239 protein-coding genes and 1 tRNA gene (1 of these 240 cut by a window edge) are annotated in these 230,686 nt (G+C 39.3%); 130 read left to right on the forward strand and 110 right to left on the reverse strand.

The window, feature by feature from the left end; genetic code table 11:
* Positions 1-459 precede the first annotated feature (459 nt).
* The 4 genes from C1A06_RS00005 to C1A06_RS00020 all read right to left on the reverse strand — a co-directional run bounded on the left by C1A06_RS00005 (position 460) and on the right by C1A06_RS00020 (position 5,701).
* Positions 460-3,120, reverse strand: coding sequence for a DEAD/DEAH box helicase (locus C1A06_RS00005; RefSeq protein ID WP_159461360.1), 2,661 nt, complete (start codon positions 3,118-3,120; stop codon positions 460-462).
* A gap of 2 nt (positions 3,121-3,122) precedes the next feature.
* On the reverse strand, positions 3,123-4,106 hold the full coding sequence (locus tag C1A06_RS00010; protein WP_101688170.1) for a Hachiman antiphage defense system protein HamA: 984 nt from the start codon (positions 4,104-4,106) through the stop codon (positions 3,123-3,125).
* 210 nt (positions 4,107-4,316) lie between these two features.
* On the reverse strand, positions 4,317-5,513 hold the full coding sequence (locus tag C1A06_RS00015; protein ID WP_101688562.1) for a site-specific integrase: 1,197 nt from the start codon (positions 5,511-5,513) through the stop codon (positions 4,317-4,319).
* A gap of 115 nt (positions 5,514-5,628) precedes the next feature.
* Positions 5,629-5,701: transfer RNA gene (locus C1A06_RS00020), tRNA-Lys, on the reverse strand.
* A gap of 144 nt (positions 5,702-5,845) precedes the next feature.
* Here C1A06_RS00020 and queC point away from each other — a divergent pair.
* The 3 genes from queC to C1A06_RS00035 all read left to right on the forward strand — a co-directional run bounded on the left by queC (position 5,846) and on the right by C1A06_RS00035 (position 8,590).
* Positions 5,846-6,505 (forward strand): 7-cyano-7-deazaguanine synthase QueC, encoded by a 660-nt coding sequence (gene queC, locus C1A06_RS00025; RefSeq protein WP_101688171.1) that lies wholly within the window; start codon positions 5,846-5,848, stop codon positions 6,503-6,505.
* The gene (queF, locus tag C1A06_RS00030; RefSeq protein ID WP_101688172.1) at positions 6,502-6,975 is read left to right on the forward strand and encodes a preQ(1) synthase; all 474 of its coding nucleotides are present in this window, start codon (positions 6,502-6,504) and stop codon (positions 6,973-6,975) included. Before queC ends, queF begins: the two co-directional genes overlap by 4 nt.
* 244 nt (positions 6,976-7,219) lie before the next feature.
* On the forward strand, positions 7,220-8,590 hold the full coding sequence (locus C1A06_RS00035; protein ID WP_101688173.1) for a phage tail-like protein: 1,371 nt from the start codon (positions 7,220-7,222) through the stop codon (positions 8,588-8,590).
* 75 nt (positions 8,591-8,665) lie between these two features.
* Here C1A06_RS00035 and C1A06_RS00040 read toward each other — a convergent pair whose 3' ends face one another.
* From C1A06_RS00040 to C1A06_RS00055, 4 genes are all read right to left on the reverse strand, one after another.
* The gene (locus C1A06_RS00040; protein WP_101688174.1) at positions 8,666-8,878 is read right to left on the reverse strand and encodes a hypothetical protein; all 213 of its coding nucleotides are present in this window, start codon (positions 8,876-8,878) and stop codon (positions 8,666-8,668) included.
* A gap of 18 nt (positions 8,879-8,896) precedes the next feature.
* Positions 8,897-12,289, reverse strand: coding sequence for a DUF2135 domain-containing protein (locus C1A06_RS00045; RefSeq protein WP_101688175.1), 3,393 nt, complete (start codon positions 12,287-12,289; stop codon positions 8,897-8,899).
* 148 nt (positions 12,290-12,437) lie between these two features.
* Positions 12,438-13,919, reverse strand: a complete 1,482-nt coding sequence (gene proS / locus C1A06_RS00050) for a proline--tRNA ligase (RefSeq protein WP_101688176.1) — start codon at positions 13,917-13,919, stop codon at positions 12,438-12,440.
* A 170-nt stretch (positions 13,920-14,089) separates the two neighbouring features.
* A complete protein-coding gene (locus C1A06_RS00055) occupies positions 14,090-14,611 on the reverse strand; it encodes a hypothetical protein (RefSeq protein ID WP_101688177.1) in 522 nt (173 codons plus the stop codon).
* Positions 14,612-14,904: 293 nt separating this feature from the next.
* On the opposite strand from C1A06_RS00055, the gene C1A06_RS00060 reads away from it, so the two are divergent.
* The 3 genes from C1A06_RS00060 (at position 14,905) to C1A06_RS00070 (ending at position 17,701) form a co-directional block, all read left to right on the forward strand.
* Entirely contained in the window at positions 14,905-15,600 is a 696-nt protein-coding gene (locus C1A06_RS00060; protein WP_245871971.1) for a YjjG family noncanonical pyrimidine nucleotidase, read from the forward strand.
* 132 nt (positions 15,601-15,732) lie between these two features.
* Positions 15,733-16,671 (forward strand): glycosyltransferase family 8 protein, encoded by a 939-nt coding sequence (locus C1A06_RS00065; RefSeq protein WP_101688179.1) that lies wholly within the window; start codon positions 15,733-15,735, stop codon positions 16,669-16,671.
* Positions 16,672-16,768: 97 nt separating this feature from the next.
* Positions 16,769-17,701, forward strand: coding sequence for a glycosyltransferase family 8 protein (locus tag C1A06_RS00070; RefSeq protein ID WP_101688180.1), 933 nt, complete (start codon positions 16,769-16,771; stop codon positions 17,699-17,701).
* 24 nt (positions 17,702-17,725) lie between these two features.
* Here C1A06_RS00070 and C1A06_RS00075 read toward each other — a convergent pair whose 3' ends face one another.
* Positions 17,726-18,670: an EamA family transporter gene (locus C1A06_RS00075; protein ID WP_101688181.1), complete on the reverse strand. Its 945-nt coding sequence runs from the start codon at positions 18,668-18,670 to the stop codon at positions 17,726-17,728.
* A gap of 184 nt (positions 18,671-18,854) precedes the next feature.
* On the opposite strand from C1A06_RS00075, the gene C1A06_RS00080 reads away from it, so the two are divergent.
* Positions 18,855-21,626 carry an alpha/beta hydrolase family protein gene (locus C1A06_RS00080; RefSeq protein WP_101688182.1) on the forward strand — a complete coding sequence of 924 codons (2,772 nt, stop codon included), beginning with the start codon at positions 18,855-18,857 and terminating at the stop codon, positions 21,624-21,626.
* Between the two features lie 92 nt (positions 21,627-21,718).
* Here the strand turns inward: C1A06_RS00080 and C1A06_RS00085 are convergent, their stop codons facing one another.
* Together C1A06_RS00085 and C1A06_RS00090 are read right to left on the reverse strand one after the other, a co-directional pair.
* Complete coding sequence (locus tag C1A06_RS00085; protein WP_101688183.1) at positions 21,719-22,216, reverse strand: flavodoxin; 498 nt, start codon at positions 22,214-22,216, stop codon at positions 21,719-21,721.
* A 292-nt stretch (positions 22,217-22,508) separates the two neighbouring features.
* Entirely contained in the window at positions 22,509-23,891 is a 1,383-nt protein-coding gene (locus C1A06_RS00090; RefSeq protein ID WP_101688184.1) for a tyrosine phenol-lyase, read from the reverse strand.
* A gap of 354 nt (positions 23,892-24,245) precedes the next feature.
* Between C1A06_RS00090 and C1A06_RS00095 the strand changes: the two genes are divergently transcribed.
* From C1A06_RS00095 to trhO, 8 genes are all read left to right on the forward strand, one after another.
* Positions 24,246-25,325 carry a LacI family DNA-binding transcriptional regulator gene (locus C1A06_RS00095; protein WP_101688185.1) on the forward strand — a complete coding sequence of 360 codons (1,080 nt, stop codon included), beginning with the start codon at positions 24,246-24,248 and terminating at the stop codon, positions 25,323-25,325.
* A 7-nt stretch (positions 25,326-25,332) separates the two neighbouring features.
* On the forward strand, positions 25,333-26,175 hold the full coding sequence (gene kduI / locus C1A06_RS00100) for a 5-dehydro-4-deoxy-D-glucuronate isomerase (protein ID WP_101688186.1): 843 nt from the start codon (positions 25,333-25,335) through the stop codon (positions 26,173-26,175).
* Between the two features lie 35 nt (positions 26,176-26,210).
* The gene (locus C1A06_RS00105) at positions 26,211-27,353 is read left to right on the forward strand and encodes a BT3233 family polysaccharide utilization protein (protein WP_101688187.1); all 1,143 of its coding nucleotides are present in this window, start codon (positions 26,211-26,213) and stop codon (positions 27,351-27,353) included.
* Between the two features lie 33 nt (positions 27,354-27,386).
* On the forward strand, positions 27,387-28,424 hold the full coding sequence (locus C1A06_RS00110; RefSeq protein WP_101688188.1) for a sugar kinase: 1,038 nt from the start codon (positions 27,387-27,389) through the stop codon (positions 28,422-28,424).
* A 75-nt stretch (positions 28,425-28,499) separates the two neighbouring features.
* Positions 28,500-29,294: a gluconate 5-dehydrogenase gene (locus C1A06_RS00115; RefSeq protein ID WP_101688189.1), complete on the forward strand. Its 795-nt coding sequence runs from the start codon at positions 28,500-28,502 to the stop codon at positions 29,292-29,294.
* 14 nt (positions 29,295-29,308) lie between these two features.
* The gene (locus C1A06_RS00120; RefSeq protein ID WP_101688190.1) at positions 29,309-29,977 is read left to right on the forward strand and encodes a bifunctional 4-hydroxy-2-oxoglutarate aldolase/2-dehydro-3-deoxy-phosphogluconate aldolase; all 669 of its coding nucleotides are present in this window, start codon (positions 29,309-29,311) and stop codon (positions 29,975-29,977) included.
* 53 nt (positions 29,978-30,030) lie between these two features.
* A complete protein-coding gene (locus C1A06_RS00125; protein ID WP_101688563.1) occupies positions 30,031-31,437 on the forward strand; it encodes an MFS transporter in 1,407 nt (468 codons plus the stop codon).
* 157 nt (positions 31,438-31,594) lie between these two features.
* On the forward strand, positions 31,595-32,626 hold the full coding sequence (trhO, locus tag C1A06_RS00130) for an oxygen-dependent tRNA uridine(34) hydroxylase TrhO (protein ID WP_101688191.1): 1,032 nt from the start codon (positions 31,595-31,597) through the stop codon (positions 32,624-32,626).
* A gap of 77 nt (positions 32,627-32,703) precedes the next feature.
* Here the strand turns inward: trhO and C1A06_RS00135 are convergent, their stop codons facing one another.
* From C1A06_RS00135 to C1A06_RS00165, 7 genes are all read right to left on the reverse strand, one after another.
* Positions 32,704-32,988, reverse strand: a complete 285-nt coding sequence (locus tag C1A06_RS00135) for a winged helix-turn-helix domain-containing protein (protein ID WP_101688192.1) — start codon at positions 32,986-32,988, stop codon at positions 32,704-32,706.
* A complete protein-coding gene (locus C1A06_RS00140) occupies positions 32,981-33,622 on the reverse strand; it encodes a hypothetical protein (protein WP_101688193.1) in 642 nt (213 codons plus the stop codon). Before C1A06_RS00140 ends, C1A06_RS00135 begins: the two co-directional genes overlap by 8 nt.
* Positions 33,623-33,674: 52 nt before the next feature.
* Positions 33,675-34,121, reverse strand: coding sequence for a DUF2141 domain-containing protein (locus C1A06_RS00145; RefSeq protein ID WP_101688194.1), 447 nt, complete (start codon positions 34,119-34,121; stop codon positions 33,675-33,677).
* A gap of 158 nt (positions 34,122-34,279) precedes the next feature.
* The gene (locus tag C1A06_RS00150; RefSeq protein ID WP_101688195.1) at positions 34,280-34,699 is read right to left on the reverse strand and encodes a nucleoside triphosphate pyrophosphohydrolase family protein; all 420 of its coding nucleotides are present in this window, start codon (positions 34,697-34,699) and stop codon (positions 34,280-34,282) included.
* A gap of 79 nt (positions 34,700-34,778) precedes the next feature.
* Entirely contained in the window at positions 34,779-36,146 is a 1,368-nt protein-coding gene (locus C1A06_RS00155) for a tetratricopeptide repeat protein (protein WP_101688196.1), read from the reverse strand.
* Positions 36,147-36,188: 42 nt separating this feature from the next.
* Complete coding sequence (locus C1A06_RS00160; RefSeq protein WP_101688197.1) at positions 36,189-37,400, reverse strand: tetratricopeptide repeat protein; 1,212 nt, start codon at positions 37,398-37,400, stop codon at positions 36,189-36,191.
* A gap of 33 nt (positions 37,401-37,433) precedes the next feature.
* On the reverse strand, positions 37,434-38,387 hold the full coding sequence (locus C1A06_RS00165; protein WP_101688198.1) for a TPR end-of-group domain-containing protein: 954 nt from the start codon (positions 38,385-38,387) through the stop codon (positions 37,434-37,436).
* A 237-nt stretch (positions 38,388-38,624) separates the two neighbouring features.
* Here C1A06_RS00165 and C1A06_RS00170 point away from each other — a divergent pair, with 237 nt between their 5' ends.
* Complete coding sequence (locus C1A06_RS00170; RefSeq protein WP_101688199.1) at positions 38,625-39,605, forward strand: acyltransferase family protein; 981 nt, start codon at positions 38,625-38,627, stop codon at positions 39,603-39,605.
* Positions 39,606-39,778: 173 nt separating this feature from the next.
* A complete protein-coding gene (locus tag C1A06_RS00175; RefSeq protein WP_101688200.1) occupies positions 39,779-41,149 on the forward strand; it encodes a dipeptidase in 1,371 nt (456 codons plus the stop codon).
* Between the two features lie 67 nt (positions 41,150-41,216).
* Here C1A06_RS00175 and C1A06_RS00180 read toward each other — a convergent pair whose 3' ends face one another.
* From C1A06_RS00180 to C1A06_RS00205, 7 genes are all read right to left on the reverse strand, one after another.
* A complete protein-coding gene (locus C1A06_RS00180) occupies positions 41,217-41,756 on the reverse strand; it encodes a hypothetical protein (protein WP_101688201.1) in 540 nt (179 codons plus the stop codon).
* Between the two features lie 12 nt (positions 41,757-41,768).
* On the reverse strand, positions 41,769-42,422 hold the full coding sequence (locus C1A06_RS00185) for a hypothetical protein (RefSeq protein ID WP_101688202.1): 654 nt from the start codon (positions 42,420-42,422) through the stop codon (positions 41,769-41,771).
* A gap of 222 nt (positions 42,423-42,644) precedes the next feature.
* Positions 42,645-43,826: a TPR end-of-group domain-containing protein gene (locus C1A06_RS00190; protein WP_101688564.1), complete on the reverse strand. Its 1,182-nt coding sequence runs from the start codon at positions 43,824-43,826 to the stop codon at positions 42,645-42,647.
* 223 nt (positions 43,827-44,049) lie between these two features.
* Positions 44,050-44,223: a hypothetical protein gene (locus C1A06_RS15165; protein ID WP_185116798.1), complete on the reverse strand. Its 174-nt coding sequence runs from the start codon at positions 44,221-44,223 to the stop codon at positions 44,050-44,052.
* Between the two features lie 121 nt (positions 44,224-44,344).
* The gene (locus C1A06_RS00195; protein ID WP_101688203.1) at positions 44,345-45,067 is read right to left on the reverse strand and encodes a head GIN domain-containing protein; all 723 of its coding nucleotides are present in this window, start codon (positions 45,065-45,067) and stop codon (positions 44,345-44,347) included.
* 150 nt (positions 45,068-45,217) lie between these two features.
* Positions 45,218-46,390, reverse strand: coding sequence for an FISUMP domain-containing protein (locus C1A06_RS00200; RefSeq protein ID WP_101688204.1), 1,173 nt, complete (start codon positions 46,388-46,390; stop codon positions 45,218-45,220).
* Between the two features lie 182 nt (positions 46,391-46,572).
* Positions 46,573-48,837: a phage tail-like protein gene (locus C1A06_RS00205; protein WP_101688205.1), complete on the reverse strand. Its 2,265-nt coding sequence runs from the start codon at positions 48,835-48,837 to the stop codon at positions 46,573-46,575.
* A gap of 391 nt (positions 48,838-49,228) precedes the next feature.
* Between C1A06_RS00205 and C1A06_RS00210 the strand changes: the two genes are divergently transcribed.
* Entirely contained in the window at positions 49,229-50,473 is a 1,245-nt protein-coding gene (locus C1A06_RS00210) for a serpin family protein (protein WP_159461361.1), read from the forward strand.
* 69 nt (positions 50,474-50,542) lie between these two features.
* On the opposite strand, the gene C1A06_RS00215 is transcribed toward C1A06_RS00210, so the two are convergent.
* Complete coding sequence (locus C1A06_RS00215; protein WP_101688565.1) at positions 50,543-52,444, reverse strand: vWA domain-containing protein; 1,902 nt, start codon at positions 52,442-52,444, stop codon at positions 50,543-50,545.
* A gap of 236 nt (positions 52,445-52,680) precedes the next feature.
* On the opposite strand from C1A06_RS00215, the gene C1A06_RS00220 reads away from it, so the two are divergent.
* The 4 genes from C1A06_RS00220 to C1A06_RS00235 all read left to right on the forward strand — a co-directional run bounded on the left by C1A06_RS00220 (position 52,681) and on the right by C1A06_RS00235 (position 55,820).
* A complete protein-coding gene (locus C1A06_RS00220; RefSeq protein ID WP_101688207.1) occupies positions 52,681-53,523 on the forward strand; it encodes a helix-turn-helix domain-containing protein in 843 nt (280 codons plus the stop codon).
* A 120-nt stretch (positions 53,524-53,643) separates the two neighbouring features.
* Positions 53,644-54,294, forward strand: coding sequence for an NAD(P)-dependent oxidoreductase (locus C1A06_RS00225; protein WP_101688208.1), 651 nt, complete (start codon positions 53,644-53,646; stop codon positions 54,292-54,294).
* 152 nt (positions 54,295-54,446) lie between these two features.
* Positions 54,447-55,055 carry a DsbA family protein gene (locus C1A06_RS00230; RefSeq protein ID WP_101688566.1) on the forward strand — a complete coding sequence of 203 codons (609 nt, stop codon included), beginning with the start codon at positions 54,447-54,449 and terminating at the stop codon, positions 55,053-55,055.
* 117 nt (positions 55,056-55,172) lie between these two features.
* On the forward strand, positions 55,173-55,820 hold the full coding sequence (locus C1A06_RS00235) for a Zn-dependent protease (RefSeq protein WP_101688209.1): 648 nt from the start codon (positions 55,173-55,175) through the stop codon (positions 55,818-55,820).
* A 44-nt stretch (positions 55,821-55,864) separates the two neighbouring features.
* Here the strand turns inward: C1A06_RS00235 and C1A06_RS00240 are convergent, their stop codons facing one another.
* Entirely contained in the window at positions 55,865-56,374 is a 510-nt protein-coding gene (locus C1A06_RS00240; protein ID WP_101688210.1) for a DUF6712 family protein, read from the reverse strand.
* Positions 56,375-56,421: 47 nt separating this feature from the next.
* On the reverse strand, positions 56,422-59,523 hold the full coding sequence (locus C1A06_RS00245) for a hypothetical protein (protein WP_101688211.1): 3,102 nt from the start codon (positions 59,521-59,523) through the stop codon (positions 56,422-56,424).
* A gap of 463 nt (positions 59,524-59,986) precedes the next feature.
* Here C1A06_RS00245 and C1A06_RS00250 point away from each other — a divergent pair, with 463 nt between their 5' ends.
* Positions 59,987-60,811 (forward strand): leucine-rich repeat domain-containing protein, encoded by an 825-nt coding sequence (locus tag C1A06_RS00250; protein ID WP_101688212.1) that lies wholly within the window; start codon positions 59,987-59,989, stop codon positions 60,809-60,811.
* Positions 60,812-61,093: 282 nt separating this feature from the next.
* Here C1A06_RS00250 and C1A06_RS00255 read toward each other — a convergent pair whose 3' ends face one another.
* The 7 genes from C1A06_RS00255 to C1A06_RS00285 form a co-directional block, all read right to left on the reverse strand.
* Positions 61,094-62,275 carry a PBSX family phage terminase large subunit gene (locus C1A06_RS00255; protein WP_101688213.1) on the reverse strand — a complete coding sequence of 394 codons (1,182 nt, stop codon included), beginning with the start codon at positions 62,273-62,275 and terminating at the stop codon, positions 61,094-61,096.
* 114 nt (positions 62,276-62,389) lie between these two features.
* Complete coding sequence (locus C1A06_RS00260) at positions 62,390-62,647, reverse strand: hypothetical protein (protein ID WP_101688214.1); 258 nt, start codon at positions 62,645-62,647, stop codon at positions 62,390-62,392.
* A 38-nt stretch (positions 62,648-62,685) separates the two neighbouring features.
* Positions 62,686-63,051 (reverse strand): hypothetical protein, encoded by a 366-nt coding sequence (locus C1A06_RS00265; protein WP_101688215.1) that lies wholly within the window; start codon positions 63,049-63,051, stop codon positions 62,686-62,688.
* A gap of 102 nt (positions 63,052-63,153) precedes the next feature.
* Positions 63,154-63,993 carry a lysophospholipid acyltransferase family protein gene (locus tag C1A06_RS00270; RefSeq protein WP_101688216.1) on the reverse strand — a complete coding sequence of 280 codons (840 nt, stop codon included), beginning with the start codon at positions 63,991-63,993 and terminating at the stop codon, positions 63,154-63,156.
* Positions 63,993-64,706, reverse strand: coding sequence for a CDP-alcohol phosphatidyltransferase family protein (locus C1A06_RS00275; protein WP_101688217.1), 714 nt, complete (start codon positions 64,704-64,706; stop codon positions 63,993-63,995). The genes C1A06_RS00270 and C1A06_RS00275 overlap by 1 nt, the downstream gene beginning before the upstream one ends.
* Before the next feature lie 20 nt (positions 64,707-64,726).
* Positions 64,727-65,323 (reverse strand): GtrA family protein, encoded by a 597-nt coding sequence (locus C1A06_RS00280; protein ID WP_245871973.1) that lies wholly within the window; start codon positions 65,321-65,323, stop codon positions 64,727-64,729.
* 119 nt (positions 65,324-65,442) lie between these two features.
* Entirely contained in the window at positions 65,443-66,639 is a 1,197-nt protein-coding gene (locus tag C1A06_RS00285; protein WP_101688219.1) for a DUF418 domain-containing protein, read from the reverse strand.
* A gap of 426 nt (positions 66,640-67,065) precedes the next feature.
* Between C1A06_RS00285 and C1A06_RS00290 the strand changes: the two genes are divergently transcribed.
* A complete protein-coding gene (locus tag C1A06_RS00290; protein WP_101688220.1) occupies positions 67,066-67,740 on the forward strand; it encodes a hypothetical protein in 675 nt (224 codons plus the stop codon).
* Between the two features lie 60 nt (positions 67,741-67,800).
* On the opposite strand, the gene C1A06_RS00295 is transcribed toward C1A06_RS00290, so the two are convergent.
* Positions 67,801-68,574, reverse strand: coding sequence for an outer membrane beta-barrel protein (locus tag C1A06_RS00295; protein ID WP_101688221.1), 774 nt, complete (start codon positions 68,572-68,574; stop codon positions 67,801-67,803).
* Positions 68,575-68,728: 154 nt separating this feature from the next.
* On the opposite strand from C1A06_RS00295, the gene C1A06_RS00300 reads away from it, so the two are divergent.
* The 5 genes from C1A06_RS00300 (at position 68,729) to ygiD (ending at position 74,162) form a co-directional block, all read left to right on the forward strand.
* Positions 68,729-69,823 (forward strand): phage portal family protein, encoded by a 1,095-nt coding sequence (locus C1A06_RS00300; RefSeq protein ID WP_101688222.1) that lies wholly within the window; start codon positions 68,729-68,731, stop codon positions 69,821-69,823.
* Positions 69,824-69,994: 171 nt separating this feature from the next.
* Positions 69,995-70,969 (forward strand): hypothetical protein, encoded by a 975-nt coding sequence (locus tag C1A06_RS00305; RefSeq protein ID WP_101688223.1) that lies wholly within the window; start codon positions 69,995-69,997, stop codon positions 70,967-70,969.
* A gap of 141 nt (positions 70,970-71,110) precedes the next feature.
* Positions 71,111-72,193 carry a LamG domain-containing protein gene (locus C1A06_RS00310; RefSeq protein WP_101688224.1) on the forward strand — a complete coding sequence of 361 codons (1,083 nt, stop codon included), beginning with the start codon at positions 71,111-71,113 and terminating at the stop codon, positions 72,191-72,193.
* Between the two features lie 159 nt (positions 72,194-72,352).
* The gene (locus tag C1A06_RS00315) at positions 72,353-73,222 is read left to right on the forward strand and encodes an NAD(P)-dependent oxidoreductase (protein ID WP_221405668.1); all 870 of its coding nucleotides are present in this window, start codon (positions 72,353-72,355) and stop codon (positions 73,220-73,222) included.
* A 100-nt stretch (positions 73,223-73,322) separates the two neighbouring features.
* The gene (gene ygiD / locus C1A06_RS00320; RefSeq protein ID WP_101688225.1) at positions 73,323-74,162 is read left to right on the forward strand and encodes a 4,5-DOPA-extradiol-dioxygenase; all 840 of its coding nucleotides are present in this window, start codon (positions 73,323-73,325) and stop codon (positions 74,160-74,162) included.
* 60 nt (positions 74,163-74,222) lie between these two features.
* Here the strand turns inward: ygiD and C1A06_RS00325 are convergent, their stop codons facing one another.
* Positions 74,223-75,353, reverse strand: coding sequence for a glycoside hydrolase family 18 protein (locus C1A06_RS00325; protein ID WP_101688226.1), 1,131 nt, complete (start codon positions 75,351-75,353; stop codon positions 74,223-74,225).
* A gap of 235 nt (positions 75,354-75,588) precedes the next feature.
* On the opposite strand from C1A06_RS00325, the gene C1A06_RS00330 reads away from it, so the two are divergent.
* Positions 75,589-76,377 (forward strand): aspartate dehydrogenase domain-containing protein, encoded by a 789-nt coding sequence (locus tag C1A06_RS00330; protein WP_101688227.1) that lies wholly within the window; start codon positions 75,589-75,591, stop codon positions 76,375-76,377.
* A gap of 72 nt (positions 76,378-76,449) precedes the next feature.
* Here C1A06_RS00330 and C1A06_RS00335 read toward each other — a convergent pair whose 3' ends face one another.
* From C1A06_RS00335 to C1A06_RS00355, 5 genes are all read right to left on the reverse strand, one after another.
* On the reverse strand, positions 76,450-76,629 hold the full coding sequence (locus tag C1A06_RS00335; protein ID WP_145996300.1) for a hypothetical protein: 180 nt from the start codon (positions 76,627-76,629) through the stop codon (positions 76,450-76,452).
* A 191-nt stretch (positions 76,630-76,820) separates the two neighbouring features.
* Positions 76,821-77,822: a helix-turn-helix domain-containing protein gene (locus C1A06_RS00340; RefSeq protein WP_101688229.1), complete on the reverse strand. Its 1,002-nt coding sequence runs from the start codon at positions 77,820-77,822 to the stop codon at positions 76,821-76,823.
* A gap of 263 nt (positions 77,823-78,085) precedes the next feature.
* A complete protein-coding gene (locus tag C1A06_RS00345) occupies positions 78,086-79,216 on the reverse strand; it encodes a TlpA disulfide reductase family protein (protein WP_101688230.1) in 1,131 nt (376 codons plus the stop codon).
* A gap of 119 nt (positions 79,217-79,335) precedes the next feature.
* On the reverse strand, positions 79,336-81,318 hold the full coding sequence (locus C1A06_RS00350) for a phage tail-like protein (protein ID WP_101688231.1): 1,983 nt from the start codon (positions 81,316-81,318) through the stop codon (positions 79,336-79,338).
* Positions 81,319-81,815: 497 nt separating this feature from the next.
* A complete protein-coding gene (locus tag C1A06_RS00355; protein ID WP_101688232.1) occupies positions 81,816-82,355 on the reverse strand; it encodes an NADPH-dependent FMN reductase in 540 nt (179 codons plus the stop codon).
* A 165-nt stretch (positions 82,356-82,520) separates the two neighbouring features.
* Between C1A06_RS00355 and C1A06_RS00360 the strand changes: the two genes are divergently transcribed.
* The gene (locus C1A06_RS00360; protein ID WP_101688233.1) at positions 82,521-82,784 is read left to right on the forward strand and encodes a hypothetical protein; all 264 of its coding nucleotides are present in this window, start codon (positions 82,521-82,523) and stop codon (positions 82,782-82,784) included.
* 115 nt (positions 82,785-82,899) lie between these two features.
* Here the strand turns inward: C1A06_RS00360 and C1A06_RS00365 are convergent, their stop codons facing one another.
* The 11 genes from C1A06_RS00365 to C1A06_RS15210 form a co-directional block, all read right to left on the reverse strand.
* Positions 82,900-83,268, reverse strand: coding sequence for a hypothetical protein (locus C1A06_RS00365; RefSeq protein WP_101688234.1), 369 nt, complete (start codon positions 83,266-83,268; stop codon positions 82,900-82,902).
* Positions 83,265-83,672: a structural protein P5 gene (locus C1A06_RS00370; RefSeq protein ID WP_101688235.1), complete on the reverse strand. Its 408-nt coding sequence runs from the start codon at positions 83,670-83,672 to the stop codon at positions 83,265-83,267. Before C1A06_RS00370 ends, C1A06_RS00365 begins: the two co-directional genes overlap by 4 nt.
* On the reverse strand, positions 83,656-84,132 hold the full coding sequence (locus C1A06_RS00375; protein ID WP_101688236.1) for a phage holin family protein: 477 nt from the start codon (positions 84,130-84,132) through the stop codon (positions 83,656-83,658). Before C1A06_RS00375 ends, C1A06_RS00370 begins: the two co-directional genes overlap by 17 nt.
* A gap of 106 nt (positions 84,133-84,238) precedes the next feature.
* Positions 84,239-85,492: a hypothetical protein gene (locus tag C1A06_RS00380; protein WP_101688237.1), complete on the reverse strand. Its 1,254-nt coding sequence runs from the start codon at positions 85,490-85,492 to the stop codon at positions 84,239-84,241.
* A gap of 2 nt (positions 85,493-85,494) precedes the next feature.
* On the reverse strand, positions 85,495-87,309 hold the full coding sequence (locus C1A06_RS00385) for a hypothetical protein (RefSeq protein WP_101688238.1): 1,815 nt from the start codon (positions 87,307-87,309) through the stop codon (positions 85,495-85,497).
* Positions 87,299-87,526 carry a hypothetical protein gene (locus tag C1A06_RS00390; RefSeq protein WP_101688239.1) on the reverse strand — a complete coding sequence of 76 codons (228 nt, stop codon included), beginning with the start codon at positions 87,524-87,526 and terminating at the stop codon, positions 87,299-87,301. The genes C1A06_RS00385 and C1A06_RS00390 overlap by 11 nt, the downstream gene beginning before the upstream one ends.
* Positions 87,523-87,951, reverse strand: a complete 429-nt coding sequence (locus C1A06_RS00395; protein ID WP_101688240.1) for a hypothetical protein — start codon at positions 87,949-87,951, stop codon at positions 87,523-87,525. Before C1A06_RS00395 ends, C1A06_RS00390 begins: the two co-directional genes overlap by 4 nt.
* Positions 87,951-88,511: a hypothetical protein gene (locus tag C1A06_RS00400; protein ID WP_101688241.1), complete on the reverse strand. Its 561-nt coding sequence runs from the start codon at positions 88,509-88,511 to the stop codon at positions 87,951-87,953. Before C1A06_RS00400 ends, C1A06_RS00395 begins: the two co-directional genes overlap by 1 nt.
* Positions 88,512-88,585: 74 nt before the next feature.
* The gene (locus tag C1A06_RS00405; protein ID WP_101688242.1) at positions 88,586-89,140 is read right to left on the reverse strand and encodes a hypothetical protein; all 555 of its coding nucleotides are present in this window, start codon (positions 89,138-89,140) and stop codon (positions 88,586-88,588) included.
* 29 nt (positions 89,141-89,169) lie between these two features.
* Positions 89,170-90,120, reverse strand: a complete 951-nt coding sequence (locus C1A06_RS00410; RefSeq protein WP_101688243.1) for a hypothetical protein — start codon at positions 90,118-90,120, stop codon at positions 89,170-89,172.
* A gap of 114 nt (positions 90,121-90,234) precedes the next feature.
* Positions 90,235-90,930, reverse strand: coding sequence for a hypothetical protein (locus C1A06_RS15210; protein ID WP_245871981.1), 696 nt, complete (start codon positions 90,928-90,930; stop codon positions 90,235-90,237).
* Positions 90,931-90,987: 57 nt separating this feature from the next.
* Here C1A06_RS15210 and C1A06_RS15420 point away from each other — a divergent pair, with 57 nt between their 5' ends.
* Entirely contained in the window at positions 90,988-91,461 is a 474-nt protein-coding gene (locus tag C1A06_RS15420) for a hypothetical protein (protein ID WP_503128323.1), read from the forward strand.
* Positions 91,462-91,498: 37 nt separating this feature from the next.
* On the opposite strand, the gene C1A06_RS00420 is transcribed toward C1A06_RS15420, so the two are convergent.
* On the reverse strand, positions 91,499-92,113 hold the full coding sequence (locus C1A06_RS00420; RefSeq protein WP_145996301.1) for a hypothetical protein: 615 nt from the start codon (positions 92,111-92,113) through the stop codon (positions 91,499-91,501).
* Between the two features lie 123 nt (positions 92,114-92,236).
* On the opposite strand from C1A06_RS00420, the gene C1A06_RS00425 reads away from it, so the two are divergent.
* Both C1A06_RS00425 and C1A06_RS14975 read left to right on the forward strand, forming a co-directional pair.
* On the forward strand, positions 92,237-93,298 hold the full coding sequence (locus C1A06_RS00425) for an AbiH family protein (RefSeq protein WP_101688246.1): 1,062 nt from the start codon (positions 92,237-92,239) through the stop codon (positions 93,296-93,298).
* 19 nt (positions 93,299-93,317) lie between these two features.
* Entirely contained in the window at positions 93,318-93,668 is a 351-nt protein-coding gene (locus C1A06_RS14975) for a hypothetical protein (RefSeq protein ID WP_145996302.1), read from the forward strand.
* A gap of 55 nt (positions 93,669-93,723) precedes the next feature.
* Here C1A06_RS14975 and C1A06_RS00430 read toward each other — a convergent pair whose 3' ends face one another.
* Both C1A06_RS00430 and C1A06_RS00435 read right to left on the reverse strand, forming a co-directional pair.
* Positions 93,724-94,146 carry a hypothetical protein gene (locus C1A06_RS00430; RefSeq protein ID WP_101688247.1) on the reverse strand — a complete coding sequence of 141 codons (423 nt, stop codon included), beginning with the start codon at positions 94,144-94,146 and terminating at the stop codon, positions 93,724-93,726.
* Positions 94,147-94,411: 265 nt separating this feature from the next.
* On the reverse strand, positions 94,412-95,689 hold the full coding sequence (locus C1A06_RS00435) for a dicarboxylate/amino acid:cation symporter (protein ID WP_101688248.1): 1,278 nt from the start codon (positions 95,687-95,689) through the stop codon (positions 94,412-94,414).
* A gap of 474 nt (positions 95,690-96,163) precedes the next feature.
* On the opposite strand from C1A06_RS00435, the gene C1A06_RS00440 reads away from it, so the two are divergent.
* The gene (locus C1A06_RS00440) at positions 96,164-97,312 is read left to right on the forward strand and encodes an acyltransferase family protein (RefSeq protein ID WP_101688249.1); all 1,149 of its coding nucleotides are present in this window, start codon (positions 96,164-96,166) and stop codon (positions 97,310-97,312) included.
* Positions 97,313-97,396: 84 nt separating this feature from the next.
* Here the strand turns inward: C1A06_RS00440 and C1A06_RS00445 are convergent, their stop codons facing one another.
* Complete coding sequence (locus C1A06_RS00445; protein ID WP_101688250.1) at positions 97,397-98,728, reverse strand: leucine-rich repeat domain-containing protein; 1,332 nt, start codon at positions 98,726-98,728, stop codon at positions 97,397-97,399.
* A 124-nt stretch (positions 98,729-98,852) separates the two neighbouring features.
* Between C1A06_RS00445 and C1A06_RS00450 the strand changes: the two genes are divergently transcribed.
* The 3 genes from C1A06_RS00450 to C1A06_RS15030 all read left to right on the forward strand — a co-directional run bounded on the left by C1A06_RS00450 (position 98,853) and on the right by C1A06_RS15030 (position 101,693).
* A complete protein-coding gene (locus C1A06_RS00450) occupies positions 98,853-99,767 on the forward strand; it encodes a TraB/GumN family protein (RefSeq protein WP_101688251.1) in 915 nt (304 codons plus the stop codon).
* A 157-nt stretch (positions 99,768-99,924) separates the two neighbouring features.
* The gene (locus C1A06_RS00455) at positions 99,925-100,695 is read left to right on the forward strand and encodes an outer membrane beta-barrel protein (protein WP_101688252.1); all 771 of its coding nucleotides are present in this window, start codon (positions 99,925-99,927) and stop codon (positions 100,693-100,695) included.
* A 77-nt stretch (positions 100,696-100,772) separates the two neighbouring features.
* Positions 100,773-101,693 (forward strand): DKNYY domain-containing protein, encoded by a 921-nt coding sequence (locus tag C1A06_RS15030; RefSeq protein WP_159461362.1) that lies wholly within the window; start codon positions 100,773-100,775, stop codon positions 101,691-101,693.
* 51 nt (positions 101,694-101,744) lie between these two features.
* Here the strand turns inward: C1A06_RS15030 and C1A06_RS00465 are convergent, their stop codons facing one another.
* Positions 101,745-102,203 (reverse strand): hypothetical protein, encoded by a 459-nt coding sequence (locus tag C1A06_RS00465; protein ID WP_101688253.1) that lies wholly within the window; start codon positions 102,201-102,203, stop codon positions 101,745-101,747.
* A 208-nt stretch (positions 102,204-102,411) separates the two neighbouring features.
* Here C1A06_RS00465 and C1A06_RS00470 point away from each other — a divergent pair, with 208 nt between their 5' ends.
* The 3 genes from C1A06_RS00470 to C1A06_RS14980 all read left to right on the forward strand — a co-directional run bounded on the left by C1A06_RS00470 (position 102,412) and on the right by C1A06_RS14980 (position 103,872).
* Positions 102,412-102,981: a hypothetical protein gene (locus tag C1A06_RS00470; RefSeq protein WP_101688254.1), complete on the forward strand. Its 570-nt coding sequence runs from the start codon at positions 102,412-102,414 to the stop codon at positions 102,979-102,981.
* A gap of 245 nt (positions 102,982-103,226) precedes the next feature.
* A complete protein-coding gene (locus C1A06_RS00475; RefSeq protein WP_101688255.1) occupies positions 103,227-103,640 on the forward strand; it encodes a hypothetical protein in 414 nt (137 codons plus the stop codon).
* A gap of 13 nt (positions 103,641-103,653) precedes the next feature.
* The gene (locus tag C1A06_RS14980; protein ID WP_145996303.1) at positions 103,654-103,872 is read left to right on the forward strand and encodes a hypothetical protein; all 219 of its coding nucleotides are present in this window, start codon (positions 103,654-103,656) and stop codon (positions 103,870-103,872) included.
* A 91-nt stretch (positions 103,873-103,963) separates the two neighbouring features.
* Here the strand turns inward: C1A06_RS14980 and C1A06_RS00480 are convergent, their stop codons facing one another.
* Complete coding sequence (locus tag C1A06_RS00480) at positions 103,964-105,163, reverse strand: MFS transporter (protein WP_101688256.1); 1,200 nt, start codon at positions 105,161-105,163, stop codon at positions 103,964-103,966.
* A 483-nt stretch (positions 105,164-105,646) separates the two neighbouring features.
* On the opposite strand from C1A06_RS00480, the gene C1A06_RS00485 reads away from it, so the two are divergent.
* The 11 genes from C1A06_RS00485 (at position 105,647) to C1A06_RS00530 (ending at position 113,257) form a co-directional block, all read left to right on the forward strand.
* The gene (locus C1A06_RS00485) at positions 105,647-105,835 is read left to right on the forward strand and encodes a hypothetical protein (RefSeq protein ID WP_101688257.1); all 189 of its coding nucleotides are present in this window, start codon (positions 105,647-105,649) and stop codon (positions 105,833-105,835) included.
* Positions 105,836-106,180: 345 nt separating this feature from the next.
* Complete coding sequence (locus C1A06_RS00490) at positions 106,181-106,537, forward strand: hypothetical protein (RefSeq protein ID WP_101688258.1); 357 nt, start codon at positions 106,181-106,183, stop codon at positions 106,535-106,537.
* Between the two features lie 132 nt (positions 106,538-106,669).
* Complete coding sequence (locus C1A06_RS00495; protein WP_101688259.1) at positions 106,670-107,035, forward strand: endonuclease domain-containing protein; 366 nt, start codon at positions 106,670-106,672, stop codon at positions 107,033-107,035.
* 243 nt (positions 107,036-107,278) lie between these two features.
* Entirely contained in the window at positions 107,279-107,503 is a 225-nt protein-coding gene (locus C1A06_RS00500; RefSeq protein WP_101688260.1) for a hypothetical protein, read from the forward strand.
* Positions 107,504-107,728: 225 nt separating this feature from the next.
* Entirely contained in the window at positions 107,729-108,760 is a 1,032-nt protein-coding gene (locus tag C1A06_RS00505; protein ID WP_101688261.1) for a hypothetical protein, read from the forward strand.
* A 305-nt stretch (positions 108,761-109,065) separates the two neighbouring features.
* Positions 109,066-109,317: a hypothetical protein gene (locus tag C1A06_RS00510; RefSeq protein ID WP_101688262.1), complete on the forward strand. Its 252-nt coding sequence runs from the start codon at positions 109,066-109,068 to the stop codon at positions 109,315-109,317.
* Between the two features lie 280 nt (positions 109,318-109,597).
* Positions 109,598-109,846, forward strand: coding sequence for a hypothetical protein (locus C1A06_RS00515; RefSeq protein WP_101688263.1), 249 nt, complete (start codon positions 109,598-109,600; stop codon positions 109,844-109,846).
* A 67-nt stretch (positions 109,847-109,913) separates the two neighbouring features.
* Positions 109,914-110,039 carry a hypothetical protein gene (locus C1A06_RS15280; protein WP_281253907.1) on the forward strand — a complete coding sequence of 42 codons (126 nt, stop codon included), beginning with the start codon at positions 109,914-109,916 and terminating at the stop codon, positions 110,037-110,039.
* Between the two features lie 116 nt (positions 110,040-110,155).
* On the forward strand, positions 110,156-110,410 hold the full coding sequence (locus tag C1A06_RS00520) for a hypothetical protein (RefSeq protein WP_101688264.1): 255 nt from the start codon (positions 110,156-110,158) through the stop codon (positions 110,408-110,410).
* Between the two features lie 56 nt (positions 110,411-110,466).
* Positions 110,467-112,272, forward strand: a complete 1,806-nt coding sequence (locus tag C1A06_RS00525; protein ID WP_101688265.1) for a V-type ATP synthase subunit I domain-containing protein — start codon at positions 110,467-110,469, stop codon at positions 112,270-112,272.
* Positions 112,273-112,726: 454 nt separating this feature from the next.
* On the forward strand, positions 112,727-113,257 hold the full coding sequence (locus C1A06_RS00530; protein WP_145996304.1) for a hypothetical protein: 531 nt from the start codon (positions 112,727-112,729) through the stop codon (positions 113,255-113,257).
* Between the two features lie 110 nt (positions 113,258-113,367).
* Here the strand turns inward: C1A06_RS00530 and C1A06_RS00535 are convergent, their stop codons facing one another.
* Positions 113,368-113,937, reverse strand: a complete 570-nt coding sequence (locus tag C1A06_RS00535; RefSeq protein ID WP_101688267.1) for a DUF8479 domain-containing protein — start codon at positions 113,935-113,937, stop codon at positions 113,368-113,370.
* A gap of 171 nt (positions 113,938-114,108) precedes the next feature.
* Entirely contained in the window at positions 114,109-114,585 is a 477-nt protein-coding gene (locus C1A06_RS00540; protein ID WP_101688268.1) for a copper resistance protein NlpE, read from the reverse strand.
* 118 nt (positions 114,586-114,703) lie between these two features.
* On the opposite strand from C1A06_RS00540, the gene C1A06_RS00545 reads away from it, so the two are divergent.
* The 3 genes from C1A06_RS00545 to C1A06_RS00555 all read left to right on the forward strand — a co-directional run bounded on the left by C1A06_RS00545 (position 114,704) and on the right by C1A06_RS00555 (position 118,369).
* On the forward strand, positions 114,704-115,978 hold the full coding sequence (locus C1A06_RS00545) for a uracil-xanthine permease family protein (RefSeq protein WP_101688269.1): 1,275 nt from the start codon (positions 114,704-114,706) through the stop codon (positions 115,976-115,978).
* 65 nt (positions 115,979-116,043) lie between these two features.
* Positions 116,044-117,180 (forward strand): WG repeat-containing protein, encoded by a 1,137-nt coding sequence (locus C1A06_RS00550; protein ID WP_101688270.1) that lies wholly within the window; start codon positions 116,044-116,046, stop codon positions 117,178-117,180.
* A gap of 25 nt (positions 117,181-117,205) precedes the next feature.
* Positions 117,206-118,369, forward strand: coding sequence for a WG repeat-containing protein (locus C1A06_RS00555; RefSeq protein WP_101688271.1), 1,164 nt, complete (start codon positions 117,206-117,208; stop codon positions 118,367-118,369).
* A gap of 103 nt (positions 118,370-118,472) precedes the next feature.
* On the opposite strand, the gene C1A06_RS00560 is transcribed toward C1A06_RS00555, so the two are convergent.
* Positions 118,473-118,958, reverse strand: a complete 486-nt coding sequence (locus tag C1A06_RS00560) for a BON domain-containing protein (protein WP_159461363.1) — start codon at positions 118,956-118,958, stop codon at positions 118,473-118,475.
* A 182-nt stretch (positions 118,959-119,140) separates the two neighbouring features.
* Between C1A06_RS00560 and C1A06_RS00565 the strand changes: the two genes are divergently transcribed.
* From C1A06_RS00565 to C1A06_RS00585, 5 genes are all read left to right on the forward strand, one after another.
* Positions 119,141-119,686 carry a hypothetical protein gene (locus C1A06_RS00565; protein ID WP_245871975.1) on the forward strand — a complete coding sequence of 182 codons (546 nt, stop codon included), beginning with the start codon at positions 119,141-119,143 and terminating at the stop codon, positions 119,684-119,686.
* Positions 119,686-120,138: a hypothetical protein gene (locus C1A06_RS00570; protein ID WP_101688273.1), complete on the forward strand. Its 453-nt coding sequence runs from the start codon at positions 119,686-119,688 to the stop codon at positions 120,136-120,138. Before C1A06_RS00565 ends, C1A06_RS00570 begins: the two co-directional genes overlap by 1 nt.
* 21 nt (positions 120,139-120,159) lie before the next feature.
* On the forward strand, positions 120,160-122,550 hold the full coding sequence (locus C1A06_RS00575; RefSeq protein ID WP_101688274.1) for a hypothetical protein: 2,391 nt from the start codon (positions 120,160-120,162) through the stop codon (positions 122,548-122,550).
* Positions 122,551-122,768: 218 nt separating this feature from the next.
* Positions 122,769-124,472 (forward strand): tetratricopeptide repeat protein, encoded by a 1,704-nt coding sequence (locus tag C1A06_RS00580; RefSeq protein WP_101688275.1) that lies wholly within the window; start codon positions 122,769-122,771, stop codon positions 124,470-124,472.
* Positions 124,465-125,157 carry an NAD(P)H-binding protein gene (locus C1A06_RS00585; RefSeq protein ID WP_221405669.1) on the forward strand — a complete coding sequence of 231 codons (693 nt, stop codon included), beginning with the start codon at positions 124,465-124,467 and terminating at the stop codon, positions 125,155-125,157. The genes C1A06_RS00580 and C1A06_RS00585 overlap by 8 nt, the downstream gene beginning before the upstream one ends.
* A 4-nt stretch (positions 125,158-125,161) precedes the next feature.
* Here the strand turns inward: C1A06_RS00585 and C1A06_RS00590 are convergent, their stop codons facing one another.
* Both C1A06_RS00590 and C1A06_RS00595 read right to left on the reverse strand, forming a co-directional pair.
* Positions 125,162-125,953, reverse strand: coding sequence for a DUF3575 domain-containing protein (locus C1A06_RS00590; protein WP_101688276.1), 792 nt, complete (start codon positions 125,951-125,953; stop codon positions 125,162-125,164).
* A 14-nt stretch (positions 125,954-125,967) separates the two neighbouring features.
* On the reverse strand, positions 125,968-126,501 hold the full coding sequence (locus C1A06_RS00595) for a DUF5034 domain-containing protein (protein WP_101688277.1): 534 nt from the start codon (positions 126,499-126,501) through the stop codon (positions 125,968-125,970).
* 172 nt (positions 126,502-126,673) lie between these two features.
* Here C1A06_RS00595 and C1A06_RS00600 point away from each other — a divergent pair, with 172 nt between their 5' ends.
* The 3 genes from C1A06_RS00600 (at position 126,674) to C1A06_RS00610 (ending at position 129,364) form a co-directional block, all read left to right on the forward strand.
* Positions 126,674-127,810, forward strand: a complete 1,137-nt coding sequence (locus C1A06_RS00600) for a universal stress protein (RefSeq protein WP_101688278.1) — start codon at positions 126,674-126,676, stop codon at positions 127,808-127,810.
* Positions 127,811-127,863: 53 nt separating this feature from the next.
* Positions 127,864-128,556: a hypothetical protein gene (locus C1A06_RS00605; protein ID WP_101688279.1), complete on the forward strand. Its 693-nt coding sequence runs from the start codon at positions 127,864-127,866 to the stop codon at positions 128,554-128,556.
* Between the two features lie 79 nt (positions 128,557-128,635).
* Positions 128,636-129,364 carry a histidine phosphatase family protein gene (locus tag C1A06_RS00610; RefSeq protein ID WP_101688280.1) on the forward strand — a complete coding sequence of 243 codons (729 nt, stop codon included), beginning with the start codon at positions 128,636-128,638 and terminating at the stop codon, positions 129,362-129,364.
* Here the strand turns inward: C1A06_RS00610 and C1A06_RS00615 are convergent.
* Entirely contained in the window at positions 129,361-129,804 is a 444-nt protein-coding gene (locus C1A06_RS00615; RefSeq protein ID WP_101688281.1) for a hypothetical protein, read from the reverse strand. The two genes, C1A06_RS00610 and C1A06_RS00615, sit on opposite strands and share 4 nt — an antisense overlap.
* Positions 129,805-129,983: 179 nt before the next feature.
* On the opposite strand from C1A06_RS00615, the gene C1A06_RS00620 reads away from it, so the two are divergent.
* From C1A06_RS00620 to C1A06_RS00635, 4 genes are all read left to right on the forward strand, one after another.
* A complete protein-coding gene (locus C1A06_RS00620; RefSeq protein ID WP_159461364.1) occupies positions 129,984-130,445 on the forward strand; it encodes a TonB family protein in 462 nt (153 codons plus the stop codon).
* A 15-nt stretch (positions 130,446-130,460) separates the two neighbouring features.
* Positions 130,461-131,162, forward strand: a complete 702-nt coding sequence (locus C1A06_RS00625) for a TonB family protein (RefSeq protein WP_101688283.1) — start codon at positions 130,461-130,463, stop codon at positions 131,160-131,162.
* A 10-nt stretch (positions 131,163-131,172) separates the two neighbouring features.
* Positions 131,173-131,880, forward strand: coding sequence for an energy transducer TonB (locus C1A06_RS00630; RefSeq protein WP_101688284.1), 708 nt, complete (start codon positions 131,173-131,175; stop codon positions 131,878-131,880).
* 126 nt (positions 131,881-132,006) lie between these two features.
* The gene (locus C1A06_RS00635) at positions 132,007-132,714 is read left to right on the forward strand and encodes an energy transducer TonB (RefSeq protein ID WP_101688285.1); all 708 of its coding nucleotides are present in this window, start codon (positions 132,007-132,009) and stop codon (positions 132,712-132,714) included.
* Here C1A06_RS00635 and C1A06_RS00640 read toward each other — a convergent pair.
* The 3 genes from C1A06_RS00640 to C1A06_RS00650 form a co-directional block, all read right to left on the reverse strand.
* Entirely contained in the window at positions 132,701-133,702 is a 1,002-nt protein-coding gene (locus C1A06_RS00640) for a hypothetical protein (RefSeq protein WP_101688286.1), read from the reverse strand. The two genes, C1A06_RS00635 and C1A06_RS00640, sit on opposite strands and share 14 nt — an antisense overlap.
* Positions 133,703-133,711: 9 nt before the next feature.
* A complete protein-coding gene (gene glf, locus C1A06_RS00645; protein ID WP_101688287.1) occupies positions 133,712-134,815 on the reverse strand; it encodes a UDP-galactopyranose mutase in 1,104 nt (367 codons plus the stop codon).
* Positions 134,816-134,928: 113 nt separating this feature from the next.
* Positions 134,929-135,369 carry a hypothetical protein gene (locus C1A06_RS00650; RefSeq protein WP_101688288.1) on the reverse strand — a complete coding sequence of 147 codons (441 nt, stop codon included), beginning with the start codon at positions 135,367-135,369 and terminating at the stop codon, positions 134,929-134,931.
* 219 nt (positions 135,370-135,588) lie between these two features.
* Between C1A06_RS00650 and C1A06_RS00655 the strand changes: the two genes are divergently transcribed.
* Positions 135,589-136,080, forward strand: coding sequence for a hypothetical protein (locus C1A06_RS00655; RefSeq protein WP_101688289.1), 492 nt, complete (start codon positions 135,589-135,591; stop codon positions 136,078-136,080).
* A gap of 115 nt (positions 136,081-136,195) precedes the next feature.
* Here C1A06_RS00655 and C1A06_RS00660 read toward each other — a convergent pair whose 3' ends face one another.
* The 3 genes from C1A06_RS00660 to C1A06_RS00670 form a co-directional block, all read right to left on the reverse strand.
* Positions 136,196-137,029 (reverse strand): hypothetical protein, encoded by an 834-nt coding sequence (locus C1A06_RS00660; protein ID WP_101688290.1) that lies wholly within the window; start codon positions 137,027-137,029, stop codon positions 136,196-136,198.
* A gap of 152 nt (positions 137,030-137,181) precedes the next feature.
* Positions 137,182-138,444: a phosphoglycerate kinase gene (locus C1A06_RS00665; RefSeq protein WP_101688570.1), complete on the reverse strand. Its 1,263-nt coding sequence runs from the start codon at positions 138,442-138,444 to the stop codon at positions 137,182-137,184.
* A 183-nt stretch (positions 138,445-138,627) separates the two neighbouring features.
* On the reverse strand, positions 138,628-140,238 hold the full coding sequence (locus C1A06_RS00670; protein ID WP_101688291.1) for a leucine-rich repeat domain-containing protein: 1,611 nt from the start codon (positions 140,236-140,238) through the stop codon (positions 138,628-138,630).
* A 235-nt stretch (positions 140,239-140,473) separates the two neighbouring features.
* Here C1A06_RS00670 and C1A06_RS00675 point away from each other — a divergent pair, with 235 nt between their 5' ends.
* Positions 140,474-140,773, forward strand: a complete 300-nt coding sequence (locus C1A06_RS00675) for a hypothetical protein (RefSeq protein ID WP_145996306.1) — start codon at positions 140,474-140,476, stop codon at positions 140,771-140,773.
* A gap of 505 nt (positions 140,774-141,278) precedes the next feature.
* The gene (locus C1A06_RS00680; protein WP_101688293.1) at positions 141,279-143,066 is read left to right on the forward strand and encodes a helix-turn-helix domain-containing protein; all 1,788 of its coding nucleotides are present in this window, start codon (positions 141,279-141,281) and stop codon (positions 143,064-143,066) included.
* Positions 143,067-143,218: 152 nt separating this feature from the next.
* On the opposite strand, the gene C1A06_RS00685 is transcribed toward C1A06_RS00680, so the two are convergent.
* Positions 143,219-144,349 (reverse strand): MACPF domain-containing protein, encoded by a 1,131-nt coding sequence (locus C1A06_RS00685; RefSeq protein WP_101688294.1) that lies wholly within the window; start codon positions 144,347-144,349, stop codon positions 143,219-143,221.
* Between the two features lie 227 nt (positions 144,350-144,576).
* On the opposite strand from C1A06_RS00685, the gene C1A06_RS00690 reads away from it, so the two are divergent.
* Positions 144,577-146,460: a SulP family inorganic anion transporter gene (locus C1A06_RS00690; RefSeq protein WP_101688295.1), complete on the forward strand. Its 1,884-nt coding sequence runs from the start codon at positions 144,577-144,579 to the stop codon at positions 146,458-146,460.
* Positions 146,461-146,571: 111 nt separating this feature from the next.
* Complete coding sequence (locus C1A06_RS00695; protein WP_101688296.1) at positions 146,572-147,717, forward strand: hypothetical protein; 1,146 nt, start codon at positions 146,572-146,574, stop codon at positions 147,715-147,717.
* 56 nt (positions 147,718-147,773) lie between these two features.
* Here the strand turns inward: C1A06_RS00695 and C1A06_RS00700 are convergent, their stop codons facing one another.
* Positions 147,774-149,303, reverse strand: coding sequence for a TlpA family protein disulfide reductase (locus C1A06_RS00700; RefSeq protein ID WP_101688297.1), 1,530 nt, complete (start codon positions 149,301-149,303; stop codon positions 147,774-147,776).
* Positions 149,304-149,432: 129 nt separating this feature from the next.
* Here C1A06_RS00700 and C1A06_RS00705 point away from each other — a divergent pair, with 129 nt between their 5' ends.
* Positions 149,433-150,455 carry a M20/M25/M40 family metallo-hydrolase gene (locus C1A06_RS00705; RefSeq protein ID WP_101688298.1) on the forward strand — a complete coding sequence of 341 codons (1,023 nt, stop codon included), beginning with the start codon at positions 149,433-149,435 and terminating at the stop codon, positions 150,453-150,455.
* A gap of 72 nt (positions 150,456-150,527) precedes the next feature.
* Here the strand turns inward: C1A06_RS00705 and C1A06_RS00710 are convergent, their stop codons facing one another.
* Together C1A06_RS00710 and C1A06_RS00715 are read right to left on the reverse strand one after the other, a co-directional pair.
* Positions 150,528-151,652 (reverse strand): universal stress protein, encoded by a 1,125-nt coding sequence (locus C1A06_RS00710; RefSeq protein ID WP_101688299.1) that lies wholly within the window; start codon positions 151,650-151,652, stop codon positions 150,528-150,530.
* Positions 151,653-151,757: 105 nt separating this feature from the next.
* Complete coding sequence (locus tag C1A06_RS00715; protein WP_101688300.1) at positions 151,758-152,024, reverse strand: DNA-binding protein; 267 nt, start codon at positions 152,022-152,024, stop codon at positions 151,758-151,760.
* 242 nt (positions 152,025-152,266) lie between these two features.
* Here C1A06_RS00715 and C1A06_RS00720 point away from each other — a divergent pair, with 242 nt between their 5' ends.
* The 7 genes from C1A06_RS00720 (at position 152,267) to C1A06_RS00750 (ending at position 156,828) form a co-directional block, all read left to right on the forward strand.
* Positions 152,267-152,911 carry a DUF4328 domain-containing protein gene (locus tag C1A06_RS00720; protein WP_159461366.1) on the forward strand — a complete coding sequence of 215 codons (645 nt, stop codon included), beginning with the start codon at positions 152,267-152,269 and terminating at the stop codon, positions 152,909-152,911.
* Between the two features lie 20 nt (positions 152,912-152,931).
* A complete protein-coding gene (locus tag C1A06_RS00725) occupies positions 152,932-153,477 on the forward strand; it encodes a hypothetical protein (RefSeq protein ID WP_145996307.1) in 546 nt (181 codons plus the stop codon).
* Between the two features lie 89 nt (positions 153,478-153,566).
* Entirely contained in the window at positions 153,567-154,190 is a 624-nt protein-coding gene (locus C1A06_RS00730) for a DUF4328 domain-containing protein (protein WP_101688303.1), read from the forward strand.
* A 23-nt stretch (positions 154,191-154,213) separates the two neighbouring features.
* Positions 154,214-154,909 carry a DUF4328 domain-containing protein gene (locus tag C1A06_RS00735; RefSeq protein WP_101688304.1) on the forward strand — a complete coding sequence of 232 codons (696 nt, stop codon included), beginning with the start codon at positions 154,214-154,216 and terminating at the stop codon, positions 154,907-154,909.
* 12 nt (positions 154,910-154,921) lie between these two features.
* Positions 154,922-155,446 carry a hypothetical protein gene (locus tag C1A06_RS00740; RefSeq protein ID WP_101688305.1) on the forward strand — a complete coding sequence of 175 codons (525 nt, stop codon included), beginning with the start codon at positions 154,922-154,924 and terminating at the stop codon, positions 155,444-155,446.
* A 15-nt stretch (positions 155,447-155,461) separates the two neighbouring features.
* Entirely contained in the window at positions 155,462-156,136 is a 675-nt protein-coding gene (locus tag C1A06_RS00745) for a DUF4328 domain-containing protein (protein ID WP_101688306.1), read from the forward strand.
* Complete coding sequence (locus C1A06_RS00750; RefSeq protein WP_101688307.1) at positions 156,133-156,828, forward strand: DUF4328 domain-containing protein; 696 nt, start codon at positions 156,133-156,135, stop codon at positions 156,826-156,828. Before C1A06_RS00745 ends, C1A06_RS00750 begins: the two co-directional genes overlap by 4 nt.
* A gap of 47 nt (positions 156,829-156,875) precedes the next feature.
* Here the strand turns inward: C1A06_RS00750 and rluF are convergent, their stop codons facing one another.
* Positions 156,876-157,874 carry a 23S rRNA pseudouridine(2604) synthase RluF gene (rluF, locus tag C1A06_RS00755; RefSeq protein WP_101688308.1) on the reverse strand — a complete coding sequence of 333 codons (999 nt, stop codon included), beginning with the start codon at positions 157,872-157,874 and terminating at the stop codon, positions 156,876-156,878.
* 97 nt (positions 157,875-157,971) lie between these two features.
* Positions 157,972-158,691: a hypothetical protein gene (locus C1A06_RS00760; RefSeq protein ID WP_101688309.1), complete on the reverse strand. Its 720-nt coding sequence runs from the start codon at positions 158,689-158,691 to the stop codon at positions 157,972-157,974.
* Positions 158,692-158,818: 127 nt separating this feature from the next.
* Here C1A06_RS00760 and C1A06_RS00765 point away from each other — a divergent pair, with 127 nt between their 5' ends.
* From C1A06_RS00765 to ruvC, 6 genes are all read left to right on the forward strand, one after another.
* Complete coding sequence (locus C1A06_RS00765) at positions 158,819-160,039, forward strand: GNAT family N-acetyltransferase (RefSeq protein ID WP_101688310.1); 1,221 nt, start codon at positions 158,819-158,821, stop codon at positions 160,037-160,039.
* An 85-nt stretch (positions 160,040-160,124) separates the two neighbouring features.
* Positions 160,125-160,673 (forward strand): RNA polymerase sigma factor, encoded by a 549-nt coding sequence (locus C1A06_RS00770; protein ID WP_101688311.1) that lies wholly within the window; start codon positions 160,125-160,127, stop codon positions 160,671-160,673.
* Positions 160,663-161,967, forward strand: a complete 1,305-nt coding sequence (locus C1A06_RS00775) for an outer membrane beta-barrel protein (RefSeq protein WP_101688312.1) — start codon at positions 160,663-160,665, stop codon at positions 161,965-161,967. The genes C1A06_RS00770 and C1A06_RS00775 overlap by 11 nt, the downstream gene beginning before the upstream one ends.
* An 11-nt stretch (positions 161,968-161,978) precedes the next feature.
* On the forward strand, positions 161,979-163,208 hold the full coding sequence (locus C1A06_RS00780) for an LVIVD repeat-containing protein (protein ID WP_101688313.1): 1,230 nt from the start codon (positions 161,979-161,981) through the stop codon (positions 163,206-163,208).
* Between the two features lie 159 nt (positions 163,209-163,367).
* The gene (locus tag C1A06_RS00785) at positions 163,368-163,676 is read left to right on the forward strand and encodes a DUF4286 family protein (protein ID WP_101688314.1); all 309 of its coding nucleotides are present in this window, start codon (positions 163,368-163,370) and stop codon (positions 163,674-163,676) included.
* Entirely contained in the window at positions 163,676-164,236 is a 561-nt protein-coding gene (gene ruvC / locus C1A06_RS00790) for a crossover junction endodeoxyribonuclease RuvC (RefSeq protein ID WP_101688571.1), read from the forward strand. The genes C1A06_RS00785 and ruvC overlap by 1 nt, the downstream gene beginning before the upstream one ends.
* A gap of 37 nt (positions 164,237-164,273) precedes the next feature.
* Here the strand turns inward: ruvC and C1A06_RS00795 are convergent, their stop codons facing one another.
* From C1A06_RS00795 to C1A06_RS00820, 6 genes are all read right to left on the reverse strand, one after another.
* On the reverse strand, positions 164,274-164,921 hold the full coding sequence (locus C1A06_RS00795; RefSeq protein ID WP_101688315.1) for an outer membrane beta-barrel protein: 648 nt from the start codon (positions 164,919-164,921) through the stop codon (positions 164,274-164,276).
* A gap of 135 nt (positions 164,922-165,056) precedes the next feature.
* A complete protein-coding gene (locus tag C1A06_RS00800) occupies positions 165,057-167,558 on the reverse strand; it encodes a TonB-dependent receptor (protein ID WP_245871976.1) in 2,502 nt (833 codons plus the stop codon).
* A gap of 210 nt (positions 167,559-167,768) precedes the next feature.
* Positions 167,769-168,563: a hypothetical protein gene (locus C1A06_RS00805; RefSeq protein ID WP_145996308.1), complete on the reverse strand. Its 795-nt coding sequence runs from the start codon at positions 168,561-168,563 to the stop codon at positions 167,769-167,771.
* A gap of 13 nt (positions 168,564-168,576) precedes the next feature.
* Complete coding sequence (locus tag C1A06_RS00810; protein WP_145996309.1) at positions 168,577-169,431, reverse strand: hypothetical protein; 855 nt, start codon at positions 169,429-169,431, stop codon at positions 168,577-168,579.
* Positions 169,432-169,451: 20 nt separating this feature from the next.
* Complete coding sequence (locus tag C1A06_RS00815; protein WP_101688318.1) at positions 169,452-170,288, reverse strand: hypothetical protein; 837 nt, start codon at positions 170,286-170,288, stop codon at positions 169,452-169,454.
* A gap of 12 nt (positions 170,289-170,300) precedes the next feature.
* Positions 170,301-170,858 (reverse strand): sugar O-acetyltransferase, encoded by a 558-nt coding sequence (locus C1A06_RS00820; protein WP_101688319.1) that lies wholly within the window; start codon positions 170,856-170,858, stop codon positions 170,301-170,303.
* Positions 170,859-170,983: 125 nt separating this feature from the next.
* On the opposite strand from C1A06_RS00820, the gene lipB reads away from it, so the two are divergent.
* Together lipB and C1A06_RS00830 are read left to right on the forward strand one after the other, a co-directional pair.
* Positions 170,984-171,640 (forward strand): lipoyl(octanoyl) transferase LipB, encoded by a 657-nt coding sequence (gene lipB / locus C1A06_RS00825; protein WP_101688320.1) that lies wholly within the window; start codon positions 170,984-170,986, stop codon positions 171,638-171,640.
* Positions 171,641-171,783: 143 nt separating this feature from the next.
* Positions 171,784-172,365: a hypothetical protein gene (locus tag C1A06_RS00830; RefSeq protein WP_101688321.1), complete on the forward strand. Its 582-nt coding sequence runs from the start codon at positions 171,784-171,786 to the stop codon at positions 172,363-172,365.
* Positions 172,366-172,494: 129 nt separating this feature from the next.
* Here C1A06_RS00830 and C1A06_RS00835 read toward each other — a convergent pair whose 3' ends face one another.
* The 4 genes from C1A06_RS00835 to C1A06_RS00850 all read right to left on the reverse strand — a co-directional run bounded on the left by C1A06_RS00835 (position 172,495) and on the right by C1A06_RS00850 (position 180,669).
* Positions 172,495-174,171 (reverse strand): putative transporter, encoded by a 1,677-nt coding sequence (locus tag C1A06_RS00835; RefSeq protein WP_101688322.1) that lies wholly within the window; start codon positions 174,169-174,171, stop codon positions 172,495-172,497.
* 243 nt (positions 174,172-174,414) lie between these two features.
* Positions 174,415-175,647: an NADase-type glycan-binding domain-containing protein gene (locus C1A06_RS00840; RefSeq protein ID WP_101688323.1), complete on the reverse strand. Its 1,233-nt coding sequence runs from the start codon at positions 175,645-175,647 to the stop codon at positions 174,415-174,417.
* 123 nt (positions 175,648-175,770) lie between these two features.
* Positions 175,771-179,460, reverse strand: coding sequence for a phosphoribosylformylglycinamidine synthase (gene purL, locus C1A06_RS00845; RefSeq protein ID WP_101688324.1), 3,690 nt, complete (start codon positions 179,458-179,460; stop codon positions 175,771-175,773).
* 141 nt (positions 179,461-179,601) lie between these two features.
* Positions 179,602-180,669 carry a tetratricopeptide repeat protein gene (locus tag C1A06_RS00850; RefSeq protein ID WP_101688325.1) on the reverse strand — a complete coding sequence of 356 codons (1,068 nt, stop codon included), beginning with the start codon at positions 180,667-180,669 and terminating at the stop codon, positions 179,602-179,604.
* 135 nt (positions 180,670-180,804) lie between these two features.
* Here C1A06_RS00850 and C1A06_RS00855 point away from each other — a divergent pair, with 135 nt between their 5' ends.
* Positions 180,805-182,121: a UDP-glucose dehydrogenase family protein gene (locus C1A06_RS00855; protein WP_101688326.1), complete on the forward strand. Its 1,317-nt coding sequence runs from the start codon at positions 180,805-180,807 to the stop codon at positions 182,119-182,121.
* Positions 182,122-182,191: 70 nt separating this feature from the next.
* Here the strand turns inward: C1A06_RS00855 and C1A06_RS00860 are convergent, their stop codons facing one another.
* Positions 182,192-183,016 (reverse strand): MBL fold metallo-hydrolase, encoded by an 825-nt coding sequence (locus C1A06_RS00860; protein ID WP_159461367.1) that lies wholly within the window; start codon positions 183,014-183,016, stop codon positions 182,192-182,194.
* A gap of 241 nt (positions 183,017-183,257) precedes the next feature.
* On the opposite strand from C1A06_RS00860, the gene C1A06_RS00865 reads away from it, so the two are divergent.
* Positions 183,258-184,430: a hypothetical protein gene (locus C1A06_RS00865; protein WP_101688328.1), complete on the forward strand. Its 1,173-nt coding sequence runs from the start codon at positions 183,258-183,260 to the stop codon at positions 184,428-184,430.
* Complete coding sequence (locus C1A06_RS00870; protein ID WP_101688329.1) at positions 184,427-184,810, forward strand: hypothetical protein; 384 nt, start codon at positions 184,427-184,429, stop codon at positions 184,808-184,810. The genes C1A06_RS00865 and C1A06_RS00870 overlap by 4 nt, the downstream gene beginning before the upstream one ends.
* Here C1A06_RS00870 and C1A06_RS00875 read toward each other — a convergent pair.
* From C1A06_RS00875 to C1A06_RS00885, 3 genes are read right to left on the reverse strand one after another with little or no spacing between them, the layout of a single operon-like run.
* Complete coding sequence (locus C1A06_RS00875) at positions 184,803-185,402, reverse strand: aminotransferase class IV (protein ID WP_101688330.1); 600 nt, start codon at positions 185,400-185,402, stop codon at positions 184,803-184,805. The genes C1A06_RS00870 and C1A06_RS00875 overlap by 8 nt on opposite strands.
* Positions 185,399-186,367, reverse strand: a complete 969-nt coding sequence (locus C1A06_RS00880) for an aminodeoxychorismate synthase component I (protein WP_101688331.1) — start codon at positions 186,365-186,367, stop codon at positions 185,399-185,401. Before C1A06_RS00880 ends, C1A06_RS00875 begins: the two co-directional genes overlap by 4 nt.
* Positions 186,364-186,945: an anthranilate synthase component II gene (locus C1A06_RS00885; RefSeq protein ID WP_101688573.1), complete on the reverse strand. Its 582-nt coding sequence runs from the start codon at positions 186,943-186,945 to the stop codon at positions 186,364-186,366. Before C1A06_RS00885 ends, C1A06_RS00880 begins: the two co-directional genes overlap by 4 nt.
* 135 nt (positions 186,946-187,080) lie before the next feature.
* On the opposite strand from C1A06_RS00885, the gene C1A06_RS00890 reads away from it, so the two are divergent.
* Genes C1A06_RS00890 through C1A06_RS00900 form a run of 3 tightly spaced genes read left to right on the forward strand, consistent with a single transcriptional unit; the run spans position 187,081 to position 189,026 of the window.
* Complete coding sequence (locus tag C1A06_RS00890; RefSeq protein WP_101688332.1) at positions 187,081-187,743, forward strand: hypothetical protein; 663 nt, start codon at positions 187,081-187,083, stop codon at positions 187,741-187,743.
* A gap of 3 nt (positions 187,744-187,746) precedes the next feature.
* On the forward strand, positions 187,747-188,091 hold the full coding sequence (locus tag C1A06_RS14985; RefSeq protein WP_145996310.1) for a hypothetical protein: 345 nt from the start codon (positions 187,747-187,749) through the stop codon (positions 188,089-188,091).
* Positions 188,092-188,147: 56 nt separating this feature from the next.
* On the forward strand, positions 188,148-189,026 hold the full coding sequence (locus C1A06_RS00900; protein WP_101688334.1) for a hypothetical protein: 879 nt from the start codon (positions 188,148-188,150) through the stop codon (positions 189,024-189,026).
* A gap of 46 nt (positions 189,027-189,072) precedes the next feature.
* On the opposite strand, the gene C1A06_RS00905 is transcribed toward C1A06_RS00900, so the two are convergent.
* The 5 genes from C1A06_RS00905 to C1A06_RS00920 form a co-directional block, all read right to left on the reverse strand.
* Entirely contained in the window at positions 189,073-189,522 is a 450-nt protein-coding gene (locus C1A06_RS00905) for a GNAT family N-acetyltransferase (RefSeq protein WP_101688335.1), read from the reverse strand.
* A gap of 80 nt (positions 189,523-189,602) precedes the next feature.
* Positions 189,603-189,908, reverse strand: coding sequence for a hypothetical protein (locus C1A06_RS14990; RefSeq protein WP_145996311.1), 306 nt, complete (start codon positions 189,906-189,908; stop codon positions 189,603-189,605).
* A 95-nt stretch (positions 189,909-190,003) separates the two neighbouring features.
* Positions 190,004-190,534, reverse strand: coding sequence for a cupin domain-containing protein (locus tag C1A06_RS00910; protein WP_101688336.1), 531 nt, complete (start codon positions 190,532-190,534; stop codon positions 190,004-190,006).
* 118 nt (positions 190,535-190,652) lie between these two features.
* Positions 190,653-191,444 carry a TPM domain-containing protein gene (locus C1A06_RS00915; RefSeq protein WP_245871977.1) on the reverse strand — a complete coding sequence of 264 codons (792 nt, stop codon included), beginning with the start codon at positions 191,442-191,444 and terminating at the stop codon, positions 190,653-190,655.
* An 8-nt stretch (positions 191,445-191,452) separates the two neighbouring features.
* Positions 191,453-192,037 (reverse strand): LemA family protein, encoded by a 585-nt coding sequence (locus C1A06_RS00920; RefSeq protein WP_101688337.1) that lies wholly within the window; start codon positions 192,035-192,037, stop codon positions 191,453-191,455.
* Between the two features lie 184 nt (positions 192,038-192,221).
* Between C1A06_RS00920 and C1A06_RS00925 the strand changes: the two genes are divergently transcribed.
* From C1A06_RS00925 to C1A06_RS00955, 7 genes are all read left to right on the forward strand, one after another.
* Positions 192,222-193,298, forward strand: coding sequence for a zinc ribbon domain-containing protein (locus C1A06_RS00925; protein ID WP_101688338.1), 1,077 nt, complete (start codon positions 192,222-192,224; stop codon positions 193,296-193,298).
* A gap of 295 nt (positions 193,299-193,593) precedes the next feature.
* Positions 193,594-193,932 (forward strand): hypothetical protein, encoded by a 339-nt coding sequence (locus C1A06_RS00930; protein WP_101688339.1) that lies wholly within the window; start codon positions 193,594-193,596, stop codon positions 193,930-193,932.
* 45 nt (positions 193,933-193,977) lie between these two features.
* A complete protein-coding gene (locus C1A06_RS00935) occupies positions 193,978-194,337 on the forward strand; it encodes a hypothetical protein (protein ID WP_101688340.1) in 360 nt (119 codons plus the stop codon).
* 43 nt (positions 194,338-194,380) lie between these two features.
* Positions 194,381-196,165 (forward strand): bifunctional DNA primase/helicase, encoded by a 1,785-nt coding sequence (locus tag C1A06_RS00940; protein WP_101688341.1) that lies wholly within the window; start codon positions 194,381-194,383, stop codon positions 196,163-196,165.
* A gap of 109 nt (positions 196,166-196,274) precedes the next feature.
* Positions 196,275-196,889 carry a hypothetical protein gene (locus tag C1A06_RS00945; RefSeq protein ID WP_101688342.1) on the forward strand — a complete coding sequence of 205 codons (615 nt, stop codon included), beginning with the start codon at positions 196,275-196,277 and terminating at the stop codon, positions 196,887-196,889.
* 45 nt (positions 196,890-196,934) lie between these two features.
* A complete protein-coding gene (locus tag C1A06_RS00950) occupies positions 196,935-197,207 on the forward strand; it encodes a hypothetical protein (RefSeq protein ID WP_101688343.1) in 273 nt (90 codons plus the stop codon).
* Positions 197,204-197,464, forward strand: coding sequence for a hypothetical protein (locus tag C1A06_RS00955; RefSeq protein WP_101688344.1), 261 nt, complete (start codon positions 197,204-197,206; stop codon positions 197,462-197,464). The genes C1A06_RS00950 and C1A06_RS00955 overlap by 4 nt, the downstream gene beginning before the upstream one ends.
* Positions 197,465-197,497: 33 nt before the next feature.
* On the opposite strand, the gene C1A06_RS00960 is transcribed toward C1A06_RS00955, so the two are convergent.
* The gene (locus C1A06_RS00960) at positions 197,498-199,240 is read right to left on the reverse strand and encodes a BACON domain-containing protein (protein WP_101688345.1); all 1,743 of its coding nucleotides are present in this window, start codon (positions 199,238-199,240) and stop codon (positions 197,498-197,500) included.
* A 127-nt stretch (positions 199,241-199,367) separates the two neighbouring features.
* On the opposite strand from C1A06_RS00960, the gene C1A06_RS00965 reads away from it, so the two are divergent.
* Positions 199,368-199,772, forward strand: coding sequence for an acyl-CoA thioesterase (locus tag C1A06_RS00965; RefSeq protein WP_101688346.1), 405 nt, complete (start codon positions 199,368-199,370; stop codon positions 199,770-199,772).
* A gap of 15 nt (positions 199,773-199,787) precedes the next feature.
* Complete coding sequence (locus tag C1A06_RS00970) at positions 199,788-200,201, forward strand: DUF1634 domain-containing protein (RefSeq protein WP_101688347.1); 414 nt, start codon at positions 199,788-199,790, stop codon at positions 200,199-200,201.
* Here the strand turns inward: C1A06_RS00970 and C1A06_RS00975 are convergent.
* From C1A06_RS00975 to C1A06_RS00995, 5 genes are all read right to left on the reverse strand, one after another.
* Positions 200,198-200,812, reverse strand: a complete 615-nt coding sequence (locus tag C1A06_RS00975; protein ID WP_101688348.1) for a CHAP domain-containing protein — start codon at positions 200,810-200,812, stop codon at positions 200,198-200,200. The two genes, C1A06_RS00970 and C1A06_RS00975, sit on opposite strands and share 4 nt — an antisense overlap.
* Before the next feature lie 11 nt (positions 200,813-200,823).
* Positions 200,824-201,948 carry a DNA-processing protein DprA gene (dprA, locus tag C1A06_RS00980; RefSeq protein ID WP_101688349.1) on the reverse strand — a complete coding sequence of 375 codons (1,125 nt, stop codon included), beginning with the start codon at positions 201,946-201,948 and terminating at the stop codon, positions 200,824-200,826.
* Positions 201,929-202,627, reverse strand: a complete 699-nt coding sequence (locus C1A06_RS00985) for an ABC transporter ATP-binding protein (protein WP_101688350.1) — start codon at positions 202,625-202,627, stop codon at positions 201,929-201,931. Before C1A06_RS00985 ends, dprA begins: the two co-directional genes overlap by 20 nt.
* Before the next feature lie 103 nt (positions 202,628-202,730).
* On the reverse strand, positions 202,731-203,366 hold the full coding sequence (locus C1A06_RS00990) for a hypothetical protein (RefSeq protein WP_145996312.1): 636 nt from the start codon (positions 203,364-203,366) through the stop codon (positions 202,731-202,733).
* Between the two features lie 47 nt (positions 203,367-203,413).
* Entirely contained in the window at positions 203,414-204,190 is a 777-nt protein-coding gene (locus tag C1A06_RS00995; protein WP_145996313.1) for a DUF7003 family protein, read from the reverse strand.
* 177 nt (positions 204,191-204,367) lie between these two features.
* Between C1A06_RS00995 and C1A06_RS01000 the strand changes: the two genes are divergently transcribed.
* Complete coding sequence (locus C1A06_RS01000; RefSeq protein ID WP_101688353.1) at positions 204,368-204,634, forward strand: LysO family transporter; 267 nt, start codon at positions 204,368-204,370, stop codon at positions 204,632-204,634.
* The gene (locus C1A06_RS01005; protein WP_101688354.1) at positions 204,631-205,233 is read left to right on the forward strand and encodes a LysO family transporter; all 603 of its coding nucleotides are present in this window, start codon (positions 204,631-204,633) and stop codon (positions 205,231-205,233) included. Before C1A06_RS01000 ends, C1A06_RS01005 begins: the two co-directional genes overlap by 4 nt.
* 10 nt (positions 205,234-205,243) lie before the next feature.
* Here the strand turns inward: C1A06_RS01005 and C1A06_RS01010 are convergent, their stop codons facing one another.
* From C1A06_RS01010 to C1A06_RS01040, 7 genes are all read right to left on the reverse strand, one after another.
* A complete protein-coding gene (locus tag C1A06_RS01010) occupies positions 205,244-205,930 on the reverse strand; it encodes a porin family protein (protein ID WP_101688355.1) in 687 nt (228 codons plus the stop codon).
* Positions 205,931-206,223: 293 nt separating this feature from the next.
* Entirely contained in the window at positions 206,224-206,718 is a 495-nt protein-coding gene (locus C1A06_RS01015; protein ID WP_185116799.1) for a nuclear transport factor 2 family protein, read from the reverse strand.
* 73 nt (positions 206,719-206,791) lie between these two features.
* Entirely contained in the window at positions 206,792-208,033 is a 1,242-nt protein-coding gene (locus C1A06_RS01020; protein ID WP_101688357.1) for an MFS transporter, read from the reverse strand.
* A gap of 52 nt (positions 208,034-208,085) precedes the next feature.
* Positions 208,086-209,240, reverse strand: coding sequence for a THUMP domain-containing class I SAM-dependent RNA methyltransferase (locus C1A06_RS01025; RefSeq protein ID WP_101688358.1), 1,155 nt, complete (start codon positions 209,238-209,240; stop codon positions 208,086-208,088).
* A 54-nt stretch (positions 209,241-209,294) separates the two neighbouring features.
* Positions 209,295-210,005 carry a hypothetical protein gene (locus C1A06_RS01030; protein ID WP_101688359.1) on the reverse strand — a complete coding sequence of 237 codons (711 nt, stop codon included), beginning with the start codon at positions 210,003-210,005 and terminating at the stop codon, positions 209,295-209,297.
* A 41-nt stretch (positions 210,006-210,046) separates the two neighbouring features.
* Positions 210,047-211,654, reverse strand: coding sequence for a sulfatase-like hydrolase/transferase (locus tag C1A06_RS01035; protein WP_101688360.1), 1,608 nt, complete (start codon positions 211,652-211,654; stop codon positions 210,047-210,049).
* A gap of 16 nt (positions 211,655-211,670) precedes the next feature.
* The gene (locus tag C1A06_RS01040) at positions 211,671-213,218 is read right to left on the reverse strand and encodes a glycoside hydrolase family 10-like protein (RefSeq protein WP_101688361.1); all 1,548 of its coding nucleotides are present in this window, start codon (positions 213,216-213,218) and stop codon (positions 211,671-211,673) included.
* Between the two features lie 228 nt (positions 213,219-213,446).
* Between C1A06_RS01040 and C1A06_RS01045 the strand changes: the two genes are divergently transcribed.
* A complete protein-coding gene (locus C1A06_RS01045; RefSeq protein WP_101688362.1) occupies positions 213,447-214,673 on the forward strand; it encodes an FISUMP domain-containing protein in 1,227 nt (408 codons plus the stop codon).
* An 83-nt stretch (positions 214,674-214,756) separates the two neighbouring features.
* Here the strand turns inward: C1A06_RS01045 and C1A06_RS01050 are convergent, their stop codons facing one another.
* The gene (locus tag C1A06_RS01050) at positions 214,757-217,612 is read right to left on the reverse strand and encodes an outer membrane beta-barrel protein (protein WP_101688363.1); all 2,856 of its coding nucleotides are present in this window, start codon (positions 217,610-217,612) and stop codon (positions 214,757-214,759) included.
* A gap of 455 nt (positions 217,613-218,067) precedes the next feature.
* Between C1A06_RS01050 and rpsL the strand changes: the two genes are divergently transcribed.
* The 24 genes from rpsL to rplO form a co-directional block, all read left to right on the forward strand.
* Positions 218,068-218,481, forward strand: coding sequence for a 30S ribosomal protein S12 (gene rpsL, locus C1A06_RS01055; protein ID WP_101688364.1), 414 nt, complete (start codon positions 218,068-218,070; stop codon positions 218,479-218,481).
* 164 nt (positions 218,482-218,645) lie between these two features.
* A complete protein-coding gene (gene rpsG, locus C1A06_RS01060) occupies positions 218,646-219,122 on the forward strand; it encodes a 30S ribosomal protein S7 (RefSeq protein ID WP_101688365.1) in 477 nt (158 codons plus the stop codon).
* A gap of 23 nt (positions 219,123-219,145) precedes the next feature.
* Positions 219,146-221,263, forward strand: a complete 2,118-nt coding sequence (gene fusA, locus C1A06_RS01065) for an elongation factor G (RefSeq protein ID WP_101688366.1) — start codon at positions 219,146-219,148, stop codon at positions 221,261-221,263.
* Between the two features lie 104 nt (positions 221,264-221,367).
* Positions 221,368-221,673 (forward strand): 30S ribosomal protein S10, encoded by a 306-nt coding sequence (rpsJ, locus tag C1A06_RS01070; protein ID WP_101688575.1) that lies wholly within the window; start codon positions 221,368-221,370, stop codon positions 221,671-221,673.
* A 47-nt stretch (positions 221,674-221,720) separates the two neighbouring features.
* Positions 221,721-222,341: a 50S ribosomal protein L3 gene (rplC, locus tag C1A06_RS01075; protein ID WP_101688367.1), complete on the forward strand. Its 621-nt coding sequence runs from the start codon at positions 221,721-221,723 to the stop codon at positions 222,339-222,341.
* Positions 222,341-222,970, forward strand: a complete 630-nt coding sequence (gene rplD / locus C1A06_RS01080; RefSeq protein WP_101688368.1) for a 50S ribosomal protein L4 — start codon at positions 222,341-222,343, stop codon at positions 222,968-222,970. The genes rplC and rplD overlap by 1 nt, the downstream gene beginning before the upstream one ends.
* Before the next feature lie 13 nt (positions 222,971-222,983).
* Positions 222,984-223,277 carry a 50S ribosomal protein L23 gene (gene rplW / locus C1A06_RS01085; protein ID WP_101688369.1) on the forward strand — a complete coding sequence of 98 codons (294 nt, stop codon included), beginning with the start codon at positions 222,984-222,986 and terminating at the stop codon, positions 223,275-223,277.
* 8 nt (positions 223,278-223,285) lie between these two features.
* Entirely contained in the window at positions 223,286-224,110 is an 825-nt protein-coding gene (rplB, locus tag C1A06_RS01090; protein WP_101688370.1) for a 50S ribosomal protein L2, read from the forward strand.
* 24 nt (positions 224,111-224,134) lie between these two features.
* Positions 224,135-224,404 (forward strand): 30S ribosomal protein S19, encoded by a 270-nt coding sequence (gene rpsS, locus C1A06_RS01095; protein WP_101688371.1) that lies wholly within the window; start codon positions 224,135-224,137, stop codon positions 224,402-224,404.
* 44 nt (positions 224,405-224,448) lie between these two features.
* A complete protein-coding gene (gene rplV / locus C1A06_RS01100; protein ID WP_101688372.1) occupies positions 224,449-224,856 on the forward strand; it encodes a 50S ribosomal protein L22 in 408 nt (135 codons plus the stop codon).
* Between the two features lie 8 nt (positions 224,857-224,864).
* Positions 224,865-225,602 (forward strand): 30S ribosomal protein S3, encoded by a 738-nt coding sequence (rpsC, locus tag C1A06_RS01105; RefSeq protein WP_101688373.1) that lies wholly within the window; start codon positions 224,865-224,867, stop codon positions 225,600-225,602.
* An 18-nt stretch (positions 225,603-225,620) separates the two neighbouring features.
* Complete coding sequence (rplP, locus tag C1A06_RS01110; RefSeq protein WP_101688374.1) at positions 225,621-226,049, forward strand: 50S ribosomal protein L16; 429 nt, start codon at positions 225,621-225,623, stop codon at positions 226,047-226,049.
* A gap of 9 nt (positions 226,050-226,058) precedes the next feature.
* Positions 226,059-226,253, forward strand: coding sequence for a 50S ribosomal protein L29 (gene rpmC, locus C1A06_RS01115; RefSeq protein WP_101688375.1), 195 nt, complete (start codon positions 226,059-226,061; stop codon positions 226,251-226,253).
* The gene (gene rpsQ, locus C1A06_RS01120; RefSeq protein ID WP_185116802.1) at positions 226,253-226,522 is read left to right on the forward strand and encodes a 30S ribosomal protein S17; all 270 of its coding nucleotides are present in this window, start codon (positions 226,253-226,255) and stop codon (positions 226,520-226,522) included. The genes rpmC and rpsQ overlap by 1 nt, the downstream gene beginning before the upstream one ends.
* Before the next feature lie 2 nt (positions 226,523-226,524).
* A complete protein-coding gene (rplN, locus tag C1A06_RS01125; protein WP_101688377.1) occupies positions 226,525-226,890 on the forward strand; it encodes a 50S ribosomal protein L14 in 366 nt (121 codons plus the stop codon).
* A gap of 19 nt (positions 226,891-226,909) precedes the next feature.
* Positions 226,910-227,236, forward strand: a complete 327-nt coding sequence (gene rplX, locus C1A06_RS01130; protein WP_101688378.1) for a 50S ribosomal protein L24 — start codon at positions 226,910-226,912, stop codon at positions 227,234-227,236.
* Complete coding sequence (gene rplE / locus C1A06_RS01135) at positions 227,236-227,793, forward strand: 50S ribosomal protein L5 (protein WP_101688379.1); 558 nt, start codon at positions 227,236-227,238, stop codon at positions 227,791-227,793. The genes rplX and rplE overlap by 1 nt, the downstream gene beginning before the upstream one ends.
* A 9-nt stretch (positions 227,794-227,802) precedes the next feature.
* Positions 227,803-228,072, forward strand: coding sequence for a 30S ribosomal protein S14 (gene rpsN, locus C1A06_RS01140; protein WP_101688380.1), 270 nt, complete (start codon positions 227,803-227,805; stop codon positions 228,070-228,072).
* Between the two features lie 88 nt (positions 228,073-228,160).
* A complete protein-coding gene (gene rpsH, locus C1A06_RS01145) occupies positions 228,161-228,556 on the forward strand; it encodes a 30S ribosomal protein S8 (RefSeq protein WP_101688381.1) in 396 nt (131 codons plus the stop codon).
* A 22-nt stretch (positions 228,557-228,578) separates the two neighbouring features.
* Complete coding sequence (gene rplF / locus C1A06_RS01150; RefSeq protein ID WP_101688382.1) at positions 228,579-229,133, forward strand: 50S ribosomal protein L6; 555 nt, start codon at positions 228,579-228,581, stop codon at positions 229,131-229,133.
* Positions 229,134-229,159: 26 nt separating this feature from the next.
* Positions 229,160-229,504, forward strand: coding sequence for a 50S ribosomal protein L18 (gene rplR / locus C1A06_RS01155; RefSeq protein WP_101688576.1), 345 nt, complete (start codon positions 229,160-229,162; stop codon positions 229,502-229,504).
* A 5-nt stretch (positions 229,505-229,509) separates the two neighbouring features.
* The gene (gene rpsE, locus C1A06_RS01160; protein ID WP_101688383.1) at positions 229,510-230,028 is read left to right on the forward strand and encodes a 30S ribosomal protein S5; all 519 of its coding nucleotides are present in this window, start codon (positions 229,510-229,512) and stop codon (positions 230,026-230,028) included.
* Between the two features lie 17 nt (positions 230,029-230,045).
* The gene (gene rpmD, locus C1A06_RS01165) at positions 230,046-230,225 is read left to right on the forward strand and encodes a 50S ribosomal protein L30 (protein WP_101688384.1); all 180 of its coding nucleotides are present in this window, start codon (positions 230,046-230,048) and stop codon (positions 230,223-230,225) included.
* A 31-nt stretch (positions 230,226-230,256) separates the two neighbouring features.
* On the forward strand, positions 230,257-230,686 hold the 5' portion of the coding sequence (rplO, locus tag C1A06_RS01170) for a 50S ribosomal protein L15 (RefSeq protein ID WP_101688385.1). 20 nt of this gene lie beyond the right edge of the window; only the first 430 of its 450 coding nucleotides appear in the window; its start codon is at positions 230,257-230,259; the stop codon falls past the right edge of the window.

Here is a 230,686-nt window from a genome sequence, read left to right on the forward strand (position 1 = left end):
GTTAAAGAAACTGAAAAAATGTTAGCAAGAGAGACTAACATATAACTCTTTTACGTTCTTTGAAAATCCTTCCTTACCGGTATACTTTTCAAATCCATTGTGGTATACTTTTCATTTATTATATACATATTGATGGGAAGCCGTATTATACTAAGATACATGGCAAGGGAATGGATGGTTTGAGTGAAATTCTAAGCAATACTAAAACAATTATAGGCAAAATTAAAGAGCTTTGTAAACGAGTTGGAGGCAAAAGTTTTTTAGTTGAAATGTATTCTGTTTATCATTTAAAATCTAATAACCTACAATTAAGTACAGTATACCATTATAGTTTAGTAGAGTAGATTTTGTTCATTACAATTAAGCATTATAATAAAGTATTAAAATTCTTATTTGTAAACGATGGAGCATATTAAATCCGAAGGAGATAAAACTTTTGCATGGGATATAAATTCCTAGCTATATTTTCAACGAATCAATAAAGTTATTTTGTTTTAAGAACTTATTATATATCGGATCTAATCCATCGATATATGTTTGTTTTTTTAACCAATCAAACACGTCAGTATCTGCCTTGCATTCATCAGTTTTTTTGAATATCCTAAATAGTTTTATAGCTATAGTCCTAGGTATTCCATTAGTTATTAGTGATATAATCAACGGTTCTTGAGTGCCTAATTCTAACTGAATTGGTAGTGCAAGTGATAATTTATACTCTTCTTTCTCTTCTTCACTTAATAGTTCATTCAAAATGTCAGTTAGTAGTTTTAGATACTTTAAAAGAGAGAAAGTAATAACGTTGGAGTTTATTTTTATAACATCTTTAATAGCCTTATTTATATCTTCTATTTTATTTGTATCTATCCAATTTTTATTGGTTTTCATTTCTTCTGTAGAGAAGTACTGAATTCTATTTGATATAAGTTCTTTTATACTTTTACTTTCTAACCATTTTATTGCATTAATACAAATAGCATTTGTATTCAATGAGATTTTATCTTTTATTAATATCTCGTATGTTATATTGTACATAGCATCAAGTCTATTTATAATAGAATCTAATTGCCAATAAAAACTTTTTTGAGAATATATCAATTTTTCGGACATTTCTCGATTAAAGGTTTCTAGAAAATTTGAGTTCGGATGTATTACCCATTGAGCTATGCCATCTTCTTTTATTCGTTTATAAAGCTTGTCTTGTAATAAAGGGTCAATTGTTGGATTTTGCCTTATAATAGAATATGGAATAGTAACATCTTTAACAGAATCGTTTATAGTAGCTATTATTTGTTGTTTTTTTTCACTATCAATATTTTGCTTGTCAAGAAAAGTATTTAAGGTTTTATCCCTATTTAATGCTCTGTTTCTTAGTGATGTAATTAGATTTTTAATCTTTGGTATTGTTTTCCTCCCTTCTGTTTCAGATAAATCGTCAACTGTTATTTCTTTTATTACTTTTGAGCTAAAAGGTATTACTTCTTTTGTATAATTAGCACTGTAATATTGTTCTGCCCATTCGGTTTTGTTATCTTGACTTAAACAGTATATAGTTCCGTACAAAGAATTACTTAATCTCCCTGCACGTCCAATGAGATTGCCAAATTCAAAGTCAGAAAGTGGATTGTTATTCTTTTTAGCTCTTACGATAAACAAGTTGTCAGCAGGAAGATTAACTCCTTCAAGTAATGTTGATGTGCAAAATAAAGTATTAATTATACCCTGTTTAAACAACGACTCAACTTCTTTACGAACGAATTCAGGTAATGAACTATGATGAAAAGCGACTCTCTTTTTTAAACATGGTATTAAATAATACTGTTCATGGATTTCTGTTTTAATATATCTTATAAGATCTGTTAATTCCGTTTCTAGTTTATCTTTTATCTCTATTGTATCAGCATATTTTAAAGCCCATCTTTCTGCATAATTACCATCGGAACTATAAATTAAGTTACAATCATCATTGGTAGATAAAACTTTTATTATTGATGATAAACCACTACCTATATTTTTGTCAAACATCTGTTTAATGTTAGGAATCTGTATAACGTTTGTTAATGTAGATGTTGTGCTTTTACTATCATATAATTTTAAAGAGATGTCGTCTTTGCCTAAATCTAAAATTATTTTTAACTGAAATACTGGCGATAGTTGAGTATATATATTTGTACTTTTTCTATTAAAAAGCTCGTTATATATTTCTCCAGGATTTGAAATATAAGGACCTGCTGTAATAATTTTAATATTTTCTTTTTTGATTTTGGCTAACTCTTCGTAAACATATTCGAACAAATTACCTCTTCCTTGCTCATCTTCTACGTTCTGTATTTCGTCAATAAATATCAAATCAGGCAGTTGCATCCCAAGTTTTGAGTTTATTATTTTAATAGTCCGTTCTGGTGTTATAACGTAAATTAATTTCTGATTCTCTTCTTCTTCATTTTTGTCTAAGAAGGCATTCTTAATTATAACATCAGGCAACTCTAATCTAAGTTCTTCGCTAACTTGGTTAATCAAAGCTTTAGATGGAACAATGTATAATACGCAAAACTTATTATTATCATTAATTATATCTTCGATATATTTTTTTAAAATAAAAGATTTACCTGAAGATGTAGGAGCAGAAATTGATATATGTCTTTCTTTTTCTAAAGACTTTAATAAGTTTTTCTGGAAATCTGTTAATAAGTACGGTTTGTTATTAATGCAAAAAGAATTGTCTAGTCTCTTATCCATTAATTCTTTCGTTAATATAACATCTTCGTTAAAGTGTGAGGACTGCTCAAACGTCTCACTTTCACTTAATAGTAATCCTTTTAAGAAATTAGTTGCAGTTAGATTACCTATTCTAGAAAATAGTATGTACACAATTTTTAAAATTGACACATCACTATTGTTATTTAAGAACAACAAAATAGCAAAATCTTGTACTTTTTTTAGATGAGTTTCATCATTACTTCCTGCTAGAATAGAAGATATCCATATTGCTTTTCTTAAATCACTATCGCTAGTTTCAATCGCATTATGAATATTTATTTTACGACTTAAAATCTTTATTATTTGTTGATTAATAACAGAATTAAGCGTTTGATGATTATATAATTTATTATAATGTTCCATTATCATTTCGAATATTCTACTCCATGTATATTTTGATACATTCCGTTACGAAACAAATCTATATTATTGAAAGGAAATATAAAAAAGTCAACATAGACTTTCCCTATCGAAGGATAAAATTTGATTTTTTTGTTTATCAAATCTATTAAGTCTACTTTCTCTTTTTCTAAAAAATATTTGATAAGTTCTTCTATTTTTTGATTGGTTGTAGCTTTCTTTTCTATAGCATCAATTTTAGCAGTATTATACATTATTAAAATAGGATGTACTAAAACTTGATTTCTAAATGAATCAGTGTTGGGGGTAAGTCGTTCATATATTTCATCAAAATCAGTATCTGAATTATCAATTGATATTGTGTTTTTAGCTACAATATATTCCATTTTATTTACTACAGCCTGCACTTCTGGTGCGTGAAATCTATTTAACGAGCTAAAGGCTTCATCAAATGCATCACTACGTCCTTGTTGTATTTTAGATTCACCTATAAATCTAGCTGGTTGTATGTTGTCTCTTTCAACTTCGTAGTTACCTAAAAAAATGCCATCACCACCTTTTACTTGGTCTTTTCCGTTTGATAATCCAGTTATTTTATGTGCAACCATCTTGCACTTTAAGACACTTTCGCATAAAGCAAATAATAAAAGTTCGCCATATTTGCCATCCGTTGAAGGATCTTTTTTTCCAAAAAAAGCTTGAGCTTCTTGGTATAATGCTATATCTTTTCTTTTTATAGCTTGCTTTTCTCCAACTTTTAAAGATAAGGTATTTAGCACATCCTCTTTAGCTTGTTCGCTGTGTACATAATCTACAATCATATATCCTAGTTCTTCAATAAGAGAATCACATGAAAATGATGTACCATTAGCTTTTGGAGTATATCCTCTAATAGTTATTTTATGTTGTTTTTCGTTAAAATGACAGATTAATTGGCGAGCAACCCAATCTGTATCTATTTGTATTTTCTTTTCCCAATCAATGCTCATTAAAGAATGTTGTGTTTTATTTTATATTAGTTAGTCCAAAGGTAAATAAATTTAACTGATTTATAACAAACTACCAGATTAACAAGTGTTTTCTATTAGTGTTAAATGAAAAATATTGATTCTTTTTTAATAAAGAGGATAAAATTTGAAGAAGGTATATAAAATATACTTTTCTCAAAAAATATCCTCTCCATAATTGCAGTTGATAATTTATAACAAATTCTTCATAGCTTCATCAATCTGACTATTTTCAAAGCTGTCTAAATAGATTTGAGTAATCTTTTCAGAGCTATGACCTAATGATTCTGAAATGATAGAAGTATTCACACCAGAGCGTTTTAATACTGTAGCATAGGTATGGCGAGCGACATAGGTTGTGAGATCAATAGGTATGTTTAATTCTTCTCCTATTCGTTTTAGATATCTATTCACATTTCCTATGACTTTATGAATTCGGTTAGCCTTCTGTTGATCAGATTTATGAAAGTCGGATAGAATAGGGAATAGGTATTTGCTGTTTGAATTATAACGTTCAATAATCTCCATTGCTCGGTCTTGAATTGGGAGTTTAATTAGTTTTTTTGTTTTTCTTCTTGTATAAATTAATCTGTTATCAATGATATTATCTTTTGTAAGATATGACATATCTACGAAATTAATCCCTCCAGATAAATAAGAAAAGTAAAATAGATCAATAGATAACTGTGTGTAATAATCAGTTGCTTTGTGATTGATTATTAATTCAATTTCAGCTTTGTTGATAGACCGTTTGAGTGTGGTTTCTTTGAGTTTAGATACTTTGAACGTTTTAAAAGGATAGTATTCAGCTTTAACTAGATTTTCGCTTATTGCTCTATTATACAATGTCCTTAGAGTCCGAAATTTAACTCCGATTGAATTTTGCTTTAAATCCTTTGCTCTAAGAAATGTCTCAAATTGTCTTAGCCATGCAACATCAATTTCCGAAAAATAGATATCCAAATGCTTGTTAAAGTCAACAAGTGAAGCTTTAAGGAATATATAGGTGTTTGCATATCCGTATCTTCTTTCTGCTTGTAAACGTTCTATTTCAGCATCTAGAAATTCTCCTACAGTTTCTTTATTATTTTGAGTAATAACTTTCTCAACCAATTTAGTTGCTGTAAAGTCTTTGTTTTCAGATTTAAATTCAATTATTTGATCTGAGAACTCTTTAATTTTATCGGAAATCAAATTATTGATGAAATCTTTATTGGGACAATTCCTTCGTGGTTTGTTCTTATCGAAGTCCCAATATTGGGGGAAAATTGATACTCCTAAGCTTTTATACTTCTTTTTGTTGTCTTTGCAGATACGAATCATTAAAGGATGCGAACCATCTGCAAGTGTTTTTGATTTGAATAACAATACATTAACTGTTGCATTCATGTGAGTTTTCGGTTTAACTCTTGGTTTAACTTTGAATTCTAAAACCACTATAAAACCAGCATATATCAAAAATAAAAAAGACCTACATTTGCATGTAAGTCTTTGATAATCAAGGTGACCTCGGAGGGGCTCGAACCCTCGACCCATTGATTAAGAGTCAATTGCTCTACCAACTGAGCTACGAAGTCGTTGGTGATACAAAAGTATAATAATTATTTTCTCTGAAAAAATAAATAGGCCTTAAAGTCCGAAAAAAAGTAATAAATTTGCAGTCGAAAAGAATAACTCTTCTCCGTGTAGCTTAGGAATAACCACGTAAAAAACAAAGAATCATGTATAAAGAAGAATCTGCACTTGTATTATTTTCAGGAGGTCAAGACTCTACAACTTGCCTCTATTGGGCTCTGAAAAACTTTGGAGCAGTACGTACCCTATGTTTTACGTACGGACAACGACATTCGAAAGAAATTGAAGTAGCGCAGGCACTTGCCGAAAAAGCAGGAGTCCCATTCCAACTACTGGATGCATCAATTATCAGTCAATTGTCAGTCAATTCATTAACAAATAGCGAAGTCGTAATGGATCAGGAACAACCCGAAGGATCGTATCCGAACACATTTGTTCCGGGGCGAAATCTATTATTCCTGACATTTGCTGCAGTAATAGCCCGTTCGCATGGAATCAATCATATCGTAACAGGAGTCTCAGAAGCTGATTATAGTGGCTATCCTGATTGTCGCGATACATTTGTCCTTTCGGCAAACGCAGCTATTAACCTGGCTATGGATGAGCATTTCAGAATACATACGCCACTTATGTGGCGCGATAAAGCTGCAGTTTGGCAATTGGCAGATGATTTAGGTGTATTCGACCTTGTGAGAAATGAAACACTTACGTGCTATAACGGTATTATTGCCGATGGATGTGGACATTGTCCATCATGTAAATTGCGTAAACATGGATTAGAAACATATTTAAGTATTAGAAAATGAGCGAAAAAATAGAAGGACTCAGCCACCTTGGCGGAGCAACAGTATATAAAGACGATTACGCACCTGAAGTTCTAGAAGCATTCGTCAATAAACATCAGGATAATGATTATTGGGTAACATTCAATTGCCCGGAATTTACGAGTTTATGCCCAATAACTGGACAACCAGACTTTGCAACTATCTATTTAAATTATATTCCCGATGTGAAAATGGTTGAAAGTAAGGCATTGAAGCTTTATTTATTTAGTTTTCGTAATCATGGAGCATTTCACGAGGATTGTGTAAACATCATCATGAAAGACCTCATCAAACTAATGGATCCTCGATACATAGAAGTTGTAGGAGTGTTTACACCACGTGGTGGAATTAGCATTTATCCATTTTGTAACTACGGTCGTCCGGGAACTGAATACGAGCAGATGGCAAAAGAACGTTTGTTGCGCCACAATCCACAGCAAATAAATAGATAATTTTAAGGGCTATATATTCATTTTTGTTTACTTTGTAAAATTAAATGAAGACTCTTGCTGTTTAGGTAAAATACTTAGGTTTGTAATCGATAAATATGGAGGATTGGACTATAAGTGTAATTAATTTTATATTATGCTTGAGTAGACCTAACTTTGAAAAGTAAATCCTTGACATGAGTATAATTGTTAGAAACTAAATACTTTTAATTGAAGCTTTTCAGTTGTTAATACATATATAGAAGATATGGCTACACATTATCTACGTAAGAAAGTATCGTTCAGATCATTTTTATTAATATTCTTTCTTGTTTTAAGTGGTACAAGCCTCTTGGCACAAGTGACAATCGGGACAGGTAAGGAACCCAATGCCGGAGCATTGCTCGATCTGAAGGAAAATGCTAATCTGGGGCAGAATTCTACACGAGGGTTGCTACTTCCACGTGTTGCGCTTCAAAACATTAACAGTATAAATCCCATATTGGATGCAGACACAGCTGGTAGCTCTATATTGTCACTCCATTCGGGTTTGATGGTTTTTAATATGACAGACGATTATGCAGCTCAATTATGCCGTGGTGTATATGTCTGGACCAGTAGTGCTTGGAAACGTCTGAACCAGCCTTGCTGTTTCCAACTGAAAGAAGTAGTTATAACCAATCCATCGTTGAATTTCAATAGTGGCGAAACTGCTGTTTTTGAAGCAATGGTCAGAAATCCGCTCGATCTTCAAGATCCTAACCTGGAATATGAGTGGTATTTGGATGGTGTGAAAGTTCAAACGCGTAATTCAGAATCTAGCTTATCGTTGCCTTTGACTATGAGTCATGATGGGAAACAGATTTCGGTAAAGGCATATAACGAATGCTCCGAAATTACTTCCCGTGATTATACGATTACAGTAACTTCTGTGTGCCAAAGTATAACTAATGTTGTGATCAAGAATAATTACGAACGTGCTGATTTTAGGTTTGCATCAGGCAAAGAAGTTTGGTTTTATGCAGATGTGCAAGATGAGCCTACAAGCCCGATCGAATATCGTTGGGAATGGACATATGGTGGACAAACATATGTCTATACTGACAATTATTTTAGTGCTGTAATGAATAGCAATCATAAAGATTCGAAGTTGAAATTGACTGTTTCGAACGACTGTCCGTCAACGGCAACTGACGAAGTGGTATTGGATGTATATACAATTCAATGTCCTGAAGAATCAGAAAAATACAATAGGGTTCCAGACTTTACTAAGTTTGCAGGATGGAATCAGCCACAATATACAATTTCAATCAAAGAACTGGAGGGTTATACAAAAGCAGAACTGGATGCGATGGATATACAAATACAATGGTATAAGAAACAAATCAGATATTCTGATCCTCAATTTATAGATGACAGATTTGTTCCAATAACAGGAGCAAATGAGCCTCAACTAGTTATTACGATTGCAGATTATTTTGGTGGAGATAGCCGAGATATACTCAATTTCGGTGTTAGAGTTACCGGTAACGGAGTGAATTTACTAGATTGTCCTATTAATAATGGTACGATGTATTATAAGCTGATATCAGGTGGAGGTTCGGATGTATTAGGTAATATTCAGAACGAAGCTTGGTAATTGATTTCTGATATCTATATAATATAAAAGGTCATCCTTATTGGATGACCTTTTATATTATGCTGCAATTCGATACTAAAATGAAGATATAATCTTATATCCAAGATATATCAATGCTGCAAGCATAGCTATCCCAACAATCATATCGGGAAGTTCATTTGTATCCCCATTGTCTAATATTCTTTTTGCTATATCCTTTCTTCCGATCAAACGAAAGAAAGAATATCTTGTAAATGCTCCGAGAATGTTGCAAATAAAATATAAAAAGAATTCTGCTATAATTTCCATAGATTCACCAATATCGGATTACTTAACTGTAAATTCTAAGACTATTTTATCTCTTTCCTCTTCATCGTCATCATCCGAATCATATCTGTCGTTGTATCTGCTGAGTTGTACAACCTTCCTGCTAACTTTCTCATTTGGTCGTCCCCAATTGCGATAGACCGTAACATATGATTTAGGACGAGATGCAGTTTGTGTTCTACTCGAAGAATAATAATTCAGTTTTACCTTATACTTACCTGGAGTAGCATCGCGTAAAATATACATTTCTGGGCCATATCCATCTGTTACATCCTTAGATAAATGACCTCCGATTGATGTATTCTTATTACTATAATAACATGTTTCGCCCGAAGGTTCCAGTATATGTAAATCAATATCGGTGTCAGGTATATTCCAGCTTACAACTATTAGTATGTCTGCTTCGTCCGATTCGTCAAAGTCGTTGCTCTCTAGTGTATCTTCTGCTACCTCCTCCAGATATAAAATGAATTTTTGTGCATAATTCGAGAGATTATCTATCGGTAATTTTTTTAATTGTCTCGCATATTTTCGGAATTGTATTGCGGCTACATCTTTGATGTTTCCGTAACTACTATCCCAGTCTGTAGTAATTGTCAAGTAATAGAATATTAAAGTCAAATCGATGTTGTTATTCGTTTTACTCAGAGCTTCGGCTGCAGTCAGATAGGCAAGGCCGTCTTCTTGCCTCCAATCTATAATACGCTTCATCATGTAATAAGCATGATCGCCCATGCCCCAGTCCAATGTCGTTTGGGCTACATCACGTATAGCCTGAATGTCGGACGGGTTGCGTTCTACTACCGAACTGAGCAAACGTAGTGCGCTGGCTTTCCCTCTCGATCTGGCGCGGCTTTTGGCCATTGGCAGCAAGCGGTCGAAACGGATATCGGTATCTTCCAGAAGTTCTTTCTCCTGATCAGATTGTTCGCTCGCAAAGTATACGCCGAATCTTCTATTCTCACGATTTACAGAAAAATTATTTTCAGGTATATCGTTCAGGTATTCTCTGAACTCTTCTGATATGTCTACGTTCGGTCCATCGTCATCCAAACGTTCTATCCATGCAATGAAATCGGCTTTGGCATTAGATGCTACGGATGTTGAACTCTTTTCTTCAAAGTCTTTCATGAGTGTCGAAACGAAGTTTTCTTCAACGTAATCTTCTGCATCATCATCTTCTATGCCGAAACGTTCGTAATCCCAATCCGATTCCAGCATCAGCAACGAAGTGTATACACCAGGCACTCGGTAATAGGTCGAGTAGTTTACGGCAGCTTCTTCGGCCATAAATCCCATATTGTCGAGATATGATGAGGCAATCTGCCCATAAATTCGCGAAACAAGTGTCGATTCTATTTTGTCTTTAACTGTATAAGATAGCTTTTTAGTTTCCTCGCCATTGCTGACCGTAATGTCAATATTTCCTTCAGGAATCTGTCGTCCGGCGAATATCAGTTTTTGACCATTATACAGCTGCGTTGGATTACCCGAGATGAGAAAATCTTCAACATCCTCTACCTTGATATCTACAATATTCCAAGGTTTGTATCTGAATGATTTTGCTGTCAGCTCGGCTTCTTCTTCGCCCGTAACGGTAAATGCATAGCCATTAGTTTGCCTGCTGATATAATTCAATACAGCCGTATTCGTTCCCGACAATCCCGTCTTGTAGGTGTGTACTCTGTCGCCCGGATACAGCATCGAAGCAAATTTGTACATATTCGTTTCGCCCCAATTGCAATCGCCGTCACTCATCAAGAAGATATGTTTTGCTCGGTTTTTGCCATTTTTTAGCCAGCTAGGATGCGATGCTTTCTGTAATGCCAAAGCCAGATCGGTAGCTCCTTCGAGTGATAGAGTACTGGCATACTCGAGGAATCGTTCTTTGTTGTAAAAGTTGTTTTTTTGATAATAGTTGGCGTACCATTTTTCGTCGATGCTGAACGAAACAACAGCAAAGCGTTTGATAATATCACGGTTTTTATCCAAAACTTCATCAATCAGTTTTAACCAGACATTGAACTTGTCAGGATTAGAACTGATCGACGCATCAAGAACAAAGATTGCATCTTCGGGTATATTTTCTTGCGGTACTTCAGGTAAAGAAACTTTGTAGTTTAGAGCGAAGTAAGGGATGTCCAATTTTTCTTCCAAGGCTGAATTATATCTAAGCTCGTCCTGAACTAGCAATACAGGCTCAGTGCTATTGTAGCGAATGGTAAATGTCTTTTCTTTCGGATTCAGGACTGAATAGTGAATTCTGTCAGTCGACTTTTCTTTGATATCCATTATTGGAGATATATCGATGGGCAGTTCACTTGTATTGTGTGCTACGATATCTACTCTCAGATCTTTTTCGGCTGTTGGAAGATCCAGTATATATTCTCTGAAATCTAAGGCTTCGACCATATTCATATCATAACCTATTGCAACACGATGCAGTGTTTTGTCTTCCAGAGGGTAGACTTTGCACGTAAACATGTCGGCGCCACTCCATTCCATCAATGCAGGGTCTACTTTTTCGCCGACAATCTGTTCGTAAGCTTTAGCTGCCTTTTGTTTCGATACGATACGGGCTTCTTTCACATTCCTCCAATATGCATCATGCTTGTTTATAACACTCTGATAATTCATGTTGAAGTTTTTCAACTGAGGGGAGGCGAAAGGTATAAGTTTCGATTGTTCTTTATCATCTTTGTCTTTATTGATATAGCTGGTTCTACCGAAAGCCATGTAATAAGGCGTAGCTTCGGTCGGTAATTTCAGTTTGAACATACCTTCGAGCCCCGATCCTTTGTCGTTGTAGAAAAAGCAATCGAGCAATACGCGAACCCTGAAGCCATCAATTTGTATTGTCATTTGTGCCGCTTCTAGCGGAATAAAATCGTTGTCTCCAACTTCTAGGCGGATTGAGTTGTCTTTCATGCCCGATCGTTTCCATGTTCCAGCAACTTTACTTTTTTCGCCCTCTGTTTTTGAAGTCATGGAGCGTGCAGCTCCATATAACCTAGAAGAGCCTGTGACAGACTTTTTTGCAGATGCACCGAAACCCGTAACTACCACTTCTTCTAATATCATATTTTCCTCTTCCATGTAGATGGTTATGTTGTTTTCGGGGGTAATATCGAACTCAACTTTTTTCATCCCAATCAGCGAAATAATCAATGTTTTGTGTGTAGGGCTGGTTAGTGTTATCGAAAATTCTCCGTCAATATCAGTTGCTGTTCCAATATTGGTATCTTTAATCATAACTGATGCTCCGATGACCGGCTCATTTGTATCTCTTTCTAGTACTGTACCTTTGATTGTACGTTGATATTGAGCGCTCAATGTGCTTGCTATCAATACGAGTGACAAGCATGTGAAGAATCTTAAAAGTCTGTTTTTCATATAACAATGGGTTAGGGTTGAATGTGTTAATATTCCTTATTTTTTAAAAATAGACAAAATTTCCCGATTTCGGGTAATAGTGGCTACCTAAAAACAAAAAAAAGAGTGCCATTGCTGACACTCTTTTCTTATAATATTATTAAGCGTATTAATATGCTCTTGCAAATGCTACGCGCTGAGCCGATGGCTTACCGGTAACCATACACACTCCCGGAGTTTTGTCTCCTTGAAGAGGAATACAACGGATAGTTGCTTTGGTTTCAGCTTTAATCTTTTCTTCAGTCTCAGGAGTTCCATCCCAGTGAGCCATAACAAATCCGCCTTTTTCGATTTGTTCCTTGAACTCATCGTAAGTATCAACAGTTGTAGTTGTTGATTCGCGGAAATCAAGCGCTTTTTTGTAAATATTTGCTTGGATATCGTCCAATAGATTTTTGATATACATATCAATACCATCCATCGAAACAGTTTCTTTTGTTAATGTGTCACGGCGAGCAATCTCAACCGTTCCGTTTTCCATGTCGCGAGCACCGATTGCCATACGTACCGGAACACCTTTAAGCTCGTATTCCGAGAATTTCCATCCCGGTTTTTTGTTATCTGAGTTGTCGTATTTAACGCTGATGCCAAGAGATTTCAACGATTTGACGATTCCGTCAACACGCTCGTTGATAGCAGCTAGTTGTTCTTCTCCTTTGTAGATAGGAACGATTACCACTTGGTATGGAGCTAACTTTGGAGGCAGTACTAGACCGTTGTCGTCTGAGTGAGCCATGATAAGAGCACCAATCAGACGAGTAGAAACTCCCCATGATGTAGCCCAAACATATTCCATCGAACCATCTTTGTGAGCATATTTCACATCGAAAGCTTTAGCAAAGTTTTGTCCCAAGAAGTGAGATGTTCCTGACTGAAGCGCTTTACCATCTTGCATCATTGCTTCAATAGTATAAGTGTCAACAGCTCCGGCAAAACGTTCCGATTCCGATTTCACACCACGTAGAACTGGCATAGCCATATATTCTTCGGCAAAAGTTGCATAAACTTCCAGCATACGGCGTGCTTCTTCCTCAGCCTCTTCGCGGGTAGCGTGCGCTGTGTGTCCTTCTTGCCAAAGGAACTCGGCAGTACGAAGGAAAAGACGCGTACGCATTTCCCAACGAACAACGTTAGCCCATTGGTTGCAAAGGATTGGCAGGTCGCGATACGATTGAATCCAATTGCGGTATGTATTCCAGATGATTGTTTCGGATGTTGGGCGAACAATTAGCTCTTCTTCCAATTTCGCTTCGGGGTCAACTATCACGCCTTTTCCGTTAGGATCATTCTTTAGACGATAGTGTGTTACCACAGCACATTCTTTAGCGAAACCTTCTACGTGATCGGCTTCTTTGCTAAGGAATGATTTTGGAATAAATAGCGGGAAATAAGCATTAACGTGACCAGTTTCTTTGAACATGTCGTCCAACTGACGTTGCATTTTCTCCCAGATTGCATAACCGTATGGTTTGATAACCATACATCCGCGGACAGCCGAATTTTCGGCCAAGTCGGCTTTCATAACCAAATCCAGATACCACTGACTGTAGTCTACACTACGCGAGGTAAGCTCTTTTAATTCTTTTGCCATTTTTTATATATCTATTGTTTTTTGTTGTCAAAATTTTGCTGCAAAGGTAGTAAATAGCTGCTATATATTTGCATTTAAATCTGGCGAATATATTGAGGGAATATAAAAAGAAGAGCCGATTCTGAAAACAGAATCGGCTCTTCGAAATATAGTATTTAGGTATTTGGGTCTTAGTTGTATGGTTCAGCAACTAGTGTTGACTCTCCTTCAGCATTGAAAGTTACTAGAACTTTTTCAACACCTTCGAACTCTGCGAATTCGTTTGAGATATCTTCAGTTAAAGCCATTTTGTTTTCTCCTGTAGCTTCAAAGCCATAAGCTCTGTTTTTTAGAGTATTGCCAGCTTCCATTGTGCTTTTCACAATTAGTTTCACGCTGTCTTTAGTTGCTTCGAATGTACCGCTTTCTTTACCACCATTGAACTCTGCTTCGTATTTTCCGTCAGTGAAGAAAGTTACAGATTTTAATATAGATGGTGATTCGTTTATTGCAGCTTCTACAGCTTCAATCAGCTCAGGGTTTTCTGTCTCTTGATCTGTTAATACGATTTCTGAACTATGATCCGTAACAGTCCATACTGTTTTCATGTTTGGAGTAGGTATTTTGTCATCATCGTCATCGCTACATGAAGCGAAACCTAGTGTTAATGCTACTGCTGAAATTGCGAAAATTGTTGTTTTGAAGAAATTCATAAGTTTAAGTTTTAATAGTTTATACTTTGTTTATTTTGTAATCTTTATTTCCGGGTTACATTTCTAAGATGTGAAAAGTTGAAATTGCTGCATGATAAAATGAAAAAAATGATCATTTTAACTTTCGTTCACCTATCTATTGTTTTATTAATATTCTTTTCTAGTCTGTTGCTACTGTTTGTAATGATTTGTATATTAGTTGTTTGTGTTTTTGTAGCTGACATGCTTATATCAGAAAATAATAAACTATAATTTCGTATCTTTGTAGTCAGAAAAAAGAAGTAAGCATAACGATGAAATACAATACCGTATTAATAGATTTGGACGATACACTGATCGATACAATAGGAAATACCGAGGTGACAATTCGTGAGATATATGACGATTATAATCTGAGCGAATACTTTGCATCTTTTGATGAGTTTTTTGTAAATCATTATCGCCCGAATAATATTCGTCTTTGGAAAGCTTACGAAAAACAGGAAATATCGAAGCAGCAGTTAATGGATGAACGCTTTGTCGGAGTTTTTCGCGAAGTGGCTGATATCTCGGACGAGCGTGCTCAGGTTATGAATCAGGATTTTCTGGGACGTATTGTTCTGAAATCGTCGTTGATAGATGGAGCTGTCGATCTGTTGGATTATCTGAAATCTAAATATCGTTTGTGTGTTCTGTCGAACGGCTTTTCCGAGATGCAATATGTCAAGATCAAAAGTGCTGGTCTGGAGGGGTACTTCGACGAGGTTGTCCTTTCGGATGTAGTGGGGATCAATAAGCCACAAGTCGGAATTTTCGATTATGCACTTCGTAAACTGAATGCCGGAAAATCGGAAGTGATTATGCTTGGCGACAACTATTCGTCAGATATCGTAGGGGCACACAATGCCCATATTGAGCAAATCTGGTATAATCCGAAAAAACAAGAGGCTGCAGATTTCAGTCCAACTTACACCATTGAGCATCTGTCGGAGGTGAAATCTATACTCTAAGCCAATATCAAGCATAAAATATACGATCAGTCTATTGTAGTGTGATAAAAAAGAAGTAGGTTTGTTACACAATACAAAGAACCAAGTTGAATAATAAGAAAAACGAGTTGACCTATCATAATAATATAAAATATGGATGTAGTTTTTTGTACCGATAATAATTATCTAATGCCTTGTGGCATTGCTATAATTTCATTACTCGAAAATAATAAGAACAATGATGTAGCTGTTCATGTAGTCGGAAAAGAATTGACATCCGAAAGTAAGAAACAGATCGGAGATATTGTGGGAAAATACCAACGAGCTACAATCCAATTTTATAATATTACCGATGAACAGTTGAGTAAATATAATTTACCGGCTACGGCACCGCATATCAATGTATCTACATATATCCGACTTTTCTTATTCGATATTTTACCGATCAGTATTGAAAAAATTATTTATCTCGATTGCGACTTAGTCGTTGTCAACGATTTGGCAGATATGTGGAATACCAATATAGATAATTATGCAATAGCGGGCGTTGTCGATTCGAGCGAGCGCACGGAAGAAGCTTATCTGAAATCGCCTTATGCAGATCCGATGAAATCGCATACATACGTCAATGCCGGAGTATTGTTGATGAATCTGAAGTATTGGAGAGAAAATAATACATTAGATAAGCTGATGACTTATGTTGACGAAAACTCAGCCCTGATCAAATATGCCGATCAGGATATATTGAATGGAGCACTTCCTGATGCGATATACAGATTGCCTGGGCGTTATAATATTCATCTGTTTTTCTTTTGGGATAGATTCAAAATTCTGGAACTTTTTCGCGGATATATGGATGAAGGATTAAAAGATCCGGCTATCATTCACTTTACTACCGCTATGAAGCCTTGGAACAAAGGCTGTGTGCATCCGCTGAGAGACGAATTTCTGAAATACAAAGCACTATCGCCTTGGAAAGATCAGCCTATCACATGGGGTAATTTATCAGCAAGTAAAAAAAGAAAATATTATAAGAGATTGATCTTGAGTAAGCTTGGATTTAAGAAATACAGATCATTGAAACCAGCCTAAGATCACAGTTAATATATTAAAGAATTCAGAAAACTTTTTCAAGGGTTATCGAGGCCTGCGGCAAAAAGTTTATTCACAGAATAAAATAGTTAAAAATATGGATGTAGTTTTTTGTTCGGATGATAATTATGTGATGCATTGCGGTATAGCAATGATTTCTATGCTCGAAAACAATAAGAATGCCGATATTGTAACTCACATAGTCGGCAAAGGAATTTCTGACGAAAATAAGGCTGTGCTGAAAGGAATATCGGATAAGTACAATGCTCAGATAAAATTCTATAACATATCCGACGAAGAACTCAATAAATACCCATTGCCACCAACGCCGCTTCATATCAACGTTTCGGCATATATTCGACTTTTCCTATTCGATATTCTACCGCAAGAGATAGAGAAAGTTCTTTATCTGGATTGCGATTTGGTAGTTGTAGACGATTTGTCCGATTTGTGGAGTATCAATATCGATAATTATTCTGTTGCCGGAGTTATCGATTCGAACGAATATACAGAAGCTGACTACTTGGCAAGAAAGTTCGATCCATTGAAATCATATACTTATATCAATTCAGGTGTTATGCTGATGAACCTGAAATACTGGCGCGAGCATAATGTGCTGGACAAACTAATTGCATACATACGTGATAATTATGAATCGATTCATTATGCTGACCAAGATACACTGAATGGGGCTTTGCCCGATTCCATTGGTTTCTTGCCTTTCCGTTATAATGTGCATCTTACATTCTTTACTAATAAATTCCGAGTGTTGGATGCATTCCAAAAAGAAATAGATGCCGCACTGCATGATATTGCTATCATACACTATACAACATCAATGAAGCCTTGGCTGAAAGGATGCGTGCATCCGCTGAAGGATACATTCTTGAAATACAAAGCGATGTCGCCTTGGAAAGATGTTCCTATCACATGGGGAAATCAACCAGGAAGTAAAAAAAGGAGATACTATAAAAGGTTGATTTTAGGTAAATTGGGGTTCAAGAAATATAAATCGGTAAAATTCGACTAAATACTCATTGTCCGAATTAGAAATCTATTTTTTGCGGTTTTGACGCCTATTTCGACTGAATATTCGTGCAGTAATATACACACGTGCATTGTGCGCCTCGTTGACTATCCGTCCGGATAGAACGATAAGTGTTACTGCTATTAATATGAGTGTAATTCCAACCATAAGACCAGTTGTTAGTGGCTCGTTGAACAGACCGACACCTATGACAACCGCCACAACAGGTTCAAGCGCACCAAGTACGGCTGTGATTGTAGATCCTACATACTGTACTGCGTAAACCATTGCGATGCACGAAACTACGGTTGATAGCATAGCTAGCATTCCTACATTGATCCACGCTTCGGTATTTGGCATTGTTTGCAAGCTGCCTTGAGCTAAAGATTTCACAAAGAAAATCAATCCGGCCGATAACATGGCATAAAATGTAAGCTTTGGTCCCGACATTGTACTTACGGCCGATTTGTTTATTACAATCATGTATAGAGCGTAGGTTACGGCCGAACCAACAGCAAATATAAATCCAATGAGTGGTATGTTGGATTCGGTGCTACCACCATTGAGAAGGTAGACGCCAATCAATGAAAGGGCTATCGATAACCACATGACCCATGATGCTTTCTCTTTGTAGATGAAAGTCATGATCAAGGCAACAAATACCGGATAAAGGAAAAGTATGGTTGCTGCAATTCCGGCCGGCATGTATTCGAAGGCCGTGAAAAGAAAAAAGGCTGACGAAGCAAACAAAGCCCCGAGTAAGAGTAGGGGAATACTTTCGCGAAAACTGACCTTGAAGTTTTCTTTCCGAAAGGCAAGGTATAATCCTATAAATAGGGCTGAAGTCAAGAAACGGTAAGTTAAAGTGGTGTCTACCGAAACTCCCATCGCCTTGAGGGGTAAGGCAAATAACGGAATTGTACCGTACGATGCCGATGATAGAATAGCTAAAAGATACCCTTTGAGTCTCATACCTTTTATAGTTTATTAAATTCAGCTGTAAAATTAGTCAATATTTATTGTCAAACTATCAAAAAGTAATTTTGTTTTCGTCTTTTGGTAGAATATGGATGATCTTTATATGTTTAATATTTTAACATACGGTTCTTAATCTTTATTTTTGTTCGATATAATATTAAATCAGAATATTTAGACCATGAGGAAAATCAGCATTCTAGTAATTCTTTTTCTTTCGATAGGCATCTCTTTCGTTTATTCGCAGAAGAAGCCATTAGATCACGATGTGTATGACACTTGGAAGAGTGTCGGTAAAGTAGCTATTTCTGACAATGGGCAGTATGCAATGAGCATTGTCCGCGAGCAGGAGGGAGATGATTATCTATTAATCCGCAATTTGAAAAGTAATACCGAATTGATCGTTTCGCGTGCATATGAGTTTACGATGGCACCCGATCAGAAACACGTCGTATCGTTAGTGAGGGCATCACATAAAGATATTCGTCAGGCGAAAATAAAGAAAGTGAAAGAAGAAAAAATGCCAAAAGACTCGTTGGTTATAATCTCTTTGACCGATTTTAGCAAAATTACGATCCCGAATGTAAAAGATTATAAGTTGGGTAAAGATCAGTCCGATTTCTTAGCTTATCGCATAAACGATACATTGAAAATTGTAAAAGACAAACCGAAGCCTTATCAGATGATTATCCGTCAGTTGACGACAGCCAAAGAAGATTCGGTGAAGAATGTGTTAAATTACGCTTTCGATGTGGATGGAAAGATGCTGGTTGCCAATATTGCAGCTCAGCCAAAAGATTCGTTGAGCAGGAATAATATCACACTTTTCGATTTGGTAAACAATAGTCGCAAGGTATTGTCGCAAGGTAATACGATCTATAAGCATCTCGAAATTTCCGAATCGGGAGCTAACGTGAGCTTCTTGGCGACGGCAGACAGTCTGAAAAAAGAAATAAAAGACTATGTGCTTTATCATTATAGCGATAAACAAGCGGTCGGAGATACAGCCCGAATTATTGTTCGCCATAATACGGCAGGTATACCTGAAAAATGGTCGGTGAGCGAGTATTTTAAACCCTATTTCAGTAAAAAAGAGAATCGTTTGATGTTGGGTACTGCACCTGTACGTCAGCCAAAAGACACAACAATTCCCGATTTCGAAAAAGCTACGCTCGATATTTGGCATTGGGACGAACCCGAAATTCAGCCTCAACAATTGGTGAAATTGAAAAAAACATTAGAGAAAAGTTATCTGGGGTATGTTGATCTGTCGAACGGAAAATATTTTCAGTTAGCTACCGAAGAAATTCCTCAGGTTGATATCTTGGACGAAAGCGAAGGCCGTTATGCTATCGGAATTTCAAATCTTCCGTATCTGAAAGAAACTCAATGGGATGTTCTCTCTCGTGCTTCACGTGATATCTGGGTGTTCGATTTACAGAATAATACGAATAAAAAGATCAAAACCAAACTATCATCGATGCTTAGCTATTCGCCAAAAGGAGGATATCTTGCTTGGTACGATATGGCCGATCGCAACTATTACAGCTACAATTTAGCTACCGGCAAAGAATTGTGCCTGACTGAAGGTCTAGGAGTGAATTTTTGGAACGAAAAACACGATACACCTAGCGTTCCTTATCCTTATGGCGTAGCGGCTTGGGTAGAAAACGATGAGGCTATCATAGTTTATGATGCGCACGACTTATGGAAATTGTATCTCGATGGCAATAAGAAGCCCGAAAATCTGACCAATGGTATTGGTCGTCAGAAAGACTTGATGTTGCGCTATGTGAAGACTGATCCTGAAAGTCGTTTCGTAACGAACAAAGAGAAAATCTTATTGACAGTCTTCGATAACAAGACGAAAGGAAATGGTTATGCACAAATTGTGAATAAAAAAACAAATATCCTGCTTGTCGATAAATTTGGATTCGATAAGAAAGCTTTTGCCAAAGCTAAGAATGCCGATGTGTATTTGTATTCGAAAGGAAATTTCAATACATCGAACGACTTGTATGTAACGGCTAATAATTGGAAAAAAGAAACTAAAATATCGGACATCAATCCGCAGATGAAAGATTATAACTGGGGTACTGCCGAATTGATGTCTTGGACTACTTTCGACGGTAAACAGACCGAAGGTGTAGTCTATAAACCCGAAAATTTCGATCCGCAGAAGAAATATCCCGTGATGATCTATTTCTACGAACAGGTAACCGATCGTATGCATTATTATATGTCGCCTGCACCAAGTGCTTCGATCATCAATATTCCGTTTTTCTGTAGCCGAGGTTATATCGTCTTTACACCGGATATTCTTTATACGGATGGGCATCCGGGCGAAAGCGCATACAATACGATTGTGTCGGGAGCCGAAAAGTTAGCTGAAAATTCTTGGGTAGATAGAGATAATATGGCAATACAAGGACAAAGTTGGGGAGGTTATCAGGTAGCATATCTGATTACTCGTACCAATATGTTCAAAGCGGCAGGTGCAGGAGCTCCGGTGTCGAATATGTTTAGTGCTTATGGTGGAATTCGTTGGGAATCGGGGATGAGCCGTCAATATCAGTACGAACAAGGTCAGTCGCGTATCGGCTTTACGATGTGGGAACGTCCTGATCTTTATACCGAGAACTCTCCCGTATTCTTCCTGCCTAAAGTAGAAACTCCGTTGCTGATTATGCATAACGATAACGATGGAGCTGTGCCTTGGTATCAGGGGATAGAAATGTTTATGGGCTTGCGCCGTCTCAATAAGCCTGTTTGGTTGTTGCAGTATAACAAAGAGGCTCATAATTTGAGACAACGTCGCAATCGAAAAGACTTATCTATCCGTCTGCAACAATTCTTCGATCATTATCTGAAAGGTGATCCTGCACCGAAGTGGATAAAGTCGGGAGTTAAGGCTACCGAGAAAGGTCGTGACTACGGATTCGATTTCGAGTAGCTAAGATCGCAGAAAATATAAAAAGCATGAGTGCAACAGCACTCATGCTTTTCTATTTAAAACTAAAAATCAAAGTTAATTATCAGGGCGTTTTAAAGAGCCGCTTTAAGGTCGGCAACCCAGTTGTTGACGCGCTCGTCAGTTTTGTCGTATTCGTTATCTTCGTCAATAGCCAAACCTACAAATTTGTCTCCTTCCACAGCGTCCGAATCGTCGAATGTGTATCCATCAGTAGAGACCATACCGATTACTTCAACTTTGCCTTTCAGAGCTTTGTAGATTACTGCCATAGCTCCGGCAAAACTAGTAGAGAATGAAGCGCTGTCGCCTAGTCCGAATAGAGCTACTTTCTTGCCCGAAAAGTCCATTTTTGCAACTTTCGGAAGTAGTGTATCCCAATCGTATTGTAGATCACCCACACCCTCAGTAGAAGCACCGAAAATCAGTAGATCGAAATCTTTTAGGCTATCTACCGATACGTCTTCAGCGTTGAAAAGTTCAGCTCCGCCAAATGCTGCTTCGATTTTTTCGGCTACAGATTTTGTAGTACCTGTCGAAGAACCATAAACTATTGCTATTTTTTTATCCATAATGTTGTTGAATTTGAAAGTTTCTTGTCTTGTGCCTATGCACTTGTCTTTGTGCGGTAAAGTAAGTAATAAATTATCAGAATCTCCACATTATGGGATATAGAATTTTTCTATTATTTAGATCGGTTCAAAATAATATGTTTGTGCAACTTATATGTAAAGCGTTAATTCCTAATTTGTAGCCTATTTTGTTTATCCGATTTATACAGATATTTATCAACGAAAAGGGTGCCCACTTTAGCAGAAGTGATGCACCCTTGGCTTTGTATAAAAGTAAGGCGGAAATCTCAGTTTAATCTATTTCTTCGAAACGTGCAGTGAAGAAACGAAGTTGTTTAGGTTCGTAGACGAAACGAAGTCCTTTTATAGTTTCTTTATGTTTATACAATCTGATGACTGCGTCGGCAACCACATCCATATGGCGATATGTATACACACGGCGAGGAATTGTCAAACGAACAGTCTCTAGTTTTGGGCGATGATTTTCACCCGTGTTCTTATCTCTACCTGCCGATATAATACCGCGCTCCATGCTTCGTACGCCCGATTCTACGTACAGATTAGCCGCCAAAGCTTGTGCTGGGAATTGATCTTGTGTAAGATGCGGGCAGAAACGGCGAGCGTCAAGGAATACAGCGTGTCCGCCAACTGGCTCAACTATAGGTACTCCGGCTTCTAATAGCTTGTCTGCCAAATAACGTACTTGTTTGATACGATGCTCGATATATTCATATTGCATAGCTTCTTGCAAACCGCGGGCCATTGCTTCCATATCGCGTCCTGCCATACCTCCATAAGAAGGCATACCTTCGTAGACAACTACCAATTCGCGTGCTGCTAAGAATAGATCGTCATCATTCACGCAAAGGAATCCCCCGATGTTGACGATACAGTCTTTCTTACCGCTCATAGTACAACCATCGCTGTAGCTGAACATTTCGCGAACGATTTCTTTGATTGTCTTGTTTTCGAAACCCGGTTCTTGTTCCTTTATATAATAGGCGTTCTCAACACAACGTGTTGCATCGAAGAAAACTTTTATATTGTGTTTTTTAGTCAATTCGCGAACGGCACGCATATTCTCCATCGATACGGGTTGTCCTCCGGCAAGATTTACAGTTACAGCCAAACATACGTAAGCAATGTTCTCTGCACCTTTCTCATTGATGATGTTTTCCAGTTTCTTTAGGTCTATATTCCCTTTGAACGGAACATTCAGCGTAGCATCGTGAGCCTCATCGCGGATAATATCTAAAAAGATACCACCATTTCTTTCTTGGTGATAGCGTGTTGTTGTGAAATACATATTTCCTGGAACGTATTGGCCCGGTTTGATGGCTACTTGCGAAAGCAGATTTTCGGCACCACGTCCTTGGTGTGTAGGTATTACGTTTTTGAAACCAAAGCAATCTTCTATTGTATTACATAGGTTTACGAAATTGCGGCTTCCGGCATAAGCCTCGTCTCCGATCATCATTCCTGCCCATTGATTGTCGCTCATGGCATTTGTGCCGCTGTCGGTCAATAGGTCAATATAAACATCTTCTGATGGAATTAGGAATGTATTGTATCCTGCTTCTTTGATGACTTTTTCTCTTTCCTCGCGGGAAATCATTTTTACGGGTTCAACGCTCTTGATGCGGAAGGGTTCCGCAGGGTACTTGTCTAAATTCATAGTAATTAATCATTTAAGGTTCAACTTCTATAAAAATACGAAAAATTATAAAGCAAAAAATAGCCTGAGAACCACGTGTCAAAGGTAGGTTACTGTTTTTTTGTTTCTTGTAAGTAGTCTTTTTTTTATAATTGCTCACTTTTTAGTTTCCGAAGTTCGCTAAAAGTGATTCTGTATGAGGATTTAAAGACGATTAGTCATTGTGTTTACTATATATGATTTAATGTTATTTAACTATTGCTATTGAATATTGTGTGCGCACACATATTGTATATTCCATAGTTAATACATATATTTGCCCAATATGTGGTTATTTTATTGGTTAAATTTGTGTGCGCGCACATTTTTATAAATATGACAACAAAATCAAACATAAGGATAGTAGACATCGCTAAGATGGCTGGAGTATCGGTCGGAACTGTTGATCGTATACTACATAATCGAGGTCACGTTTCGGAGGATAAACGCGAACGCGTCGAGAAAATTCTGAAAGAAATAGACTATCAGCCCAATATGGTAGCCCGTTTTTTGGCATCGAAGAAAATTTATACTTTGGCTGCCATTATACCCACATCTACAACTGGAAGTTACTGGGAATTAGCTAGTGAAGGAATATCACGTGCAGTGCAGGAATTGAGTAAATTCAATATCCGTCTTGAATACTTTCATTTTGATCAGTACGATCGGTCTTCATTTGTGAATGCTTCGAAAAAGCTTTTGAGAGAAAAGTTTGACGGTGCAATCATAGCGACCCTTTTTGGCGATCATGTGATTGATCTGTCTAAAAAACTGGATCATAAAGAAATACCCTACGCTTATATCGACTCGAATATATCGATGCAGAACAATTTGTTCTACTTCGGTGGCGACTCGTATGTCAGCGGACAGATTGCAGCTAAGCTATTGATACAAGAAGTAGGAGTGAATGCCGATCTGTTTTTCGCTCATATCAAATTTAAACATAGCGAAATATCGGTTCAGATGAAAACCCGCGAAAATGGGTTTATGGATTATCTGCGTAGCAGTAATTATTCTGGCCGTCTGCATCACTTGGAGTTAGATCCTGATAAAGAAAATGAAGCATTGCATAAATTGCGGGTTTTGCTCGATGAGTATCAAAATACAGCAATAGGCGGAATAGTTCTCAACTCGAGAATATACGAGCTAGTAGCGATGCTCGATAAATTAGAAAAACGCTACACCAGCAAAGTTCGCCTTGTGGGCCACGATGCAATCGAAAGTAATATAAAAGCTCTGAAAGAAGGTAAGGTAGCTTATCTCTTGTCGCAACGTCCCGATACACAAGGATACGATGCGGTTAAGGCTTTGAGCAACAGCTTGCTTTTCAGACAAGAATACGAGAAAGACAATTATATGCCAATCGATATTCTGATAAAAGAAAATATAGATTATTACAAAAATTATAAACTCTGAGTATACAATGAAAACGACAATCGAAGAACGTTGGGGTACGCACCCAAATGACGTAAAAAATTACGACACTACGCAATTGCGTAATGAATTTTTAGTAGAAAAGCTTTTCGAAGCTGATAGTGTATTAATGACTTATACGCACAACGACCGTCTTATCATCGGTGGTGCGCTTCCGGTTAAAGAAGCTCTTAAACTAGAGACTGTAGACCTAATCAAATCAGAATATTTCTGCGAACGCCGCGAAGTAGGTATCATCTGTATTGAAGGCGAAGGAACAGTAACTGTTGACGGAACTGTTTACGATATGAAATTCAAAGATGCTGTATATGTAGGACGCGGATCGAAAGAAGTAATCTTTTCAAGCAAAGATGCTGCTAATCCATGTAAATTCTACTTTGCATCGTCTCCGGCTCATAAAGCTTATCCAACAGCCCAAATTACAGAAACAATGCGTCGTACTCGCGATCTTGGAGCACGTGCAACATCTAACGAACGTCTGTTGAATCAGTTGATTCTAAGCGAAATCGTACCATGCTGCCAACTTCAAATGGGTATGACCGAATTGAAAGAAGGAAGCGTATGGAATACAATGCCTCCTCATACACACTCACGCCGTATGGAAGCTTACTTCTATTTCAAAGTTCCTGAAAACCAAGCAGTATGTCATTTCATGGGACAACCGCAAGAAACTCGTCACATCTTCATGGCTAACGAGCAAGCGGTAATCTCTCCATCTTGGTCAATCCACAGTGCAGCAGGAACAAGCAACTATACATTCATCTGGGCAATGTGTGGCGAAAATCTTGACTACGATGATATGGATACATTCACAGCTGACAAATTGAGATAAGAAAAAGACTCAAGATCGAAAAAATAATATTTACGATGAAAAAAATATTTTTCTTATTACTAGCTACAGTACTTTTCGTTTCGTGCGGAAAAGAAGGAGTTACTGTGACTGTCGAAAATACAAATGATTACGATCGTTCGGCCGAAATGGTCGAACTTTCTGTAAAAGATATCGAAGCGAAAGTTAAATTGGCAGAAGGACAAGCTTACGTTGTGACAAACAGCAAAGGCGAAGTAATTCCATCGCAAGTGACTTTTGATGGAAAGTTGATTTTCCAATCGGGAGTAGCAGCCAATGCAAAAGAAACTTATACAGTTGCTGCCGGCGAACCTCAGGAATTTGCAGCTAAAACGTATGGTCGTTTCATCCAAGAACGTAAAGATGACTTTGCGTGGGAAAATGATCGCGTAGCATTCCGTGTTTATGGTCCTGCTTTAGTTGCAACTGACGGTCCAAGTAACGGTATCGATATCTGGTATAAAAGAACCAGCGATTTGATCGTTGACAAATGGTATGCTAAAGAATTGGCAGGTGAAGGTTCGTATCACGACGATCATGGCGAAGGACTTGACGATTATAAAGTTGGTCGTTCGTTGGGTGCCGGTGCAATGGCTCCGTATGTAGATGGTAAACTTTGGTTGAATGGAAACTATGCTACACATGAAGTTCTTGAAAATGGACCACTTCGTTCAACATTCCGATTCACTTATGCTGATCTTGATGTAAACGGAAAAACCGTAAAAGAAACTCGTACATTCTCTATCGATGCAGGATCGCAATTCTCGAAAGTAGTTCAGGAATATGCGGGTGCTGATGCGATGGAAGTGGCAGCAGGTATTGTAAAACGTCCTGCTGGAGATTCGATCATCTCTAATCAGGATTACCTGATATACGCTGAACCTACAACTCCGAAAGTGTCGGGTATGTATGTAGCTCTTGTATTCCCTGCAGGAATAAAAAGCTCGGTAGTAGATACTTATACAGTTGATGCAAAAGTAAACGGCGGCGAGTACAAACATGCTCTGGCTGTTGCCGATTACAAAGCTGATGCACCTATCGTATACTATACAGGATATGGATGGGAAAAATTCGGATTCGCAACTTTAGCCGATTTCGAGACATATGCAAAGAATTTCTCTGCATCGTTGAAACAACCTTTGAAAATAACAATTCAATAATATAAAAACCTAGAAAATTCATTTCACACAGCTATGAAAAAAGTAGTAACATTCGGAGAAATTATGTTGCGTCTGGCAACACCTGGCTATCAACGTTTCATTCAGTCGACAAACCTTAACGCTACATTCGGTGGTGGCGAGGCTAATGTGGCTGTATCGTTGTCTAACTATGGAATCCCTACCGATTTTGTAACACGTTTGCCTAAAAACGATATCGCTGAATGGTGTATATCTGATCTTCGCAAATATAACGTTGGTACACAGAATATCCTTCGCGGAGGAGATCGCGTAGGTATTTATTTCCTTGAAACGGGAGCTGTAGCACGTGCTTCGAAAGTTGTTTACGACCGCGCAAACTCAGCTATTGCTGATATCAAACCGGGAATGATCGACTGGAAAGAAGTATTCAAAGATGCACAATGGTTCCACTGGACAGGTATTACTCCTGCATTGTCGCAAGGTGCAGCTGATGCATGTCTTGAGGCAATAAAAGTTGCTAACGAAATGGGTGTAACCGTATCAACTGACCTAAACTTCCGTAAAAATCTTTGGAAATACGGTAAAACAGCATCAGAAGTGATGCCAGCTTTGGTTGAAGGTTGCGACGTAATTCTAGGTAATGAAGAAGATGCAGAGAAAGTATTCGGTATCAAACCCGAAGGTTTCGATGTAGCTCAGACAGCAGGTCATGTGGATGCTGCCGAATTCGAATCGGTATGTACTCAGATGATGAAACGTTTCCCTCGTGCCAAAAAAGTGATCATCACACTTCGTGGATCGATCAATGCTAACCACAACACTTGGGGCGGATGCTTGTATTCTGACAAATTATATCAATCACCTCGTTACGATATCACACATATCGTTGACCGTGTAGGTGGTGGCGACTCGTTCATGGGCGGATTGATCTACGGATTGATCTCATACCCGAATGACGATCAGCAAGCGTTGAACTTTGCTGTTGCAGCATCTTGTTTGAAACACACTATCTATGGCGACTTCAATCTAGTGACAGTGGCTGAGGTAGAAAACCTGATGAAAGGCGACGGATCGGGACGCGTATCGCGATAAAAAAAATTAAGACAAACAACTCCTTGGTGGGTTGTTTGTCTTTTACCTTGTAAATAAGCTTAAAGTAAAGATAAAATGATTAACAAATTTTCATTAGAAGGAAAAATTGCGCTAGTAACTGGTGGTACATATGGCATCGGAATGTCGATGGCTATGGCTCTGGGTAAAGCAGGTGCAAAAATTATATTCAATGCTCGTCGTGCCGATGCAGTAGAAAAAGCTGAAGCAGAATATCGTGCAGCAGGAATAGATGCGTATGGTTATGCATGCGACGTTACGAAAGAAGATCAGGTAAAAGCTATGGTAGCTGATGTAGCTGCGAAACTTGGCGATATCGATATTCTTGTGAACAATGCAGGTATTATCAAGCGTATCCCTGCACTAGATATGTCGGTTGAAGAATTCAGCGAAGTGATCGATATCGACCTTATCGGTCCATTTATCGTTTCGAAAGCAGTAGCACCGGGCATGATCAAAAAAGGAGCAGGTAAAATTATCAATATCTGTTCGATGATGAGCGAACTTGGCCGTGAAACAGTATCAGCATACGCTGCTGCCAAAGGTGGTTTGAAAATGCTTACAAAAAATATGGCTTGCGAGTGGGGCGAACACAATATACAGGTAAACGGAATCGGTCCAGGTTACATTGCTACACCTCAGACAGCGCCTTTGCGCGAAAAACAAGCTGACGGATCTCGTCATCCGTTCGATTCATTCATCATTGCAAAAACTCCGGCAGGACGTTGGGGAAATCCTGAAGACCTTGAAGGACCAGTAGTGTTCTTGGCAAGCGAAGCTTCTAATTTCGTTAACGGACACATCCTATACGTGGATGGTGGTATTTTGGCTTATATCGGTAAACAACCTTAATTTACATATATATCATGGCTAGATTTAATAAAATGCAAGTTTTTCAGGTTACTACTCAAACATCGGTAGTTCCTGTATTTTATCACAGCGATCTTGAAGTTTGTAAAAACGTTATCAAGGCTTGCTACGAAGGAGGAGTAAGAGCATTTGAATTCACAAATCGCGGAGACTTTGCTCACGAAATTTTTGGAGAACTAGTAAAATGGACAGCTAAAGAATGTCCAGAATTGATCATGGGTATTGGTTCGATAGTAGATGCAGGAACAGCTTCTATCTATCTTCAATTAGGTGCTAACTTTGTTGTTGGTCCACTTTTGAATCCTGATATTTTCAAAGTATGTAACCGTCGTCAAGTTGCTTACATCCCAGGATGTGCAACAGCTACTGAAGTAGGTTATGCTCAGGAATTGGGAGCAGATATCGTTAAGGTTTTCCCTGGAGACGTTGTAGGTCCTGCTTTCGTTAAAAATATCAAAGGTCCTATGCCTTGGACTAACATGATGGTAACCGGAGGAGTGAGCCCTAGCGAAGAAAATCTTAGCAAATGGTTCAGTGCTGGAGTATCGTGCGTAGGGATGGGGTCAAATCTTTTCCCGAAAGATGTTATCGAAGCAAAAGACTGGAACAAAATTACTCAATTGTGCAAAAATACATTTGAGATAGTAGCGAAAGTGAAAAAATAATTTAATCAAATTAATACCATAAAATGAGTATACAAACTAGTAAAGGAGCAAAGATGACAAATTACAGATGGACAATCTGTGCGATGTTGTTTTTTGCGACGACAGTAAACTATCTGGACAGACAGGTACTGTCACTGACTTGGGACGAATTTATCAAGCCCGAGTTCCATTGGGATGAGTCTCACTACGGAACGATTACGGCAGTTTTCTCGTTCGTCTATGCATTCTCTATGCTTTTTGCAGGTCGTTTTATCGACTGGATGGGCAGTAAAAAAGGTTTCCTTTGGGCGATCGGCGTTTGGTCGGTTGGTGCATGTATTCATGCGCTTTGCGGTGTTGTAACCGAAGCTTATGTAGGTTTGAGCACATATGCTGAAATGGTTGCTGCTACAGGTGATACGGCTGTAGTAATTGCTACTTTCAGTATGTATTGTTTCTTGTTTGCACGTACAATCCTAGCGATAGGAGAGGCTGGAAACTTCCCTGCGGCAATTAAGGTTACTGCAGAGTATTTCCCTAAGAAAGACCGTGCTTATGCAACTTCTATTTTCAATGCCGGTGCTTCGATCGGAGCATTGATTGCACCAGTTTCTATTCCTTTGTTAGCTAAATTCTGGGGATGGGAAATGGCGTTTATCGTTATCGGTGCTCTGGGTTTTGTTTGGATGGGATTCTGGGTATTTATGTACGATGCTCCGTCGAAGAGTAAGTATGTAAATGAAGCAGAACTTGAATACATCGAACAAGACAAACACGAAAAACTAGACGTTAAAGTTGATGACGAGAAGAAAATTCCTTTCTTAAAATGTTTCAAATATAAACAAACATGGGCATTTGCTGCTGGTAAATTTATGACTGACGGCGTATGGTGGTTCTTCTTATTCTGGACTCCTTCTTATCTGAATACTCAGTTTGGTATTAAGACATCGGATCCACTGGGAATGGCATTGATCTTTACGCTTTATGCAATTACCATGTTGTCGATTTTCGGAGGAAAACTTCCTTCTATCATCATGAGTAAAACAGGTCTGAATCCTTATGCTGCACGTATGCGTGCCATGCTGATTTTTGCATTTATTCCACTTGTAGTTCTATTGGCTCAGCCTTTGGGTACTATCTCGCCATGGTTGCCGGTTATCATGATCGGTTTGGGAGGTGCTGCTCACCAATCTTGGTCGGCAAATATTTTCTCTACAATTGGCGATATGTTCCCTAAAGCAGCTATTGCTTCTATTACCGGTATCGGTGGTATGGCCGGAGGTATCGGTTCGGTATTGATGCAAAAAGGTGCAGGTAATTTATTCGTTCATGCAGATGAAGTACAGATGACATTTATGGGATTCACTGGAAAACCGGCAGGTTATTTCATCGTATTCTGTATTTGTGCAGTAGCATATCTTGTAGGATGGACAATTATGAAATCATTGGTTCCGAAATATAAACAAGTTACAGACTTGTAATATTTATAGGTTATTAGTGTAGTGATAAAGCCAGCGACTAGTCGCTGGCTTTATCGTTTTTATAAATTTTATTGATGCCTGATAGTTACATAGCTTGTCTTGCAATATTTATCTTTGTGGTCAATTATTTATAATCAATCTAAACTATTTATATAACATGCAATTATATAATACATTGAGTGCAGAAGAACGTGAACGATTGATAGACGAAGCCGGATTGGAGCGTCTTACTCTGTCGTTTTATACTTATGCACACATTGAAGACCCTCAGAAATTTCGTGATGAATTATTCATTCGTTGGAACGAATTGGATGTCCTTGGTCGCATCTATGTAGCGCACGAAGGAATAAATGCCCAGTTGTCGGTTCCAGCTCCTAATTTTCAGGCATTCAAAGAATTTATCGATTCGTATCCGTTTATGAATGGTATTCGTCTGAATATAGCTGTGGAACACGACAATAAATCGTTTCTTAAACTGAAGATTAAAGTCAAAGAAAAGATTGTAGCTGATGGCCTTAACGATGATACTTTCGATGCAACGGCAATCGGTACTCATTTGAGAGCTAAGGATTTCAATCGTATGATGGAAGATCCTGATACAATTGTGATAGATATGCGTAATCATTACGAGAGCGAAGTAGGCCATTTCGTGGGAGCAATAACTCCGGATGTAGATACTTTTCGCGATTCGCTACCAATTATCGACGATATGTTGTCGGAGCATAAAGATTCGAAGAAGCTACTCATGTATTGTACCGGAGGTGTTCGTTGCGAGAAAGCGAGTGCTTACTTCAAGCATCAGGGATTCAAAAATGTGTATCAGCTCGAAGGAGGAATTATTGAGTACACCCGTCAGGTGAAAGCCGAAGGATTGGAATCGAAATTTATCGGCAAGAACTTTGTTTTTGATAATCGTCTTGGCGAACGTATTACTGATGATATTATTGCTCACTGCCATCAGTGCGGAAAGCCTTGCGATACACATACTAATTGCCGCAACGAGGCTTGTCATTTATTGTTCATTCAGTGTCCTGAGTGTGCTGCTAAAATGCATGGCTGTTGTTCGGACGAGTGTTGTGAAGTAATTGTTTTGCCCGAAGAGGTGCAAAAACAATTGCGCAAAGGAAGAAAAAATGATATGATGATCTATAAAAAAGGAAGATCAGAAAAATTAGGACTCAAAGTGTAAAACTACTTTATAAATTCAGGGATGACCAGCGAATTTTTCGCTGGTCATCTATTTTGTAATCTGTTTTGTAATCTATTTTACTTTTTGATGTATCCTTGGAGTGCTTTTACGTATGCATCGAATGCATCGATACCTTTAGGAGTAATTCTGCAGACTGTTCGCGGTTTTTTTCCATCAATAAATTTACGCACATCTATATATCCCGCCTCACTTAGCTTGTCAATCTGTACGCTCAGATTTCCTGCCGTAGCACCCGTTTTCCCGCGAATGAAGACAAAGTCGGCTTCTTCTACCGATAGTAGAAGTGACATCACCGCCAGTCGGAGTTGTGAATGTAGTAGGGGATCGAGATCTTTAAACATTTTCGGATGCTTTACGATTCAAAATATGTCCGGGCACACTGAAACCCAGAATCATGCAGATTGCAAAGATAATAAATTGTAGATCGCCACGATCGAAAATCATCAGAGAGAGCATGCATAGAACTGATCCTATCCAGAAGATATATGCAGAATATACATAAGGTTTGAATTTGAGGGCTTGTCCCGATACAAATTGCGCCAATCCCACAAGTATCGACATGACGGGTGTAATGAGAAATACAGCATTTCCGCTTTTGAAGTATGTAGCAAACAAGTTAAGAACCAGAACAAGCAAAAAAGAGGATATCCCAAAAGCCAACCACGTATTATAGATGATTATATCAATGTGAGTTCTCACTATATCAGATTTTGCCTTTGTTTTTACATATATAAAATAGATGATGAATGTTGGAATAGTTGCCAACCATATGTAACTTGCATATCCTGTATTTATACCGCAATCGCAGCGCAAGAAATAGTGCAGCAAACCAAAGTTGATTATAGCTAACGCAGCTATAAAATATCCCCAGAATATGCAGTACGATCCTGCTCCTTTTCTGTAATTACTACGAGCCTGCATTATCATTTCGCTGATCAGATTAAGGCTGTTTTGTTCCGAAAAATTTGTTTCCATAACTTGTTTGCTTTGTTGATTGTAAAAATAATAAAAGCTTAGCTATAATTCGCTACTTTTGCTGAGTAACAGCACTACACGCCTTAATTGTTATTGTTGTATCGCTATCGATTGCAAAACTACACTCGTCGAAAGTGGGTTTATGTCCTATTTTAGCAGGATCTACATTATTGCTGAATCCGTATTTTTCGGTAGGGATACCCATTTCGCCCAAATCTATATTGTAGTTGTTGTTCTCGTCCTGAAAAAATATAACAGCATATTTGCCCGGTTTTAGATTGTCGAATGTAGTTTCTGCCGTAGTCCCGTTTATATCAACTCTTTGCCCAATTGATCTTTCGGTCATAAAGTTTTGCTCCGAATCGAAAATGGCAATCATCAGCTTACCTTTCGATGCTTCCAGATCTGTTACTTGAACAGTCAGTTTATTTTGTGCATTGACATTTAAACAGAGTAGCGATGTCAAAACAATTGCTAGTGGCGTAAATAATGTTTTCATAATTCTTTGTTTTTTTGTTTGTAAACTAGTTTATATAATAAACCAAATAGTCTAAAAAAAAGAGCGCGTTCTAATCTTGTATTGCAAATATAAACTAGTTTATGTTATAAACCAAATAATAAGAAGAAAATTATTATATTAATTTGATGTAAGAATATTTACTTCTGTTCGGTGCCGCGATATTTGATAGTGTAATCTATTGATCTCAGGTACTCTTTGGTAAATGGAACGACATAGCGTTTCATGATCATTTTTTCTTTAAATACTGTTTCCCACGAATATTTTTGGAGCGTATCTACAGATATGATGGAAATAAACAGAGTATCGCACAATTCCTCATCTATATCGAAATAGGCTGTGTAGCTTTTATAAGTCCCACTTTTGTAATAATGGTTTATAATTTTACCTAACTCAGCTTGACGCGAAGGCAATAAAATATCCCTCTCGTAAGCATCGTAAACATAGATGTCCTGATCTGTATAATTAATCAATTTTACATAATCTTTATCCTTGTCGCAACCCGTACTGACAATGGAAATTATGCCAAAAATGAGTATAGAATATATCAATATTTTCATCAAGTAATAAATTTAGACTACAAAGATATGAAAATAGGAGGATATAAAATAGAGTTCGAATGAGATGCTTGATTAGATGCTAACCAATTAATTCTTTGAACCTTTCATCTTCGCGTATCTTTTCGAGGGTAGGGTTGCTTTCAAGTTGATTGACTGTCTCGCTGTCAAACTGAATAGCTTTTTCCAACCATTCGAAAGCCTTATCCGAATCGCCAAGTAATGCTTGTAATTGTGCCTGATAATATGCTCCCGCGTTTTCGGTAACCGATTCTGCTTTTTTTATCAGCTCTTCGATGCGGGCTTTGCACTCTTCCACTTTGTTCATATCCGATGCATAGAGCAGCATGCTGGCTGCATATTGCTGATAAAGAATCGGATCTTTGCCGGCATCGGTTTCAACTAATTTGTCGAATTTAGCAAAAGCTTCTTTGTATTGTTGATCTTCTTTTGTTTTGCGTGCCAATTGCATGATTGCTACTGCCCAGCTGAATAGTACTTGTTTGTTGTTTGGAGATATCTTATCAGCTTGTTGATAAAGTTCGAAAACTTCTTGAAATAGGGCATTGTTTTCTGTTAATCTTGCCTCGTACAACTTGGCTTGTGCCCATACGTAATGAATGGAAGCACTTTTTGGAAATTCGTTGATAGCCTTTTTACACAGATCGTAGCACATGCTGAATTCTTCCACTGCTTTCATGCCAAAGATAACAGAAGAAAGATCCGAAATCCATCGCGTAAAATAATTCTCGCGATGATGATCTTTGTATAGCTTCATCGATTCTTCATAAGCTTCATTCAGCTCATTCAGACGTTCTTTATTGTTTTCTACAATGGCCAAGGTGCCGATCGAATCGGTCATCCAAAAGTAAGTTTCTATTCTGTCCATCTTCTCCATATCATCCTGATAAGGTAGATCAGCTATCTCGCGGCATTTTTCGATAGTTTGTTTCAATCGCTCAGGATCTTTCGTTGCCTGAGAAATCTTGTGCAGAACATCAGCCCATTCGTAAGTGATTTTTGTATTCTCGGGATCAAGTGCCGAAGCTTTCTCGTATTTCGGCAGGACTTCTTTTTCTAATAGCTCGTAGTCGCCCGATTCGTTTCCTTTGATATAGAGTGCATAAGCCCAATTATCTAATAATTCGGCATCTTCCGAATCCAAAGCGTAAGCTTTTTCGAATAGCTGAATACTTTGATCTAACCATTCTTTGTTCTCTTCTTCAATGGCTTTGTTCATTGCATATTCTGCCCACGCAATCAATACTTCCTCGTTTTCGGGCTGTAGGTTGTGAGCTTCTTTGTATATGGCCGAAATTTCGTCGTAATCGTCGTTTATACGTTTCGAATCTGCTTTGTCGAGCAGTTTGCGTACTTGTTTGTCGGTATTTATCTCTTTATTGTCAGTTGAGTTGTCAGAAGAACCAAATAGTTTTTTGAAGAAGCTCATTGTATTTTATTTATTAAGATTAATAATTGTATTCGTTTAAAATTATTCTTTGTCAGAATTATATTTTTTAAGTAATTCGTTGAATTGTTCTTTTTTGCGTATAAACTCGAAATCGGGTTCATTGATAATGTCATCGAGATCGGCATTCTCGTCAATGTCGCGAGAATCTAATTCATTCTCAAGCCATTGTAGCGCCATCGATGAATCTCCAATTAAGGAATAAAGACGGGCATATAAAAAGGCCGGTTCCTGGTCCGAGAGCCTAGCAGCTTTATCCAGCTTTTTCTTTATCGAGTCTTTTTGCGTAAATATGCTGCCTTCTATTTTAGCAATCTCCATTTGAGTTTCAGCCCATAGAAGATAAGTCGAATCTTCTTCGGGATACTTTGCTGTAAGTTGTTGGCAAGCATCTTCTATTTTGTGATAGAGATCAATGTCTTGCTCTAATTTGGCAATACTGAATAATGTTTCGAGGCGGGCGAATGCATTGATCCTATCATCAGGATCAATTGCGAGAAGTTCATCGTATATGCCAAGAGCTTTGCGTAGTAACTCTGTGTCCTCGGCATGCTCTCCGGCATCCGAATAAGCAATCGATAGAAGTCCTTGTAGTTGAGATGTGACTGATGTTTTTTCAATTGCCGATTCGATAAGCTGTATATTGTCTTGATATTTCTTGTTCGTTCTATTTTCTATAAACCTTGTCGTCAGATTCTCGAAACACAGATCGTATGTTGGGTTTTCGATTGTCTGATGGATATCTTCGAATACTTCATCATCGTATTCGCGATTATCGCTTCGCATTCGGCTGATCTCGGCTTGCCAATCGGTTTTCAGCTGTTGCCAGATACGTGCATCGGGTTCCAGCTCGGCAAGTTTGGTATAATCGTTTAGAGCTTTGTTGTAATATTCCTCATCCTCGTTCATACGAGCCAATGTAGAATATGCTCCGGCCGAGAATGAGTATGCTATAGTTGAAGTGGGGTTTCGCCGGCGGAATCTCTCCGATATCTCAATGATCTGATGTAAGGTGTTTTCGGGATTGTCCTCAGTTTCGGCAATCGTCTCTAGGGCAGACAACCAATAATAATACGAAGTCATATCGTTGTCATCTAGGCTATCTAGTTTTTCGCTGTAAAAGATGACATCGCTATAGGCTTGTTTTTCGTAAGCTTCGTAGATACGTGCACGTATTTCGAATTTGTCCAACTCTTTTTTCTTACGGAAACCGCCGAATAGTTTTTCTAAGAACATAGTTTCAGTTTGGTCAAGTTGTTATCTGGTTTACTATTCCGGTCGGTATTTGTCGAGTAACTCAACGAAACGCTTATCCTTACGGATATTTTCGAAATCGGGTTCTATCTCTACAAACGAGCGCGGCACATTCGTGTTTTCAAGCATGTCTTCGAGCCAACACATTGCAGTATCTACTTCGTTGACAGTAGAATAGAAGCATGTCAGATTATACAGAGCTTTGCCCGATTTCAGTTTGTATGCTCCCATCAATTTCGACTCGATATCGGTACGATATTTTTCGACGCCACCTTTCAGTTTGGCATAATCAATAAGGTCTAGCCCCCAATTGAAACGGATACGGATTGATTCGGGACGAAGGTTTACTGCTTGTAGATATTTATCGAAAGCTTGTTCGTATAACTCGGTGTTTTTTGTTTTGAATGCTAAGCTGGATAAAGCCATTGCCCAATTGCTGTATATCTCGGCATCATCGGGGCGCAGCTCCAGAGCTCGGGCGAATCTTTTATATGCCATTTCGTACATTTTTTCATCCAAGTCGTCTTTTCTTAACTCGGCATAAGCCATCAGTGCATTTGCCCAACTGAAAAATACATCGGCATCGTTGGGAGTGATTTTAGCCGCCAGACGATATTTCTCGAGACTCTCGGCATATAGATTTTCATCGTCTTTCATCTCGGCCACTTCAAGCAGCAGATTAGCCCAATTGTAGTAAGCCGTAGCATAGCTTGGTTTTAGCTTCGTAGCCTTGCGGTATTTGTCAATACACGCTGCCATCAATTTATCGTCGCCCGTTTGTTCGAACATATCTGACAAAGCAACTCCCCAGTTGTTATATGCTTCGGGATAAACTGGTTGTAGATCGATCGCTTGTTTGAAAAACGAGCAAGCCAGTTCACAATCTAAATCTTTATACGCCTGATTACCTTTTCGGAAAAGATCTTCGGCTGTTGCAGCTTTCGGTGCGGGAGTTTTGTCTGCTTCCATCTTAGTCAGCTTTATGAAAATGATAAAAAATGTACCTTTTCAAATTTATAAAAATATCTTAAGAAACGTGCATCCGCAGGCTGTTTTCTTTCTTAAGTAATGTTCTTGTCGATGCTTGGCTTTTGTTTGTGTATAATAATCTATATTGTTTTCTTTCGAATGTTTTATGTGTTAAAATTGTGAGTACTCCATTTAATCGGAAAATATATTATTTTTGTGCATTATCAACAACTTGACATGGAAGGTATAGCTACACGAAATATAACCCTCGATTACTTTAAAATATTTCTGACCATTTTGGTCATTTTGGCTCATATGGTTTTTAGCGATATGCCGGCACTAACATGGGGTGTAAAATATGGTGTTTCGCGAATAGCTGTTCCTTGCTTTTTCATTATCAATGGATTCTTTCTTGCCAATATTATTAATGATGGGCAAAAGATGAAAAAATATTTTGGTAGGCTAGTCATTTTATATGCTGCATGGATGGCTGTCTATTTCGGATTTTATGCCGATTATACAATTTATGGAAGTGGAGGTTTTTCCGAGTTCTTTCTCTTGCTATTTAGAGGATTTTATCATCTGTGGTATGTAGCTGCGCTCATTGTTGCTGCATTTCTATTGTGGATGATTCGAAATATAAACTATAATATACTATTGGTATTAGCTATTGTTATCTTTTTGGTGGGCTGCCTTATATCACAAAGCTTTTATTTAAAACCTTTAGGAGATGTAGTATTTGGCTTTATACACCCTAATCGTCTGGAGTTTTGTATCAATAATTTTCTTTTTATGGGATTTCCGTTTTTGACTTTTGGATACTATATAAAGAAATGCAATGTGCGGTGGAACAAACTTACCGACAACACTCTACGTATACTGATTGTGTTGAGTTTTGTCGTTTTCGGTCTCGAATTGCTTTTGATGAGGTATCTGATGATAGTGGTCGATTTCTTTGTCGTACAACCGGCTTATGTGTCGCTGCTATTTATTTGCCCATTGTTGTTTGTATACATTCAGCGAATAGGAACTTATCGCGAGGCTGAGGATACGGTGGCTAAATTGGCTTCGGGAATATATTTTATTCATCCTTTGGTGCTATTTACGCTTGGAGCAAAATTTAGTCATTACAGTTTCTTCACGCTCATTTTTTTTATTTCGATTTTATTGTCATTCTGTCTGATAGCTGCAAATAAGAGAATCAAAATGTTTTTATAATCCCGAAATTCAGAGTTTAACTATAAACTAAAGTGCAAAATGCCTGATTTTCGTCTTTTTCTGACATCGTCTTCCAATCGTCGGAGAATCTTGTTTGTATGCCATAAAATTCGAAATCTAGCGGAAAAATGTTAGCTTTACTGACAGTAAATTTTTAAACAATTAGTTAGATCATGAAAAATATCGAAAAGTACATTGAAGAGAATAAAGACCGATTCATGGAAGAGTTGTTCGAACTGATACGAATACCTTCTATCTCGTCCAAACCCGAACATAAAGCAGATATGTATCGTGCTGCCGAAAAATGGAAAGAGTTGATGCTCAAATCGGGTGCCGATAAGGCCGAAGTATTCGAAACAGATGGAAATCCGGTAACATACGGCGAGAAAATAATAGATCCGAAAGCTCCGACTGTATTGGTGTACGGTCATATGGACGTGATGCCGGTAGAACCGCTTGAGTTGTGGAATACCGATCCGTTCGAACCGGTGATAAAAGATGGTAAAATATGGGCACGTGGTGCCGACGATGATAAAGGGCAAAGCTATATGCATGCCAAAGCATTCGAATATTTGGTGAAAAATGATTTGTTGACTTGCAATGTGAAATTCCTCATCGAAGGAGAAGAAGAAGTAGGTTCGGCAAGCCTTCCGGCTTTCTTGACAAAACATAAAGAAATGCTGAAAGCAGATATCGTACTAGTATCGGATACATCGATGATTGCACGCGATATTCCGTCTATCACAACCGGACTTCGCGGATTGGCATATTGGCAGGTTGAAGTTACTGGGCCGAATGTCGACTTACACTCAGGATTATTTGGTGGAGCTGTTGCCAATCCTATCAACGTATTGGCCAAAATGATAGGTCAGACAATGGACGATAAAGGTCGCATCCTTATCCCTGGTTTCTATGACGATGTGATGGAGGTCTCGGCCGAAGAACGTGCAAAACTGGCTGAAGCTCCGTTCTCGCTCGAAGAGTACAAAAAAGCTTTGGATATAGAACAAGAATCGGGTGAAGAAGGATTTTCGACCAACGAACGTACCGGAATCCGTCCTACATTTGATGTTTGCGGAATATGGGGCGGATATCAGGGTGAAGGCTCAAAAACTGTCCTTCCTTCGAAGGCTTATGCTAAGATCAGTACACGTCTTGTACCGAATCAGAAAGAAGAGAAGATCGCAAAATTGTTTGTCGACTATTTCAAATCGATAGCTCCGAATACTGTGAAAGTGAAAGTAGATTATCTTCACGGAGGTCCGTCATATGTTTGCCCAATTGATTTGCCTGCATATCGCGCAGCCGAAAAGGCTTATACAGACGTTTACGGACGAATGCCAGTTCCGGTTCGTTCGGGAGGAAGTATCGGTATCATCTCGGTATTCGAAGAAATATTGGGCATTAAGTCGATATTGATGGGATTTGGCTTGCAGTCGGATGCTATCCACTCGCCAAACGAAAATTATCCGCTTGAGCAATTCTTCAATGGTATTAAAACAATTCCGTTATTCTATAAATATTTTGCTGAAGAAGTGAAATAATTGAAGAATCAGAATACAGAAAAAGCCGAAAGTCAATCAGATTTTCGGCTTTTCTTATGTACTAAGTTTATTCTGCAGACTTATACGTCGGATTTATATATCGATATGTGTCGAGAATGAAAGGAAATGTTTTTTTATTCAGCTTTTTCTCAAACTTATACCTTTCGGTAAAATATTTTATTATCATAGCTTGTCTGTATGGCGTAGTATAGGGAAACTCCCATACATAAAAATAAAAAACTTTACTATCGAAAAGAATACGTAATTCAGACCGAGCATATTTTTTATCGATATCAACTCCTCGGATTTCTTTTAGTTCGCTGATTGCTGCTTTGTGTTTTAGCTTTTTTCCGTAGAAGATTGAGATTATATCGTGTTCAATTATTATTCTGATACGTCGCGATATAAGTACACCGAACGAAAGTGAGGATAGCAAAGAGACCACCAAAAGACTTAGTGCAAATGAGTTTTTGCCATCTGTGATAAGTGTGAAAATGAATGAAGAGCCTACGAGTAACATCATTCCGTATGCAAGCAAGATGGTGCGTCTAACGGAATAAATTCGAGCAATGAATTTAAATTCTTGTTTGTCAGTTGTATCATTCATTTGGTTTCAGGCTTATTTATACGATAATTTATCGAAATGTAAATGTTTGTTGAATTTTGAGGATTTGTATTTTTGAGTTTTATCCAACTTCAAACGAAGAAACTTATTATAGTATATAGAGTCAACTCTCAGATAATTATCTACATCATAAAAAGCTGCGAAGCGAATATAGCGACTACAAGCTTCGCCCCATAATGTGTAGATAGAATCCCGAGAACCTACTAATGTCCAACTCCCTGTATGGTCGAGTACAGGGGGAGCCAGAGGTGCATTCCTATCGGTAATACTGTAATGAAATTTTTCTTTAGAATCCAATCTGTAATAAATGTCGAAAAATATCAGACTGTCATTATCGAAGGGACTTGTAGGTGCAATAAACACTTTATTACCACCCCGACGAAGATAGTATTTGGTTATATAACAATTGTCAGAAGTACTAAACTCTGGATTCATGAAAGTTTCTTTGTAAATAAAAACCTCGTTGTTCGGAGACTTCGGCTCACGAATGTAGGTATATCTGATACTGTCTATTGCTCCTTTTAGTTTACTCGTATTCACAAGCAGACGTTCTTCAATATCGTAGAGTAATTCATTATTGACTTGTTTTTTGCAGCCAAATATAGATATGAAGCAAATGATGTAGACTGTTGCTCTGAGATTTATCATGTTCGTGTTTTCGCTACAGTTTGTTAATTCTCTTATTTATAATGAGAATATTTTATATTCGCGTTCTTTCCTTTCTAGTTCTTTTTGATCTTATATTTTCTCCTATAATCTGATTGCATATGCTATCGTAAGATTTGAATGCAAGTTACAAAAAAATAACCGGTAAAATAAATCCGAAAGTCGATTAGACTTTCGGATTTTCTTGCTTAGTAGATAACCTACTTATTCTTCCCAAAATAGTTTGTCGTTTGTAGTGATGATTCCGTTAGTGTCGTATGAGGTCGAGAAGCCGGAAGGGAATAAGTTGATGTATCCGCCGGTTGTTTTATCTGTCTCTATATTGTAACCGCTGTGTAGCGTAGTTGTTAGCCAATAAAGGTTTTTTGCCATGTATGAGTCGAGATAATATTCTTTAGTCTGTTTCGTCTCATTGTTCCAATTGGCATCTTCGTTCAACACCAGAGGTTTATCGCTACGTAGTCGCTCTCTTACCTCGGCTATACTGAGCAGATTGCCATTCTCGTCGCTCACATAGGCATTGAATGTTGGATCCATCCACAGCCATTTTTTTAGAGTTTTTGAAAATACAGCATTGATAACATGACAATCACTTATATATTCTTTTGGCATACAAGTTATGAATCGAGACTTGAAACCCATAGCCAAATAACACTCGTTGAGAATGGTTGCCATCATACGGCAATTTACCCCACGATCTTCGGTATCACATACACGAACTATGTCAATTGCATTCCTAGGACTTGGATTCGATGAATTACCATCGTGACGAACGCGGTTGTGCACCCATGTCATCAGATTCTTAATTTGTGAAATCTCATCTCCTTTTCCAGCAATGCTATCCAGATTGAAATGCTGGCGGATACGTGTTAGGTTGGGGTCATCTGCACCGAGATATGTGAACTTAACGTATTTTTTGGTCAGATGGTTATTATACCCGTCAGATCCTTTCAATACGAAAAGAAAATCGCCGACTTCTCTAAGTTTGAGCATCAACTCTTTGAAACGAGTATCGTCTCTCAGATTATCCAAATCCGAATCACGCAATGCATGAGCATAATCATTCCATTTATTGTCGATAGATTTACTAAAATAATCTAAAGCTTTCTCTTTGTTATTTAACATACTTTGATAGCAGGCATTGTCATAATAGAAAACTCCGACAGTACCGCCTAGCATTTCTTTATTTTCATCCGATAAAGTATTGTAATAATTTATTAGAGAGTCGAGTATATTGGAAGCTTGGATGTAGTTCTTATTTTCCGATGCTTTTTTTACTCTGCTATATTGCTCTTGCATATTTTTGAGGATTGCATCATCTATATTTTGTGTAAAGATAGGTATGCTGAATAGTAAAATGATGAAAGAAAAGATTAGCTTTTTCATAGTACATACTTTAAAGTTTATATTAATATGACGTATCATACCGAAAAAGGTTACAGCTTACGAGACTTTTTTTGTAATCTTTCGGATAATTTTATTTTCTTTCGAAGAATCCGGAGGTCTGAATATCTTATAAAGCTAAAAAATAAGCTACAAGTAAATGTGTAAAAACAAAAAAGCCGAAGGTCAGAATTGACTTTCAGCTTTTTTTATCTTTTATTTATGTTCAGAACATAATAATTAATCGCCACTTTACATTTCGGTTTTCGTGTTGGGGCATTCTATTTCCTCTCGAAACAGATAAGGTGAAGCTGTCAAATGTGCCAATAACTTTCCAAACTCCACTTTTAGGACACTTTTCTCCGGTTCGGGCAGTCATCCCAATGCGAGGTTTCATCATAATTTTTCAGTTTTAAAATGTATGATGCAAAAGTACGACATTTTTTTTATTAGTATGCTAAAAGCTACTTTTGTCAAACCATTCTTTCCGAAATAGTAAATTAGAACTGCTAAGTTGTTAATTATTTCTTCGTATTCTTGACACGACCTATTCCCGAAATACTATTGACTACTATTGGTGTTCCTCGGTACCTGATATCGCCTACACCCGAAACTGATGACGCGAGGCTGTCTGTTGCATTCACTTTGATATCGCCTACGCCCGAAACCATGCATTTTGCTGTTTTGGTGGTGAATTCATACGAATCGATATCGCCGATACCCATTACTGCGAAATCGGCAAATGTAGCTTTACCTGCAAGTTTTATATTACCTGTCCCGGTAATTCGTGCACTTATTGTATCTACCTCCAGACTGCCGAAGCGCAAGTCGCCCACACCGGTAAGACTCACATCCAGTTTGTCTGCCGATATCTTATCGGTAGCCGTAAAGTCTCCTACAGCCGATAAGGTAATTCTATTTATTTTGCCTGCATTGGTATAGATGATAAATTTGCTGGGATCAATGGGTTGATTTTTGTCGGTTTCCACAATCAGTTGTCCGTTTTTTTCATATATATCCAGATACTGTACCAGATTACTATCGATTTCAATGCAGACGTATGCACTGTCCGAATCGATCTGTTTGTAATCGATGTCGCATACTGCAGAGATATTCATAGCTGTAAAATCAGATACAGCATATTCTTTTTTTACAATATTTTTATCTCCTTTTACAGCATCCAGCAGGTTGCACGAAGTGAATAATAATATTGAGGCAGCGATAATGATTGGTAGATTCTTCATAGCGAATATATGTTTTAATTAGTTGTTCTGTATATATGACTGCAGAGTGAAGAAAAAGGTTACAGTTTTGTGCAATAAAATTAAAAAATAAAAGGAGCATTTGCTCCTTTCACTATGATTCAAACATTTCAGTTGTCGTAAAACTACTTATTAAGGTGTATCGTTATTCTTCTTGCAACGGATAGAGTAGTGTCTTACTCCTCCTCCCGAATTGTTGTGAATTCCGATTGTTGCGTTAAATTTTATGAGTACTCTATTGCGACCATTTTCCATCAGATTATTAGCCGAATATGACAGCCAAAATCCAGCTTTTTCTCCGTAACCATCTACTTTATTGTTGCCATCTACAGCTCCTATTAGTCGTATAGCAAAGCCTCCCCGAGTAGCATTGAGACTAACACCGCCTATATCAGTATTGGTCGTATTGGGAACAACACAAGGACTGAGCAACGCGGGCATGATAAAGTTTTTTCCATATAATTCGTTCTCTCCTACTGATGTAGATGGAGTATCTCCTTGTTTGACTTTATTGACAACAGTTTCACTGTGATTGAATGTAGGATCGTCAATAAAATTACCGGCTGCTGTTGTATAGTTTGGTGTGTTGTTTAGTAGTTCATGTTCCAGTGCTATCCATTCTGCAGGTTTTGGTACATGCCATCCATTGGGGCACATTCCTTGCACGCGTCCGGTATTGGCGATATTACCCTTGTTTATCTCGTAGTTGAGGGCAGTTTTCAGATTATAAAACACTCCCATCCAAGGATAATCTTTTGTCAGTTGTTCATTTTTGTCAGGAAAGGCAATGTCTCCTGCTTCAATTGTTCTGATGGCTTTGTCGTCACTATCTCGTACTTTGTCATAAGTTGTAGCAGCTAGATTTTGTACCATCCAGATGCCTGCATCTCCGAATCTACGTGCTAGGAAAGGATTGCCCTCCTGATCTTTGTATTTGTATACTTCGTTGACTTCTTGTACTAAAAACACCCATTTTGTGCCATCCCAAGCGTAAGGACCGGCACCCTCATCGAAACAAGTATTGATATTGTAGACAATCAATCCGGCATGGAGTGGGTCTTGCTTATCGGTGTCGTAATTGCCAGAAAACATAGGATACAGCTTATTTTTATCAGATAGCTCCATGCGTGAAAGAAGCAGGCCTTTTGTAGAATTGGCTCCTTGGGCATCGTTTTCTTTCAGATCGAGAATACTACCTGGCAAAGGCTCAGCTTTTGAACCGATTGTAGCTTGCGATTTAAGACTCAGAGGTATAAACAATAAGAATGTTATTATTGTGCAAAATGTAATTATTCTGTTTGTCATTTTGGTATACAGCAGTATTTGTATTAAGATGATTGTATAGTTTTTATTTGAAATATTTCCGGGTAAATATACAAAAATAAATAATAAAAAAGATCAAAGGCTTGGCTGTCTGAAATTATTATATTTAAAACGAGCTCGATACAAAATTTTGTAGCGAACTCGTTTCTTTAATTGTCAATATATTATTTAGCTGAAGTATCTTTTATACATCTTACGGCTGCGCCAGCTGCTCTGTTCTCGGTAAATTGCCCATCTGTACTACCCGAACCGGTTGTAGATACTTTCAACGGATTAGCTATGAACAAAGTATTTGCTTTGCCAAAAGAATAATTGCCACTATTCCAGTAAGTTCCTGTGACTGGACTTACTACTTTAGGATTTCCGGAACCCGATTCGGATCCATCATCTACTTGCATTTGTCCGGTAGTCTTGCTCAATTGTCCGGTAGTAGGGTAGAATACCAACGAGGTACTGCCAGCTTCTTTATAAGAGAAACCATATTGTTTACCACCGTACGAAAGTGCTGTACATGACTCGTGAACGCCCGAGAATGTTTCGCCCCATGGCGAATATTGTATAATGCTATTAATGCTATTCTTGGTCGGATATGGTACACGCCATCCTTCGGGGCAAGGGTCCATTACCGATTTTTGTGTAGGGTTCGTACTCGAAGTTTGGATACCTCCCCATCTGTCGTTCCATTGTCTCGAGGCATCTCCTCCAATGAGTGAAGATTGTGCATACCAGTCGCTAGATGTGGTTGTTATGAAGTCGATCGGATTTGTAATCGTATGTTGCAATCTTTGTTGTTGAGCACTTACACTTGAACCAAAGTCTGATGAGGCTTTCGTTGGATAGTTTGAAGATACTGTAGTATATCCGCTGCCATTCCATACATATATCGGTACGCGTGTAGTTGAACTATAGCTATTAGATCCCGAAAATGGATCTTTTCGTCCCCATTGATATAGCAAACCTTTGTGCTTGTAAGTGCTTCCGTTGCTGGTTGTCGTTGTTTCGGTAGCACCAAGATTTCGGTCCATCCAGATATAATTGTTCATTAAAGCAAAGCGTTGTTCAGCAGGCTGATCGGTAGACCAGATATGCCAGCTCCAAAGTATCTCGCCATTATCGCCGTAAAGTGCTACGACAGCATTTCCTTCTATTCCCGATACATTCAGAATCATATTTCGGTCGGCACCAGTACCTTCTATAGCAACACTTTTTACCACGTCTTTTGTGTCGTACCACAATACTCGAGCAGTAAGATTTTCCATCAAGTCAACATCTTTGGCTTCTGGAAGTAACGAGTAAGATACTCCGCTGTTGTCATTTGCTTTCCAGTTTCCGGATTTCCATACCGCTATTGCTTTTTTGATAGGAATTGTAAATCTTGTATCGGCTTTCGACACAATGTAACAGTTTGGTAAACCTAGATCGGCACTGTAATCCACACCTTTCTGAGTCAGCGATATTTGTGCTGTTTTAGTCTCGTTATCTCTTGTAGCTGTTATTGTAGGTGTAAATACGATATCGTTTGACGAAGTATTCGCTGCCTTAGGTGCTACAGTGAAAGTGCCGCTTCCTATGCCACTTGTCGGGTTGATTGTCCATTTACTGTCGGTGGCAATTGACCAATTTGCACCGCTGCTGAGTTGTATAGCAAAAGTTTGAGGCGTGAGTTCATTGGCTGCGAAAGTATATTCAGTAGGTGTAACCTCAAGAACGAATGGTGTTTTTTGTACAGCCGATATATTGGCCGTTATGCTTTGTGCACCTTCTTTAGAGGCCGTAACTGTCAGATTTATTGTTTTCTCGGCTGAGATATCCGTATTCGCAGCTTTCGGATTGATTGCTATTGTTCCTGCTTGAACAGATGGTGTGATTGTCCAATTTGCATCACTTGTCGGGCTAACAGCCCATGTCGAACCTTCATTTACTATAACAGTGTAATATTGCGTTGCAGTCTCATCTGCGTTGAACGTAATGAGGTCTGGTGTTACGGATAGTTCTACCATTGGCTTTTCTATTTGTCCATCAAATCCAAGTTTACCCCATTTTTTGCCATCCCAGTAGTATACACCTTTTTCGATATCTTGCCGAATGCTGGTGTCGGACATTGTTTCTGGAGAAATGGCTTTGGCTGTCGATTCGTTAGCAGGAGGAATATGGTAGACAACTAATCCTGTATGAGCTAACTTTTCGGTGGTGTCGGTAATTTCGAAATCACCCATTTTTAATCTTTTAAGGTGGTAAAGCTCTACACGAGGTAGTAATAAGCCTTTGGTTGAGTTCTCAACCTTACCTTGGTTCTCTTTCAAATCTAGTAATGCACCTTCTACTGGGGCTTGATCCGATCCGATGGTGACCTGTGCATTAGCATTGCTAGCCGTAAATAAAAAACTGAATAGTAATAAAGACAGAATCGTAAATTTTACGTTGTTCATTATGCGATGAATGTTTGTGTTTTGTTCAATAAATGATCAAAACTCGTTTGTTATATATTGAAAAGTATTTGGTTGTGTAGTTTCTGTATATTGTGGGATTTGTTTGCGAAAAACAAAGTTATGAAGATTGAGAAAAAGGGTGTTTATATGCCGCAAATATTGGTTTTTGCTTGGCAAATAATTGTTTTCTCATAGCAAATGAATAGTTCAATAGACGCAATTTGTTTTATTGGATATGCTGTTAAATGTTTATGAATAAGCTGTCTGTCTTTTGGTGAACTATATAATTCAAATTTATTTCATGTAATAGGCATACTGCATGCAGCATTTTTTTAATTCGAATCATCATATCCTATATAAGCACAAAATACTAACCCTAAAATATATACAGATGAAAGGAAAATTTTATTTAATGTTTATAGTACTGCTTTCGGCAGGCTTTTTTGCATGTTCGGATGATGATGGCGGTGGTTCGGTCAAATATCCCAAAGGCGAAATAAAACTATCGGCCGAGCAAGAAGATATCAATCAAAATGCACAGAAATTTGCATGGAAATTGTTTGCAAATGTTTATAAATCGGAAGCTCCTAAGGGAAAAAACATACTTGTCTCGCCATTGAGTTTCAATTATGCGTTGGGTATGTTGCAGAATGGCGCAGCGGGCGAGACTCTGAACGAAATATTGAAGACCTTAGAGTTTGAGGGGAAGAGTATAGAGGCGATAAATGAATTTTACCGACTGCTGGAGGATGAAATGGATGATGTAGATAGGTCACTCACTTTAGAAACTGCTAATTCGTTCTGGTATCGGGAAGATGTTCCAGTTGTTGATGATTTCATCGCCACAAATAAAAAATATTACGATGCGGAAGTCAGTGCTCAGAATTTCGAAGATCCTAATACCGTAAATATTATCAATAATTGGTGTGCGGATAATACGAACGGAAAAATCACTAAAGTGATCGAACGTATTGATCGTGAAATGATATATTACCTGATCAATGCAGTTTATTTCAAAGGAAAGTGGGAACAACAATTTTCGAAGAAAGATACGAAAACGGCTACATTTACCCTTGCCGATAATACGAAAGTGGAAGCACAATTTATGAATCAGGAAATCGAAGATTCGCCTTATTTCGAGAATGATGCATTGAGTTACTCGGCACTCAATTTCGGGAATGGTGCTTATCAGATGTTCTTCGCATTACCTAAAGAAAATACCGAGATGGAACAAGTCTTAAATGTTCTTTCCGATATCAGATCAGATCAGCAACAACCATCTAGTACTGTAGAGTATGTAATTCCTAAATTTGAGACAGAATACAATATCAACCTCATCCCTATCATGAGAAGTATGGGTATGACAAACATCTTTAGTCTTCAGGCCAATTTCAGGAAACTTGCCGATATCGATAATTTTGTGGCAATCCTTTTACAAAAGACATATATCAAGATTGATGAAGAAGGTGGTGAGGCTGCCGGAATTACTGTTGTTGGGGGTATGGAAACTTCCATCGAACCAACGCAGAGCGTTTTGTTCAAGCTCGATCGTCCATTTCTTTATGGTATCCGCGAGACTTCGACAGGTACTATTCTATTTCTAGGTCATCTGGCCAATCCGTTGCAAACGAAATAAAAATCCGACTACATACGAAACGATAAAAGGGGCATTTAGCCCCTTTCATTATATATTGTAATATCTTATTTATTTTGCCTTAGAAACGTCTTTCGTCAGTTTGACTAATCTTACAAATTCGCGACGATAACCATCTTTGTCTTCGCCATAGTTTGCCGAAGCAATATCTATTATATCATCAAGATCTTTCGCCTTCATCTTTTTACCATCACGAAGTAGTAAGCCGAAACGTGCAACGGCTGCAGCAAAGCGAAAATCGCTCGAAACTTCATCGCCTGCCTTGTCGTTCAATACAGCACTTACCATCTTGCTATTCTCATCCAGCGGATCTTTGTAGCGCATCTTTACGGTCAGCAACTCGTCCGAACCCGTAAGTGTAGATGTCTGATATTTCAGCGGATCGACAACCGGGCGCTGTTCTTTCTTTTTATCTTTTTTCTTGGGTTTATCATCCGCATCCGCACCAGCCGGTATGATTTCATAGAATGCCGTAACGGTATGTCCTATTCCCATTTCGCCGGCATCTTTGGTGTCGTCGTTGAAATCTTCTTTGTTTAATTTGCGAAGCTCATAGCCTAATAAACGGTACGAATCTACTTTCAATGGATTGAATTCGACTTGTAACTTCACGTCTTTTGCAACGGTGTATATCGTACCCAAAAACTGGTCGACCATCACGCTGTTGGCTTCCATCAGGTTGTTGATATAAGCATAATTGCCATTCCCGGCTTTCGATAGAGTTTGCATTATATCGTCGCGATAGTTGTACATGCCATAACCGAATACTGAAAGGAAAACTCCCGATTTGCGTTTTTCCTCAATCAGTTTTTTCAACTCGTCGGGATCGGATATACCCACATTGAAATCTCCATCGGTACATAAAATCACACGATTATTGCCACCTTTGATAAAAGCCTCTTCGGCAGTTTCGTATGCGAGCTGTATGCCTGCACTGCCCGAAGTAGAGCCTCCGGCAAACAGATTGTCCAGAACTTCAATTATTTGATCTTTCTTACTTACCGGGGTCGATTTCAGTTTCACTTGCGTACCACTTGCGTATGTTACGATGGCTACGCGGTCGTCGGGGCGAAGCTGATCGAGAAGCATCTTCATCGACGATTTGACCAATCCAATGCGATTATCACCACTCATTGAACCCGATACATCAATAAGAAATACCAGACTGGTCTTCGGTAGTTCTTCTTTCTTCGTGTTTTTTTGCAGACCTTTTTCACGTGCTTTGAGTCCGATTTTCACCAATCGGCTTTTCTCGTTCCATGGACAAGCCCCTATTTCTGTATGAAATTTGACCGGTTCGCCATTGGTCGGAGCTTCGTAATCGTATTTGAAATAGTTGATCATCTCTTCGATGCGTATAGCATCAGTCGGAGGGATTTCTCCGCCATTTATATAACTGCGGATATTGCTGTAAGACGCTTTATCTACATCGGCCGAGAAAGTCGAAAGAGGCTCGCTAGACACTTTGATAAATTCATTTGGTTTTATCTTGGTGTATTTTTCGCCATCTTGTCGTTTTAGAGGTTCAGTTCTGATTTGTCTTTTAGTTCGGGCGGGTTTTATGTCCGAACTTTCTATTCGGGATGCAGCACCTGTAAATACCTCTTTTCTTTCAATAGCATAGCCGACAACGACTACATCTTCTAATATTTTTGCATCTTCCTGCATCACGACATCCAATGTTTCGGAGGTTGCTTTTATTGTTTGCGTTTTGAAACCGATATAAGCAAACTCAAGCATTGCCCCTTTGCTGACAGTCAACTTGTATTTTCCATCTATATCGGCTGCGGTTCCGTTATGAGTTCCAACTTCAACAACTGTTGCTCCGACCAGAACTTCTCCGTTCGAATCAGTAATTTTGCCCGATACAGTTATTGTTTGGGCAATGGCTGCAATGCTCAATACAATGCTTAAACAAAAGCAGGCTAATGTGGTTGCGATTTTTTCTTTCATATACTTGAATTTTAATCTGTTCAGTGTTATGGATTTTAATTCAGCAATTTGATAAAGATAGCTGTTTTTCCTTAATAGATTATCTTTTAGAATGTATTCCATAATTTTCGGAGCTTATTTTTTCGGCAAAAGCTATTTTTATGTAGTAATATGTAAGTTGTGTTTCGCTTCTATAGGAAATATAATGATTATGATCCGATGTAATCGAAAGCAAATTTTTGTACTTTTAGTATCTTATGCAAGATACACTGAAAACATTCGATTTCAATCCTTCTCTTATCGAAGTTGAGGTTAAGGAGCTTTCTTTTGTCAAACAGCATCCGCGTTTGATGGGTAATCCGCATAAAGTCAACTTTCATCAAATCATTTGGGTTAAGGAAGGCAGTGCTACATTTTGTGTCGATTTTCAGAATATTATGATACATGCAGGACAGATGTTCGTAATAGCCGCAGGTCAGGTTTGCCAGTTCGATGTAATATCAGAATATTCGGGAAAGCTGATTCTGTTTACCGAATCATTTTTCGATATGAGCGAGGTTGATTCTAATTTTCTTTATACCTCCGAAACATTTAATCCGACAAGTCTCAATCGGATTGTAAATGTCGATAATGACGAAATGTCTCAGTTGTCAAGTTTTTTGGAAAAAGAATTGAAGAAATCGTCTGATCGTTTTCAGACTCACATTGTACACAGCTATCTCGAAATTATCCTGCTTGAGATTGAGAGACGACTTGCATTCGATCAGCCTTTGCTGCTAAACAGTTTGGGGCGATTGTTTTATAATGCTGTTGAACAGCATTTCCGTGAAAGTCGTAAGACCGAATATTATGCGCATCTGCTGAATGTCAGCGAAAAAGTATTATCCAAAGAAGTCAAAGCCTTGATAGGCAAGACTCCCAAAGTTTACATAGACTATCGTACCATATTAGAAGCCAAGCGATTGTTGTCGTATAGCGCAATGTCGGCCAAAGAGATTGCATTTGAACTAGGCTTTGATGAACCCACAAACTTTCATAAATATTTCATCAAGCATGTAGGACAAACGCCACTCGAGTTTCGCGAATCGATGAAAGATTGAAATTTTATCTTTATTGGCGGACTTTTACCATCAGAAGGCAATTTTTTATTATCAACTTTTTTTCTACTATCGGTAACTTTGTATTGTAAATCAAAGTAATAAATTATTTAACATATAACGATTATGAAAATAGTATTAATAGGTGCAAGCGGATTTGTTGGAACCGCCATTTTGAACGAAGCATTGAACAGAGGTGTAGAAGTAACAGCGGCAGTACGCAATCCTGACAAAATAAAGATATCGAATTCGAATTTGAAAACCTTAAAGGTTGATGTGTCGTCGGCCGAAAATGTAGCTTCGGTAGTAAAAGGAGCTGATGTAGTCATCAGTGCATATAATCCGGGTTGGGCAAATCCGAATATTTATGAGGAAACATTGAAAAATTATCCAGCTATTCTAGAAGGAGTGAAACGTGCAGGCGTAAAACGTTTGTTGATAGTCGGCGGAGCCGGAACATTGTTTGTAGCTCCGGGTGTACGTGTAGTAGATTCGGGTGCAATTCCAGCGGAAATCATGGGCGGAGTGAAATCGCTTGGCGAGTTTTACCTCAATACATTGATGAATGAAAATGATATCGACTGGGTATTCTTTTCTCCGGCAGGAAATCTTGCACCGGGCGAACGTACCGGAAATTACCGTCTTGGAAAAGATGATTTGATAGTTGACGATAAAGGACAAAGCAATATATCTGTTGAAGATTATGCAAAAGCAATGATAGACGAGTTAGAGACCCCTAAGCATCATCAAGAACGATTCACGATAGGTTATTGATTAGTTGATAAAAACGTGAGAAGTTATTATAAAGCGATGTTTGCTATTTAGGCTTTCATCGCTTTTTTGTTATTCATTCCGATCTTTCTAATAGATTATTAAACTTAATATTTGATTAAATTAAAATGAAAAAAGTAAAAATAATATACATAATGGATCCAATTTGTGGATGGTGTTATGGGAATCTAGAGAATACAACAAATTTATACAACGATTTTAAAGACAATGTAGAATTCGAAATACTTCCTGGTGGACTATGGACCGGCGAAAATGCCAAAGTGCAATCTCCCGATATGATTAACTATATTAGTAGTAATGATGCAAGAATTGTTCAGCTTACAGGCATGAAGTTTGGCGAGAAATATCTGGAATTTATTAAGACACGTCCTGATGTCGTATTAGATAGCGAAGTCCCTTCGAGAGCAATAGTTACCGCGTCTAAAATAGCTTCGGAACAGACGATGATATTTATGTCTGAAGTACTCAAAGCAAGATATGTTTTTGGCAAAGATCTCAATCTTGATGAAACATATCGTGATATTGTGAAGGCTCTTGATATAGATGAAGATCTATTCTTCGATTATTTTAAATCGCAAGGAGCAATAGATGCAACATCGGCTACATTCAGTGAAGCAGCAAAATATGCACAGTCATATCCAACGATTGTAGCATCGAAAGGCGGAAAGTTTTACCTTCTCGAACAAGGTTATACTCCATATGCAGAATTAAAAGAAAATGTAACTCACCTTTTGCAAGATTAACTCTGAACCAATTGTAATTGGACTTTATTGATTTGTTATACAGAAGTGAAAACCTCTCAATATGAGAGGTTTTTTCTTTTTATATTTGATATCTTTGTTTCAATCATCATTCAGGCAATGAAAACGAAAATATCAATATTCTATCTCATTATGATCTTGACCGCATGCGCCTCATGTATGCAGAGTCGTGATCGTGGAAAGGATGAACATACCGAAGAGAAAATCATAGAGGAGACTAATTCTAAAACGATTGTCTTGCAGCCCTTCGATGGCTTGGATCGTTTGGTCGTCGATTCTCTGGCCGCAAGATTGGCTAAAGTCGTGCCTGATCTGAATATTAATGAATCTGTATCATTGCCGCAATCGGCCTATTATGCAGAACGTAATCGTTATCGTGCTGATTCGTTGGTCAGTTATTTATGGAAATTGAGCACTACAAAAACGATTGTGATGGGCATCACGAATAGAGATATAAGTGTGACTAATGGAAAAAATAAAGATTGGGGGATAATAGGTTATGCGGGATATATACCATCGCATGCCTGCGTAATTTCGACATTTCGACTCTCGAACGACAACCTGATCGAACAACTTTATCGGGGAACAATTCACGAATTGGGACATGCAGAAGGATTGCATCATTGCTCGAGAAGTGACTCTTGTTTGATGCGTAGTTTCGAGGGGAAAAACAGAACCAGTCAGTTGACCGAATTCTGCCGGTTTTGTAAATTCCATCTCACAGAGCGTGGCTGGAAGTTCGATTAATCAGTATAAAGAAGCCTCTCCCGAAAGGAGAGGCTTTTGTCATATCAATGCTTCGGAAAGTGAAATCCGCTGTCGAATTTAGTCGCCTTGTCGGCACAAGCTTCCGGCACCGTCCATAGTGGATAATCTGTTGCATGAGCGTGCAAGAAATCGCTCAATTGCTGACGCAGAATGTCGGCATCATCTTTTATCCAGCGGCGCAGTTGCGCAATATCTTTCACATCCACACTTCGGCTGTTTTCACTTTCGCGTACGGTGATCCCTTTATTGACGATGGTTGCCCAATGAAATGGCAAAGCCTGATATACGGCATAGAAGGATAGGGCAGGGGCAATACGTGCAATCAGATTGCTGTTGACTACCGAAAGATTATCTGCTGCAATTTGCTCTTTCAGCTCGTCAGTAAGTTCCGAGCCAAGTATCGGTTCGATGTAAAGTTCTTGTGCTATGCCGATATAGGGAACAAAATCGGTAATGTCGGTTGTGGATGTTACGGGCGAATGTTGCTTGAACAACGCTTCGCTGATTAATGGCGTTTGTTGATAATTATTCATGTTTTACTTTTTTATTGTATAGATAAATTTTGAGGTTTCTCGTCCGATTATAACATCTTACGAATTAATTTCAGTGTTGCTTTCTTTTTACCTAAAGGATCGAATCCATCTACTTCGGCTATGCGATACATATCGCCATTGAAGCGTATCAGAGCACGATCGATCATTGCATATTCTTCGGGCGACAAGTAGCACTCGACCGAAGTGAAACAATTGTCGGCATCGGCCAATACTGTAAAGTAGTTGCGCATAATCGAATTTGGCTGATCTTTATAATCCAGCACCATCGGGTTGTTTCCTATGAGCGCATTGCTTACTAGTCCGGCTTCGACATCCCAGATGCGATTGAGTTTTACGGGAAAAGTTTTATCATCTTTGTACCAGAATCGTTGTGCCTTGTCTGTATACGATTTACGCATCATTTCCGCATAATCTCTGTTATCTGTCTTCCAGACTTCTTTGTCGGAAATAACAGGAACAGAAACTACTTTCTTTTTATTGCCTTCTCCGTCAGTTTCTTCTCCCGTGAGATCGATCATCCAATTGTATGAAAAATTCGATTTGTGATCTATTGTGTTGGTTTCTGCACTGCCCGTATCGAAAGTGCCACCTCCGTCTTCGGGTGGAAATTGCTTGACCGAATCGTCGATCGGATTTCGTTCGGGTTCGCCATTGTCCTTGAATCGTAGCGTCGAGCTGTAATATCCATATTCATCTTTGTCGCAGGTAAATCCAATTTTAAATGTTCCCGGCAAGCCCAACGGAACGTTTTTGCGATCTACTTTCACGTTTGCTTTCGCATCCAGATCTATAATCAGTGATGTGTCGGTTTCTAAGCCGTGCTTCACGTTCAGTTCGAATGCGTCGGTATCTACTTGTATCAACTCGAGATTGAAAGCTTTGCAAAAATTGGATATCCAATCGTCCACTTTCACGTTCGATGGCAGAAATTTGATGAGATCTATATTGCCCGAACGAAATGCAAAATCATCGACCGGCATTTCGTCCCAGTAGAAAGCTTCGGTCAAAGCTTTCCCCGTGTTCAGATCAAAACTGCCGTAACTCTTATCTATTCGGTAAGGTGTGATCTTCAGATCGAATTCCAGCATGTGCCAATTCCAGTGATCCATCCAAAGCCCATAGTCGGAACTTGATACCAGAGTCAGGATATCGCCTCCATCAAACCACACGATAGCTTTGACTGAACCGCTGCCGCACTGCAGAGGCGGTAAGTTTGCAGGTGCTGACTTCGAATTGGCTATTTTACCATTAAATTCGCGTCTGCGTGCGTAGCTCACGCATGGTTCTTTGTCCTTTTTATTGTTCAGCAGGTCTATTTTAAAATGGTCGAGCGCAATTGGCTGAGCATTTTTGTTAATGTCGTCGTTGCTCTCACTTACTTTCCAGTATCCCTGAGGATTGTTTATAATTACGCGCGAACGTTTATCTTCTTCTTCTAGCGCATTGGGTGCAGTTGATTTTGCAGCCAGCACGGTTGCCCAAAGTGCATCCTTCTCTGTATCTTCTTTTAAGTCGTCTGCACCACTATGTTTCCATGCATCTCTGATGTGTTGTTGCCAAACATTATGCCCGTTCGAACCGTAATCGTTTTCATAATCTCTCAAACGTCCCCAGCTGAAGCCTACAATCAAATTCGGATTTTGCTTGGGATCGACAAACAATACTTGAGTACCCTCTTTCTTGATCTTATCAGTCAGTGGAGGAAATAAACTCGGCTCAAGCGGATTATCAGTTTTACTAGTTATCTTTTTATTCGTCTTGTTGTATGACCATTCCTGAGCGTAATTGTCTTTGAAATAGGTGCCATCAATGCTACATTCCGAAGCATCATTATTATTGTTGCGAACAAGTTTTATTTCGTAACGGGCATTACGAAGAAACTTTTCCTGAAATGAATTGCCCATATCTTCAGCTCCAGCCAGACTATATAGTATTTCTGTATCATTCTTTTTTACATCTACTTCTAAAGAACTGGACATTGCCGATTCTTGAAAAGGTTTATATGCTGATCCTTTCGAATCGGGTATGAATATACTGGCATCCAGTTCCACTTTGTAGTATCCGGGATGCGGAATCCGCAGGCTATAGGTTTCTTTCTCCTTGTCCTCCTTTATATAGTTACCTTCGAAATTGTAGCCTTTGTAATAGTCGCTGTTGCGTTTATCGAATTCTTCCTGATAAGGGTAGCATTTACGTGCATTATTTGTGTTAAACAAGTTTTTACTGTAAACCAGAGCTTTGCTATTTTGGGCTACAGGATGTGTTTGTGTATAAGGAGTTTTTTCGTAGAGAGTAGGCTTACTCTCGAGTTTTAGTTTTTGATCGTCCCATTTTTGCCAAGCATTGGACCACACACCGCTGATTTGCATTTTTGCCAGATCACCATAATTCCAAGGCATATCGTAGTTGTCCGGATTTTTGTAGCTGACATATAGTTTAGCCAACCGTTCGTCCGAAAATGCGGATCCCGATAATCGGATTCCCTGATTCTCGAAAATACGGCGCAACATAGTCAGACAATTCATCGAAGCCGGAACATCTTCTACATCGAGGATGACATATTTATCGAAAACTCTCTTTCCGGTATAAAGTTCAATCTTTTTGTTTTCTCCCTGATCGTTATCCGGATCGTTGTATGCTGTAAATGACTTTTTGGGTAATAAACCGTACATGACCAACGGAAAAAAGAAATCAGGGTTTTCCATTTTGTTGTATCGCGTGATGTCGTTACCGTTGTGAAAGTCAACTTCCCATTTACCGGTTTCGTTCATATTTTTTTCGCCGAAGATATCTTTTATCGTTCGTAGTGGAGTTCCCAGATTTCCGCGATATTCATCACGGGTTATTTCGTTGAGTTTGAATTTGCCTTCGAAAATCTTTACTCCTCCAATGATAAGTATTGCATCGTAAACATTCGAGAATTTCGATTTTACCTCCTCTACATTTACATGTTTTAGAATATCATTGTTGATTGGCGATGCCGGTAATGTGATATCATACGAACGCTGAGTGTCCTTGCTGCTGAGCTCGCTTGGATTGAGTAATTGTCGTTTCAGGAAAACAGAGAAATCATCGGGATTTCCCGTATCACATAGTTTTCCATTGATGTATAATTCGATCGATTTCATGTTGTGGAATTGTTTTTCTGTATAGATAATCTTCTCAAATCTTAATTGTATTTGATAACAATTACCGAATATATTCGGGAAATGATGACTTCTATTCAGATTCTGATTACATAGACGAAATTTATTTCGCTGAGGTTTGGTCGTAGAGCAAATCAATACTAATTTTATGTTAATTCTAGTTAGATGGAATCTACTAGTATTAATTTTTAATCTAGACAATCTATATTGTGAAAGATAATATTATTGTACAAGTTTCCTTTCTATAATCATCAGCGGATCGATTTTATACGCAAAAGGAAAAAGTAATCCAGTGATATTTATTTATAAAAGGCAGTCTCGGGGATTGATCCACCCGAGGAATCGTTGTCTTGTCGGATTGTGGGTATGCTAGCGCCTATTTATCCGCCTGAGGTAGCTCTGTCAAGAGATACTCTATTATTATAAAATTTAAAAAATCGAAACTATGAGAAATTGTTTGGAACGGACCCCTTATGTATTTATTTTACTGAGCTTTTTAATGTTTATGTCGTGTGATGACAATAAAGATACTTACGTATATCCCGATGAAAAATACGGCGTTTTTATACTGAATACCGAAGGTGGCGACCTTGGTCGATTGATCGCCCGATATGATATAATTTACTATCCATATATAGGAGTAGAAGGTGTTTTGGAATTCGAAGATTTTGGTATGTTGAAATACTTTCAGAAGACATTGATGTATCTGAATCTTGAGAAGGCAGATATAAGGTCTCACGATTCCGACTCGACCGGATATATAGAAGCCAATACATTGCATCAGAGGCATCTTTCGAATATCGGGGCTACTCCGTTTCCATGGCTGAAAACCGTCATATTGCCCCGTAAATTGAAAGCTATAGGCGAAAAGGCATTTTATGGATCGACAGTTAGCGAACTAACGATGTATAACAATCTGAAAAAGATAGAAGCTAATGCTTTCGAAAATTGTGCACAGTTGAGCGAAATAAACTTTCCAAAAAGTTTGACCGAGATTGGAGAAAATGCCTTCAAAGGATGTGTTTCTCTAGCTGATGTTATTCTTCCTGCCGGTGTGAAAGAAATGTATGTGAATACATTTGACGCACGATTTGTCAAAACATTGCAAATACAATCGAGTACCCCTCCGACCTTGAAGTCGTCGACACAATCTGTTGCTAAATCTTCGAGTAATAGTGCTTCGATGCCTAAGATTTATGTTCCGAAGGGCGCAAAATCGAATTATGAATCGCATCCCGATTGGTGTAATTATCAAATTTTGGAAAAATAATAACCTGACTTAATTATAATCTTCAAGTCGTAAGCAGGATTTATCTGCTTGAAGTTCTGCTTACTGACTTTATATTAGGATTAAGAAAGTGTGTTCTAAAGCATATAACGTGCATTTATATGAAATAAAAGTTGCCTACGATTTATGTACCAAAAGGTAGCAAGCCTAATTACGAAAAGGATGAAGTATGGAAAGATTATAGGATTATTGAAGAATAAAGCTAGACATTTTATTCGTTGAAAGTGAATGGAGTAATCGTTTAGGTTACTCCATTTTTCTTGTTTATGCCGGTCGTCGTCCTTGAATCACTCCATACGATAGCGAATTACTGCTACGCTCTAATAGCTTGTTGAGGCAAACATAACGTTGTGCATCAATCGAGTGATTGTAGCGGTCGATAGGTCGGTTCAGTGCATTGCCGTCCTGATCGGTTTGCCAACGATAATTACGGTATTCGTTGATGATATTCAGACTGCGCGCCGTAACGTGTTTCGAGTAACGATTCAAGATCCCGATTCCCGTCAGTATACTGTCTGCTCCTTTCTGAGCAGCTTCGATGCGCCAACCTTGCGAAGCTATCTCACGAATACTTTTCGGCTCGGCACTATCGGCGATGATCGGAACGTTGAGGTCGATACCCGACTCGTCGAGGTGACGGGCAATCATCAGATTGTCGTAAGATTTGGCAAATAGCAGTTCGTCGATCCATAATTCGCCTTCCGAGAGGCGGATATCTACAATTGCCGTTGGGTCGTTCGTGAAACCGAAGTCGATACCTATCCAGCGATCTTTATACGTTTTCGGCAAACTGTCCACAATATCCCAATTGCCAATCACTGCACCCGAAAGTGTGCCCGTAAGCCCTTCGCCATAAACACGCCACCAATTGGCGTCCGACTGATTGGATTCGATCTCGTTGATTTGCGCTTCGCTCAAGAATTCGTTGTCACGATAGGTGGAATGAATGAGGATGGATTCGGCAGAAGTGAGTACTTTATCGTCGAGCCAAAACGAGAAGGCCGGATTGCAATCCAGAAAGATTGTACCCGTCGTCCGGATTGCCAGCTGTCGGTAAGTCTCGTAAGGAATATTGATACACTCGTTGATATAGAGAATATCGCGCGATGGTCCGTGAACTTTGGATGCATTGTCGGCCGAGAAAAACTCGATGAGCGATTCGCCCAAGCGGTAAGTCTTTTCCGTAGCATTCCATTGACGAGGTTCCCAGCGCCCTTCGCTCTGAAGAATGTTCATAAAGTCGCGGATGCAGCCACGTTTGAGATGAGGCATCGATTCGGATACGATGGATATGACAAGTCGGCGAGGAGAGTTGTCGGCAACCTGAAACAGCAGTTGCAGCAGGCTGTAAGTCTTTGACGATCGGGTAGATCCCTTGTTGACGATATATCGTTTGCCTTGTCCGAAGGCATCCATGTTGCGGTAGAATACAGAAGTCGTTTTCATGTGTTAAGTGTGAATAAACGATTTTTTCTGTATAGATAAAGATCCTCTTTTTTCTTTGGATTGTTTATTGGCCCCTTTTATGATATAGATAGGTAGATTCCGAGAAAAGCCCCTTTAGGAGAGTTGGGGACAAAATATAAAGATAATACTCAATTCGGATGCAACCTCACTAGCTGTTTTTTTGAAACTTTCTGATGATTTTTGTAACATCGTACTCATCTCTTGCATAGCTGCCAATATCTTAGTAAATGCTTGCGTTGCATCACTCGATATATCTTGTATTATAGCTTTAGCTCCACCTACTAGATCTTTCCGATCTATCTTAATTCCAATTTCAAAACTATGTTTCATCATATCTATATGTTTTTTCATATAGATAAAAGAATTTTATTTTAATTGATTGTTTTATCCTATTCGCTAGGAAATGTCCGAATATACTTTCGATTCGAGAAGAATGAGTCTTCAACGACAAAAGAATCATCTATATCCTTAACATTCACATTGAAAGTACTGGTATTTGCATCTACCGACTCGAGCGATACCGGAATATAGCCAGCTTTTGTACCATCTTTCAGATTTACAAGACGTTCGTATAAATCTATACCATTCACTTGCACCAGATTGACGTCGATTATTTGACGTTCTATCGGTGCTGGAGCAGGAACTTTGTCTTGTGCATAAGCCGATGAAATAGAACTGTTGTCTTTGAAGAAGTTAGCTACTAATGCTACAGCAATTACAGTCAAAACGATTTTGGTATAAAGGTCTGTTTTCATAAAGCAATATGTTTTTGTGTTTGAATTTATTATTTATTTGCCTGATAAAGATAAGACCTTTTATTAATCCGATAGTTTAATCGTAAAGAAAAAGGAAAACCGTTAAGATTTTCCTTTTTTCGTATTCAGTTCGTATGTTTTCGATTTCAGAAACTCGCCAAACTCTTTCATGTCGCTGTACTTGTCCTGATCTTCGGGCCAAATCGGTTCGCCGAATCGGATGGTTATCGTTTTGCCGCGTTTGTTGGTTACTTCGTGCAGCAGGCGTGCAGTACGCACTTTCCAGCTGATATGTCCCAGCAATTGAAACCAAAAAGAATTTTTGCCCGATATGTAAATTGGTATGACCGGCACTCGTGCTTTCTTGATGATGCGTATTACCGAGCTTTGCCAAACATTATCTACCACATCGCCCGTAATATTCGGTAACGATATGCCTCCTGCCGGAAAGAATCCGAGCGGATGTCCGCCTTTCAGATGGCTGATCGACTCTTTGACTCCACCTACACTCGATTTGGCATTTGCCAGCTTGCCGTCGCCGGGGAAAGGATTGACTCCGATAAAGAACTCCTCCATCGTGTCGATCTGCATCAGCACCCAGTTTACCATGATCTTGAAGTCGCTGCGTTGGTGTCCCACCAGATCGGCAACCATTATGCCATCGATGTGTCCGTAAGGATGGTTCGATACGGTGATGAAAGGCTTGCCTTCGAATTGCTTCAGTACTTCAATATTCTCTACATTACGCGTTATCTCCAGCTTGTCGAGCAGGCTGGTCGTAAATTCTACTCCCGTATATTGTTTCGATCCGTCGTAAACGGCATTGACTTTGTTGAGTCCGCCAAGTTTAAATACTAGTTTTGTCAGTAAATTTCCGAAGCGACCTCTGAATACGGGATGAACTTTGCGTATCATTTCGTCGCTTATCAGCTTTTCCTTCATTATGCTTTCTCTGCTAGTTTTCTTTTTTCTTCACGTTCGCGTGCATCGCGTTCGTCACCCATTTTCAGAACATTGCGCATATCCAGTACATTGAATATAAATAATACCACACAAGCCGCAACTCCCAGATATTTCAATACTCCCGGAAATGCAACCTCGGCCACAAGGAATAGCGATATCATGATACGTACTTCGGTTGGTCCCATCAGATTCGAGTCGATGGTATATTTGTCGGTAATTTTATAGCGCAACAGTGCCATGATGATTGCCCATCCGTATAGCATGATGAAGCCAAATCCGGCCCATTGCCAAACGCCTTGTACATATACTACGAATCCGCAACCAATGAGGATATCAGTCCACCAGTCGACTACAATATCGAGCGAAAAACCATACCATTTGCGCGGAGTTCCGCGATAATAGGCTACACGCCCGTCGGTCGAATCACCAAACCAGTTGACGAAGAATCCGAAGATACCCAATAATAACCAGTATGGATGCACATAGGCTGCCAATACAAACGATGCAAAGGTTATGATACTACCCACGAATCCGATTCCGGTAAGCATATCCGACGATATCCAACGAGGGATACGTTGTACGAGATAAGCAAGAAACTTTTGTTCCGAATTTCTAAGCAGGTTGGTTCTGCTTCTGTCTTTCGAAATTTTGGCTAATGCCTCTTCGTTGTCCTTTTTCTTTGTTTCACTCATGCTAAAACAATTTATAAAGTTTAAATATCTTTTTTTCGCGACGATCCGGAGCAGAATTTACAGAAAAAGCCCTTTATGTCTCTATCGCGATATACAAAAACACGTTGCATATTGTAGTTCCACACCCATCCTACGATGAGCGATACTACGATCTTGGGTATCAGGAAGACATTGTTTACCAAGATATCAGGTAGACTTTCTACCGGAATGTATTTCATTACATATTCCGTAAAAAGTATTGTTCCTTGTGTGTTGAGTATAATGCTTCCAAACCATACTAATACAAACTTGATTAGTACATATTTTACCGATTGACCTTGCGCTTTGAATGTCCACTTGTAGTTGATGAAGCAATTGAGCAGTCCGCCCGAAATATTCCCCAACATGGTAGACAGCCCATAGTACATGCCAAATAGGTTTACACACAAAATACTGACTAGAAAATCGAGCCAGCTTGACACTTGTGACGAAAATTGTGCGCGCAAAAAGGTAAAAAATCCCTTTTTATTATTTATTGTATCTACTATCTTTTTAAACCACATTGCTCGTGCAATAGCTTCATTTTCAGTTTGAATGCGTATTATATGTACGCATATGATGCTTTGAAATAAAGCCACAAAGTTAGTAAAATAAAATTAGTTAGGCTCGTCAGACGATAAAAGTTCGTTGATTTAGTAGCCTAACTAACATATATGCTTGCTTGGCGGCTTCTGTTCGAGCCTGCCTGATGCTTATTTTATATTTTTCTGCCCGAGCCTATCCAAGTAGCTTTTTTCCACAGATATTCCAGCGGGCCATGTTTGTGCGACTTCATCCACCATTGACAGAACAAGAGTTGAGCAACGAATAGTCCGATACCGAATACAAAACTCATAGTGGTACTCATATCATCGTACAATCCCAATCCCCAGCCATAGAATACAGCAGCACCGATGACAGATTGAGACAAGTAGTTTGTCAGACTCATTCGTCCGTAAGGAGCAAGTTTTATAAGGAAACTTTCGGCTTTAGGCAACGAGTAGAATAAGAGTATTAGCAATGATACCATGATGAGCATGAAGAAGAATTTGGACATTGATGATGTTATCAGATTAGCCGAAAACAACATTGCTGGATTCTCGATATAAGCTGGAAGCATAGGAGTCAAGCCTGCAAGTGGGAAGTATCCTAAAAGTGCAACAGTGAGGGCTATACCCCAGAATTTTATATTTTTGACTGTATAAACTAGTAATTGCATACGGCCGATCAGCATCCCGAAAATGAATAAAGCCGCAGTTTGCATCATTCGTCCATGTTCCCAAGCCCAAGTCAGACTACCTATCTGTCCGTCCCAAAGATTGGCCTTGACCATCTCGATGAAACTTCCAGATTTTTGTACTTCTAATACTTGTCCGAAGTAATATCCCGATACGCGTTCTACTTCTTCGAATGTAGGATTGACAGCTTCCATCACGAGACGAACGCACTCGATAGGTTGAAGAAGCAGGATCACAGCTAGCGGAATTAATATTTTATTTGGTAATCGGCAGGTGAGTACAAGCACGAATCCTACGATGGAGTAGAGTACCAGTATCTCGCCCGTGAAAAACATTCCGTTGATATTCCCAATAATAAAAAGTAGTATCAATCGCCATACAAATCGCAGACGGAAGTCTTTGCCACGTTTAGCCTGATTGCTGTCCTGTACATAAAAGCTGAATCCGAACAGAAGTGCAAAGATTGCATAGGCTTTACCTCCGAAAGTAAAGAACAGCGAATCCCATATTGCATGGTCGGTGAAGTGAAAAAATGTTCCCGGAGCCGAATATTCGGGATAGTAAAACACGTTGAAATGTTCGATACAATGCAGAATGGTAATACCCATTACGGCAAATCCTCGTAAGACATCGGCTACATCGATACGATTGTTTCTGGTCAGAAGCTCGTTTTGCATGGCGTAAATTTGTAGAATTTTAGATTTTAGACACACAAAGATAAAATATTCTGTTCATTATTTTAGATCTCAATTTCGCCATGCTTTTTACTATATGCTTTGTGATGCATATAGCGTTGCTACTGACCGAATAAAGCCTCAGAATGTCGGATTTGTGGTCGTGTTTTTATGATGTTGTTATTGGTTTGGTAGTCTGTTTGCAGCATCTATTAGTCGAATAGTTTATTGATCCATGTAATGATATTAGTTGCCTTGAGATAAGTAAATGGCGAATATGGTGTTAAAATTCTATTACTTGAAGTGTTGTGTGATTTGTTTTTCGTATTTCATGCGATTTTATGTGTTAAATTGATTTGTTAGTTCTGAACCTATAGACTTTTTTACTAAATTAGACATGTATAATTGTAACCCAATAAATAATACCATATGAGACTTAAAATTTTCATGTTAGGATTAAGCTTGTTTTTTGGCCTTCAGACTATAATGGCTCAGGATAATGTGTTGGAGGAGTTTGTCTTGAATGATTTTTTTGATGGAAAAGTGCATCTGAAAGATGGACGTGGCACAACAGGTAAATTCAACTATAATTTTGTTGATGAACAGATGTGTATCCTCGATAATGAGGATAATATTCTGCTCTTGGCTGTTGCGTCGTCTCGTATCGATTATATTGATATTAAAGGACATATATTTGTGCCTGGTGAACGTAGATCTTTTTTCGAACGAATCACTCTCGATTCGGGTGAGTATTATATCCGTTGGACGGGCAAGCGTAAGCATCACGGAGGTGATATCGGATATGGAATAGAATCGGCTACAATAAATGAAAATAAGAAATATAAAGCTATTTCGGCCGATCGTTATGCTCAAAGTAATAGTCAAGAATTTGGAGGTGTAGAGAAAACCAATATTCCAAATTTTTATTTGAAGAATGACAATGGAAAATTTATACGTATCAAGTCGGTAAAAGATTTCGTCAAATTGTATCCTGACAAAAAGAAAGAAATAGAAGAATATGCTAAGGAGAATAAGCTAAAGCTGAAGAATAAAGACGATTTCGAAAAGTTATTTACATATTGTGTAAATCTTGCTAAAGACTAAAAAGATAACGCCTCTTGTTATTAAGCAAGAGGCGTATTGTTTAATATCTGAATGTTTTATTTAGAATACCATAAATGCGCACGAAACCATAAAATTGCGATTGTTTCCTTCGCTGGTTTCGCTGTACAATTTATTCATACCCCAATCGTAACTGGCTGAAATCTGTAGTCGGTCGAAAAGCTCGACTCCCGCTTTCAGTCCCAATCCCCAGTCGAAACGTTTTTCATCATTATATATCTTTTCACTTCCTATATGTGTTTCTACGGTAATATTTGGTCTGCCTGGTTGCAATTCGTTATAGTCGGGTATCTCTACTATCTCGGTAGTTATGTTTGTTATTGTTCCTTTGTATTTTCCTCCAATTCCATATCCAAGATATCCTCCGGCGCTACCAAATACAGAAAATGCTGGAAGGATTTTCAATTTGTAACCTATATGTATAGGTAATTCGAGCATGTATTTATTTGCTTTAGATTTGCCATTTATTTTTTCCGGCTCATAGTCTCCATAAGCATCTCCATATCCATAAGCGTTATTGCCATAACTCCCATAACCGGAATAACTGCCATATCCACTGTACTTGTCTAATGAATATTTCATTTCAAAACCTTTTCGGGTAAATAGCAAACCGCTTTCTAGGTAGAAATTTAGTGGTAGCGCATATTCCGCTTTCACTCCGGCATGAAAACCTACCCGGTTATCCAAATCGGCTTTGACGTTTGAAAGGTTCATTCCTCCGATGACACCAAAACGAAAAGGCTTTTCACTTTGTGCCGAAAGGATACCTGCAAAGATAAAGATTGATAATAGTGTGAGGATTAGTTTCGATTTCATAGTATTTTATTTTAGTGATTCATTGAGTCAATATGGTGACGAAGTTAGTAAATAAACTAATTGTCCGAAGCCCGTAGCCGAATGTTTTGATCGTATGATGTGTTAAAACCACCTGATCGTATTCTTGGAAGATTATCTATAAAGTAAAAAAACTATGGATAATATGAAATATTCTGTCATTCGACTTTCCGAGACTTCGCGTCAGTACCCAACTTTTCGTCGCAACATTCGTGGCTGGATCAGCTACGACTCGGACAATCTGCTTCCGCAGCGCATCATCGAACTGAACAATCAGTCGGCAATCAATAAATCGATTATAGAGAACAAAGTGACTTACATCTGCGGATCGGGCGTAGATCGCTCTGTCTATTGCGGAACACCGAATCCGCACAGCGATTGGGATGAGCTGATCGAGAAGTTGGCACGCGATTATGTGACTTTTGGCGGATTCTGCTTTCAGGTCATACTCAATCACGATGGACGAAGTATGAGCCTTTTTCATACTGATTTCAGCAAAGTACGCGTTGGTCAGACCAACGATTACGGAGCTTATCTGTCTTTCTTCTTGGCAAACGACTGGCGACGTACTTCGGGTAAATATGCTCCGGTAGAGATGACGGCCTATGGCAGCGAAGAAATGGTAAAAGGAACACCTTATTTGTTCTATTACAAAGACTACGAACCAAGTCTCGATTACTATCCCGTACCCCAATATTATTCGGCTCTGAATTACATCGAAGCCGATGGCTTGTTAGGTCAATTCTATCGCAATTCGATCAACAATGGATTCGTGCCATCGACCATCATTACGATGCCCAGCAATCCATCGGACGGACAAAAAGAGCAATTTCAACGCGATATAGAGTCGAGCTATGCGGGTACAAACGGAGCAAACAGCATTGTTGTGCTTTGGGGAGAAAGTCAGGAAGTGAAACCCGTTGTAACTTCTTATACAGCCTCGAATAATGCCGATCTGTACAACAATGTTGATGAAATTATCTTTCAGAAAATCATTTCCGCGCATCGGCTTACTTCACCTACTTTGGCCGGACTTTCGGGATCGGGCAATCTGGCAGGAAATGCAAACGAAATTATCAATTCGTATGTGCTTTACAATCAGACGGTGATACACAAGCTTCGTCGTAAATTGCTCGATGCGCTTCAGCCTTTTGTTATAGCCAATGGTTATTCTACTTCGCTAGCAATCGACGATTTGGATATTGTCGGTGAACTGTCAGGCGAAAAATAAATTCTGCATTCTCAAATCATTTTTTTTCGGTGGATTGATATCATAAAAAATATTGATTCACCGTTTTTTTTGAATATTTATTAAGTGTACTTATTATTTTATTTGCTTCCTTTGCCAATTCCATTAATACGGAGCTTCATATAACACAGCAATAATCAAAAAAACGATTTTATGTTACGCAAAATATCAATATGTATCCTACTTCTTACAAGCCTGACTATCTATTCGCAAGAGACAAAGAAAGAGCCAATCAATCCTCTGCAGACAAAATTTGACGGGCAGTCGCTTGTTGAGGTCAATTACAGTTATCTGTCCGGATCTGACTATAAACTGAAGATGGAAAGACCCGAAAAAGGTTTGTACGAAAAAGGCGAAATTGGTAACGTGCAACGCATCAATGTAGGGGCGACTGTACCTTTCTTCTACAAAAAAGGGCTTGCACTGTCGGCTTTGGCTAGATACAATTATGCACTTACGGCATACGATCGTATTCGTCCGCAGGATATAGAAATATTAAAACTCAATCATGCGCGTAACGAAGAAACGCACTCTATCAGTGGAGGTTTGTCGGGAGCATATTTTGTAAATATCTTCAAAAAACGACTATTGCTAACGGCATCGGTTGTTGCCGATGGATCGGAAAAACGATTCGAGTATCTTACGGGCTTGTTTACAGCTACAATGACTGTCATAGATAATGAGACGACACGCATGTCGGTCGGACTCTTCGGTTCCACTTCGCGCGCAATGCAATTTCCGGTGTTCCCGATATTTACATTTCGCCACCGATTCGAAGGAACACCTTATCTGTTGGATATCATTCTCCCCAAACAAGCATATCTGACACAGCTCATTGGCGACAATGGTCGCTTGTCGGCAGGATTCAGTATGGATTCGCAACGCGGATACATTTATCCAGGACAAGAAGGATTTAAACATACCTATACATACGATCGCATCGATATGAAGCTGGATGCACGATACGAACATATGATTGTCAACAAATTGGTGGCAAGTGCCAATCTGGGATTTGTGAAGTGCTATCGTGGAGTCTACCGCGAGAAAAATAGTACACGTGATATTGCACGTTTCTCGCAAGACGGAGGATTGTTCTTCAGCCTAGGTCTGCGTTATCAGTTGAGGTAAGAATACACTTATCATAGCACTCTCTTACAGATTGTCGTCAAATAAAACCGAAAATTTCATAAAAAGCATAGCAATCTGCATAGAATAGGTCGCTTAGATATAGTTTTTAATTATCTTTGACGAAAAATAATCCGAAATAAAATGAAAAAATATTTGACGTACATCCTAAGTTTTGCAGTTCTATCGCTGCTTTTGGTTGCATGTAAAGATGACAAAGACTCGGAAAAAGCAGTAGACTATACCGAGCTGAAGGAACTGATAGATGAGTGTAATAACTTGTTGGATGCCGCTACATTGGTATATTACACGCAGGAAAGTATTGATACATTCAAAACAGCAGTTGAAAAAGCCGAGACTTTTGTAGAGGACGGAACTACATACCAAACATCGGTAACGACTCAGACCAAAACTTTGAAAACTGCTAAAGCAACTTTCGAGGATAGTGCTTTAGATATAATTCGTGCACGCGAGATAGTTGTATCTATGAATTTTGACAAAGATACTATTCAAGGAAAAGTGAATACTGGCGGTCTTGCCGAACTGAATGCTGCCATAGCAGGAGGTCCGAAAGAAATATTTGGTAAATCGACGTTACCAAGCTACGATACGAATAAGGGCGGAAAAGCTTTACTGTTGAAAGAGGGAGCCCATGTATCAATAACAGACTATATGGCCGACGATTTCCTACAGACTAAAATGAGCTTTGCGGCATGGGTGCGTATCGATGCTATGAATGATAAAAATTATATTGCTTCGTTCAACTATTCGAATAACTGGCAATTGCTAGTTGATGCTCAGGGCGAAGTGAAACTGACATTTGTTGCTACTACCGATGGCGGAGCTACTCTTGATAAAATTGAGGCAGGAAGCCAAACTAAAATCAAAGCAGGACAATGGGCTCATATCGTAGTATCGCTTGATCTGAAGAGCGATGAACATAAGTTGACATTCTACATAGATGGCAAGAATATGAAAGAATATACTGCAGCCGATCTTCCGGCGTTGAAAGGTACTACAGCAGGTGTTTACACATCTTCAACAGGTAAAATACTTCCAGTGATGGTAGGTGCAGCAACTACATACGAAGAAGCAACCACTGTGATCGGTGGAACACATACAGCCGAAAACTGGGGATGCCTACGCGGAGCAATCGATAATTTCGCAATCTATAACGTAGCATTGTCTGACCTGCAAGTGCATAAGCTGTACAACGATCAGAAATAAGAAGTTTCGCGCAAGCGTAACGAAAAAATACGACTCTCTACTATCTCGAACTGAACGGGATGGTAGAGAGTTTTTTATTGTGGATACAGAAACTCAGTAAAAGACAGAGGAAAAAGCAATTTTTTTTTGTAAATTAGTTGTGCCCAAAAAATATGAACTATGAAAATAATGAATACAAAATCAATTTCGTGGATTGGTTTGGGCCATATGGGTGTACCTATGGTCTTGAATCTTCTGAAAGCCGGATACGCATTATCGGTTTACAACCGCTCGGTTGAAAAGCTTGTTCCCGTAGTCGAGAAAGGAGCAACACAATGTACATCGGTTGCCGAAGCAGCCAAGTCGGATATTATATTCCTGATGCTGTCGGACGACAAAGCCGTATCGGCTATTGCCGATCAATTGCTTGCCGCAGGTCTGAAAGGTAAACTGGTAATCAATATGAGTACTATTTCGGTAGATATGACCACCGAAGTGGCATCGAAAGTGAGAGCACAAGGCGGACACTATATAGAAGCTCCCGTTTCGGGAAGCGTGAAACCTGCAACTGACGGAACACTCATTGTGTTGGCCGGAGGTACTAAAGCCGATTTCGAAGAAGCACTACCATATTTCGAACGAATGGCTAAATTGTCATTGCATCTAGGCGAAGTAGGGCAGGGAGCCAAAGCAAAACTAGCTATCAATTATTATATGTCAGTTGTCATCGACGGATTGGCCGAGACAGTACTATTTGCCGAAAAGAATGGTATCGATCGTGAGACTATGCTGCAGATTGTCAACGAAAGTGCATGCGGTAGCCCCATGTCGAATATGAAGACGCAATCTATCATCCAAAACCAATATCCGGCAGCTTTCCCGCTTCGGCATATGGATAAAGATATCAATCTGGCAATAGAACAAGGTTTGGATACACCAACTGCCAAAAGCGTGGCAAACGCCTACAAACGGGCTATGGATCGCGACCTTGCCGACGAGGATCTGATGGCTGTGATAAAGGTTTTGAAAGAGACTTATTTCAACGATTAAGACTCATTATTAGAAAAATATAGAATTGATTGATTAATATAGCTTATGTCTCGAACATTTCGAGATGTAAGCTTGTTATAGTACTACCAATTCAGACCGGATGACAAAAACATTGAACGAATTATATCGCGAAGTATCGTCGTACGAAACGACAGACACGATGCCGATGGTATTCTTGGGGCATGGAAGCCCGATGAATGCCATTGAAGACAATGTCTTTTCGCAACAATGGCGATCGCTTGGCGCATTGATGCGTAAGCCCAGAGCAATCGTTTGTATCTCGGCCCATTGGGAAACTCGCGGAACTTTCGTGACAACCAATCCTCAGCCTGAGACCATACACGATTTCTATGGTTTTCCCCGCGAATTGTTTGCTCAACAATATCCGGCCGAAGGTTCGCCCGAACTTGCAGCCGACATCATCCGACAAATAAAACAAACACATATTACAGGTACAGACGAGTGGGGACTCGATCACGGAACATGGTCGGTCTTGAAACATGTATATCCCGAAGCCGATATTCCGGTTATACAGATCAGTCTGGATCACTATAAAGATGCAGCATGGCACTATCAGTTTGCCCAAGAACTGAGATTTTTACGCACCAAAGGTATCCTGATTGTGGGTAGTGGCAACATGATACACAATCTGCGCATATTGCAGGTTCCTAGTAATGACTTTTCAACCGAACACGGATACGATTGGGCGTTCGAGATGAACGAGATTCTGAAGAAGAAGATTCTGGACGACGATCATCAATCATTAATTGACTATCGTCGTTTGCACAAAGATGCCATGCTGGCAATTCCAACGGCCGAACATTACATGCCGATGCTTTACGTGTTGGGAATGAAAAACGAATCGGAACAAGTGACTCTGTTTAACGACAGAGTTATTGCCGGATCGTTGAACATGACCTCATTCATAGTAGGGCGATAACAAACGTAATAGAACGAACGGAAAAGGTTGCTCGATTTATACTCGGACAACCTTTTTTGCTTATCGGATAGTTTCGTTTATCTCATCCAGAAGATACTCTTGCAGATCGGAATTGTATTCCCAGAACATGACGCCTGCCATCCGATTGGCTATTACGTATCGGCATTTCTCGACTACCGATTCCTCATCTTCGTAGGTAATGAAAATATTCTTTTCTGCATTGAAAAGGTAAGGAGCAAGTGCTTTTTCGTCGCGAAATTTCAAGTAACTGCTGTCTGCTATGATCGAATCTTTGATAAATGTATATCCATCTCCATTTATCTGCTTGACGATGGTAGCCGTCAGTCCATCTTCCGATCCCTCTTCGACTACGAATGTACGTCCGTAGAAAGCAATACCCATAACCAGCTTTTCGGCAGGAACTCCTGCAGCAATAAAGGCTTTGATGGCGGCATCGGCCGATTTTGGAGAATCGTATCTGTCGCTGGCATAGAGGTTTGTATGATGAGCTGTTTTGTCGCTGTTGTAATAATCGTAAGTCATTACGTTTACATAATCCAGATATTGCTGCACTTTGTCCATCTCCGTATTATCGATGTATTTCTGAAAACCGCCAACGGCTGCAGTCAGCAGATATTCTCTGTTGGTTTGTTTCTCCAGAGCGTCGAGTTCCTCACGGATTGCCTGAAACATCAGCGTGAAATTTTGTTTGTCCTCAGGACGATATACGTTTCCCTCGAGTCCCGGGATTGTTGGATATTCCCAGTCGACGTCTACTCCGTCAAGATCGTATTTATGCATTATTTCGACAGCCGATTTGGCAAATGCCTTTCGTCCATCTTCGGTCAGTACGGCGTCCGAAAAATTGCCGCTCCATGTCCAGCCACCTATCGAAATGAATATCTTGAGATCGGGATTTTTCAATTTTAGTTGATTCAGCAATCTGAAGTTGATGGTGTCTGTTGCTTCGTTGGTAAGGACAGCTTTGCCATCCTGCACATCTACGAATGCATAGTTGATATGTGTTATTTTTTCGGCCGATATTCTATTTATATCAACCTGACCTTGAAAGCCGGCAATGTAAGCGATGATGACTTTTTTTGATTTTTCGACTGGCTGGCTCTTACTGCCACAGCTGTACGCCATCAGGCAAAATAATACGGATAGGCATGCATAAATAAATTTCTTCATAATATAGATTTTGTGGGTTATTGAATTGATTGGGCCGCAATTGCCGATTCTTAGTAAATATCGCTTTTCGTATGAATTAATTGACTGCAAATTACGAAAAATATTGGGCTTATCCAGAAAAGTTAGTGCATTGATAGATTGCCCTATCAAATGCGAATATGGTAAATCGTTAATCAAAAATATAGTACGATGATCTGATTAGAATCGTATTGTTTTTCTTTCTATATTTGTCTACATGAAAAAGCTAGTTATTTTTGGATGCGGACATCTTTCCGCTATAGTTGCCAATGCAATCCTGGATGGAGTGCTTCCAGACTATGAACTGGTTGGCGTATATTCGCGTACGGCTGCTAAAGCAGATCATTTTGCGAAAGTATTTCAAGAAAGTGGCAGACCCTGCAAAGCTTGCCGTTCGTTAGACGAATTGCTGGCATTGAAACCCGATATCTTGGTAGAAGCGGCTTCGCCGGCAGGAATGAAAGAATTAACTATTCCTACGTTGAAGAACGGAACGTCTATCGTAACCATCTCGATCGGAGCTTTTGCCGACAAAGAATTATTGCAAGCTGCTCGCGAAACGGCTTTGGCTCATGGCTCGCGTGTTTATATAGCATCGGGTGCAACGGGTGGATTCGACGTGTTGCGTACGGCTACGCTGATGGGCAATGCCCGTGCAAACTTCTTCAACGAGAAAGGTCCTAACGCATTGCGTTGGTCACCGGTTTACGATGAGGCTCTGCAAAGCGAGAAACGCGTTGTTTTCTCGGGAACTGCAACCGAAGCAATCGGTGTTTTCCCAACGGGATTGAACGTATCGGTAGCGGCTTCGCTGGCATCGGTTGGTCCTGACGAGATGCAGGTTAAGATGCAATCGACTCCGGGATTTGTGGGCGATACACAACGTGTCGAAATCAAAAATGATGAAGTTCACGCCGTTGTAGACGTTTACAGTGCTACACCAGCCATTGCAGGTTGGTCTATCGTCAGCACACTGATAAATATAACTTCGCCGATCGTGTTCTGATAGAAATCAGAGATTATTATATAGCAAAAGCCGCCAATCTGTAAAGACTAGCGGCTTTGTTTTTTTGTCTGATTACAGATTATTGTGCACAAAGGCAAAGTAGGCAAGTATTGCAGCAATAATGCCAGTCGTCACCATATAATCGCGGCTGAGTTTGTACATTTTCGAATCTTTTTGTTTTCTTAGTTTCAGAAAATTGGCAAAGAAAAATATAAATGCGATCAGATCGACAGCCAATATTATTATGTTCATGTTTTCCATTGTCAATAGAGCTTTTAGGTTACAATTTATAGTATTTACAAGGTAAGCAAATATTTGAAAATTATAATTTATAACTGATTAAATTGCTGAATAAAAAACACCCGACACGAAATTCTTCGATATCGGATGTTATATAAATAATGTGATTATAATGGTTTTCTCTTTCTAATTGGCTGCAGAGTTTAAATTGTATACACCTCGTTTTCTAATAGTTGTTGCAACTGAATATTGACAAGATTATGCTGTTTCATAATAAAATTGTTTAGCAACAGTTCGTTAGAACCTGATATAAGAACTGAGAACCGTAGCAATGAATTAATCCAAAGCTTCTGCTCCTCACAGACTCTAATATTGCTGCTCACGACAGGCATTTTTCCAGAAGAGAGCAGGTGAACGCTCATATCCTTGTCGAATTCGAAAAACAAAATGTTCGACTCGATATTCAAATCCGACAGATAGTATATGCATTCTATATCGCGAGGATTCTTACCAAGGCGCGAGGTTTCGCCTAATCTGTCGATGAGCATATGTATTTCTTTCTTCATTATCAATACTTCGTCGTTGGTAATCAGGTGTCTGCGGTAGTAGAATTTGATTGTGTTGATAACAGCTTCGATAATGTTCTCGTCGAAAATGCAGGTAATTTGCTTTATATTTCTATTTGCCTCTAAGTACTCCTTATGTATTTTTTCGACACTTAGAGGAATAGCTATGTCGGCAAATCTAGAATTGATGGGAAGATTATGTGTCTGATGTATCCATCTGATATATCGTAGTTTGGTTAGTAGTTTGAAATTGAGAAGCATATTGTTCGGAATTTTATTTCCAACGTAGAATGCTCTAATATTTCGGTCTGAGGATCTGGCATCGACAACATTGAGCGTAGACCGCATCATTTCGATATAATTGTCTGCCGGCGTAGCTTCTTTGATTAGGGCTCTAGCCGATATGGAATTGGAGTGTTCATTTATATCGCTAAGAATTTCGTCTAACGAAAAATTGAGTCTCGAAGCAAGAATTGCAACTTCTTTCATCGAATATAAAATCTCATTTCGGAGTCTTCTGTATGCCGATTCTCTGCTTATATTCAGTATATCCATCAGAAAATGAGCTATATTTATATCATCAGCTATGTGGCTTTTGATTATATCGTTGATGCTCTCGTTGAGGTAAGTATGTTTCATCTCTATGTGTTATTTGTAATAAGTCTTGCCAATCTATCGTGCAATATCTCTATTGCCATTTATTTGTTTATCCCGAATCTGTAGCACAGAATCTATGACTTGTTTGAGCTATATTCCGAGTTATTGGGATGCCTTTTAGGTCTTTACTGTAAAAGCATTGCGAAATATTGAAAAAATCGAGTCTTTCTAAATCGTAAAAAACGCATGAAGGTACATATCCTTTGGTAGACTTTATTTAAAAGTACTTATTTTTTGTATTTTTTTCACTCAAATACGAATTCTAAAGCATTGAATAGTTCGCCGTTATGTATGTCTTTAGCTATAATCTTACCATTCGTATCTATCAGATAATTATAGGGTATGAAATTTACTTTATATAGCTTGACAACCTGACTGAGCCAACCATCGAGATCAGAAACATTGATCCATTCCAAGTCTTCACATTTTATTATCTTTAGCCATTCATCCATGCGGTCTTTGTATTCGATGGCTACATTGACAATCTCGAATTGTTTGGCTCCGTATATTTCATAGAGTCGTTTCAGATTTTGCATCTCGTTGAGACAATGAGAGCAATCGGGCGACCAGAAAGTTAACAGTATGTATTTGTTGCGGATGTCGGACAGTCTAAATGTTTCGCCATGCTGATTGCTACAAGTAAAGTCGGGAGCTTGGATACCTATAGGTAAGGTACGATTGTGATTGATAATGCTGAGCAGTACTTTTCCCGGAATACTGTTTTTTATGCTGTCGGATAATTGATCGAAAATGGATTCTATATTTGGATCAGAAGGACGGGTCTTCATTGCAGAAAGCAGCATATAGATACTGAGCATGGACTGAGGATGCTGACTGATAAAGTTTAACGACATTTCGTCGTATCGGTGTTGTATATCTTTGTACCAACGATCGAGCGAATCTTTGAATTGTTTATCGCCTTTATGTTCGGGAGTTGCGTTCTGATAAATTTGTTGCAACTTATGGCCTTCTTCCTGCAGGCTGCTTTGCAGCGATAAGTACTCCGAGAATAGATCGGTTGTCGGAGATCCGCTTATCAGGATATCATCAGACGAGTTTTTATAATCAACTGTTATATGTTGAGGATCGAGATGAAAATTGATTCCGTCAATTGGCTGAGCGTTCTTTTGGGAAGTTACGAAACTTAAAGTTGCAGGTATAGTATAGGATAAGGTATCCGAAAATGAAAATTTTCCGTTCTTAATATCACAACTATCTAAATACAGAGCATTGCTATCTATAAAATTGTAACTCAGATAAGCTCTATGGGCTTCGAATTTCGCATTTATGCGCCCTTCTATCGAATACGAAGTGTTGTTCTGGGCATTTAGATATATATTCAAAGTAGATAATATGATCAGGATCGGCACTCTCATTTTATTTCTATCATAGGTATATTGTTTGTTTTAAAATAGAAGATAGTTGCATCTATTAAAAGAGCAACTATCTTCAGTAATGTAGTTTGTGAAGGCTTGTTTATAATAATGACTAATAATTATTTGACAAACCACTGTAAGTAGCGTCCCTGGCCATTGTTGAATGAGTGTGGCTGAAGGGTTGCCGATGAACAACGGTCATATCCTGAGTTGGTAAATGAATAATCGTCAGAGGTTGCTCCGCATTTTCCCCAAAAATGATTCATTTCATCTTCGAGATGAGACCCGAATAGGTCGTTGAATCCGCGTGCGTCGAATGAGATTTTAAATGGTTTGCCATCGTAATCGTACATAATGCTTGTTGTCCTTTGATTTGAGCCAGTTGGATTGTTGAATCGGAAACCTGCATCCCAGTGGTCACCATAACCTCCTCCGGGTATATAGCTCCAGATTGCACCGGTAGCTACACCTCCATAATTGGCATTATTGTTATCCCCATTTTGACTGTATGATATACCGAATAGTTTTCCTCTTATTACTTGGTTTGAACCTCCAACTGTTCCTTGGATGTTGTCGTTACCTTCGGTTTCGAAATAATTGTAATTTCCCCAATAATCGTCCATCTTAGTAGGCAGATAGGCTATACGAACACGATATTTCTTCTCGCCGCTATTTGCCGCCTGCATGGTTGGCTTGTCAAGACGATAATCGTTATAGTCGATTGTTCCATCTTCGGTAGTTACCACATTTCTTGGTTGCGAAACGTTTAGGTTTTGGTTCGAACTGGCGATACTCATGCTTGTAGTTGATCCATAGATACCTCCACCGGTTCTACAAACTTTTTCCGAATATGACCATATAAGTGTATAACCTCCATTAGTCATGTCGCAGAATGTTTTCACGGGCGATCCACTTCCGCTTCCGATCCAATATTCGCCATCAGCCATATCCCCTTCTTGATATATCGTGTAACAGCTTTTAGCCGGATCGTCGAAACTGCCTAATGTGGTTTTTACTTCTACATCGAAACTGCAAGTAACAACATTGGCTCCGGTAGTCGTAAATTTGTAGTTGAAAATACCAGTTTGGCGGGGTGTGCCTACAGCCTGAAATTTGAGTTCGTTAGTCGTATTTGGGTCAAGTATGGTTTGGCAGATAAATTTGAGACCATTTATATTTTCGGTCTCAATGATGAGTGGCTTGTTGTTAGGATCGCCGTACTGTACATCTACGGGTAGTGATGCATAGTGGCTTTCGTCGGCATTTTGTCTTACCATATAATCGCCGTTGACTGTTATTTTACCACATTCGATGGTATAGGTCACGATGGGCGAAAGTACTTCTACTTCGGCAAATGCAGGTGTAGTTTCGCCTGCAGTATTCAGTTCGGAACAAATAAGAGGCTCTCCGTTCAGGAATAATTCGACTTTATCTTTAGTACCCGCAGCTGTAGGCTCGAATGGAGTACCTATACCTTCCAGAACAACTGTGTATTCGGTATTGTCATCATCAAAAGTACCGCTGGCTTGAAAATTATATCCATTGCCCGATCTGCCAAGGAATTGGTAGATCCCTTTTTTGCTAACGTGCAAACGAATAGCGATCGAATTGCTATTTGGATTCAATGCAATGCCAGCATAGTAAGTTCCATTTACTTTGATTCGTGAACAGTTTACCTGAGCTTTTGCTTTGGTTGGAGATTCTTGCATTTGGTTCCACTCTTCGCCGTTCCAGATATAGAAACCTTCTTTGAGATCTTCTTCCTCAACAGGATTTATGTTATATACTGTAAGTCCTTTATGTTTTAGCTTTTCGACGGCATATTCGTCAACCAAAGTTGTAGCATACTCTTTGGTAAAGAAAGGATATAACTCTGTTCTTTTTACCAACTCGACACGTGGCAGTAAGATTCCTCCTTTTTCTGCCGTTATTCCTCCCGGAGCGACAGTTTCTCCCTCTTTGGGCGAGTAATCTTTTACTTGTAATAAAGCTGCTTTTTCAGGAGCATCCCCAAGTCCTATTGTTACTTGCGCTGAAGCGTAATTACTTGTTGCTGTAATAAGTAATGCATATAGGACTAGACGTACGAGTTTTGTTTTCATATAATGAATTATCCTTTTATAAATTTGTGTCCGATGTGAAAATTGTGTATTTGGAAATATTGGGGAATAGTAGTGCGTAAAGCGTCGGAAGCTTGGCGACTATGCTATTCTTCTCTTAAAAATTATAGATGTATATGAAATGACAGCATGATAACAAACTTGATATTTTAGATAAATATAATGAGTGCAAATATCTTAATTTTTAATGTTTTCAATGGAGATCGTAAGAGTCATTTTTTGTGTGTTTGTTTTGAAAGAATCGCATATCGGGTTGATTGTTCAGTTTCTGTTTTTATGCAGTCTCACAATGTGTGTATATTGGTTTTTGTGTTGCACAATATGACAATATGCAGATATCTGATGTCATCATAGTATTTCTTTATAGTATGCTGTCGAAATAAAGTTTCAGATTTAGGCTATATATTATATCAATAAAAGAAGGATTAGCCAAATAACTAATCCTTCTTTTATTGATACCGAACAATGAGTATGATTTATCAAAGAGAATTACTTATTTGCTCTTTGAATTTATTGATTATGGTTTCGAAATCTTGTAATAATTCGTTATTAGTTATACCTTTCTCTTCGTCGAAATTGGCATAGAAACGCGGTAACGAAAAAGTTTCTTTGATCTCGGCTCCGCATGCCGGAAAGAAATTTTTAGCAGCATTCATCACATTGCCACCTCCATATCCTCCTGGCGAAGTTGTCATCAGCAACATTGGCTTGTTTTTGAAAATATTCATATCAATACGCGAACACCAGTCGAATACATTTTTGAAAGCAGCCGAGTAGGTGCGGTTATTCTCGGATATGGAGCAGATAATAATATCGGCATCAGTCATCTGATCGATAAACTTTTCAGCTTGAGGCGGATATCCCTCTTCTTCGCGATCGATCGAGAAGATCGGCATTTCGTAGTCGTTGAGATCCAAAAGATTTACTTCAGCTTCGGGAAAATATCTCAAGGCGAATCTTACTAGTTGTCTGTTTATCGAGTGCGAGCTGTTGCTGCCCGCGAAAGCGGTTATCTTCATAGGTCTAATGTATTGTGTTTTGTTTAGCCGAAGATAATAATAAAAACGATTGGAGAAAAGTGTAGCTATATTATAAAACAAATCTTTTTATAGGTAAAATAAAGTTAAAGAATATAGTGCGGAAAATAATTCCGTTTACTTTTGATTCAATAAAATACGAAGCCTATGACCCAAATTAGTGTAAAAGTAGAAGCCATGAATCCCGTAAATAAGGGAAATATAGATATTATTATCCAGCGAGTTACGGAGATAGATGGAGTTTCGACAGCCAGATTGATCTTTGATGACCAATATAAATTCCGATTTGTATTCGATTACGAAAGTTCGTTCGATAAAGATGAAATCGTTCATCAGATAAAAGCTTTACTCGATCTTTATTATTCCGCTATACTTTCGATTAAAGAGGATAAAAGTAGAACCGAAGTTTAATTTTGCGAGTTCGCAACTTGTAAATGAATATATTCTTTTTCGGAAGAAAAAGGAAGTTTTTGTGCTGACTACGGAATAGAAAAGGAGAACACTGTTGAGGTGTTCTCCTTTATTTTTATCTGAAGAAATTGAATGCTCGATACCCCCAATATCCGACCAACACACCGCCCAAGCACATCAAAACAATTTGCCACGAACGGAGTCGGTTCACTTCTCGCGTTTCGATGACGGGGTAGGGAATACGTATCGTGTCGTTTCGGATGACAGAATCAACACGCAGCCGATCGCGATAAATAGTCTTGTATTTTTCTATCCAGAAGGTATCGGCTGATGCGCGTATCAATATCGAATCGTGTACGAAAACCGAATCCATCCGATGCCGATCGATAAACTCTGTTTTGACCGATTCTACAGGAACGTAAATCGTTTTCGATTTACATCCAGTCAGAAAGAGTACAACAATTAAACAAAAAATATATTTCATCCGCAAATCCTTTCCTGAAGTTTAAATCCGTTCATTACATCCGATTTGTCTGGCTCTATTCCGTTCTCCATGCGCGACATGGCAGCTACGATTTCGATATAATCCTTTGCGTTGCTCAAGGTCAATATCTTATGTCGGCCGACACCCGACCAACGCTCCACGCACTCGATGTATCTTTCGGTATGATTTTCCACCGAAGGAGCCCACGAGCGGATGATCTTGTCGATAGTATTCAACCCGCGTTTGTTGTAAGTTGCCAATGTAACGAACATTGCCCGATAACCATACGCCATCGTTCGGAATTGCTTGAAACGCTTGTCTTGAGAAGGACGTACTTCGCCTTGAAACGTATCTCGATTTTTTTCAATATTTCCGGGATTGCAATTTTTATAACCTCGTGTCATTTTCTTCTTCCGCTTTTTGTTTGACCAATTCCGACAGACCTTTTATTAGATCTTCTCTATTTTCGAGTAGTATAACCAACTCTTCAACACTTTTCGTAAACTTGCGTTTATCCTTATCGTGAGCCTTTTCGAATACCGATTTCCCTTCGATAAATATCAGAAATGCAGCGCAAACGAATGTCACTACCGGCAGCGGATAAAAAAACATCCCGATGCAATCGAACATCAGCGCGAAAAGCATGAAAGCATAATACAGAACCACCTTGTTGACTGTCTGTTTGAAGCCATACGAAGTGCGCATTTCGCCGCGTTCGCGGGCTTTTCGTACACCACTAAAAAGGTCGATAACGATGGCTATTGCTACCAGCAGCCACATGATTCCGATGATGGCAGCATCAATGCGTGCCGTTTGATAATCGCCAGTCAGCAGGGTTTGGATAATAAGAAATTGTTGATTCATATCTTTTCTGTTATAGATAAAGTTTTGTGACAGTCAATCATATTATTAACACAATAAGGGTAACTTCCGGCTAGAAGCTACCCTTGTTTCATAGATTAGTAGTTGTTTACAAAAATCCTCCGTATATTCGTCCTTCAACTCGACTTGTACTGATTGATACAGACGATATCGATGGTACCTCATTTTCTTGTGCTTCGGACTGTGATACCGATACGCTTTGGATGCTAGCCGATTCAGCTTTGAGACTTTTACTCGTTGTGATAGAAACGCTCTTGATAGCTCCATCGTCTGTAGATACGGGTGGTCGACCATTTTCGAACTCTGTTTCTGATAATTTTATAATATCACTATAGTTAAGAACCCCTTCCGAAAATATTGCTAAATAGAGAATGCCTTCATTTTCAAGATACTCGTCAATATTAATTCTCCCTTGTTTGTTTGGTAAAAAATAATTTTTTTTGGTAGAGCTAATGTATAAATCACTATTTCGTAGAATATCCACCGAAAGGTGGTCTGTCTTTCTTGTCTTGTCGACAATATCTTCCGGGATATACGAAGTGGCTTTACCATACTCAATTTGTACGCGGCCAATATATTCGCTCGACTCGATAGCTGTATTCCATCTTCCGGCATAGAAAAGAAGATAAGGAGGTATTGATGAAAATCTTCCTGTTTCAACTTCAATAATATCTTCCTCTTGATCCGGAGATATTTTTAGCGAAAAATTATTATACTCCCTTGCAACTGTAGCCAGTTCGAACTGGCTTTTGAATTGGGAAAAACTAGCCCCGCTTCCTGATGCATTATGTATAGCTAAATGAAAATTATCAGATAAATCCTTTTTTACTGCAAACGTGGCTGAAATATTGTTTTCGTCGGAGTTGCAATAGATTCCTAAAGATCCCGTTGTCGAAGTTGAAGGCTTATGAATACGTTTGTATTTGTACATGCCTAAGCAAGAAATATCAGTTTCCTTTATACTTGCCCCACTATTCTCTACCCATTTGTCTATCAGATTTGTCTTTTCTCTCTCAATCAGGATATGAGGTACTCCTTTTTGATACTGAAAGTAATCTATTCGAGGAATGTTGGTTTCTACTTTCTGAAGCTTTTTATTTTCACCCAAATAGGTAGCCGAACTTGTTCTTTCAAAATTAAAGCTAAATAAACTACCATCGCTGGTATTAAGTCCCATCAAAAGCCCTTCCTTCCCTATTATGGGAAGGAGGATTGTCTTGGCTTTATTGATTATTATCGGATTAACTTGATCTAATAAATATCTTACATGACTTGTATCAACGGTAATTCCTTCAGCTTTAAGATTTTCAACATATTTTTGTATTATTGTTTCGGAAATCATTATTACATAGGATTAAGAGTTGAGATAACCAGTTCTATTTGCAAATATTTACCCGTAATATCATAAGCTGGTCTAGGTACACCGTTATCAGCTGCCACCATTGCATAGAAATCAGGATGTCCACTAGTGATATAAGTATTTCTATCTTTATCCCACTCCATCTCGACCGATAATGGATTGTTCTTTTTCAGCAAGCAACGCATATCATCGGGTACGACATCGAACCAGATTGGTTTTTGTTTATTTTCCCAGAATTTTTTATCAGGATCTGTACTTAATTCAAAATCATCCTTCCAGCAGCGACGAAGACGACAATCCCCTTTTATCTGAAAGCTCGTTTCATTTTCAGCTTTGAACGAACCGAAGCAAGGGTATTCAGCTCCATCGTATATGACTGATCCGCTTGGGTTGGATAGATCTTTGGGCTGAACAAAATACCAAACGTCTTTGGCTACCGATGTAATCGTATCTTCGGGTATTTCATCGACAATACGCATACGGATAGTATTCGAGATAGCTAAATCGGTTATTTTGTATATAACGATACTGTCATAATCGTCACATATCCAATCGTTAACTCCATCTACTCCTATAAATATGTTGTTTGCATCAGCCAGAGATGTGCTATAGCTCTTTTCGTTATAGATTATTGATTGTTTTCCTGCGGCTTTAGTCCGTACCAAATACATCTGCCCGCCTTCGATTGAATTTCTTCCCACTGGAACGATTGCAGGATCACTATCAATCATTACTCCGTATTGAGTTGCCAGATTGTGGAAAATATTGACAGAATCAAGTTTTTGTTTACCTTCTCCCATCCAAATGATATTGGATCGTACTTTACCAGTCTGAGCACCGTTATCCATATTTGCAATATCAATATTGTCGGCGAAACGGATCGATTGATTTTCATCATCAATCAGAATCTCTTCAGTTTTTGTTGATAGGGAGTTGATTTTTGTTGTATCTGTTGTTATTTCTATAGGGGATACAGGTTCATTCTTCCATCCGAATCGGATCATTCTGCGTTGCTGGAATTTATCGATTATAGAATCTTTGATAACGTATCCGTGATCATTTTTATCATTGGAGAATACCCAGCGATATAATTTTATTTTAGGATCATTCAGTTCTGAGCCTTCAGGAACAACGATACCTTGGGCTTCGCATCTAGCAGCGAAGTCAGCTCTAAGCTCTTCTTCGGTATTGCCTACTAGTGGCGTATATTCAGTTTCTTCTGCAATCTTGAATCTGCAATTGGAAAAGGCGAGGTAAAGTGTATATTTGCTCTTAATATCGGACGCCGAAACAGATATTTCGCTATCCCCAAGTAGTGAATAGTGACCAAAAATTTTATCTAGAGATGTAAATATACCTAAGAAACTATTACTAGGCCTATATATCTCATATGCTAGATCCTTTCGTATAATACAATTTGTAGGTTGTATTCTCGCTTGATGAAAAGGAAAAAGTATCTCACAAAATTCTGGGCGTAATGTACCAGAGGTAGAATAAAATGTTTCTATTGTACAATGAGCTATATAACCACCATAAGCCCTTAGTTTATTTAAAATTGTATTTTTTATACCTTGCCCTATAGTATAAGAATCAGATGTGATTAATTCTTCTTTTAAATAACCTGATGATAAAAGAATTGTTTTATTAATCACTGTTAAAGCTTTAAAGGGGTATGGATTGTTTTTTGTGCCATTTCCATTTTTATGGCCAATAATACTCATGTATATAGGATTTTTAAAGGGTATAATAGTTCCGTCTATTTCTGTTGCATTATCCTTCCATCTATAATTATTGCTCATTGATTACCTCGCTTTCTTTTTCGGTGAATAAAATACGATCCGTTACCGGCAAATAAATTGCTGTGCAATTATCAAACTCAGCTGAATTTCCTTCGCGAAACTCGTGGAATAAATCTTGAAAAGCTTTCGGCTGATCGCCTAAAAGAACACAATCGTCGATCTGCATGTCGAACGTCTCGCGTCCGTCTTCGAATGTTTTGATTACTTGATATATCATGATAATTTTGCTTTAGCGTAAATAAAAACATACATTTCTTGAACTTCTGGTCTGTCTTCGGGTAAATTAGCCCCAATACCAATAACCGAACCGGCAGGAACCGAAATATTAATGTCGGAATTGGTCTGAACCGGCTGATCAATGCCATCAATCTGAATGATCAACTCGCCAACATCTTTCGTAGCAATACGATAGATGGTCATTGGCTCATCGGTAAAAACTCTGGCCGCACCATTCTTCTCGAATGTGTAGCTCAGACGACGCTCGAGCTGAAGTTTTTGTGCCATTTCGGCAAGGAAAGAGTCCAGAGAAAATTTCCCCGAAAACAGTTCTCCATTAGGCTCTGTCTTCGAGGCGAATACGTACATCCCCGAAGGATCGTCTATATTCGGCAGTTGTGATAATGGAATAGCATTTATTTTCATTATTTTAATCTTATGTAATTTATATTGTCCTCGGTCGATATAACCAAACGGTTTTCTGTTCCTAATAGTCGGATTTGGAATACTTCGGGATCGACTTCGAAAAGTGGAAACATCGAATCTTTGACGATGGTTATCTGATAACCCGTAACTTCGCCTACCTTGCCCGAAACCTGCGAAAATTGGATTGTTGCTCCGCCATCCGATCCGAAGCAGTAGGTTCGCCCCTGTGTATTGCGGAAAGCAACCAGATACTTCGTGACGCTTGCCCGAAGTAGATCGGACGATTTGGGGGCTTCGATGGTGCGGATGAAAGTCGATAATTCTTGCCGATACAATCCGTTGGACTGCGACTCGTTGAAAAAGCTTTCGTCCACAGCTTCCAGTTCCGAGAAAAAGTTTTCTTCAGTATTGATTTGCTCGACATAACAACTGTCGTAAAGATGATCGTCGCGAAAGCGATACGATCGAAAATCGTTGATATCGAGTAAGAAAACCTTATTGATTCCACCGTTGTTGTAGTCGCCCGTATGAACAATATCGTTTATTATTTTGCGAATCATTCGTTCTGTGTTTTTTCGAAAAAAGCGGCGCTCGTACCGAGACAACCGCTTTAGTCTGATTAAGAATTTTGAATTTATGGAACTACAACTCGAGGTTTGTCGGCTATAGAAGCAACGACGCTTTCGTCTTTCAAGAGGCGACCCGATTCAATTTCGGTTCCTGCCATAACAACAGTCCATCCCGTAGCATCGGCTTCGGCAGCACCTGAAGCATAGTTGAATGAAGTTGCTGAAAGACCATTATTGCGGCCAAGAACGACGCTGCGACCAGCTTTGTCGACAACTACGGCAGTGAATTTGCCTAAACTCAAGGCTTTGTCTTGATTCAGCAATTCGTAGTCGTAGGCATCAATAGTAAAGTTCAGCGTGTGAGTGCGGTATTTTCCGCCATTTCCGTTCTGTGCTAACTCGTCGGAGAAAGAAGCAGTATTGTCGGCAAAGTCGACTTTATAGGCTTTTTCGCCTTCGGGCAACGATATAGCAGTTATGGTAATTCGCTCCTGATCGCCGGTTTCTTCGAAATCGAAATTATTCGAAGCATCATAATTGAACAGATAGATAGACTTGATGCCCGAAATAGCGTATTCGCAATTTTTCTTCGATATGCTTGATGTTAATTTACAACTCATTGTGTTTTTGTGTTTAAGTGTGAAACAAATTATTGATTGGTAGGGCTGTAGAATACAGTTTCGTCTTCGAACGGAATAGCGAATCCAAGGCGCAGACGTCCGTCGATGAAGATCTTGTTATCGTTAGGAGCAGGGAATTGACCCAAGCGGATTTCTTCCAAATCGGACATCAAATCCGTACCCAACAAGAAGTTGCTCGATTCGGCAACAACCATGTCGTTTTCGCCGATACCTTTCACCGGAACGATCTCGGCTCCAAGATATTTAACTACGTCGTTTTCGACAATGAAGTTCGGATTGACAACTACGTCTTTACCAAATACACCGCCCAAGGCGATTTTTACTTTCATCAGCGTAGCATACGAAACGTAGATATTGATGCTCTCTTTTTCTAATCCGGCTGCGGCAACATCTTCGGGTAGAGCTGCGAATGCTTTTGCAATTTCTTCCAAAACGTTGTCTTTTGTCAAAGCAACACCTTGTATCTTAGTCGCATCGGTACTTGCCGTTAAGACTTTTGTTACTCCGTCGAAATCGCCTTCTTTAGCTGAGTCGCCTGCAAAGATTTTAGTCTCGATCTCGCTTGCTAATTCATTTGCAAGCAATGCCATTGTAGCTTCTTCCAACGTGTCGGGCAATTCTTGATTGCGTGCGCCCGGACCCATCATCCAGATAGTGCGTTTGCGTTCAAGATCGTCAAGACATTGTTCGAGGTTGATTTTGTAAGTTTTTACTTTCAGCTCCTTGTTGCTCAGTTTTGTAATTTGCTGAGGAGTCCAAGCACAATCGCGACCATCGGCCTGAAGCAGGTTGCCTGTCAAATCGAGTAGGTTGAGCATTGTACTTTCTTTCACTCCGATGATGGGTGTGATTTTTCCGCGTTCGATCAAACGACCACCGAAAACGGCTTTCGTAAACCAGTCCATGTTGGTCGACGGACTGTAAGTCATCGCATCGATGTTGTATAAATTATTTGCCATGTGTTAAATGTTTGTTTGATAATGGAATAAAGTTTATTATAGATTTTATTTCTTTGACCCCAAACCCCTAAAGGGGCTTTTCTCGAATTCTTCCCCTTTAGGGGATAAGAGGGGTTATTTGCGTCTTTGCATGGATTGCGACAAGGCTGCTGCCATACGCTCGGCATTTGACTGCGGACGATCAGCGCTGACGCGTGGAGCGACCATCGGACGAGCCGAAGGTGTAGCTCGGCGAAGCGTTTCGACCTGCGACTGAGCTTCTTCCAAAGCTTCTGTCAAGTTGTCGATAGCTGTTTGCATTTCGGCTATCTTGGCTTTCAGGTTTGCCGAAGCATCTGCCGGTTGCTGCTCTGTCGGCTCGTTGTCGGCAAGTCGCTGATTGCTTTTACGAAGCGTTTCACGCGCTTTGGCTTCTGGAGAATTGATGTTGCTTTCGGAGGATTCGCGCGTTTCGATCAGATTGCCGTCTTTGTCTACGATCAACAAATTGCCGTTTGCCAATTTGTGCTCGCCGGCAGGAAGCTGTTCGCTGTCCATAGTCACAAATCCGTCCTGATCGGCATACACTTCTTTGCCGTCGGCCAGTGTGAAGATGATATAAGGCTCGCCGCTGTCGGTCGTGTCTTTTTTCTTCACATCTTCGATGCCGAGCAACAGACGGGTGATGCGTCTCAACAAGCTTTGTTTCGATTTTCTGTTGTTCATTTTTTGCGATTTAATTTTAGATTGTGTTTGTGTAGCGTGACTGCTGCAAGCAATCACTTGGTTGAAAAGTCCTTCGAGAGAAAATCCTTTGACACGACCCGCCATTACCTGCTCGTCCCAATAGGTTCGGTCTTCAATTTTATAGCTGCACATAAGTGTGCCTTGGGGGAGGTTGGCGAATCCCAGCGCGCGGGATTTATCTCTTTCGGGATCTTCTACAATCCACATTTCGGTCATATAATTACCTTCCAGCGGTTGGCTGTGCTGATGTGTAGTGGTGCGCAGCGCAATGCCTTGTCGCATCATCTTCTGTGCGATGAGGGCAATCTGCTCGGCCGAAAATTTGATGTAATATTCGCCCATCTGAGGCGTATTGCGATAAATCAGCTGATCGGGCTGAAGAACGACACCCGTCAGGATTTGTCGTTTCTCGTCGCGACTGAGCTGTACTTCGTGCTGTTGGCTGAGGGCAACGAAATCGACCTCGTTGGCGGGACAATCGACAAACGAAATGGCATAGATGCCCGTAGCGTCGTCGTCGCTCTCGTCGATCAGACAGTTGTAGATTGGAATATTCATAGGCTCTTTGTTTTTCTTATTGATAAAGAGCCTTGTCGAATGTGGAGATTATTTTAACAAATGGTGTATTTTAGGAGGATTGATATATCTGATTTTATTCTTCAATTCTTTCTAATATGAAAGCACTTTCATCGCCACCATTATGTGCTCCGAAGAAGAGAAAGGTTCCCCAATGTTCGCTGTAGTTGTGTATTACTACTTCGTTTGATTTGTTTCGTCCGATTCGGATGCGATCGGCATCGAACCTTGATATAATAGGGAAAAATGGATATCTTTTATTTTGCAACATAACCTCAAAACAGTCTTTTTTGAGGTTACCTTTATATTTTACTTCATACCAAAAGTCGTTATCTCGATATACTACTTGTAAAGTATCTTTGCCATTGAAATTGAAAGTGACGAAGTTTAATTTGGTACTATCTGTTGTTAGTTTTTCATCTATCGTTGTTTCTCTAAAAGGAGTGCCCACTACTTCGTAAGGTTTGTGATGTTTATTCGAAACAAAATAGTCAAAGTTGTTTGCGTTAATATTCATATATCTATATAGTTCTTCTTTATTCATTTTATACTTTCCACTGATATCGATGACAGAGTCGGTATAAGGCACAAAATAAGATTCTTCGGAGTAATGTTTGCGGCCACTCAAAGATAGGCATGATGATAATGTGAATATAACGAGTAGATATAGGTATGGGGCGTATCTCTTCATGTTTTTTTTCAAAGCTAATAAATATAAATAGACAGAAGGAATGTGGAGATTATTTTAACAAATGGAGAATGATTGGATGATTATCTGTGCAAAACACTATATTTGTAAAAAACATAAACGAGCATGAATAACCTGATAATACTTGGAAACGGATTCGATTTGGCGCACGGAATGAAGACTTCTTACGGCGATTTTATTACTTGGATGATTGAGGAGCATTTGAAAGATAGGAGCAAATATACTAAGTTGTTGAACTTGCCGGAAGATCTCATGAGTTTGGAGCAGTTCTTTACAGAATTATCCAAAGGAGGATTATCTGCCTATTATCAAAAAAAAACTAATGAATGGGAAAGGAGGAATTTTAAAAATAAACCTTTTCCTTCATCCTTTATACTAAATCTGCTCAAGCAAAAAGCCAACAAGGGTACTTGGGCAGATATTGAAACATTTTATTTCAGAGAACTCAATCTGTGTGAAGATGAAGAAGCAGTAAAGCAATTGAACCGAGAATTCGAAGACCTGAAAGAAGCCTTGCAAGAATATTTGCGGACAGAAGAACAGAAAGATGCGGAGATGAACGAAACATTTCAGTACGTTTTCGGTAGCCTTTGCACTGATACGTCTGTAGTACTGAATTTTAATTATACCGATACGGTCGAACGTTTGTATAAAGACGAGATAACCGAAACCGATCTGATACATATTCATGGCGAGCTTTTTGCCGAAGCAAATCCAATCATTTTTGGTTATGCTGCCGACAATGGCGAGATCAATTCGCTGTTGGATAAGGATGAAAACGAATATCTTTACAATATCAAACGGCATGCTTATCTGGCAGCCAACAATAAAAGACGATTGCAATATTATCTCGATACAAACGAAAATATAAATGTATTTATCATCGGGCATTCGTGCGGATTGTCAGACAAACTGATCTTGGGAGAGATCACGAAACACGAACATGTAAAATCGATCAGAATACTCTACTATAATACGCTCCATAACTATCGTAATGCGCATATCAATCTCGATCGCATTATGCGCGATGAGGCTTGTTTCGAACGGATAATAAACTTTGTAGATACCTGTCGTATTCCGCAGATGGATGATACTGATGCACAGCGTAAGGAGATCATGAAGTGCATCGATCGATTTGTGCAGGAAGAAGAAGTCGAGATCGTATGAGTGATACGCAAATTAACAGATGATACGAAAAGAACAGTTCATATTTTGGGCTACCATTGCCTATTGGCTGATAATAGCCATTTGCCTCATTGCATTGAGAAATGATGGGTGGGGGCTTGACCCTTGCTTTCTCGGAATAATCATTTTAGGATCATTGGTAATGCTGATCGTGAAAAATAGAGTCTGTAATATCATGGCATCTATTAGTTTGTTTTTATTTTCTCTATTCAGCCTGATATGTGTAGTGATTGCGACAATTTTCTTTTTTCACGGAAATGAGTTAACTTATATACTCCTATTATTACAATCAATAATCAACTTTATTGCTATATATTTAATCTCTAAAGTGATAGATTACAGATACAAATAAAAATCCGAACCTTCGTAATTGAAGATTCGGATTTGAACATGAGTGTGAAAATAAATTATTTCTCTTTTACTTTATATATACGATAACCATCGATTCCGAAAGGAACTACGTTGTATAGTATTTTCTTTTTATCCTTCACATCGTATATAAAATAGCCTTTTATCCCATTAGAAACGATATTGTAGGTAACTTCTTTACTTTGCATTTGAAAACCATCGATACCAAATGGTATAATATTGAAAATAGCTTTTTTATTATCTCCCTTTTTTATGCTTTTTGCCTGATAACCACCTATTCCATAAGGGATAACATCAAATACAGCTTCTTTATTCGTATCATATACACGATAACCTCCGATGCCGAATGGTGTAACGTTATAGACCAGATCTTTTTCAGAATTATTAAATAGTTTTGTACTGCCGCAGCTAGTCAATCCGAGTGATAATACTATCACAAAAAAATAGATTATTTTTCTCATTGGGTCTCTTTGTAAAATTTATATTACTAGTTAAACGTGGGGCAAAAGTAAGGAAATGATTTTTTTATGAACCATAAATTTTATCGAGTTTATCTATGAGAATCTTGCTCTTGTCTATATGAATGACTTGAATTTAAGATGATTATGTTTGTCTTAACATCTCCTAAGCAAACTTGAGAATAGATTGAAAGAGTACAATATATTTTAACAAAAAGTCCGAATCCCCGTGATTGAGGATTCGGACTAGCTATAATATCAAGTAGATCTATTTGACGGGTATTTTCACTGTTTCGAGACTATTTTCCCATTTGCTGACTACGGTCGTAGCAAGGCTGTTACCTAGAACGTTGGTCATGCTTCGAGCCATATCGCAGAAGTGGTCGATCGGTAGTAACAGCGCAACGCCTTCGGGCGGAATACCGAACATGGAGCAAGTAGCAATGATGATAATGAGCGAAGCGCGTGGCACTCCGGCAATACCTTTACTGGTAAGCATCAGCACGAATAACATGGCTATCTGTGTGCCAATAGGCATATCGATACCATAAAGCTGAGCAATAAATATGCTGGCAAAAGTCATATACATCATACTTCCATCCAGATTGAACGAATAGCCCAAAGGAAGAATAAACGAAACGATTTTCGGGCTGCAGCCCACTTTCTCCAATTCTTCAACCAATTTGGGAAAGACTGCCTCGCTGCTTGTCGTCGAAAATGCAATGAGCAAAGGAGTACGGATGGCTTTCAGCAGAACAAACAATTTCTTTCCGAGTAATATAAATCCAACTAGCAACAGCACTACCCACAGCGTAGCAATACCAAAGATAAATGCTAGCAGGAAATTGCCATATACGGCAAATATGGAAAGTCCGTGCGTGGCAACAGCTGCCGTTATGGTTCCCAGTACAGCCAGCGGAGCAACCCACATGATGTAATTTACCATCTTCAGTACCGTATGCGATATGGTATCCAGTGCATTGACAATAGGCTCGGCTTTTTTGCCGAATGACAATAATGCTATGCTGAACATGATGGCAAAGACAAGAATCTGAAGGATCTCGTTGTTGGCCATCGCACTGAAAACACTTTCGGGTACAAGATGATCAACAAACTGAGCCAAGTTCATCCCCTGGCTGTTTTGTATCAATTCCGAAGCTTCGGATGTGTCAGTTATCTTTACGTCCGTAGTTTTTCCGGGTTGAGTGAGGTTGACACAAACAAGCCCGATGAACAACGAAACAACGGTTGCCGACATAAACCACAGCATGGCTTTTCCACCCACACGACCTACCATTTTGGCATCGCCCATCTTGCATATTCCTACCGTAATGGTACAAAAAACAAGCGGAGCAATGATCATCTGTACGAGTTTGATGAAAATTGTTCCGAGCAATTTGATATTCGATGAAACCATCGCTATCGTTTCGGCACTAGTGTAGCTGTGTACTAACTGTCCTGCAATGATGCCCGTAATGAGGGCTGCAAGAATGTAGTAGAAAAGCGTATTTCTTTTCTGTTTTTTTTGTGTAGCAGAATTATTCATAATTCGGTATTAGGTAATCAGTATTTGGTATTCTGTGATCTGTTTTGCGCAACTAATATAATAAATGAAGTGTATAAAATAAGTAATCCAAAACTTAGAGTAAGAGCTTTTATACAGCAAACTATTTGTAAATCTTATAGATAATGTAAAAAACAATTTCCAATTTTAACTTTATTTAGCATCTTTATGATTGTTTGAATGCTCTTTTGTGATATTTTTTGATGTTTTAATCTTTCAAATAGAAAGGTATTGCTTTCAAAAGGATATTATCTTATAGGGTTCCTATTCTTATGATGCTGTTCTGTAAACGAATACAAGGATTAAGTGTGCCTTCCGTTTAATGAAGGCAGCTTGAAAGCTAATTTTAACAAATTCGCTAGAGTAGATGCGTTTATAATTTCTCGATGCATCATTTTTTATCTATTTTTACGCCCTGTATTTTAACAGATTAAGAAATAAAACTGAATTTATCTTATGCCTAAAACACCCGCTTCGATGACTGCATTTGCAGACACCAAGCCTCACTACAATATTCTGGACGGATTGCGTGGAGTTGCAGCACTTATTGTTCTGATATATCACGTCTTCGAAGGCTTTGCTACAAGTCCTTTCGATCAGGGTTGGAATCATGGATACTTGTCGGTTCAGTTTTTCTTCATGCTTTCGGGTTTTGTTATTGGTTATGCCTACGACGATCGTTGGACGAAGATGAGCACTAAAGAATTTTTCAAACGAAGATTGATTCGTCTGCATCCCATGGTTGTCCTGGGTGTACTGATGGGTGTAATAGCATTTTTGATGCAAGGCAGCGTGCAATGGGATGGAACCAAAATAGCCACATCGGCAGTGATGCTAGCTATGTTGTGCACCTTGTTTATGATCCCTTCGGCTCCGGAAACGATGCCCGAAATCAGAGGTAATGGCGAGCTGTTTCCGCTGAATGGACCTTATTGGTCGTTATTCCTCGAGTATGTGGGAAATATCATATATGCCCTATTGATCCGTCGCCTATCGACCAGATGGTTGAAGCTTCTGGTTGCTCTGACTGCTGTGGGCGTAGCCTGCTATGCTATCGGCAATGGATCGGGATATGGACATCTGGGTGTAGGGTGGACAATGGCCAATAATAATCTCTGTGCCGGATTCCTTTGCATGATGTTCTGCTTCTCGGCAGGACTGCTTATGGCACGTGTTTTCAGACCGATTCGCATTCGCGGAGCATTCTGGCTTTGCAGTTTGGGGTTGATTGCCCTGACAGCCGTACCGCATCTGGGTGGCGAAAGTGATCCTTGGATGAATGGCATCTATGATGCACTCTGCGTGATTGTATTTTTCCCTTTGCTCATTTGGTTGGGAGCTTCGGGCGTGACCAGCGACAGCAAATCGACAGCCATCTGCAAGTTTTGTGGCGATATTTCTTATCCCGTCTATGTCATACATTATCCGTCTATGTATCTGTTCTATGCATGGGTATGGGATAACGAACTCAGCTTTTCTGAAGCCTGGTATGTGGGCTTAGGGCTCATTGTTGGCAATATTCTACTGGCATATATTTTCTTGAAATTCTACGACATGCCAGTCCGAAAATATTTGATCAGTCGTTTTCTGAAACCTCAGAAATAAAGAATATGGCATATAACAAAAAAACTCTGAACTTCTATTGAGTCGTTCAGAGTTTTCTGTTTTTATGTAGAGCTAATAATCAGATCATTTTTTTTCGACAAACCGAGTGTGATTGTCTATTACGAAGGATTCGTCCGGATTTTCAGGTCTGTCTGAAAATCCTTTCCATACCAATATCTCTTTCAGGTCTGAATTACCCATGCAATTTAACCAGTTCAATTTTGTATTATTCGACAAATCAAGCTCTTTCAATTGAGTTTGACCGCTGGATAAATAGTAAAGGTTTGGATAGCTTGTCAGATCCAGACTATTAATTGGATTATTAGAGCATTCGAGGCTCAATAAATCGGCTTGCTGAGATATTTTCAGATTCTCAATTTTATTGTGTCTTATCGATATGTTTTTGATGTTGTTTGATTTAGATAGATCTAGTTCAGTTAGCTCATTGTGGTCCAGAACTAATTCAGCAAGATCTTCGAACATCGTTATATCCAGTTTTGTGAGCTGATTACTTTGAGATCTCAGAACTTTAAGTTTTTTGAAAAAAGTTAGATCTATGTTCAGCTGAGGATTAGAAGAAATATCCAAATATTCCAGATTGGTGAGGTGCGAAATGTCCACATCTGCCAGATGAATAAGTTGTGAGAGCGTCAGGCGTTTGATTCTTGGATTTGCCGACAAATCCAGTTCTTTTAACGCATTGTTCGTGAAGTTTAAATATTCGAGATTAGGAAGCATCGATATATCGATACTTTCGAAAGAACAATTCTGGCAGTTAAGTTCAATTAAATTTGTATTATTGGACAAGTCGAGTTGTTTGATAATGCTATTTGATATACTTAAGGATTTTAGATTTTTTTGGCTCGAAATGTATAAAGACGCAAGCGGCATATCGCTACATGTAAGGCTTACCAATTTAGTCAGTCTATAGAGGTCAACATTTTCAACACCTTTAATTTGTAATCCTAAATATTCGAGATTGATGCATTCTGATAAATTACATCCGTCCATTTTTGATGAATATATGTATAGTTCATTAAGATTAGTCAGACCTTCGAGATTGATTTCAGCCAATCGGTCGGCAAAAATAATTGCACGTTCTAATGAAGTATTTTTTGATAGATCGATTATGTTGATTTCCGGCAGCGTTATGTTCAAAACACTTAGATTTTCAAACTGCTCAATACCTTCTAATGATTTTATTGACATATTGAGCGGTATTCTGATTTCTGTTACCGCTAAAGCTTCATTTCTAGAGAGAACTCCGTCTTTGTTGGTATCAAATTGCTTGCAAAATTCTTTAAAGTCCTTGTCTTTCATTTTCGACAGAACTGTATCGTCATCATCAGAACATGCTGCGAATGCGAATAATACGATTGCTAAAGATAAAATGTAGATTAAGTAATTTTTTTTCATGAGTATCAATTTTGGGTTTTTCAGAACAAATATAATACTTATTGGCTAATAAAACTATTTGGCTATATTTACAATCGCTGTTGAATCAAAAAAAAAGAATATACCTAAATTTGACCCAAGAATTATGAAGAAAATTTTACTCGTACTAGCAATTCTCGTTGTTTCGTTTGCAACCATGCTGTCGGCTCAGACAGCAGATCAGTTTACTGGTTCGCTTCTGTGGAAGGTATCGGGCAAAGGACTCGATAAACCATCTTATGTATTCGGAACGCACCACCTGGCATCGGTTAACTTCGTCGACAGCGTAGCCGGACTTCGCGCCGTGATGGACGAAGTGGAGCAGGTAGCCGGCGAAATATTGATGAGCGATATGGTTGCTGCTCAAGCCGATATGATGCAAAAAGGTGCAATGCCTGCCGACCAGTCGTATAAAACCATTCTGGACGAAGCTGCTTACAATAAGTTGGACAGTGGGCTGAAAAGCCTTTTCGGAGCAGGATTGGAACAATTCGGAGGCTTCAAGCCAGGAATGATCAATAGCTTGGTTTCGATAGTTATTTATGCACAGCTGAATCCGAATTTTAATATGACAAAGCATGTTGCTATTGACGATTATATACAGAAATATGCAATCGAAAACGAGAAGCCGGTCTTAGGGCTCGAAACGGTTGCCGATCAGATTTATGCTCTTTTCGATGCCGAACCGCTGAAAGATCAGGCCGAAGTATTGGCTTGTTCGATGGGACATATCGATTTAGGCAAAGAAGCTCTGTTGAAACTGAATCAGTATTATCGCGAAGCTAATTTGAAAGATATTTACACATTGGCATTCAACGATCCGAACGATCCGTGTCCGGCATCCGAGCAAGCCGAGTATGCGCTGAACAAACAACGCAACGATCGTTGGTTGGAAAAACTTCCTGCTATCATGGCCGATAAATCGACATTGGTGGCAGTCGGTACACTGCATTTGGCAGGCGAAGAGGGTTTGCTTTATCAGTTGTCGAAAATGGGTTATACGGTTGAGGCGGTGAAGTAAATATAGTTCACAATAATAGAAAGAGGCTATCAAGTGATGGCCTCTTTTGTTATGATAATCTTTCCTCTCGGATTAAACCTTCGTACGGAAAAAAGATCATAGTTTTAAGATTAACCTAAAAAGAACAAGCATTTGTACAACCTAAAGATCTATTCATATGAAATATTCGATAATAATTTTCCTGATTTTTATCATTTTACCTTCGTCCAAAATCAGATCACAAGAATATGAATCCGATCTTCCTACATTTCGTATGGGCATAGGCTTGGGATTAGGTGCATCGACAATGACGGGTTTGGATGGAAAAACTCATTATCCGACATCGGTTCCGGGAACAGATATTTATTATTCCGATGGTTTGTCATCGCGGTATAGTTTTGCAGGAAATTTGAATGTCACGATGCAATTTAATCCTTCTTCGCGCTTTGTTTTCCAACCCGAAATGAATTTGAACGTTGTAGGTACAACTCTAAGAGGAGCATATAAAAATGATAGCGACAGATCGCGATTATCGAGTATCGTATTGCCATATATAGATCTTAGTTTGTTGGTTGCATTACGAACTCCGATACGGCAGACTAAGTATTCGATAGTGATAGGAGGGGGGCCATACATTGCTTACGATATGTATGAATTTTCTGATATGATGGTTATGATCAGTGATTCTTATGATGAGGATGGATGGGATGACAATGGATACGACGAATATGCAATAGGTAAGAAATCTTTATTAGGAACTGATGTTTATGATTCCAGAGAAATTAATTTTCGGAAAATAGATTGGGGTTTTTATCTGATGGCTGGTGTAGAATTTTCGAATGTTCAGATAAGCATTCGTCCTCAGTTTGGAATGACTAATCTGTCTAAAGAATCAGATTACAACATTCGTAATTGCTCTTACAAAATAAATCTAACAGTTTTCTTCTGATTACGATTTTCCTCTCGGATTAAACCTTTGTCCGAAAAAAAGATCATACCTTTAAGCGACCCAAAATACGAAGCATTATGAAAAAGTTGATACTACTATCCATACTTTGTTTGCCATTGCTGATCTGTGGTGAATTGTCGGCACAAAAACATAAAGAAAGAGATAACCGTCGCGAACGACCTTATTGGGATGATCGAGATTATGACCGCGACGACGATCATGGCTACTATAAAGATGCGTGGCATGTATATTATCGTGGAATACAGCTGGAAGACGCTTCGGCTTCCTCATTCGAGCCTTTAGGAGAAGGTTATGGCAAAGACAACTGGCGTGTGTATTATAGGGACAAAAAAATTGAAAGCGCATCTGCCTCGTCTTTCAAAACTTTGGGAGAAGGCTATGCCAAAGATAACTGGCGAGTATATTATCGCGGAAAACAATTGACGGATGCTTCTGCATCATCTTTCGTAACGCTGGAATATGGTTATGCCAAAGACAATTGGCGAGTATATTATTGCGGTAAACAACTGAAAGACGCCTCGGCTTCATCGTTCGAATATCAGGACAATGGATATGCCAGCGATGCTTTTCGGACATATTATTGGGGCAAATTGATCGAAACCTCTAAATCATCATCGCTGCAAAATCTAGGTGATCGGTACAGCAAAGATTCTTGGTCTGTATATTATCGAGGGAAAAAAATAGAGCACGCTTCGGCTTCTTCGTTCAAATCCTTGGATGGTGGTTATGGCAAAGATAACTGGCGAGTATTTTATCATGATAAGGAAATAGAACGCGCGTCGTCTTCATCTTTCGAATACTTGGGAGGCGGCTATGCCAAAGACAATTGGCGCGTATATTATCGCGGAAAAGAAATAGAAAAGGCTTCGGCATCGTCATTCCAGTACGAAGGCGAAGGCTATGCCCGCGACACATGGCGAACATACTATGCCGGACGTGAAGTGAATAGTGATCGACGCGATATGAACTGGAAATAGCTATTCTGTGACGTCAAATACAGCTTGTAGACACTAACCAGCTGTAGACTTCTAGTTTTTTCTCTTTTTTCTATTTGGCGGTAAGTAGGGAATCGCTAAGAGTATTACAAATAAGCAAGCGAAAAGGATAGGACCTACACGTTGAAAATCTTTTTGGTATGCTTCGGAGAACAGATAGTCGAATTTCCCGTAGTAATAAATATCAGGTAGTTTGCTGTTGGCGGCTATTGCCTCTTTTGTAGTGATGGATGCATCACGCACTTCTCCATTATATTTGATTATAATTTTACTACGGCCATTTCGTGTTTTTCTTACTTCTATATCAATACATTCGTACTTTATTGGTTCGGTAGTTTCTAGCGTATGGTTTATTCCATTGATCCAATAGATTGAAAACCAAAACACAACGAACATTATGATTGCAGGTATATGATTCAGCAATATATTTTTAAGGCTGAGCTTTTTCTTGCCGGTTGATTTGTTTTGGTTCGTCTGTCGCTGCTTTTTCATTGGATATTTTCCGGATATTGATGTTGTGCTGATAGCAAAGATATTCTTTCCTTACGGGTTTCGAAAATATTATTTGGACGATCTTAAGTCGTGAAAAATTATATTCCGTAGGAGCATCAATGAATTTGGAAATTATAGACATTTTAATATTTCTTTAACTATCTTTGCGCCCAAAATGTGTGTATTGGTTCATTAAGTAAAATGATCTATGAAGAAGCTTGTATTTATCTTATTTGCAATAGCTTTGGTAGGCTGCAAAGAGAAACAAATTAAGCAAGAGACCCCGGTTGCCGAAGAGAAACCGAAAGCTGTAGTGGTCGAAAAAATAATCGAACCCCTTGTTATCGATACGAGCGGAGTAGATATCTTTGACGAGCTGGACGAGAAAAGCACAACATTTCAGGACAGCACACAAGTGGATAATCTGGCCAAACTGCCTTCCGACTTCCGTGCATTCTATCACAAAATATCTACCGATAGCGTTTTTCAGAAACAAGCCATCGACGATGAACACTTCATCGGAGCCATCAGCGAATGCGATTCAACGATCGTTCTTACCAAGAAAAACTGGATATTCGATCCGCTTCTACCAATCGAAAATCTGGATCAAAACCGTATCGAAGTAAACGATGAAGTTTGGATTCTGAAGCCCTATATTTCTTATGATAAAATATTATTCGTCTACGATATCGAAGGCTTGGGAACGGTTATGAGCATGGGCTTCGAGCGAATTGACGGAGTATGGCGATTTACGCTCTACAACCTCAGTGTGTGCTGAAAATAGCCAACTATAGCCGTGCGTCGCGAGACGAGTATTCTAAAAATATGTGAAACAAAAGTTGTTTTTTATTACGATTATTTACGTTAAACGATGATTATGAGTCGGTTAATGTTAACCAATCGATGTCAGGTTTAAGAAAAAATAAATCTGGAAGCATTTTTCGTCGAATAAAATCAGACTGGTTAAATTTAAAAGCCGATAATTGACAGATAGTCGGGATTTATAAACCAAAACTGATTGTTATGAAACTAAAACTTGTATCAAAAACAATTATGCTATTCATGTCATTGGCGCTTATTTCAGTAATGGGATTTTCGCAGAATGACAGCCGCAGAGATCTGGCTAAAACAGCTGCAGCCAGTTTAACCACTTCGATGTCAGAAGCTCTCGATCTGACCGATGCTCAGAAAGAATCGGTCGGGCAATACAATTTGTCTTATGCATTATCACTCTTCACCACAGTTCCGCTTACCGACGATGCTGTATTGGAATTGGATAAGTCTTTGGATGCCAATTTGAAAGAAGTGCTTGGCGATGAGCAGTACGAAGTTTGGAAAGAAAACAAGACAACTTGGCTCGATTCGGTAAAGAGTAATCTTCCGAAAGAAGCAGTGGAAGGAGCACTGGACGAAGCCGGTGACAATTGGTTGAAGTAATGCTTGTACAGATATGAAAAAGTATATATCCATATTGAGCATTGCGTTTACGCTTGCGTTTGTATTGATGATTGGCTGTACTAATACTCAAAAAGGTGCAGACCAGCCCGGAGATCAGGAAAACAGAGATTCGCTGATACTTAACGAACCACAGAATGATCTACTGAATCAAGATCAAAATCAGAACGATTCGGCTGATACCGAAGCTAAAAGCGATACAGCCAAGTTCTAAGATCATATCCGTCAAAGGCGGACTCTTTCTTATCTCTTTTTAATGTAGATAGCCCTTGCGAAATACTTGCAGGGGCTGTTTTATTATCTGATCAGGCAGTTTCTTCTTTCGGCAATTTGCGACTTTCGTAGACCTTACGCGAATTGAAATGATAAATGAATATCGATAAGAAACATACTCCGGCCGAAACCATGTAAAGAACTTCGAAATCGAAGATTCCCGAAATATATCCGCCTACCAGCATACCTATTGCCAAACCTAGATCGAAGGCCAGATAGTAAGTCGAATTGGCTGTTCCGCGCTTCGAGTTTGGAGCCATATTGATGTATAACATTTGCAGGGCAGGGAAGAGCGCTCCGTAGCCGATGCCGATGAATACGCCCGAAAGGCAGAAAATGGCGACATTGTGTATGGTCGCAAATGCCAGAAAGGCGAACGAAATCATTGTCAGCGCACCGATGGACACTTGATGAACATATCCGCGATCGACCAGTTTACCGGCAAAGACACGCGAAATGATGATACCTCCTGCCCAGAAAAGGAAGAAAGCTCCCGGATTTTCCATGCCGTTGCTCAATCCGTACTGAGCCACGAAAGGGCCTATCGTTCCCCATGCAAAGGTGGGTAACATCTGATTGAGAAATATGGGCCAGCCACGACGCAAAAAGAAACGGTCGAAAGTGATTTTCTCGGATCGGGTAACCAGTTCACGCTTCGGAGCTTGAATCATGGCAGCCGTCAGAATACCCAGTGTTCCCATGCCGATGGCGCACCAAAGCAAGGTCTGAAAGCTGTAGTGCTGATAGATGTGAATGGCTATGAAAGGACCGATTGCCATTGCCACGTTCATGGCCGTAGCGTAGAATCCTACACCTTCGGCACGGCGTGATGAGGGCACAACATCGATGGTCAGCGTACTAGATGCTACGGTAGACAATCCCCACGTCAGTCCGTGCATAAACCGTATCAGCACGAAGATGATAACCGTCGTAGCCCAGAAGTATCCGAAGAAAACAAGTACATAACCCACGAATCCGATCAGCAACATCAGTTTTCGAGGATAGCGGTCGACCAAATATCCCGAAAATGGACGAACGAACATCAGCGCCAGGGCGTATGATGCCAGTACAATTCCCGTCTGAGTCTGCGGAACACCCAGATGCTCGGTAATGTAGAGCGGAATGGATGGCATGAGCAGGTTGAACGAGCAAGCCATCAGAAAGTTTGCAATACAGACGTTTATGAAATTGCGTGTCCAAAGCTTTGGCTTCGGAAGTGTCGTGTTAGCCATTGTCCTTTCACTTTGAATTTTGAACGTACAAAGATACCTCTTTTTCTGGCATAGATAAACTTTCGGGCGAGAAGTGAATTTATTAAGAATTATTTTTTTTTGGAGGCTGTCGAAAATCCGATCGCCAAGAAAAGGATTTTTCGACTATGCCGTGTCTCTCTGTGGTCAGACTCTCGTCTTGGCTATGCCCTTTCTTTTTTCTTTTATATATTTTCTTTTTTCTTTCTATGGGTAGAAAGAAAAGAAAATATCTTTTTCTTTCTTTTGCCTACTTTTCTTTCTTTTTGGTCGAAGTGTTAAAATTATGCTTTCGGCGCATCGTGTTTTATCAATCTTTTGTTTCTCTGATTAAACTATTCTGTCGGCAAAAGGTCTTATCTTTATAGCTTGACCCCAAACCCCTAAAGTGGCTTTCGGCAGATCTTCCCCTTTAGGGGATGAGAGGGGTAGATAAATAATTTAACTACAAAAACATATTGCTTTATGAAAACAGACCTTTATACTAAAATCGTTTTGACAGTAATTGCAGGAGCATTGATCGCTATATTTTTCAGACTATCTGACTCGAATCTAGTAACCACCGCCCAAGCGGCAGCTATTCCTGCGCCTGCTCCGCAAGCTGTACATAGTCCACTAGAAGTGAATGTCGTGCAATGGGGGGGGGTGAATTGAATCCAAAAAATAAGAAATATCTAAGTACCGGTGATGTAGAGAAAATTCCCGTTAAAACCTATAAGGCTTATTGATTAAAATAAAATTCTTTTATCTATATATAAAACTATATAGATATGAAAGAATTTACAATCAAAGTTAATGGATTAGAGTAGTCGGTACAATATACCAAAAGTCAACTTTCTTGAGTTGGCTTTTTTGTTTCTCTGATTAAACTATTCTGTCGGTAAAAGGTCTTATCTTTATAGCTTGACCCCAAACCCCTGAAGGGGCTTTCGGCAGATCTTCCCCTTTGGGGGATGAGAGGGGTAGATAAATAATTTAACTACAAAAACATATTGCTTTATGAAAACAGACCTTTATACTAAAATCGTTTTAACTGTGATTGCGATGGCATTAGTAGCTAACTTCTTCAAGGACAACAATCCCATCACATCGGCTTATGCACAAGACAAAGTTCCTGCTCCAGTGCCTATGGAACGCCAAATAATCGACGTCAATCTGGTGCAAGTGAATGGAATAGATTTATACGAACGCCTTGTAAACCTGAAAGATGGTACAAAAGCTGGCTATATTCCGGTATCGATAGAATCAGTTGATAAAACAACTAGCATTTTTGGTGTAAATATAGAACAAGTAGGTGGAGAGAGTGTACCTGTATATAACGGCATGCCATATTTTAACGTAAACGCTTTTGATTAAAAATTCTGATTTTTATTTTCTTGTTTTATCTATACGTAAAAAATACGTATGGAAAGAACAAATACCCCTCTGATCCCCTAAAGGGGAGGCTGGAAACAAATCAAAGGCAGGTAATAATTAAAGAAATAGTTAATGTATTCGTCTCAAATGTTTTATGGAGCAAAGCCTGCGTTATTTGAAAAGGCAAAGGTATTGCGTCAGAATATGACTCAAGCAGAGCTTTTACTTTGGGAAAAGTTAAAGGGCTCGCAGTTAGGTGCACGTTTTAAGGCTCAACATCCAATCGATATTTTTATTGTCGACTTTTACTGTCATCGCTATAAGCTTGTCGTAGAAGTTGATGGCGAAATACATATGGCTCAGCAAGAATACGATAAAGCCAGAACTGAAGAACTGGAAAAATACGGTCTTTCAGTCATACGTTTCACAAATCAAGAGGTCAGTGATGGTATTGAATCTGTGATTGATCGGATAAAAGGATATCTGAATAAGAAGTAAGTTCAGAATTTACTCGTTTTGCTTCCCCTTTAGGGGATGAGAGGGGTAAAGAGTACAGTTGGTTGTTGGCAAATCAACTGTTTTTTCTTTTTAAAGTTCAATAGAAATTTAAACTATTCGACCCGAATAAGTCTTATCTTTATAGCTTGACCCCAAACCCCTAAAGGGGCTTTCGGCAGATTCTTCCCCTTTAGGGGATGAGAGGGGTAGATAAATAATTTAACTACAAAAACATATTGCTTTATGAAAACAGACCTTTATACTAAAATCGTTTTGACAGTAATTGCAGGAGCATTAATCGCTATCTTTTTCAGACTGTCTGACTCGAATCTAGTAACCACCGCTCAAGCGGCAACTATTCCTGCACCTGCTCCGCAGGCTGTACAGCACGAGGTGATTGATGTAAATATTGTGCAAGTGGGGGGGGGAGAACTTGGATGGTATCTACCCGTTGAGATTAAAAAGTAGAGGGATTTGCGATTAATATTTTCCATGAATTTTTTCTGAGATTATCTATATAGAAAAAGGTCATGGCAGATAACACAAAAACATTTAAGATTAAGATTGATGGTCTGGAGCAGTCGGTAGAATATACCAAAAGTCAACTTTCTTGAGTTGGCTTTTTTTGTTTTTGTAATTAAACTATTCTGTCGGCAAAAGGTCTTATCTTTATAGAATCAAAAGACTACATATATGAAATCGGTATTACAGCTATTACTCGTAACAATATTATTCACTCTAAGCTCAGTTAGGGGGCAGGCACAGACAACCAGTACGCCATCTACACTTCGAGGTATTTCTGTTGACTTACCCAACGAATGGTTCTTAGCAAGCGAACCAGATACTTCTGAAGATAAAGATGAATATATGTTCATTGCTACAAATAAAGATCGCGATCAATTATTTGTTTTCGTCTCGAAACCGGCTAATGGAGCATACACTCAATCGAGATTTGAAGATGGTGTGAAACATTATTTAGACGGAGCGAAAGATATCTCGATATCTAAGGCTAAAGAGTTGACTCTTAACAAACAAAAAGTATATAAGACGAATGTGTATCAAGATGGAGAGCTATTTCGTATAGCTTACGGATCGATAGTAGATAATATAGAATATTATGTTCTTTTAGATCTGTTAAACCCCAAGCAAGCCGATCAGTTGTTCCAGAAAGTTCGAATAAACCAAGCGAAGCCGAATCTTATACTACCAAATGACGAAGATAGACCATTGTCTGAGCTAGAAGAGATATATCCTAATTCAGACATTCCTAAAAATGCTATAATACGTAAGTTGGGAAATATACAAATATGGTTCGATGCTAATGATTTAGTTAAAGTTGATCATAAGGTTTCAGAAGGACATACTGAAACAATCGCAGCTGTAAGTCTGAATATAAACGATGGTATTCCCTTGGGTATTGCAATTGCAATAACAGATTTGTCTCATAAAGGATATAAAACTATAAGTCAAGCTGTCCTTAAGAAATTTATCTTAGAGTTCCTTTCCGGATTAACTGACATGAATAATATAAATTTTCAGGAACTTGAAGCAGGCTTATTTCATGGTAAATTTTGTTATTCAACAATAGGATATCTTAATGGTAAGTTAGAACGTAAGATGATTATCTTTAGTATTGGTTCTAAAATTTATTTTTGCTATACAGCTGAAGTTAGTGATCTTAACATAGCAAATAAGCTTCTAAGTAAAATATCAATAGTAGAATAAATGTATTTGTTAAAATAGTATTGATCGAAAAGCTTTTTCTTTATCTCTATTAGAAAAAGCCATGCCAGATAAAAATACAAAAGAGTTTACAATCAAAGTCAATGGATTAGAGCAGTCGGTGCAATATACCAAAAGTCAACTTTTTTGAGTTGGCTTTTTTGTTTCTCTGATTAAACTATTCTGTGGTTAAAAGGTCTTATCTTTATAGCTTGACCCCAAACCCCTGAAGGGGCTTTCGGCAGATCTTCCCCTTTAGGGGATGAGAGGGGTAGATAAATAATTTAACCACAAAAACATATTGCTTTATGAAAACAGACCTTTATACCAAAATCGTTTTGACAGTGATTGCAGGAGCATTGATTGCTATCTTTTTCAGACTATCTGACTCGAATCTAGTAACCACCGCTCAAGCGGCAACTATTCCTGCACCTGCTCCGCAAGCTGTACAGCGAGAAGTGATTGATGTGAATGTAGTAAGATGGGGAGGTGCAAAATTAAATCCAAAAGATTCAGAATTTTGGAGTGATGTAAGACTCCTAAAAGTAGAAACATATTAAATAGACTTATTAAAATAAAACTTTTTTATCTATATATAAAACTATATAGATATGAAAGAATTTACAATCAAAGTTAATGGATTAGAGCAGTCGGTGCAATATACCAAAAGTCAACTTTCTTGAGTTGGCTTTTTTGTTTCTCTGATTAAACTATTCTGTCGGCAAAAGGTCTTATCTTTATAGCTTGACCCCAAACCCCTGAAGGGGCTTTCGGCAGATCTTCCCCTTTAGGGGATGAGAGGGGTAGATAAATAATTTAACCACAAAAACATATTGCTTTATGAAAACAGACCTTTATACCAAAATCGTTTTGACAGCTATCGCTCTAGGTATTTTCATTCTTATTTTTCAAAATGCTGGAGTAGCACCCGTAACCACCGCCCAAGCGGCAGCTATTCCTGCGCCTGCTCCGCAGGCTGTACATAGTCCACTAGAAGTGAATGTCGTGCAATGGGGGGGAGTGGAACTAAATGAATCAGGAGTGTCGAAAACAGAACATATGAGTTCAATTGCAGTTAAAAGTTATTAATCTACTTTTAAAAAATTATTAATATTCTTCATGATTTTTTCTTGGGATTATCTATATAGAAAAAGTCATGGCAGATAATACAAAAACATTTAAGATTAAAATTGATGGTCTGGAGCAGTCGGTGCAATATACCAAAAGTCAACTTTCAGGAGTTGGCTTTTTTGTTTCTCTGATTAAACTATTCTGTGGGTAAAAGGTCTTATCTTTATAGTTTGACCCCAAACCCCTAAAGGGGCTTTCGGCAGAATCTTCCCCTTTAGGGGATGAGAGGGGTAGATAAATAATTTAACTACAAAAACATATTGCTTTATGAAAACAGACCTTTATACCAAAATCGTTTTGACTGTGATTGCAGGAGCATTGATCGCTATCTTTTTCAGACTATCTGACTCGAATCTAGTAACCACCGCCCAAGCGGCAGCTATTCCTGCGCCTGCTCCGCAGGCTGTGCAGCGAGAAGTGATTGATGTGAATGTAGTAGAAGTAGGAGGGAGAAGTCTCCCAAAATATTCTTCTTTTGGATATGAAGATAGGCCATTGTTGCCTATTTCGGTTTATGAATAAATAAAATTAAGATTTATCCATGATTTTTTTCTGACATTATCTATATAGAAAAAGTCATGGCAGATAACACAAAAACGTTTAAGATTAAGATTGATGGTCTGGAGCAGTCGGTACAATATACCAAACTGCTCGCAGACTCTTTTTTAGCTGTCGATCGCAATATATCGAGGGCTATTTTTTCGATAAGTCAGCTTCGGCAAGGTATCCAAAAAACTTGGGGAGCAAGTATCGATTTGGACTTTGTGAAAAGCTTTAACAAAATATCTTCTACTGTCGAAAGTATTGGTAAGGTTTCTTCCAAATCATTCGGTACATTAAAAAAAGACCTATCTGATATTAAGTTTTTAGAAGAAGAAATCTCAAAAAAGAGCCTAGCTGAAAATTATTTAAAGGGTACATCTATGTTGCACAATAATTTCAAAGGGCTTAATCTGACGATTAAAGAAACAGCGAAGAACGTATCAGAATTATCGGAAGATGAAATAAAGAAACTAAAAGATCGGATAAAAGAACTCGAAGGATTAAAGAAAAAGCTCAATGACGAAGTTGACGCTGAAGGCAAAAAGAAGAAACCTAATGAGGGATATTTTGATGAAAAGGGTTCGGGACAAATTCAAAAATTAGCAGGTCAAGCTGCCGTGAAAGGCAATTTCGGCATTATCGATTACGATATAACCAGAGACAATCTGAATTTGGTAATTGACGAATACAAAAAGTATAAAGTTTTTCTTGATAAGCAATATGAGTATGAGAGAGAGATTAACGAAAATAATATAGAATTAGCAAAAGGAAATGCCGAAAAGTATGCCGCTGCAATAGCTGCAAAAGAAGCCGCTGACGTAAACTATCTCAACAAGTCCATACAAGTAGACAATGCAATACTGAAGAGTAAGCAAGAAAAAGGCGCACTCTTGGGCGATGCTATGGAAAGCTCGGTAAAAGCCGTAACCGACTATGCCGAGAAACTGACATCAAGCATTGGAGCAGGTTTGACCTTTATGAAAGGCGCATCCGAAGCCCGATTGGCAATGATAGAAGAAGAACTGAAAGGAACTACCGAAAAATACAACAAGGCAGTCGAAGCCCGCAAAGCCAGCGATGCCGTTTTAGCCGATCTTCACAACAAATCGGTCAATCTCAGCGGAGGACGCTCCGAAGCCATGCAGCAGCAAGTGGATGCCGAGATGGCAAAGAATGAAGAACTGAAAGCTCAGGAAGCACGACTTGCTGCCGAGAAAGAAAAGCTGGAGAAGAAGAAAGAAAAAGAGACAAAGAAGAAAAAGAAGATTGAGATTCAACAAGGTATTGTCACCAGTACGGCCAGCATTGCACAAGGTATTGCCAAAGCTTTATCGCTTGGTCCTATCGTAGGTCCTATCATGGCCGCCATGCTTGCAGCTATGGGAGCTGTTCAGATTGCTACGCAATACAAACAATTACAACAAATCGATCGAAAAGCCGACGGTGGTTTGCTACGTGGGCGTCGCCATAGCGAGGGAGGCATGCGCATCGAGGGTACGAACATCGAAGTAGAAGGAGGCGAATATGTCATCAATCGCCGTACAACGGATCACAATATGGGATTGATTCGCTATATCAACTCGCAACGTCGTCCGCTTGGCGAAGCCGATATGGTATCTTATTTCCGCTCGCCACGAGCCGTGCAAACACCGCCTTGGCGTCGTCAGATGGAAGAGGGAGGAGCTTTGCCCGTTCCGCAGCTTGCCGAAACCATGTCGCGCGACAATGCGCTTCTGCTCAATGCTATTCAGAATATCCGTATCGATTCGCGGGTAGCCGTAACCGACATCATCCGCGCTCAGGAGCGTATGACCGAGGTAGATAGTTGGGTGGGGATGTAGGTGTTTCTCCACTTTCTTAGCGTAAGAAAGTGACAAAGAAACTGTGCTACGTTCCTCATTGACCCGTTTTGGGCTTGGTGGCTAAAATGAAATAAACTCGCCTGCGGCTTCAGACAGTTTTCATTTTCTGACGCTACATTTCGCCTATCGGGTTCCCCAATTGCGGAACTAATGCACTCTTTTACTCACAATCGATCATATCGAATAAAATGAATATTGCCTGATATGTTAAAATCGGGCAATAACCGCAAAGCAAACATTATCAATACATAAAACATAACACATACACACGATGATTAAGATTGAATTTAACGACACTACTTTGCACGTACCACAATCGTGGAGCGAGATCGAATTCGGACATTACGAACAATTCAGCCGCATGGATATCTCATCGCCTGCCGATCATGTCCGCTACGTGGCAACTATCTGCCGAACGACTTACGACGAGCTGATGCAATGCCCCAGCGAGCTGTTCGATAAGATTGTCTCGGAACTCGATTTTGTGTTTCGCGGTACAGTCGATCCGTCTCCTACAACCACTATCGACGGCGTGAATTATTACGTTTCGTATGGTGATAAGCTTACCCTAGGCGAGTGGGTAGATGTTGAGGCCGTTCTGGAGGGCGAAAATCCGCATTATCTGTCCGATACTTTGGCCATCCTTTGTCGTCCTGCGGGCGAGGAATACGATGCCGATCGCTCGAAAGAACGTGCCGATCTGTTCCGATCGCAGCCTTGCGACAAGATGCTTCCGTTGCTTGCTTTTTTTTTGCAGAGAAAGAAGCAATTCGACGAGATTTCGAACCGCTATTCCGAGGCGGTAGCTCTGGCCGAGCAATTTGTTCGGGATACCGATCATTTAGTCAAAAATGGGGGTGGTACAAAACGATTGCCGATCTTGCAGAGGATAAAATATATCTTTTTGATGCGATCACTAAAAAGACAGTTGTCGAAGTTTTCGGCTTCCTGCTCTACCAGATAGACAAAGCTCGCGCCGAAGATGATCAGGCTCGTTTCGAGCGACAGATCAGACGCTAAGAAAATAAAAGGCTGCATTTCAAATCAGAATGCAGCCCTTTTATTGTTGATATCTTATTCTTTATATTTTTTTGGTTCGACCGATATTTTGAACCAATATGCGCCCGTTTCATCTTTGTAATAATAGCGCAGTGTAGCTTCATTGTCTCGAATGAATTTCATGTCGGGATTGGTGCGGATATTGTTTATTATCTGCGGTTCCATATTGGCTTTGAAAGCAATAGTGTCAACCTCTTCTCTTGTGAATCCGAATACTGTATAGTTGTACTGAAATATTTTTCCGGGCAATGCAATTGCATTGTCCATTCTGGTAAATTCATCAACCATTATAGGACACGATTTATTGAGCTCTTCGGCTGTTTTCATCATTACTTTGTCCATTACCGGAGTTGATTTCATAAAATAACCTCCGGCAAACGATATGCCTTGCGCAATAAGTGAAGCAACAATAACACCTACTATTGCACCGAGTATGGCTTTTTTATTGATTTTCTTAGTAGGTTTTGCATCTGCCGGATGTATTGTTGGATTTGTTTGAGCTGTTTGTGGAAGCTCGTATCCGCAACCTTTGCAGAATCTCGAATTGTCGGTATTTTCTGTACCGCATTTGTTACATAATTTCATAAAATTCTTTTCTTGATATGAGGGTCTTTAAATAATGCCGCAAAGATAAGTAATTAAGCTCTTGAAATATAAAAAAAATGTGAAAATATAATTGACTTTTGCGCATAAATAAAAAAAGAGACTTAACTCTCAGGAGCTAAATCTCTTTAATGCTTTATAGCACGTAGTTCTTTACTCGAAAGTTTCGATTTGAGTCAGAATATATTTGTCTGCCAATTCGCCTTCTATTTTGTTTCCTTCCTGATCGAGAATGATAATGCGACCTTCGGCAACAAAGAATTTAGACGGCGCGTCTTTCACACCTTCCAATGTGATAGCATTACCTGCTTCGTTCCAAACATATTTACCGGTGAAGTCGGTTGGCTGCTCTTCTTTACCATTCTTGATATAAGCATTATGCAACGTGAAAGTCTCGTCTTTGTTGATCGTAACTTTTACTTTTATTCCTTCACAATCGGCACAAGGTGTCACACCTTCGTATACGCCGAAATAGTCGAGCGAGTTTTTAGCATTATGCTCGTCTGTTACCTGAGCCACTTCTTCGGTGGTAGTAGTAGCTTCTGCTTCTTGTCCTTCTTTTTGTTTGTTCGTTTGTCCGCAGGCTGCAAACAGTGCAAGCGACAAACCTAAAATTAAAATCTTTTTCATCTTGAAATATTTTTATCGAGTCTTGCGTAAAGGTATAAATTTTGTTTTACAAACAAATATCCTTTGTTCCGATTTCTTTTTTGTAACTTACGTAGTTATAATACAAAAGTGGAAAACCATGTTATACGGATTAGATGATAAGCTAGGCAGACGCGATATGTTGCTCTATGGTCTGCAATGGTTTTCGGTAACCATTCCTTCGTTGATTATTTTGTCGGGGATAGTTGCCGGAATGTATTTTGACGATGCGGCTCTCGTGACCGTTTATCTGCAAAAATGTTTCCTCGTCAGTGGACTGGCTCTGATTGTTCAGATCGTTTGGGGGCATCGCATGCCCATTGTCATTGGTCCATCCTCCATACTGTTGATCGGACTGGCTTCGACGCAAAGCTTATCGCCCGAAGCTTCATTTACGACCATCGCTCTGGGTGGTGGAGCAATGTTTTTGTTATCATTCAGCCGTATATTTCACTCGTTGCAGAAGATTTTCACTTCGCGCGTTATTGTCGTTACCTTACTTTTGGTGGGTATCGGCATGATGCCCATGATCATCGGATTGGCTAAAGGAGTGAACGGAGCAGCTATGTTTAATATCGTTTTTGCTCTGGTGCTGGCTTTTCTGCTTATTCTGCTGAATAATTTTCTGAAAGGTTTTGGCAAATCGCTGGTTATCATGATCGGGCTGATTGTTGGCTCGGTAGCCTATTTTCTGATGCAAGGAGTGCCCGATGTAGCTACTGCCGAAGGCTATAGCTGGAGTCTGTTGTTCGATAATTTCTTCATCAAGCCCGAGTTCGATCTGTCGGCTATAATTGCCTTTTCGTTCTGTTTCTTGGCATTGATGATCAATGAACTGGGATCGATTCAGGCAACGGGCGGATTCATCCGAGCCGATAATATTGGCGATCGTTGTCAGAAAGGTGTCCGCGTAAGTGGCTTTTTCAATGCTATATCGGGATTGACGGGACAAGTTGGTTTACTTAACTTCTCGCTCAGTCCGGGTGTAATTGCGGCTACTCGCAACGCTTCGCGCTATCCGTTGCTGGTAACGGGAGCAATGCTGATCTTATGCGCAGCAATTCCGCAGTTTTTGTTTATTTTTTCGTATATTCCTACCGTTGTGATGGGCGCAATGATGCTCTATCTGATGGGAATACAGATTGGTGCAGGTTTTCAGATGATGGTTGCCGACAAGGTTGTAACAGCTTTCAATACCATGATTACGGTTAGTTTTCCTATCCTGATAGGCATATTCGTATCCTTTGCCCCTGCCGAATTCAAGGCGGCAGTTCCGCCGTTGTTGCAGCCCGTGCTGACAAATGGTTTTGTGATGGGAATCATTGCCGTACTGTTGCTCGACAATATTTTGTGTCGTGGCGTTGATGCGAAATAGACTGAGTTGTGTATCTTAGTTGCTGTAAACAGATTCTGATATTTAGACCCATTATATGAAATAGTATGAAAAAGATTTTCAATATCATATCGCTGATTGCAGCATTGCTACTAAGTTCGTGTACATCTTCGAAATATTCGGTCAAAGATTTTTCGGCCGATTATCCGTTGACTAATATGAATGGTCGCTATTGGGGTGGTGAAGGATATCGGTCTTTCAAGTCGGCAATTTCGAAACAAACATACGATAAGTTGTATATCGTTGAATCTGTAGAATTGGATTTCGATGGTAAAGAGCATTTGACTGTAAGGCTTTACGATACAGAAAACGATCTTATAGCGACCGAAATATTCAAAGGCAAGATCAAGAAAAATTATTTTCAATTTTATCACACAAACAAGCTTATTCCCATACCTGGTGTCTTCTTCCTTGAAAAAGACAGAATTCGTATTGGTCTCGAGCATAACGATAAATTACTGGTACACTCATATTATGATTCTTTTGGTTGGTTTTTTATCATGGTTGGAGGACACAATGAAGATTATTCTATCACGCCAGAGCTGCTTGATGAATACGCATGGTCTGAAAAAGGCTATAAAAGTATAAGAGAGGGCAGCAAGCTGGGTATGGCTGACAGTCTGGGAAATACAGTGCTTCAACCTCAGTACGATTTGATATTGCCTCCCGACGACAATGGGAGAATACGAGTAAAGAAAGGTACTAAATGGGCATTGTGCGACACTTTGGGTAATATGAAAACCGAATTTGTTTATTCTAAAATAAGCGGTATATATGAGAGTACGTTCTACAACGTAAGTCGGAAAGATACAAACGGAAAGTGGCAGTATGGTCGTATCGATCAGGATGGGAAGGTATTGTTTGATTGTATTTACGATCAGATTGTAGAAAATTACCATAGTAGTATCTTGTGCCTTAGAAAAGATAGTCTATATGCTTTTGCAATGCCTGATGGCCGTTTTCTGACACCTTTCGTATTCCGTCAAGGAACTTTCAATGGCTATTGGGCAAAAGAAGGAGAATTGAGAGGTATATATGGAACATTGGAAGTTGATTATAAAGGCAAGAAATATTTCTTGAAAACCGATGGAAAAATGTATCTTCGAATCAAGAAAAATATTTTCACTCCGGCTACATTCGATCATCAGATATGGATAGATGGCAGTACGCTCACTCTCGATTAGTTAGGGGTGATAAGTTTAAGAATTTATGAGACATTCTGTATTTATAACAATCATAGCACTGCTTCTGCTGACAGGTTGCAACAGTTCGAGGCTACCAATTACCGATTTCTCGGCAAGTTATCCGCTTACCGATCTCAATGGACGTTATTGGAGCGGTGTGACCGGTAGTTCGCGCGGAAATCTGGCTTATGCTTTCAATAAGCATAATTTCGAACCTTGGCTCTATAAGGTCGAAGCGGTCGACCTTTATTTCAATGGCAAAGACAGCCTATATGTAGAATTTTATGATCCCGAAAATGAATTGCTGAAATCGAGAGCCTTTCGCGGAGAAAAGAAAGGTCCGTATTTCGAGATCTATTTCAAAAAAAGACTGGTACCTATTCCTGCCGCTTTTTTCAGAAAGAGTGATCGAATAAGGATTGGAATCGACGACGAGAAAAAGCTTGTCATACACAATTGGTACGACTCATTCACGTGGCTGATCGTCATCATCGGCGGATTCAACGAAGACTACAGCGACTCAACGCCCAAACAGAGCGATTGGATATACAGCTATCAAGGAGTGCGAAACTTCAAAGTCGGCGATCGTTGGGGCTGTATAAACAGTCGGGGCGATACCATCATTGCTCCCGAATACGATATGCTTTTTCCGTTCGATGTGAATAATAATATCTATGTCAAGAAAGGGCACAAATGGGCATTGGCCGATACTACCGGACGATTCCTTACTCCTTTCGTTTTCAGTAAAATATATGCACCCGATACCGACAATCAGGCTGTTTACAGAGTTACGCAGAAGATCACTAATGAAGATTGGAAATTCGGATACATAGACAAGTATGGCAGACAATGGCTCGATTGTGTTTACGACGAAATAGTTGATCTTAACGCTGCTTGTAAAATGATTAGACAAGGTAACCTTTATGGTATGGCAACTTATGAAGAAGGAATTATTATTCCCGTCAAATTTCGTAAAGGTGCTATCAGTAAATACCTCGAGACAGAAGTGATGACTGTTGACAAAAAAGTTTTCCCTCGTAGGGTAGTGCAGGTCAAATATAGAGGGAAATATTACTATATTGACGATCAAGGAAATATGTATCCTCAGGTACGTAAATTTCTGGCTTTCCCTCGCATCGATACTTCTACTCGCTTGGATGTACACCAGATAGAACCCGATATTGATTGATCTGATTTATTGTATTTAATATCATATGTTTAGCAATAAAAAGGACCCGGCAATCTCGGGTCCTTCTTATTCTTTTTAATTGATCTTTCGATCTTTCGATCAATTATTTCTTTTCTTCAACAGTAACGTTATTAGTCAATTTAGCAACTTTAATTTGGTTTGCGATTGCCGAAATTTTCTTCACGTCTTTGTCTGTTGGTACTGTTCCGTCGAAAGTAACTTCCTGATTCAATACTGTAGCTTTTACATTTGCGTAGTTACTAGCTTTCAAAACACCTTCGATAGCGTTAAGAAGGTCTTGGTCAACTTTAGAAAGGATTGGAGTAGATGGAACAACTTCCAGTTGGTTAACAACACTCTTGATACCTTCGATAACTTTAACCTTTTCTTCAATAGATGTTTTGATTTCTTCTGTTTCTACTGGTCCTGAAAGTGTAGCGATACCACGATTTACAGATACGCTAGAAGTAGGAGAGTTTTCAAGAAGTACTTCTTTAGCTGCTGATTCTAATTCCAAATCGCTTGGAGCACATGAGTAGAACATGAAACTTGCAAGTAAAATTCCTAGACAAACAAGATACTTTTTCATAGTTACAACGTTTTTTGTATTATAAATAATATTAAAATAATGATTGGGCATTATTACATTCAAATATACAACTTTTATTACTAAAAAAGCAAAAAAAGATTAATTTAATCAGGCTTTCTCTCATTTGATTGTTAAATATGTGGCAAAAATGTTTTTCGAGTTATCTATATTCCAAAAGGACTATGATGATTTCTTCGCTAATCGACATTTTTTGCACACAAGCACGTGAGCATAAGTCAATTAAATCTTTCTTTTACAATCGAAGTTACGAACTGGGGACTGGCCGCGAAGCGCATCCATTGCTTTGGCTCGAAGATCCTATCTATGGTCGTAACGAAGGTAATGTATTCGTCAATGCTGTCAATTTCAGTGTTTTGTTCGTTCCTTCCGATGAAGATTCTATTTTCGAACTGCAGAACCTTGCATTTTCGGTAGGACTGAATATCATCGAACGTATCAAGCATCAGGACAATGGTCTGAGTGTGCGTCCCGATTGGTCGTTTGTTACGCTTCGCGATTATTACGACAATGGTGCTTGCGGATGTCGTTTTTCGGTCAATCTGGTGCAGGCCAATATGCAGAATCTTTGTTTGATAGACGAGCAATTCGATGCTGATGCGCAATTCGAAAAGGAAAGTCTATTGCCCGAATTTGCTTCGAACGGTACTGAGGGGCAGACAGTTTTTGTGAACAAACTTCCCGAATTCAATCTTAAAACTTCCCGCTGATGTCATACAAAGCATTATATCGGGCTGGCGAAGTGATTACTTCCGAAATGGTTGCTTTGGCACAGCGTGCCATCGGCGAAGCATTGGGCAAGGAGGGTAGTAGCAGTCGTTTGGCCGATTCGCTACTGACTGAAATTGATCTGTCGGGCGACTCGCTTGTTATTAAACTACTGATGGATAACTATGTCGGTTATATCGATCGGGGACGTAAACCTCGCTCAGATAAATTAGTGCCCATCGACGAACTTCGCGATTGGGCGCTGGAAAAGGGCATCGATGTCGATAATGGTACACTCTATGCAATTTCGCAGGCAATTTGGCGCGACGGCATTGCTCCGCGTCCCATTCTGTCGAAGATAGAGGAGTATGCCGATAGGGCTTTCGACGAACGATGGGCCGATCTGTTGATGGATGCTCTGATAGACGATCTTACAACGTATTTTAATCAATAACATAAACAAAATCAATTTCGTATGGGATATTTCGTGAAAGGAAAAGAAATAGCAAAAATCAGTCCGAAGGCTCGCTCAGTATCATTGTCGGCAAGTCCTAATTATGTTCAGTTCGAATCGAAAGAATCGACTACCCTTTTAGATGATTCAACGTGCTTTGAAATAGATTTGTATTTAGATCAAAATAGTATATTTTCAAATCCTGATTTTAGCATTAATGTAAATCATCGAGAGAAATCTGGTGCTGCGGGTTTTGTCATCGGTAATGAAACCATGGATTTTAGACAAGAATATATAATTCGTATTGATAGTCAGGAAGATGGATTATTAACTGAGAAATTTCCGAATGATATTATTTTATATAAGAATGACGTTTCTTATGGTATAAAATCATTTGCCAATAGGTTACGGGAAAATACATTTGTTAGTGAGAATTATATTATAACAGAGTGTGATAGATTTGTAAATATAAAAGCTAAAGAGGCTGGTAAAAAGTATGCTCTTGACATATTGGAGGCGTATTTTTACGTGATATTTTGGGATATATCGACTGGAGAGCCATTAGGACCTTTTAAAATAGGTACAAAGACAATGGTGTATCCAGTATCTGAAGTTGAAGGTATTCTATTCGTAAATCAACCATCATTTTTCTCACTTAGTATCAATGCCGACAAGGGATACGACTTTTTTGATGCTAAAAATTCTGCTTTAGGAGAACATTCTACTGTCATACCTCTAAACAAAGGCAATGATCTTAATTTTTTACTTGATTATATTACAAAATCGAAAATACGAATCAATCCTTATACAGCTTACTTCAAAGAAGATAATGGCAATATCTACCGATTTGTAAACTATACGCGCTTTGCCATCAAAGACAAAGTAAAAGGCATTGAACGTTGGTTTCAGGGTATCGATCCCATTATGAAGCTATCGGGAGCTTACGAAACAAGTGACTATACATACGAATTGTCTGAAGACCCGATACAGACTGCGCAAAATCTGAAAGAAGCCTTGCTTAGATGTCCATATGTGCGCGACAATTTTAAAGTTTCGTCGCCCATCAATCTAGATGAGAATACTGGTTTTGTAGAACAATCGGCAGTTGTAAATCTTGAGTCGCTGTCTGCCGGAAAACGTTTCAATTTCGAGATCGTTCTCAATAAAGAGAAAACAGATGACAATGACGCTGAATATGACGAATATAAAAAACGCTTCGATAGCTTTGCGCTGATCAAACTTCCCGATTATGATTCCGTAAACCCCGATACGATAAACGAAGGAGCCGAAGCCTGCGAAATTCAGATAGATATGTATGCCGATACGGGATTGTTTCTGGGGCAGGATGACAGACCCGATGCAGATGATCTGGGATCGTATGTTACCACATTGACGAAAACTTATTTCAATCAACCCGTTTGGTTCGATCTGAATTCTATTCAGACCAAGAAATATAAACCGCCTTTCGGTGCGATAGATAGCGAGAGCGAACTACAGAAAAGCGACGCCGGAGTTTGGTTCGATGCTGCAACCTATTCCGATCGCCGATTCGTAGCCAAACGAGTAACTTCTGCTATGAGCGAAAGCTTTTATTATTCGCCCGTATTGTATACGCTGACGGGCTACGAGCGTAATTTGGATCAGAACGATATCGAAAAATATGTGTACGACATGTCGGCGGCAGTCGCTCCGGATAAATTGGTTCAGCCATTGACGCTGCAACCCGATCTGTCGCATGTGAGAGGACAGATACAGTATTTCAATTTCGTACTGAAAGATCGTGATCACACAAATAATCAGTCCAATCTTGGCCTCGAATACGAGTTGCTAAGCCAATCAGGAGCATTGCTCGATACAGTGACCGATCATCAGCAAGCTGCATCGCAATTGAATGTCGTAAATACTATAGCACTCGATATCGATCGTTTTGCAGATCAGTATGCCAATCTGGGAATAGTACGTGTTCGTTTATGCCGCGATGGTCAGCGAGTTAGCGAACCTCTGACATTGAATATTCAGCCTTCATATCTGTATCGTGTCCACGATTTTGTATTTCTCAATTCGCTGGGCGGATGGTCGTCGTTCAATTTTGGCGATCAGGATCAACTGGATTTCAAAACAACTTCGACTACGTTTTTCCGCAATCAGACACCATCCAGTACGCGATCGAGCAGCATCGAGACGGTTTATTCCAAAGCCGTCGAAGAACGTTTCGTTGTACGTACTCAACCCATAACACTGGCTACGGCCGATTGGCTGAAAGAAATAAGTACTTCGATAGCCGTCTTCGAGCGCAAGAGCCAACGATATGTAGTAGTTGATGAACTGAATGTGAAATATACATCGCAGGATAATTTTGTGCGCCTAGAAATGAAATATCATTATTCAGATAGTTTTAATGCACAATATTAATGCTTTTTAGAGTGTTTAAAAAACACTCTAAAATTTATTGCTAGTCTGATGCAAGATTGTTTAAAATACTTATATTTGTAGGCAAGCAGATAAATAAATTAGTATTAGCAAGCAATGGAAATCAAAAAATAATATATTGAAAAGGTTTGAGACCGGTCATCTGTCTCAAGCCTTTTTTTGTAATTGGAATTTTTTAAACTACACACTTCACTCGGAATATGCCCAAACTATATTCTATCCTGTTTGTCGCAATAGCTTGTCTGATTGGCACGCTTGTCATATCATGTGGTGATGATAATGATGCTGACTCTTCGCTGATGAAAGTAAACGAAATGATCGAACTTCATCCTGCCGAAGCTCTGGAGATACTGAACACAATTGAAGATCCCGAATCGCTGAATAAAGATCTATACATGAAGTATGTCGTTTTCAATTCGCTAGCACAGCTAATGAATGACAAACCAATTCCCGAAGGCAACGAATTGATAGAAGCACGCGCATATTTTCATAAGAAGAAAGATTGGCAGGTTACTGCAATGGCAAACTATCTGATTGGTAGTCGTTTTCAGCAAGATGATAATTATGTGCAGTCGTTGAGATGGTTTTACGAAGCAGCTCATTACGCCGAAAAGAGTGGTTTAGACAAGCTTATGGGAAAAGCTCTATACCGAATCAGTTATGCTTACTTCGAACAAGGCGTATACTCCGAAGCTGCTCGGCAAAGCAAACAAGCTCTTTCCTACTTCGAACATATCCCAAATAGCGAAGATGATATTATGACTTCGCTGAGCATGATAGGATTGTGGCATTACAAGACCAATCAGCTGGATAGCGCTTTGGTGTGGTATAAAGAAGGTTTGGACGTAGCCCTCAGCGTGAACGATACCGCGTCGGAAGCCCGATTCAGAGCGTTTATCGGTACTGTATTAGGTACACAAGGTGAAACCGAAAAAGCCCTTCCTTATTTGGATGAGGCTATAACCGAGGCTAGAACTACCGAAGATTCGTTGTTGGTTTATAAAGGATTTCTCCAAACCTATAATGCTCAAAATAAAGTTAGAGAAGCAACTCCCTATGCCAGGATCTTATCGCGTAGATTATCCGATATGAAAATTAAATCGCGACAGCGCGAAACAATACGCGAATTGTCGCGTTATTACGAGCGGGCAGGCGATTTAGCCTCGGCTCTGATATACCGCAAAGTGGTAGCAGATCTGTATGCAAAGATGGAGCTGGAAAAAAGTGCCGAAGATTTTTTGACCATCAAAGAGGATTACGACCTCTCGCTGAAAAATATGGATATGGAAAATCAGCGTTTGTGGTATCTTACGCTTATCGTTTCCATTCTGTTTGTCAGCTTCATCATAGCTGTGATGTTCTATCTGCGGATGCGTGCAATAGATTTCAAAAACGATGAAAAAGAACGCGAACACAAGTTGTTAGAAGAACGTGTTGAAAACTTCGAATATTTACGATCGATGTATAAAGGTACACTCGTGCGTCTGATGCAGATGGATAAACGTGTGCAGGATATGATAGACGAATCGCAAAAGACAGAAAACGAAGTACCCGTTGTGTATCAGGAAATGCAATCGTTGATAAAAGGTCTGCGCCGAAACTCGGGATATCATTATGTGCGCATTGCCGAAGATTATATCAAGAAACAGCCTAATGGCGAGGATTTTTCGAAAATATTGGATCGATCTAATAAAATTATTTTCATGCTATGTACTCTTCGATACAATCAGAGCGAAATAGCTTCGATTGTAGGAATGACCCGTAAGAGTGTTATGATGCGCCGTTACGATATACGCAACAGCCTGATCAAATTTGGTGTTCCAGAGAAAAAAGCGAATGAAATAATTTTCTTCGATCAAGAAAAGGTAGGAAAGAAGAAAAAAACGAACGATGAACATGAGTAATGATATGCCGATATCAGCTACACAGAAAGCTCTGGTAATAGGTGCTACGGGATTGGTAGGACGCAATCTGGTTGATCTGCTGCTGAAAGATGCTGCATATTCCGAAATCGCAGTTTTTGTGCGCCGATCTACTGGTATCATTCATCCAAAATTGACTGAATACATAGTTGACTTTGATAGTCCTGATGACTGGAGCGACAAATTGCAAGGCGATGTATTGTTCTCGGCAATGGGAACTACCATCAAGCGTGCCGAAAGCCAAGCAGCCCAGTATCGCGTCGATTACGATTATCAGTATAATACAGCCCGATTGGCCGCTGCCAATGGTGTGGCAAACTATGTTCTGGTATCGGCCATGAATGCCAATCCGCGCTCGCCAATCTTCTATTCGCAAATGAAAGGCAAGTTGGAAATCGCTGTTCAGAAGTTACCTTTTCGTACCATTACGCTGATTCGCCCCGGACTGCTGTATGGCGAACGCGATCATTCGCGTTTTGGCGAGGAAATGATGTACACAATTATCAGTGGATTGAATAAGATAGGTTTACTCCGAAAAATGCGGCCTATCCACGGACGCGAGGTTGCGCAAGCCATGATTGTCGCAGCAGCTACAGCCGAAGGAACGAAATCGTACACAGGATACGAATTGTTCGACTTGAGCGCACAATACGGATGTAAATTATAAAAGTCTAGTGATTTTTAAAAACAAAACCTATGCGAACCATCACATCGAGGGTGCTGGATAGTTTTCCTTTGTGAATCTCTACTTCTTCTGTGTAATTTTCCCTATCATCTTCGTTTTTCCACCATGTCTCTTTGCGAAGTTTTAATCCGGATCTCTTGAGCGTTTGTTGATAATTGATACCCGCCCCAATGAAAAATTTGTCCTTGAGAAGATAATAATTGATATTCACTCCGGCATTTAGATATGGTACGTACGAATAACTATCTTCAAAGCTAATTCTATTCTCGTATATCTGATAACTTCCCTTTTCTTTAGCCGTGAAATAATAATCATCCTGCGCGAATAACAATACACCGACACCCATACGAGGTTCTACCGACCATCGCTTGAATTTAAACCGATAAGCCATACCAATGCCAACCCCAGCCATATCACTGTCGAAATCCTTGTAAAGACTCTTTATATAAAACAGTTCAGGATTGTATCCTCCAACTATCGTTGCAGTTTCCAATAGGGAATTGTTATCGGCTTTCCTATTGTCCGTTGCATACGAAAGATCGAGTAGAATTCTCCAGCCTTTCATCAGAGGTATGTTTAGTGATGAGCTGAACAGCAAATAGTTCTCATTTTCGGAAAAACCTTTGTATTTGCCCGAATAAGGGTTGATCATCTGCATTCTACTCCCAAAACTAAAGTCTATTTCCGTTTTTTCTCTTTTCGTATGTTGGGCAAAGCTGCTGAAACTTAATGCAAACCAGATGCAAAGTGTTGTAAGGATTGATATACTTGTTTTCATAGGTCAGATTTGTATTAATAGAGATCAACCTCTAATGTGGTAGCTTCTAAAACTTCATCCTCAAGATTATAGCACACCCTAAATTGATATTTACCCGGATTTTCGGGCTGGGTTGTCATTACCAGATAATCAATTGCTATATCGGACTCATCTATTCGTCCCGTTGGCAAAATTCCCCTGACAAATAATTTTGCAATATCGCTTCCTGCTGGATAGTCTGCATTGAAATCGCGATTACAGAATACTTCGATTGATACAAATTTTTGATTCTTGTGAGATTCTTCGAGTGTCTTTAGTCTCGTATCTTGACTTACACCCTCAGTTTTAGGATTGTCGCTAACCATGTAAAGTAGAGCGATTGCGTAGGCTTTCATGCTGATAGATGTATTACTCTCAACGGGTTCTGCACCCGACATATCTATGTTTTGGACCTCTATCTGATGTAGATAGACTGGTTTTGTTCGCCAATTATAATCCTCGCCCGGACATGAAGTCATGCCCAACAGTAAGGCTATGGCTATGGCGATCTGAGTAAATCTTGTTTTCATATCGTGTTTTGTATTAGATGGTATTTAGGCTTTTATATAGTAATAAGATGCAAAAGGTCTCTGTATTGCTGCAAATATAGGTATATTTTTATACAAAAAGTTAAAATCCGAAACATTGGCAATTGTCTGATATTTTTTGTAAATTTGAGATGAACCCCAAAAAGTAGACGACATGGAGGAAAAATTAGTAACGCTAGCTACACATACAAATAAAAAGGCTCTGATTCTGAAAGATCTTCTCGAAAGACATAACATTCAAGTAACTATAGATACACTGGATGGTAAAGATCCGTCCGAAATAGCGACAAGCGTGCGTGTTCGTGTGCGCGAAGCCGATCTGTCGAAAGCTTTGATGCTGGTCGAAAGCGAACGCCTTTTCAGTTACGATGACGAAAATACCTATTTGGTAGATGATGGTCATCCGAGGATATTGGTTCCGGTCGATTTTTCCGACTATTCACTCAATGCCTGTCGTATAGCTTTCGGAGTAGCCAAAGAACACAATGCCAAGGTCAAAATTCTGAATGTGTTTTACAATCCTTACTATCCTATGGCATTGCCATTGGCCGAGACATTCTACAAGACCGAGGAAGAAGATCGCAAGTCGCGCGATATACTGAGCCGAGTTCAGGATCAGATGAAAAACCTGTTGTCAGCTATCGATAAAGAAACAGCCGAAGGAAAAATTCCATCGGTCAATTACTCATATTCGTTGCGCGAAGGAACAGCCGACGAAGAAATTGCCGAATACTGTAAATCGTATAAGCCGCATCTGATAGTGATGGGTACAAAGGGTAGCGACCACAACGAGGTAAATGCTTTGGGTAGTGTTACGGCAAACGTGATAGACATGACGGATATACCCGTACTGACCATCCCGAAATATACGGAATATACCGAAGCGGCTAACATGAAGCATGTTGTTTTCTGTACTAATTTCAGTCAGCGCGATCTGATTACATTTGATCTGCTTATTAATTTTATCAATGGCAAGAAACGCAGTCCGAAGATAACTTTACTCCATTTCGATCAGAAAAGAAAAGAACGCGTGTTGGGCGAAGAAAAATTAGCCAAAATAAGAGAATATTTCGATACGCGGTATCCTACTTTCGATATCTCGGTGAAAATGATCAATACCGAAGATATGTTCGAAAGTATGTCTCGTTTTATAGAAGACGAAGATGTAAATCTGGTAGCCATAAATTCAAGCCGTCGCAACTTATTTGTGCGAATATTTGTACCTAGTGTTTCTCGGAAAATTCTGGCTCGGAGCAAAGCACCGATGCTGGTATTGCGCGCGTCCAAATGAGGTTAATCATAGGGAAACGATTGTATAGATAAGGTTTAAATGCAGATTCAAAGATGAATAAAATATATATAATTGTTTTTATATGCTGTCTTGTACTGTCGTCTTGTGGATGTGGCCCTACATTCTTGTACAATTGGCGTCCCAAGCCATGGATACATCCTCATGTTGCAGATACTCACACGGGGTTAGATACTTTGTTGAATATTGACGGATACTATGTGTCGTTAATAACAGACACATTGCGTAGTAAAGAAAGTTCGACCTCAGATACTGATTTAGATTCAAGTGCTCTTGTATTGAAACAAAGGTACCATTCTGTATTATTTTATGATAACGGACTTTGTTCTTCATTGAATACCAGAGAAGCTTTTTCTGATGCTACTGTAATGAAATCAACTTTAGATACACTGTATAGTAATCAAAGCTTTGAAAATGTTTATTATAAAGAGTATAATACTTCTTGGGGTACTTATGAGGTTCATAACGATACAATAAAAGCCTATTTTATAGAAAACCTTTTAGGTTGTGATGGGACTCGTAAAAATATAGTGGCGAACACTTATTTAATATCAGACGATAGAAAATTGAAGCAAATCTATGCTTCTAACTCGAACAAATTTTATGGTTATACAAAAACTCTTGATATACCATATGCTACATTTTATTCGATAGCGAATAAGAGAGATAGCACTGAATGCCCATATCTGATAAAGAAATGGTTTTATAAAAAAGACAAAGTCAAATGATATAACTTGGGTTTGATATAATATCTTTGTGGGCTGAAACAGACAATGAAAATTCAATCTTTTTTGAAAAAATAAGCATATGAGTCAAAAACTTACGTTTTATATAGTTCGTCACGGAAAAACATTGATGAACACATTAGATCGTGTACAAGGATGGTGCGATTCGCCCCTTACACGCGAAGGAATAGAGATGGCACGTCATCTGGGATACGGATTTGGCGACGATGTACGTTTCCGTTCGGCATATTGCAGCGATTTGCGTCGTACGCGTCAGACTGCTCAGCTGATATTGGGATCGAAAGGACAATCGGATATCGGTATCGAAGAATTTGCAGGTTTTCGCGAAGTGTGCTTCGGCAGCAGCGAGTCGTCTTACAACAAAGAAATGTGGGGACGAGCAGCTAAAGAGTTGGGCTATGAAAACTTACCCGACATGTTTGCCGATGTTTTGGTACAGAAACGTTCGTATGTCGAGATATTGAAAGTAATAAAGAGCTTCGATACGCTGGATATGGCTGAAGATTTCACGCAAGTAGAGGCTCGTACACAAGAACAATTGCACGAGATTGCACGCCGCGAGATTCAGAAAGGTTCGGGAAATATTCTGGTCGTAGCTCACGGAATGTGCATGATCTGTATGCTTTACAATATGGGTGGTAAAGAGCTGATGGGAGAGGGCATAGAAAATGCTTCGGTCTGTAAAGTTGAATACGAGGATGGCAAATTTACGGTACAATCGATGTTCGATCTGTCGTATCTGAACAAAGGTCGCGAGTTGGCTTTGCAAACGGCAGAAGTCCAGCTTTAATCTTTTAGCAACTTATCCAGAAAATCGTCGAACTGTTTACCAAAGTCTGAAACTACATTTGTTCCGATGAGGAACTCATCGTTTCCGGCTATGGTCAGCAGTTCTTCTATTACCTCCAGATTCTGGTCGGCAAAACATACCGAAAAAGGGTAATACTTCTCGAGCGAAGCAAAAGTATCTTCGCTATCCAGTTGACTGACTACTCCCAGCAGTATGGGCGAAATATCTTCGTCTGTCATATCAGTCGAATCTTTCCATTCTTCGAGAATCGTCTCGGCTATTTTACCCTCTTCGTCGTCATAAACACTTAACACACCACAATCCGTATCAACGGTGATGAATATATCGGTCAGCGAGCTGCCTTGATAATCGGTTGCAAGCTGTGCAATGGCCGATTCTATCGTGTCTTTTATCTGTTCGCGCGTTCTGTCGGAAGTCATATCTATTTTGTTTTTTTGTAGTGTGTATCAATTTCTGTAAATATAGTTTTTTTCTGAATCCTCTTTATGGAAAACGACTCTTATTTTCGTCTATATTGTAGATGAAAATTCGGAATACTATGAAAAAGTGCTATTTGTTATTTTTTTTATCAGCTATATGTGCTTGTATATCTGCGCAAATGAAGCAGGAAATCAAGATTGATTTTTCTGAGCAGGTTTACGTAGAATCTAAAAACTATAAACCTGAATTCAATCTCGCAGATTCTAAAGATTCTACAGAACAATGTGAATGGTCTCTGGAAAGAGGTATATTTATTCATCCACCTTTACCTAACTACCCAGGCGGAGAAGAGGCCATGTATCGATTTATAAGCAGTAATCTGCAATATCCTGAAGAATGTTTAAAAGATAGTCTCGAAGGTCGTGTAATAATTCGTTTACTGATCGATAAAGATGGACAAATAATGTGTGCGAAAGCTTTGCGCTCATTTCATCCAGCGGCTGAATCAGAAGCTATACGAGTAATAATGGCTATGCCCGATTGGGTACCTCCTCAAGGGGAATATCGAGATAGATCGGAATTCACTTTACCCATAGTCTTCAAATTGAAAAAGGATAAAAAAGGTGGTCTTTCAAAATAGTAAATATTGATACGTATGAAAAAGCTTATTTTACTGTCCATGCTATCTGTTTTATGTACTTGTGCTAATGCACAATTACTTTCAGTGTTTGAAGAACCATTGATGATGGCCGAGAAAATGCCGTCTTTCCCTGATGGAGACTCGTTGATGTGGAAATTTATTGACGAACGAATTTTTTATCCTTGGGCAGGCGACTCTATCAAAGGACGGGTAATCGTGCGTTTTGTGGTGCATCCTTCTGGCGATATCAATGATGTCGTAATATTGCGAGGGCTCCAACCTATAGCAGATAGTATTGCTGTCAGCATTGTGCGGCAAATGCCACGATGGATTCCGGGGGAACAAAAAGGAAAGATTGTTCCAGTGTATTTTATACTTCCTATTACATTTAATCCGGCGAAGATCCCTTCCGAAAAGAAACCGTCGTTTAACTGTACAATGGCTCGTTTTCCGAATGGTAATAAAGCTATGTATGAGTTTATTGCCGAAAATTTGGAATATCCTTATTCGGAAACTAGTGCTTCTGGAAAAATTGTAGTTAAATTTATTGTCGATGTCAATGGCAAAGTTTGGAATCCATTCATTTGGCAGTCTTTAGATCCGGCATTGGATGCCGAAGTTCTACGGGTTGTCAGCTTGATGCCCGATTGGATTGTACCGAAAACGAATACGGGTTGTTATCTCTTCACTCTACCAATTGTATTAAGACTTGAATAAATATAATATTATGAAAAAACTAGTATTATTGTTCATACTTTTGGCTGGCTTCCTGACGATCTGGGGACAATCAGCAGACGAAAACAAAGAAGATGTTTTTATATCCGATCCTACAATTATGCCCGCTTATCCGGGCGGCGAATCGGAAATGTATAAATTTATCAACGAACGTCTTTTTTATCCTTGGGCAGGCGACTCTGTCAAAGGACGGGTAATTGTCCGCTTTCGTGTCGATACGCTTGGCGATTTGCGTGACGTCGTGGTCTTACGTGGTATCAATCCCATAGCCGATAGTATTTCGGTAAGTATTGTGCGGCAAATGCCACGATGGAGCATAGGCACACGATACGGAAAACCATTGGATATTCTTTTTACACTTCCAATCGTTTTTGATCCGGTAAAAATACCTGCTGAAAAGAAAAAATCGCAGAGTGAAGTACTACCAGATTTCCCGGGTGGTCCTGCGGCGATGTATCAATATATTCGAAGAAAACTGAAAATTCCACATTCTGGATATCTTCAAACCGGACGAGTATTGGTCCGATTCATCGTAGATTCGGAAGGTAAAATATGGCATCCTCACATAGTTCATTCGACTGCTCCCGCTTTCGATGCCGATGCTTTGCAGATTATTGGTTCGATGCCCGACTGGATAGTTCCCGAAGGCGATGTCGGATGTTACCTATATGCAGTGCCAGTAATTATAAATCATCATTGAACGATGGGTGAAAATGGCTGAAATAGGGCGATTTTCATTTATTCAGCATTTAATTTTCCGAAATAGATAAAAAATCGATATACTTGTATTAGAATCCAAGATACTCATGATAAAACGCAAACTAGTATGAAACAGTACTTCCTATTATTTATGTTATCTGTCTATTGTGCCGGTGTATTTGCACAGCTGAATAATGAAGATGATATGTCATCCGTAGAAGTCGATAAAATGCCCTTTTTTCTAGGTGGCGAGGATGAAATGAATCGCTTTATCGGCGAACGTCTTTTTTATCCTTGGAAAGGCGATTCTATCCGAGGACAAGTGACTTGTCGTTTTGTAGTGACCAAGTTTGGCGATATCGAAGATATTGAAGTAATTGAAAGTCTCAATCTATTGGCCGATAGTATAACCGTGAATATATTGCGCGATATGCCACGCTGGATAGCTGCAACAAAGAATGGTGTTCCCGTATCAGCCCCGATGGAGTTGTCTGTTAAGTTTGATCCCGAAAGAATACCAGCTGACAGAAAATTGTCGAAAACGGCTATTAAGCCAAGCTTTCCAGGAGGTACTAGAGCTTTGAGCAATTATATACTGAGAAATTTAGATTCACTAGATATCTTGCCGCAAGATGATTTTGCATCACGTATTATGCTAAAATTTATAATCGATTCGGAAGGTAAAATCTATCATCCGCATATTCTAAAATCTTTCGATCCGATCTTAGAAGCCAAAGTCCTAGAGATTGTACGCCAAATGCCCAAGTGGATAGTTCCCGAAGGTGATAGAGGTTGTTATTTGTATACACTACCCATCAGTATCAGATTGCAATAAGCCCGAAAACCTGATCAATATCTTTCGAGAACTTATCTTCCGACTCAAGAATTTCTTTGCGATACGCAGCATATTGGCTGATGTGTGAGTCGTAATCGTTCATCATCGATTCGATAGTAGATATGATGGCAGGAATATTCTCTACTTTATCCTGAAATTTATATGCCGGACTGATATTTACGTCCTCGAAAGCGGCAGAACCTTTTTGACCCGTGATGACGCAGCATTGCATCAATGCAGCTTCGCGCGGAATGCGGTCTTTGCCCGGATGATCGCCAAAATCGATATATACTTTAGCTCGAGCCAGCAGGTCTTTCACTTGCTCAGGAGTCATGTTCTGTATGGCTACCCATCGCAGTTGAGGTGATCGCGTGATGATTTCTTTGGTAAAAGCATAGCCTTTCAGCGGATTGTAGGCAACTATATTCTCTTTATTCGACACATCTACCAACTCGGCATCGGTGATGAACACATTGTTGATATAGTCCGAAAGATACAGCGAATCAATTCCCGCTTTGCTCAGATGATCCTTTGCATATAGCGACTGAACCAGATGATATGCAAATCGTTGTTTGAGTGCCTTGTTGAGGCAATATTTCTGTACCGCACCGAATTTCAGTAAGCGGAAAATAATATTGTAGGGTAGAAACGTAAACTGACTTTTCAGGAAAGTAGGGTAGAAGTTGTCGACACTCAGCCACCAGATGCATTTGCGTATGCGGCGAAGTTCGAAATATACCGTAACCAATCCTTCGGGAAAGATGATCAGGTTATTCTCATTGTCATCAATCTCGGTCGCGTATTTCGTTCCGTACTTCACAAAATTAGGATGTACCGGATTCTCTGTCTGAGGCACATAATACATCCGGGCATCTACACCTTTACGAGTAAGATGATGCGCCAGCTGATGCATCAGTTCGGGGCCGCCCGAGGCTCTGGCCGATGGGCATACCAGATACACGATCGAAGTATCGGTCAGTTTTATCATTTTCTGTCTTTATTCAAAGTTTTCGACTACTTCTAAGGCTTCGGCTATCACATGATCCATATCCATGTATTTGTAGGTAGCCAATCGTCCGAGGAATGTGAAGTAGTTAAGCCTTTTCACTTCTTTCTGATATTTTTCCAGGCGTTTCATGTCTTTATCCAATCGAATCGGATAATAAGGAACATCGTCTTCGGTTGTTTCTTTGCTGAATTCTTTCATATACACGGTCTTCTCGTGTTCTTCCCACGGTGCAAAGTGTTTGTGCTCGTGGATACGCGTATATGGCACGGTCACATCGGCATAGTTGATTACGGCATTTCCTTGGAAATCGCCATCGGCTTCGTATCGTTCGAAGTAAACCGTGCGATAGCCCAAAGGTCCATATTTGTAACCGAAGAATTCGTCGATAGGTCCGGTATAGAATACATGATCGAAAGAAGTGGTATCGAAATGGTCATCGAATTTAGTATCGACTTTCACTTCTATATTAGGCGAATCCAGCATCTTTTCGAAGATGGCTGTGTATCCGTCTTTGGGTATCCCCTGATAAGGGTGCATGTAATAGTTATCGTTGTAATTGAAGCGCACGGGTAATCGTTTTAGGATAGATGCCGGTAGTTCGCGCGGCTCCAATCCCCATTGCTTTTTGGTGTATCCGTAGAAAAATGCTTTATACAGATCAGGTCCGATAAACTTGATAGCTTGCTCTTCGAAGTTGCGCGGTTCTAAGATATCTTTATCCGAAATACTTTCGATAAATTCGCGTGCTTCGGCCGGCGAAAGCGCTTTGCCGTAAAACTGATTGATCGTATGCAGGTTGATAGGCAGAGAATATACTTTGCCTTCGTAGATTGTTTTCACACGATTGGTGAAAGGCATCATTTCGCAAAACTGGCAGATATAATCCCATACTTTTTGTATGTCGGTATTGAAAATATGTGGTCCATAGGTGTGTACCATTACTCCGGTTGCTGCATCGCGCTCCGAATGACAATTGCCTCCTATGTGTGGGCGCTCGTCTACTACAAGTACTTTGCAATTACCTCTGGCAGCCAATCGTTCGGCCACTACTGCTCCGGCGAATCCCGCTCCTACAACTAAATATTTTTTCATGCGCTGTTCTGTAATAATAATCAAATATAAGGATTGTATTTGAATTTGTGCTTTAAAGCAGCAAAAAACTGGTGGAATAGCTAAGCTGTGGTTTTGTGCAGTGCAAATATTTTTTAAAACAGTCCGTCGAATATATCCAGTATGTCATCAACAACGCTATACTTGGCTCCCGTAGGATCTTCGCCCGATATGGTAATGAGTCGTTCGTTTGTAGCAGATTCTGCATCCGCATAATAGATATAGAAAGGAGTATATCGGCGGATAGGATAGAACGCATTTTCATTATCTAATTCATTGACGATATCTTCCAAACGGGCATATATCGTGTGTCTGTCTAGATCGGCTGTATCCTCCCAAGGAGAAATCTCATGTGTTAAAATCGTAATTTCTTCATCGGTCTCCTGATCTATCCGATAGATACAAATCTCATCCTGAGATTCATTGAAGCTGATGTACAGAGCCGCAAGTATCAATCCTTCGTAATTGTCGTCGATCTGTTGTACGGCTTTCACGATCGAACGTTTGATGTCTTGTCGGGTATCTGTTGTTGGCATATTGTAAGCAATTTAAGCGAATATAGTGTGTTTTCCGCCGAAATAAAAGATTTTAATGTGTTAAAGATACTTTTTATGTGTTTTAGAACATCTGTTTTTTATTTGATCGCTCGTCGATTTATCGTATTTTAGATAAAATATCCAAAGTTTAACAATCTTAAGTTTACGACTATGAAGAAATTTTTTAATCTTTTTATCCTTCTATTGATAACCGTAATAATGGTAGGGGGTAATGGTGTGTGCGTAATAGACTCGCCTATAACACATAATGGAGATGTTGAAGCCGAAAAAGTTATTGTTACTGAAAGCTATATACTTTCCCAAGATTGGCTAGGCCCTCCTCAAATAGATAATAGATCAACATCTTTACCTACTTACTTGAAATATGGTGAAACTTATAATATAGAAACCCCTCAAATTAATGGTAATCCAACAAGTGTAAGATGGTTTAAGGAAACAGCATCGGATTATAATGGACTTTATGATTTGCAGGATATGGGCATGAATGGTTGTGTTATTACTGCAAGATCTGTTGGTGCAATTTGCGTGATATTAGAAGCTAGTAATTCTTATGGTACCACTCAAGCAAAATATCTTTTTTACATTAAAAAAGATGGAGTACCTGGTGGAAGCACAGGTGGTGGTGACGGAGGATCCGGTGGTGGGAATTCCGAAAGAAAAGATAGACCAGATGGTCCAGAAAGTAGGTAAGGTATGAATATGGTATAGGTGAAAATTTTATAGATAAACCGAGTTCATTTTAATAACAGATAAAAAACTCCCGATGCGTAGCTGCTCGGGAGTTTTCTTGTATGTATAGCTATAATTATTTTTTGAGTTCTTTGTAGCTGATTTTGTAGTTTAGTGTTTCTACTATTTTTGAGGTTGCTACATCAAATTCTTCTTGTTTTCTTTCGATAGGATATTCTTTTCCATTTCCTAAATCTTCAAATTTAGAAGTATAAGTAGTTTTGTATCTTGCACTTTCGCCTTCAAAAACAATCCTTTCTATTTCATGATATTGAGGATAGTAGTATTCTAAGTAGGCAAAAAACCATTGTGGCATGTTGACATCAGTTACAAAGCCATTCTTCTTTTCATAGCTTGTAATTGTATATTCATTCGAACCAGACTCTCGTACTGTAGCCGTGAGTTTTTTATCATCATATGTGATTGTAATAGTTTCGGCTATTTCATCATTCAGATAAGTTTCTTTTTTAATCAATCGATCCTTATCGTCTAATGTAAGAACTTCTCGATGTTTACTTCCTGAATGAGTAGATATTATTTCTACCTTTTTATCAGAATATGTAAACTGTCCGGTATATCCTCTATAATCGTGTTCGTTGCTTTCGTAGCTAATTAATTTACCATCAGTGTCGTATTTGTAATTAGAGTATCTGTCTGGATTTTTGTCGCTTTCAGATGGATTTATAATTTTTGTAATCCTAGCTTGATCATCGTATTCTGTTTTAAATGATACGACAAATTGCTTGTTCTCACCCCAGTCTCCCTCTATCTGACTGTAAAGATATAATGTATTATTTTCGGGGTTAGTTGGTTTTGGATCAGTACCATCGTTGTCGTCATCGCTACAAGCTGCCAGACCCAGAGTTAAAATACATGTAAGTAAAATGTAAAATAATTTGTTTAATCTCATGATTTACGTGTTAAGTTAATGAATATGTGTTTTTTTAATGTGTGTTAAAAAATTAGATTGACAAATATATACTTATTTAGTTATAAAACAAAAAAACTCCCGAAACATTGCAGCTCGGGAGTTTTCTATAATATCGAGTGTATCCTTTTGGATTAATATCCGCGGATAGCTTTGATTCCTGGAAGTACTTTTCCTTCGATGAACTCAAGCAATGCACCACCACCTGTCGATACGTAAGATACCTGATCGGCAAGTTTGAATTTGTTGACAGCTGCAACAGAGTCACCACCACCTACTAGTGAGAATGCTCCGTTTTTAGTTGCTGCGGCAATTGCTTTAGCTACAGTTTCGGTTCCGTGAGCGAAGTTGTCGAATTCGAATACGCCTACAGGACCATTCCAAAGGATAGTTTTTGAAGCCATGATAACATCCGAGAATTCTTTCTCGCCTTTAGGACCTATATCGAAACCTGACCATCCGTCAGCAATGTTGTTAGCATCAGCATATTCCGATTTAGCGTCGTTGCTGAACGAATCACCTACTTTAGCATCAGATGCCAATACTAGGTTTACGTTGTTAGCTTTGGCTTTAGCCATGATTTCTTTAGCCAAGTCTAGTTTGTCGTCTTCGCAAAGCGAGTTACCGATTTTACCGCCTTTAGCTTTTTCGAATGTAAATGCCATACCACCGCCGATGATTAGGTTGTCTACCTTAGTCAATAGGTTTTCGATGATATCGATTTTAGAAGAAACTTTCGATCCACCGATGATTGCTGTGAACGGACGAGTTGTTTCTTTGATTGTTTTTTCAACAGCGTCGATTTCTTTTTGCATCAAGAATCCGAACATTTTGTGATCAGCATCGAAGTGATCAGCGATCAATGCAGTAGAAGCGTGAGCACGGTGTGCTGTTCCGAATGCATCGTTAACATATACGTCAGCATAAGAAGCCAATTTTTCGGTAAATCCTTTTTGGCTTTCTTTTACAGCTTTCTTGGCAGCAGCTTTTTCTTCATCGCTTGCATCTTCAGCCAAACCGCGTGGTTTGCCTTCTTCTTCAGCATAGAAACGTAGGTTTTCTAGCAAAAGAGCTTCTCCCGGTTGTAGAGCAGCAGCTTTCATACCGGCTTCTTCGCCTACGCAGTCGTTGGCGAATTGTACGTCAACGCCTAGTAGTTTAGATACGTGAGCAAGGATGTGTTTCAACGAATATTTTTCTTCAACTCCTTTCGGACGGCCCAAGTGCGATGCAATGATTGCGCTACCACCATCAGCAAGAATTTTTTTCAGTGTAGGTAGTGCAGCACGAATACGTGTATCGTCTGTGATGTTGAACTGAGCGTCAAGAGGAACGTTGAAGTCTACTCTGACAAATGCTTTTTTATCAGCAAAATTAAATTTGTCAATTGTAATCATAATCGAATATAAGTTTTTAATATATTGGTTTTCAGTTAAAAGCAAATTTGTTTTTTCGTTGTCGAAAATACGTTACAAATATACAAAATGATTTTGTTTTGCACATAAAAGATTCTAAGTGTTTATACTAACGTTCATATATTTTAAGGTAAGCCTAATAGTAAAAGCGAGGGCCTTTAACTATTATTTTACTAAAATCTTGATTTTGTGATATTTTTTGAGTTTGAGCTGAATATCGCTATTCGATTTACACTCTTTATAGGATTGGTAGAATTCGGGATCAACAAATATTTTCTTCAATCTTGGAGTATTCTTTATATATAGATGTTTCAATTTTAGATTGTTTGATATGTCCAGTTCTGTTAACGGATTTTTGCTGCAAGACAAATATCGAAGTTTTTTATTATTCGAAAGGTTAATACTTCGTAATTGATTTGTGGAACAATTCAGATCTTCCAAATTTTTAGCTTCGGTTAGGTCAAGCGTAGTCAGTCTATTGCTCCCACATTCTATTTCGCTCAGATTGGGTACACCTGATAGGTTTAGCTCATTTAGTTTATTAATTGAGCATATTAGTTGTTTCAGTTGAGGACAATTGGTGACAGTGAGTTCTCTTAATTGACATATATTAACTACCAGTTTTGTGAGATGGGGTAAGTCAGTGACGACTATTTTATTGAGTGGGTTTTCGTAGCAAAATATACTTTCTAGTTGCTTGTTGTATGTAAAATCGAGCTCTTTAATGAGGTTCTTATCGCTGCTGAAGCGCCTTAATTCCTTGTTATGAGAAAGGTCTAGTTTAGTTAATCGATTTTCGCCGCAGACGAGGTATTCTAAAGTCGGATTTTTTGATAAATCGATATCAGCTATTTTATTTGTACTGAAATATAGTAAAATTAAAGCTTTATTACTACTTGTGTTTAAGTTATCTAATTGATTGGAAGAACAGTCTAGAGTACTGAGACTTTCATTTTTTGATATATCTAAATTATTCAGCTTATTATTGTTGCATTTCAGTTGATTGAGTCTGAGTAATGATGATAAATCCAATTCCGATAATTGGTTGTGAGCGCATTCTAGCCAGTATAACATTTCAAGATTTTGTAGTTTCAGAATTCTCAGCCGATTATTGTTACAGCGCAATTCGTTAATGTATCTATTGTTATTGATATTCAACTCAGTCAGATTATTATTACTGCAATCAATTTTTATTATAAATTCATTGTGCGATAAGTCTAGTTGCGCAAGCTTATTATTATCGCATTTCAGTCTTCTCAAATTACCGTTTTGCGAGAGATCTAACTCTGTGAGTCGATTATTTGAACAATAGATATAGTCGATAAATCTTTGTTTGGGAAGCTCTAGCTGAGTCAGTCTGTTATTGGAGCATTCAATGTTGCTTAATGCCATGTTTTTCGAAAGATCCAACTGCTCAATCAAATTATTTTCACAGTCTATACGATGTAATCGCAGAAAGTATTCGATGCCTTTGAGTGATATTATACCCTTGTTATTTATTTTTATATCTGTGACATCATAAGCCTCTTTTTCAGATAATATACCATCTTCGTTTATGTCATATTGTTTACAATGTTTGACAAAGTTGTGGTCATCCATCACAGCAAATATATTGAAAGTCGTATCGGCCGGATTATGGCCCTTGTACTTATCGTTTCGGATGGCAAGTATATGACTTCCTGATAGATCGGCATCCACCCAGTATTTTTCGGATTGTGCTGATGTCGTTATACTTGTGAATGCGAGTATAGTCAGTATGAATATTTTGTAGTTCATGTGCTTGTCGTTTGATTCAAAGATAAGTATTATTCTGAAAAATACTTACAAGATACGACTGACCTCCTGAGGTCGACCGAATTGTATTTAAAATATGAAAATCGTAAAATTATTTTTTTGAGAATAATGGCTTTGCTTGAAAATAAATTTTATTAACACAATTTTCTTGCTGATTATTTTGGTCACTTTGTACTTTTGTAGGCTCAAAAAAAGAACCCAAAGAAAAGAGTATTTTATGCGAAAATTAATTTTATCTATATTTCTATTACTTTCATTACTATCCTTCAATTCTTGCGAAAGCGTGGCACAAGCTGTCGTTGATACAGTCTTAGGCAGAGAAAAATGTGGCTCTCCGGGTTGTAATCGTGATGCGTCGTCGGGTAGTTATTATTGTATGATGCACAGCCAGCCGGGAGGTTATGAGGTCCCTCAAGATTTGGGCAAAAAGACCAATGAGTCTATCAACAAACAGCTGAAAGAATTTAGAGAAAGCGAGAAGAAGTTGAATCAAACGCAAGCTAGCACTTCAAATTAATAGCTGTTTCAGTATATAAATAAAGGATTGGTATTAACGCCAATCCTTTATTTTTTCATTATTTACGTTACAGCATCAAATCCTTCAAATCGGAATCAAGATCAGTGAACCGAAACTCGTAATCAGCCTCGATTATTTTTTTTCGGAGTGAGATATTGTTCCCTGAAGGCACTGCTGTAGGAGAAAGACTTTTTATGGCTTTGATACTATTGGAGCAAAACTCTATAAGTGTATAAATTGCAAAATAAGGTGCCTATTTTGCAGCGCATTTGGTAAATGCTATGGTATTAAGGTAGTTGTGTCTGATTTGGTAGATGATGCATTTCCTCTTTTTATGAAAATAAAGGCATATAATTACAACAATACTTGTTTTAAATCAAATACCTTTGCCTATAAGTCATTCAGACAGGCCCATTTTGAAAATTATTATTGCATTTATATTTTTCAATTTAGGATAACACTCGAACACAAAATATTTTGATCTAGAAGACAAACTTTTTTTATTATGAATAGAACTATTCCCTATATCTTTCTAGTAATTGTTTTTTCAATATATGCACAAACATTGTTTTCTCAAATTGAAAATAAATCAGATAGCCTATCGTTGAGCCTAAAAGGACTTAATAAAAAAGAAAGACTTAAGACTTTGGCAAAGAATGCTAGTGCTGAAAATCTATTTAGCATAGAGATGTTAGAAAAGGAAGCCGAAAGCCAGAATGATAATTTACGACTAGCCCAAGCTTATTATTTGAAACGGGTATATTATGATTTCATAGACGGGACGAACGATTCTTTATCTAATTATTATGAACAACAAGCTTCAGCTCAGCTAAATATTTTGCAACATCAGCTCGATAAATTGGACCGGGATGAACTCCGGGAATACAATGATGTAAAGACAAATATTATGTATGGAATAGTGGCATCGTACCTTGCCAATAATAAATCTGAATTAGCATTGACATATGTCTATAGAATGTTAGAAACGGCAGAATATGATGAAGCTAGCTCAACGGAATATAATATATATGCATTACTGGGTGTTTGCTATACATATGCTCGAAAATCGAAAGAGGCATTTGATAGTTTTAAGAAGGGATACGAACTGTATATGAAAAATGCAAAGACAAATGATTCTTACGATTTTTATCGCTTTTTGGAAGGTATGTCATATGCTTGTTTGAAACAGAAGGATTATGAACAAGTATTGATATTGAACGATAGTCTCGAGAATATGCTCGTCAGAAGGTACGAGCGCACCAGTAGTGAGCAATACCCATATTACATTGCGAAGTTCTCTAGTAGGTATAACTCAGCTTATGCTTTTCTCGGCTTAAAAGATTTATCAAAAGCTCGTAAAATGCTGAATGAGGCTAGGGATTATGCATTGTCTGAATTAAAAAGTACACCATTCTTAGGCAGTTATTACGAGATTGAGACTCGATACTATCTTGCGGCAAAGAATTATGATAGAGCAAGAGAATTTATGAACTTATTTATTAGTTGGTCAAGTCAAAAATCGAAGTTTCAGAATCCTTTTCAGTCAGTAGAAATGAATTTGCTTAAGGCTGAAGTTTTAAATGAATCAGGTAGTTCTAAAGAAGCATACAAACTTCTATCTGAATTGTATCAGTTAAAGGATTCACTTACAGCTACAAATTTCTCGGAACAAGTCGCTGAAATTCAAACAATATACAAGGTTGATAAGCTAGAGTATGAAGCTGAGCAAAACAAATTGAAGATGCAAGCATTTTTCTATGTCCTTATAGGCTCGGTGTTGGTTTCGTTATTATTGATATACATCGTTTATGCATCACTTAAAAACGGAAAAATATTAAAAAAGAAAAATAAAAGATTGCTCCAACAATATTCAGAAATTGAAAGTCGAAATAAGATCATACAAAATCTGGAACTTGAAAGGCACAGTGATATTGAATCTGGTAAGATAGGGTTAGATCCATATCAAGAACTAGTATTAAAATTAGATTTGTATCTAGTAGATACTCAAGAGTATCGGAAGCCAAAACTTACAAGAGAAGAACTGGCTTTAGCAATAGGAACAAACAGGCAATACTTAATTGAAGCAATAAAGACTGTAACGGGAAAAACTTTCAACGAATATATATATACATTTCGTCTAAAGTATGCTTATGATTTAATAGTCAATGAGCGTTATAAGCCTATTATAGAAGTTTGTCTTGAAGCAGGATTTCAGACTAAGGGAACCTTTAACAGAGAATTTAAGGAGGCATTTGGATTGACGCCTAGCGAATTGAGAAATGCCACAACCTAGAAGTCTTAAGAGGTATCTATTCACTTATATAAAAAAGGATTGGCAATACTGCCAATCCTTTTTTCATTCATTATCTATGTTACAGCATCAAATCCTTCAGAGTGGAATGGATATCAAGGGATTGGAACTTGTAAACTACCTTGGTTAATTGATTATTTCAGTTGGCTGGCATCGATATATTCGAGAACAGCTTGTTTTACTTCAGCTTTTTTCGTTTCATCTTTTATCCACTTATAGATCGGTTCTAGTCTTCTGATCATTGCTAAGCCGTAAAGATCGTCATTATTGATGTCGTCAGCCGATTTATTCCATTCCGACTGCTTTGATTTCGGAAAACCTTTATCGAGATTGAAGAATCCCTTTGGTACAATATCGGGATCGCCTCCGACGGAATTAAGACAAAGGACAGGATTTATATTTGCTTTCAGAAGTTCTTCTGCATTTTCGGGCATACCGCTCCAATGGAGGAATCCACTTTCAGTTTCTCCTCTGGCATTATAAACGCCTACCTTAATTGCGTCTCTTTTATCTCTTTCGATAGTTATTTCTTCGCCATTTAGCAAATACTTAAAAGGTACTATTTTAGCCATATAGAACATGTCGAATCTGATTCCGTCATAGAATTCGGAAATAACATGCGTCCCATATTTTTCGATGATTTCTTGAGAAGGTAAATTATTTAGATCGTCTATGAACGATTGCTTTAGAAATAACTCTGGCTTTATTGTTGTTGTCAGCACGTTGAAAAAATATCTGTGACGGAGATAGTAATAATGTTCTGACATATAAGAGTAATCCTTCCGATCGGCAGCTAGAAAATCGTAATCTGAAAATATTTTTGTCAGTAGCTGCTTATTTTTCAATTCTTCCTGATCTCTTAAATCATAGTCCAGAAAAAAGAAAGGCATGTTGCGAAGATATTCAGCTTTGTTTTCACCATAAAAACTATGGGAAAAACTACTAAATGCCTTTAATATTGTAACTGATTCGGGATAATACTCTTGCAGCTTATCCATATCAATGATCTGTTCTTTGATGGGCTGACTACTTGCCACCAATCCCGTAATATCGTAACCATGACCTAATATAGATTTATTTGTTTGAGAGTTTATAGCTTTGAATGGAATATGTGCATCCATCGGATTCGGAGGATAATTTTCTTCTATCAGAACTATATCATTATCGGGATCGGAGAGAGGATTGTCACTGTCTGAGCATGACATTAAAACAGTACTGGACAAAATGAAAGAAAATGTAATAATCAGAATTTTTTTTAATTTCATTGCAAAAGGGTCTTTAATATTTATTTAGTAAAGATATAAAATTTTATATATTGAATCTTAGAAGTCGTGAAGTTTACTGTATATCGTGATTATGACAGACAAACAGTAGATGTTGTGCAAGTTGCGATAGGCTTATAAAAACACAAATGCTTTATTTGCTTTTGATAAAAAACAACAATACCTTTGCGCTACCTTTGTAGTAATCATAAGATTATGTACTGCTGAATATGAAAAAACCTGACATAGAGAACTTTAAAAACAAGGTAATTGATTTCTGTACAAATATCGACTTCAAACCTAGTTTATTTGCCTGCCTTAAGACATACAACAAACAAACCTTTTCGGCCGATCTGATGGCCGGCGTAATTGTCGGAATCGTTGCTTTGCCTTTGGCAATTGCCTTTGCCATTTCGTCCGGAGTAGAACCCGAAAAAGGAATCGTGACGGCTGTAATTGCCGGATTCATCATCTCTGCATTCGGCGGCAGCAAGGTGCAGATTGGCGGACCAACGGGAGCATTTATCGTCATAGTTTATGGCGTGGTAGTCAAGTACGGATTGACGGGATTGCTGATTGCAACCATGTTGGCCGGAGTGATGCTGATTCTTTTGGGACTGTTCCGCTTGGGTACAATCATCAAATACATACCTTATCCCATCATCGTCGGATTTACGAGCGGTATTGCCGTAACTATCTTTACGACGCAGATTGCGGACCTCTTTGGAATGGATTTCGGGGGCGAAAAAGCACCAGCCGACTTCATCGGCAAATGGATACTTTACTTCAAATACATCACTACTTCTAAACCTTTTGTCGTGCTGATCGGATTGGCAAGTATTGCCCTCATCGTCTATACACCAAAGATGACCGATGCAATTCGTCGTGCGTTGAAAAGTAAGAAAGAGAAAAATAATAATACCTTGTCGCAACCACTGGCATTCATCGATAAAGTGAACACCGTGATGATGAAAATACCGGGCTCACTGGTTGCAATTATTGTTATAACATTGGTTGTACTTTTCCTCAAATCGTGGGGGATCATGGGAATCGATACCATTGGCGATCGCTTCAGTATAAAAGCCGAATTACCAGGTGCAGAGATTCCGAATATCACTTGGGAAAAAGTCAAAGAGCTGTTTCCCGTAGCCATAACCATTGCTTTGCTGGGAGCTATCGAATCGTTGCTGTCGGCTACGGTTGCCGATGGAGTGATAAACGACAAGCATAATTCGAACACCGAACTCATAGCTCAGGGAGCAGCCAATCTCATTACGCCGCTTTTCGGCGGTATCCCTGCTACGGGAGCTATTGCCCGCACTATGACCAATATCAACAACGGAGGCCGTACACCCGTTGCGGGAATCATTCACGCATTCGTTCTTCTGCTTATCTTGCTGTTCTTGATGCCTTTGGCTCAATATATTCCGATGGCCTGCTTGGCAGGAGTGCTTGTTATCGTATCGTATAATATGAGCGAGTGGCGTACATTCAAACGTATGCTGAACAACCCGAAAGGCGACGTCATCGTCCTTCTCGTGACTTTCTTTCTGACTGTTATTTTCGACCTAACTATCGCTATACAGATCGGAATCGTTATTGCATGTCTGTTCTTTATGAAGCGCGTTCTGGATACTTCAGGAGTATCAGTAATTCGTGGCGATGATCACCAAAACTGGAAAGAATATGCTGATGAAGAACCATTACAAGTTCCTGAAGGTGTAGAAGTGTACGAAATCGACGGACCTTATTTCTTCGGCATTGCCAATAAATTTGACGAGCAGATGTCGCGTATTCACAAAGACATAAAAGTACGTATCATTCGTATGCGCAAAGTGCCGTTTATCGACTCTACGGGTATCAACAATCTGACTAACCTTTGCCGTAAATCGATCGATCGCGGAATAACGATTGTTCTTTCGGGTGTGAACGAGACGGTTCATCACGACCTCGATCGGATGGGATTCAACGACCTGATTGGCGAGAAAAATATTTGTTCGAGTATTACAGCTGCTCTTTATCGTTCGGAAGAAATTCTGCTTGAATTCAAACAGAAAGATAAAGTTGATAATCTGATGGACGAATTGAATCATCAGGTGGGTGGAAAGTGCTGATATCGGGAATTACTATCTTTTCCTATTTACTTTATAAATAGAAGCCCAAAGTGTTTGATCTTATGTTAGATTATTCTAATTTTATCAGAATAATCAATACCTTAATAAATTATGAAAAACATTCTTCAAGTATTAGCTTTACTATTTTTAGTGGGTTGTACACCTAAACAAGAAACAATTACCTATAAATATGTCAGAGAGGGTTCTCTTGCCGAACAAGAGATTCCAGTTGATTTCATAAAATCAACTGGCGAAGTGCAATCAATCTATATCGATTCGGTTAAATACGGTATTCTGGATTCAACTGCTTATCCCGATAATCATCCCGACAGGATGAAGCAATTCATAACCTATAAAGAGTTGGATTTTAGCAAAAAAATAGAACCTTATTCGCCTGAATATTATGCTTTGGCAATGGCATACAATGCAAATCGGGCGATGGAATATTACAATACGTTGTTCGACGGAAAGATAGACTTCAATTCGCAGGCAATGAGGCGCGAAGAAAATTATAAGATCATAGATGTCGTTTTGGGCGATATTGCACTTTTTACGAATCCTAAGTCGTACTGTATAGTAGAGGAATCAAATCCATCAGTATCTATACCTTATCACGAAGTAGGACATCGGGCTTTCTGGTATATACAGGATGAAAAAGAAGGATTAGGAATAAAGTTTAAGAATCTGACTATAGTGCATATGGGTTTGTTAGAGTACTTTACGATGTCGTTGAACGATTCACCTGTGGTAGGTGAAGATGCTTTACCCGAAAAAGCGATTCGTAGGGGAGATGTTCTGTATAAATATCCATTAGATGATAGCTATAAACTTCGAAATACGCTTAATCTTATTGAGCGATCTTTTCCCGAGCAGATGGCTGATTCTACCAGTAATGTCGCTAAATATATGGAAGCATGTTATGCTACCTATAACGATGAAATTCTAGATATTATTGACGATAATCATCAGGGAGGTATGGTTTTGGCAAGCACTTTGTGGCGTATACGTCAGCAGATTGGACAAGATAAGGCTGATTGGCTGATTGCCCAGACAATATTGAATTTGAATACATATATGGATGCTCGTAGTTCGTATTATAAAGAGGATGTAGCATCTTTACCGAACAGAATTGAATGGTGTGATGTGTTTTATGGTCTGATTCAAGAAGACTTGTCGCAGTATAGTGCAGCAAGCCGTCAGATAATCATCGACGAGTTTCGTAAAACAGGTTATCCGATAGATACTATCGTGATTTGAATAGAATCATACCTGAGAAACAATAAGAGCTAATCGTGAAGATTAGCTCTTGTCGTTTATTTCACAAGCTTTGTAGTAATACTTTCAGCTTTTTCAGCTTTCATCATACCTACTTGTTGATGAATCAATTTGCCGTTCTTATCATAGATAAGGTATGCCGGGATTCCATCGAATTTAAACTCTTCGGAGATCGATTCCCATATTTCATCTTTTAGATAGTAATGCTCACTACCTATTTCTGCGATCTTTTCTCTCCATAATTTCTGAGGGGAAGATTCGTTCGTGATGTAAACAAAAACGATATCACTGTCTTTTAATTTCTTTTTGAGAGGTTCAATTTCTTTCATGCCTTTCAGACAAGGAGCGCACCATGTTGCCCAGAAGTCAATGAATACTACTTTATTAGGATATCTGGCTACTATGCTTTCAATCATCTTTTCGGATGAAACGTCAGGTGTTTCGTTTATGTTATAGCCGGTGGTTTTCTTATTCAGTATAGTCATTATTTCTTCATTTTCGGCCAACAATACTGTCGAGTAGGCAGGCTGTTGCTCGAAATAAGTTTTAATATTTGTTTTCTGAATATCAGAGAAAGGAGTCATAGACTTGAGCTGTCGAGCATAAGAGTTGGATAGCAACATGTCATAGAAAAGTCCGCTATCGAATCCGACTAAATCTTTCAGTTTTTCGGATGTGTCCTTCATCCATTCATTAGGATTCTGATCGCCGATAGGTGCTATATTGAGAGCTTCTGTTTTGAATATCTGTGCCAATATAGAACAATACCATGATGTTGATAAATAAGCGGGATCGTTTAAATTCAAATCTTTCAGAAATGAATAATAAGCTCGGTTTGGCTCTTGTATATTTAAGGGTTCAATTACTGCAGTTGTGTCCATCGAACTTACATATATATCATGTATTCGCTGCATTATTCTAGTGTAGTCGAAGAGGTTAGCGTATGTGTAAAATATTTGCAGCTCGTTTATCGTAAGTCGCTTTATGCTGTCGGGCATGTCGGGCTTTATCGAATCTATGAAGTTCGGTATTCTTGAAATTCGATTCGAAACAAAGGATTTGAATTCTTCCGGACTCATGTTGTAATCAGCAGAATCTGGATAGGTTTTGTAGTTTCTGGTTGTTATATGAATAGCTTCTTTTATTGATATCATATCGTGAGCTGCATAGCCGGAAATGCTTTGCATGGAAACATGCTTCTCTCCATTTTTATCGAAGTGAATATTGAGTATAGTTTCGTCGTTTGGAGATAAAGGAATAATTATTTTGAGGAATTTAGAATAAAGCTCGGTCCAAGCATCAGATATCACGGGAACTTCTATCGAAAAGGTTCCGTCTGTGTTTATCGCAATTTTGTATTGTTTGAATTCAGCCAATATATTGTTCATTACAAAAAATTCCATATCCTCTAGTTTGGGCATCGAGGTACTGTCTTCGGCGGTTATCTTTCCGCTAAATTTGGCTATGCCATATTCGATAGTGGGATATTTAGAGGAGGCATTTTTGTCGCACCCTAAGATCATAAATATACTCAAGCATATGCACAGGATGTAGATTGCTCTTTTCATAAGTATTTATTTAGTAGATTATTTTTTCGAAGATATCTAAAAAAGAGTTTGGTATGGTTGTTTTAGTTTTAATTAAGTTTATTCAAGAAGAATAAATAACTTTACGGAAAATATTAAAGACCTAAGATTATGAACAAAATCAGAACAATTTTAGCACTTCTGCTCGTTGTGTTGCTATCGGCATGCAGCGAGACGAAAAAGCAACCGATCGACCAGCTTGTATCGATGGATGGAGTATGGCAGCATTTAGAGCAATTCGATAAAATTGCCAAAGAAAACAACTCCAATCGTGCTGTAGGTACTCCGGGTGGGATAGCCAGCAAAGATTATATCAAATCAGTTTTAACAGTGTTGGGATTGAATCCGACTGAGCAGGCTTTTACCAATCGTGGGGGAGCAAATGGAATCAATCTACTGGTTGAGATAAAAGGTAAATCGGCCGAAGAAGTAATAATGATAGGCTCTCATTACGATTCGGTTGAATTTGGTCCCGGCATCAATGATAATGCTAGTGGAGTTGCTGCCGTATTGGAAATTATTGCAGCCATTCAGAACAACAAGATTGTTCCCGATAAAACGCTACGATTCGCATTCTGGGATTCGGAAGAAACCGGAGTCGAAGGATCTCCCTACTATTACAGCCAATTGACAGATGCTGATAAAGCTCAAATTAAAGCTTATCTGAATGTAGATATGATTGCATCGAAAGATGGAGAAATTAATATTTCTGATACCGATGGATCGACAGTTGCGATACTGATGGACGAATACAAGCAACAAGGTCTCGATTCGGCAACAATAGATATGCTAGGTCAAATGTACGGATCAGTCAAATTTGCTGAAGGTTCGCTACAATTGGAAACGTTGGCTAAAGAAACTTTCGACGGATTGGGAGTAGCTGTAAAAGAAGATATTCAATTTGCCCGTAATTCGGATACAAATCCGTTTTTGGAACAGATTCCTACATTAGGTATTAATGTCATTACAATAATCGAAGAACCTACAGATGATGGAGGTGTAGCGATTCTTTATGCTCCAAATTATCATCAGGCAGGCGATGATATCAACAATGTTGATAAAGAACTATTAGACGTGTGTATGAAAGCTGTAGCTACGATGATTCAGAAAATAGCTATTGACGAAGAGAAATAATAAAATATCCTTGATAATATAAAAGCCGATCTAAATGATCGGCTTTTTGTTTTTTAATAGTTTGCGCTCTGTTTATCCTCTTAGCACCAATAGCGGTGTGTCGGAGTGAAAAAGCATCTTGCGAGGGATACTTGGACTGAACATACGTGCAAAGATATTTCGTTTGCTTGTCGTAAGGGCAAGCAGGTCTATCTTATCGCCACTGACATAGTCGTCCAGACTCGATAGCATATCGCTCGTGTCAATGAGTTTGTAGTCGATATCCAGATCCGGATATTGCTTCTCGAAGTACGACTTGATGCCTTCTAGTTTTATCTCGGTCCATGTGCCACCTTTTTTTACCGATATGTGTACAATCGATATCTTGATTTTGTATGGTGCCAATAGTTTTGTCAACTGACCGAATGATACGAGGTCTCTTTCGCTGAAGTTGGTCAGAAAAGCAACGTGCTTCATCTGTTTCAAGTCGAAGAAGTGTGTGTCTTGCGGAATGGTGATGATCGGAATTTTAGTCATTTCGATCACTTCTGCCGTAACGCTACCTATCAAATCTGCATCTTTCTGGTCTTTACCGCGTGTTCCCATGATGATGACCGACGGTTTGTATTCTTTGGCAAACTGCACAATTTCTTCTTCAGGCAAGCCTTCGCGCAGAACGTACGAATAATTTACCGGAGGAAATTCGCCCTCGGCAATTCGTTCGTCAATCATATTGCACAGTTTCTGAATATCGTCTTTCACTTTCTTGATGATATTCTGAAATTCTTTTTCTTCCTTACCCTGATATGCAAATGCATCGGTTATAGGCAATGCCGTAGGGTAGTAGGGGTTGAAATAGACGTGCATTATTTTTACTTTGGCATTGAGGTCTTGTGCCATGTTGAAGGCTATGCGGCAAGCCTTGATCGAATACTCCGAAAAGTCGACTGGAATAAGTATACGCGGACGTCCGTCGTCTACACGATAGGTGTCTTCTTCGTCGTAACTGAATAAGTGTCGGCTTTCGACGACATTCAACGCGCGAGGTAAGTCGGCTTCTTTTATTCTCAATCTTATACCTTTGGAGGCATCATCGGATATGTCGCTCATATATACTGTGATCTCTTCGTTTTCGAGTACCGTTTTCAGTATCTGAGCTTTCTCCGGCGTATGAATAGCCAGTGTTACTAGTTTGTCTTTATCTTCTGTTTTTTTCATATGCTTTATAGATCTGTGCCTATTCTATTACCGTAAATGTACCTTTGCGTTGTTTTTTTCTTTTTCTTTCTTGTTTCCTTCAGCTGCTTGCAGGGGGCTTTTTGTTTATGCCTGCGAAGCGATTTTATCAGCGTCCATTATATCCAGAGCCATCTCTAGTATAGTGGTGTCGCTGAGTGATACATAACCACCGTTTGGACCTGGCTCGATATGAATACCCGAGCTTTGACCTTCTTTATAACTGTGCCCGCCAAAATAGTTCCAAACGGTTTCTACAGGGATTTGTAGTCTTTCAGCTATTTGATGGATGCTTCCATCAGGCAGGCTGTCTTTGATCCTGCGCAATTCTTCGAATGTTATAACTTTAGTCATGATATTAATAAGTTTTAGTTAAACAAGAATTGAATATGCATTAAAGTTAAGTAATACTTTTTAGAATCGCAATGCTTTGGCTATGACTTTTAGTCCGATTTCGTCTTAAATAAGCGCAATTTTTTATAAATTTGAGATATTCTATGACAAGCGATATATATCTGTTTTTAGTACTTCTTTTATAAATAAAGGTGCTAATTTTGTCTGATTTCTCGATATAATTGAAAAAATACATGCTAAATATGAACTATCCGATAAAATCGACCCGTCGTCTGGCTAAATTTCTTACTGTACTGATCTGGATATCGATCGTACTGAATATAATCCTTTTTGCAGGAAGTATGTTCTGCGACATATTTTATATCCGCGATCTGGAAACCGAGAGCAATAGCGGAACACATATCTTCTTTGTCCTATTGTTGTGGACCTATGTATTCCTGACGGTTGTGGTGATGTGGCTTGCCGAGTTTATTTCTTTTATGCTGTGGTTTTCGCGCGCTTATATCAATATGTACAAGCAGCGTGCAGGCCTTACTACTTCGCCCCGATGGGCTGTGATGTCGTGGTTTATACCTATCTATAACATTGTAGCTCCTTTGATTTTGATGCGCAAATTATTTGCCGCAACAAACAGCGAGTTGGCTCGTGCAGGACGTTCAGAACGCCTGGAAACTATGCCTTTGGTATGGTGGTGGGTGATGTTGGTGTGCGAATCGGTATTGGTGGTGCTGATTCTGGTACTGAGTTTTATGAAGAACAGCCCTGATTTGCTTCTTCGAATCGAATTTGCAACCTTGTTCTGTTCTACCATTACATCGATATTGTGTATCCGCATCTTGAAATCGTACACGCGCGTTGAGGCTATGTTGGTAAAAGCCATGTCGTGAAAGAACTAAATAAGCTATTGATGAAAAAAATTATCTATTTGGTGTTGATTGTCGGGCTGTCGTTTGCTTCTTGCAACGAGATGACGGATCGTGAGTTGGCACAGCAGATGATAGATGATAGGATTGCAGGAGAGCATATCGAGAGATATGAAGCAATTCAGTTTGGTAAGCTGGATTCGGCTTTCACTGAGGTGCGAAAGACGCTTGATCATCAGGTAGCTTTGATGTCATATGCCATGTATATGAATCTGAAAGTACAATATCAGGGTGTTGACTATGAATTGTCTAAGCTCTATGCCGATAGTGCAGCTATCTTTAAGGCATATTGCGATTCCATCGAAAAGGCTTTCGATAAGCAATGGATAGGTTGGAAGATGAATCATATTTATAGGTCGTGGAATGACCGTAGAGGCGATATTGTGAATTCGTACGATTACTATTTCGATAAAGATGTGAGCCAAATCGTCAGCGTAGAGATGGTTTACCGAAATCTGTTGCTGAAAACTTTTGAGCAGGATAAAGAGTTTTACGGTTTGGAGAAGAAAGTCAGAAAAGGAGTTCGATAGATTCCGAAGAGAATAATTTATATGAAAGTATATCCATATTCGTAAAAGATAACGATATTTGGATAAAATAAGAATATAAAACTACAAACATGAGATATATTGAAACAATAGGACTAATACTTACAAGACTACTTTGGACAACCATTGCATCGCTAATCGTTCTCATCGTGATGAATTGTACACTATTTATGCTCATCGACTATGGTCATATGGAGCAAGGAGCCGAAAACTTTGTGACAGCGATTTTCTCTCCAATTATTTATGCGTTGACAATAGGACTGAGTTTTGCCTCGGTCGCAGCTTTTGTCATCTGGTTTTACGTCATCTATTCGGGACTTATGAGACGAGGTGCCGATTTACAACGATCGGCCGGAACGGCTCTCATATCGTGGTTCATTCCCATCTATAATTTCATAGCGCCGCTGTTTCTGATGAAGAAAGTTTTTCGCGAGACCAATCGTCTACTGGACAAGAAACCGAGCGAAACGGGCTTGCGCGAATCGTTGCTCGATGGCTGGTGGTTTCTGGCTATTACGACAGTCGTATTTTTAATCATCGAACTGGCCTTCAGTCTGCGAAGTTCTACATCGTCGGGTTTGTTCAAAGCCGAATTGATAGGAACAGTTTGTCAGATGATATCGGCATATTTTTGTATTCAGATTGTTAAATTATATGGTAAAGCAGAAGCCGAGTTGAAGAAGAAACAAAAATAGTTCTCATCCTAAATACTTAGTCTATGGAAACACAAATACCTGTCGTATCGAGCGAGAAACGAGCCAAAGCGGCTGTAATGATGATCTACTCCGTGACTATTATTTATGCTGTAAATGTATTGGCTGATATAGCGAACAAAATTTTTTTCGATGGAGCTATCGGTGCAGAGGAAGGTGCTCATGGTGGTATTATTATTACGCTGCTATTTGCTTCGATTGCAGTGATTTTATTAGCTCTTGCCCTTATATCGGTCGTTACATTCATCATGTGGCTGTGGCGTGCATATTCCAATTTATACGCATTGGGATGCCACGATCTGTATAATCGGGCATGGACTGTTGCCGCTTGGTTTATTCCTTTCCTGAATTTATATTTGCCTTACAAGATCATGCAAACCATGTTTAAAGGGATCAATATCCAGTTGATGGGGAAGAGTACTTTATTGCAGAGTTCGACTCAGGCAGATGGAAGCAAAATCGGTGTTTGGTGGACATTGTGGATAATCTCTGGCTTTTTTGGTAATATGGAGATAAAAGCAAATAATCTGCTCAGTATTTTAGGCGAACCATTTCCTACGATACTAAGTATTGTATCGGTTGTATTATTATTCTTTACAGCTAACTATGCCGTACAACTTATAGAAGAATATACACGAGCTGAAAATATATTGTTGAGCGAAGAGGAAGAATCTGACGACAATATTGGAGCTCTGTACTAACTTGCTTTTGCTATGAAAAAGTATATTCCATATTTAGTATTGTATCTGTTATTGTTTTCGTCTTGTTCGAATAGCACTAAAGAAATGAAAGTGCCAGAGACTGATTTTCCGGTCGATAGAACATTCTATAGGATCGGAAAAAATGATAATGTAAGGTATGCTGATCGGTCGCTGAAGATCGTAAACAATATGTATGTACTCAACTACTTGGATAAAGATTATGCAGGGTATCGTATCTCGATGATCGAATACGAAAATGAAGGTAATATTCGAATGAGTTTTGATAAAGAAATAGATCTTGCTGAATATGAAAATAGCAATATCGTTTTGTTTGATAACGATGCACAAGACGCAATTCGAAGTATGTTGATGATAAAAGATCCGAATAGTTCGATATGGCAAATTTATCTTAACGATAATTTGTTGATCCCTTACAAATATAGAGTTGTCGATAGTTTAGATGTTGCTGCCGAAAAGGATAATTCAGTAGTTGTTGGCACGATAAGAGTAAACAGAGATAACATTGATGAAGATTGATTAGAATATAATATTATGGAGCAAACATACACAATTACTTCGAGCGAAAAACGCGCCCGTTTTGCTGTAACATTTATTGTTATAGCAACGGCTTTAGTCGTTGTGCAAAATACATTGGGATATGTAAATGTACAAGCTCTATCTCAGTATAGTGGTCTAGTTAGAGAAGATTTACTGTATATCTACTATACAGTGATTGGGCTCATTGGCTCAGCTGTCGTATTGATGTTTATTGCTTCTTCCGTATCTTTCATTATGTGGTTTTGGAAAGCTTATGGGAATCTAGAAAAGCTGGGATGCTGGACTTTGAGTGCACGGGGGTGGACTATTGGTTGTTGGTTCATTCCTCTGGCCAATCTTTATCTGCCCTATATGTATATGCGCGAAATGTTTGATGGAGCCAATAGGCTGTTAACTGATAAAAACGAGCTGAGTAGAAATCGTGCTTCAACGAAAGCAGTTTTGATCTGGTGGATTCTTTTTGTATCACTGATTTTGTTCAATCAATTGAGCCACGAGTTGATCCCATTTTTGAGGTCGAATAGAATCGCTTATAGCATTGTTATTGCGACTAGTTCTATTCTTGTAGTCATATCGGGAATCTTTGCTGTCAAAATGATCCGTTCGTATGTAGGAGCCGAAAAAGAACTAATGATGAAACCTAATAATGACGATAATCTGAATTTATGATGAAAACAAATACATTTAAATCTACTAAAAGCCTAGGTCTAGCAATTTTGATTCTGCTGCTAGCCAAGTTTGTGCTATTGGCGACAGCTCAACTCCGAAACTTGGTTGTTTCGTGGTTTAGCGAAGTAACCGGTGTTTTAGATCTTGAAGGAATCCAGACAGTCAATATAATCACATCTTTTTTCTCAATGGCTTTGACTATAGCTTTTTTAATATGTTTGATTTGCTGGTCTAGCCGCGTCTATAATAACTATCTCGCTACGCGAGTGGACGACAATGAAGTTACTTCCGCAACTATGGCTGTTGTCTATTGGTTTATACCTCTGGTCAATCTTGTTATGCCTTACATTTTGCTGAAAAGAACAATGGAAGGTATCGATTCCATATTCATTTCGGGAGGCATAGAGCGAAATCGAATAACTTCGAATACCTTGCTTGTCACTTGGTGGATTGTGTTTGTTCTTGTGTTCTTTATTCTTCCTATTGGAGGGCAACTTATACAGATGAATATTGATTACAGATCGATGGGAATGCAAGAGATAGGAATACTTTATTCTGCTATTTGGCTTGTGAATGTAGCTTTTTTGTTTGTCTTTGGGATACTGACATTCTTTTTAGTTCGCTTTTTCCGTCAAGCCGAAAAGCAGATAGGTGTACCACCTCCGATAAATAACGGATTTATAAATTACTGATAAAAAAAGCAGCAATCCGAATTTCGAGTTGCTGCTTTCGCTTTCTATTATTTTTTGCCTTTCGATGTACGCTTTCTAGCATCCGACATTTTCTTGGCTACAGCCTTTACTTTCGAGGCCTTTGACTTGCCGATTCGCAGTCCTGCCGATGGCTTTTTCTTAAACTTCGGTTTAGCCGACTCTTCCTCTTCAAATTTAGGTTTCCTAGCTACACCTTTATCCGGTTTAGGATTTGTTTTCGCTAATTTCGAAACACTGGCAGCCTTACGGTAATTTGTTTTGACGTCGTATTCCTGCAAAGCACGGTTCATAGCCTTGTTGCTTTGAAAATTCTTTATGGCATCCTTTTCAGCATCCAGCATATCGAACAAGCCTTCCAATTCGGCATGTGTCAAATCGCGCCAGTTGCCTTGTCCCAGATCGCCCAGCTTGATATTCATCACCTGAATACGCTCCAGTTTCAATACGTTGTAACCAAAATATTCGCACATACGGCGGATCTGACGGTTCAATCCTTGAATCAATGTGATTTGGAACGTGTACGGATTGATTTCGCGCAGCTCGCAGCGACGAGTCACACGATCCAGAATTGGCACACCTTGCGCCATTCGCTCCAAGAAATCTTTTGTAATCGGTCGGTCAACCTTAACGATGTATTCTTTCTTGTGGTTATTTCCCACACGAAGTATCTTATTTACGATATCGCCATCGTTTGTCAGTAGAATTAATCCTTGCGAATCCTTGTCCAGACGGCCGATAGGGAATATACGTTGTTCGTGGCTGATGAAATCGACAATATTGTCATCTTCTTCAGGATCGGTTGTGCTGACAACTCCTACGGGCTTGTTGAAAGCAATATAAACCGGTTCGATATCATTCTTTATCAGTTCGCCGTTTACCGTAACTTTTTGTCCCGGCAGCACGCGCATACCTATTTCGGCACGTTTGCCATTGACGCGCACCTTACCTTCTTCTATCAGGCGGTCGGCCTCGCGGCGTGAGCAGAATCCTGACGAGCTGATATATTTATTTAATCTGTATTCCATTTCCTTCTTGTATTTTTTTGTTCGAACCCCTTATTTCGCAATAAAGGACTGCAAAAGTACTAAGAAAAACAATAAGTTAGATGATGTATCCGTAATTTTATTTTGTGTTATCTCTAAACCAGCTATCTGTATATTCTTTCTGTTTAATCAAAGTTTCGCTCAAATTCTTATTGTCCCATTTTACATTTGCATATTCATATCTTTCGTACAAGAGATTATATGCTGATTGATGAAAGCCGTAATCGCATAATGTTTTGAAGTGCTGCAATGCCAAGCTATCATTTAGCCTTTTTTGTTGCATTTCTATTTTTATAAGATCGTACAGAGTATCATTGACACAGATTCTGAATTTTCTATGTGTAATTCTATTTTGTTTGATCTTAGACCTAGCTTCTTTTATGGAAGAAACGATTTCATAAACGATACTGTCATTTTTTTCGGCACGGCGTCTTGCCCAAAACTCGTTGTAATATTTTATATCGATTGTCTTATCGTTATATGTCAAGATGAGGCTGTCTATTAATTGTAAAGGATTCTTTTTTATATAAATATCGCGCTCTACAATTGTATTGTTATCAAACCAATCGCTATAGAATTCAAGAAAATTCCAATAACCGAAAGAATTTAGAGTTCTGTGAAGCATTTCTAAGTTTTCAGACTTACGGAGCCAATCATTAGTTAGTAAATTCTCATTTCGTAGAGCGAAAAACGAAGGTTGACTTTCAATATAGTATTGAGACTTTCGTCTGTTATCGCATCCACACAAAATGCAAATAATTACGAATAAACCAATAAGAACTTTAGCTAGCTGTTTCATATTTGTTAGTTATAATCTCTAAGGTAAAATATTGATTTGATGATTCAAATTTTTTCTCTCTGAAAAATCTGGCTTGCATTCAAACTTTTGCTATATTTATGTTTATTCAGTTAAACATTAGAAGTTTATGTCATTCGATATAAAAAACAATCTTCACATAAAACCCGTAACGCCTAAATATCTAGTTCAGTACGATGATTTGATGCGTTACGTATTTCAGGTAACTAAACGTCAGGTCGAAGAAAGCGGATACGAAGAAGGCGAACTTGCCCGTTCGAAACGTCCCGTCCTGATCGATGCCGAAGTGCTGGGCTGGTTCAACGACGAGGATAAGTTGATTTCTACGCTCAGCATCTATCCTTGCGAAGTAAATATACACGGCCAAATCTACAAAATGGGCGGACTAACCGGTGTAGGAACCTATCCCGAATATGCAGGAATGGGACTGATGACCGATCTGATAAAACTTGCTCTGGACAAGATGCGCGAGAGTGGACAATATATATCCTATCTCTATCCTTACTCCATACCGTACTACCGTGCCAAAGGTTGGGAAATCATGTCCGATCATATTTCATTTGAACTGAAAGATACACAGCTGCCACACGCCGTAGATGTTGCGGGGCATATCGAACGTTGCGATGTGATGCATCCCGATGTGATAGAGATATACAATCAATTTTCGAGCATTACGCACGGAACACTTATCCGTCGGAAGATGGAATGGATAGAATACTGGCGTTGGGAGAACGAAGAAGAACGGATTGCTGCAATCTATTACGACGAAAATGATGAGCCTCGAGGCTATCTTTTCTATTGGATAGCAAACGATATATTTCATATCAAAGAAATGGTATATCTGACACAAGATGCCTATCATGGACTGTGGAACTTCGTACGGGCACATTTCTCGATGATCGATTTGCTACGCGGCAATACTTTTACGAACGAACCGCTGGCTTTTCTGCTAGACGACGGACAGATCGAAGAAAAGATAGAACCATATTACATGGCCCGTATCGTAGATGTTCGTAAATTCCTCGAACTATATCCTTACGACGACGATATCCGTCCGTTTCACTTTGTGGTAACCGATCCAATAGCACCTTGGAATAATGGTGTTTTTGGTTTGCAGAGAGGCGATACTACCGACTCGGTACGTATCGTATCCGAACCCGTCGGAAAACCCGTCGAATTGGATATTCAGACCATGTCGACACTGATGATGAGCTACAAATCGCCAAGCTATCTGCACAAGATAGGACGACTCAAGACCGATGCTGCAACACTCCGATTGATCGAAAAACTGATACCTACCGAACAACCTTATTTCTCGGACTATTTCTGATTCGAAAAAATATTTTCAAGCGATGCATCTTTTCAGCCCTTTGCAGCATCATAGATAATGAAGGGATATAATCGTAACGATCCAGATGGATGAACAACAACTGATAGACGGCTGTGTGAAACGCAAGTCGAAGGCGCAGAAGGCATTGTATGATGCTTACGCACCTTTGATGATGAGCGTGTGCATACGTTATGTCCGCGATCGCGATCGGGCTCAGGATGTACTGCAGGATGGTTTCGTCAAAGTTTTCACAAAAATAGATACCTACAATGCATCGGGGCAGTTTGGTGGCTGGATTCGTCGCATTTTTGTGACAACAGCATTGGAGCATTTGCGCAGCAACAAACGTATCGATCAGGAAATAAATATCGACGATCGGGAAATAGCCGATTCGGACTTCGATAACTCAATCCTCGAAAAAATATCGGCCGATTATCTCCTCGAACATATTGCACGTTTGCCCGATGGCTACCGCACAGTATTTAATCTTTTCGGAATAGAAGGTTATACGCACCGCGAGATAGCAGCCATGCTGGGCATCGAAGAAAGTACATCGCGTTCGCAATACAACCGAGCGCGTAAATTATTACAAAATAGTCTACAATCTTTTAACAGGCAGAAAGATGAAAGATAACAGAATATACGACAGAAAACCAGAAGACGATTTTGGAAGGCTTATCGGCGATAAGCTCGAAGATCATCGTATGCCTGTTGACGAAAAAATTTGGTCGGCAATAGCCAACCAGGTCGAGCCGAAGCGAAAAAAGAATATCTGGCTTTATATAGGCGCAGCTGCTGCTATTATCGGAGTGTTGTTTGTTACGAATCCCTTCAGAGATCTTTCGAATGATGAACTTGCGGGAGTAGTAGCAGAGACGCCTATTATAGAGTCGAAAAATGACGATCAGTCGTCCGTTTATCAAGTTGAGGCAGAAGATACGATTGAACCTAAAGCAGAAGTACCAGTCAAGCAATATAAACCGAAAAAAGAGGTAATTGTGACTGAGGATAAAAAGCTGATTACCGAAGAAAAGTATACCGCAGATCAGGATACAATTTATTTTATTCCCGAAGAAGAACTGGTAGTTGCCGTTCAGCAAAACGATGATATCGTGATAGATCGCGAACTGACGCAACAAGAAAAAGACAGTATAGCTGCTCGCAAGAAAGAAATAGCTGATATCTCGTTGGCAGCACTACAAGGGCCAAACATGCCAGATACGCTAGTAGATTTTATCAGAAAAGATGCGGGATGGACACTCGGACTTGCGATGAATGCCGGAAGTGGAGTATCGATGATGAGTTCGGAGGATGGAAATATTTATTTGGATAATAGTGCTCCCGGCTCTGGTATTGGATCTGGCGGTGGTGATTTTGCAAATGCGTTGAAGAACGAGGACTGGGATATAGATGCTAAGATGCCTGTATCGGTAGGCTTTATGGTTAAACGGAATTTTAATCGTACTTTTAGCCTCGAGTCGGGATTGGTTTATACTTATCTGTCGTCCAATTTGAGCAGAGAAGTAGGAGGTGCGAAGAATGGAATGTCGCAAAAAGGAAGTTTGAAGCTGCACTATCTAGGTATTCCGTTGAATGTGACTGCCAACTTGTGGACAGACAAGAAATGGAGTATCTATCTTTCGGGAGGAGGAATGCTTGAGAAGGGATTATCTGCGCGCGAAAAAATGCGTACGTTCAAAAACGGAGAAATGACAGAAGATCTGAACTTGAATTCGACTTGGCTCAGCGGAGTGCAATGGTCGATAAACGGAGCTTTGGGAGTTTCCTACAAACTGACTCGTACTTGGGAAATCTATTTCGAGCCGGGAGTGTCTTACTATTTCGATTCGAATCAGCTTCCGAGTATGCGTACCGAGAAACCTACGATGTTTAACCTGAATGCAGGAATTAAATTTAATCTAAAATAAAATATATGTTTATGAAAAGAATAACTTATTCAATTCTGGTTGTTTTGCTAGGCTTGTTCTACAGCTGCGGCGACGAAGTGAAATATGTATCTTTCAAACTGAACGAGCCCGTATTTATGGATGCTGAGGAGTTTCGCAACGAGGATAAAATAAAGGATATAAAAGAAGCCCGTACAATAACGAAACAAGGTAAAATGTGTTTCTACGAAGGTTATTTGTATATATCTGAACCCGAAAAAGGTATTCATATAATTGACAACCGTGACTCTTCGTCGCCTCAGAATATCGGATTTATAGAACTTCAGGGTAATGTCGATCTTTCGGTCAGAAACAATGTGCTCTATGCCGACGCTTATGTCGATCTTGTTTATTTCGATATTGCTAATCCGGCTGCTCCAGTGTATCAAGGTCGTCTCGAAAATGCATTCCCGAATGCTTTGCCGACAGTGGATAATCAGTACGGATACAATTCGAACGAGGTATTAGGTACCGACAAAGGAATTGTTGTAGGATGGCAAGTAGTGGATAAAACAGAACGTGTAGATGGAAACCTTGTTTACGAAGATGGATTTGTAGGACTTACAACAGGCAAGACCGGTTCGATGGCGCGTTTTGCTATCTATCAGGATTATCTATATTCGGTAATGAATAACGAATTGTATATTTTTAATTTGCAAGGAGATAAACCCGTACGCGAATCGAATCCGATACATGTGGGATGGGATGCTGAAACAATATTCAGTTACAAAGACTGCATGTTCTTCGGAACGCCTCGTGGCATGATTATTTATTCGGTTGCCGATCCGTTGAATCCGGTACGTAAATCCGAGTTACAACACGTTTATGGTTGCGATCCGGTTGTGGTAGAAAATGATATTGCATACGTTACTATATGGTCGGGGAATAACTGTGGCCAGACGGCCGATGAATTGATCATTATAGACGTGAGCGATGTGTCGAATCCGAAACAAATTGTTTCGTACACCATGACCAGTCCTAAAGGATTGGGTATTGATAACGGAACTTTATTTGTTTGCGACGAAGGACTGAAAATATTCGATGCAGCCGATCCGCAGACTATCATGTCTCACCAGTTGGCTCATTTCAAAGATATAAAAGGTTATGATGTAATACCAGCAAATAATGTGTTGATGATGATTGCCGAAGATGGATTGTATCAGTACGATTATTCGGTTCTGACCGACATAAAAGAGCTTAGCAAACTGCCTTTTGGCAACTAAGATACTTCAGTACATACTTTTAAGCAGGCAAAAATCGTACGAAATATTTTCGGCGGTGATTGCCTGTTTTTCTGTTCAAACTTTTTACCTTCGTAGTTGTTATATAGAACTAACATCAAAAAAAGAATTCATCATTAAAATCATTAACTTTGCACAATCATGATTATTTATAACACTACTTACCATATCGAAGACGATATTCACGACGATTATATTGCTTTTGTGAAAGACGAACTAATCCCTCGTGCACTGAAAAGCGGACATCTGAGCAATCCACAATTGGCAATGATACACTCGCAACACGAAGAAAATGGAGTGAGCTATGCATTGCAATTCCGTGTTGATGATTTGGTGAAATTAGAAGAATGGATGCTCGTTTACGGGCAGTCTATCCGCGCAGATATTGCTAAACGTTTTGGCGAAAAAGCACTAGGTTTCATGACTTTATTGGAGGAAGTATCTCTGTGATAGAACGCGAACGCATCATATTGGGCATCGACCCCGGAACTCAGATCATGGGGTACGGCGTGTTGAGGGTAGTAAACAACAAGCCCGAACTACTGGCTATGGGCGTTCTGCAACTCAATAAATACGACGATACATACATGCGTTTGCGACGTATCTTCGAACGTGTATTGTCGCTGGTAGAAGAGTATTTGCCCGACGAACTGGCTATCGAAGCTCCGTTCTTTGGCAAAAACGTACAAAGTATGCTCAAGCTTGGACGTGCGCAAGGGGTGGCTATGGCTGCGGCTTTGTCGCGCGATATTCCGGTCTATGAATATGCTCCGCTGAAAATTAAAATGGCTATTACTGGCAATGGTCGTGCGGCCAAAGAACAAGTAGCCTATATGCTGCAACAATATCTGAAAATTCCGAAAGAGAATATGTTGCCGCAGCTGGATGCTACGGACGGATTGGCGGCGGCTGTTTGCCATTTCTTCGAGACAAATACACCCTCGCAAGAGAAAAAGTTTACAAGCTGGAAAGATTTTATCAATAAGAATCCAGGAAAGATAAAAGGTTGATCCGCAGAGGATCAACCTTTATTATTTTCGTCTTATTTCAAAAAGTATAACTAGCTCCTATACCGATGGATATGGGAGTTGTGTTTTTGAACTTAATATTTTTCTTGTCGATACGCCCAAAGTTGTATGTGCTGTAACCCAGAGCAACATTCAGATCGACGTGTTGCGATATGGGGTAAAGAAATCCTACACGTACTTCGTAATCGAAATGATTATTGACCTTTGTTCCCGTCATGGCTTCGAATCTGTCGAGGTCGAGGCGCGAGTGGGTAAACATAAAACGATTTTCGAGAAAAAGCTTTCTGGCACGAAGCAGTTTGTGATCTTCGCTGACGGGAATGTAAAGCTTCGGCGCAATGAACGGCGAGAAGAACATTCCACGATAAACATCGCGCGCCCAATTTTCGGATGTTTCGAATGATGGATGTTCGGGATTGTAGGAAGGAGCATAGCCTACTTTCTGGTTGAAACCTCCAATCTTAGCACCTACCTCTACTGCAAATATTCCCAGATAAACATATTCATATCCTACTACTCCGGCATAGGTTGCAGGGTTGTTGCGGTCGCTGTTGAAATAGTGCGGACCGACACCCAGATCGAATCCCATATTTATTTTGTGCTCACCTTGTGCCAATACGACCGATGAGGAAAGAATGAAAACAAGAAGTAATACAAACTTTTTCATGACAATTGTATTTATGGATCACTTAAAGTTAATGAAATAGAATGGAATAAAACTTATTATTAGCTAAAAAAAGAAAAACCTATTCTATGCATGACGATCGAATAGGTTTCTTTCTATGTATTGCGTAGCTCTGATTTATTTTGCACCCGATTCACCACCTTGGCTTTGACCGCCCCCACCTACGCTGGTGTCGTCGTTACGAATACCGCGTGCTACTTTTTTGATGCTCGATTTCAGTTCACCGAATCGGAACGAGACGTTGACTCCGAATGTGCGAGCATGCCTTTTAAAATTTGTACTCGAATAGAATGTATCATCTTTCTGACTGCTCGAAAACTCCATTTTGGTTTTGAATGGATTGGATATATATGCTCTGATTGTCAGTTTTTTGTTGATGAATTCTTTTTGCACCGATATATTATGAAAATTAGAGGATATTCCCTTGCCTTGTAGTTGGGGAGGGGCACCAAAGTAACTATAATTTCCACTTAGCTTTATCTCCCACGGTATTGTGTATTGTACGCCCATTTGTGTATAAACACGAAATCCACTATTCGACAACTTTTTCTCGTAATCTACAGTTTTCATGTTGATGTACGAACCATACATATTAGCATAGATTCTGAATTTTTTGTGCGGATTCCAATTGGCATAAAGCGATAAATTGACATTGCGATTTCGCGATGCGTTATAATACGATGTATAGCTCACATTCTCGTAACCATTGTAATCAATTATGTTGGTGATGGATTGTATGCCGTTGTTGGATAATGAATAGGATAAATTGGCATTTAAGTTGAATTTAGGATCGAAAAAACTATAATTCAGATTCAAATTATGGGTTTTTTGAACATCCAGATTCGGATTCCCTTTCGATATATACTGTGGATTGGATGTGTTTTCGTAAGGGTTCAGCTGCCAGATACTAGGTCGCCAGATACGCATATTATATCCTGCACGCAGGGTTTGCGATGGCTTTAGTTGGTAAGTCACTGTAGCCGATGGGACAACATTGGAGTAATCGGCATCGAAGTCGCGTTCGCGATCAATCGGAAATTCGGCTTTCAGCCAAGTGGCCTCGTAACGCAATCCGGTTTTGAATCCCCATTTCTTCAGTTTGAAGCTGTAACCTGCATAGGCACTCAGGATATCCTGGCGATGATCGAAATCGTTCTCGGGACGCTGAGGCATCTGTATCCACTCATTGCTGCCGATAGGCATATATTCGTATCCGCTGATACTGTTGTTCAGGCGGATGATGTATTTCATTCCCATTTCTATAGTATGCTGTTTACCAACTTTGCCGAAAGGTGTAGTAAAGTCGATCTGCATGGTATGCTCTTTCATTGAAGCATCTGTAAATTGTTGCGAGATACTGTCGGGATAATTTACAATTCCTTTGTAGAAATTAGTTGATTTCGAGTCGTCGGGATTGTAGCTGTATCTGTACGAAGAAGTCAGCAACTGATCTTTCTTTTTGAATGTACGCTGATAGTCGGCTCCTAGTGTTGTCTGTCCCCAGTTCATGCGGCTTTTGCCATTGTTTTCGTACGACTGTGTAATATTGTTGTCTGCACTCAGCATCTCCGAGAATGAATAACTTCGGTTATTACTGTTTCCACCATATTTGTCGAAGGAGATATTGATGAGGTTCAGCGTGTCTATTTCGATACTCAATTCGCCCGAACCAAACTGATAATCGCCAGTATATTTCGAGTCGCCATACTGATTGAGATATCTGTTTGTAGTGCTTTGATAAAATTCGCGATACGAGTCGTTTACGCTTTTTCCCGGTCCGTATTGCGAGTAGTTGTAGTTGCCTGTAAATCCGATTTTTCCATATTTCATCATCAGGTATAATCCGCCTCCATATGAATCGTAGCTTCCTGCTCTTGCGTTGATTGTAGCCGTGTATCCGTCCATCGAAGTTTGTTTCTGAGTGATGATGTTAATGATTCCCGTCACACCTTCAGCATCGTACTTTGCACCCGGATCGGTAATCACTTCGATATCTTTTATCGTATTGGCAGGCATGCTTCGCAATACTTCTTTGGGATTGTTGCTAATCATGTTGGATGGTTTGCCGTTCATGTATATCTTGAAACTGGACGAACCTTTCAGCTGTATATTGTCTTCGCCATCTACAGTAACCATGGGTACTTTTTTTAACATATCGATAACGTTGCTGGCTTTTGCTTCCGGATCGTCTTCGATGCTATATGTTATCTTGTCGAGATCTACTTTGACGAGTGGTTTGGCGGCTGTTACCACTACATCTTCTAAGGTTTCCGATTTATCGACCATCTCCACGATTCCCAGATCGATAAGTTTTTCGCCATCCAAGGATAACTCTTTGTTGAGATCCTTCTTTCCTACAAAGAAGGCGTTCAGTATATAGTTCCCACCTTGATTGACAGTCAGTGAAAATCGCCCGTTCTCGTCAGCAGCTATAGCCTTGACAGCTTGTTCGGGAGTTTCTTTTTTACTGATTTTTACTGTGGCATAAGCAATTGCTTCACGTGTGAGCGAATCGGTTAATGTACCTTTGATTGTGTAGGTCGTAGATTGTGCAAAAAGTGCAGAGGTCGTCGAAATGACGATTGTTACGACAAGTGCAAGAAGTCGGTTGTGCATCATATTGGTCGATTAAGTGTTAGTCTGCAATACAAATATTTGGGTCCAAGAAATGTGTGCGCGATTAAAGCGTTTTCAAATTAGTATAAATACTGATACGATTGTTGTGATTAACTTAATTTTAATGTTAAAAGGTTGAATTTTACTACTTATTCAGAAAAATGAAAGGCTTTCAGATTCAAAGATCGAAAGCCTTTTTGTCTTTCCACGAACTTACTTCACTCCTCTATATTTTATGTTGACAAGCATATTGTCCTCGCCTTCCATTTTTATTTTCGTTGGAAATCCTTCTTTATTGTATTCATAAGAGAAAGATGTGCTTACTTGATGATCGTACTCTGAACTCGGATACGCAATGATTTGGCTGGGAGTAAAGACCAATGCTTCGAGTCCATAGTATAATAATATCCATTCCGGAAAATCAATATCTTCAAATGCATTTTTCAGTTCTTCGGTCTGATGCTGATAATCCATGCTAATTTTGAATAAATTTTTAATTTCTCCGCTTGCAGTATCCCGCGGTAAGATGTTGTGTGCAATCGACTTTACCCGTCCGAGCGAATCGTACAGATATCCGGCTTCGTAGCCAAGGCCATCGATAGACAGCAGTTGTTTATGATCATTGAACGTCAGTGTCGTTTTAGTGGAATCGGGTGCATATAGCTGAATTGTATTTTCGTCCAGATAATAGATGCTGGCTTCTTTTGATCGGATATCCGGATTTCCGCTTATATGACTTGTATGCACCAAGCGACCATCTTTCCCATACTTGAAACGTATACTATCGGTCAATTGAGCCTTCGTGCCATTTGTAAGATGCGTGAAGATGATATCGAACCCGATGAGTTGATTATCTGTGTTGTATAGAAATTTGTAGATCCGAGTGTCGTCATTCTCCTGAGTCATAGTTATCTCATCAGGCAGCCACGCCGAAGTCCGTTCCGAGCAGCCTATGAAAATAGTTGTTAGTGTGATGAGGATAATTGTGATGATTGGAATTCTTTTCATGTTGTTCTTATGCTTATTTTACTTTGATATATTTTATTGTACAATGTACTTTTTCTCCTAAGTTTTCGTCGAACGTTTCCCATCCGGTTTTGTAGCCATTGTCGTTGTAGTACACTTTTTTGTTTATATCTGTATCGTTCAACCGGTATTCTTTGTCATCATCGCTATAAACGGTAATTGGTATTGTGAACATATCGTCAAGCCTCAGGTAGATAGATAACCATTTGGGCTGAAAATGTGCCAGAGTGGACTTCTTATCCGCTTCATAGTCGAAAATACTAGTCACTAATATAGGATCAGGATCCAAGTCTTCATCAATGTATCTGTCTCCTATTTTTGTTACGAAGAGAACCTCTTCTATTCTCTTGTATAATGTTTCATTTTTGTATTCGTAGGTCATGTTCGTCTGTGATCTGAAAAGACTATCGTTATTTGTGGATTCTGATCTGACAGGTAGATTATTACGACTGTCAAGATATAGGAGGGCTAGATAGTTTGTATCCGATTTTATTTCGACTTTGTTGTCTTCCGGATAATTGACTGTGTACCGTTTAGGCTTCTCTACAACTTCGTCATTGAAGTTCTGCTTGATCAGCTCTGTTGGCCTGTTGTCAGATCCGTACGATATAGTATATTTAATATACGTCGTTAACACCTTAGATTCCATGTTCTGTTCTATGGATAAAAGATAGCCGACCATGCGGTTGGACGAATCATAATCAATTTTAAAAATTACCGAATCTTTTGTTAAGTCGTTATAGATTTCCATTGACGATGGCAACCACTTTTCATCAGTCTGAGCTATGGCTGACTGTGTAGTTATCAGAAAAAGAATACTAGCTATGAGGACTATTATCTTATTAGGCATGTCATTTATTATTATAAGTTTTATTTTGCTTTGACGTATTCTATAGTGCAATGGGTCTCATCATTATTTTCTGAATCAATAGCGTCCCATCCGGTACTGAATCCATCTTCATTGTAATGATGTGTAATATCTACTTCGGAAAGTAAATTCTCTTCGCCATCAATATTCATAAGAAAATCGGGTAGTGAAAATACCTCTTCTATTCTTAAATATATGGATAACCAACGTGGATCATAATTTTGAAAAACAGACCTTTTATTTGGCTCGGTGTTGTGTGTATGCATAACTGATTCAACCTTCGATTCAGAAGGAACTTCTCCTCCCCCAATGCTGATAATAGGGTGTGCCTGTTCTAAAGTATTTTCTGTTCGTTTGTAAAGAATATTATTCTTGTACTCGAAAGTTGTGGTTACATATTTTGTTTTAATACTGTCGGTAATAGTTTCTTCTACCTTGGTAAGAAACTTGCCATCTTTGTCAAGATGTAGGATACTGATATTCTCCGAGTCATTTACAAATTCTATAATATTATTTTCTTTGTAATTAATAGCAAATTCTGCTTCTGAAATTATGCTGTCATTGTTAGACATATATCTGATTAGTTTTATCGGATATATGCCCGATTCGTATTTAAGAGTACATCCCATCACCATTTTGTCTGAGGCAATTCCCACGATAAAACTGGTGAGTCTGTTAGCTGTATCATATTCTATATTGACACATATTGTGTCATTGTCCTGAGTATTATACATCATCATCGATGATGGCAACCACTTCTCGTTAGTTTGAGCACTGACTGTCTGAATATTTATACCGAATACGATACAGATTACAAGTAGTAATAGTTTGTTGTACATAAGGTATTTATGTTATTGGTTTAATTTCTTTTTCACGACAGCCGGATTTCCTGCAACCATCGAGTCGTCGGGTACATCTTTAGTCACCACACTGCCTGCAGCAACGATGCAACGATTGCCGATAGTTACACCCGGACAGATAATTGCTCCGCCGCCAATCCAGCAATCTTCGCCAATAGTTACGGGATAGCCGTATTCTTTAGGTAGACGACGCTCTATGTAATCGATAGGGTGATGAGGCGTATAGATCTGTACATGTGGACCTATGAGAGTATGTTGGCCAATGGTGATGTATGCACCATCCAGAAATGTACAAAATGCATTGATGAATACATGTTCGCCCAACCGGATGCCGTGCCCGAAATCGCAATGAAACGGCGGACATATATTTGTCGATCGGGGAATATCCGGAATCAGTTCTTCAAGAATCGAACGTGCACCATCCGCATTTATATATGTCTGATTGTATTGGGTCACAAGTTTTTTCGCTCGGGCAAAATGCGCTTGAATTTCGGGGCTGCTAGTATCGCCAAGCTGTCCGCTGCGTAGTTTCTCTAGTTCCGACTGCATGTCTGATGATAATTTATAAAAATTGATTAAAGATAAGAATTATCTGCCAAAAGAGGCTTATTTGTTCGAAAACAAGGATAATATTTTCTAACTTCGTATAGATTAAAAACTATGATTTCACTCGTATGATTCACACCGATTTAGGAACAATGCCTTATGGCGAAGCATGGGCTTATCAGCAACAACTTTTCGACGAAGCAATCCGCCGAAAGAGCGAAGGTAAGGACGTTGAAAACAATTTTCTGATCGTCGAACATCCTCATACACTGACGATGGGCAAACATGCGCACGAGACGAATTTACTTTTCAATGAGCAGTATCTCAATGCGAAAGGTGTATCACTGTTTTATATCGATCGTGGTGGCGATGTGACTTATCATGGCCCCGGACAAGTAGTCGGTTACCCGATTTTCGATCTCGAATCGTATCATATCGGTTTACGTGTTTATATCAATCTGGTTGAGGAAGCAATTATCCGTCTGTTGGACAAGTACGGCATCGCAGCTTCGCGTCTCGATGGAGCAGCAGGTGTTTGGTTGGATGTAGACAATCCTGCTCGTACGCGCAAAATAGCTGCAATAGGAGTGCGTTGCAGTCGCTTTGTTACGATGCATGGCTTTGCTTTGAATGTGAATACAGACTTATCTTATTTCAATCTGATAAATCCCTGCGGATTTGTAGATAAGGGAGTTACATCTATGAAACAAGAATTGGGAAAAGATATAGATATCGAGCAGATTAAAAAAGAGCTTTTTGATACGTTTGAAACGCTTTTTGTTTAATCGTTTTTACAAATTGCTAGATTTTAATACGTAGTAAAGATAAATTTGGGAAAAATGTATTACTTTTGCTCAGTATATAAATAATAATACAAACTAAGCATAAACAACATAACAACCAAACCGAAAACTTTACATAGACTGATATGAAAAAAATATTTCCAATATTGTTATTAGCAGTACTGTTTTTGTCATGTTCTGATTCGAAGAATGATGACCTTATACCCGAACCTCCAGGTACTGGATCTGACGCACGATTAGTTGGTAAATGGAAAGTTACATTCGCAAAATATGGCTATCAAGCTGTATTTGTAGATAATGAAGAAGAATTAGCTACATTTTCGAAAACAGTAGATTATGTAACCAAGTTGGGGTGGAACTTTGGTGAATTTAATTTCTTCCAAGTCTTTAGAGGGTATCCCGATGAAGTGCCTATTACAGGTGTATTTATGAATGCTGAAGTAATGATTGATATCAAAGCAGATAATACTTTCGACGTATATTTAGGAACTTTCAACAATCCGGTAGAGGTTATCAAACATTCTTATACTATCGACGAAGATGGCCGATTCTTGTGGCGTAAATATGAAAATGAGGGCTTTACTTGGGGACGAAACATGTACACTTTCGACAAAGACGGAAAGCTGTATATGGAGCTTCGCGGCAATGTAGGTTCGGATTATCCACTCGAAAAATTCCGAGCTTCGTATTACGAAAAATTAGATTAAATTGCTTTAGTGTATATATACTCAAAAAAGGTCGGAAGTTCGCTTTCGGCCTCTTTTTTTTATTGGTGTGATTGGAATATAATGATACATCTTTTCTGTCAATACTGAAAAGATATGATATATAGACTCTTATATGAATAATAGAATTAACAATTGCGCAACTAATACCCTCAAGAACATTGTAAGCGGATAGACCGAGGCATAACCTACTGCCGGAGCATCATTGTCGGCTGATATTGAATTTGCATAAGCCAGAGCCGGAGGGTCGGTCATACATCCGGCCATCAGACCACTGAGGGTATAGTAATTTATCTTGAAGAATTTGCGTGCTATGATTGCTACAGTCAATAGCGGAATCAGAGTGATAATGATTCCGTATCCTATCCAGCTGAGTCCTCCTCCATGTAAAATTGTATCTACAAAATCAGCTCCAGCACCTAAACCAACACAAGCCAGGAAGAAACAAATTCCTATTTCGCGCAACATTAGATTGGCACTGACTGTAGTATAAGTTATAAGTTTGTAACGTACACCTAGAATACTCATCAGGATTGCAACGATAAGCGGTCCGCCTGCCAATCCTAGTTTGATAGGTTGGGGGATACCCGGAAACACAAATGGAATACTTCCGAAGAATACTCCTAGAAATATTCCGATAAATATTGGAACAAGATGAGGTTCGTTCAGCATCTTGAGCTGATTACCCAACGTTTTCGAAACACTGTGTATAGATGCAGTATCGCCAACGATCATCAATCGATCACCTATTTGAAGTTGCAGGTTAGGGTAGGCTACAAGATCTACACCGGCACGATTGACGCGCGTGATATTCACTCCGAAATTGCTCCTAAGATTCAATTCGCGAATCGTCTTACCATTGATGTTCGAGCGTGTAACAAGCACCCGCTTCGATATGAGTTGATTGTCCAACAAAGCCCAATCATCATTCGACATGTCTATTGTATGACCAATGAAAGCCGTAATTATAGCTTTGTCCTTAGGGGTTGTCACGACAAATATTTTATCGCCTTGATGCAGTATTGTTTTAGATGAAGCAATTTCTATACGCTCAGTTTTACTGTGTAATACACGCGATACAATAAACTTTTTTCCAACGAGTAAGGGGGCAAGTTCTTTGATAGTCTTACCGAATATTGCCGGATTATTAACTTCGAGCGAGACAAGTTCAACTGTTGTTTGCCCATTTTTATTATTGTTTAGCAAATCGGCTTCATCAGTCAGATTTATTCTGAAAAGGTAGCGTATAATTATGATTGCTCCTATTATGCCTACTACAGCCAGCGGATATGAGACAGCGTAGCCCATGGCAATGGTAGGATCTCCTACGCCTTGAATATCCTGAAATGCTTCTTGCGCAGCGCCTAATCCGGGTGTGTTAGTTACAGCACCCGACATGATACCTACCATAGTAGATATGGGTGTGTCGGTCAGGTAATGCAATACGACTGTCGTTGCGGCTCCAAGCAGTACAACCGAAGCTGCCAGCATATTGAGCTGTAAACCACCTTTTTTGAATGATGAAAAGAATCCAGGACCGACTTGTAGTCCAACTGAATATACAAAGAGAATAAGACCGAATTCGCGCATGAAGTGTAGTACTTCTGCATTTATTTTCATCCCGAAATGGCCTGCGAAAATTCCGACGAAGATTACGAACGTAATACCTAACGATATTCCTTTGATTTTTACTTTTCCCAAAATAATGCCTGCAGCAATGACAAATGCGAAAAGCATAATGCTGTGTGCCACACCTTCGCCCCAAATGAGGTTATCGATCCACTCCATATATTCTTTATCAGTTTTGACTTATTTCGACTAACAGAGATTGTGTGTTATTCTGATAGTGAAATTTGATAAATAAATCCAATATTCTTTTAGAAACATGAAGATAGCCAAATTATATGACAAAATGATATTTTTAAGTCCGATTTTTCGCTTAAATTAGTTGTTTGTTCTGACTTTATGGTATTTGATGATTCCGATTGATAATTTGAGGATTATATTCAATAATTCTGTCAGATCTTCATTCTATTCCTGACCAACCAAAATACCATTGGCAATGAATGGATAGTTACTTTCAAGCTCAAGCGTGTAGGATGGCTTCGAGTATTCTATTTTTTCAATCTTGGATACCTGAGCCATTCCATCAACCTGCATTATTTGTGAACCAACTTTCAGAACATCAATTTTCTGACCTTTGTATCTGCTATAATTTGCTGTCCTACGAGGATCAATTGAAAGCCATTCGCTACCGTTCCATAGAGGATGATCATCGGTGATAGTCAGCTGTATATCTGAGCTTTGAAAGCTAATACGATACATAGTCTTGTGAGTGGCTTTGTGAATTGCCTTTACTTTTCTTTCGGCGAAAATTTTCTTAGAAGAATTGTAAATTATTACAGGCTCGCCAACCTCGATATCTTCGATTTTCTTGGTTGTGAAATTTCGAGTACTGATCAATGTGCCTTCAGCCAGACAGTGTACTCCGATTCCATTAAAACTGATTTCGCTGATTGCTGTATCGTCATAGATATCGCCTTTGTAGATATCGGTAATAACGAATCTGATCGAAGATACTTCCATGGTATCGCCATCGATAACACGTTTTGTTGTCGCCTTGTAATGAGGAATTGTATCAGGTAATATGAAATTCTGTTCATCTCTTGTATCTTTCAGATTAACTGTAGCGATCAGTTTATTTTCGGCATAAACATCCATAGTTTTTACGCGCGAATTGTTTTTCCAAGTCTTTTCATCTTTATTGTAGCCGTTTATGATGAAACAGTCTGTTATTTGAGGAGCACCTTTAGGAAAAAGAAACTCAATATACTCGCCGATACCATAGCCATCTGCACCTTCTACCCATGCAGTTCGTACATCGTCGTCGAAGATGGATGATTTATCGTAGAAATTTTTGCCATCTGCCGCAAGAAAGGACGATACTTCGGTATAATAATTAGCTCCGCAGTACCAACTGCATCCAACGATTTCAGTCGACCATCCATAGATTCCCTCATCTTCGTAACCGGTCGATTTCATTAATACCTGAACGCGTTTTTCTACATCTGATGGAGGATTGCTTTTTTCGTTGTAATAGCCTTCATAGTATTCGTTGAGTAAGTCTTCCAACTCCTTGTTTTGTTGTAACTGAATATCTGTCAGGCTGTAATTGCCTACAATCTTCGTCTCCAGAACTGGCACGTTTTGTGTGTATGTAAAGAGAGGTATAAGTACAAGTATGAGTATGATAAGTTTTTTCATAATAAAATATTCTATTGTGTTAATGGTCGTATAAAGTTAAGTATTTATTTGCCACAAAAACAAGCGGCTCCCCGAAATAAATTATCGGGAAGCCGCAAGCGAATATAAAAATATTCTAACTAATTATTTCTTTACATTCTTGATCCATTCGCGGGCATTAACAAATGCTTCCATCCAAGGAGTAACATCGTCGCGGCGATTAGCAAACGGATAATATGCATTTTGCCAAGGGAAAATAGCACGCTCTGGGTGAGGCATGATTGCCAAGTGGCGACCATTGTCCGAAACTACGGCAGCTGTATTGTAATCCGATCCGTTAGGATTTGCCGGATAATCGCTGTAAACGTATTTCGCCACAATGTTGTATTTGTCCTCAGCCTCAGGTAACGAGAATCGTCCTTCGCCATGAGCAACCCAAACACCTAGTTTTGTTCCTGCCAATGAGCCGAACATTACCGAGTTGTTCTGAGGTATTTCCAAGCTGATGTATGTCGATTCGAATTTATATGACTTGTTATGTTGCATAGTTGGTTTCTGAGTGTGATCAGGGTAAACCAATCCCAATTCCATCATCAACTGGCAACCGTTGCAAACACCCAGACTCAGAGTATCTTCGCGTTGATAGAATTTGCGTAGCGATTCAGCTGCTTTCGGGTTGAATTTGAAGTTACCTGCCCATCCTTTAGCCGAACCAAGTACGTCCGAGTTAGAGAATCCACCGCAGAATACAATCAGATTGATATCTTCAAGCGTTTCGCGTCCCGAAGCCAAGTCGGTCATATGAACGTCTTTCACATCGAAACCAGCCAAGTATAGCGTATAAGCCATTTCGCGGTCTCCGTTTGTACCTTTCTCGCGGATGATAGCAGCGCGTATTCCCGAAGCCGATTTGCGGTTAGGATCGATATCGAACTGAGCAAAGCGTCCTGAGAACTCAGGTTTGAACGAGAATTGAAGCGGTTGTTTTTTGTAGTTTTCGAAACGGGCTTTAGCCAATTCTTCGCCGCTTTGTTTGCGGTCGAGCAAGTAAGACGATTCGAACCAAACATCGCGCAATGCATCGATGTCGAATTCTTTCAAGAACTCGTCTTTCTGGATAACCAGTTTACGATCTTCGATCGGACGAGCAACGATAGCGTAGCCGATTTCATAATCGTCAAGTATTTTTTCTACCAAATGATGGTGTTTCACTTGGATAAGGATTCCCGGATTTTCAGAGAACAAGATCTTGATTAAGTCGCTGTGTTGCAGCTTGTCAAGACGTGCTTCAAGACCCCCTTGCGGATTAGCGAAACACATTTCCAACATAGCTGTGATCATACCTCCTGCCGAGATATCGTGTCCTGCAAGGATCAGACCTCTGTCGATCAATTCCTGAACGGCAGCAAATGCATTTTTGAAGTATTCGCTGTCAGTCACGGTCGGAACTTCGTCGCCCACTTTGTTCAGTGTTTGAGCGAATGCCGAACCTCCAAGTTTGAACGAGTCGAACGAGAAGTCGATATAATACAGATATGTTCCTTTGATGTAAGCCAATGTTGGCGATACGATCTTACGGATATTTTTAACCTCTCCGGCAGCCGAAATGATAACTGTTCCCGGCGAGTAAACTTTGTCTTGTCCGTATTTCTGAGTCATCGACAACGAGTCCTTACCCGTTGGGATGTTGATGCCCAATTCGCAAGCAAAGTCCGAACAAGCCTCAACAGCACTGTAAAGACGAGCATCTTCGCCCGGATTTTTACAAGGCCACATCCAGTTGGCACTCAACGAAATGCTCTTCAATCCGTCTTCGAACGGAGCAAATACGATGTTTGTCAACGATTCGGCGATAGCCAATACCGATCCTGCAGCAGGATCGACCATTGCTGCCTGCGGAGCATGTCCTATTGATGTTGCGATACCTGCACGTCCGCGATAGTCAAGTGCTACTGCACCCAAGTCGCTCAACGGGAGTTGAATTTCACCTTGTGTTTGCTGGCGTGCAACTTTACCCGTTACCGAGCGGTCAACTTTGTTTGTCAACCAATCTTTACAAGCAACAGCTTCAAGCTGAAGTACGTTTTTCAGATATTCGTCTAGTTTATTGATGTCGTATTCTGGTTTTTCGAACGATTCTTCTACCGACGAGTCAGTCATAATGGTACGAGGAGCTTTTCCGAAGAAATCTTCCAATTTCAAGTCGATAGGGCATTTGCCATCGTCCTGACGGAAAACCAATTTCATGTCGTCCGTAGTTTCACCTACTACATACATTGGCGAGCGTTCGCGATCAGCAATACGTTGGATACGATCTGTGGCTTCCTCTGGGATAAGTAGTCCCATACGTTCCTGACTTTCGTTGCCGATGATTTCTTTCGACGAAAGGGTAGGGTCACCAACAGGAAGTTTATTTACATCGATCACACCACCGGTAGCTTCGATCAATTCTGACAAGCAGTTCAAGTGACCGCCCGCACCATGGTCGTGGATAGATACGATAGGATTGTTGTCCGATTCGGCTAGTGCGCGAATTACGTTCGAAGCGCGTTTTTGCATTTCGGGGTTAGCACGTTGAACGGCGTTCAACTCAATTCCGCTCGAGAATTGTCCCGTGTCAACCGATGATACAGCACCACCACCCATACCGATGCGGTAGTTGTCTCCTCCCAGAAGGACTACTTTTTCGCCCGGAGTAGGGTTGCCTTTCAATGCGTCGCGGCGATTGGCAAAACCAACACCACCAGCTAGCATGATTACTTTATCGAATGCAAATTGTTTGCGGTTTTCTTCGTGTTCGAATGTCAGTAACGATCCGCAGATAAGCGGTTGACCGAATTTGTTTCCGAAGTCTGATGCTCCGTTCGAAGCTTTGATCAGAATTTCTTCGGGAGTTTGGTACAACCAAGGGCGTTCTGCCATTCCTTTTTCCCATACGCGTCCTTCTTTCGTACGTGGGTACGATGTCATATAGACCGCAGTTCCTGCAATCGGAAGCGAAGCTTTACCTCCACCCAGACGGTCGCGGATTTCGCCACCAGTACCGGTTGCTGCACCATTGAAAGGTTCTACGGTAGTAGGGAAGTTATGTGTTTCAGCTTTCAGCGAGATAACCGATTTAATTGGTCTCACACCGAAGAAGCTAGGCTTGTCGCCATCTGTCGGAGCGAATTGCTCTATTTCGGGTCCTTGGCTGAAAGCCACATTATCTTTGTAAGCCGATACCAATTTGTTTGGATTGACTTGCGATGTTTTCTTGATTAGTTTGAATAGCGAGCTTTCTTTTTCTACGCCATCGATAACGAACGTGCCGTTGAAGATTTTGTGACGGCAGTGTTCCGAGTTCACTTGCGAGAATCCGAATACTTCGCTGTCGGTCAGTTTGCGTCCAAGACGTTCGCTCACACTATTCAGGTACTCTATTTCGTCTTCGCTCAGTGCCAAACCTTCTTGCATGTTGTAGGCTGCAATATCTTCTATTTCGAAGATTGGTTCGGGTTGTAGATCAATTGTAAAGATGTCTTGGTTCAAACCCTCGTACACGCGCTGAAGCATTGGGTCGTGCTCGGTGTCTTTGCTTTGTGCAGCGAAAAACTCTTCGATGCGAATTACATTTTCGATGCCCATATTGAGGCAGATTTCGACTGCATTGGTACTCCAAGGAGTGATCATTTCGCGACGCGGACCAATAAAAAAGCCTGAAACTTCGGTTGCTTCAAGCAGGACGGCATCGTTGAATGCCCAAGTTAGTCGGTTGATGTCTTCGCTGGTAAGCGGCTTTCCGGTTTGGACTGCAATAACGTTTTTTGAAGGCGTTTGGAAAAATGAAATCATTTCTTTTTCTAAAAATTAGGTTATTTGATGGGATTACAGACATCCTTTCAGGAGGTTGCCAATAATCGCTTTAAATACAAGATGCAAAGATAGTGAAAAGTCGCGAGCTATACTATTTTTTGAAGTATGAAAAACTAGACATTAGTCATGGTATTTGTCAAATAAATAACTAGGATTGAAATGTCGCGTTTTTATTGGTGTTTTGTCAAGTATAACTTTCAAATTTATTGCTTCTAGATATAAATTTTTACCTGCTTTTTTATCGTGTTTATTATTTTCAAGTAGTTTTGCGTAATGTATTGCCATTTCCGGATTATCAAGATGGTAGTATAGCTTGCTTAAGTTGAAATAAGCAATGTATCTGATTTTTATATCTGATTTTTGTTTAAGATCAGGGTATTTTCTGGGAATACTGTCGAAATATTCAATGATATGATGTGCATCTTCTGCTTTGATGCCTTTTTGGGAGGTCATAGATTGTAACATCTGCTTTAATTCGGCAACATATTGCTGCATAGTTCGATTTTCTGGGTGTTTTTTCTCATTCATCGTTTTTAATAGATCCTGTGTGCGTCTGCTAGGGAAGCTATACCATTTATGCTGTTGATAATTCAATGTCTCTACAGCTTTATTCGCTATATCTGTTGCTAATTTCCCTAGTATTATATTCTCGTTTTCATTCCAAAATTTACTTAAATTTTCTGGTGTAGGAAAAGGCTCTGATGTGTAAGTCCTAACATCGGAATCTTTTGTTATTTTTTTTGTGATCCAATTATAGTTTGGAGTTCGAATTGTAAAATTAGAAGGTAAGCAGTATTGTAAATTTAAGAAATAGGTGTAAGAGACGATTGTATCTCCATTTTGGTCAGTAGTAAAACCTTTTTTTTCGTTTATTTCGGATTTGTGTATCTTAAAATCTTCAAAATTAAGGGTGATCTTCATTTCGGTGGAAGAGTTTTCGTATTCTTCAGCATGTCTCTGACCTGAAATTTTAATTTTATCCCAAATTGGAGCTAGATCCATAATTTTTTCAGTACTAGGAGTAGCTTCTACTTTTTTCGTATAGTAAAAAAATAAAGGAGAGGTATATTCCGGTAAATCTTGATAGTTTATAAAAATACGAACATTATCTATGTTGATATTTTTGGTTTGCGCTGAAATTGTGCTAAGAGAGAATAAAAGAAAAATTATAAATATACACTTCTTCATGGTTATTTAGGCATAGTGTGTGAATGTAGAGTTTTAATATTGCCTAACAAAGGTATAGCTTTTTGTGTATTGATTGATGAGTTATCCGAGTGAAAGCAAAAAGCATTATCTTTGCATATCAAGAAAAAGGTATTTATGAAGATAGCGATAGTTGGTACGGGATATGTAGGATTGGTCACAGGAACTTGTTTCGCCGAGATGGGAACCGAGGTTTTCTGTGTGGATATTGATCAGACGAAAGTAGACAATCTGAAAAAAGGGATTCTGCCGATCTACGAAGATGGGTTGGAGGATATGGTTGCGCGCAATGTCAAGGCGGGACGTCTTAGTTTTACGACCGATCTGAAGTCTATCCTCAACGAAGTTGATATTGTCTTTTCGGCTGTAGGTACGCCTCCGGCTGAGGATGGTAGTGCCGATCTGCGCTATGTGATGAATGTGGCTCACGAGGTGGGGCAGAATCTGAATAAATACATCGTATTTGTTACCAAAAGTACTGTTCCCGTAGGAACTGCTTGGAAGGTGAAAGACGCGATTCGTGGAGAACTGGATAAAAGAGGCTTGAAAGATTTGCATTTCGATGTGGCTTCGAATCCCGAATTCCTGAAAGAAGGTGTTGCTGTAAACGACTTTATGCATCCCGATCGTGTGGTGATAGGCGTTGAATCGGAAGAGGCAAAAGCGATGATGGAACGTCTTTACAAAGCTTTTATGCTGAACAATTATCGTATTATTTTCACGGATATCCCATCTGCCGAAATGATCAAATATGCAGCTAATGCAATGCTTGCGACGCGTATCAGTTTTATGAACGATATTGCAAATCTTTGCGAAATAGTTGGTGCCGATGTGAATATGGTTCGAAAGGGTATTGGTACGGACCAGCGTATTGGAACGAAATTCCTTTATGCCGGAACGGGCTATGGCGGAAGCTGTTTTCCGAAGGATGTAAAAGCTTTGATCAATACAGCAAAACAACAGGGCTATAATATGGATTTATTGCAGTCGGTTGAGAACGTAAACAACCGTCAGAAGCGAGTGCTTTTCGATAAATTGCTGAAATATTACGGCGGCGATATAAAAGGAAAAACGATTGCTATCTGGGGATTGGCTTTCAAGCCGAAGACTGACGATGTGCGCGAAGCTCCGGCTCTGTTGATAGCTGATCTTCTGGTCGAAGCAGGTGCTAGGGTGAAGGCTTACGATCCGGTGGCGATGGACGAAACCAAGCGTGTATTGGGTGATAAGATTGCTTATGCAAAAGATATTTACGATGCAGCCGACGAAGCGGATGCTATAATGATGATGACCGAATGGAACGAGTTCCGCTTGCCATCGTGGGCTGCTATCAAGAAGATAATGAAGAAACCGGTTGTTTTTGATGGTCGGAATATTTATAATAAAAAGGAAATGAACGATTTCGGATTCGATTATTTCGGTATCGGAATTTGATTGAAAATAGATAAAAAGAGCAAGACCGCCTCATCAGTTGAAGCGGTCTTTTTTTATTGCTTGCAGGCTCTTAATTTGTGAGGAATGTAAATGTATATCCTCCAGCTTCGTTGATGGTTACGTTTCCCATGCCCGAGAATGGTATATGCATACCTGCAACTTTTATGTTTTTATCAGAAATGTATTTCAATGTCTCGATACGCGATTTGACTGCCTGATCGGGATTTACATCGTAGGTTACTGCTACCTCGGGATATCGGATTTGCACGGCTAAAGCATGTGTTAAATCGCCCCATATAAGTAGCTGCTGATTGTCCGAATCGAGAAGAAACATAGTGTGCCCCGGAGTATGTCCATAAGCTTCGATAGCCTTGATGTTAGGTAATAATTCTTTTTCTGGTTTATTCAGAGTTTCGGGATTGAAAAGTACAAGCTGATTGGCATAAGCTGAAAGAACATCTAAAGCTAATTGGTTGTTGGCTTTATCACTTTTCCAATATTCAGCTTCTTTTTCGGCAACATAAACTTTTGCATTTGGAAATGCTTTTTCCCCGTCTTTGAACATGCCCCCGATATGATCTCCGTGCATATGCGTGAGAAGTACGATGTCGATTTGTTCGGGTTCGATTCCTTGTTGTTTCAGATTGTCGAAAAGTTTCGAGCCGAATCCGGCATCGACTAAGATATTTTTACCTGCAGTTTGAATCAGAAAAGCGTTTACTGCATTCGGTATTTTTCTGTCAGGAACGCTATTGTCCAATATTTCGGTTGTGGCACCGATCAGAATCTTTGTATCTGCCATCCCCTGATTCTCGTTGAACTGTATGACTTTCATCTGTCCAAGGTTTTGTGTATAACTCTTTGGCTTGTCTTGAGCTGTTGCAAAATTTTGCATTGCTATAAAAATTAGAAAAATATAGATGTATTTCATGTCTTAATCTTTTTTTGTTGTCTAATGGATTGATGTAGTTGTAAATATATGGATAATTGTTGACTCTGAAGTGTGCCAAAATGATATTTGTGATAAATTAATCTAACAAAAATATGTCCATGTAGAGTTGTTGATTGTACGAAATAAGTTATCTTTATATAATAGACATTGGTTGCTGATAGGTTAATTAATAATAATTGGAACGATGGATAGCACAAACGACACAGTTTTCCCTAATGATATAAGTTTACCCAATAAAGTATTTGACGAGAAGATACATTATTTCCTGGCATTCGAACCTTCGTTCGTGAGTGATGAGGCTTTTTATCCTTGCTTGTCAAAGTTTAGTCGTGAAGTTGATGGTAATGCATTGATTTCGATAGAAGTGTTGGATGATAACGACTTGAAATGCTCGAGCAAAATTTGTAAAATAGACAACAATATTCAATTCAGAGAAAGCTGGGACAATATATTTAATACCAATTGTAAATGTATTTACAGTCAGATGATTGGCGTATATTCTCAATCTTTGAAATGGGGTGTGTATGTTGATAATGTAGATTTCGAAATCGGCTTGGTGGGGTTTGAACGTGAAGAGCACTTGAATCTTTTCTTGGATATCTTTAAACCGGAATTGGATGTCTTCGAATCAGTGAAAGATTATGTTGAAGAAACGGATTCGATATTGGATTTCTCGCCCAAGACCAGAAAGTTGTATGATGCCATAATTCGAAATCATTCGAATATAATAGAAAATGAACGGCAGTTTCTACCCAAAGATTTAGCGGAGATATTCGATAGTATGGAATATGAAGAGGAGGGATATTTAAAGGTCAGATCGATCAATTTTGATAATGATGATATATTATTTGAATTTTCGATATTTTGGAATGATTTAGATGGCCGGAAACAAGATAGACGCTGGGCTGCGAAGATAAAAAACTATAAAGATTTTAATATAGATTCAAGTAATATCGGTTATTATTTTAAGTTTTATACTGATCATATTGCTCTTCAGCAATATAAAGAACCTACGTATGAGCTGTATTTTAAAGCCAAAGGAGATAATCCCGAGTTATTATATACAGAGATAAAAGAATTACATACTTATACCTTTGGCGGGTTGATCTCTGAAAAATATATCAATACTGATTTGTTGATGCTTTGTAAAGCGGAAAGTGGCTTATTTGCCAGAGGTCCTAAAAGTATTTTAGACTATTACTATAATTGTCTCTTGAATGCTGGTAAAGAGCCATATTTTTATGATATGAAGATAAAGAAAAGTTCGAGTAAGCTGATTGATCCCTATAAACTAATGACCTTAGGTAGTATATATATTATTGGTGCAGATTTTATATTTGAAGAAGTGAAATTATGAGTACGGAAAGATTTATCCGTTTGGATGATATTTACTTACGTGATTCTTCGCTAGAGTCAATATTTATTTATAAAGAAGATTATATTCTTTATATCGATATTGTTTTTAAAGTAGTGTCAAAGACAACTACATTTTTGAAATTAAGATGTATAGATGTCGTTAAATATAATATATTATGGGATTCGGACTATTCTTTCTACGATGTTTCTCATTATAAATTACTAAAAGATAACGAACTGTTTTATCTTTCATTAGATCCATACGAAGAGAGTGATGAAATCTCAGAATTGGATAACGATTTTTTATTGTGTAGACAAATGAAAGTTTGGAGTTCTGTATCGGTTGATTTTACTGATCGTAAAGATAGTTCGGTTATTTAACCAAATCGTCTATTTCGATACTCATATTGTCTTCCAGGTCGATCATTGCATTGATAAAATGGATGCGAGTATAGTACCTTAAGTCTTCTATTGAAATCTGTCTTTCTTCGATGCGTCCTACATCTATTAGCGATTGCCGTTTCGTGCCTGATAACAAATAACTCTTGGGGGTATAGAGAGTGCCATCTTCCGCTTCGAAAACCAGATTAGTAGCAAAACCATCGGTAATCAATCCGTTTTTTACGATAATGATTTCATCGCTCTTGGCTTCATTTCGGAGTTCATTCAAACGACTGCGATCGGTCGATTTGAAGTCGTAAGAAATATCGTCGTCAATGACGATCGCAACCTTGTTAATAGTCGGCAGCGAGTAGGGGATATATTCAACGCTTTCGATACGATCGCTATAGACTATACGACATTTAAACAAACCTTTTCGTGCCGAATCGGGTATCGATTGCAGATGCTTTTTCAGATCAATTCTGTTTCTGCCTAGAGTATCCTGAGTACGATCGATTCGCTCTTGATGATAAGCTAGATTGTAGAACGTAGCATCTAGGAGTTTGATCGCTTCGCTGAAAGTCGGTTTCATAGTATCGGTAAATATATTTTAGCTAAAACCTCTTCGTATTCGTCTCGTGCCTGACTATTGACTGTAATTCCTCCTCCGCTATGGAAGAAAAATTTATCGCCTTCTTGCTGAATGAATCGGATCATGACAGCCGAATCGAATTGCTCACCGTCGAAGTAGCCGAATACGCCCGTATAATAACCTCTCGATTCGGGTTCGGCTCGGTGAATGATTTCGACTGTCGATCGCTTCGGTGCGCCACATATAGATCCTGCGGGCAGCATACCGAAAATTATATCTCCCAATCGTGATTGATAATCGTCGGATAACTTGCCTGTAATTTCGGAACTGACTTGGAGGATGTCGCCTTTCTGTGTCGATATGCGGTCGATGTAGCGGAATCGCTCGACCTGAATGTCTGTGGCAACTATTCCTAAATCATTTCTAAGCAGATCAACTATTGTGCAATGTTCGGCAGTTTCTTTCGGATCAGCAAGGATATGCTCTTCGGCATTCGGTACGCTGGCGCTGATAGTTCCTTTCATCGGGTTGGTCGAGATCACTCTGTTTGCTATCTTGACGAACCTTTCGGGCGAGAAACATACAAACTGCTCGGGAATGTATAATCCGTATGGAGATTGGCTTCGGTGAAATATATCAGCAAGCGGAATATTTATCTCGATAGGGGTACGCACAGTTAGATTCGCTAGATAAGAATCGCCACGCATCAGCCCTTGCATTACTGCATTAAGCCGTTGTTCGTATTCTTCGTATGTAAGTGGCGAAGCCGATATGTTGGCTTGCGTGGAATTGATGTCCGTATCAGTCTGATTGGTACCAAGTGGAGTTCTGAATAGAACTTCGGATTGCAGCATCGGATTTTCGATGAAAATTCCTTTTTCAAGATCGAAATCTACAGCAAACAGAAATGGTGTTTTCGATGCTCCGCACGTATTCATGCGTAGTTTTATATCAGATACTTTCATACTTGTCGATAGTTTAAAAAGTTGCTGATGATTGTTTTGCCGTCAGGTGTAATGAACGATTCGGGATGAAATTGTACGCCGAATACGGGATATTGCCGATGTGCTAAAGCCATGATATTTCCGTCGATGTCGCTTGCAGTAATTTTCAGACAATCGGGTAAGCCTTGCTTCGATACATTCCACGAATGATAGCGACCGACTGAGATTTGAGCATCTATATTGCGAAATAAATCCGAATGATCGTGTATCGATATTGTACTGCTAACGCCATGTGCCGGCTTGTCGAAATTGAAGATCGAAGCTCCGTAGCTTTCGGCAATTGCCTGATGGCCGAGGCAAATTCCTAAGACGGGCGTTTGTTGACCTAGTGTCAGGACAATTTCTTTCAGTACTGGTACTTCGGATGGCAGACCCGGACCGGGAGATATGATGATACGATCGAAATGCCGTGCAGTATCAACACTGAGCTTATCGTTGAGAATGATCTCAATAGAGTCCTCTTCTGTAGAAGCTGCTTTGATGAGATGGTATAAATTGTACGTGAACGAGTCGTAATTGTCTATCAGTAATATTTTCATCTGAAAAGTAAAATATGGGCAAATATATACAAAGTCTGCCAGAGCATCGAATGTCGAGCCGATACGTTTATTATTCGGATTAGATTCTTTACCTTTAGCCCTAAACACAAATGTTTTATCAAAAGAAATCTATATATGAAAAAATATCAATTGATCTTTATGTTCGCTTTCGCTTTCATGCTGATGGCAATAGGTCTGAATGCTCAAAACGCAGCTATGCAGGCTCAGCGGGTTACACAACAGCATCAGCAGCATGCTATGATGGCTCATCGTGCACATATGCAGATGCAACGGCAGTTCGAACATATGAATCTGATGCGGATGAATATGCACGTAAAGAAAATAGATGGAAAGTATAAATTTAATGTAGTGACGGCCGACGGAGATACGGTTGTAGCACGAAAGAGGTTGCGAGTTCATTTCTCCAAACCAATGTCGGAGATTAAAATTAAAACGGACGATGGAGAACGAATCTTCAAGCCTGCGGATACGAAAGAAATCTTTATTAAGCATAAATCCGATTACATAAAAGGTATCCCGAATGACAGTATCTGGATCTTCAATACATTTTCATCTTCTGATGTCAAATTCTATGGCATGTTTCCGGCAATAGAAATGGGTTATCTTGGATGGTTTCAGACTGAAGGCGATTCAATCCGGACCATTACAAAAGATAATATGCAGGAACTGATGCAGGGGTACGATAAATCACTGAAAGCTTTAAAGAAGAATAAGACTGGACATGCCATTTATTACTACCTGAAAGAAGAAAAGAAGCGATCCAAATCAAAAGATTAGTTTATGAGAGACCTTAGTTCGGTTTTATCAACAATATGTTTCTTTGGTGCAGGATTTTGTGCTTTTCTCCTTTTTGGAGGTCTGTTTTCTGCACATTGGGATGATATTATCCAAAGCTTTTGGGACTCAACGTTTGTTCTTATATTAGGAACGCTGGTTCCTTTGTTTTGCATTGTGGGCATTATATTTACATTGAGAAGTTTTTTTGGTAAAGGAAATCAGTCGATAGGTTTATCGATATTCAATCTAATTGTTATTGTTTGTACAGTCCTTTTTCTGTCGATGTTTTATACACCGGTATTTACTTCTGTTGTAGAGCTGTATAAAATTAAATTGGGAATTTTATGAAAAGAGTTATTTGCTTTGCATATCTTGAGTCTTACTAATTGAATATAAATCGAATTATGAGAAATAAAAATTTAATCCTTAATCCTTATTTCATTCTAGGACTTTTTCTGTTGATCGTTAACGATGCTTATTGGAAATATGAGTACGGAAATTTCGTTACCGGAAAATTATCCGACTTTGCTGGTTTATTCATATTTCCGCTATTTGTAGCATATCTCTTTCCAAAGTTGAGAAAGTCTATATCTTTTATCACGGGACTGGCTTTCGTTGTTTGGAAAACGCCATTGGCTAGCCCGTTTATCGATGTGATTAATACGTGGTTTTCTATTTCAATTTATCGTACGATAGATTATACCGACTATATTGCATTGTTAATCCTGCCTCTGAGCCATTATATGATCAATTACTTCGATTTCAAGCTTCCGCTTTTTCGGGGGAAACTAACCAGATCAGTCCTTACTTACTCAACGCTGATAATTGCATTTTGTGCATTTAGTGCTACCTCGATACCTCATCCGCGGGAAATGCCTAGCGGAACAGTTTATATTGGTAAATCTTATACAATAAAACTACCTAAAGATTCAGTTATAGCTGCAATTAAAGATTTGGGATATAATTGTGACTTCTACGAAATAGATTCGCTCAGACCTCAAAGTGACGATACCCTGCAATATAAGTTTATGCGTGATAAGTCGTATTACCAGACAGATAATATCGTTCGTCGTTATGACTATGAAGGATATTCTGTGGTAGATGATACGATAGCAAATATCAAATATGATTTATACGAATTAAGTCCGAATAAAACAAAGATGACGATCATCAACTTGACTATATCTGAAGAGCCTGGTTATCAAGATTGGAAGCAGTTGAAACAAGCGAGTAAGTTATACAATGATTGGTTGAAGAAGAATTTGATTGAGAAAGTAAAATAGGTATTCTTAAACAGTATTTATGTCAGACCGCATGGCTTGGCTAAAGTTAAATTTCTATCTCGTATATTCTCGATTTAGTTCCCTCTAGATCGTAACCGTTACCTATATATGTCCAACCATATTTCTCATACAATCCAACGTGATCCGTTTTCAAATAAAGTTTCTTGAATCCCATTTTCTGAGTATCAGATATTGCTTTCTGTATCAGTAGCTGAGCATATTCATTACCTCTATGGCATTCGTCGATGAATAAAGCTACAAGCCACGGATATAAATCCATGCGGCTGATGAAATCATTTGTAACCAATCCGGCGCAACCTATTAACTGATTATCTTTTTCCAAAACATACCATTGAGGCAGAGGGTTGGAAGAGGTAATACCATGTTCTACACAATCGCGATATATCTCTGGAGGAACTTTTGCCCAACTTCTTTGCAGATATGCTATTATCTGCTCTTTATATTCGGGGTTTTCTCTTGTTGATATTATTCTCATTTCTATTTGTTTATGTACTTTATTAACATAGTTATCAACAGTGTTGTTAACATGTGGTTTCTAAGTTATCAACATAGTTATTAACAATATTGTTGATAACGTTTGTAATTACTATAAATAGAACGTATTACGATGTTTATAATTTGTGGATTTCTAAGCCTGTGACGATTGATGAAGAAAGAGATTAACATTCCACAGATGGTCGAAAAGATGGTTATTAATATAAGAATATTGTCCGAAATATTCAGATCTATCAGCCATAAAATACCAAACACTAATCCGAATAATAGAGCCGATAGTATAAATGCGATCATTGTCCATGAAACAAAAATCAATATAAATATCAGGAATTTAGTAGTCTTGTCAAGTTGTATTTTTTCTTGCATAGCATACCGGTTTTATTAGTTTAAGGTCAATTAAAGGTACGAAAAAAGCCGACTATCTTTACGATAATCGGCTTATATTTTATTTCATATCTTGATCAGTGTTCATGATGTGCAGCATCCGATTCGGCTTTGTCGGCATGTACTGTTCCGTGTGGATGTTCCGGCTTAGCGTATATTGAGTATAGCTTTAGGGGCTTATTCCCTTTGTTGATAACATTATGCCATTTACCAGTTGGGATGAAAATAGCATCATCATCACCTGCTTTTCGAACGAAAGTTAACTGATCTTTTTCGTCTCCCATCAGTACTTCGGCCTCACCTTCTTCTATGCGAAGGAACTGTTCAACATCCGTGTGCATTTCCAATCCAACCTCGCCTCCAACGGGAATCGACATGACTGTCAGTTGCAGATTATTTCCGGTCCACAGCGCAGTTCGGAATGTTTCGTTTCCTAAAGTGTAATCTTCAATATTGACTACCAGAGGTTCTGTTCCGTAGTCTTTTAAGACGATTTGAACCTTTTCAGTCCTGTTTTCTTCGTCAATTATTTGTTGATTGTCTTTCTTCGATGGTTGGCAAGCTGATAATCCAATTAATATCAGGCTCAGAAAAAATAGATTCTTCATGATTCTTATGATTTAGCGGTTTATAACTTTGGTATCTAGTCAAAGATAGCTAAAATCGATAAGAAAGTATATGCGTATTGGTCAAATCTATTGATAATTAACACTTAATTATGATATGTTAAAAACTTCGTCCAGCACCGCCGCCGCCGAAGCTACCGCCTCCACCACCACCGAAGCCTCCACCAAAACCGCCTCCACGGCTGCCACCTCCGAATCCGCCACCAAAGCCACCGAATCCGCCGAAACCTCCATGGCTTCTGCCCGATCCGCCGTTATTGCGCGGTGGTTTGTTCTTAGATCCTGCGTAGATAAATAGTATGAGGAAACCCAGAAAAACGAGTGTAACGATGAGTTCGCCCCAATCGAAACCTTTCGATTTAGGGTCGGCAGTAAATTCGCCCGAAAGATATTTCTGAATAACCTCGATAGCCGCAACCGATGCCGAGTAGTAATCGCCACGTTGCAAATAAGGCATCATATAATTGTCGATAATACGACCGGTGCGCCCATCGGGCAAAACATGCTCTACGCCACGACCGGTGGCAATATACACTTGTCCGCGACCATATTGGTTGCGGGGTTTGAAAAGAATTAGCACACCGTTATCTTTCCCAGCCTGACCGATACCCCATTTTTCGCCCAATCGCTGAGCAAAATCCGAAGCAGCATAGCCTTGAAGGTCTTCGACCGAAACGACATAAATTTGTGTAGATGTACTGTCGTTATATGCCACAAGCATATTTTCTAGCGACTGACGTTCGCTGTCGCTGAATACTTTAGCAAAGTCGTTGACAATGAGGTAGGATTCGGGATGCGTTTCCGACTTCATCGGCTCGGGAAGGTCTTGAGCCGACAATCCCAATGCCAACGAAGCGTAAAACAGTAATAATATGTTTAGTAATCTTTTCACTCTCGGTCTTAAAATTGTACTTGTGGAGCAGTTTGACTTGCCTGATCAGCTTCGAAATATGCCTTTTGTGTAAATCCTCCAAATCCTGCTATAATATTTTTAGGGAATTTACGGATTTCAGTATTATAAGTTTTAGCTACTTCGTTGAATTTATTACGTTCAACATTGATGCGGTTTTCAGTCCCTGCCAATTCGTCTTGAAGCTGTAAGAAGTTTGTATTTGCTTTCAAGTCAGGATAATTTTCGCGAATCATCATCAATTTACCCAATGCCGAGCTTAGTTCGCCTTGCGCAGCCTGATATTCCTTCAATTTCTCAGGAGTCAAGTTAGCCGGATCGATAGTCATTTGAGTTGCTTTAGCACGTTGTTCTACAACGCCTATCAATGTTTGCTCCTCGTGATTAGCATAACCTTTCACTGTTGATACAAGATTAGGGATAAGATCGGCACGACGCTGATACGCATTTTGTACGTTTGCCCATTGTTTGTCAACTGTTTCTTGTTTATCCACTAATCCGTTATAAGAAAAAATTCCGAATAAAACAGTTATTCCGGCTATTATCCCAATTATTAAGTTCTTCTTAGATTTCATAATTCTAAAATGTTATTTGTTGTTTATACTTAATTATTCAAAACTACCGGATACAAATATAATGGCATTTGTGCGAAAACAAGATTTCTTTTGCTCTGAAATATTCAATTGACTTGATGCTTGTATTTGTATAATGACTATCTTGTACGCAAAATAATCAACTTACAACACAAAACATACAATAATGGATATAAACGATAAAAAATTTACCCGTACACGAAAAATAGTAAATGCTCTGATAACCATTGTTCTGGCAGGCTTTCTGATTATGTTGGGCAATAATGTTATTGGTGATCTGGATACTTCGGTTCAATTCCCGAATCGTAGCGAATTCGAAGATAAGGAGCTGAAAGCTAAGCTTGATAAAGAAGAGCTGGAACTCAATAATCAGATTAAAGACCTGAACGAGTCGAAACAGAATATTGAGCGAATGATTGCGGCTGCTCAGACAAATAAAGATGCCGAGCAGGAATCGTTTGACAACTGGATCAAAACGCGTGGAACGTTAGGTTCTGCTCAACAAGATGCAGAGGTATTGAAACGACTCGCTAAACTGGACGAATACAAAGAGATTGTTCAGAGCTGGCAGGCCAAATCAGATTCAATAAGTGAGGAAATCAGAGCTATTTCAATCGAAAATAATGATATTTATGAAACACGCTACGAAGAGGGTAGACGAATAGACAAACTATATCAAGGAGCTATTCAATCTTATGATTTGAAGGTATTTCTCATTCGACTGCTTTTTACAGCGCCTATTCTTGCGCTAGGTGTTTACTTCTTTATGCGTAAGCGTAGGCACAAATTCAGCCCCTTGTTTATGGGATTCTCGTTGTTTGCTGTATATGTATTCTTCTTCGGATTAGTGCCTTACTTGCCAAGTTATGGAGGTTATGTACGTTACACGGTAGGTATCCTTCTTACTCTCGGATTGGGATACTATGCCATCAAACGCTTACGTGCTTATCAGGAACGAAAAGCTGCCGAACTGAAAGCTTCGAACGAAGAGCGTGCCAGCCGTATGGAAGGCGAGCGCGCCGAAAAAGCGTTCCAATCGCATGTCTGCCCTTCGTGTGGTAAAGATTTTCTATTGAAAAACTGGGAAAAGATGGACGTTGATACGAATACGGTTAAACCTGCTTTTGCAAGCAAATATTGCCGTTATTGCGGCTTGCAGTTGATAAAAAAATGTGAGCATTGTTCGCAAGATAATTACGCACATTTGCCATTCTGTATCAATTGTGGATCGAAATTGAAGTAATCGTCTGACCGCAAGGTTTCTATATGCCCCGGCTTTTGTTTAGTCGGGGCTTTTTGTTTTATATTGTATTGGTTGTTAGTTATTTATACCTTATTTAAGCCTCACAATTTTATCCTTTTACATATAAGCTATTGAGCTCTAGTTGACTGCAAATTTATTATTTATAAGTATTTCTAAATTTAGTTCAAAATTGAATTATTCCGTATGAATATTCTACTATTTAAATTAATTAGTGTAAATTTGAACTATCAAAATAAAACACAATTATCAATAAACTATACAAGGAGGATTAGTGATGGCTGTATTGAAAATTAACTGTTTTTGCGACGAAGTTCAGATGGATCGAATCGTTTGGCATGTGACCGATTGCCTTTGCTCGGGCGATATGGATAGCTTGTCTGATATCGATGATGAAGTGTCAGAAGTGCGTATATGTATCGATTTCGAAGTCTTTATGGATGTTGTAAAAATAAAATCGGCAGAAATACTGGATGAAGACTGGGAGTTGCTATACGAGGATTCGGCCGTACTCACATCCCGATTGAACAAGGTGCTGGAAGCCTATAACCGTGAGAACAAAGAAGCTTTGCACCGAGCAAAGCAAATTAAAGCCGATCAACTGATCGGATACTGAAAATTATCAATTGGTTTATTATTGATCTATTAAGACAAAACAATTATGCAACAAGAACAACTGAAAAAAGGATTGGAAGACATGACCCGTACACAAACAGAAATGCGTTCGATTATCGAAAACTTTTTCCGATCGGGTGGTTACGAATCGCAAATGAGTTTGCTGGCAACAGCAGTTCAGGATATTGTATTGAAAGGTTCGGGCGAATCGCGAGAAAGTTTGGACAACGAATTCGAATATACGAATCGCTTTATCCGCGAATCGGTTTATGATCTGACTGAGCTGCAAAAATTCCTGATCGATCTTCGTGAATCGTATCAACGTTATAAAAACTGTGCAAACTACCTCAAAACGATCGACCGTACTTCTGTAAACCTCTTTGTGAAAAGTAATTCTGCTCAATAAGCTGTCTATTCCTACTCGGTATTCATTCAACTAATTAAATCTTATGCAAAACTTCGATTCAGTCGGAATTTCCATTCCGAATGGGCGTACTATGGGCAAAGTCAAGGTACGATGCCCCAAGTGTGCCCACAATCGGCGCAACAAGGCTGATAAATCCTTGTCGGTCGATCTGGAGAGAGGCCTGTATAATTGCCATTATTGCGGTTGGTCGGGTAGGGTGGCTGATGGAAAAGAGAAAGAGTTTAAACCAGAGCCGAAAACTTACACAAAGCCAGTTTGGAATAATTCGACCGACTTGTCGGATAAGGTAGTTCAATGGTTCGAGACGAGAAAGATCAGTCAGCATACGCTCCGAGCGATGCGCATAAGCGAAGGTTTGGAATATATGCCGCAGAAACGGCAACAGTGCGATACCATTCAGTTCAATTATTTCCGTGATGGTGAGCTGATAAACGTAAAATATCGCACGGCTGATAAATGTTTCAAACTTGTATCGAATGCTGAGCTTATTCTTTGGAATATAGATGCTATCCGAGATACCACAGAGTGCATCATCACCGAAGGCGAAATGGATGCACTGTCGTTCATCGAATGCGGATTTGCGCATACGGTTTCTGTTCCCAACGGAGCAAATGGTACAGAGTATCTGGATGCTTATATGGAGACTTATTTCGACAGTAAAGAAACGATCTATATTGCTGTTGATACCGATAGGAAAGGTACGGAATTGCGTCAGGATTTGATTGCCCGATTCGGGAGCCATCGCTGTCGGATAGTCACTTACGGCGACGATTGCAAGGATGCTAACGAGCATCTGATCAGATATGGACAACGATCGCTGCAAAGCCGTATTCACGAAGCCGAAGAAATTCGTATGGAAGGCGTTTTCAGCTTGTCGGATTATGCCTCCGATCTGGATAGCCTGTTCGATAATGGTATGCAACGGGGAATGACTATCGGTCATCAGAATTTCGATTCGCTTTGCAGCTTCGAGACCGGTCGGTTGTGTGTCGTGACGGGTATTCCGGGACACGGGAAAAGCGAGTTCGTAGACGAAATGGCTGTGCTGCTGAATCTTCGTTATGGTATGAAATTCGCCTATTTCTCGCCTGAGAATTTTCCGATCACTTATTTGCTCTCGAAACTTGTTTCGAAATTGACCGGCAAACGCTTCGAGCGTGGGCACTTAAAACCAAACGAATACACGGGAGCAAAGCAATACATTGATCGTAATTTTTCGTTTATCTGTCCCTCGCACGATTTCTCGTTGGACGAAGTGTTGGACAAAGCTCAGTATTTGGTTCGTAAGAACGGCATAAAAGGACTAATTATCGACCCATACAATAAGATTGAACATCAGATTCCGAACGGTATGCCCGAAACCAATTACATATCGATGGTATTGGATCGGCTGATTCTTTTCGCTCAGAAAAACAATGTGCTGGTCTTTCTGGTTGCTCATCCTCGCAAAATGAATAAAAAAACGGGCGAAGTGAATTACGATGTGCCAACGCTTTACGATGTGAACGGATCGGCAAACTTTTACAATAAGGCGGACTTCGGATTATCGGTATTTCGTGATCGGGTGAATAATCGAGTGGAGGTTCATGTGCAGAAAGTGAAGTTCAGACATCTGGGCGAATGCGGAACGGCTTTGTTCAATTACAATCTGAATAACGGACGTTACGTACCTTACGACGATCGTGCGCTGACTGTGGATTGGGATAACAGCAATTATCTGACCGAACGGAATCGCCGACACGAGGAATCGGCTCAGCAACAATTTAATAAGGACTTTTTCGAAACCGATTTAATTACACCATTTTAATAAACTTTTACCCCTCTTATCCCCTGAAGGGGAGGACTCTGAAAAGCCCCTTTAGGAGTTTGGGGTAGTAATGAAATTTTTTTAATAATCTATTGAAAATAATATAACTATGAAACTTGGTAACAACAACGGACAAAACAAAGGCAAAATCTATTTTCTTCGCCGTGACATGGAAACGATTGTTCCTACGGATGCAAACCGCAAAGCAGCTGAAAAATTCAGTCAGTGGTTTGTCGAGACGCATGATGCTATCCGCAATTTTTTGATTATGAAAATGTCTTTCGAAGAAGATGTTTTCTCGAATACCTATCTGCGTATTTACGAAAAAATACTCTTTACGGGAGCCAAGATCAAGGATTACAGAGCCTATTTTCACCGATCGTATTACACAAACTATATTCAAGAACGGATGCACGAGCGACGTTATGCCGATCCTATGATTTACGACAATCGAAGCGATACAGATTATGATTATGAGGCGCTGGAACGTCGGCAGATTATTCTCGAAACGGATGTCTTTGATTATGTATATGAACGTTATAAGGTTAAAGAGTTTGAACTTTTCAAAATGTATATCAGCCTGAAGCCTGCTATCAATTATAATACACTGTCCGAAATTACGGGACTCAAAACGCATGCTATTCAGCATATTATTTCGAAAATACTGATGGATATTCGTAACAATAAAGAGCTTATGCATCGTTATCGAACACTTGCTGCTTAATAAATCCGAATATTTTCCGACTACTTTATCTATATCCTAAAAACTATGATTCCAATAATTACAATTCTATTGCTCTGTGCATTGGTAGCCGTTTGGCTGGGTGATAATCTTTCGCAAGCATTACCCGAAGTGCATGTGGCTTTTGATCAGAAACCGCTGAATTGCCGCCCTTGTCTGAGTTTTCATCTGACGTGGATTTTTTCGGCTTTGTGTGCATCGCTTATCAATTCGTTTACGATGCTTGTGTGGGGAGTCGTTTTGGCATTCGTAGTGTTTGCCATTTTGAAATATATTGACAGTAAAATGATAGAAAAATGAATAAAGAATTATCTAAAACCGAATTAACGGAACTGAAAACCGAAGTAGAAACCTTAATCGAAGAAGTCGATCGTACGCATCGCTATTCCATGAGCCGTATCTACGGACTTTATAATCGAGTAAAAGGTACTGACGAACGTCCGCAATCCTGCGCTTCGTGCTTGATTCGAAAAGTAAAAGAGTTACGTGAGTGGCTCAACGCTCAGCAAGTAGCTGAAATTCCAAAACCGAAGAAAAAGCGGACTAAGAAACAATAATCGGAGAGAATAGGTTGTGCCTGAGTGTACAGCCTATTTTTCGTTAGAAGGGATTCTGATCCAATCGATTTTTTTATTCTCGAATATCTCGTAATACAACAGACTACCTAGCGATTCAGCATCACGTGCAAACATGAATTTAACCTTATCGACCGGTAGATTGATAAACACTGTTCCGATGAATCCGCCCATGGCATCTATCTTGTCGTTGAGTGCCCACACAAACAGATCGAAAGGCAGCGTTTTTGGCTGAATCAATTTTATTCCCGGGAAACGTTGCTCGTAATCAGTGCGTTCGTCTTCGGGATGAAGTTTCAGGAAAATATTGTATTCGTCCGAATAACGATCCATAACGGCTTGAATATATTGTTCCTGCATCTGCGGATTGACGGGACTCCATTCGGTTGTAGTAGTACCTATTACGATCATATTTTTCTTGTTCGATCGCTCTAGTAATTTTTCATTCGCAGCCAGATCGAAACGAGTTATTTTGTAGAATAGTTCACGCTTATCTTCGGGAAACTGAGCAAGCACAAATCGTGGCGAAGTGGTAATATAATTTGTCTCTGCAATTTGTAGTTTCAGATATCGGCTGAACGAAATCAGATAATCGGTACTAACTATATAATGACGCACATTGCTCTGACGCGCAAACAGATGTGTATAGAAAGTATCCTGATTGATGTCGTCTGTTGCATCGGTTGCTATTGTTCCAAAAGAGGAATTGTTATAATAATTTGCAAGTAATTTTTCTACTCTTTTGTGGTAAAGTGTGTATCGAATTGCTCCAACGAAACGGGTTGAAAACAGACGGATATAATCGATATAAGTCGAAGCACCATCGGTAATCATCGAGATCTTGACACGCGAAGCGTCGATTCCCAAACGTGAGAATATCTGAAATGCAGCAATTACACGCATATCGTCCGTATAATAGGCATAAACAGCTTCAGGATTATCTTGTTCGATCTTTCTGATGGCTTCGATCAGATGATACGTAGCATTCTCGGTCGGCAGAATATTGATATTTTTAGGCAATTCGGTATGATCCAGCGTATTGCGATAATCGATAAGATACGAAGGTCTGTCATGCATCAACATTTTCATTCCGCTATAAAGCATCGGTAAAGTTGCTTTATGCACATAGAAATAGTGAGTAGCATCGTCGAACGTTTTTTTGCCGCGTTGCTTTATCTGTATGCTAACTTCTTTTCCTCCCGATGATAGAACGACAGGGGCTTGACGTGCATCTTTCGAGTTGTCATTGTCTTTGATTTTCAGCTTAACTGTCTGACACGATCCGTATCGGTTTTCTTCGTCGACGTTTATCCACGATGCTTCGGTATGAATGTGCCAATTATCGTTTGCCGAAATAAAGAATTCTTGCTTGGCTTCGTGATGATCAACCCAAATATCCTGATCGAATGAAACGATCCGCAGTTTATCTTCCGAAGGCTGCTGATTAACAGTTAATGAAAGTGATTTTCCACCTGCATTTTTAATTGTTATCGTACCCGTTCGCATCGAGCAGGCAATATGCGGAGCTGCAAGTATTTCGAGCCGTGATTCACGAATACGGGTTTTCAGCCAAGAGCAATTAGCATGCGCTTGCCATGGAAAATTCGATTCGATATTGACACTTTGTACGAAGCAATCCGAAGCAAATTCGATTGGTTTACCTCCATCGGCAGTTTGCAGGATAGCCTTTGCATCAACCTGCTTTGCTCCTAAAAATCTCGAAATATATTGTTTGACAGTAGATAACATTATTTGCATTCTAGAATCCGAAAGGCAAAGATAAGTTTTTTCAATTAGATTATATCTTTGATATTGTTTATTGTGGAAAGTCGGTAGTTTATCGAAATTTTGTACCTTTACCTTGCAAATCGAAAACAAACTGAAAATGAGCAATTCAATATATAACTACGAACTAAAAGTACGCGACTACGAGTGCGATGCACAAGGAATAGTCAACAATGCCAATTATCAGCATTACTACGAAGTGTGTCGTCACGAGTTTCTAGAAACATGCGGATTGAATTTCTACGAACTTCATACGCAAGGTGTAGATGCTGTTGTGGTGAGTGTATATATCCGCTACAAACATTCGTTGCGTGGCTCGGAAGAATGTACTGTTACTGTCGATCGCGTCGAAAAAGAAGGTATTCGTTATATATTTCATCAGAGTATCATCCGCAAACGCGATGGTAAAATCTGCTCTCAGGCAAAAGTCGAAACGGCTTGTATGGTCAACGGAAGAGTTGGTAAGCCGGATATTTTTGACAAGGCTTTTGCAGCATATATCTAACCAAGAAAAGGAGAAATGAATAAGATTATAAGCGCATTGATGTCGAAACGTACGATGGAGCTACTGATAGGTAAGCTGCTTCGTTATGGTGTGATAACTGCCTGTACCATTTCGGTATGTGGAGGAATTGTTTATCTCGTACAGCACTATGGTGAGACGAATGCCCGTTATATGGCATCGGAGATATCGACTGATGCGTTTATCAAAGAACACGGATATAAGCACATAGGAGATGTATTCAACGGATTGCAGAACTTCGACGGAGAAGCTATTATCTTGCTCGGAGTCTGTGTGTTGATTGCGACTCCGGTTATTCGTGTAGCTTTTTCAGCTATCGCTTTTCTTGTCGAAAAAGACTATATGTATGTCACTATAACACTGATTGTACTGGCTATTATCTTAGCAAATATGTTTCTGGGATTGCACTAATCGAGTTGTTGCTGAGGCAGTCGCAACCAACCCAATACACGATCGTTGTCTACCGACCAACGGTCGTTTTCTTTTTTAAGGGCAATGCGTTCACGGGATTTACCGAATGGACCCGGATTTTGTTGAACAATTTCGATATCCCGATCGGTCACTTCACTGATGATGGCTACATGTCCGTAGCTGTTGGATAGACTGGGGCCGAAGACGATAAGATCATCGGCTGCAGGCTTCATCGAACTGCCATTGTGATATTGATTCATTCCTCGCTTATCGTTGAACTTGCCGTCTTTCAGATTCTTCCAAAAGAAATTTTTGGCATGACCATACGAGTCGGGCATTTTATGATTGAAATGTACGTAATAATATCGTTTCACGAACTCCACGCACTGGTATTTTAAACCAATATTATATCCATCGGCACTCACATTGCGTTCCAGAACATTGTCCACACCGCCATTGTAATAAACATACACATTGTTGAGGCTGTCGAGTACTTGCCCCACCTGATATTCGGTGTTAAGATTTGTCTTCTTGGCAATTCGCATGACAACGAATGCTGCAACGATCAGAATCAGGCTGTATGATATTATGCGTTTTGTACGTAGTTTCATTATGAGTGTTTCTATGTAAGAGCGAATGAATTTCCCGGAAGATTTCGGATAACTCCTTTCATTTCCATTTCGAAGAGGATAGAAGATAGTCGATGCATGGGTATGCTTGTTGCTTGAACAATTTCGTCGATATGTATTCCGTTTTGTTCCTTGCTTAGCGCGTCAACTATTTTCTGCTCGTCCGAAGTGAGTTCTATGAACAATTCTTGTTGACGAGGAGCTTGTTTGGCTTTCAGTGAAGCCTCGTCCCAAGCCATCTGGCGAACAAAATGTTCGGCTGAAAGTATCATGTCAGCTTTGTGGTTGGCTATAAGTTTGTTGCATCCTGCCGATTGTTGATCGCCAATACGCCCCGGAACGGCAAAAACATCGCGGCAATAAGAACTGGCCAGATCTGCAGTAATGAGCGAGCCGCTTTTCTCGGCCGATTCGATAACAATCGTAGCATCTGCCATACCTGCAACAATGCGGTTGCGGCGCACAAAATTATAACGCTCGGGTTCTGTTCCACTAATAAATTCGGTTAGCAGTCCGCCGTGATTTTCCATTTCCGCCGCAATGTATCGATGCTGATCGGGATAAATGCGATCGAGTCCGTGAGCCAGAACTCCGATAGTTGGCAATTGATGTTTGACAGCTGCTTTATGTGACTGAATATCTATCCCGTAGGCCAATCCGCTGATGACTAGCGTTTCGGGGCAAAGACGTGCAAGATCGGCAACGAAATCATCACAAAACTTTCGTCCGTAGGCTGTTGCGTTGCGTGTGCCTACAATGCTGACTACACGTTTTACATTGAAATCGGCATTTCCTCGATAATAGAGTAGGAGAGGAGCATCTTCGCAATCGCGCAGACGCTGAGGATAATTTTCATCCGAGATGAAAAATGTATCTATGTTGTTTCTTAGAACAAAATCCAATTCACGTTCGGCTCGGCGCAAAACTTCGGGATTCAGAATATCGTCGATGGTTTTCGAAGCAATATTTTCGATCTTCATCAGCTCGTTGCGACTCGAACGGAAAATCTGTTCCGCATCGCCAACAGCTGTCAGAAGCTTTCGACCAAGTATATCGCCCACGTTCTTTATTTGAGTGAGGGCAATCTGATAGAATAATTTATTTTCCGAAGAACTCATCCATATTTGTATTTAGAACTTGCTCGTGTTCAAGGATCAGGCCGTCTTTCATATGAATTGTCCGATCGGTAATCTTAGCTAGATTTTCGTCGTGCGTAACGATCACGAATGTTTGTCCAAGTGTGTCACGTAGCTTGAAGAACAACTGATGCAGTTCTTCTTTATTCTCGCTGTCTAAGCTTCCCGATGGCTCATCGGCAAGTATTACAGCAGGATTGTTGATCAACGAGCGAGCAACAGCTACACGTTGTTTTTCACCGCCCGAAAGTTCGTTCGGTTTGTGTCCGATACGATCTGCCAAACCAAGCATATCAAGCAATTCCTTTGCACGAGTTTTGGCTTGAGCCTCTTTCGTTTTTCCAATCAAAGCAGGAATCATCACATTCTCTAAAGCTGTAAATTCGGGCAAAAGTTGATGAAACTGAAATACGAAGCCAATATTCTGGTTGCGAAAATCGGATAGCTTCGAGTCTGATAAGCGGCTGACATTTACGCCGTTTATTTCTACAGTTCCCGAATTGGGACGATCCAGCGTGCCGATTATCTGCAAGAGTGTGGTTTTACCAGCTCCGCTGGCTCCTACGATAGAAACTATTTCGCTCTGATTGACTGACAGATCAATTCCTTTCAGCACTTGCAAATTACCGTAGCTTTTGGTTATTCCTTTGACTTCGATCATATGTTGATTATATATGCTTATAACTCGGTTTTATGTAAAAGACAAATGTATGAAAAAACGTTGAATTAGATTGTCTTTTCTCTGGGATAGCAGTAGTCAAGAATTACAAATCAGGATTATGAGAGTGGTCTTGTAACCATTGTTTATCCCTTGATTTTAAGGTGTAATTCCAGAATAGCTCTTTGTTAAACTCTTCACCCCTATAGTATATTTTATTGTCTATTATCTTATTTTCAATATTATAATTATTTAGAACTCTTGAAATATTAATCATATCTTCTTTCGAGAAATTATAATTGTAAATGATACGAAAAATACCATTCTGATCATCTTTTTCCACGGGAGTAAATGGTTTCCATGCTATTTTATCGCCATCCATTTCATCCCATATTTCTACAAATAGATTCTCATTCTTTGTTTTGTAGGTGTCAGAGTTTCCTCCTATTGAGAAGTTAAGATCATTGCATTTCAATGTCAATATACTATCATTTGTAAAATGTATATTCACCCAATAATGTGCGGCAAATTTAGTAGGCCCAATAGCGGTATTTCGATTTAATTCGTACACTAGCTTTTGGCCTCGAGCTTCATCTAGCTCTAGAGGTATATCATAAAGGGATTTTACGATTGTTATTTTGTATATATTAGCTTCGTCTATATGAAAGTCTGATTTTCTTTTTGTTGATTGGCAAGAAAAGAGTAGCAGAATACATAGAATAGAATAAAAAAGATGCTTCATACTTATTGTGTGATATTTGATGTCAATAGCAATATGGGAAAGAACAACTATAGATTTCCCGATTCCCAGTTCGACCAATGATTATTCGCTTCTTCAGTTGGATGCCACAAAGACTTATCCTGATTAACAAGTACTTTTGCAATCAGTTGGAATAATTCTTGTTTACTTGGAGGATTCTCTTTATCATAGAAACTTGAAAAATGAAACTGATCTAAAGTCATTATTTTAGGAATGTTAGGTGGTAGTTGTGTCCTTATTTCATCCTCCGAACTTTGTATCACTTCGGGTTGTGTATCATACAGATATCTGACAAGACCACCAAAGCTCATTAGTTTTTTAGGATTCTCATATTTACCTATTATATCTAAGCTGCTGTATAGTTGATAATCGTATTTGATGTTAATTGTTTTACTCTTTACATTGATATTAGTAGTGGAATGCTCAATAAGTTCGAACCCATCTTTGTCAGCTATACGCTCATATTCTTCGGGAGTGATGATTGTAATGTTCTTGGAGTTTGATATGTACTTTTGTCCATCAAATTCGTCTGTAATGTATTTTATGCAATTACCAACATAGTCGAGTTCTATATCTGCATAGTTGCCTCGATTCTGATAACCACTTTTTTCGAATACAATTGCCCAATTTACTGAGTCTGCATACAGGTGTATTCTACTACCTGCTGTTTCGCAATATCCATGTTCTAGGTCTAAGAAGAAGATATACTTTATATCATTCGAATTTCCTTTCGGATAATATTTGCTGATTTCTGAGTGGAATGCTCCGTCTAGCTCATTTAGTATATCATGTTCTGTGTAAATCATAATTTCAGATCGATTCAGGTTTCCTTTATTATTTTCGGATTTACATCCTAAAACGCAAAAAGAAAATATGAATAATATAGTAATATATTGTGCAAGCCTCATTTTATAAATGTATAAAAAAATAATAAAACAAACTATCTTTGTACTCGGATAACCATAAAACCAACAACCGATCAGATGTTAGTAGTTTTCTCGATAATGATAGTAGGCATCGTAGCCGGATATTTCTTGCGACGAGTTCCCGAACTAACATTTCTCCCCCGATTTATTTCCATTTTTATATTTCTGCTGTTGTTCTTTCTCGGAATTTCGGTCGGAAAGAATCCGCAGATAATGAATAATCTTCTGTCTATCGGCGGGCAGGCATTGATTATAACTTCAGGTGCTTTGGCGGGAAGTCTGGCATTGGCATGGTTGGTTTATAAAAAGTTTTTCGAGCAATGAAAGGTAGTCTTGGCATATTGGCGTTTTTCGTTGCCGGAGTGGCTTTAGGTTATTGGGGTGCGATACCCGATGCACTTCTCGAAACCGATTACAGTATGTACGTTCTGTATGGTTTGATGCTTCTTGTGGGGATAAATATCGGTTACGATAAGAATGCCTTTGCAGCTTTACGCCGAAATAAATTTAAAGTGATTCTCGTACCTCTTGCTACTATCGTTGGCACGTTGATAGGCTGTGCTTTGATCAGTTTATTTTTACCTCGCTGGAGTTTGACTGAATGTCTAGCCGTAGGATCAGGATTTGGGTATTACTCGCTTTCGAGCATCTTCATAACCGAATATAAAGGTGCTGAACTGGGCACAATTGCACTAGTTTCGAATATTATCCGCGAGCTGTTCACGCTTCTGGCTGCACCTTTTTTGGTAGCTTGGTTTGGTAAGCTCGCTCCTATATCTGCCGGTGGAGCCACTACGGCTGATACTACCTTGCCTGTAATTACCCGCTATTCGGGAACAGAATATGTTATCGTTGCTATATTCCACGGAGTAGTGGTCGATCTGAGCGTACCTTTTCTAGTGACTTTTTTCTGTCATTTATAATCTAGCCAGCTTAGAATTTATAGCCGATACTTGCTCCAAATCCGTAGTTCTTTATCTTTTTATTAAATCCGGCAGGTAACGATTCTTTTTTCATGATCGAAACAAGACCTATCTCGGCACCATAGGACACAAATATTTTAGATGTTTCGAACTGAGCCTGAAGGATCATTCCCCAATCCGAATCTTTACAAACTCCGTCGTCGCCAAAGGTTTTCAATGTTTCGAAACCTGAACCTTTTTTTCTACCTTTTATTTTACCATCCAATCCATAAGCATAATAAGGACCTATTGCAAAGTTGAAGCTGTCTTCACCAGTATTTGCTACCGGTATTTTAAAAACAAATAGCAGTGGAACTTGCAGGTATAGCATATTCATACGCAGTCCGGTTTGCTTGTTCTCAGACATAGTGAACTTTTTTATTCTCGATCCTTTCGTCGTAAGATCTACTCCCGTTTGCAGATAAATTCCGCCATCGAGATAGATATCGGCTAAAAGACCAGCATTGTAGCCGAATGCGATACTTTCTTTCCCTGATTGACCTGCAGATAGTTTCGTTGTGTTGGATAAGGTTAATCCTCCTTTAACGATAAACTGAAAACGGTTTATCTCGTTCCCATAAAGATCGTATGTCTGTGCAGAAACAGCTTTGGCTATGAATATAATAGCTATAATAAGTAAAATCTTAATCTTATTCATTTGAATCTTGATATTGTGTAGTATGATTCGACAGAAAGTTGTCCGATGTTTTTGTTTGACAAAAGTAGTAGAATGAATTTTATAAAACAAAAGTATTTAAAGGAAAGCAGCTCAGCTGCTATAGCTAAACTTACTAATAAGGGATCAGACCGCTGTAACATTGATATCTGCTGCAACGTTTTTTTTTAGATTTGCCCCAGGAGTATAACTATTGAAGCAGAGTAACAAGATAGAAAACAAAATGAGAGTCGATAAAACCGGCTCCCATTCTGACTTGTATTGTTAGTTTTCGATCAAAACATCGGATGATCGTTTGCTGCTTCTTGCGGAACATCCTGCATCACATCCCAGTGTTCTACGATTTTGCCGTCGGCAAGACGGAAAATGTCGATAACCGATTGTAGACTGCCATCAGGATTCGTATTCTTGATGTGAATGAAAACCAAGTCGCCTTCAGCTGCTATGTGCTGGATATCAACCTTTGTGCTATGTGCCCCCTCAAACCAGCCTTTTGCTGCTTCTTTGAAAGGCTCTGCTCCATCAGGTACACTCGGGTTGTGCTGTATGTATTCGGGTGCGATATAGCGGTCTACAGCAGATAAATCTTTGTCTCCGAACATTTCCTGATAGAAATCAGAAACAATTTTCTTATTTGTTTCCAATGCTTGTTTGATACTGTCGCATTGTGAGGACGAAGACTTCTCGCTGAGTAGATTGCTTTGATTCGAATTATTTGTGCAAGATGCCATGATAGAGGCAAATAATGCAAAAAATAGTAGTTTTCTCATAAGATGTTACTTTGGGTGTATTAATAATTGAACTAAGTTGTAACATCTTCAAGAATGAAATAGTTCAGAGTATTTATTGTTTTTCGACAATTTCTCCCGTATTTTTTGTTCTGTATCCCAATTCACGGACAGAGGGGATGAGGTAAAGAGCAAAGCTCATGGCAAAGATTATCAATCCCGATATCAGTAAAGCGTTATCATAACCAATTTGTCCGGCTATATGACCAGCAGCAAGTAATCCGATTACAGACGGTAATAGAATCAAACTGTCGTAGGTTGAAAATGCTCGTCCCAATACACTATGATCGAGCTGTGTTTGCATGATCACAACGAATGCGCCGTTCCAGATAGCTCCCATTATACCACTGATACCAGTCAGTATTACGAAATACCAGAAACCTGATGTGGGAAGCATACCCGATAGAAAATAGGTCAGTCCTATAAAACTATTTGCAAAAACAATCAATACAACTTTGTTCATCCGATTGATGAATCGTCCGCCTATTACTGCCCCTCCGATGAGGCTACCGATTCCCCAGACAATTTCGACGGCGCTCATTTCGAATTCGGCTCCGCCAAAATATTGAGTTGTTATTAGCGGGTAGAGGATAGAAATAGGAATAATCATCAGCAAGACAACAATATCGAAAATCAGTAGCCAACGCAATCCCTTTTGAGAGAAAATTGCTGACAGACCTTCTTTCACTTCGCGGATAACGCTTCGTTCGTCTTTGCTTTTCTGCTCAGGTTTAGGAATAGTTACGAACAGTAAAGTTGTGCAGGCAATAAGTGCACCGACAACATCCATCATCAGTACTACAGTCAGATCCATCAATGTGATGAATAAGGCTCCGAGAGCAGGACCTGCAATGCTGCTAAGTGCGCGAATCATTTGATTGACTCCTGCTACACGCATCAATTGTGACTCGGGTGCAAGTAGTGGAATACTGGCTTGCATGGCCGGACCATGAAAAGCACTTCCTATGGCTCTTAGCCCCGAAAGAAGGTAGATATGCCATATCTCGACAGCATCCAGATAGAACAGAACGCACAGCGCAAATGTACATACGGCAATGAAGCTATCGGCGGCAATCATTACCCATTTGCGATTCCAACGATCAATATATACGCCCGTGAAAAGGCCTAATACAATTTGAGGTAAAAATGCGGCAATAGCTGCGTATGAAAGTACTTCCGGCGAAGCCGTTTCCAGTGCCAGCCAGAATATGATGGCATAGCCTACAATGGAACTCGTCAGTGTAGAGAACAGTTGTCCAGTCCAGATGAACATGAATGTTTTTACCCAGTTACTCATAGGGCAGCGAAGATAATTAAAAGTATGAAAGCCAGAGCTGCGTTATGATTTTTTAATTCTGTTCGCGACGCTTTCCGGCAAAGATATCGTAACGGCGAAATTCGCATTGCAGCGAGCCGTTTACCAGTTGAATCTTCTTAGATGGTTTCAAGCCTATCTTGTCGAAGCACTCTTTCTTGTAGCTCAATACCCAAGCCTGATAACCTGCAAAAACGTGTTTGAAGCGTTCGCCTATCATCGAGTATAGCTCGTCGAGATGCTCGGGGCGAAGACGTTCGCCGTAAGGAGGATTGGTAATAAGGATACCTCGCTCCGCAGGAGCTTTGTCGTATTTCGCGAAGTCCATTACTTTCAGTTCAATACAACCTGCCATGCCGGCACTTTTTACATTGTCTCGGGCAATTTGTATTGCTTTCAGATCTATATCCGATCCGTATATTTTGAAATTGAAATCGCGTTCGGCACTATCGTCGTTGTATATCTCGTCGAACAGATCGGCATCGAAATCTTTCCATTTCTCGAAAGCAAAGCTCTTGCGATATATTCCCGGCCAAATGTTGCGGGCAATCAAAGCCGCTTCGATCAACAGCGTACCCGATCCACACATGGGATCGACAAAGTCAGACTCGCCACGCCATCCTGTTTTCAGAATCATTCCAGCAGCCAGAACTTCGTTTAGCGGAGCTTCTGTCTGCCCCGTACGATATCCACGTTTGTGAAGCGATTCGCCAGAACTGTCGAACGAAAGTGTACACTTGTCGTGTGCTATGTGGAAATTGATTAGTAGATCAGGATTTTGCACATCTACCGACGGGCGATTGCCTGCACGTTGTGTAAAATAGTCGGCAATAGCATCTTTAACACGATAAGCCACAAACTTCGAGTGATTGAAATAGTCCGAGAATGTGATGGCATCGATAGCAAAAGTACTTTCAGGAGTAAGATAATCGAACCAAGGCATTTTCTTAACCTCTTTGTAAATCTCATCCGTAGTACGTGCCTTGAAGGTATGGATCGGTTTCAGAATTCGCAAAGCCGTACGGCAACACACATTGGCACGATAGAGCAAAGCCTGATTGCCATCGAACGAAACCATCCGTTTGCCAATCTCTACATTGTTGGCACCCAGTGCTATAAGTTCTTCGGCTAAAACGTCTTCCAGCCCAGCCATTGTTTTGGCAACCATATTGAATTCTGTAACGATCATTGTCTTCTGTATTTTATTAGGCTGCAAAGGTAAAAAATAAATTCGGGTTTGATTTTATTTTGCAATCATATCTAACGGGTTGTATTCGATAACCTGATATTCCAATCCGCTGAACTGTATATAATAAAAATGCATTGTATCTTTCTCGTCGAAGAAGCCGTCTTTGTTCGAATCTTCGCGAGTAGTGAAATAGTATCGACTCTGCGGTAGCGAAGTCAGCCATTTACCTTCAATAAATTGTTCTCGATCTTTGGTTATTTTATTGAATGTTGTTCCTGCAATATTTCCAATATAGATGCTTCTTATATCCTTGTAATCGATCTTTCCATCGTTGTTATAATCAGCATCTATCACGTTGTACATAATCAGACCTTGGCTACCTCGTTGATTTGATCGACCGATGACATTGTATGACGTAATCTGTATTTGTTTATCGGTCAGAAGATATGACTTGCCGTTGATCTGATCTTCGAAAATAAGATTTATTCTCTCTTCCATGTAAGCTTCCTTCATTTTAGATGATGAATATGAAGATTTTCTCTCTTTGTTGTCAGCGATAAGCACTTCGTGTATAAGAATCTGGTTAGCCGAATCGAGTAGGATGGGAAGCATCACTTTCAGAGTTTTTGTTGTGTCTTCAAATACGCTATCCATAGTTTGCGTGTTTATGACTTCTATATCGTCTGGCAGGATAGGCGTTTTCTTATCTTCAAAGCAACTGGTCATTAGTGCTGCAATAGCGAATAATGCAAATATCTTTTTCATGGTATTGTGTATTAGTATTGGGTTTTGTAATCTGGTGCAGATCAATAGTCCACATTATTATTTTCTATATCCTTATAAAGATAAGCTTTTCCATTCACCTGATAAACATATTTACCACTTTCGATAGCATATTTTACAACATCATCAGATACTTTGTAACCAAGTATTTCGGATAGAATATATATCGTACTCAAGCCGTTGAGGTAACCCGTTTCGGGATTGACGTATTTGCTTGCGATTGCATTTACATCCAGCATACTCTGATTGATTGTCAGCAACGGAACTTCGAATTGATCGGTTCCTCTGAGCAGAAATCCGTGACTTTGATTCACTGTCTCACCGTGATCCGAAACGTAGTAGATCACAGCCGAAGGATCCTCGCTGGCTATTTTGAAAACTTCGCGTAAGAATCTGTCGGTATGATGTATCGTCCGATCGTATAGCGATACTTCGCTCTGATCTTTGATGGCTTCGGCATCTATCGAGTCATACCTAGGCGGTATGTAAGGTATGTGACTTCCATCCTGATGCATAAGGATGAACTGCTTTTTGCCCGGAGTTTTACTTTCACTAAGCAGTTTGACTAAAGCCATATCGCCATGCGAACCGCTAGGAATCGCTCTGTTGGCTTCGTTCATCAGAGCCGTTGTATAGCTGTTAGAAATACTGATTTTGCTGCTTTGATTGGTTAGCCAAATGGTTTCATATCCGGCATCGTTAGCCATATCTATGATGCTTTTTTGGCTGTAGAATGCATTGATATCTTGTGGAGTGGAAAATGTAAGACAAAGACGAACCGAGTTGCGAGTCAGATTGGCGGGTGATATGCCTGCATAATAATTCAATTGTGACGAGTCTTCTACAGCCATGCTATCCAAGAATGGAGTTGTCTTGATGTCGTATCCGTACAGCGAAAAATGCTTGCGATATGCACTTTCTCCAAAAACTACATATATCTTCTCGGGAGTTTCGCTATTCTTATCTAATTCGATTCCTTCGGGAAGAGCACGTTCGTCTTCGTTGTAGGCAGTCATTTTGTCCATTTCCTCGTTGTAGGCAACGCAGCAGATTATTCCATTGTAAAATAAAGGTGTATGTTTGGCAATAATGTATTGAAACATTGCTGCAGGTTGCTGCCAGAATACATTGTCCAGAGTGTTCACCTTGGCTTTGCGGTAGGTGATTAGCGGAATGAATATAAGCAGATAAGCAAATAATGCAACGAAAGATATTTTAGCCGTGATCTTCAATTCTTTGAATTCCCGAATGGATAGATATACAATCGCCAACGTGAACAAGAAAATAGCTGTTGCCGGTAACCATAGTTGCCCCATCACACCTTTGAATTCCTGCGAATTGGTTTCGATGAACGAAGCTATATTCCCTATATTGATTTGAGTTCGGTACACGAATGCAAAAAATGCGTCGAACGATAACGGAAGTGCCAACAATAGGGCAGGGATGATGGTGTATTTTATCCTCGAGCATAGATGAAATACAAAGACGAACGACACGATGTTCAGCAAAGCTGGCTTGCTGACAGGTTTGGTTGCTAGAAATACGATCACGAAGAAATATACCAGACAGATAAATGTAAATTTAAAGTCAAGTAATTTCTTAAAGTTCAAGTTTGTGTAGTTGAATCCCATTTCGGTTGAGGCGATTTTATAGCTTTATATTCTTTTTGACACCTTTCGATTCGTTATGAAAGCGGTCAACCGCTGTCACTATGTATGTGTATTCTTTGTTCCCGCCTTCGTAAGGAAGTACGTAACGAGGTTCGCGGGTTGTAGTTACAATGTTCTGAGCGCGATTGAGGTCAATCTTTTCTCCTTTTACGAAACGATAAACAACATAATACTGAGCTGTTACCGGATCTGCAGCATCAGCATTGCTGCTCCATGTTAATACGTGTTCGGTAGCAGAATACACTTCTTTCAGTTTACCTACTTTCTTCGGTTGTTTGTTGTACATATGTGTATATGCCGGAATCAGCGATGGATGGCGGTGATAATTGCTGCGCAATTCATCAGCTATGCCTTTATAGTTGTCTAGCAACTCGTAAGCCGGCCAAAAACAGTTTCCGTTCAGAGCCGTATTGCCACGAGATTGTCTCATCTTTTCAGCAAGCTGTGTGTTACCCGCCGGAGTTGTTGCATCCATGGTGCGTTTCACGTCCTGACCGATATACAGATGGCGATTCGATGTGTGTTCTGCCCACCATTTTACCAAGGTTGTGTAGTCGGCAGCCGTATGTCCAATCTCCCAATATACCTGAGGCATATTGTAGTCAATCCAGCCTTTGTCAACCCACAGTTTGATGTCGGCATATAGGTCATCGTAATTTTGAAGACCCGTTGTCTGACTTCCCGATCCGTCAGGAGTACTTCTCTTATTACGATAGATGCCAAACGGACTGATTCCGAATCGTACCCAAGGTTTTGTCTGATCTATTGTATGCTTAATTTCCTGAATCAGTGTATTTACATTATTGCGTCTCCAATCATCACGCTGATTAGGGCCGAATCCTTGTTGCGAGGCATAAGTGTTGAAACTTCTGTCGTCAGGAAACGATTCTCCAGCAACGGGATATGGGTAGAAATAGTCGTCCATGTGAATTGCATCGATATCGTAACGAAGCAGCATATCTTTCACAATCTTGCAGATATATTGTCCGTTGGCAGGAATACCCGGATCGAAGTATTTTTTACCTCCATATATTACAAAACGATCAGGTTCGCGATTATAAATGTGATTCGGTGCTAATACATCGTTTGCTCCGGCTGTTACACGATACGGATTGATCCACGCATGAAGTTCCATATTGCGTTTATGACACTCGTCAACCAGGAACGTAAGCGGGTCGAATCCTCCGTCGGGAGCTACGCCTTGTACTCCACTCAACAAGTGACTCCATGGTTCGATATCCGATTTGAAGAATGCATCGGCATGCGGACGAGCCTGAAAAATGATAGCATTGATGCCATCGGCTTGCAATTGATCCAGCGTTTTCACGAAATAAGCCTTCATCTGCTGGCTGTTCATCGTACGGTAGCGCGATTGCCATGCCGTACTGAGCCATGCTCCGCGGAATTCGCGTTTGGGATGGGTGATGTCGTTGAATGTAACTTGCGGTTTTGTAGATCGGCACGATGTGAAAAACAGACTCACGAATGCCAGAGAAATCAATGTGAGGAGGACTATTCTATTCATATATGGTTATACGTATTAATTTTTTAATTTTGACAAAAATACAAATAATCTAAGAAGAAAGAATATACTGACGGAATATCAGTGTATTATTCTGTGATAAAGAGGAGATAAATTGTAAGTCTATAAAAAAAAAGTATCTTTGTGGCATGTACATGATGTGAAATATTGATATTGTACAAACTTTAGAACACAAATTTTAGAACACAAAATTCTTACATTATTTAATCTATGAAGTATCCAATTATTGTAATTGTTTTCTTGTCATTTTTTTGTCTCAAAGGCAATAGTCAAGTGACAATAGGAGTTGATGAAGAGCCGGTGTATGGAGCAATTCTTCAGTTGAAAGATCAAAAGAACGTGGCAGTTGGAGGAGTTAATGCAACAAAAGGCTTGTTATTGCCACGTATTCACTTGACTGATTTGAACTCGCTTATTGATATAATTCCTGATTCGGAGGATAGGCCAGATCCCAATGTTCATATTGGATTAACGGTCTATAATATGAATGAAGATGCTTGTAGTATGAAAGAACCTTTGAGACGAGGTGTCTACATGTGGAATGGAAAGACATGGAATTTGGCTGGAGCTGCATATGATAGCAGAGTTCAAACCTACAAAGATCAAGACGGCAACGAATTTCGTGCAAGTCAGTTTGGTTCAGCCGGTGTATGGATGATTGAAAACTTGAGAGCTACAAAATATGCTGATAATTTGGGAGGAGCGTATCTGACCGAGTCTCTTACTGCTGGAGCAACCGCTCGGATGGCATATACTTATCCGGGTCTGAATAAAAGTAACTTCGATGCCAATCCATCTATCGGATTATTATATGAATGGGAGGCGGCAACTAATAAGAAGTCAATCGATGCTGTAGGTAAAGAGTTTGTTAATGGAGTAGAAAAGAGTAAGCATAATGAGGGTAACCACTTGCAAGGTATCTGTCCCGAGGGTTGGCATATCCCAACTATGGCTGAGTGGATAGAGCTGGAAAAAGAAATCATAAAAAATTCATCTCAATATTCTTCTCTCACAAATTTGACCGAACCAGTAGGAGGATTAGATCCTACCGATCCATTTGATGGACAAATTGGCTTGGGCGAAGAGTCAATCTTGATTTACGATAGAGGAAATCATGGTATGGCCATGTCAAGTAAATGTAATCCTCCGGGAATAACCGATACAAATACTTCGAAAGGTAATATTCTTTTCGATGGTGGTTTCTCGGCTATGATGGCTGGATGTGTATGGGGAACTAGCACAGTTAGTGATACTTATGGTCGGGAGTCTTATTTTCACACTGGGAGTGTAGTGGATTTCGGCAAATCTCCGGCAATATATGGTTATGCAGGCTTGTCTATATTTTCAGGTGATTCTGATAATGTAGGGGTATCAACGCGTACTCCGCTTAGAACTGACAATGGTGGTTATCTTACGGTACGCTGTAAGAAAAATTAATAAATCAACTATTTTATATAAAGCAAAAGCTACTAATCATCGCGACTAGTAGCTTTTTTGGTGAATTGTTAGAATTTTTAGACTTAAAAGCGGCCTCCACCTCCAGGTGGTCTGCCATGTCCTCCGCCCGGTCCGCGACCTGGTCCCATGTCGCCCATTTTAGCACCCCCTTTGAATGACTGGAAGCGATAGATAAAGCTAAACATGGCGAAGCTATTAATTGTATTTGTGCGATTAAATTGTGTGTACTGTGCATTCGAACTCCATGACACATTGCTGCGTTCCTGCAAAATGTCATACAGCTTGATGCGTATAGTTGCATTCTTAGCTTTCAAGAAATCTTTCGATATCGAAGCATTCCACAGCCATTCGTTTTTGTTATATCCTCCTTCGTATCCCGAGTTGGCGCTGTAATTCAGATCACTCTCGATATGGAAATTGTAAGGAAGATGCAACGTGAAGTCGGCGTAACCACCATAATCCCATACGCTACGATCGTTGTCTGTAATGGTATTTAATAAACGCTCGAATTTAGCATTTCCGCGAAGCGTGAAGTCGAACATATCCGAAGTGAAACGAAGTCCCAAATTCTCGTGAATAGTATACATATTCGCGGTGTTTTTGTATAGCTTCGGCTTGTCTATGTTTGATGGGCCGTCTTTGCGCAGAGTAACGAATGAATTTGTTCGTGAGTATCCCACATAAGTCATACCATTCACGGAGAAGTTGCGGTTTCGCAATGGACGATTGAACATCATTCGTACGTTGGCACTTAAATTGCCATTTACGTTCTTGTATGTCGTAACTTCTTTCATTGTTCGATCTTCGGTGTATGACACACGGGCGATGTCGTCCATTGTGTTCTGGAAACGTCCGAAAATCATAAACATCGAGGCCTTTTCGGCATTGAAGCTCTGGTAACGTACGAAAATGCGATTCGTAAATGATGGATTCAGATTCGGATTACCTCTTTCGATAGCCGTAGCCGTATTGGTATAGTCTCCGTCAAACAACTGTCGGTTTGTCGGTTGATTTGTCGATCCCCGATAATCGATTCGCAAAGTTTGGCGTTTACTCCATGAATAATTGAAACGCATCTTTGGAGCGAAGTTTATGACGCTAAGTCTTGGAATCCTTTCTTTAGGGCTGTTTGGTACCGTAATATCTGTTTTTGAATTAGCAGGTTCGATACCAATCCCGATTGTGTAGTTGAATTTCTCTCTGATACTTTGGAAACTCAGTGTAACGTTTTGGTTTAGGAAGTCATTTTTAAGATATCGTGTAACGCTGTCAACGCGTGTGCTATAATCGTCAAGGAACGGATCGTAAGAATATACATCCTTGTCGGTTGTCGAGTTCCTTTTCTGAGCAGTATATTCCAATTCAAGGAAGTTATTATTGCCAATCGGTTCTACATACGATAGGGTAGTACTCCAGTTGTATCCTTTGTCTGTCTGATCGCTGTATTGATCTACTACTACACCGGCAGAATCTGCTTTGGCAGCATCAGGTCTAAAGCGGAATATCGAATTCGAATAATCGAATCCATCGGCATCGGATTTACTGTATCCACCCGATACGCGTAAAGTGATGCTTCGTCCATTACTATTCAATCTGCGACTTAGGATGAGGCTACCATCCATGTTTAGTCCTTGTGAATGAGAATCGTAGAATGATGAGTCGCTAGAATAGTCGTAGTCGCGATATAATTCGTTATAATAGCTTCTACCCGAAGATGTAGAATATGCATCGTTTTTGTTGTAGCGTATATTTGGTCGGAATATGACTTTTGTGAGAGAGTCGATACTCCATTCCACGCGGAAATTTGTGCCGAAGTTGAGGCTTCGATTGTTGCCTACCGATTTGTTGGTTTTATTGCTGAGTTTCTGTTGTGAATCGTAAATGGTTTCGCTTTCGTTGATGACATCGTTGTCCACGAGTCCAAAATTTGCCGAACCATTGATAGAAAGCTTGTCTTTTACTTCGGTAGCAAAGTTGACACCTAGATTGTTTGTTTTAGCTACGCCATTCTGTGAGCCGAAGGATATGCCACGAGGGCCCCCTCCACGACCGCCGCCCATGCTAGAGGCAAAGTCGGAAGAACCTGCATTGTTCGTATTATTCAAACCTCCTATCAGAGATATTTGAGTATTGTTTTTCATATAGTTCAACATCCCATTTCCTTCATATCTGTCTTTGGTTCCGTATCCTCCGACGAACTGTCCGAACAAACCTTCTTTCATGCCGGGTTTTACAGTCAGATTGATGACTGTCTCTTCGTTGCCATCGTCAAATCCGGTGAGTTGTGATAGATCGGAGCGTTTATCAAGTACCTGGAGCTTTTCGATCATTTTGGCAGGTAGATTTTTTGACGCTACCTTTGGATCATCCGAGAAAAACTCTTTCCCATCTACTAGTATTTTGCTGATTTCTTTTCCGTTGACAGTTATTTTCCCATCCGAATCAATCTCGGCACCTGGTATTTTTTTTATCAAATCTTCAAGCACTGCACTTTCTTGTACTTTGTACGAATCGGCATTGTATTCTACTGTGTCTCCTTTTATTACAATCTCTACTGCTTTGGCTGTAACTATTGCATCTTGAAGCAAAACACCATCTTCTTCGAGTTCTATTTTACCAAGTTTGGCGTTTTGCGTAGAACTTACATCGTGGAATACAGATTTCATCCCCATGAAACTTACTTGTACAATGTAGGGTGCTTGTTTGACTGTCAGTCTGAAATTACCTTTGCTGTCTGTTGTTGTCCCAGTTATGTATGAGCTGTCACGCTTGCTGAGTAAGCGAATACTTGCAGACTCGATACTTTCGTTCATGGCTTTGTCAAAAACCTGCCCGGTAATAGTTATATTCGATTGGCTTTGAGCTTCGACACCGAAACTTAGGCAAATCGCAAAGAGGATTAAGAGTGCATGTTTCATGTTCTTTTATAGCTATAAAACTTTATAAAATGTTTTTTGATTTTGCAGTATGACTGATCGAAGACGAAAAGGTTTAATTAATAAATGTATTTTTTACATTTTTTTTTGAAGTAAAGTTGTAAGTTGTTGAGATTCCGTGTGTAAATGAATTAATATTATTCGAGTTATGAGGTGTTGCTGTTTTTTTTGCAAAGATCTTGACAAATATCCGATTTGGATTTATTGAAGAATGAATAAATGTGCTTATTTGATTGATTCTGCGATAAAAAAAAGCCCTAATAGTTTGTGTATCTTGCTGATTATTCATACATTTGCACCCCAAATAGTAGCCTGATGAAAGGTGTCTTGAAGGTAGTCTTTTGATTATCAGACGGATGGCTGGATTTAAGTCTATTGTTTTAGGATAATTATTAACAAACAAAAAACTGATTAAAAGTTTTAAAGATTAAAACAAGATGCCTACAATTCAACAATTAGTAAGAAAAGGACGTACTGTTTTGGTTGAGCAAAGTAAATCGCGTGCGCTAGATTCATGCCCACAACGTCGTGGAGTATGTATCCGTGTGTACACTACTACTCCTAAGAAACCAAACTCGGCGATGCGTAAAGTAGCACGTGTTCGTTTAACAAACTCAAAAGAGGTGAATGCATATATTCCTGGAGAAGGACATAACTTGCAAGAGCACTCTATTGTACTTGTTAGAGGCGGTCGTGTGAAAGACCTTCCGGGTGTTCGTTACCACATCGTTCGTGGAACATTGGATACAGCTGGAGTAAACGGTCGTACACAACGTCGTTCGAAATACGGAGCTAAACGTCCGAAACCGGGAGCAGCACCTGCAGCAGCAGCGAAAGGTAAAAAGAAATAATACCTGACGGCTAATCCCTTAACCGAGTTTATTAAATTAAAGTATTAAAACGGTTTAAGTTTCTTGGATAGGCAATATACGGGTTGAGTAAATAGTTTCAGCGGAAGCTGTTGAAGACATCTAAAAATTGACAACCAAAAACAAAAACAAATTTTCAGTAAAAAATGAGAAAAACAAAACCAAAAAAGAGACAGATTCTTCCAGATCCTGTTTTCGGTGATGTAAAAGTTACAAAATTCGTCAATCACTTGATGTATGACGGAAAAAAATCTACAGCATTTGATATTTTCTATTCTGCTTTGGAAATTGTAAAAAACAAACTACAAAACGAAGAAAAATCTGCTATAGAAATATGGAAAGCTGCGTTGGATAACGTGACTCCTCAAGTGGAAGTTAAGTCTCGCCGTGTAGGTGGTGCTACTTTCCAAGTTCCTACAGAAATTCGTCCAGACAGAAAAGAATCTGTTTCGATGAAAAACCTTATCCTTTACGCTCGTAAAAGAGGTGGTAAAACAATGGCTGACAAACTTGCTGCAGAAATTACAGATGCATTCAATAGCCAAGGTGGAGCATTCAAACGTAAAGAAGATATGCATAAGATGGCAGATGCTAACCGTGCATTCGCTCACTTTAGATTTTAACTTATAGAACAAGGAGCATAAGGATGAAAAACGAAAATCTAAAAAATACAAGAAACCTCGGTATCATGGCCCACATTGATGCCGGTAAAACAACAACATCAGAACGTATTCTGTTCTATACTGGATTGACTCACAAAATTGGTGAGACTCATGACGGTAGTGCTACCATGGACTGGATGGCACAAGAACAAGAACGCGGTATTACTATTACTTCTGCAGCTACAACAGCTCAGTGGAAATATGATAACGAGGCGTTCAAAATCAACTTGATTGACACTCCCGGACACGTTGACTTTACTGTCGAAGTAGAGCGTTCTCTTCGTGTATTGGATGGTGCTATCGCTACATTCTGTGCGGTTGGTGGTGTAGAGCCTCAATCTGAAACAGTATGGCGTCAAGCTGATAAATATGCAGTTCCACGTATCGGTTACGTAAACAAAATGGACCGTTCGGGAGCTAACTTCTTTGACGTAGTTCGTCAGGTAAAAGAAGTACTAGGTGCTAACCCATGTCCAATCCAAATTCCGATCGGCGCTGAAGAACACTTCGCAGGTATCATTGACCTTGTGAAAATGAAAGCGATGTACTGGCACGACGAAACAATGGGTGCAGACTACGAGTTGGCTGATATCCCAGCTGAATGGTTGGCAGAAGCAGAAGAATGGCGCGAAAAAATGCTAGAACAAGTAGCAGAATGCGACGAATCTCTAATGGAGAAATTCTTCGATGATCCATCAACAATTACAGAAGAAGAAATTCTATCAGCATTGCGTAAAGGAACATTGTCAATGGCAATCAACCCTATGCTTTGTGGATCTTCTTTCAAAAATAAAGGAGTACAACCTCTATTGGACGCAGTATGTAAATACCTACCTAGTCCACTAGATACTGAAGCTATCGAAGGTACTGACCCTCGTAATGGTGAAACAGTTGTTCGTCATCCAAGTGCTGACGAGCCATTGGCTGCTCTAGCGTTTAAAATTGCTACCGACCCTTACGTAGGACGTCTATGTTTCTTCCGTGTATACTCAGGAGCACTTCCTGCAGGATCATACGTGTACAACCCACGTTCTGATAAAAAAGAACGTATTTCACGTTTGTTCCAAATGCACTCGAACAAACAAAACCCTAAAGAAGTTATCGGAACAGGTGATATTGGTGCAGGTGTTGGTTTCAAAGATATCCGTACAGGTGATACACTTTGTGACGAAAACAACCCAATCGTTCTTGAGTCTATGGACTTCCCAGAACCAGTTATCGGTATCTCTATCGAGCCATTAACTCAGAAAGACGTTGATAAACTTTCGAACGGACTTGCTAAACTTGCTGAAGAGGATCCAACATTCCGCGTAAGCACTAACGAAGAAACAGGTCAAACAATCATTGAAGGTATGGGTGAGCTTCACTTGGAGATCATCATCGACCGTTTGAAACGTGAGTTTAAAGTAGAAGCTAACCAAGGACGTCCTCAAGTATCTTACAAAGAAGCAATCACTCAAACAGTTGAGCTTCGCGAAGTATACAAAAAACAATCAGGAGGTCGTGGTAAGTTTGCTGATATCATTGTTAAAGTTGGACCAGCTGATCCAGACTTCGAAGGCGAACTACAATTCATCGACGAAGTTAAAGGTGGTAACGTTCCTAAAGAATTTATCCCTTCAGTTCAGAAAGGTTTCCTAAATGCAATGAAGAATGGTGTTCTTGCAGGATATGCATTAGACAACTTGAAAGTTGTATTGGTTGACGGTTCATACCACGCGGTTGACTCTGACCAATTATCTTTCGAACTTTGTGCTAGACTTGCATTCAAGAGCGCATCAGAAAAAGCAGGACCAGTTCTACAAGAGCCGATAATGAAATTGGAAGTTGTAACTCCAGAAGAAAGTATGGGGGATGTAATTTCTGACTTGAACAAACGTCGTGGTCAAGTAGAAGGAATGGAATCGAGCCGTTCAGGAGCACGTATCGTTAAAGCTAAAGTTCCTCTAGCTGAAATGTTTGGTTACGTAACATCATTACGTACTATCACTTCAGGTCGTGCAACTTCGGCAATGACATTCTCTCACTACGAACAAGTATCTTCGTCTATCGCGAAACAAGTACTTGAAGAAGTGAAAGGACGTGTAGACCTTATTAAATAATAAGCAATAAGCTAATAAAGAAACCCGCGTACTACGATTAGTAAATGACTCTTAATCGTGGTGCGCAGTTTCAAGTAAAAACAATAATAATTAATAAAAGACAGATGAGTCAAAAAATCAGAATTAAACTGAAATCTTACGACTACAGCTTGGTTGACAAATCAGCTGACAAGATCGTAAAAACAGTTAAAGCTACTGGTGCTGTTGTAAGCGGACCAATTCCGTTACCAACTCACAAACGTATCTTTACTGTAAACCGTTCGACTTTCGTTAACAAAAAATCTCGTGAGCAATTCGAATTGAATTCTTACAAAAGATTGATCGACATCTACAGTTCTACAGCAAAAACAGTAGACGCTCTTATGAAACTAGAATTGCCTAGTGGAGTAGAAGTAGAAATCAAAGTTTAATAAAAGAAAGAACAAACAATATTTTATAATTTTTAAAACAAAGAGAAATGCCAGGATTATTAGGAAAAAAAATCGGAATGACATCCGTTTTCAGTGCCGAGGGTAAAAATATACCATGCACTGTTATCGAAGTAGGTCCTTGTGTGGTTACTCAAGTTAAAACAGTGGAGAAAGATGGCTATGCTGCTACTCAAATTGGTTTCGTTGACCAAAAAGAGTCTCGCGTATCAAAACCATTACTTGGCCACTTCAAAGCTGCAGGAGTACCAGCAAAGAGCCACTTGGCCGAGTTCAGATTCGACAAAGATTACAAAGTAGGAGAAGTTATAACTGTGGACGGAATGTTCTCGTTAGACGATCCTTATGTAGACGTGATAGGAGTAACTAAAGGTAAAGGTTTCCAAGGGGTTGTTAAACGTCACCACTTCCGTGGGGTAGGAGAAGCAACACTAGGACAACACAACCGTCTACGTGCTCCAGGTTCGATCGGTGCTTGTTCGTATCCAGCGAAAGTATTCAAAGGAACGCGCATGGCAGGTCAAATGGGTAACACACAGGTGACTGTGCAAAACCTTGTGATTATTAAAATTATACCGGAACACAATCTGTTGTTAGTGAAAGGATCAATTCCGGGAAGTAAAGGTTCAATCGTTAGAATAGAAAGATAATGGAACTTAGTGTATTAGACAAAAGCGGTAAAGATACCGGCAGAAAAGTAGCATTGAACGATGCTATCTACAAAATTGAGCCTAACGACCATGTTCTTTGGCTAGACGTGAAACAATACTTGGCAAACCAACGCCAAGGAACTCACAAGACAAAAGAAAGAAGTGAGATGTCAGGAAGTACACGTAAACTTATCCGCCAAAAAGGTGGAGGTGGTGCACGTCGTGGTGATATCAACTCTCCGGTTCTAGTGGGTGGAGCTCGTGTATTCGGTCCAAGACCAAGAAATTACAGCTTCAAATTGAACAAAAAAGTTAAAGATTTAGCTCGTAAATCGGCATTGTCATACAAAGCAATGGATAACAAAATCGTAGTTGTGGAAGACTTGTCTTTCGAAAAACCACGTACTAAAGATTTCGTTGCTTTGACACAAAATCTGAAAGTAGCTGATAAAAAGGTACTTTTGGTTTTGCCAAATCAAAATAAAAACGTATATTTGTCGGCTCGTAATTTACAAGGAGTAAATGTTATAAGTGCCTCAGACTTAAATGCTTATTCAGTTATGAACTGTGCAAGCATCGTAATGTGTGAGTCATCTGTAGCAGTTATTGATAATCTTTTAAACGCATAAGGAGATAAAAGCTATGGGAATTTTGATAAAACCAATCCTAACAGAAAAACAAACAGCGATCACAGAAAAATTTTCTAATCGCTACGGTTTTCGCGTTTCTCCAAGTGCGAATAAAGCAGAGATCAAGAAAGCGGTAGAAGAACTTTACGGCGTAAAAGTAGTATCAGTAAATACTATGAACTATGCAGGAAAGAAAAAAAGCCGTTTTACTAAATCTGGAGTTATCAGCGGAAAAGAAAGCGCTTTCAAGAAAGCGATAGTAACCCTTAACGAGGGAGAAGTAATAGACTTTTTTAGTAATATCTAAATAAAAAAATGGCAGTACGTAAACTAAAGCCCACAACACCGGGGCAGAGACACAAGGTTATTGGTACATTCGAAGAAATCACTGCTAGTGTACCAGAGAAATCGCTTGTAGCTGGTAAAACTGTAACAGGTGGTCGTAACAACTCAGGACGAATGACAGTTCGTAACGTAGGAGGCGGTCACAAACGCAAATACAGATTTATCGACTTCAAGAGAACAAAAGACGGAGTTCCAGCAACAGTGAAATCAATCGAATACGATCCGAACCGTTCGGCTCGTATCGCGTTGTTATATTACGCTGATGGTGCAAAAGCATATATGCTAGCGCCACAAGGCTTGGAAGTTGGTCAAACAGTGATGTCAGGCGCAGAAGCTGCACCTGAAGTTGGAAACGCACTACCTCTAGCAAAAATGCCTATCGGTACTGTAGTTCACAATATTGAACTAAGACCAGGACAAGGTGCTAAAATGGCTCGTTCGGCTGGTGCTTTTGCTCAGCTAGTATCGCGCGAAGGAAACTATGCAATCCTTAAAATGCCTTCAGGAGAAGTACGTAAAGTATTAGCTACTTGTAAAGCAACAGTAGGAAGCGTAGGTAACACGGATCATGCTCTTGAAAAATCAGGAAAAGCTGGACGCTCTCGTTGGTTAGGACGTCGTCCTCACGTACGTGGTGTTGTAATGAACCCAGTAGATCACCCAATGGGTGGTGGTGAAGGTCGTGCTTCAGGAGGTCACCCTAGATCTCGTACAGGACTTTACTCTAAAGGACTTAAGACTAGAGCTCCGAAGAAACACTCTTCTAAGTACATAATTGAGAGAAGAAAGAAATAATCTGATTTAATAAAGAAATAGAATATGAGTCGTTCGTTAAAAAAAGGTCCATATATTAACGTTAAACTAGAAAGCAAAGTTTTGGCTATGAATGAGTCAGGCAAAAAAGCTGTAGTTAAAACATGGGCAAGAGCTTCGATGATATCGCCAGACTTCGTAGGACACACAATTGCTGTTCACAACGGAAACAAATTTATCCCTGTTTATGTAACAGAGAACATGGTAGGACACAAACTTGGTGAGTTTGCCCTAACACGTACATTCCGTGGTCATGGTGGTAACAAGAAAAAATAATTAACAATCGAAGCCTCGAAAAATAAATAAAAGAAACAGTAAAAATGGGTGCTAGAAAAAGAATAACAGCTGAGAAGAGAAAAGAAGCTAATAAAGCAATCTCTTTGGCAAAGTTGAACAATGTTCCAACTTCGCCTCGTAAAGCGCGCCTTGTAGCAGATATGATTCGTGGAATGGAAGTCTTCAAAGCTCTAGGAGTTTTGAAGTTTTCGAACAAAGAAGTTGCTGCAAGAATAGAGAAATTATTGCGTTCTGCTATCGCCAATTGGGAAGCTAAAAACGGTCGTAAAGCAGAAACAGGAGAGTTGTGTGTATCTGAAATCAAAATTGATGGCGGAATGATGTTGAAAAGACTTCGTCCGGCTCCACAAGGTAGAGGATATAGAGTACGCAAGCGTTCTAATCACATGACGCTCAAAGTAGATACTATAAACAATGATAATAAAAACTAATAAGGCAAATGGGACAAAAAGTTAATCCAATAGCAAATAGATTAGGAATTATCCGTGGATGGGATTCTAACTGGTATGGAGGAAAGAATTACGGAGCGACTCTTCTAGAAGACAGCAAACTTCGTAAATATCTTAACGCCCGCCTTGCTAAAGCTAGCGTATCGCGTATTATCATTGAACGTACTCTTAAACTTGTAACTATTACAGTTTGTACAGCACGTCCGGGAATCATCATCGGAAAAGGTGGACAAGAAGTAGACAAGTTGAAAGAGGAGTTGAAGAAAATAACTGACAAAGATATCCAAATCAACATCTTCGAAGTTAAAAAACCTGAGCTTGATGCAGTAATCGTAGCAAACAACATCGCACGTCAATTAGAAGGTAAAATCGCTTACCGTCGTGCAGTGAAAATGGCTATCGCTTCTACAATGAGACTAGGTGCTGAAGGTATCAAAATACAAATTTCAGGTCGTTTGAATGGCGCTGAGATGGCTCGTTCTGAAATGTATAAAGAAGGACGTACACCACTTCACACATTCCGTGCTGATATTGACTATGCACATGCCGAAGCATTGACTAAAGTAGGATTGTTAGGAATCAAAGTATGGATTTGCCGTGGAGAAGTTTACGGTAAGCAAGACCTTTCACCTTCATTCGCAACAGCTAAAGACGCTCCAAACCATGGAGGAGGACAACGCCGCGAGGGAGGAAACAAAGGAGGTTTCAAGAGAAATAAGAGAAAGTAAGATTAAACGTTTGAAGAAATGTTACAACCGAGAAAAACTAAATTCAGAAGACAGCAAAAAGGTCGCATGAAAGGTGTTGCCCAAAGAGGGCATGAATTGTCTTTCGGTTCATTCGGAATCAAGACTCTTGATTCAAAATGGATCACAGGACGCCAAATAGAAGCGGCTCGTATTGCAGTGACTCGTTACATGCAACGTCAAGGACAAGTTTGGGTAAGAATTTTTCCTGATAAGCCAATCACTAAGAAACCTGCCGAAGTACGTATGGGTAAGGGTAAAGGAGCGCCAGAAGGATTTGTGGCACCAGTTACACCAGGACGCATATTGTTCGAGATCGAAGGGGTATCTTTCGAAGTAGCTAAGGAAGCATTACGTCTGGCTGCACAAAAACTACCGGTTCAAACCAAGTTTGTTGTGCGTCGTGACTATGATTTAACTCAAAAATAATCTGAAGTTATGAAAATAGCAGAAGTAAGAGAATTGTCTGACAAAGAATTATTAGAGAAAGTTGATGCTGAAAAAATAGCACTCGACCAAATGGTATTAAACCACAGTGTATCTCCACTAGAGAGTTCAGTTAAGATCAAAGAAAAACGTCGCGATATCGCACGTATCTTGACTGTAATCCGCGAAAGAGAACTCAACAAATAATTTCAAAGCTGATGGAAACGAGAAAATTAAGAAAAGAGAGAATCGGGGTCGTTTTCAGTAACAAGATGGATAAAACTATCACAGTTGCTGTAAAATGGAAAGAAAAACACCCTATTTACGGAAAATTCGTGAACAAGACCAAAAAATATCATGCTCATGACGAAAAGAACGAGTGTAACGCAGGTGATACAGTACGTATCATGGAAACTCGTCCGTTGAGTAAGACAAAAAGATGGAGATTAGTAGAAATAATCGAAAGGGCTAAATAATTATGATACAACAAGAATCTAGATTAGTCGTAACCGACAACAGTGGTGCTCGTGAGGCACTATGTATTCGCGTATTAGGCGGAACAAGAAGACGCTATGCGTCAGTAGGGGATGTAATCGTTGTTGCTATCAAGAATGTTATCCCTTCGAGTGATATTAAGAAAGGTGCTGTAACTAAAGCATTAGTAGTACGTACGAAAAAAGAAATCCGTCGTGCAGACGGATCATATATCCGCTTCGATGACAATGCATGTGTATTGTTGAACGCAGGTGGTGATATGAGAGGTAGCCGTATCTTCGGACCAGTTGCCAGAGAACTTCGTGCCGTAAATATGAAGGTTGTTTCACTTGCACCAGAAGTACTTTAATCCCAAAAACGAATAAGTAATGAGCAAATTACATATAAAGAAAGGCGACGAAGTAATTATCCTTGCTGGAAAAGACAAGGGACTTACAGGACGTGTGCTAAAAGTTCTTGTAAAAGATCAGCGCGCTATAGTAGAAGGTCGCAATATGGTTAAGAAAAGCGCGAAGCCTGATGCAAAAAATCCACAAGGAGGTTTTGTAGAAATGGAAGCTCCAATTCACATCTCAAATCTAGCGTTGAATATCAAAGATCCTAAAACAGGACGCATCGCTAAGATCGGACGTAAATTGAACGAGAAAGGTAAGCTAGTACGTTACGTTAAAAATACAGGGGAGGAGATTAAATAATGGCAAGTACAACAACCCTAAAAACAGTATACAAAGAGCAAATCGCTCCGGCGTTGATGAAAGAATTCGGTTACAAAACTCCAATGCAGGTTCCTGTATTGAAAAAAATCGTTATCAATCAAGGATTGGGAATGGCTGTAGCTGATAAAAAAATCATCGAAACTGCAATTAACGAATTGACAGCTATCACAGGACAAAAAGCAGTAGCAACATACTCGAAAAAAGATATCTCTAACTTCAAACTTCGTAAGAAAATGCCTATCGGTGTGATGGTTACACTTCGCCACGATACAATGTACGAGTTTCTAGAAAGACTTATCCGTGTTGCACTTCCACGTATCCGTGACTTCAAAGGAATCGAAAGTCGTCTTGATGGACAAGGTAACTATACACTTGGAATCGAAGAACAAATCATTTTCCCTGAAATAAATATTGATAATATTACTAAAATTCTGGGAATGAATATTACCTTTGTAACTTCTGCGAAAACAGATGAAGAAGGTTATGCACTTTTGAGAGAATTTGGATTGCCTTTTAAGAACGCTAAAAAAGACTAAAAAGAAGATATGGCTAAAGAATCAATGAAAGCCCGTGAAGTAAAAAGAGCTAAAATGGTTGCGAAATTCGCAGCCAAAAGAGCTCAATTGAAAGCAGAGGGTAACTACGAAGCTCTACAAGCACTTCCTAAGAATGCATCACCAGTACGTTTGCACAACCGTTGCTCGATAACTGGTCGTCCGAAAGGCTATATTCGCCAATTCGGAATTTCGCGTATTCAATTCCGCGAAATGGCATCTAAAGGTTTGATACCAGGAGTTAAGAAAGCTAGCTGGTAACAAGCAAAGAAATATAATATACATTATTATATAGGTTTATTTTTTAAATATTGTCCCGACGGTCGGGATCAATTTAATTTATTTTTTTATGACAGATCCAATAGCAGACTATTTGACGCGTGTCAGAAATGCCATCATGGCAAAGCACCGCGTGGTTGAAGTACCAGCGTCGAATTTGAAAAAGGAGATCACTAAGATTCTCTTGGAAAAAGGCTACATTCTTAACTATAAGTTTGTAGATGAAGGACCTCAAGGCACTATCAAAATTGCTTTGAAGTACGATCCAGTTAACAAGGTAAACGCAATTAAGAAATTAATTCGTGTTTCTAGCCCAGGTCTACGCCAGTATACCGGTTACAAAGATATGCCACGTGTCCTTAACGGATTAGGTATTGCTGTGTTATCAACCTCTAGAGGAGTTATGACAGACAAGGAAGCACGCGACCTTAAAGTAGGCGGCGAAGTTTTATGTTATGTTTATTAATTAAGAGGGAGGAATAACAAGTATGTCTAGAATAGGAAAATTACCGGTAAGTATCCCTGCAGGAGTTACTATTACTGTAAACGGAAACGTAGTTACAGTAAAAGGACCAAAAGGTGAATTAAGTCAAGAAATTAATCCTGATATCAAAGTTTCTGTCGAAGGAGCTGAATTGACTGTAACTCGTCCAACAGACGGAAAAGAACATCGTTCGTTACACGGTCTATATCGCTCATTGCTACACAACATGGTTGTGGGTGTTTCAGAAGGATATCGTAAAGAATTAGAATTAGTAGGGGTTGGATACCGTGCATCTAATACAGATCCACAAGTGTTGGAGCTATCATTAGGTTACACTCACCAAATCTTCCTGAAATTGCCGAAAGAAATCAAACTTGAGACAAAATCAGAAAGAAACAAGAACCCACTAGTAATTCTTGAATCATGCGATAAGCAGTTAATCGGACAAGTTTGCGCGAAAATCCGCTCGTTCCGTAAACCAGAACCTTACAAAGGAAAAGGTATACGTTTCGTAGGCGAAATCGTACGTCGCAAGTCTGGTAAAGCCGCAGGTAAATAATTCATAAACTGAAATTAATCATGGCAATAAAGACAAAATTAGATAGAAGAATCAGAATAAAAGCGAGAGTACGCGGCAATATCAAAGGTACAGCCGAGTGCCCACGTCTAACAGTCTTCAGAAGCAACAAGCAAATCTACGCTCAAGTAATCAACGACTTGACAGGTACAACACTAGCAGCAGCTTCTTCTTTGAAACTTGAAGATAAAGCAACGAAGAAAGAAATCGCAGCTAAAGTTGGTGAAATGATTGCTAAAAGTGCTCAAGAAGCAGGAATAACAACTGTGGTTTTCGACCGTAACGGTTACCTATACCACGGAAGAATTAAAGAATTAGCTGACGCTGCTCGTAATGGCGGCCTTAAATTTTAATAAAAATGGCAGGAGTTAATAATAAAGTAAAAACAACCAACGACATCGAATTAAAAGACAGACTAGTTGCTATCAAACGTGTAACTAAAGCTACAAAAGGTGGACGTCGTTTCAGCTTTGCAGCTATCGTTGTTGTAGGTAACGAAGACGGTGTAGTAGGTTGGGGCTTAGGTAAAGCCGGTGAAGTAACAACAGCCATTGCAAAAGGTGTTGAAGCAGCTAAGAAAAACCTAGTGAAGGTTCCAGTATTGAAAGGTACAGTTCCTCACGAGCAAGTAGCTCGTTTCTCTGGTGCTGAAGTATTCCTTAAACCAGCAGCAGCCGGTACAGGAGTAAAAGCAGGGGGTGCGATGCGTGCCGTACTTGAGAGTGTTGGTGTAACAGACGTTTTGGCTAAGTCAAAAGGTTCATCTAACCCACACAACCTTGTGAAAGCAACTATCCAAGCGCTAGGCGAAATGAGAGACGCATACACTGTTGCTCAAAACAGAGGCGTTTCTATGGAAAAAGTATTTAAAGGTTAATTTGCAAAGAATATACAATGGCAACAATTAAAGTAAAACAAGTAAGAAGCAGAATCAATTCACCGATTGATCAGAAGCGTACATTGGATGCACTTGGTCTTCGCAAATTGAATCGTGTGGTAGAACACAACGATACACCTGCTATCAGAGGAATGATCAACAAAGTGAAACACCTAGTAACTATTGTTGAAGAGTAAAAATAGTTTATAAGAAATAAAAATATAAGATATGAACTTGTCAAATTTAAAACCTGCAGAAGGCGCAACTAAAACCAGAAAAAGAATCGGTCGTGGTACTGGTTCAGGATTAGGCGGCACTTCGACAAGAGGTCATAAAGGAGCAAAATCAAGATCAGGTTATTCTAAGAAGATCGGATTCGAAGGAGGACAGATGCCAATTCAACGTCGTCTACCTAAATTTGGTTTCAAGAATATCAACCGTGTTGAGTACAAAGCTATCAATCTAGACGTACTTCAACGTTTGGCAGAAACTAACAACATTGCAAAAATCGATGTAGAAACATTGATCAACGCAGGTCTTATTTCTAAAAAACACTTGGTTAAAGTTTTAGGAAACGGTGCCCTAACAGCTAAAATAGAAGTAGAAGCACACGCGTTCTCTAAATCAGCAGAAGCTGCAATTACAGCAGCAGGTGGAA

Origin of the sequence: Dysgonomonas massiliensis (genome assembly GCF_900240225.1) — a bacterium.
GTDB classification, from domain to species: domain Bacteria; phylum Bacteroidota; class Bacteroidia; order Bacteroidales; family Dysgonomonadaceae; genus Dysgonomonas; species Dysgonomonas massiliensis.

Coding starts and splice junctions, on each gene's coding strand:
- rpsG (WP_101688365.1), top strand. CDS start 218,646: ATGAGAAAAACAAAACCAAAAAAGAGACAGATTCTTCCAGATCCTGTT.
- C1A06_RS00810 (WP_145996309.1), bottom strand. CDS start 169,431: ATGCCTAATAAGATAATAGTCCTCATAGCTAGTATTCTTTTTCTGATA.
- C1A06_RS00715 (WP_101688300.1), bottom strand. CDS start 152,024: ATGACTAAAGTTATAACATTCGAAGAATTGCGCAGGATCAAAGACAGC.
- C1A06_RS15165 (WP_185116798.1), bottom strand. CDS start 44,223: ATGATGAAACCTCGCATTGGGATGACTGCCCGAACCGGAGAAAAGTGT.
- C1A06_RS00305 (WP_101688223.1), top strand. CDS start 69,995: ATGTTACGCAAAATATCAATATGTATCCTACTTCTTACAAGCCTGACT.
- trhO (WP_101688191.1), top strand. CDS start 31,595: ATGCAATTATATAATACATTGAGTGCAGAAGAACGTGAACGATTGATA.
- C1A06_RS00650 (WP_101688288.1), bottom strand. CDS start 135,369: ATGCCAACAACAGATACCCGACAAGACATCAAACGTTCGATCGTGAAA.
- C1A06_RS00850 (WP_101688325.1), bottom strand. CDS start 180,669: ATGAAGAAGTGTATATTTATAATTTTTCTTTTATTCTCTCTTAGCACA.
- C1A06_RS00640 (WP_101688286.1), bottom strand. CDS start 133,702: ATGATAAAACTGACCGATACTTCGATCGTGTATCTGGTATGCCCATCG.
- glf (WP_101688287.1), bottom strand. CDS start 134,815: ATGAAAAAATATTTAGTTGTAGGAGCGGGATTCGCCGGAGCAGTAGTG.
- C1A06_RS00830 (WP_101688321.1), top strand. CDS start 171,784: ATGAAAAAAATATTTCCAATATTGTTATTAGCAGTACTGTTTTTGTCA.
- C1A06_RS00075 (WP_101688181.1), bottom strand. CDS start 18,670: ATGAGACTCAAAGGGTATCTTTTAGCTATTCTATCATCGGCATCGTAC.
- C1A06_RS15030 (WP_159461362.1), top strand. CDS start 100,773: ATGAAAAAGTTGATACTACTATCCATACTTTGTTTGCCATTGCTGATC.
- C1A06_RS00205 (WP_101688205.1), bottom strand. CDS start 48,837: ATGAACAACGTAAAATTTACGATTCTGTCTTTATTACTATTCAGTTTT.
- C1A06_RS00355 (WP_101688232.1), bottom strand. CDS start 82,355: ATGAAGATAACCGCTTTCGCGGGCAGCAACAGCTCGCACTCGATAAAC.
- C1A06_RS00675 (WP_145996306.1), top strand. CDS start 140,474: ATGCGAAAATTAATTTTATCTATATTTCTATTACTTTCATTACTATCC.
- C1A06_RS00760 (WP_101688309.1), bottom strand. CDS start 158,691: ATGAAACAGCTAGCTAAAGTTCTTATTGGTTTATTCGTAATTATTTGC.
- rplB (WP_101688370.1), top strand. CDS start 223,286: ATGGCAGTACGTAAACTAAAGCCCACAACACCGGGGCAGAGACACAAG.
- C1A06_RS00605 (WP_101688279.1), top strand. CDS start 127,864: ATGAATAAAATATATATAATTGTTTTTATATGCTGTCTTGTACTGTCG.
- C1A06_RS00430 (WP_101688247.1), bottom strand. CDS start 94,146: ATGAGAAAAATAATCTATTTTTTTGTGATAGTATTATCACTCGGATTG.
- C1A06_RS00385 (WP_101688238.1), bottom strand. CDS start 87,309: ATGAGCAATAATTATAGATGGAAGGATAATGCAACAGAAATAGACGGA.
- C1A06_RS00250 (WP_101688212.1), top strand. CDS start 59,987: ATGAGAAATTGTTTGGAACGGACCCCTTATGTATTTATTTTACTGAGC.
- rplN (WP_101688377.1), top strand. CDS start 226,525: ATGATACAACAAGAATCTAGATTAGTCGTAACCGACAACAGTGGTGCT.
- C1A06_RS00420 (WP_145996301.1), bottom strand. CDS start 92,113: ATGAAGAGATACGCCCCATACCTATATCTACTCGTTATATTCACATTA.
- C1A06_RS00470 (WP_101688254.1), top strand. CDS start 102,412: ATGAAGAAGCTTGTATTTATCTTATTTGCAATAGCTTTGGTAGGCTGC.
- C1A06_RS00685 (WP_101688294.1), bottom strand. CDS start 144,349: ATGAAATTAAAAAAAATTCTGATTATTACATTTTCTTTCATTTTGTCC.
- C1A06_RS00070 (WP_101688180.1), top strand. CDS start 16,769: ATGGATGTAGTTTTTTGTTCGGATGATAATTATGTGATGCATTGCGGT.
- C1A06_RS00140 (WP_101688193.1), bottom strand. CDS start 33,622: ATGGAAACAAATTTTTCGGAACAAAACAGCCTTAATCTGATCAGCGAA.
- C1A06_RS00230 (WP_101688566.1), top strand. CDS start 54,447: ATGGATCCAATTTGTGGATGGTGTTATGGGAATCTAGAGAATACAACA.
- C1A06_RS00395 (WP_101688240.1), bottom strand. CDS start 87,951: ATGAAAATAAATGCTATTCCATTATCACAACTGCCGAATATAGACGAT.
- C1A06_RS01015 (WP_185116799.1), bottom strand. CDS start 206,718: ATGAGAAAACTACTATTTTTTGCATTATTTGCCTCTATCATGGCATCT.
- fusA (WP_101688366.1), top strand. CDS start 219,146: ATGAAAAACGAAAATCTAAAAAATACAAGAAACCTCGGTATCATGGCC.
- rpsJ (WP_101688575.1), top strand. CDS start 221,368: ATGAGTCAAAAAATCAGAATTAAACTGAAATCTTACGACTACAGCTTG.
- C1A06_RS00560 (WP_159461363.1), bottom strand. CDS start 118,958: ATGAAAAAGTATCTTGTTTGTCTAGGAATTTTACTTGCAAGTTTCATG.
- C1A06_RS00865 (WP_101688328.1), top strand. CDS start 183,258: ATGGATAGCACAAACGACACAGTTTTCCCTAATGATATAAGTTTACCC.
- C1A06_RS00310 (WP_101688224.1), top strand. CDS start 71,111: ATGAAAAAATATTTGACGTACATCCTAAGTTTTGCAGTTCTATCGCTG.
- C1A06_RS00575 (WP_101688274.1), top strand. CDS start 120,160: ATGGGATATTTCGTGAAAGGAAAAGAAATAGCAAAAATCAGTCCGAAG.
- C1A06_RS01020 (WP_101688357.1), bottom strand. CDS start 208,033: ATGAGTAACTGGGTAAAAACATTCATGTTCATCTGGACTGGACAACTG.
- C1A06_RS00545 (WP_101688269.1), top strand. CDS start 114,704: ATGTTATACGGATTAGATGATAAGCTAGGCAGACGCGATATGTTGCTC.
- C1A06_RS14990 (WP_145996311.1), bottom strand. CDS start 189,908: ATGCAAGAAAAAATACAACTTGACAAGACTACTAAATTCCTGATATTT.
- C1A06_RS00200 (WP_101688204.1), bottom strand. CDS start 46,390: ATGACAAACAGAATAATTACATTTTGCACAATAATAACATTCTTATTG.
- C1A06_RS00110 (WP_101688188.1), top strand. CDS start 27,387: ATGAAAAAAGTAGTAACATTCGGAGAAATTATGTTGCGTCTGGCAACA.
- C1A06_RS00495 (WP_101688259.1), top strand. CDS start 106,670: ATGTATTCGTCTCAAATGTTTTATGGAGCAAAGCCTGCGTTATTTGAA.
- C1A06_RS00210 (WP_159461361.1), top strand. CDS start 49,229: ATGAAAGGAAAATTTTATTTAATGTTTATAGTACTGCTTTCGGCAGGC.
- C1A06_RS00690 (WP_101688295.1), top strand. CDS start 144,577: ATGAAAAAACCTGACATAGAGAACTTTAAAAACAAGGTAATTGATTTC.
- C1A06_RS00175 (WP_101688200.1), top strand. CDS start 39,779: ATGAAAAATATCGAAAAGTACATTGAAGAGAATAAAGACCGATTCATG.
- C1A06_RS00870 (WP_101688329.1), top strand. CDS start 184,427: ATGAGTACGGAAAGATTTATCCGTTTGGATGATATTTACTTACGTGAT.
- C1A06_RS00885 (WP_101688573.1), bottom strand. CDS start 186,945: ATGAAAATATTACTGATAGACAATTACGACTCGTTCACGTACAATTTA.
- rpsN (WP_101688380.1), top strand. CDS start 227,803: ATGGCTAAAGAATCAATGAAAGCCCGTGAAGTAAAAAGAGCTAAAATG.
- C1A06_RS00950 (WP_101688343.1), top strand. CDS start 196,935: ATGATTCCAATAATTACAATTCTATTGCTCTGTGCATTGGTAGCCGTT.
- C1A06_RS00555 (WP_101688271.1), top strand. CDS start 117,206: ATGAGACATTCTGTATTTATAACAATCATAGCACTGCTTCTGCTGACA.
- C1A06_RS00245 (WP_101688211.1), bottom strand. CDS start 59,523: ATGAAATCGATCGAATTATACATCAATGGAAAACTATGTGATACGGGA.
- C1A06_RS01005 (WP_101688354.1), top strand. CDS start 204,631: ATGAAAGGTAGTCTTGGCATATTGGCGTTTTTCGTTGCCGGAGTGGCT.
- C1A06_RS00055 (WP_101688177.1), bottom strand. CDS start 14,611: ATGAATTTCTTCAAAACAACAATTTTCGCAATTTCAGCAGTAGCATTA.
- C1A06_RS00540 (WP_101688268.1), bottom strand. CDS start 114,585: ATGAAAAAGATTTTAATTTTAGGTTTGTCGCTTGCACTGTTTGCAGCC.
- C1A06_RS01050 (WP_101688363.1), bottom strand. CDS start 217,612: ATGAAACATGCACTCTTAATCCTCTTTGCGATTTGCCTAAGTTTCGGT.
- C1A06_RS00490 (WP_101688258.1), top strand. CDS start 106,181: ATGAAAACAGACCTTTATACTAAAATCGTTTTAACTGTGATTGCGATG.
- rplX (WP_101688378.1), top strand. CDS start 226,910: ATGAGCAAATTACATATAAAGAAAGGCGACGAAGTAATTATCCTTGCT.
- C1A06_RS00595 (WP_101688277.1), bottom strand. CDS start 126,501: ATGAAAACAAGATTTACTCAGATCGCCATAGCCATAGCCTTACTGTTG.
- C1A06_RS00550 (WP_101688270.1), top strand. CDS start 116,044: ATGAAAAAGATTTTCAATATCATATCGCTGATTGCAGCATTGCTACTA.
- C1A06_RS00815 (WP_101688318.1), bottom strand. CDS start 170,288: ATGTACAACAAACTATTACTACTTGTAATCTGTATCGTATTCGGTATA.
- C1A06_RS00805 (WP_145996308.1), bottom strand. CDS start 168,563: ATGAAAAGAATTCCAATCATCACAATTATCCTCATCACACTAACAACT.
- C1A06_RS00590 (WP_101688276.1), bottom strand. CDS start 125,953: ATGAAAACAAGTATATCAATCCTTACAACACTTTGCATCTGGTTTGCA.
- C1A06_RS00145 (WP_101688194.1), bottom strand. CDS start 34,121: ATGAAAACATTATTTACGCCACTAGCAATTGTTTTGACATCGCTACTC.
- C1A06_RS00275 (WP_101688217.1), bottom strand. CDS start 64,706: ATGAGTGAAACAAAGAAAAAGGACAACGAAGAGGCATTAGCCAAAATT.
- C1A06_RS00740 (WP_101688305.1), top strand. CDS start 154,922: ATGAAAAAGTATATTCCATATTTAGTATTGTATCTGTTATTGTTTTCG.
- C1A06_RS00975 (WP_101688348.1), bottom strand. CDS start 200,812: ATGAAACTACGTACAAAACGCATAATATCATACAGCCTGATTCTGATC.
- C1A06_RS00995 (WP_145996313.1), bottom strand. CDS start 204,190: ATGATTTACACAGAACATGATATACTAAATGAGCTAGACGGAGCATTC.
- C1A06_RS00745 (WP_101688306.1), top strand. CDS start 155,462: ATGGAGCAAACATACACAATTACTTCGAGCGAAAAACGCGCCCGTTTT.
- C1A06_RS00220 (WP_101688207.1), top strand. CDS start 52,681: ATGCAAGATACACTGAAAACATTCGATTTCAATCCTTCTCTTATCGAA.
- C1A06_RS00725 (WP_145996307.1), top strand. CDS start 152,932: ATGAAAAAAATTATCTATTTGGTGTTGATTGTCGGGCTGTCGTTTGCT.
- C1A06_RS00125 (WP_101688563.1), top strand. CDS start 30,031: ATGACAAATTACAGATGGACAATCTGTGCGATGTTGTTTTTTGCGACG.
- C1A06_RS00150 (WP_101688195.1), bottom strand. CDS start 34,699: ATGAAAATATTGATATATTCTATACTCATTTTTGGCATAATTTCCATT.
- C1A06_RS00345 (WP_101688230.1), bottom strand. CDS start 79,216: ATGAGAGTGCCGATCCTGATCATATTATCTACTTTGAATATATATCTA.
- C1A06_RS14975 (WP_145996302.1), top strand. CDS start 93,318: ATGATACGAAAAGAACAGTTCATATTTTGGGCTACCATTGCCTATTGG.
- C1A06_RS00155 (WP_101688196.1), bottom strand. CDS start 36,146: ATGAGCTTCTTCAAAAAACTATTTGGTTCTTCTGACAACTCAACTGAC.
- C1A06_RS00090 (WP_101688184.1), bottom strand. CDS start 23,891: ATGAATTTAGACAAGTACCCTGCGGAACCCTTCCGCATCAAGAGCGTT.
- C1A06_RS00985 (WP_101688350.1), bottom strand. CDS start 202,627: ATGATCGAAGTCAAAGGAATAACCAAAAGCTACGGTAATTTGCAAGTG.
- C1A06_RS00435 (WP_101688248.1), bottom strand. CDS start 95,689: ATGAATAATTCTGCTACACAAAAAAAACAGAAAAGAAATACGCTTTTC.
- C1A06_RS14985 (WP_145996310.1), top strand. CDS start 187,747: ATGAGAGACCTTAGTTCGGTTTTATCAACAATATGTTTCTTTGGTGCA.
- C1A06_RS00820 (WP_101688319.1), bottom strand. CDS start 170,858: ATGCAGTCGGAACTAGAGAAACTACGCAGCGGACAGCTTGGCGATACT.
- C1A06_RS00710 (WP_101688299.1), bottom strand. CDS start 151,652: ATGAAAAAAACAGAAGATAAAGACAAACTAGTAACACTGGCTATTCAT.
- C1A06_RS00615 (WP_101688281.1), bottom strand. CDS start 129,804: ATGACTTCCGACAGAACGCGCGAACAGATAAAAGACACGATAGAATCG.
- C1A06_RS00285 (WP_101688219.1), bottom strand. CDS start 66,639: ATGCAAAACGAGCTTCTGACCAGAAACAATCGTATCGATGTAGCCGAT.
- dprA (WP_101688349.1), bottom strand. CDS start 201,948: ATGAGTTCTTCGGAAAATAAATTATTCTATCAGATTGCCCTCACTCAA.
- C1A06_RS00765 (WP_101688310.1), top strand. CDS start 158,819: ATGTCATTCGATATAAAAAACAATCTTCACATAAAACCCGTAACGCCT.
- C1A06_RS00655 (WP_101688289.1), top strand. CDS start 135,589: ATGGTAGGGGGTAATGGTGTGTGCGTAATAGACTCGCCTATAACACAT.
- C1A06_RS00610 (WP_101688280.1), top strand. CDS start 128,636: ATGAGTCAAAAACTTACGTTTTATATAGTTCGTCACGGAAAAACATTG.
- C1A06_RS00410 (WP_101688243.1), bottom strand. CDS start 90,120: ATGGCAAATAATTTATACAACATCGATGCGATGACTTACAGTCCGTCG.
- C1A06_RS00795 (WP_101688315.1), bottom strand. CDS start 164,921: ATGAAAAAGTTTGTATTACTTCTTGTTTTCATTCTTTCCTCATCGGTC.
- C1A06_RS00295 (WP_101688221.1), bottom strand. CDS start 68,574: ATGAAATCGAAACTAATCCTCACACTATTATCAATCTTTATCTTTGCA.
- rplW (WP_101688369.1), top strand. CDS start 222,984: ATGGGAATTTTGATAAAACCAATCCTAACAGAAAAACAAACAGCGATC.
- rplV (WP_101688372.1), top strand. CDS start 224,449: ATGGGTGCTAGAAAAAGAATAACAGCTGAGAAGAGAAAAGAAGCTAAT.
- C1A06_RS00900 (WP_101688334.1), top strand. CDS start 188,148: ATGAGAAATAAAAATTTAATCCTTAATCCTTATTTCATTCTAGGACTT.
- C1A06_RS00080 (WP_101688182.1), top strand. CDS start 18,855: ATGAGGAAAATCAGCATTCTAGTAATTCTTTTTCTTTCGATAGGCATC.
- C1A06_RS00190 (WP_101688564.1), bottom strand. CDS start 43,826: ATGAAAAAGCTAATCTTTTCTTTCATCATTTTACTATTCAGCATACCT.
- C1A06_RS00350 (WP_101688231.1), bottom strand. CDS start 81,318: ATGAAAACAAAACTCGTACGTCTAGTCCTATATGCATTACTTATTACA.
- queC (WP_101688171.1), top strand. CDS start 5,846: ATGTATAAAGAAGAATCTGCACTTGTATTATTTTCAGGAGGTCAAGAC.
- C1A06_RS00935 (WP_101688340.1), top strand. CDS start 193,978: ATGCAACAAGAACAACTGAAAAAAGGATTGGAAGACATGACCCGTACA.
- C1A06_RS00440 (WP_101688249.1), top strand. CDS start 96,164: ATGCCTAAAACACCCGCTTCGATGACTGCATTTGCAGACACCAAGCCT.
- C1A06_RS00045 (WP_101688175.1), bottom strand. CDS start 12,289: ATGAAAAACAGACTTTTAAGATTCTTCACATGCTTGTCACTCGTATTG.
- C1A06_RS00370 (WP_101688235.1), bottom strand. CDS start 83,672: ATGACACGAGGTTATAAAAATTGCAATCCCGGAAATATTGAAAAAAAT.
- C1A06_RS00965 (WP_101688346.1), top strand. CDS start 199,368: ATGAGCAATTCAATATATAACTACGAACTAAAAGTACGCGACTACGAG.
- rplP (WP_101688374.1), top strand. CDS start 225,621: ATGTTACAACCGAGAAAAACTAAATTCAGAAGACAGCAAAAAGGTCGC.
- C1A06_RS00475 (WP_101688255.1), top strand. CDS start 103,227: ATGAAACTAAAACTTGTATCAAAAACAATTATGCTATTCATGTCATTG.
- C1A06_RS00800 (WP_245871976.1), bottom strand. CDS start 167,558: ATGATGCACAACCGACTTCTTGCACTTGTCGTAACAATCGTCATTTCG.
- C1A06_RS00625 (WP_101688283.1), top strand. CDS start 130,461: ATGAAAAAGCTTATTTTACTGTCCATGCTATCTGTTTTATGTACTTGT.
- C1A06_RS00265 (WP_101688215.1), bottom strand. CDS start 63,051: ATGAAAACAGACCTTTATACCAAAATCGTTTTGACTGTAATTGCTGTA.
- C1A06_RS00335 (WP_145996300.1), bottom strand. CDS start 76,629: ATGAACATAATAATATTGGCTGTCGATCTGATCGCATTTATATTTTTC.
- C1A06_RS00195 (WP_101688203.1), bottom strand. CDS start 45,067: ATGAAGAATCTACCAATCATTATCGCTGCCTCAATATTATTATTCACT.
- C1A06_RS00510 (WP_101688262.1), top strand. CDS start 109,066: ATGAAAACAGACCTTTATACCAAAATCGTTTTGACAGTGATTGCAGGA.
- C1A06_RS00085 (WP_101688183.1), bottom strand. CDS start 22,216: ATGGATAAAAAAATAGCAATAGTTTATGGTTCTTCGACAGGTACTACA.
- C1A06_RS00720 (WP_159461366.1), top strand. CDS start 152,267: ATGAACTATCCGATAAAATCGACCCGTCGTCTGGCTAAATTTCTTACT.
- rpmD (WP_101688384.1), top strand. CDS start 230,046: ATGGCAACAATTAAAGTAAAACAAGTAAGAAGCAGAATCAATTCACCG.
- C1A06_RS00115 (WP_101688189.1), top strand. CDS start 28,500: ATGATTAACAAATTTTCATTAGAAGGAAAAATTGCGCTAGTAACTGGT.
- C1A06_RS00775 (WP_101688312.1), top strand. CDS start 160,663: ATGAAAGATAACAGAATATACGACAGAAAACCAGAAGACGATTTTGGA.
- C1A06_RS00520 (WP_101688264.1), top strand. CDS start 110,156: ATGAAAACAGACCTTTATACCAAAATCGTTTTGACTGTGATTGCAGGA.
- C1A06_RS00620 (WP_159461364.1), top strand. CDS start 129,984: ATGAAGCAGGAAATCAAGATTGATTTTTCTGAGCAGGTTTACGTAGAA.
- C1A06_RS00180 (WP_101688201.1), bottom strand. CDS start 41,756: ATGAATGATACAACTGACAAACAAGAATTTAAATTCATTGCTCGAATT.
- C1A06_RS00705 (WP_101688298.1), top strand. CDS start 149,433: ATGAACAAAATCAGAACAATTTTAGCACTTCTGCTCGTTGTGTTGCTA.
- C1A06_RS00940 (WP_101688341.1), top strand. CDS start 194,381: ATGCAAAACTTCGATTCAGTCGGAATTTCCATTCCGAATGGGCGTACT.
- C1A06_RS00445 (WP_101688250.1), bottom strand. CDS start 98,728: ATGAAAAAAAATTACTTAATCTACATTTTATCTTTAGCAATCGTATTA.
- C1A06_RS00750 (WP_101688307.1), top strand. CDS start 156,133: ATGATGAAAACAAATACATTTAAATCTACTAAAAGCCTAGGTCTAGCA.
- rplE (WP_101688379.1), top strand. CDS start 227,236: ATGGCAAGTACAACAACCCTAAAAACAGTATACAAAGAGCAAATCGCT.
- rpsS (WP_101688371.1), top strand. CDS start 224,135: ATGAGTCGTTCGTTAAAAAAAGGTCCATATATTAACGTTAAACTAGAA.
- C1A06_RS00530 (WP_145996304.1), top strand. CDS start 112,727: ATGCAATGCCCCAGCGAGCTGTTCGATAAGATTGTCTCGGAACTCGAT.
- C1A06_RS00160 (WP_101688197.1), bottom strand. CDS start 37,400: ATGTTCTTAGAAAAACTATTCGGCGGTTTCCGTAAGAAAAAAGAGTTG.
- C1A06_RS01025 (WP_101688358.1), bottom strand. CDS start 209,240: ATGATCGTTACAGAATTCAATATGGTTGCCAAAACAATGGCTGGGCTG.
- C1A06_RS00290 (WP_101688220.1), top strand. CDS start 67,066: ATGAGACTTAAAATTTTCATGTTAGGATTAAGCTTGTTTTTTGGCCTT.
- C1A06_RS00485 (WP_101688257.1), top strand. CDS start 105,647: ATGAAAACAGACCTTTATACTAAAATCGTTTTGACAGTAATTGCAGGA.
- C1A06_RS00565 (WP_245871975.1), top strand. CDS start 119,141: ATGATGATTTCTTCGCTAATCGACATTTTTTGCACACAAGCACGTGAG.
- rplC (WP_101688367.1), top strand. CDS start 221,721: ATGCCAGGATTATTAGGAAAAAAAATCGGAATGACATCCGTTTTCAGT.
- rpsL (WP_101688364.1), top strand. CDS start 218,068: ATGCCTACAATTCAACAATTAGTAAGAAAAGGACGTACTGTTTTGGTT.
- C1A06_RS00060 (WP_245871971.1), top strand. CDS start 14,905: ATGAAATACAATACCGTATTAATAGATTTGGACGATACACTGATCGAT.
- C1A06_RS00855 (WP_101688326.1), top strand. CDS start 180,805: ATGAAGATAGCGATAGTTGGTACGGGATATGTAGGATTGGTCACAGGA.
- C1A06_RS00480 (WP_101688256.1), bottom strand. CDS start 105,163: ATGGCTAACACGACACTTCCGAAGCCAAAGCTTTGGACACGCAATTTC.
- rluF (WP_101688308.1), bottom strand. CDS start 157,874: ATGGAATACAGATTAAATAAATATATCAGCTCGTCAGGATTCTGCTCA.
- C1A06_RS00840 (WP_101688323.1), bottom strand. CDS start 175,647: ATGAAAAAACTTATCATACTCATACTTGTACTTATACCTCTCTTTACA.
- C1A06_RS00955 (WP_101688344.1), top strand. CDS start 197,204: ATGAATAAAGAATTATCTAAAACCGAATTAACGGAACTGAAAACCGAA.
- C1A06_RS00340 (WP_101688229.1), bottom strand. CDS start 77,822: ATGAAACATACTTACCTCAACGAGAGCATCAACGATATAATCAAAAGC.
- rpsH (WP_101688381.1), top strand. CDS start 228,161: ATGACAGATCCAATAGCAGACTATTTGACGCGTGTCAGAAATGCCATC.
- C1A06_RS00930 (WP_101688339.1), top strand. CDS start 193,594: ATGGCTGTATTGAAAATTAACTGTTTTTGCGACGAAGTTCAGATGGAT.
- C1A06_RS01035 (WP_101688360.1), bottom strand. CDS start 211,654: ATGGGATTCAACTACACAAACTTGAACTTTAAGAAATTACTTGACTTT.
- lipB (WP_101688320.1), top strand. CDS start 170,984: ATGATTCACACCGATTTAGGAACAATGCCTTATGGCGAAGCATGGGCT.
- C1A06_RS00260 (WP_101688214.1), bottom strand. CDS start 62,647: ATGAAAAAACATATAGATATGATGAAACATAGTTTTGAAATTGGAATT.
- C1A06_RS00240 (WP_101688210.1), bottom strand. CDS start 56,374: ATGAATAATTATCAACAAACGCCATTAATCAGCGAAGCGTTGTTCAAG.
- C1A06_RS00450 (WP_101688251.1), top strand. CDS start 98,853: ATGAAGAAAATTTTACTCGTACTAGCAATTCTCGTTGTTTCGTTTGCA.
- C1A06_RS00535 (WP_101688267.1), bottom strand. CDS start 113,937: ATGAAATTATGTAACAAATGCGGTACAGAAAATACCGACAATTCGAGA.
- C1A06_RS00120 (WP_101688190.1), top strand. CDS start 29,309: ATGGCTAGATTTAATAAAATGCAAGTTTTTCAGGTTACTACTCAAACA.
- C1A06_RS00315 (WP_221405668.1), top strand. CDS start 72,353: ATGAAAATAATGAATACAAAATCAATTTCGTGGATTGGTTTGGGCCAT.
- rplD (WP_101688368.1), top strand. CDS start 222,341: ATGGAACTTAGTGTATTAGACAAAAGCGGTAAAGATACCGGCAGAAAA.
- C1A06_RS00405 (WP_101688242.1), bottom strand. CDS start 89,140: ATGAGTTGTAAATTAACATCAAGCATATCGAAGAAAAATTGCGAATAC.
- C1A06_RS00990 (WP_145996312.1), bottom strand. CDS start 203,366: ATGAAGCATCTTTTTTATTCTATTCTATGTATTCTGCTACTCTTTTCT.
- C1A06_RS00785 (WP_101688314.1), top strand. CDS start 163,368: ATGATTATTTATAACACTACTTACCATATCGAAGACGATATTCACGAC.
- C1A06_RS00365 (WP_101688234.1), bottom strand. CDS start 83,268: ATGAAATATATTTTTTGTTTAATTGTTGTACTCTTTCTGACTGGATGT.
- C1A06_RS00065 (WP_101688179.1), top strand. CDS start 15,733: ATGGATGTAGTTTTTTGTACCGATAATAATTATCTAATGCCTTGTGGC.
- C1A06_RS00910 (WP_101688336.1), bottom strand. CDS start 190,534: ATGAAGAATCTATTTTTTCTGAGCCTGATATTAATTGGATTATCAGCT.
- C1A06_RS00925 (WP_101688338.1), top strand. CDS start 192,222: ATGGATATAAACGATAAAAAATTTACCCGTACACGAAAAATAGTAAAT.
- C1A06_RS00670 (WP_101688291.1), bottom strand. CDS start 140,238: ATGAACTACAAAATATTCATACTGACTATACTCGCATTCACAAGTATA.
- C1A06_RS00330 (WP_101688227.1), top strand. CDS start 75,589: ATGAAAAAGCTAGTTATTTTTGGATGCGGACATCTTTCCGCTATAGTT.
- C1A06_RS00515 (WP_101688263.1), top strand. CDS start 109,598: ATGAAAACAGACCTTTATACCAAAATCGTTTTGACAGCTATCGCTCTA.
- C1A06_RS00095 (WP_101688185.1), top strand. CDS start 24,246: ATGACAACAAAATCAAACATAAGGATAGTAGACATCGCTAAGATGGCT.
- C1A06_RS00185 (WP_101688202.1), bottom strand. CDS start 42,422: ATGATAAATCTCAGAGCAACAGTCTACATCATTTGCTTCATATCTATA.
- C1A06_RS00005 (WP_159461360.1), bottom strand. CDS start 3,120: ATGGAACATTATAATAAATTATATAATCATCAAACGCTTAATTCTGTT.
- C1A06_RS00945 (WP_101688342.1), top strand. CDS start 196,275: ATGAAACTTGGTAACAACAACGGACAAAACAAAGGCAAAATCTATTTT.
- C1A06_RS00600 (WP_101688278.1), top strand. CDS start 126,674: ATGGAGGAAAAATTAGTAACGCTAGCTACACATACAAATAAAAAGGCT.
- C1A06_RS00300 (WP_101688222.1), top strand. CDS start 68,729: ATGGATAATATGAAATATTCTGTCATTCGACTTTCCGAGACTTCGCGT.
- C1A06_RS00165 (WP_101688198.1), bottom strand. CDS start 38,387: ATGGAAGCAGACAAAACTCCCGCACCGAAAGCTGCAACAGCCGAAGAT.
- C1A06_RS00835 (WP_101688322.1), bottom strand. CDS start 174,171: ATGGAGTGGATCGATAACCTCATTTGGGGCGAAGGTGTGGCACACAGC.
- C1A06_RS00630 (WP_101688284.1), top strand. CDS start 131,173: ATGAAAAAACTAGTATTATTGTTCATACTTTTGGCTGGCTTCCTGACG.
- C1A06_RS00880 (WP_101688331.1), bottom strand. CDS start 186,367: ATGAAAGTATCTGATATAAAACTACGCATGAATACGTGCGGAGCATCG.
- C1A06_RS00400 (WP_101688241.1), bottom strand. CDS start 88,511: ATGATTCGCAAAATAATAAACGATATTGTTCATACGGGCGACTACAAC.
- C1A06_RS00585 (WP_221405669.1), top strand. CDS start 124,465: ATGAGTAATGATATGCCGATATCAGCTACACAGAAAGCTCTGGTAATA.
- C1A06_RS00215 (WP_101688565.1), bottom strand. CDS start 52,444: ATGAAAGAAAAAATCGCAACCACATTAGCCTGCTTTTGTTTAAGCATT.
- C1A06_RS14980 (WP_145996303.1), top strand. CDS start 103,654: ATGAAAAAGTATATATCCATATTGAGCATTGCGTTTACGCTTGCGTTT.
- C1A06_RS00010 (WP_101688170.1), bottom strand. CDS start 4,106: ATGAGCATTGATTGGGAAAAGAAAATACAAATAGATACAGATTGGGTT.
- C1A06_RS00380 (WP_101688237.1), bottom strand. CDS start 85,492: ATGATTTCCGAAACAATAATACAAAAATATGTTGAAAATCTTAAAGCT.
- C1A06_RS00860 (WP_159461367.1), bottom strand. CDS start 183,016: ATGCAAAATTTTGCAACAGCTCAAGACAAGCCAAAGAGTTATACACAA.
- C1A06_RS00905 (WP_101688335.1), bottom strand. CDS start 189,522: ATGAGAATAATATCAACAAGAGAAAACCCCGAATATAAAGAGCAGATA.
- C1A06_RS00920 (WP_101688337.1), bottom strand. CDS start 192,037: ATGAAATCTAAGAAGAACTTAATAATTGGGATAATAGCCGGAATAACT.
- C1A06_RS00970 (WP_101688347.1), top strand. CDS start 199,788: ATGAATAAGATTATAAGCGCATTGATGTCGAAACGTACGATGGAGCTA.
- C1A06_RS00700 (WP_101688297.1), bottom strand. CDS start 149,303: ATGAAAAGAGCAATCTACATCCTGTGCATATGCTTGAGTATATTTATG.
- C1A06_RS01045 (WP_101688362.1), top strand. CDS start 213,447: ATGAAGTATCCAATTATTGTAATTGTTTTCTTGTCATTTTTTTGTCTC.
- C1A06_RS00375 (WP_101688236.1), bottom strand. CDS start 84,132: ATGAATCAACAATTTCTTATTATCCAAACCCTGCTGACTGGCGATTAT.
- C1A06_RS00660 (WP_101688290.1), bottom strand. CDS start 137,029: ATGAGATTAAACAAATTATTTTACATTTTACTTACATGTATTTTAACT.
- C1A06_RS00040 (WP_101688174.1), bottom strand. CDS start 8,878: ATGGAAATTATAGCAGAATTCTTTTTATATTTTATTTGCAACATTCTC.
- rpmC (WP_101688375.1), top strand. CDS start 226,059: ATGAAAATAGCAGAAGTAAGAGAATTGTCTGACAAAGAATTATTAGAG.
- C1A06_RS00695 (WP_101688296.1), top strand. CDS start 146,572: ATGAAAAACATTCTTCAAGTATTAGCTTTACTATTTTTAGTGGGTTGT.
- C1A06_RS00780 (WP_101688313.1), top strand. CDS start 161,979: ATGAAAAGAATAACTTATTCAATTCTGGTTGTTTTGCTAGGCTTGTTC.
- C1A06_RS00580 (WP_101688275.1), top strand. CDS start 122,769: ATGCCCAAACTATATTCTATCCTGTTTGTCGCAATAGCTTGTCTGATT.
- C1A06_RS01040 (WP_101688361.1), bottom strand. CDS start 213,218: ATGAATAGAATAGTCCTCCTCACATTGATTTCTCTGGCATTCGTGAGT.
- C1A06_RS01000 (WP_101688353.1), top strand. CDS start 204,368: ATGTTAGTAGTTTTCTCGATAATGATAGTAGGCATCGTAGCCGGATAT.
- C1A06_RS00875 (WP_101688330.1), bottom strand. CDS start 185,402: ATGAAACCGACTTTCAGCGAAGCGATCAAACTCCTAGATGCTACGTTC.
- C1A06_RS00270 (WP_101688216.1), bottom strand. CDS start 63,993: ATGAAGGAAAAGCTGATAAGCGACGAAATGATACGCAAAGTTCATCCC.
- C1A06_RS00890 (WP_101688332.1), top strand. CDS start 187,081: ATGAAAAAATATCAATTGATCTTTATGTTCGCTTTCGCTTTCATGCTG.
- C1A06_RS00525 (WP_101688265.1), top strand. CDS start 110,467: ATGGCAGATAACACAAAAACGTTTAAGATTAAGATTGATGGTCTGGAG.
- C1A06_RS00570 (WP_101688273.1), top strand. CDS start 119,686: ATGTCATACAAAGCATTATATCGGGCTGGCGAAGTGATTACTTCCGAA.
- C1A06_RS00105 (WP_101688187.1), top strand. CDS start 26,211: ATGAAAAAAATATTTTTCTTATTACTAGCTACAGTACTTTTCGTTTCG.
- rpsC (WP_101688373.1), top strand. CDS start 224,865: ATGGGACAAAAAGTTAATCCAATAGCAAATAGATTAGGAATTATCCGT.
- C1A06_RS01030 (WP_101688359.1), bottom strand. CDS start 210,005: ATGAAAAAGATATTTGCATTATTCGCTATTGCAGCACTAATGACCAGT.
- C1A06_RS01010 (WP_101688355.1), bottom strand. CDS start 205,930: ATGAATAAGATTAAGATTTTACTTATTATAGCTATTATATTCATAGCC.
- proS (WP_101688176.1), bottom strand. CDS start 13,919: ATGGCAAAAGAATTAAAAGAGCTTACCTCGCGTAGTGTAGACTACAGT.
- C1A06_RS00135 (WP_101688192.1), bottom strand. CDS start 32,988: ATGTTTAAAGATCTCGATCCCCTACTACATTCACAACTCCGACTGGCG.
- C1A06_RS00680 (WP_101688293.1), top strand. CDS start 141,279: ATGAATAGAACTATTCCCTATATCTTTCTAGTAATTGTTTTTTCAATA.
- rplF (WP_101688382.1), top strand. CDS start 228,579: ATGTCTAGAATAGGAAAATTACCGGTAAGTATCCCTGCAGGAGTTACT.
- C1A06_RS00455 (WP_101688252.1), top strand. CDS start 99,925: ATGAAATATTCGATAATAATTTTCCTGATTTTTATCATTTTACCTTCG.
- C1A06_RS00425 (WP_101688246.1), top strand. CDS start 92,237: ATGAATAACCTGATAATACTTGGAAACGGATTCGATTTGGCGCACGGA.
- C1A06_RS00635 (WP_101688285.1), top strand. CDS start 132,007: ATGAAACAGTACTTCCTATTATTTATGTTATCTGTCTATTGTGCCGGT.
- C1A06_RS00770 (WP_101688311.1), top strand. CDS start 160,125: ATGGATGAACAACAACTGATAGACGGCTGTGTGAAACGCAAGTCGAAG.
- C1A06_RS00505 (WP_101688261.1), top strand. CDS start 107,729: ATGAAATCGGTATTACAGCTATTACTCGTAACAATATTATTCACTCTA.
- ygiD (WP_101688225.1), top strand. CDS start 73,323: ATGACAAAAACATTGAACGAATTATATCGCGAAGTATCGTCGTACGAA.
- C1A06_RS00255 (WP_101688213.1), bottom strand. CDS start 62,275: ATGAAAACGACTTCTGTATTCTACCGCAACATGGATGCCTTCGGACAA.
- C1A06_RS15280 (WP_281253907.1), top strand. CDS start 109,914: ATGGCAGATAATACAAAAACATTTAAGATTAAAATTGATGGTCTGGAG.
- C1A06_RS00500 (WP_101688260.1), top strand. CDS start 107,279: ATGAAAACAGACCTTTATACTAAAATCGTTTTGACAGTAATTGCAGGA.
- C1A06_RS00235 (WP_101688209.1), top strand. CDS start 55,173: ATGAAAACGAAAATATCAATATTCTATCTCATTATGATCTTGACCGCA.
- rpsE (WP_101688383.1), top strand. CDS start 229,510: ATGGCAGGAGTTAATAATAAAGTAAAAACAACCAACGACATCGAATTA.
- C1A06_RS00360 (WP_101688233.1), top strand. CDS start 82,521: ATGACCCAAATTAGTGTAAAAGTAGAAGCCATGAATCCCGTAAATAAG.
- kduI (WP_101688186.1), top strand. CDS start 25,333: ATGAAAACGACAATCGAAGAACGTTGGGGTACGCACCCAAATGACGTA.
- C1A06_RS00665 (WP_101688570.1), bottom strand. CDS start 138,444: ATGATTACAATTGACAAATTTAATTTTGCTGATAAAAAAGCATTTGTC.
- C1A06_RS00170 (WP_101688199.1), top strand. CDS start 38,625: ATGGAAGGTATAGCTACACGAAATATAACCCTCGATTACTTTAAAATA.
- C1A06_RS15210 (WP_245871981.1), bottom strand. CDS start 90,930: ATGGCGGGTCGTGTCAAAGGATTTTCTCTCGAAGGACTTTTCAACCAA.
- queF (WP_101688172.1), top strand. CDS start 6,502: ATGAGCGAAAAAATAGAAGGACTCAGCCACCTTGGCGGAGCAACAGTA.
- C1A06_RS00735 (WP_101688304.1), top strand. CDS start 154,214: ATGGAAACACAAATACCTGTCGTATCGAGCGAGAAACGAGCCAAAGCG.
- purL (WP_101688324.1), bottom strand. CDS start 179,460: ATGATTTCATTTTTCCAAACGCCTTCAAAAAACGTTATTGCAGTCCAA.
- C1A06_RS00730 (WP_101688303.1), top strand. CDS start 153,567: ATGAGATATATTGAAACAATAGGACTAATACTTACAAGACTACTTTGG.
- C1A06_RS00960 (WP_101688345.1), bottom strand. CDS start 199,240: ATGCAAATAATGTTATCTACTGTCAAACAATATATTTCGAGATTTTTA.
- C1A06_RS00465 (WP_101688253.1), bottom strand. CDS start 102,203: ATGAAAAAGCAGCGACAGACGAACCAAAACAAATCAACCGGCAAGAAA.
- C1A06_RS00015 (WP_101688562.1), bottom strand. CDS start 5,513: ATGAATGCAACAGTTAATGTATTGTTATTCAAATCAAAAACACTTGCA.
- C1A06_RS00035 (WP_101688173.1), top strand. CDS start 7,220: ATGGCTACACATTATCTACGTAAGAAAGTATCGTTCAGATCATTTTTA.
- C1A06_RS00390 (WP_101688239.1), bottom strand. CDS start 87,526: ATGATATATCAAGTAATCAAAACATTCGAAGACGGACGCGAGACGTTC.
- C1A06_RS00325 (WP_101688226.1), bottom strand. CDS start 75,353: ATGAAGAAATTTATTTATGCATGCCTATCCGTATTATTTTGCCTGATG.